The following is a 222,354-nucleotide window of genomic DNA, read 5'->3' as shown; positions in this document are numbered from 1 at the left end:
GTCGACCGTCCCGCCCGCGAGCGCCTCGCCACGCTGGCCCGCGAGCTCGCGGTGGTGCACGGCCGCGTCACGCTGTCCTCCGGGCGGCAGGCCGACTACTACGTCGACATGCGGCGGATCAGCCTCCATCACGAGGCGGCCCCGCTCATCGGACGGCTGCTGCGGGAGATGACCGCCGACTGGGCCTACGACGTCGCGGGCGGGCTGACGATGGGCGCCGACCCCGTGGCCGCCGCGATCCTGCACGCCCCCGGCCGCCCGGTCGACGCGGTCGTCGTGCGCAAGGAGGCCAAGGCCCACGGCATGCAGCGCCGCGTGGAGGGCCCCGACGTCACCGGCCGGCGGGTGCTCGTCGTCGAGGACACCTCCACCACCGGCGGCAGCCCCGTCACCGCCCTGGACGCGCTGCGGGAGGCGGGGGCGGAGGTCGTCGGGGTGGCCACGATCGTCGACCGCGCGACCGGCGCCGCGGAGATCATCGAGGCGAAGGGCGTGCCGTACCGGGCGCTGCTCGGCCTCGACGACCTCGGCCTGGGGTGAGCACGCCCCCCGAGCCCGGGCCCCCCGAGCCCGGTCCCCCCGGGCCCGGGCCCACCGAGTGGACGACGCCGGGGCACGAGGTGGGGGTCGGGCCCTGGCCGGGTGGGCCCGGGGACTGGCCCGACGACCCGCGGTACGACCCGGAGCTGCTCGAGCACGGCGACCGCCGCAACGTCGTCGACCGCTACCGGTACTGGCGCCGCGAGGCCGTGGTCGCCGATCTCGACACCCGCCGGCACCCGTTCCACGTCGCCATCGAGAACCTGCAGCACGACGCGAACATCGGGACCGTCGTGCGGACGGCGAACGCCTTCCTCGCCGAGGCGGTGCACATCGTGGGTCGTCGGCGCTGGAACCGGCGCGGCGCGATGGTGACCGACCGCTACCAGCACGTGGTGCACCACCCGGACGTCGCCGCGCTCGCCGCGTGGGCCCGCGCGGAGGACCTGACGCTGGTCGCGGTCGACAACGGCCCGGGCGCCGCGCCGCTGGAGACCACGGACCTGCCGCGGCGGTGCGTGCTGCTGTTCGGCCAGGAGGGCCCGGGACTGTCCGCGGAGGCGGTCGCGGGCGCCGACCTCGTCGTCTCGATCGCGCAGTTCGGGTCCACCCGGTCGATCAACGCGGGCGTCGCCGCCGGGATCGCGATGCACGCGTGGATCCGGGCCCACGCGTCGTCCTAGGCGTGCGGGGGGCGCCGGATCTGCTGGGTGGGGGCCTCGGCGTTGGCGCCGTCGAGGGTCTGCTCGGCCAGGTTCGACGCGCCGAGCTTCTTCTCCCGCCGCGCCGAGATGACCTCGATGATGATCGGGATGATCGAGATCAGGACGACCAGGATCAGCATCGCCTCGATGTTGTTCTTGACGATCTCGAACCGGCCGAGTCCGGCGCCGAGCAGCGTGACCCCGGCGGCCCAGAGGACCGCGCCGACCGCGGAGAACGTGAGGAACCGCTTGGGGTCCATCCGCCCGACCCCGGCCATGATCGTGATGAACGTCCGGACGATCGGCACGAAGCGGCCCAGGACGATGGCCCGGCTGCCGTACTTGTCGAAGAACTTCTGCGTCCGGTCGACGTTCTCGCGCTTGAACAGCTTCGAGTCGGGCTTGTCGAAGATCGCCGGACCGGCGGCGCGGCCGATGTAGAACCCGCAGACGTTGCCGGCGAACGCCGCGACCACCAGCACCACGCAGACCAGCCAGAGCGGCGTCGAGATCAGCCCCGTGGTGACCGCGAGGCCGGTGATGAACAGCAGCGAGTCGCCCGGCAGGAAGAACCCGACCAACAGCCCGCACTCCGCGAACAGGATCAGGGCCACGCCCAGCAGCGCCCAGGGCCCGAGGCTCGAGATGATGTACTGCGGATCCAGCCACTGCGGCCCCAACGCCAGGACGACGGGGTCGGCGAGAGCGGCGGCCGGGCCGGAACTGGCGAACATCACGGGTCCCGACGGTACTGGCCGGGTGTGGGCGTGCCGTGTGCGGCCACCCGCACGGGGTCGCGTGTCAGGCCGGGAGCAGCAGCGAGAGCACGGCGACCGCCGAGCCGACCGAGCCGCCGGCGAGCAGCGCGACGGCACCCCACCAGGCGACGGTCGCGGCGTCCCAGGCCCCCGGGCCCTCCGGGGCCGTCGCGGGGGGACCGGCCGGGCGGCCGCCCCCGGGCGGGGGACCGTAGGCGCCGGTGGGGACGCCGTCCGGTCCCGACGACGGCCCGGGGCGGCCCGGGGCGGGCAGGCGGGCGGCCGGCGGGTGGACCGGACGCGCACCGGGCGGGGGCGCCGCGGGTCCGCCGGAGCGGGGGGCGGGCACGTCGGAGCGGGGGATGCCCGGACGGGGGGTGTCGGTGTGCGTGCCCCGGAGCGGCGCCGGCTGCACCGTGGTCGGGGCGTCCGTGGTGTCGGGCGCCCGGCGGGCCCGCCCGAGCGGGCGGAAGCGGCGCCGCTTCGACGGGTCCTCCGCGTCGCCGGACGCCGGGGTCGCGGAGGGGTCGGCCGCGGGGGCCGGACGGGGCGTCGAGACGCCTCCGGCCGCGTGGGCCCGTAGCGCCTCGGACAGCAGCCGCTCGTCATCCATCGCGGGCGATCGTAGCCGGGGGCCGCCCGGACTCCGAGGCTCCTCCGGCCACACTCCTCAGGGAGTGCCGCCGACGATCTTGGAGATCGCGTCGAGCCCACGGCTGGCCGTGGACTTCACGGTGCCGCGGCTGATCCCGGTGGCGTCGGCGATCTCGGCCTCGGAGAGCCCGCCGTAGTAGCGCAGGACGAGCACCTCCCGCTGGCGGCGGGGCAGCTGACCCAGCGCCGACACCACGGCCTGGTGCTCCGCGGAGAGCATGGCGAGCGACTCGGCCGACCGCGCGTCCGCCGTGTGCGGCGGGGTGTACTCGCGGGCGGTGCGCCGACGGCGCAGGACCGACCGCGACCCGTTGACCACCGCCGTGCGCAGGTAGCCGAGGGCCGCGTTCTCGTCGCGCAGCCGCGACCAGTGGCGGTGCAGCCCGGTGAAGGCCTCCTGCACGACGTCCTCGGCGGTCGCCGGGTCGTCCACCAGCAGGATCGCGAGGCGTACGAACCGCATGCGGTGCTCGCGGTAGAGGTCCTCGAGGGTGCGCGGTCCGTCGGCCGGCGGGGGCGGGGCGGCGCCGTTCGGGAGGGCCCCGTCCGGCAGGGCCCCGTTCGGCAGGGCCCCGTTCGGCAGGGCCCCGTTCGGCGGAGCCCCGTTCGGGAGGGTGCCGTTCGCGCCGGACCGGCCGGCGCCGCCGACCTGGCCGTTCGGGGCGGGCCGGCCGGGCGGGGATCCGGCCGGGGGCCGCGAGGGCGGGAGGCGGGGGGACTCCGGGCGAGCGGGGGGAGCGGCGGGATGGACGACCGCGGCGTCCGCCCCGGTCATCGCGTCGAGCGCGCGCAGACTGCCCAGCGTGCGTTCGATCGCGCTCTCCATCGGCTCGACCACGCCCACGACGATAGACCAGCCCCCCGACACCGTTCCCCCGCGTCGGGGCCCGAAACGGGAGCGGGCTACCGGACACGACCGGGTCCCCGGAGGCGACCGCCGAACGGAGGAGATTCGCCACGTCCGCGGGTTCCTCGGGCGGGAGTACGGGGCGGCCGGGAGCGGGCATACTGCGGCCGCGGGCACGGCACCGCCACCGACAGCAACGCAGGGAGCCTCCTCATGCCGATCGCGACCCCCGAGGTCTACAACGAGATGATCGACCGGGCGAAGGCCAACCGCTTCGCCTATCCGGCCATCAACTGCACCTCGTCGGAGACGATCAACGCCGCGCTGCGCGGGTTCGCCGAGGCCGAGAGCGACGGCATCATCCAGTTCTCCACCGGCGGGTCGGAGTTCGGCTCCGGCCAGGCCGTCAAGGACATGGTGATCGGGGCGTCCGCGCTGGCCGAGTTCGCGCACGTCGTCGCGGAGAAGTACTCGATCAACGTCGCGCTGCACACCGACCACTGCCCCAAGGACAAGCTCGACGGCTTCGTCCGGCCCCTCCTCGCGATCTCCCAGGAGCGGGTGGACGCGGGCCGCAACCCGCTCTTCCAGTCCCACATGTGGGACGGATCCGCGGTGGAGCTGCACGAGAACCTGGAGATCGCCCAGGAGCTGCTCGAGAAGGCGGCGAAGGCGCGGATCATCCTGGAGATCGAGATCGGCGTGGTCGGCGGCGAGGAGGACGGCGTCGCCAACGACATCAACGACAAGCTCTACACCGCCCCCGGCGACTACGAGCACACCGTCGACGCCCTCGGGACCGGCGAGAAGGGCCGCTACCTGCTCGCGGCGACCTTCGGCAACGTGCACGGCGTCTACAAGCCGGGCAACGTCAAGCTCAAGCCGTCGGTGCTCAAGGAGGGCCAGGAGGTCGCGGCCCGCAAGCTCGGGCTCGGCAACGACGCCAAGCCCTTCGACCTCGTCTTCCACGGCGGCTCGGGCTCGTTGCTCGAGGAGATCCACGAGGCGCTCGACTACGGCGTCGTGAAGATGAACGTCGACACCGACACCCAGTACGCCTACACCCGCCCGGTCGCCGCGCACATGTTCACGAACTACGACGGCGTGCTCAAGGTCGACGGCGAGGTCGGCGACAAGAAGGCCTACGACCCGCGGTCCTGGGGCAAGGCCGCCGAGCAGGGCATGGCCGAGCGCGTCACGCACGCCTGCGAGAACCTGCGCTCCACCGGGCAGTCGCTCGCGAAGTAGCTCCGGCGGTGGCCGCGGCCACCGGTCCCGGAGGGTGGGACCATCGGGATCATGACGATCCCGACCGGTCCCTCCTCCGGGCACGGCCACAACCTGCTCGGTCCCCAGCCCACGCTCCTGCCCGCCGACCCCGGGCCCTTCGACCGGCTCGCCGCCGGGGAGGACCCCGCCGCCGTCGCGGCCGACCACCCCGCGTCGTCCGTGGCGTGGGCCGTGCTCGCGGAGCAGGCCCTCGAGTCCGGCGCGACGATCACCGCGTACGCGTACGCCCGCACCGGCTACCACCGCGGCCTCGACCAGCTCCGCCGCAACGGCTGGAAGGGCTTCGGCCCGGTGCCGTGGGAGCACGTCCCCAACCAGGGGTTCCTGCGCGCGGTGGCCGTGCTCGCGAAGGCCAGCGGCGCGATCGGCGAGGTCGACGAGGCCGCCCGGTGCCGCGACCTGCTCGACGACTGCGACCCGGCCGCCGCGCCCGCCCTCGGCGTCTCCTGAGCCGGTGACCGGGGCGGGAGGACGGCTCGCCCGCCTCTTCGACGTCCGTCGGCGCCGGTTGCGCGAGGCCGCGTGGCCGGTGGTCCAGTGCGCGCTCGCGGCCGGCGCCGCGTTCGCCCTCGCCCGCCACGTGCTCGGCCACGAACTGCCGTTCTTCGCCCCGATCGCGTGCGTGCTCGTCCTCGGCATCTCGCTGACCAACCGCCTCAAGCGCAGCGTCGAGCTGGCCGTGGGCGTCAGCGTCGGGGTGGGGGTCGGCGACGGCATCGTCCTGGTGATCGGCAGCGGCTGGTGGCAGATCGCCGTCGTCGTGGCGCTCGCGCTGTTCGTCGGGCTGCTCTTCGACGTCGGGGCGCTGCTGCTCAACCAGGCCGCCGTCTCGGCGGTGCTCGTGGCGACCCTGCAGCCGCCCGGCTCGTCCGCGGCGTTCTCCCGCTGGATCGACACGCTCGTCGGGGCGGCGCTCGGGCTGCTCGTGGCCGCGGTGCTGCCGTCGAACCCCCTCACAGCGGCCCGCCGCACCGTCGAGACGCTCCTGCGGGAGCTCGCCGACGCCCTGAGCGGCGCCGCCGAGTCGCTCGAGTCGGCCGACCCGGCCACCGGGCAGCGCGTGCTCGAGCGCATCCGCACGAGCCAGCGCGCGGTCGACGCCTTCGACACCGCGGTCGACGCCGGCTACGAGATCACTGTGATCGCACCCGGCCGGCGACGGCACCGGGGCGAGCTCTCCCGCCTGCGCGCAGCGACCGGTCCGCTCGACCTCGCGGTCCGCAACGCCCGGGTGCTGGTGCGCCGGGCGGTGTCGGCCGAGACCGACGGCGAACAGGTCGCGCCGTCGGTGGTCCCCGTCCTGCGCGCCCTGGCCGACGCGGTCGGACTGCTGCGGGTCGACCTGTCGGGCGGCCACCGGCTCGACGCGGCCGAACTGGCGGTGCTCGACGTCGCGGCGCGGATCCCGCGCTCGGGCGGCGGGTTCTCGGCCGGCGTCGTGGTCGCCCAGCTCCGCTCGATCGTCACCGACCTGCTGTGTGCCACCGGGATGGACCGGGACGAGGCCCGGGCGGCGGCGTCGGCGACCCGACGGGACTGACGGCGGATCCGACGATCGGGGCTACGAGGCGCGGGGCAGCGGGATCGGCTCGACGCTGACCCGGGCCGGCGTGACGTCGACGACCAGCGGCTCGGGCACGGCCCGGAGGTGACGCTGTGCGACCGGCGCGGACTCGAGGCGTAGCGGGGTGCGCAGCGGGCGGCGACGGGACGGCACGTCGAGCACGCGGGACTCGAAACGCTCCATGAGCACGGTCGCGATGAGGAGGAGCACGGGGATCAGGATCGCGACCAGCATGAACAGGCCATACCCCGGGGCGCGGCCCGTCGAACCACCAACGTGTGAGTTCGCTCCGTTCGTCGTACCGCCGCTACGACGAGTGCGGCACTGCACACGTGCACTCGGCACGGACGACGTCTGGCGTTCTTCGTGCGTTCACCGACGGTCACCGCACGAGGTGCCAGTCCTCGGTGTGCCGGTACCAGCTCCGGCGCTCCAGGGGACGCGGGTCGGGCACCCCGTCGCGGGACGCGGCGGCGGGTCGGCACCCCAGGGTCGCGGCCCGGCCGTGGCGGGTCCGCTCGGTCGGCCGTCGCAGCAGTCGCCGCGGGCCGAGCAGGGTCACGGTGACCCCGCCGCCGCCGGGGCCGACGTCGGTGCGCGCGGCGTGATCGGGGTCGGGGCGCACGACGAGACCGGTCGCCTCGCCGCGGACGAGCTCGTGCTCGTCGCAGTAGGCCACCCCGGAGAACGCCTCGACCCGGTGCACGCCCGCCACCACCCCGCCCCGGTCGTCGCGGATCAGGGGGGCCGGCGACGGGGTGCCGGACGCGGCGAGCTCGAGCGCGGCCTCCGGCGTCGTCGGGATCCCCCAGACCGCCGCGGCCTCCGACGACGCCGGAGGCAGGAACGCGACGGGCAGGTCGAGCCGCTCGGTGCGCAGCAGGCGCACGAGGACGGCGGCGAGGTCGGCGTCGGTGCCCGCGACGACGAGGCGGGCGGCGTCGTGGAGGAGGGGGTCGACGTCGGCGCGCGACGGGGTGCCCGCCAGCGGCACCACGGTCGTCGTCGGGAAGTGTTCCGCCCAGGCGTGGAAGGCGTCGCCGCAGGTCAGCACCACGGACCCCGCCGGGGGTGCGTCACGAGTGGACACGGCCGACTACCCTTCCGGTGCACGGGCCGAGCCGTGCGTGATCGTTGCACCGCGAGACCCAGGGAGTGTCACATGCCCGCGATCGTCCTCATCGGCGCCCAGTGGGGTGACGAGGGCAAGGGCAAGGCGACGGACATCCTCGGCGGCGAGGTCGACTGGGTGGTCCGCTACCAGGGCGGCAACAACGCCGGCCACACGGTGGTGCTGCCCGACGGCCAGAACTTCGCCCTGCACCTGATCCCGAGCGGGATCCTGACGCCGGGCGTCACCAACGTCATCGGCAACGGCGTGGTGGTGGACCCGGGGGTGCTGCTCGAGGAGCTCGCCGGCCTGGAGGGCAAGGGCGTGGACACCAGCCGCCTGCTGATCTCCGCCGACGCGCACTTGATCATGCCGTACCACGTGGCCATGGACAAGGTGACCGAGCGGTTCCTGGGCAAGTCCAAGATCGGCACGACGGGGCGCGGGATCGGCCCGGCCTACCAGGACAAGGTGGCCCGCGTCGGCGTGCGCGTGCAGGACCTGTTCGACGAGAAGATCCTCCGCCAGAAGGTCGAGGCCGCGCTCGACCTGAAGAACCAGGTGCTGGTCAAGGTCTACAACCGGCGCGCGCTCGACCCCGACGAGGTCGCCGACCAGGTGCTCGCCCAGTCCGAGGGCTTCGCCCACCGCATCGCCGACACCCGCCTCGCGCTCAACCAGGCCCTCGAGCGTGGCGAGACGGTGCTGCTGGAGGGCTCGCAGGGGACGTTGCTCGACGTCGACCACGGCACCTACCCGTACGTGACGTCGTCGAGCCCCACCGCGGGCGGCGCGTCGGCCGGCTCCGGCATCGGCCCCACGCGCATCGACCGCGTCATCGGGATCCTCAAGGCCTACACGACGCGCGTCGGCTCGGGCCCGTTCCCCACCGAGCTGCTCGACGACGACGGCGAGTACCTCCGCAAGCAGGGCGGGGAGGTCGGCGTGACCACCGGCCGCAACCGCCGCTGCGGCTGGTTCGACGCCGTCATCGCCCGCTACGCCACCCGCGTCAACGGCCTGACCGACATCTTCCTGACGAAGCTGGACGTCCTGTCGAGCCTGCCCGAGGTCCCGATCTGCGTGGCGTACGAGATCGACGGCAAGCGGGTCGACGACATGCCGATGACGCAGTCCGACCTGCACCACGCCGTCCCGGTCTACGAGCGGATGCCCGGGTGGATCGAGGACCTCTCGGCGTGCCGGACCTTCGAGGACCTGCCGCAGGCGGCGCGCGACTACGTCGAGCGCATCGAGGAGCTCTCGCTCTCCCCGGTCTCGGCCATCGGCGTGGGCCCGGGGCGCGACGCGACCATCACGCGACGCTCGTCGGTGGTGTGAGGCTCACGTAACCTGTTCGGGTGGGCGCCTGTGAACACCTCATCGCATCCAAGGACGCCGACCCGCCCGTGCCGCAGGCCGACCGGAGCGAGCCGGGGCTGATCTGCCCCGACTGCCGGGAGTCGGGCTACGAGGTCTGGGCGCACCTGCGGATGTGCCTCACGTGCGGGCACGTCGCGTGCTGCGACTCGAGCCCGTACCGGCACGCCTCGACGCACTTCCAGGAGACCGGGCACCCGGTCATGCAGTCGTTCGAGCCGGGCGAGTCGTGGCGTTGGTGCTATCTGGACCGTCGTCTGCTGCCCTAGTGGGCCGGGCGTCCATGATCAGTGGGACGACGAGGATTCGGACGCCGAGCGTCCGGATCCTCGTCGGGGTGACGATCGTGCAGGTCGCGCCCCGGTCCTGACCTCGTCGTCGGGCGGGCCCGCACGAGGCGCTAGCCGAACGCGGCGATCGCGGTGTCCGGGCAGTCGCTGAACAGCCCCTCGATCCCGAGCGCCCGGTACTGCGCGTACTCGCCGAACGCGTCCCCGTAGGTCGACCTCGGCGCGGCCGGTCCCCCGCGCTGCAGGGCCGGCGGGAGGAACTCGTTCTCGTTGCGGAACGTGTACGGCATCGTCCTCAGGCCGGCCGCGCGGGCGTCCCCGGCGAGGGTGGTGGGCGCCCCGGCCGGCGGGATCACCCGCTCCTTCGACGGGCCGATCCACGTGGCGTAGGTGGCGACCTCCTGCAGCCCGGTCGCGGTGACGAGGTCGTCGTAGGTGCGCCGGTCGCCCGCCGCGACGAAGTCGGCCGGGGCCTTCGGGACCGAGTCGATGAGTTGCAACAGGGGGCAGCCGACCTGGGTCTTCAGCGCCCGCAGGTTCGCCACCTCGAAGGACTGGATGATCACGTTCGAGTCCGGCTTGTCGCGGCCGCGGCGGCGCAGGATCTCGACGAGCGCCGGCTCGATCGGCAGCCCGACCGAGGCGTGCCAGGTGGAGTGCTTGACCTCGGGGAGGACGCCCACCGGCCGCCCGAGCTCCCGGCCGAGGTCGTCGAGCAGGTCGAGCACCTCGTCGAACGTGAGCAGCGGGTCGCGGCGGTCGTAGAGGGTGTTGTGCGGGCGGGTGGCCGGGATGCGCTCGATCGCGCGGAGCGTCTTCAGCTCGGCGAGGGTGAAGTCGCTGGTGAACCAGCCGTCGGTGGAGGTCCCGTCGATGACCTTCGTGGTGCGTCGCGCGGCGAACTCCGGGCGGGACGCCACGTCGGTGGTGCCGCCGATCTCCGGCTCGTGGCGGGCCACCAGCGCGCCGTCGCGCGTGGCGCACAGGTCGACGTCGACCGCGTCGGCCCCCATCCGCGCCGCCAGCGAGTAGGCCGAGGCGGTGTGCTCCGGGCGGTACCCCGACGCCCCGCGATGCCCGACGATCATCACGGACCCGCGCCCCGGTGCAGGCTGGGTCGGCGCGGGGGCGGCGGCCGGGGAGGGCGTGGCCCCGGCGGTCGGAGCGGCGGCCGGGGCCCCGTCCGAGCAGGCGGCGAGCCCGGCGGCGGCGAGGCCCCCGGCGGTGACGATGGCGGCCCGTCGCGTGAGGTCCATGCGCGCGATGGTTTCCCGACGACGGCCGTGGTCGCCACCCGGGTCGGGTGAACAGTCCGTTCGGGGCCCCGTCGGCGCGGCCCGTAGGGTCTCGCGGCGTGCGAGTCCTGGTCATCGGGTCCGGAGCCCGCGAACACGCCCTGCTGCTCTCCCTCGCCGCCGACCCGGCGGTGACGGCGCTCGCCGCCGCGCCCGGCAACGCCGGGACCGCGACCGTCGCCGAGCACCCGGGCCTCGCCGAACCCTCGTCGGGACCGGCGGTGGTGGACCTCGCGCGGCGCTGGCGGGCCGACCTCGTCGTCGTCGGGCCGGAGGCGCCGCTGGTGGCCGGGGTGGGCGACGCCCTGCGCGAGGCCGGCATCCCGTGCTTCGGGCCCTCGGCGGCCGCCGCGCGCATCGAGGGGTCGAAGGCGTTCGCGAAGGACGTGATGACCGCGGCCGGGGTGCCGACCGCCCATGCCGAGGTGGTCGACACCCCCGCCCGGCTCGACGCGGTGCTGGAGCGCTTCGGTCCGCCCTGGGTGGTCAAGGACGACGGGCTGGCCGCCGGCAAGGGCGTGCTCGTGACCGCCGAGTACGACGACGCCCGCGCCCACGCGATGGCGCTGCTCGAGGCGGGGCACCCGGTGCTGTTCGAGTCGTTCCTCGACGGCCCCGAGGTGTCGCTGTTCTGCTGCGTCGACGGCACCGACGTGGTGGCGCTGCTGCCCGCACAGGACGCGAAGCGCCTCGGCGACGGCGACGCCGGCCCGAACACCGGCGGCATGGGCGCCTACGCCCCGCTGCCGTGGGCGCCCGAGGGGCTGGTCGACGACGTCGTCGCGCGGATCGTCCGGCCGGTCGCGGCCGAGATGGCGCGGCGGGGCACCCCGTTCTCCGGGCTGCTCTACGCGGGCCTCGCCCTGACCTCGTCGGGCCCGCAGGTGATCGAGTTCAATGCCCGGTTCGGCGACCCCGAGACCCAGGTGGTGCTCGCGCTGCTGCGCTCGTCGCTCTCCTCGCTCTTGCTGGCGACCGCGACGGGCCGGCTCGGCGCCGAGCCCGCCCCGCAGTGGAGCGACGGCTACGCGGTGACCGTGGTGGTGGCCGCCGAGGGCTACCCCGGGCGCATCCGCACCGGCGAGACCATCACCGGGGCCGACGGCGACGGGGTGCTGCACGCGGGGACGCGGCGCCGCGACGACGGGGCGGTCGTGTCGTCGGGGGGCCGGGTGCTGTCGGTGGTCGGGACCGGGGCGACCCTCGAGGAGGCCCGGACCGACGCCTACCGCCGGGTCGACGCGGTGCACCTCCCGGCCGGGCACGCGCGCACCGACATCGCGCTCGCGGCCGTCGAGGGTCGGATCGCCGTCCCCTGAGTGTCCACAGTGCGGCCATGCTGACACTGGACGTCAGGATCGGACCATGTACGACCTGACTTGCGCGGATCGGGCCCCACACCCGCGAGCCGCGACCTAATCTCGCGCCATGCCCGACGTCGTCTACGGCACCGCCGCCATCGAGCAGGCGCGTGTGGAGGTGGCCACCCACGCCCGCCGGCTCCCCGCCCTCGCCGAGCTGCTCGGCCCGGCCGGCGGGACGTCCGGGGCGGGCGGCCTGAGCGCCGCCGGCCTGCTGACCGGCGCGCTGGCCGACCTGCGCGCCGCGCTGGAGACCGAGCTGGCCGCGGGCGGCGCCCGGCTCGAGGAGACCGACCGGGCGCTCGACGCCACCCTGCGCTCGATGCAGACGGCCGACGCCGACGCGGCCGGCTCGCTGCCGTCCGCCGTCGCAGGGGCGTCGCGGGGCTTCGCCGCGCTGGGGTGAGGTGGGGTGGCGGGCTGGGGGTACGACGTCGTGGGCGCGCTCGACGCCACACCGGGCACCGAGGCGCTGCGGGCCGTCGCGGCCCGGGTCGAGCAGGTCGACGCGACGGCGCTCGCCGACCTCGGCCGACGCTTCGCGTCCCTGGCCGACGGGATGGACGACTCGGTGCGGGCGGTCGGGCGCCGCGGCGACTCGGTGGCCCAGGCGTGGCAGGGCCCCGGCGCCGACGCCTTCGCCCGCTACACCGCCGACTTCGCCCGGGCGGGCTCCGGCACCGGTGCCGCCACGCGCCAGGCCCAGCGCGAGCTCGCCGCGCTCGGGCGCACCCTGCAGACGCTGCACGAGGAGGTCGCCGTGCACGTCTCCGACGCGCTCGACCTGGCGGGCACGCGAACCGACGCCGCGGAGGTCCGGGCCGCGGTCGCGGGGCCGACCGCCCGGGCCGAGGCGGCGCTGGAGCGCGCTGAGCAGGAGGTCGCCGACTCCGCCCGCCGGCTGCGCGGCCTCACCTCCGGGATGTCCGGCTTCTCGCGGCTGCGCTCGCCCGACTCCGGGGCGTCCCCCGGGGTGTCCGCGCGATGGTCCGACCGGCAGGGCGCCACGATCGGCGCCGACGACCCCGTGCAGGCGGCGCGGATCGTCGACGGCTCCGACTCCGGGTCGGCGGACGGAACAGACCGTCCCGACGACGATGCGGGGCGGGAGAGCGGGTCGGGTGGCGGCCAGGAGGAGGCGACCGACCAGGACGACGGCGCGGGGCGGGACAGCGGGTCCGGCGGCGTGCAGGACGAGGCGACGGGGCAGGACGACGGCACGGGTCAGGACGACCGGGCCGAGCGGGGGTCGCGGGCCGACGCGTCCGACCCGGGCAACGAGGGCCGGTACGACACCGGCGACCCGGGCTCGACAAGTGGCGACGGGGCGGACCCGTCCCAGGACAGCAGCTCGGACGACAGCTCTGACGAAGGCCGGGAGGACGAGCCGGACGCCGACGACGACTCCTCGGCCTCCGCCGACGATGGCAAGGCCGACGAGGGCAAGGCCGACGAGGGCAAGGCCGACGACGACTCCGCCGGCAAGGACACCGACGACACCGCCGCCGACGAGCCCGCCAACGGCACCGCACCGTCGTCGGGAACGGCCCAGGGACCCGGCGGCGGCCCGCCCGGCCAGGTCGGCGACTGGATCCGCGAGGCCACCGCGATCCTCGCCGAGAACGGGGTCGACCCGGGCGACATGGACCCCGACGACATCGCGACGATCATCGAGCACGAGTCGGGCGGAGACCCGGACGCGGTGAACGACTGGGACTCCAACGCCGACAGGGGCACCCCGTCGAAGGGGCTGATGCAGACGATCGGGCCCACCTTCGAGGCGAACAAGCTCCCGGGGCACGACTCCATCACCGACCCGGTCGACAACATCATCGCCGCGGTCCGCTACGCCGTGAAGCGCTACGGCAGCGTGTCGGACGTGCCGGGGGTCGAGGCGGTGGCGCGCGGCGACTCCTACGTCGGGTACTGATAGTCCGGTGACCACGATGCGCCGCCCGTCCGCCCGGGCCCAGGTCCCGCCGTTCCACGTGATGGACGTCTGGGCGGCGGCCGGGGAGCGGGCCCGCACCCACGGCGACCTGGTCAACCTCTCGGCGGGCCAGCCGTCCACGCCCGCGCCGGTGGACGTCCGGCAGGCCGCGACCACGGCCCTCGACGAGCTGGTCCTCGGCTACTCGGGCGCGCTGGGCATCCCCGAGCTGCGCGAGGCGATCGCGGGCCACCACCGCCGCCGCTACGGCGACGACACGGTGACCGCCGACGACGTCGTCGTCACCACCGGCGGCTCGGGCGGGTTCCTGCTGAGCTTCCTCGCGGCGTTCGACGCGGGCGACACGGTCGTCCTCGCCCGGCCCGGCTACCCCTGCTACCGCAACATCCTGACGAGCCTGGGCTGCCGCGTCGTCGAGCTGGCGTGCGGGCCGGAGACCCGGTTCCAGCCGAGCGTCGCCATGCTCGAGGAGCTCGACGAGGCCCCGGCCGGGCTGATCGTCGCGAGCCCGGCGAACCCCACCGGCAGCGTCATCGAGCCCGACGAGCTCGCGGCCCTGGCGCGCTGGTGCGACGAGCACGGGACGCAGCTGATCAGCGACGAGATCTACCACGGCATCGAGTACGAGACCGGCCCCGCGACGGCGTCTGCCTGGAGCACGAGCCACGAGGCGGTCGTCGTCACGAGCTTCTCCAAGTACTGGTCGATGACCGGCTGGCGGCTGGGCTGGCTCCTGGTGCCCGAGCGGCTGCGCCGCGCCGTCGACGTCGTCTCCGGCAACTTCACGGTGTGCGCGCCGGTGCCGGCCCAGGTCGCGGCCCTCGCCGCGTTCACCGACGCGAGCTACGCCGAGGCCGACGCGCACGTCGGGCGGTACGCGATCAACCGGCAGCTGCTGCTCGAGGGCCTGCCGCGCATCGGGCTGACGCGCCTCGCGCCGGCCGACGGGGCGTTCTACGTCTACGCCGACGTCTCCCACCTCACCGACGACACCCTCGCGTTCGGGCAGCGGATGCTCGCCGAGACCGGAGTCGCCGTGGCACCCGGGATCGACTTCGACCCGATCGACGGCCACACCTGGATCCGGCTCTCCTTCGCCGGCGCCACCGACGACGTCCGCGAGGCCCTCACCCGTCTCGGGCGCTGGTTCCCCACGGTCTAGCAGGGGCTCTACGCTGCGCCGATGGAGGAGGAGGACGAGCCCCGCGTCGCGGCCTGGGAACGGCGCACCGACGTGCCGCTGACCATCGTCGGGCTCGTCTACCTCGCGGTCTACGCGGTGCAGGTGCTCGCCTTCCGGGGCGGCGACCCGGCGTGGTTCGCGCTCGACGTCGTGCTCTGGGCGACGTGGGTGGTGTTCATCGCGGACTTCGTCGCGCGCCTGGTGCTGGCGCGGCGCAAGTGGCGCTTCGTCGGGCGGCACCCGTTCGACGTGATCGTCGTGCTGGCCCCGTTCTTCCGCTTCCTGCGGCTGCTGCGCCTCGTCACGGTCGTGTCGTCGCTGGCGCGGGTGCTGCGTGACGACTTCCGGGGGCGGGTGGCGAGCTATCTGCTCGTCTCGACGTCGCTGATCGGCTTCGTCGCGGCGCTCGCGGTCTACGAGGTGGAGCGCGACGCTCCCGAGGCGTCGATCACCAGCTTCGGCGAGGCGACGTGGTGGGTCCTCACGACGATCACCACGGTCGGCTACGGCGACCGCTACCCGGTGACCACCGAGGGCCGCTTCGTCGCCGCCGGCCTCATGCTCGGCGGGATCGCGATCGTCGGCACGGTCACCGCGGCGATCGCCACCTGGTTCCTCGAGCAGGTCGGGGCGCGCGACCTGTCCGAGGCCCTGCACCCCGACGAGCCGTCGGAGACCGCCCAGCTGCTCGAGGAGGTCCGCGCGTTGCGGGCGCGGCTCGACCAGCTCGAGGGCGACCGGGCGATGAGCCCGGACCGGGCGGTCCCCTGACGGGGCCTCAGGCCGGCACGGGCAGCGCCGCCGTGCGCTCCAGCACCGCCTCGACGTCGGCCCGCGACAGGTCGCGGTGGGTCACGAACCGCACGCCCGGCCCGAACGGCACGGCCCGCACGCCCGCGTCGGCGAGCCCGGACAGCACGGAGCCGGGATCGGACGTGGCCACCAGGACGATGTTGGTGTCCGGGGTCGTCACCGGCCAGCCGCGCGCCCGCAGGCCGTCCGCGAGCAGCCGGGCGTGCTCGTGGTCGGCCGCCAGTCCCGGCATCTGGTCGAGCGCGACGAGCCCGGCCGCCCCCAGCACGCCGCCCTGCCGGATGCCGCCGCCGAGCATCTTGCGCAGCCGCCAGGCCTCGTCGACGAACGCCGCCGACCCGGCCACCACCGAGCCCATCGGCGCGCCGAGCCCCTTCGAGAGGCAGACGCTGACCGTGTCGACGCCCTCGACCAGCACCGACGGCTCCACGTCGAGCGCCACCGCCGCGTGCCAGAGCCGGGCCCCGTCGAGGTGCACCGCGAGCCCGGCGCCCCGCGCCGCCGCGACGAGCTCCCGGTGCTCGGCCGCCGGGGTCACCGCGCCGCCCGCGGAGTTGTGGGTGTTCTCCAGGCACAGCAGCGCGGTGCGCAACCCGAAGTAGGGGCCCTGCGTGCCCGCCGCCGCCGCCACGTCCTGCGGCGTCGGCCGCCCGGGACCGCCGGAGTGGGCGAGCGGGGAGGGGAGCCCGCCCGCGAGCCAGGCGGCGGTGCCGAGCTCGGCCTCGAGGACGTGGGCGCCGACGGGGGCGAGGAAGCGGTCGCCGCGGCGCAGGTGGTGCATCAGCGCGATCGCGTTGGCCATGCAGCCGGTCGGCGTCCACAGCGCGGCCTCGACGCCGAGGAGGTCGGCCACGCGGCGCTGGAGCGCGGCGAGGGTGGGGTCGCCGTCGAGGACGTCGTCGCCGACCTCCGCGGTGGCCATCGCGTGGCGCATGGCGTCGGAGGGACGGGTCACGGTGTCGGAACGCAGATCGAGCACGCCCCTATCGTGGTCGCTGTGATCCCGAACGTGCTCGCCGCCCGGTACGCCTCGCCCGCGCTGCGCGACCTGTGGTCGCCCGAGTACAAGGTCACCGCGGAGCGCGAGCTGTGGCTGGCGGTGCTCACCGCGCAGCGCGACCTGGGGATCGACGTGCCCGACGGCGTCCTCGAGGACTACCGGCGCGTGCTCGGCACCGTCGATCTCGACTCCATCGCCGAGCGCGAGCGCCGCACCCGCCACGACGTGAAGGCCCGCATCGAGGAGTTCGACGACCTCGCGGGCCACCAGCACGTGCACAAGGGCATGACGAGCCGCGACCTCACCGAGAACGTCGAGCAGCTGCAGATCCGCGACTCCCTGCGCCTCGTCGCCGACAAGACGGTCGCGGTGCTCGCCCGCCTCGCCCGCCGGGCGGGCGAGTACTCCGACCTCGTCATGGCCGGGCGCAGCCACAACGTCGCCGCGCAGGCCACCACGCTGGGCAAGCGGTTCGCCTCCGCCGCCGACGAGACCCTGGTCGCCTACCGTCGGCTCACCGAGCTGGTCGAGCGCTACCCGCTGCGCGGCATCAAGGGCCCGGTGGGCACCGCGCAGGACATGCTCGGCCTGCTCGACGGCGACGCCGGCAAGCTCGCCGACCTCGAGCAGCGCGTGGCCGCCCACCTCGGCTTCTCCGAGGTGCTCACCAGCGTCGGCCAGGTCTACCCGCGCTCGCTCGACCACGACGTGCTCTCCGCCCTGGTCCAGCTCGCCGCGGGCCCGTCCTCGCTGGCCACGACGATCCGGCTGATGGCGGGCCAGGAGCTCGTCACCGAGGGGTTCCAGGCCGGGCAGGTCGGCTCGTCGGCGATGCCGCACAAGATGAACACCCGGTCCTGCGAGCGGGTCAACGGCTTCGCGATCGTGCTGCGCGGCAACGCGTCGATGGTCGCCGAGCTCGCCGGGCACCAGTGGAACGAGGGCGACGTCAGCGACTCCGTGGTCCGCCGGGTCGCCCTGCCCGACGCCTTCTTCGCGATCGACGGCCTGCTCGAGACGTTCCTGACCGTCCTCGACGAGTTCGGCGCCTACCCGGCGGTCGTCGCCCGCGAGCTCGACCGCTACCTGCCCTTCCTCGCGACGACGGCCGTGCTCATGGCCGCCGTCCGCGCCGGGGTCGGGCGCGAGACCGGCCACGAGATCGTCGCCGGGCACGCCCGGGCGGTCGCCCTCGACATGCGCGAGAAGGGCGCCGAGGGCAACGACCTGCTCGCCCGCCTGGCCGCCGACTCGCGGCTCGGGGTGAGCGAGGGCGAGCTCGCGACCGCGGTGGCCGACCCGTCGGCGTTCGTCGGGGCCGCCGGGGCGCAGGTCGCGGCGGTCGTCGGGAAGGTCGAGGAGATCGCCGGGGCGCACCCCGAGGCGGCGGCGTACGCACCCGGCAGCATCCTCTAGCCTCGCCGACCGTGGTGACCCTCGCGGACTACCCGCACCTCGCGTCCGGGAAGGTCCGTGACCTCTACGAGGTCGACGACGAGACGTTGCTGCTGGTGGCGTCCGACCGGATCTCCGCCTACGACCACGTGCTCGACACCCCGATCCCCGACAAGGGCCGGGTGCTCACGGCGCTGTCGGTGTTCTGGTTCGACCTGCTCGGGCACCGCGACGCCGCGACGCCGCCCGTGGCCCACCACCTCGTGGCCGCCCGCGACGAGCGCATTCCCGACGAGGTCCGGGGCCGGGCCCTGCTCGTGCGTCGCCTGCAGATGTTCCCGGTGGAGTGCGTGGCCCGGGGCTACCTGGCGGGCTCGGGCACCGTCGACTACCGGGCCACCGGCGCCGTCTGCGGGGTGGCGCTGCCCGACGGGCTCACCGAGGCCTCGATGCTCCCGGAGCCGATCTTCACCCCCGCGACGAAGGCCGCGGTCGGCGAGCACGACGAGAACGTGTCGTTCGACCACGTCGTGGACCTCGTCGGGGCCGACCGGGCCGGGGCCCTGCGCGACGCCACCCTCGCCGTGTACGCCCGCGGCTCGGCCTACGCGGCGTCGCGCGGCGTGATCCTCGCCGACACGAAGCTCGAGTTCGGCACTGACCCGAGCGGCGCGCTGGTGCTCGGCGACGAGGTGCTCACCCCCGACTCGTCGCGCTTCTGGCCCGCCGACTCCTACGAGCCCGGGGTCCCGCAGCCGAGCTTCGACAAGCAGTACGTGCGCGACTGGCTGACCTCGCCCGAGTCGGGCTGGGACCGCCACTCCGGCGAGGCCCCGCCGCCGCTGCCCGACGAGGTGGTCGAGGCGACCCGCGCGCGCTACGTCGAGGCGTACACCCGGATCACCGGCCAGCAGTGGCCCCCCGCTCTTTGAGCCGACTGCACGCGGCGTTCACCTCCCCGGCACATCGGTGGGGCTTGATGGTGGGGTGCCCCCGCGCCTCCTCGTCTCCGTCACCGGTCTCGCCCCCGGTGCCCCCCTCGCCGCGGCGGTCGCGCTGTGCGACGACCTCGACGGCCGGCGGGTCCCGCTGACGCTGCTCGCCGGGCCCCGCCCGCACCCCGAGGTCGCCGCGTTCGCCGCCGCCCGCCGCCGCGCGGGCGACTCGGTGCTGCTGCACGGCTTCCGGTCGGTCCACGACGAGCCCCGGCCCTACCGCCGCCTGCCGGTCCTCGAGGCCCGGCTGCGCCTGGCCGGCGCCGCCCGCTCGGCGGAGGCGCTCGGCCTCGGCGTCGACGGGTTCGCAGCCCCGGGTTGGGCGGTCTCGCCCGGCACCCGCCGCGCCCTGGCCGAGGCGGGCCTCGACCTCGTGCTCGACGACGCCGGCGTGCACCGCCTCGACGCCGCCGGGGTCCCGACGACGGCCGTGGTGAGTCCCGTGGGCGGCCCGGCCGGCGCCGGGGCGCGTCGCCGCCTCGTCCGGCGGCCGGCCGAGGTCCCCGCGCTGCGCCACCTGACCGTCGACGTCACCGGGGCCACGGACGCGCTGCTCCGGGCCGTGGACGTCGCCCTCGCCGCCGGGGAGCTGCCCGCCGCGGCCGGCGACCTCGTCGGGCGCCGGAGGGCCCGGCGCACCGCCGACGGCGGTCTCGACCCCGAGCTGTGGTCGACCACGGCCTAGCGCGTGTGATCCCCTTCACCTCATGACGCTCGAGATGGACCCCGAGGTGGCCCTCGCCATGGCCCCGATCGCGGCGGCCGCCGCCGCGCAGACGCCCCCGCCGGTCGGGGACTGGGAGACCCGGCGGGCGGCGGTCGACGAGCTGATCGGCACCTTCACGGCGAGCTGGGTCCCGCCGGCCGACGTCACGGTCACCGAGCACCGGGCGACCGCCGCCGACGGCTCGGGCATCGGGATGCGGCTCTACCGCCGCGACGGCGACCAGCCCGGCTCGCTCGCGGTCTACATCCACGGCGGCGGGATGTTCCTCTGCTCGATCGACACCCACGACCCGGTCTGCCGGGTCTACACCCACCTCTCCGGGGTCCCGCTGCTCAGCGTCGACTTCCGCTTCGCGCCCGAGCACCCGTACCCGTCGTCGGTGGAGGACTGCTACACCGCGCTGCTCTGGGCGGCCGAGCACGCCGCCGAGCTGGGCGTCGACCCCGACCGCATCGCGGTCATGGGCGACTCGGCGGGCGGCGGGATGGCGGCCGGGGTGGCGCTGATGGCCCGCGACCGCGGCGCCCCGGCCCTGGCCGCGCAGATCCTCGTCTACCCGATGCTCGACGACCGGACGACGTCGCCCGACCCCGAGATCGAGCCGTTCGCGATGTGGTCGACCGACGACAACATCACCGGCTGGGGCTGCCTGCTCGGCGACGCCGCCGGGGGGCCCGACGTCCCGGTCTACGCGGCGCCGTCGCGCGAGACCGACCTCAGCGGGCTGCCCCCGGCCTTCATCGACGTCGGCCAGCTCGACATCTTCCGCAACGAGGACGTCGACTACGCCGCGCGGCTGGCCCGGGCCGGGGTGGGCGTGGAGCTGCAGCTCTACCCGGGCGTGCCGCACGCCTTCGAGGTGTTCGCGCCCGACGCCGCCGTGTCGCGGAGGGCGATGGCGGCCCGGACGCGGGCGCTGCAGGCCTTCTAGCGCATCGGCGTCGCCCGACCCCGGGGCAGCACCCGCACGTCGGTGCGCTCCGGGGACAGCGAGTCGAACAGGCCGTAGTGCAGGTCGGGGTTCGCGAGCACCGCCTCGTGGATCGGGACGGCCACGGGCGGGGCCACCGCGCGCAGGTAGTCGACGGCCTCCGAGACCTTCAGCCACGGCGCGCCGGTGGGCAGCAGGAGGACGTCGACCCCCGCCGGGGCCGGGACGTAGGCGTCGCCGGGGTGCATCACCGTGCCGCCGTCGGACCGGAGCACGTAGCCGTTGTTGGCGATCACCGGGACGTCGGGGTGGATGACGGCGTGCTCGCCGCGCTCGGCCCCGACGACCTCGATCGGCGTCCCCGCGATCGTGAACGTGTCGCCGGGCTCGCGGCGGGTGTGCGCGATGCCCCGCTCGCGGAGGACGTCGGCGGTGCCGGGGTCGACGACCAGCTCGGCGTCCGGGTTCTGCTCGAGCAGGGCCGGCAGCTTGTCGACGTCGAGGTGGTCGAAGTGCCGGTGGGTGACGAGGATCGCGTCGAGGCCCTCGAGGGTCTGCCAGCCCTCGGAGAAGGCGCCGGGGTCGAGCAGGATCCGGGCGGCCCCGGTGTCGACGACGACGCACGCGTGCCCGAGGTGGACGAGTTCGGTGGCGGTCACGCGGGCCGACTTCCCCGCGGTCGGGATCCGCGAACCCGGTACGGTTGACGGCGTGGCCCGAGTGATCGTCGACGTCCTGCCGAAAGCCGAGATCCTCGACCCGCAGGGCCAGGCCGTGGCCCGCGCGATGGGCCGGCTCGGTGTGACCGGGGTGGCCGACGTCCGCCAGGGCAAGCACTTCGTGCTCGAGGTGGACGACTCCGTCGGGGACGCCGAGCTGGAGCGCATCGCCGAGACGCTGCTGGCGAACCCGGTGATGGAGGAGTGGGTCGTGCGACGCGACGGGGGAGTGACGCAGCAGTGAGCGCGCGTATCGGGGTCATCACCTTCCCCGGCACCCTCGACGACGTCGACGCCGCCCGGGCCGTGCGCTACGCGGGCGCCGAGGCCGTGTCGCTGTGGCACCGCGACACCGACCTCCAGGGCGTCGACGCGGTCGTCGTGCCCGGAGGCTTCTCCTACGGCGACTACCTGCGCGCCGGGGCCATCGCGGCGCAGTCGCCCGTGATGCGCCCCGTGATCGAGGCGGCCGGACGCGGGATGCCGGTGCTCGGCATCTGCAACGGCTTCCAGATCCTCTGTGAGGCCGGCCTCCTCCCCGGGGCTCTCGTGCGCAACGGCGGGCTGCGCTTCATCTGCCGCGACATCCGGCTGCGGGTGGAGAACGCGACGACCGCGTGGACCACCGACTTCGAGCAGGGCGCCGCGATCACCGTTCCTCTGAAGTCGGGAGAGGGCCGCTACGTGGCCGACTCCGACACCCTCGACCGGCTCGAGGGCGAGGGCCGCGTGGTCTTCCGCTACGCCGACCCCTCCCTGAACGGCGCGCTGCGCGACATCGCGGGGGTGAGTTCGGCGGACGGCCGCGTGGTGGGGCTGATGCCGCACCCGGAGCACGCCATCGACGCCCTGACCGGTCCCGGCACCGACGGCCTCGGCCTGTTCACCTCGGTGCTGGGCCGGCTCACGGCAGCAGCGTGACCCGCAGCTCCCACAGGTCGGCGTAGACCATCAGCATCCGCCCGCCGAGGTGCAGCACCAGCCCGCGCATCTCGTCGGGACGCTCGACGTGGGAGACCACGCGGTCGACGTCCTCGAGCGCGTCGCCCACCACCTCGTCGAACGGGGAGCAGCGACCCACCGGCACGCCCTCCGCGGCGTCGACCGGCGCGGGGAGCACCGGCACGACGGTGTCGCCCCGCGAACCCGGCGCGACGGCCAGCACGACGGCCTCGTCGTCGGCGCCGGCGAAGACGAACTCGAGCATCCCCTGCGCGGGGTCGACGTAGCGGGCGACGCCGGCGGGCACACGGCCCTCGACGTCGAGACGGTGGCGCCGCACCGCGATCAGTTCGCGGTCGAGCACAAGGGACAGAGCGGAGAGCGGATCCCCCGGGACGTCGGTGGCGGTACCCGCGTGGTCCGGCCCGGGCTGGGTGTCAGCCGGGAAGGGAGCGGCCCAGTGGGTCCGCACGGAGGCGGTCCACTGGGAGGCTCCGCGGACGGAAGCTGTGGTCATGGGAACATCATGGACGGGGGGTCCGACAGTCACCGTTCATCCACGACACGCCACGCGGACAACTCGCCGAGATGTTCTAGTCGGGCCACGAACGGCCACCCACATGTCAGACACGCACCGCGACCGGGATGTGCGGTCGGTGACGTACGACGAATGACACGTCGACCGGTCGGGAACCACATTCCACCCGTCCGGGACGTTTGACGGACGCTCGTCGTGGCCGCCGCCACGCGGACCGCACCCGTCGGGCCACGTCAGTAGGGTCGTGGGGTGACCGCCCAGGCCGCCGAGCCCGCCCTCGAGAGCGCCGACACCGTCGCGCACGCCGCCTCCACCCCCGATCGCGAGCAGCCCTACGGCGCTCTCGGGCTGCGCGACGAGGAGTACGCGCGCATCCGGGAGATCCTCGGCCGGCGCCCCACCGACGCCGAGCTCGCGATGTACGCCGTCATGTGGTCGGAGCACTGCTCCTACAAGTCCTCGAAGGTCCACCTGCGCCGGTTCGGCGAGACCACCACCGACGAGATGCGCCGGCACCTGCTCGCCGGGATCGGCGAGAACGCGGGCGTCGTCGACGTCGGCGACGGGTGGGCGGTCACCTTCAAGATCGAGTCGCACAACCACCCCTCCTACGTCGAGCCCCACCAGGGCGCGGCCACGGGGGTCGGCGGCATCGTCCGCGACATCATGGCGATGGGCGCGCGCCCGGTCGCGGTCATGGACGGGCTGCGGGTGGGCCCGCTCGACGCCCCCGACACGGCGCGCGTGCTCCCCGGCGTCGTCTCCGGGGTCGGCTTCTACGGCAACTGCCTCGGGCTCCCGAACCTCGGCGGCGAGGTCGTCTTCGACCCCACCTACGCGGGCAACCCGCTGGTCAACGCCCTGTGCGTCGGGGTGCTGCGGGTCGAGGACCTCCACCTGGCCTTCGCCTCGGGGGTGGGGAACAAGATCGTCCTGTTCGGGGCGCGGACCGGCCTCGACGGCATCGGCGGGGTGTCGGTGCTCGCCTCGGAGACCTTCGGCGACGCCGACGGGTCCTCCGGGCCGAGCCGCAAGAAGCTGCCGAGCGTCCAGGTCGGCGACCCGTTCGCCGAGAAGGTCCTCATCGAGTGCTGCCTCGAGCTCTACCGCGCGGGCCTCGTCGTCGGGATCCAGGACCTCGGCGGCGCGGGCCTGTCCTGCGCCACGAGCGAGCTCGCGAGCGCCGGCGACGGCGGCATGGAGATCGACCTCGACACCGTCCCGCTGCGCGCGACGGGCATGACGCCCGCCGAGATCCTCTCCTCGGAGTCCCAGGAGCGGATGTGCGCGGTGGTGACCCCGGAGAACGTCGACGCCTTCATGGCCGTCTGCGAGCGCTGGGACGTCACCGCCACCGTGATCGGCGAGGTCACCGACGGCGAGAACCTGCGGATCACCGCGGGCGGGGAGGTCGTCGTCGACGTCCCGCCCCGCACCGTCGCCCACGACGGCCCGGTCTACTCCCGCCCCCTCGCGCGCCCGGACTCCCAGGACGCGCTGCAGGCCGCGACGACCGCCGACCTGGCCCGCCCGACGACGCCCGCGGAGCTCGCGGAGACGGTCGTGCGCCTGGCCGCCTCGCCGCCGCTCGCCTCCCGCGCCTGGGTCACCGACCAGTACGACCGCTACGTCCGCGGCAACACCACCGGGGCCACCCCGGGCGACGCGGGCGTGCTCCGCCTCGACGACGCCGCCGACCGCGGGATCGCCCTCGCCATCGACTGCAACGCCCGCTTCTGCCTGCTCGACCCGCGCGAGGGCGCCCGGCTGGCCCTCGCCGAGGCGGTCCGGAACGTGGCGGCCTCGGGCGCCCGGCCGGTCGCGGTGTCGGACTGCCTGAACTTCGGCTCCCCCGAGGACCCGGGCGTCATGTGGCAGTTCGCCGAGGCGGTGGAGGGCCTGGCCACCGGCTGCGTCGAGCTCGGCATCCCGGTCACCGGCGGCAACGTCAGCTTCTACAACCAGACCGCGACCACCGCGATCCTGCCGACCCCCGTCGTCGGGGTCCTCGGCCTCGTCGACGACGTCCGCCGCGCGGTGCGCCACGGCTTCGGCGCCCCGGGCGACGCGGTGTGGCTGCTCGGGGAGACCCGCGACGAGCTCGACGGCTCGGCCTGGGCCGGCGTGGTCCACGACCACCTCGGCGGCCGCCCGCCGGCGTGCGACCTCGGCGCCGAGGCCCGGCTGGCGGGCGTCATGGCCGAGGGCGCTGCCCGCGGGCTCTTCTCCGGCTCGCACGACCTCTCCGACGGCGGCCTCGCCCAGGCCCTCGTCGAGTGCGCGATCGCCTCCGGGGTCGGCGCGACGGTGACCCTGCCGCCCGGCGGGCTCGACCCCGCCGCGGCCCTGTTCTCCGAGTCGGCGGCCCGAATGCTCGTCTCGGTCCCCGCGGAGGCGGAGGCCGACCTGGCGCGGCTGTGCGTCGAGTCGGGCCAGGCGGCCGCGCGGCTCGGGGACATCGGCGGGGACGTCCTCGCGATCACCGGGGTCGACCCGCTCGACGTCGGGGAGCTGGCGACGGCCCACGCGGCGACGCTGCCGGCCGTCCTGGACGACTGAGGTGGGGCGAGCGTGGCGCCTGACTGACGTCCGGTGTTAGCGATGTGCCATCGCTGCCACTCAGCCCTGGTCGAGCGCCGCCACGAACGCCCGCCCGTGGCGGCGGTAGCCGAGCGCGTTCGGGTGCGCGAGGTCGGGCCCGACCTCCCACGGCATCATCCGGTGCGTCGCGTCCTCGAGACGGACGAGCCGCAGCCCCGGGAACGACGCCACCACCTCCCGCGCCACCTCCGAGAGCTCCGCCGCCGCCGCCCGGACCGGGCCGCGCTGCAGGTCGGGCACGTCGGCGACGAGCGCGCCGTCGGGCAGCGCCGCGCAGAGCCGGGTGAGGGTCTCCCGGAACTCCTCCGGCGCGACCCCCTGCGCCGCGTCGTTGGTGCCCACCGCGAGGGCCACCACCGTGTCGGGGCCGAACTCCGGGGCCACGGGGAGCTGGTCGCGCAGCACGTCGGCCGCCGTCGCCCCGACCACGCCGAGGCACACCACCCGCACCCGCCCGCCGCGCTCCTCCAGGGCCGAGGCCAGCCGTCCCGCCCACGACGACGAGGGCCGCCGGGACCCGAGGCCCTGGGACAGCGAGTCGCCGAGGGCCACGAGGGTGCGGGGGCCCGGGGAGCGGCGCCGCCGGCGCCAGTACGCGGCGTGGTCGGCCTCCATCGTCGGCGCGGCCGCGAGCCCGCGGGACCACGCGGCGACGACGAGGAGGACCAGCAGCAGTACCGCCCGGCGGATCATGGGACCTAGATTCACACAACGATGCCGAACCGACGTCCCCCCGACCCCGCCGAGGTCCGTGCCGCCCTGGCCGGCGTCCTCGCCTGGGTCGACGCCCGCCCCGACGGGCTCCGTCCCGACGACGAGGTGCCGGTCCCGTCGCGCCCGGAGCGTGCGGCGGCCGTCCGGCTGTCCCTGGCCGCGCTCGAACGAGTAGCGCCCGGCCGCAGCGTCGAGGTCCGTGTACCGCCATTCGGAGCAGTACACTGCGTCGATGGGCCGCGTCACACGAGGGGCACACCACCGAACGTGGTCGAGACCGACCCGCGCACGTGGTGTGCTCTCGCCCTCGGCCGGACGACCTTCGACGCGGCCGTCGCCTCCGGCGCCCTCACGGCGTCCGGCCACCGCGCCGCCCGCGTGGGCGACTGGCTCCCGCTCGTCGACCCGGACCGACTCCCCCCGCCGGACTGAGCCCTTCCACCGGCCGGCCCCGACCGCTCCCGGACCCCGCCGCCCGACGGTGGCCTGCGGACACGCCGCTGTCCGTATGCTCACGCGGACGGCGGGGGGAGACGGCGTGGTGCGACCGGCTTGGGCGCCGCGGGAGGTCGACATCGACCGCCCCAGCGCGGCGCGGATGTACGACTACTACCTCGGGGGCAGCCACAACTTCGCGGTCGACCGGGACCTGGCGCGCCGGGCGGTCGACGGGTGGCCGACGCTGCCGCTCATCCTGCAGGCCAACCGCGCCTTCCTGCGCCGGGCCGTGCGCTACTGCGTCGGCCAGGGCATCGACCAGTTCCTCGACGTCGGCTCCGGCATCCCCACCGCGGGCAACGTCCACGAGGTGGCGCGGGCCGCGGACCCCGACGCGCGGGTCGTCTACGTCGACGTCGACCCGGTGGCCGTCGCCCACGCCCGGGCCCTGCTCGACGACGACCCGCGCACCGGCGTCGTCGAGGCCGACCTCTGCGACGTCGACGCCGTGCTCGACGACCCGGTCACCCGCGCGACGCTCGACCTCGACCGCCCGGTCGCCCTGCTCGTCGTCGCCCTGCTGCACTTCGTCCCCGACGAGCTCCGGCCGGGCGCGGTGCTCGCGGGCTACCGCGAGGCGATGGCGCCGGGCAGCCACCTCGTCCTCAGCCACGCCTCCGCCGACGGCGCGCCCGACGTCGCCGAGGACCACGTGTCGCTCTACCGGCGCACGGACACCCCGATGTCGATGCGGTCGCACGACGAGGTGCTGGCGTTCTTCGACGGCTTCAGCCTGGTCGAGCCGGGCCTCGTGCTGTTTCCGCGGTGGCGGCCCGACGAGCACGAGGTGGTCGGCGACCTCGAGGGGTTCACCGGGTACGCGGGTGTGGGTCGCCGTGACTGATATCAGCACCACCCACCTCGACCGCACGGACGCGGAGGCGGTCGCCGAGCTCGCGCGCGCCTGGGCGGCGGAGGTCGAGGGGACGAGCTACGTCCCGATGGGCTCCGACGAGCTCGTCGAGTACCTCACCGAGATCAGCGCCGACCTCGTCGCCGCCCTGCGCTCCCGCCCGGTCCGCGTGGCCGTCGGGCACGACGCCGGCCGGCGGCTCGTGCACGCGCACTTCACCGGGCCCTCGACGGTGGAGCGGACGCTGCTGCTGCTCTCCACCCGTCTGCCGCAGCTGCTCGGGGACCACCTGCGCGACGACGTCCTCGCGCTCACCGGGGCCCTGGCCGCCGGGTACGCCACGACGCTGCGCGACCGCACGCTCGACGAGCAGGAGGCGATCCGCCGCGCGGTGATCGTCGCCCGCCACCAGACCGAGCAGGCGCTGCACGCCAGCGAGGCCCGGTTCCGCGCGATGTTCTACGAGGCCGCCATCGGTATCGGGCTCGGCGACATGCAGGGCCGCATCGTCGAGGTGAACCCCGCGCTCACCCAGATGTTCGGCTACACGGCCCAGGAGATGCGCCGCCGCACGGTGGGCGAGCTCGCCCACCCGGAGGACCTGCCGTCGGTCTGGGTCTACTACGAGCGGCTGCTCGCGGGCGAGCTCGACAACTTCCGGATCGAGAAGCGGTTCTACCGCAAGGACGGCTCGGAGATCATCTGCAACCTGACGCTGTCGCTGGTCCGCGACGAGCGGGGCCGCCCGGCCTACCAGGTCGCGATGCTCGAGGACGTCACCGAACGCCACGAGCTGCAGTCACACCTCGAGTACCAGGCCTTCCACGACACCCTGACGACGCTGCCGAACCGCGCGCTGTTCTCCCAGCGCCTCGACCGCATCTTCGCGACGACGCCGCCGGGCTCGGCCCGCCGGATCGGGCTGTGCTTCCTCGACCTCGACGGGTTCAAGGCGGTCAACGACAGCCTCGGCCACGAGGTGGGCGACCTCATGCTGCAGGCGGTCGCGGTCCGGCTGGCCGAGCAGGCCACCGACGGCGAGCTGGTCGCCCGCATGGGCGGCGACGAGTTCGTGGTGCTCGTCGAGAACTCCCGCGGGGTCGACCAGCTCGTCGCGCTCGGCGAGCGGGTCCTCGCCGCCCTCGCGGAGCCGCTGGAGCTCGCGGGCCAGGAGCTGAGCGCCTCGGCCTCGATCGGCATCGTCGAGCGCCCCGTCGTCGGGGGCGACGCCTCGGAGCTCATGCGGGCCGCCGACATCACGCTCTACTCGGCGAAGGCCGACGGCCGCGGCCGGCTCGCGCTGCACGACCCGGGGCGCGACGAGGCCGAGGTCACCCGCTTCGCGCTGTCCGCGGCGATGCCGGTCGCGATCGAGCGCGACGAGTTCTTCGTGCTCTACCAGCCGCTGGTCGCCATGGCCGACCACCGGATGGGCGGGGTCGAGTCCCTGGTGCGCTGGCACCACCCCAAGCTCGGCGTGCTCGGCCCGGGCCGGTTCATCGGGCTCGCGGAGGAGACCGGCGCCATCGTCGCGCTGGGGCACTGGGTGCTGGAGCGCTCGTGCCGCGACGCGAAGCGCTGGTACGACGAGTTCGGCGACGACGCCCCGTTCGTGTCGGTCAACGTGGCGCCGCGCCAGCTGCACGAGCCGACCCTGCTCGCCGACGTCGAGGAGGTGCTCGCCGAGACCGGGCTGCCGCCGCGCCTGCTGCAGATCGAGCTCACCGAGCGGGCGCTGACCACCGACGAGGGCGCCCCGCTCAAGGCGCTCGACGGGCTGCGCGCGCTCGGCGTCCGCATCGCCATCGACGACTTCGGCACCGGCTACTCGAACCTGTCCTACCTGCGCAAGCTGCCCGTCGACGTGATCAAGCTCGACGGGTCGTTCGGGGAGCGCCTGCGCGACGTGGAGGTCTCCAACCCGGTCGACGAGCGCATCGTCGGGACGCTGGTCGACCTCGGGCACGCGCTCGGGATGATCGTGTGCGCGGAGGGCGTGGAGACCGGGCCGCAGGCGGCCCGGATGCGCCGGCTCGGGTGCGACGAGGCGCAGGGCTGGCACTTCGCCGCGGCGTTGCCCCGCGAGGACATCGGCGAGCTGCTGCGCGACCCCGGCGCCCCGGCGTGGCCCGGTCCGGCGGAGCTCGCGGCCGTCTCGCCCGACCTCTGAGGTTGCCCGGGCGAGGTGTTGCGAGCGTGACGGCTCCGAACCCCGCCGACGCACGTACCCTGGGGACCGCCTCATCCCCGTTCTCGAGGAGCCCCTCGGTGGTCGCAGCCGGACCAGGTCCGTCGCCAACCCCGACAACGCCACCCGTGGCGCCGCCTCCCGTCCCCGACGACGTCCCCCACGACGAGTGCGGCGTCTTCGGGGTCTGGGCGCCCGGCGAGGAGGTGGCCAAGCTCACCTACTTCGGCCTGTTCGCCCTGCAGCACCGCGGACAGGAGGCCGCCGGCATCGCCGTGTCCGACGGCCGCCAGATCGTGGTGTTCAAGGATCTCGGGCTGGTGAGCCAGGTCTTCGACGAGCAGACCCTGTCCTCCCTGCGCGGGCACATGGCCGTCGGACACACCCGCTACTCCACCACCGGGTCGCCCAGCTGGGAGAACGCGCAGCCCACCTTCCGGACGACCACCGCCGGCACCGGGATCGCACTGGGGCACAACGGCAACCTCGTCAACACCGCAGAGCTCGTGGCGCGCCGCCGCCCCGAGGGCGCGGTCGTCCAGGGTCGGGGCCGCATCAGCGCCACCACCGACTCCGACGTGGTGACCGGCCTGCTGGCCGAGTCGGCCGCCGACCTCGGGGTGGAGGAGGCGGCCCTGCGGCTGCTCCCCGACCTGCGGGGCGCCTTCAGCCTCGCCTTCTGCGACGAGACCACGCTCTACGCCGCCCGCGACCGCCACGGCGTGCGCCCGCTGGTGCTGGGCCGGCTCGACCGCGGCTGGGTGGTCGCCTCCGAGACCGCCGCCCTCGACATCGTCGGGGCGTCCTTCGTCCGCGAGGTCGAGCCCGGCGAGCTGCTCGCGATCGACTCCGACGGGCTGCGCTCCTCGCGGTTCGCGGCGCCCGACCCCAAGGGCTGCGTCTTCGAGTACGTCTACCTCGCCCGCCCCGACACCTCGATCTCCGGGCGCGGCGTGCACTCCACCCGGGTGGAGATCGGCCGCAAGCTCGCGAAGGAGCACCCGGCCGAGGCCGACCTCGTCATCCCGGTGCCCGAGTCGGGCACCCCGGCCGCGGTCGGCTACGCCGAGGCCTCGGGCATCCCCTACGGCGTGGGTCTGGTCAAGAACGCCTACGTGGGCCGGACCTTCATCCAGCCCTCGCAGACGATCCGCCAGCTCGGCATCCGCCTCAAGCTCAACCCGCTGCGCGAGGTCATCCGGGGCAAGCGCCTCGTGGTGGTCGACGACTCGATCGTCCGCGGCAACACCCAGCGCTCGCTGGTGCGCATGCTGCGCGAGGCCGGCGCCGTCGAGGTGCACGTGCGGATCGCGTCGCCGCCCGTGCGCTGGCCCTGCTTCTACGGCATCGACTTCGCCTCGCGGGCCGAGCTCATCGCCAACGGCCTCGAGAACGACGGCATCCGCCGCTCGGTCGGCGCCGACTCCCTCGGCTTCATCTCCTCGGAGGGCCTCGTCGCGGCCACCGAGCAGCCCCGCTCCCGGCTCTGCACCGCGTGCTTCTCCGGCGAGTACCCCATCGCTCTCCCCGAGGAGGCCCTCGTCGGCAAGCACCTGCTCGAGGACGTGAGCGGCACCCCGTGCGGCGACTCGGGCAGCGTCGTGCACCAGAACGGCACCCGGGCGGGGGTGCCGTTACCCATCCCGGCCACCCGCACCAGCCCCGGCTACGGCGCCGAGGACGCCCTCACGCGCCCGTGACGCGCCCGGGAGGGTCGAGCTACGCGGCCGCCGGGGTCGACGTCGCGGCCGGCGAGCACGCGGTCGAGCGCATCAAGCCCCTCGCCGCCTCGACGCGTCGTCCGGAGGTGATGGGCGGGATCGGCGGGTTCGCCGGCCTGTTCGCGCTGAAGACGAACAAGTACACCGAGCCGCTGCTGGCGGCCTCCACGGACGGCGTCGGCACCAAGATCGCGGTGGCGCAGGCGGCCGACAAGCACGACACGGTGGGTCTCGACCTCGTCGCGATGGTGGTCGACGACCTGGTGGTGTGCGGCGCCGAGCCGCTGTTCCTCCAGGACTACCTCGCGATCGGCAAGGTCGACGTCGACAAGGTCGAGGCGATCGTGTCCGGCATCGCGGAGGGCTGCCGCATCGCCGGTTGCGCCCTGCTCGGCGGGGAGACCGCGGAGCACCCGGGCGTCATGGAGCCCCACCACTACGACCTCTCCGCCACCGGCGTGGGCGTCGTCGAGGCCGACAAGGTCCTCGGGCCCGAGCGGGTCCGCATGGGCGACCAGGTCATCGCCATGGCCGCCTCCGGCCTGCACTCCAACGGCTACTCGCTGGCCCGGCGCGTGCTGCTCGAGATCGGGCGCATGTCGCTCGACGGGCACGTCGAGGAGTTCGGGCACAGCCTCGGCGAGGAGCTGCTGACCCCCACGCGCATCTACGCCCGCGACTGCCTCGCCCTCGCGGCCGAGACCGACGTCCGCACCTTCGCCCACGTCACCGGCGGCGGCCTGACCGCGAACCTCGGCCGCGTGATCCCCGCCGGACTGCACGCCGACCTCGACCGCACCACCTGGAACCCCGACCCGGTGTTCAAGCTCATCGCCGGCCGCGGACGGGTGGAGCGCTCCGAGATGGAGGCGACGTTCAACATGGGCGTCGGGATGCTCGCCATCGTCCCGCCCGACGACGTCGACCGGGCACTCGCCGTCCTCACCGCCCGCCACGTGCCGGCGTGGGTGATCGGCCGGGTGACCCACGGGGAGATCGCGGGCGCGACCCTCTACGGGGACCACCCTCGCTTCTGAGCAGCCGCGCCAAGCGGACAGCTGGGTCAGCGCTCCTGCGTCGCGCTGCACCAGCTTCCGCGGCGCGGGCGGCCAGGCCGTAGCGAGTCGGCGGTACCGGCAGCCCGGTAGCGGCCTTGTCGCGGGCTGCTGCCGGTCGGCCGCACCTTGTCGTCGTGAGTCACTGCGACAAGGCGGCCGGACCGGACCGGTTCCCGTGACAGGACGGTCCGGACACGACGACGGCGGGTCCCGGGAATCCCGGGGCCCGCCGTCGTGTGTGTGCTCAGTCGCTCTTCAGCTCGCTGTGGAGCTTGAGCACCTTCTGGCCGTCCTCCTGCTCGAGGACGTAGGCCGGGTTGTCGTCACTGCCGTTGCGGGTCTGGTTCTTGCCGTTGATCTTGCGCTCGACCCGCTCGGTGTGGACCTCCGAGACCTTGGCCTCGCCCTCACCGTTGCCCCAGTTCCACTTGACCGCGTCGCCCTTGCTGAAGGCCTTCGTCATCGCGCTCCTCCGATCCCGGCGATGCGCACACGGCATCGCGCCCCGTCCACGTCCCTGGAGAAGCGGACGTCGGACGGCGCGGGATGCCCCTGCTCCGGGGCGATCAAGCGCGAGGAGGAAGGCCCACCCGGGGGATCAACGCTCGTCGTAGCTGTACTCGGTGTAGCGCGAGTCAGCCGGCTCCTCGTCGTCCACGGGACGACGCAGGAAGGTGTCTCCGCTGCTCAGCTCGTGCTGAAGCGCATCGAAATCCGTGGTGGGGGAGCTGTACTTGAGTTCGCGAGCGACCTTCGTCTGCTTCGCCTTGGCTCGTCCGCGTCCCATGGGCAATGACCCCCTCGAACAGGGCGGGGGGCGGCCGGAGTATCCGGCGGCCCCCCTCATCTCGTAGAAATGCTCGTGGCACGAGCATACCGTGTGTCCGAACGCCGGTGCGACGTGACATGGCACCATCGCGCCCGTGCCCGCCCCGTTCGTCTGCTACCTCCGCGTCTACGAGCCGTTGGGGTCGCTCCCCGGGCCATTGGCCCAGCGTGTGCGGGCCGGACTGGCACGTGGAGCGATCCCGGTCACCCAAGCGGGCCTCCGTGAACGCGACGTGTGTCTACGAGCACAGTTGAGTCTCCCGGTGCGTCTGCTGCCCGGCGAGCGCGCCGACGGCAGCCCCGCGGAGGGCCCGGCGGACGTCCTGCTGGCCGACGGGGCCGACGCCCCGGCGGCGGGGGAGGGCGCGCCGACCCCGCCCCGCTTCGGCCCCGGCACCCTCGTCTGCCCCCTCGACACCCGGCCGCGGGCCGCGGCGGCCCTCGTCGGGTTCCTGTCCACCGAGTCGCCCGTGCTGCGCGCCGCCGCCCTGCACCACGACGAGCCCACGGTGCGCTCGAGGGCCGAGGCCGTGGTCTCCGAGCTCGGGGACTCGGCCACGCACGTCGTGTCGGCCACCTGGACGGTGCCGCTGCCGTGGTTCGTCCTCGTCGAGGCGTCGGACCGCGTGCTCGTCCTGGCGCACGACGACCCCGCGACCGCCGACGGCCCCGGGCTGCGCCGCCGCTGCTACTGGCGGGTCGGGATGGCCGACGCCCTCGCCCGGGCCGACTCGGCGGCCGAGCTGCTCAGCTCGACCCTCGGCGACGGGGGCCCGTCCGAGGTCCTGCGCGACACCGCGCGCTGGCTGCGGCACTTCGACGCGGGCTCGCTGGTGGAGCTCGACTACGGCGGGCTGGTGCAGCTGGTGGACGACGAGACCCTCGCCGGGGACACCTCGGCCGAGGACGTCACGGCGGCCCTGAGCGCCCTGCGCGAGGGCGACGCGGAGAAGGCCATGACCAGCTACCGCCGGCTGCGGGACTTCTGGGCCGGTCGCGCCATCCGCGAACGCGCGAACTAGCCGGTCGCGCCGCGCTCGCGGGCGAGGAGCTCGTCGATCGAGGCGCTGCCGTCGCGGTAGCGGCGGCCGATCTCCTCGTTGCAGGCGTCCATGACCTGCTGCACCTGAATGCGGTGGTCGGACACCGAGCCCTCCTCGGCGGTGTACGCCTCGACCGACTGGGCGAGCTCGGCGTCGGAGAGCGAGGCGACGTCGGAGAGGCCGGTGTCGGCGAGGAGCGCCTCGACGTGGCGGCGGTGCGACTCGGCGCGCGAGGGCTGCACGGTGTTGTGCCGCCCGCGTCCGGCGGCCGGGCCGATGGCGTTGTCGGCCAGGATCCGGGGGAGCGCGTCGACCACCGACGCGTCGGGGTCGCCCCCGTGCCGGCGGTGCTCCTCGAAGCGCACGATGTCGATGCGCGCGTGCAGCAGCCGGCGCAGGTAGGACAGGTCGGTCTCCTCCTGGGCGGCGTCGTCGCGCATCGCCCGGAGCTCCTCCAGCGACCGTTCCCCGATCTCGGCGAGGAATCCGGGGTCGAGGACGCGGTCGAGGCGCCGCCGACCACCCTGCCGGAACTCGATCATGCCCTCCATGGTGCGGGAGGACCGTCGCCGCTGTCACCCACCCGGGGAGCGGAGGCGTCGACCGGACACCGACGCGCGGGCGCCGGTCGTTATCGGGCGGCGAGGACCCGGGCGATCCAGCCGGGGTCGACGTTCCCGCCACTCACCACGGCCACGGTGCGGTCGGTGACCAGGTCCGGATGGACGAGTGCCCCCGCCGTCGCGACGCAGCCGCTGGCCTCGGCCGGGACCCCCGCGGCGTGCAGGAGCCGCGCCGCCCGCCCGAGGGCCTCCTCGGGAACGGTGACGACGTCGTCGACGAGCGCCTCCACGTGGGGCCAGGTGAGCGCGCCGAGCTGCGCGGCCCGCAGTCCGTCGGCGGCGGTGCGGGCCACCCGGGCGCGGTCCCAGCGCACCGGACGGCCCGTGCGCTTCGACTCGGCCGCGTCGCCGGCGAGCTCGGGCTCCACGCCCACCACCGACACCCCGGTGCCCGCCAGGGCGGCCGCGATCCCGGAGATCAGCCCGCCGCCGCCGACCGGGACCAGCACCCGGGTGAGCCCGGGCACCTGCGCGGCGATCTCGGCGCCGACCGTGCCCTGGCCCGCGATCACGTCGGGGTGGTCGAACGGCGGGACGAGCGCCCCGCCGGTCTCGGCGACGACCGCGTCCGCGGCCTGCTCGCGCTCGTCGGCGGGCACGCGCACCAGGCGGGCGCCCAGGGCGGCCATGGCGTCGACCTTGGCCTCGACGGCGTCGTCGGGAACGACGACCGTGCAGGGCACCCCGAGCCGGGCCGCGGTCCACGCCAGGGCGCGCCCGTGGTTGCCGCTCGAGTGCGTGACCAGCCCGGCGGCGCGGACGGCGGGGTCGAGCCGGGACGCGGCGTGGAAGGCGCCGCGCAGCTTGAAGGCCCCGATCGGCTGGGTGTCCTCCCGCTTGAGCAGCAGCCCGGGCACGGCGTCGAGGGCCTCGACCGCCGTCCGCACGGCCACCCCGTCGAGGACGGCCGCGGCGGCGTCGACGTCGGCCCGGGTGACGAGCCGGGTCATCCGTGGAGGCGTTTGACGGCGGCCCGCCCGGGCGGCTCCCCGGTGTCGGGCGGCACGGAGTCGGGGTCGACGGTCGCGGGGCCGGGGGTGCCGCCCTCGTCGCGGTCGTCGGCGACCCACAGCTCCCCGCCGGCGGTGACCGCGGAGCGCTTGACCAGCGCCAGCGCCACCGAGCCGAGCTCGTGGTGGCGCACGGCGGTGCCGATCCGGCCCACCGCGCGCCCGCCCTCGGCGGTGAGGACAGGGGTGCCGGGCGGGGGCAGCGCGTCGTCGCCGGAGGCGAGGTGCAGCAGCACCATCTGGCGGGGCGGGCGGCCGAGGTTCGAGACCCGCGAGACCGTCTCCTGACCCCGGTAGCAGCCCTTGGTCAGGTGCACCGCGGTGCCGATCCAGCCGACCTCGTGGGGGATCGTCTTCTCGTCGGTGTCGAGGCCGAGGCGCGGGCGCAGCGAGGCCACGCGCAGCGCCTCGAAGGCGTCGAACCCGGCCGGGGTGGCGCCGGCGCCGCGCAGGCGGCCCCACCAGTCGACGAGCGCGGCGCGCGGCACCGTGAGGTCGACCGCTCCGCCGTCGGGCCAGGGCTTGCGCCGGACGATGCCGCCCCCGGTCAGGGGGCCCGCGTCGCCGGCGGGCATCTCGACCCCGGCGGCGGTGAGGACGTCGGCGACCTGCGGCCCGACCAGCGAGAGCAGCGCGAACTCGTCGGTCGCGTCGCGCACCACCACGTCGGACCAGAACTTCATCTTCTCGAGGTAGCCCGCGAGGGCCGCGGCGGTCCCGGCCTCGACGTCGAGCCACACGGCGTCGTCGACGTGGCTGGTGACCGCGTGATGCTCCACCCGCCCCTGCACGTCGAGGACGAGCGCCTCGGTGCCGGAGCCCACGGGCAGGTCGGCGACCTGCTGGGAGAGCAGCAGGTGCAGCCAGGAGAGCCGGTCGGGCCCGGTGACGACGACCGTGCCCCGGTCGGACCGGTCGATCACCACCGCGCGCCGCGTCGCGGCGCGCTGCTCGGCGAAGGGGTCGCCGAAGTGGGCGGGGACGTCGCTCTCGGCGCCGTCCTGGCGTCCGATCGCGCCGTCGGCGTCGAGCAGGGGGGAACGGGTCATGCGTGGGCCTCCCCGGAGGTCGGGAGCGGGTCGTCGGAGTCGGCCTCGCACTGCGCGCAGAGCCCCGAGAGCGCCACGTGGGTGGGGTCGAGGGTGAAGCCGGCGCGGGCGGAGAGCGTCCCCGCCAGGTCGTCGAGCAGGTCGGCGTCGACCTCGTCGACCCGGCCGCAGCGGTGGCACACCAGGTGCACGTGCTCGTGCTCGCCGGTGGCGTAGGTGGGGGCGCCGTGCCCGAGATGGGTGTGGCGGACGATGCCGAGCTGCTCGAGCAGGTCGAGCGTGCGGTAGACGGTGGTGATGTTCACCGCCGGGGCGATCTCCTGCACCTTGGTGCAGATGGCCTCCGGCGTCGCGTGCCCGAGCTCGGACACCGCGTCCAGCACGAGCTGGCGCTGCGGGGTCATGCGCAGGCCACGTCGGTGCAGCGTCTGCCGCAGTTCGGTGTCCACGAACCCGATGGTAGGCCGATCCGCGGGCCCGACGACCCTCCGGCGTCTCGCCCACCTCACACCGGGTCCCTACCATCGGGGCTGGCACGTTCACTCCCCCAGGAACGGCCCCGACGAGGTGATGTATGACGACGGGTGAGCGGGGGCGTACTCCCCCCGACGCCGAGCACTACCTGGACCTGCCCGACGCGCCGGAGGAGGCCGAGGGGCCGCACTTCGACGTCGTCCTGCGCGGGTACGACCGGTCGCAGGTCGACGAGCACGTGGCCGGGCTGCGCCGGATGGTGGCGCAGCTCCGGGCCCAGCTCGCGGTCCGCGAACGCCGGCGTCCGGCTCCCGAGGAGGTGCCCCGGCGGGACCTCGCGGCCACGCTGCAGGAGGGCGCGCCCTCGGCGCCGACGCCGCCACCGGCCCAGGACCCCGACCAGGTGGGCGCCTTCAACGAGCGGCTGCGCGCCATCCTGCAGGCCGCCGAGCAGGAGGCCGCGCAGGTGCGCAACAAGGCCGCCGAGTCGCTGCTGGCCGAGCACTCGGAGTCGCGGGCGGCGCTGGCCGACCTGCGCGCGCAGCGCGACGCGGTGTTCGACGAGCTGGTCAAGGTCAAGGGCCACCTCGACGACCTCGTCGCGAACAGCGGCCGGCCGTCGCGCCCCTGGGGGCCGGGCCCGCGCCGCGGCCCGTACGGGCCGCCGCCCTACCCGCCGCCCGGCGGGCTGGTGCCGTTGCGCCCGGGGCCGCCGCCGGCCTCGTCGGGACCGGAGGACGGCGCCGGCAGCTGACCCGCACCGTCGTCGGGCCCCTCCCGGGGCCCGACGACGCCTGGGGTCCTACCCGGCGACGCGCTCGAGCCGCGCCGAGGTGTGCGGCTGCATCTCCTGGCCCATCATCGCCCGCTCCTCGACGTAGAAGAGGCTGCCGTCGACGATGCCGTAGAGCCGGGTGGCGGCCTGGACGTCCTTCGCGCTGGCCGTGCGCACCACGGCGTCGGTGGAGAGCTCCCACGAGGTCTGCGTGCGGGCGGTTCCGTAGTACATCTCGAGGATGCCGGTGACGTGCGCGAGCAGCACCTCGATCGTGCCGTCCTCCTGGGGTCGCCACCAGCCGACCTCGCGGGCCGCGGGGCGCACCACGGCGCCGCCCGGGCCGTCGAGCAGCCAGGCGCGCGACTCCCAGGACAGGAACGGGCGGCCGTCGTGGGCCACGGTGATCTGCTGGCCGAAGTGGAACGGGCCGTCGATCGTCGGGTAGACGACCTCGCCCTCGCCGCGCCACACGCCGACGAGCGGGAGCACCGACAGCAGCGCGTCGTTCAGGTCGGGCCCGAGGCGCAGGTTCGCGGTGTCGTCGGGCACGGGGAGGTCGGGCCACTGCGGGCGGTTCGCGCCGCGCGTGCGCTCGGCACGCTCCTCGGCGGCCCGGATCGCCTCGTTGCCGCCCAGGCCCTCGGGCATCTCCTCGCTCACGACGTCTGCTCCGAGGTGCTCCGGGGGGATTCGTCGCGGAAGAGCCGCCTCGTCAGGACCAGCGCGTAGGAGAGGATCCCGGCGCTGGTGGCGGCGAGGAGGACCGTGTAGAGCCAGGCCACGCCACCACCCTAACGACGCACGCCCGCCCCGCCCGGGAGGGGCGGGACGGGCGCGTGGCACGTCGGTCGGAGCGACCTACCCCACGGGGACCTCGGTGGTGTAGAGGCCGGGGCCGCCCACCGAGACGTCGGCCTGGCCGTTGCCCGACCGGGACAGCGCCCGGACGGTCCACGTGCCGGGCTTCGCGAAGAAGCGGTAGTCGCCGGTCGCCGACGCCACCACCTCGGCGGTGAACTCGCCGGTCGAGTCGAGCAGGCGCACGAAGGCACCGCCCACCGGGGAGCCGCCGTTGGTCACCCGCCCGACCAGCACGGACTCCTTGGTGAGGTCCGTCCCGGCGGGGAGGTCGGCGGTCTGCTCAGGCGCGCCGCACATCAGGACTTCCCGTCGCCGAGCTCGACCGGGACGCCGATGAGCGAGCCGTACTCGGTCCAGGAGCCGTCGTAGTTCTTGACGTCGGTCTCGCCGAGCAGCTCGTGCAGCGCGAACCAGGTGTGCGAGCTGCGCTCGCCGATCCGGCAGTACGCGATCGTCGAGCGCGACGAGTCGAGACCCTGCTCGGAGTAGAGCTTGCGCAGCTCGTCGTCGGACTTGAAGGTGCCGTCCTCGTTGGCGGCCTTCGACCACGGCACGTTGAGGGCCGAGGGGATGTGGCCGCCACGCTGCGCCTGCTCCTGCGGGAGGTGCGCCGGGGCGAGGAGCTTGCCGGAGAACTCGTCGGGCGAGCGGACGTCGACGAGGTTCTTGGTGCCGATCGCGTCGACGACCTCGTCGCGGAAGGCGCGGATCGAGAGGTCCTGCTCCTGCGCGGTGTACTGCGTCTGCGGGCGCTCGGGGACGGCGGTGTCGAGCTTGCGGCCGTCGAGCTCCCACTTCTTGCGCCCGCCGTCGATCAGCTTCACGGCGGTGTGGCCGTAGAGCTTGAAGTACCAGTAGGCGTAGGCGGCGAACCAGTTGTTGTTGCCGCCGTAGAGGACGACGGTGTCGTCGTTCGAGATCCCCTTGGACGACAGCAGCTTCTCGAAGCCGGCCTTGTCGACGAAGTCGCGGCGGACCTGGTCCTGCAGCTCGGTCTTCCAGTCGATCCGGACGGCGCCGGGGATGTGCCCGCCGTCGTAGGCGGTGGTGTCCTCGTCGACCTCGACGAACACCACACCGGGGGCGTCGAGGTTCTCCTCGGCCCAGTCGGCGGTGACCAGGGCGTCCTGGCGGCTCATGCGTGACTCCTCATCGGGTACTGACTCGCCCGGCGCATCGAGGCCGGGACTACGGGAACGGGCCGGGACTGGCCGCGCGCAGGGGTCCTCGGTGAGCGAGGAGGAATCAGGCCGCGCGGCGGGCGCCGGGACACAGGCAGCTGTCGACGCGGCACAGGTCCACTGCGCGGCGTCGTGTCAGGCCCTCGTCCACGCGCGCCACGCTACCGGCCCGTCACCCGTGCGGTCACCCGTCGTCGGCGGACGGGGGTCAGGCGGCGCGCAGATGCCGCTCGACGGCCGTCACCAGGGCCGCCCGGCGGGGGACGCCGTCGACACGCAGGAGCTCCCGGCCGTGCCCGTCGACCAGCAGCGTCGTCGGGGTCCGGTGCACGCCCAGCAGCCGGACGAGCTCCGGGCGGCTCGCCAGGTCGACGTCGCGGTGGACGAGCCCCGGCAGCTCCGCGGCGACGTCGCCGAGCACGGTGCGCGTGTCGCGGCAGTGCGTGCAGAACGCCGAGGAGATCTGGAGGAGCACCAGGCCGCCCTCGCGGGCCGTCAGGTCGGGCGGCAGCCCGGTGGCCACCGGCGCGGGCGCCGGGGCCGAGGTCCTCCGCCGGCGCAGGACCAGCCCCGTCGTGAGCACCACGATCCCGGCCGCCACGATCACGACCAGGGTGACGACGGCCGCCGTCATGGCCCACACCCCTCCGAGTACCTCACGTGCCCGGGCCCGCCCGCCCGGACGTCCTCACCGTAGGCAGCGGCCCGTGGAGATCCACCGATGCCCCCGGTGCGGGGCGTCCGGGCGCGGAGCAGGTGACATGGAACGCGCAGTGGGGTGACGGGGAGATGAACCGGGCTATGGTCCAGGCCACCACTGTGGAGGGAGATTCGCGTGGAGCTGCTGCTGCTCACCGCCGACCCCGAACCGACGTCAGTGCTGCCGTCGCTGTCCCTGCTACCCCACGGGCTGCGCACCGCCGCCCCCGAGGTCGCCGCCCTGCTCGACGCCGGACCGCACGACGCGGTCCTCGTCGACGCCCGGCACGATCTCGCCGCCGCCCGGAGCCTGTGCCGTCTCCTGGGCTCCACCGGGCTCGACGTCCCGGTCATCGCCGTGCTCACCGAGGGCGGGCTCGTCGCCGTGTCGCTCGAGTGGGGCGTGGACGAGGTCCTGCTGCCGGGGGCCGGCCCGGCCGAGATCGACGCCCGGCTCCGGCTGCTGCGCGCCCGGCGCAACAGCGACAGCGCCGGCGGCGAGGGCGCCCTGGTGCTCGGCGAGCTGGTGATCGACGAGGCCACCTACACGGCCCGGCTCCGCGGCCGCCCGCTCGACCTCACCTACAAGGAGTTCGAGCTCCTCAAGTACCTCGCGCAGCACGCGGGCCGGGTGTTCACCCGGGCCCAGCTGCTGCAGGAGGTCTGGGGCTACGACTTCTTCGGTGGCACCCGCACCGTCGACGTCCACGTGCGGCGCCTGCGGGCGAAGCTCGGGTCGGAGCACGAACAGCTCATCGGCACCGTCCGCAACGTCGGCTACAAGTTCGTCCGGCCGGTCCGCGGCGTGCTCGGCGGGGAGTCGGCCGGCGGCGGCCTCGCGACCGAGGAGTCCGACGACGAGGAACCCGGCCGGGCCGGGAGCTGGGACGGCGGCCGGGTCGTGCGGCCCGCCGCCTGGGCGGGCCGCCGCTGAGGGGTGGCGCGGCGCAGTAGCGTCGACGGCGTGATCACCCCGGAGTGGACCGAGCCGTCCGACGCCCTGCGCGCCGAGCTCGAGCGGTTCGCGGCGGACGTGCAGCGCGCCGACGGCGTCGCCGCCTTCGGCGAGCCGACGATGCTCGACCTCGCGACCCCGTCGGGCCGCAGCCGCCACCTCGTGGTCCGCGACGACGACGGGGCGCTCGCGGGCTGGGCGCACGTCGACGCCGCCGATCCCGACGACGTGGTGGTCGAGCTCGCGGTGGCGCCCGCGGCCCGACGGCGGGGGATCGCGCGGGCCCTGGCCGACACGCTGGCCCACGACGAGGTGGCGCGTCCGGGCCGGCTGCGGGCGTGGGCGCACGGGGGACGCCCGGGGGCCGCCGAGCTCGCGGCCGCGACGGGGCTGGAGCGCGAGCGCGAGCTGTGGGTGATGCGGCGCCCCGCCGGCGCGGGGCCGCTGCCGCCGCTGCGCGTGCCCGAGGGCGTCGAGATCGTGCCGTTCCGCCCCGGGGTCGACGAGGACGAGGTCGTCGCCGTGAACGGCCGCGCCTTCTCCTGGCACCCCGAGCAGGGGGGCATGACGGCCGACGACGTCCGGCGGCGCGAGCAGGAGCCCTGGTTCGACGCCGCGGGGTTCCTGCTGGCGCGGGAGCTCGGGAGCGGCACCCTGCTCGGCTTCCACTGGACCAAGATCCATCCCGACGAGGGCCCGGTGGGCGAGGTCTACGTGGTGGGCGTCGACCCGGCCGCCCAGGGCCGGGGCCTCGGCGGAGCGCTCACCCTCGCGGGCCTGCACCACCTCGCCGCCCGCGGGCTCGACGAGGTGATCCTCTACGTCGAGGCCGACAACGCCGCCGCCGTCGCCACCTACCGGCGGCTCGCCTTCGACGTCGACGCCCTCGACGTGTCCTACCGCCTGCGGTCCGCCTGACGGTCGCCCGGCGGTCACCTCCGCGTCATCCCCCGGCGACGTCGACCTCGCTGAGTGAGCGTTCAACCACTCAGCGCAGCCGCTGCTCCCGGCGCTGACCTGCTGTGACGAGGCTCGCGCCGGTTCGACGGTGCACAACGGGCCTGTTCATTCCGCGTTCACCTCGTCAGTGCTGCTCGTCCATTCCGGCTCCCTAGTGTCCGCTTCCGGCCGTGTCGCCAGGGGCGACGGGCCGGAATGCCCGGATCGCCGTCTCGGCCGGTCCGGACGTCAGGACGAGACGGGAGATCTTTGTGAAGTTCCAGAGGCGCGCAGCGGCGATCGGTCTGGTCGCAGCCGGGGCGCTCCTGTTCAGCGCGTGCGGCAGTGACGACAACTCCGCCGGCGGCACCGCCGCCCAGGCGAGCGGCGTCACCTGCGGAGGCAAGCAGGCCCTCAAGGCCAGCGGCTCCAGCGCCCAGGCGAACGCCGTCACCGGCTTCGTCAACACGTTCGAGCAGACCTGCAACGGGCAGACCGTCAACTACACGGCCAGTGGCTCGGGTGCCGGCCGGAACGACTTCATCGGCAACCAGACCGACTTCGCCGGCTCCGACGCCGCGCTGAAGGCGGACGAGGCGCAGAAGGCCCAGGCGCGCTGCGCCTCGCCGGCGCTGAACCTGCCCATGGTCTTCGGCCCGATCGCGATCGCCTACAACGTCCCGGGGGTGACCGACCTCGCCCTCGACGGCGCCACCGCCGCGAAGATCTTCAACGGCCAGGTCGCGACCTGGAACGACCCGGCCGTCGCCGCGCTGAACCCGGGCAAGCCCCTGCCGGCCGCGCCGATCGTCGTGAACTTCCGTTCCGACGAGTCGGGCACCACGCAGAACTTCCAGACCTACCTGAACGCCGCCTCGAACAACGCCTACGGCAAGCCGTCGGCCCAGACGTTCAACGGCGGGGTCGGTGCCGGCGCCCGCGGCTCGCAGGGCGTCACCGACGCCACGAAGAACACCCCGAACTCGATCGGCTACATCGAGGCCTCGTTCGCGCAGAAGGCCCAGCTGCCCGCCGCGCAGATCGTGAACTCCGGCGGCGGCGCCCCCGTGGCCCTCTCCGCCGAGAACGTCGCCAAGGCGATCGACTCGGTCCAGGTCACCGGCCAGGGCAACGACCTGAGCCTCGACCTGAACAGCCTCTACAAGACGGCCACCCCGGGCGCGTACCCGATCGCGCTGGCCACCTACGAGATCGTCTGCTCGAAGTACGCCGACCCGCAGACCGGGTCGGCCGTGAAGGCGTTCCTGCAGACCGCCCTCTCGCAGCAGGCCCAGGGCACGCTGAACGCCGGCGGCTACGTGCCGATCCCCGACGCGTTCAAGCAGCGCCTGACGACCTCGATCAACTCGATCTCCTGATCGCGTAGATCGAACCCGGCGTGACCCCCGACGGCGACGAGACGGATCCGAGCACCGTGAGCGAACGCACCACACAGCGGGCCCCCTCGGACGGTTCTGAGACCCAGAACCGTCCGGCCGGGTCGGCCACCATGTCACCCGTGACCGACCCTCAGCCCCCGACCTCCGGCACCCCCCGTTCGACCAACGGTGGGGCCGGTGAGCGGGTGTTCCGCGGACTCACCACCGGGTCCGGCCTCGTCGTCGTCGCGGCGATCGTCCTGATCGGCCTCTTCCTGGTCGTCCAGGCCGTCCCGTCGCTGCTCGCCAACAACGCGAACTTCCTGACGAGCCCCGAGTTCGTCACCGGGGACGCCGCCAACCTGCGCTTCGGCATCCGTGACCTGCTCGCGGTCACGCTGCTGTCGTCGCTCATGGCGCTCGTCATCGCGATGCCCATCGGGATGGGCATCGCGCTGTTCCTGACGCAGTACGCCCCGACCCGCCTCGCGCGGCCGTTCTCCTACGTGATCGGCCTGCTCGCGGCGGTCCCGTCGATCGTGTTCGGTCTCTGGGGCATCCTCGTGCTCGCCCCGGCGATCGAGCCGGTCGCGCAGTTCCTGCAGACCTACCTCGGGTGGATCTTCCTGTTCGCCCCGGGCAACCTCCCGGTGCTCACCGGGACGATCTTCACCGGCGGCATCGTCCTCGCGATCATGATCCTGCCGATCATCACGGCGACGACGCGCGAGGTCTTCGCCCAGACCCCGCGCTTCCAGATGGAGGCCGCCCAGGCCCTCGGCGCCACGCGCTGGGAGGTCATCCGGATGGCCGTCCTGCCCTACGGGCGCAGCGGGTTCATCGCGGCCTCGATGCTCGGCCTCGGCCGCGCGCTCGGCGAGACGATCGCCGTCCTCCTGGTCATCCGGTCGGCCACGAGCCCCTCCGGGCTCAGCCTGTTCGACGGGGGCTACACGTTCGCCTCGCTCATCGCGTCGGCCGCGTCGGAGTTCAGCCAGCCGCTGCCCACCGGTGCCTACATCTCGGCGGGTCTGGTGCTGTTCGTGCTGACCTTCGTCGTCAACGCGATCGCCCGCGTCGTCGCGGGCGGGAAGGTGAACGGCTGATGTCGACCACTCTCGACGCCCCGGAGCGCCCGGCCGTCCCGGAGACCTTCCGCAACGTCTCCACCGCCCGCAAGGTCAAGAACCAGACGGCGACCGTGCTCGTCTGGCTCTCCTTCGCCATCGCGGTGGTCCCGCTCGTCTGGCTGCTGGTCAGCGTCCTGTCCAAGGGCCTGCCCGCGATCGTGTCGGCCGACTGGTGGACCCGCTCGCTCTCGGGCGTCACGCCCGACGAGGTCCGCGGCGGCGTCTACCACGCGATCATCGGCACCCTGCTCCAGGCGCTCATCGCCGGCATCTTCGCCGTGCCGATCGGCATCCTCGCCGCGGTCTACCTCGTCGAGTACGGCCGCGGACGGATCGCGAAGATCACGAGCTTCACCGTCGACATCCTCTCGGGCGTCCCCTCGATCGTCGCGGCGCTGTTCATCTTCGCGCTGTTCATCTCGATCGGCGGTCTGGCCCAGAGCGGCTTCCTCGTGGGTCTCGCCCTCGTGCTGCTGATGCTCCCGGTGGTCATCCGCAACACCGAGGAGATGCTGAACCTCGTCCCCGACGAGCTCCGCGAGGCCTCGTACGCCCTCGGCATCCCGAAGTGGAAGACGATCCTGCGGATCGTGCTCCCCACCGCCCTCTCGGGCACCGTCACCGGTGTCATGCTGGCGTTCGCCCGCGTGATGGGCGAGACCGCGCCGGTGCTGGTCCTCGTCGGCTACGCCCGCGCCATCAACTTCAACCCGTTCGAGGGCAACCAGGCCTCGCTGCCGCTGCTCATCTACACCGAGCTCTCGACGAACCCGTCGGCCGCCGGCCAGCTCCGCATCTGGGGCGGCGCGCTGACGCTGATCATCATCGTGATGATCTTCCAGCTGCTCGCCAGCTTCATCTCCCGCTTCTCGGCGATCTCGAAGTAAGGACTGGTAGTGGCCAAGCGTCTCGACCTCAAGGACGTCGACATCTACTACGGCGACTTCCACGCCGTGCAGGACGTCAACCTGTCCGTGCCGCCGCGCACCGTCACCTCGTTCATCGGCCCGTCGGGCTGCGGCAAGTCCACGGTGCTGCGGACGCTGAACCGCATGCACGAGGAGATCCCGGGCGCCCGCGTCGAGGGCTCCATCCAGCTCGACGGCGAGGACATCTACGCCCGCGGCTCCGACGCGGTCGCGGTCCGCCGCACCATCGGCATGGTCTTCCAGCGCCCCAACCCGTTCCCGACGATGTCCATCCGCGACAACGTCGTCGCCGGCCTGAAGCTGCAGGGCGTCCGGGACAAGAAGAAGCTCGACCAGGTCTGCGAGGCCTCGCTGCGCGGCGCGAACCTCTGGAAGGAGGTCGAGAACCGCCTCGACAAGCCCGGCGGCGGCCTCTCCGGCGGTCAGCAGCAGCGGCTGTGCATCGCCCGCGCGATCGCGGTGCAGCCCGACGTGCTGCTCATGGACGAGCCCTGCTCGGCGCTCGACCCGATCTCGACGCTGGCAATCGAGGACCTCATCGGGGACCTCAAGAAGGAGTACACGATCGTCATCGTCACCCACAACATGCAGCAGGCCGCGCGGGTGAGCGACCAGACGGCGTTCTTCAACCTCGAGGCCACCGGCAAGCCGGGCCACCTCGTGGAGATCGACGAGACCCAGAAGATCTTCTCGAACCCGACCCAGCGCGAGACCGAGGACTACATCTCGGGCCGCTTCGGCTGATCGGCGCACCCCTCTCCGGAGCGAACGGCACTTCCGCTGCTTCTAGTGCAGCGGAAGTGCCGTTCGCTCGTTCCGGGGGTAGGCCGAACGGACGAACGGCCCGCCCGTCACCGTCTCGGGTGACGAACGGGCCGCTCGCGGTGTGGCGGGAGGGCGCGGGTCAGGCCAGAGGCGGGTCGGGCATCTTGCCGGTCACCATGAACACGACGCGGCGGGCGACGGCGACCGCGTGGTCGGCGAAGCGCTCGTAGAAGCGGCCGAGCAGCGTCACGTCGACCGCGGGGGCCACGCCGTGCGGCCAGTCCTTGTTCATCATCACGGTGAACAGGTGGCGGTGGAGGTCGTCCATGGCGTCGTCGTCGGACTCCATGGTGAACGCGAGCTCGACGTCGCGGTTGAGGATCACCCGGCGGGCGTCCTGGGCGAGGTCGAGCGCGACCCGGCCCATCTCGGCGAAGTAGGGGGCGACCTCCTGCGGGAGCACGAGGTCGGGGTGGCGGCGGCGGGCGGCCTTCGCCACGTGCAGCGCGAGGTCGCCCATGCGCTCCAGGTCGCCCGCGGAGTGGATCGCGGCGATCACCGAACGCAGGTCGCCCGCGACGGGGGCCTGCAGGGCGAGCAGCCCGAACGCCTGGTCCTCGGCGGAGGTGCGCAGGGCGTCGATCTCGGTGTCGGAGGAGATCACCTCCTCCGCGAGGTCGAGGTCGCCCTCGAGCAGGGCGGTGGTGGACTTCTTCATGGCCTCGCCGGCCAACAGGGACATCTGGGCGAGCTCGTCGTTCAGCGACGAGAGTTTCTCGTGGTAGGCCGCGCGCATGGGCGCAGACTAGGCGGGCGCCCGGTCGGCCACCCGTCGCCCGCATGAACCAGGGGTGAACGCCGACGTGACGCCGCGCTCACTCGCGTCGCAGGCGCTACCGGCAGGCCGAGTCGGCCGCGTTGACCAGCACGGGCAGGGGGGCGGGCGGCGCAGGGGCGGTCGGGTCGACCACGCGGCCGTCGAAGTCGTCCGCGAGCACCAGCGCGAGCAGCCCCGCGCCGCCCGGCAGGGGAGCGAGCACCGCGCCGGGCACGGCCTTCTGCAGGGTCGCGGCGGCGCCGGCCTGGTCGGGGGAGAAGCGGATGACCGTGCGGTCGGCGGCGCCGCCGATGCCGTCGGCCCGGATCGTGAAGCCGTAGCCGCGCAGCGAGCCCGCCACCGAGCTCGCCGAGGGCCCCTGCGCGGCGGCCGAGGGGGCGCGCCGGAACCCGGCCTCGTCGTCGTCGGACCCGGAGCCCTGTCCGGACCCGGACCCGTCGCCGGAGTCCCCGCGGTCCTCGTCCTTCTTCTCGTCCCCGTCCTCGGAGGGCGCCGCCCGGGTCTCGGTGGCCGACGACCCCGCGGCGGCGTCGGTGCCCGAGGTGGCGGTGGTGCGGGCGTCGACGAGCTGCAGCGCGACCCGGTCGGCGGGGACCGGCGCGGCGGGCCCGGTGACGGGCGCGGAGCCGGGTTGACCGGGCAGCGGCCGGTCGTTGATCACGGCGTCGAAGAGCGCGCGGTTCTCGGCGGGGCGGAACACCTCGTTGCCGCGGGCGTTCGCGACGCCGGTGGTGGGCACCGTCGTGAAGGTGACGTCGCGGGGGTCGAGGCCCGAGAGCGACTGCCCGAGGGCGAGGAGCTGCGCGGCCTCGATGTTCTCGCCGTAGGTCGAGCGCCCGACCGCGTCGACGAGGCCCCGGAGCCGGCCGAGGTCGAGCAGCGTGCCCGCGGAGAGCGTCTGGCGCAGGAGGGCCGACAGGAACACCTGCTGGCGGTTGATCCGGCCGTAGTCGCTGGTGGGGTCGCCGACGACGTGGCGGGCGCGCACGAAGTTCAGGGCCTGGTCGCCGGTGAGCACCGACGTGCCCGCGCGGTCGACCACCGTGCCGAGCACCGAGTCGCGCAGCGGCTTCTCGAGGCAGACCGGGACGCCGTCGACCGCGTCCACCATGTCCTTGAACCCGGAGAAGTCGACGCCGAGGAAGTGGTTGACCGCGAGCCCGGAGAACTCCTGCACCACCTTCGTGACGCAGCGCGGGCCGCCGACCTGGTAGGCGGTGTTGAGCTTGACGCGGGCCGTGCGGGCGATCGTCTGGCCCGTGTAGGCGCCGGAGACCGAGTCCCAGCGCTCGCACGTGGGCCGGTCGATCTCGAGGTCGCGCGGGAACGAGACGACGGTGATCCGCGACCGGTCGGCCGGGACGTGGACCACCATGACCGTGTCCGAGCGCGCGCCCGGCACGTCGGTGCTGTCGCCGACGTCCTCGCTCGGCGGGGCCCCGACGCGGGTGTCGGAGCCGACGACCAGGAAGTTCTGGTCGCCCGCCTGCGCGGCCGGGTCGACGATCGCCGACGACGTCGGGTCGAGCGCGGCGATCTGGCGGACGGCGGCCTCGAACCAGGAGGTGGCGCCCCAGGCGAGGCCGCAGGCCAGGACCGTCACGGTCGACATCGCGACGACGAACACCCGCAGCGTCCGCGCCCACGTGACGCCGCCGAAGCGCGACCGCAGCGAGGCGCCCGCGCCGGCGAGGACCGCGGAGGTGGCGGCGAACTCGTGCACCTGCGAGGCCGGGACCACCACGCTGCGGGGCGCGGGGGTGCGGCGGGTGGGTGCCGGGGCCGCCACGGGCTCGGCGGGTGCCGCTGCCTGGACGGCCTCGGGCTCGTCGGCCGGCGGGGCGGGTGGCGGCGGCAGCGGGGGCCGCGCCGTGCGCACGGTCGGCAGGTCGGCCGGGGCGACGACGGCGGGGGCCGGGGCCTTCGCGACGACCGCGGGGGCCGGGGTCTCCGTGGCGACGGTGGGTGCCGAGGCCGGCGAGGCGATCGGCTTCTCGACGACCGGCTTCTCGACTGCCGGCTTCTCGACAACGGGCGCCGGGCCGGGGGAGCGAACGGCACTCTCGCTGCTTCTAGGCGCGCGAGCGGGCCCCTCGCTCGACGCAGCGGGCACCTCCGGCGCGACTGCGGCGGCCTCCGCGACGAGGTCGCGCATCGGCTCGGTCTCGGCGGCCGCCCCGGCCGGGCGCAGCGTGCTGCGGCGGGCCGCGCGCTTGCGGGCGAGCGGGACCATCGTCGGGGCCACCCCGCCGCGGCGCTCGGAGTCGGCCCGGTCGTCGACGACCACCCGGGTCGGCACCGAGGGCGGACCGGTGCGCGGGGAGTCGGGGTCGGGACCGCCCGCGGGGACGCCGGGACCGGCGCCACGCTCACGGTCGTCCGCCACGGAACTCCCCACCGGTCGCGGGACAGGACCCGGGAGGCCCGGGGTCCACGGATCGTACTGATGCGTACACGGAGTTCCACGCGCGGGACTACTCCCGCGGGCCCTCGGGTGGCAAGGGCCGTCACTCGATCGTGATGGACCCGGTCGGACGGACCCTCAGCGGCGGGCGCGGCCTCGACGGGCGGCGCCGCCCACCGTGCGGGCGACCGCGGCGACCCCGCGGCGTCCGGACGCGGGCCCCGCGAGGCGGACCTCGCCGGCGCTGTCGCGGTAGGCCAGGGCGTTGCGCCCGGTGCGCTTGGCGACGTAGAGGAGCTCGTCGACGTGGTCGAGCAGGCCGGAGCTCACGCTCGCCGTGGTCTCGGCGGTGGCGGTGAGGTCGAGGCATCCGAAGCCGAGGCTCACGGTGACGGTCAGGTCGGGCGCGACGGCCGACCAGTCGTTGCCCTCGATGCGGGCGCGGATCCGCTCGCAGGCCGCGATCGCGTCCTCGCGGCTGACGCCCGGCAGCACGAGGGCGAACTCCTCGCCGCCGTAGCGGGCACAGAAGCCGTCGGGGACGAGGGCGTCGATCTCGGAGCGCATGAGGCCGACGAGGCCCCGCAGCACGGCGTCGCCCACCGCGTGGCCGTAGCCGTCGTTGACGAGCTTGAAGTGGTCGACGTCGACGAGGGCGACGCAGACCGACGTGTGCTGTTCGTCACGCAGCGTCGACAGCTGCTCGTCGAGGTAGCGGCGGTTCCAGGTGGCCGTGAGGCTGTCGCGGCGGCTCTGCTCCCGGGCCTCGGCGCGCTCCCGACGGAGACGATCGACTTCGCGGCGTAACTGTTCGGGCACGCGCACCGGGGGTGTGTCGCCGAGGTGCACGAGGGCCATCGCCGCGCGCAGGTGCTGGTAGGCGCGGCGCCAGTCGCCGCGGTCGGCGAGCACCTCCGCAGCCGCCTCGTGCTGGCGCGCCTGCCGGGCGCGGAGCTCGCCGTCGTCGTCCGTGGTGGAGTCGAGCGACAGGGCCTCGTCGATCCCGACGATGGGCTGCGTGTCGAACGTGCTGGCAGCGGGCTCGTGGAAGGGCGCGTCGGGGAGGTCGGGGACGGGCGCGACGGTGATCGGAGCCGGCGTCGTCGCCGACGCCCGGTGCGGCGACCCGCCGACCGTGGAGGCCCTCACGAACACTCGCCGCTCCCGTCGATGCCCTGGTGTTCCTAACTCCAGTGTGGCCCAACACGCCGCGGAAGCAACGACCACACCCCGGCCGCCGACCACATCAACCCGTCCGGTCGACGTGACTCTGCGTGTCGAACTCGGGCTGCTGCTCGTTGGGGGTCGAAGGACTGCCCGACCGGGGGCTCAAGTCCGGAGGTGGTGACCCGGGGTGCCGTCAAGTCTCAGTTAGCACACGGAGCGTAGCTGGTGACGCGGCCGTCGCGGACGACGAAATGCTTCGACCCGACATCCTCCCGGATCTCCAGCGCGCCCTGGCGGACCGACACGGCGGCCGCGGCGACGTAGATCGCGCCCTGTGGCCGACCGGTCGCCGGGAGGGCGGCGGGCGGTGCCCAGCCGGGGTCGGGGCGCAGGGTGCGCCCCACGAGCGACGTGTCGAGCGTGAGCTCGCCGAAGCACCGGTCCGGGGGGAACGGGGTGCTCTCGGCCTGCGTGGCGCGCAGGAACGTCTCCTGCTCCCGCGGTCCGGCCGCCCCCGCGCGGTTCGCGGCGGCGACGTAGGCGTCGACGAGCGTCCGGTCGGCGCTCGCGACGGGCGCGATCCGCGCCGTACCCGGCACCACCGTCGCGCAGCCGGCCAGGCCCGCGCTCAGGACCACCCCGACGACGAGGGCGGCGGCCGGGCGCACGGCTCAGCCGCCGGAGTGCATGACGTCGGCCCCCGTCGGCACGGTGACGTCCTCGGGGTCGTCGAGCCAACCCTCCGGCAGCGTCACGTGCCCCGGGGAGCCCTGGCGGCCGCGGGGACCGTCGGCCTCGGCCGGGAACGGCTGGTCGGCGTCGAGGCGGGCCAGGAGCTCGTCGAGCCGCTCGAGGCCGTCGATGAGGCCGAGCTCGCGGCGCACCTCCGAGCCCACCGCGAACCCGTGCAGGTACCAGGACATGTGCTTGCGGGACTCGCGGACGCCCTTGCGCTCGCCGTGGTGGGCGATCAGCAGCTCGACGTGCCGCCGCATCACCCCGGCGACCTGCCCGAGCGTCGGCGGGGTCGGCGCCGGGCGCCCCGCGAAGGCCGCCTCCAGCTCGCCGAAGAGCCACGGCCGCCCCAGGCAGCCCCGGCCGACGACGACGCCGTCGCAACCGGTCTTCTCGACCATCGCCAGGGCGTCCTCGGCGGAGAAGATGTCACCGTTGCCGAGCACCGGGGTCTCGGCGGGGACCGCATCGCGCAGCTCGGCGATCCGCGACCAGTCGGCGGTCCCGGAGTAGCGCTGCGCCGCGGTGCGGGCGTGCAGGGCGATGGAGGCGACGCCCTCGGCGGCCGCGATCCGGCCGGCGTCGAGGAACGTCACGTGGTCGTCGTCGATGCCGATCCGCATCTTCACGGTGAGCGGCAGCGGCCCGGCCGCGGTGACGGCGGCCCGCACGATCGACTCGAAGAGCCGCCGCTTGTAGGGCAGGGCGGCGCCCCCGCCGCGCCGGGTCACCTTGGGCACCGGGCAGCCGAAGTTGAGGTCGACGTGGTCGGCGAGGTCCTCCTCGACGATCCGCGCCACCGCCCGCCCGATCGTCTCCGGGTCGACCCCGTAGAGCTGCATCGAGCGCGGGTTCTCGTCGGCGTCGAACGCGATCATCTCGGCGGTGCCGGGGTGGCGTTCCACCAGCGCCCGCGCGGTGATCATCTCGCAGACGTAGAGGCCCGCGCCCTGCTCCCGGCACAGCCGGCGGAACGGCGGGTTCGTCACGCCCGCCATGGGCGCGAGCACGACCGGGGCCGCGAGCTCGTGCTTCCCGATGCGCAGGGGCTCCATGATCGTCAGTCCTCGACCAGCTTCGTCGCGCGGATCTCGTGGCCGGCCGAGGTGAGGCACCGGCCGGTGGCGAGGTTGAACTTCCAGTTGTGCAGCGTGCAGGTGAGCACGTCGCCGTCGACCGCCCCGAACTTCGACAGGTCGGCCTGCAGGTGCGGGCAGCGGGCCTGGACCTGCCACCCGTCGAGCTCGATGTCGTTGCCGTCGTCGTTCGCGGCGTCGTACCAGTTCTCGACGTAGTCCATCCGCTCCTCGGACAGACACTTGAAGAACGTGTAGAGGTACTCGTTGTACTGGCCGACCCGGGTCGCGGCGAAGCGCACCGACAGGAACAGCGAGTTCGACCAGTCGACCTCGCCGGTGTCGACGTTGGTCTGCACCAGCGTCGCCGGGATCGTCCAGCGGTAGCGGGCCTGCTCGCCGTCGTAGACGCGGATCTCGCGGCCGGCGAAGTCGAACGCCAGCCCCAGCGTGCCGTCGTCGTCGACCCCGGGGGTGCCCGCCGGCATCCCGGTGAGGTCCATGCGGACCACGCCGCCGATGCCGTCGCACATGTGGTCGGCACGCTTCATCAGCGGCTCGATCCACTCCTTGAGCTGACGGAGCAGGTCCGTCTGCGGCGCGGACCAGGCGGCCTTCTGCGCCTCGATCGTCGGGCGGGCCCGCTCGGCGAACTCCCGGAGGTACTGCTCCTTGGAGACGAAGATGCGCTCGACCTCGTCGTCGGGAATCGGATGCGTGAGGTCGCGGACCGTCGGGCCGTCGATCTCGGCCGTGGTGCCGGGCAGCAGCAGGTGGCCCTGCTGACCCGACCCGGCGGAGTGGCCGAGCTCCTCCATGCGCCCGAGGAACTCCCACTGGTCGGTGAAGATCGACTCGCCCTCGACGCCCTCGTAGCCCAGACCGTTCCAGCGGAACAGCTCGTCGTCGAGGAAGCAGGGCGGGCCCGCGGTGGGGAAGACGTTGGGGGCGCCGACCTCGCGGATGTAGCGCATCGCGCGGTCCTCCTGCCCGATGCGCTTGCGGCGGGCGAACTCGCGCTTGGCGGCCTTCGGGAGGTCGTAGACCATCGGCCACCAGATCGCGCCGGAGAACTGGGTGAAGTGGGCGTCGTAGGCGCCGAACTCCAGCAGCTCCGGGATGTCGAGCGGGTGCGCGTCGTTCTGGTCGACGATGCGGGCGGTGCCGTCGTCGAGGGAGAGCGCCGAGTCGCCGATCGGGCCGTCCCCCGGGCCCTTGAGCGAGGTGAGCATGACCCGCAGGCCGTCGAGGTCGACCGGCTCGCCGGAGCGGGTGTACACGAAGTGCCGGAAGCCCAGGTCGCGCAGCTCGTGCTCGAGCTCGTCGGTGGGGAAGTCGGGCAGCAGCACCCGCGCGTCCTTCGACACGTTCCTCGCGAGGTTCTCCGCGTCGAAGTGGTCGCGGTGCAGGTGCGAGACGTAGAGGTAGTCGCAGCGGCCGAGCTCGGCCCAGTCCAGCTGCGTGTTGTCGGGGAACGGCACCCACGACGCGAAGAACGTCGGGTTGGTCCACGGGTCGCACAGCACGCTGCCGCCCGCGGTCTCGAAGCGCATCCCCGCGTGCCCGGTTCCGGTCACCCGCACGAGCAGTCCTCCTCGATATTCGTCCTACCCACGACCGATTGTCCGCGCCCGGGCCCCGTCGTGGCTTCCCGGGTGGGGTATGTCTGACCCGTGAGCCGAGTCCCTGTCGACGGTGACCCGATCGCCGCCCTCCGCGCCGTCGCCTTCTACTACGAGCGTGAGCGCGCCGACACCTATCGGGTGAAGGCGTACCGCTCGGCGGCCGACCGGTTGGCCGAGCTGGATCCCGACGAGGTCGTCGAGCGGGCCCGGGCGGGCACGCTGACCGACCTCAAGGGGGTCGGGAAGAAGACGGCGGCGGTGGTCACCGACGTCGTCGCGTCCGGGACCTCGGAGGCCGTCGAGGAGCTGGCCGAGCGGAACACCGCCCCGGTGGCGGGCGGGGTGGAGCTGCGGGCAGCCCTGCTCGGCGACTGCCACACGCACTCCACCTGGTCCGACGGCGGCTCGGACATCCTCGAGATGGCCCGCACCGCCCGCGACCTCGGGCACTCCTGGATGGTCCTCACCGATCACTCGCAGAACCTCACCGTGGCCAACGGCCTGTCCCCCGAGCGGCGCCGCCGCCAGTTCGACGTGATCACCGAGGTCAACGAGGAGCTGGCCCCGTTCCGGCTGCTGCGCGGCATCGAGGTCGACATCCTCGAGGACGGCTCGATCGACGCCCCCGACGACCTCCTCGAGGAGCTCGACCTCGTCGTCGCCTCCGTGCACTCGAAGCTGCGCGCGCCCAGCGAGGAGATGACCGCGCGGATGGTGTGCGGCGTCTCGCACCCCCTCGTCGACGTCCTCGGGCACTGCACCGGCCGGCTCGTCACGGGCGGGCGCGGCACCCGGCCGCCGTCGACGTTCGACGCCGACGCGGTGTTCGAGGCGTGCCTCGAGAACGGGGTCGCCGTGGAGATCAACTCCCGCCCCGAGCGGCTCGACCCGCCCCGCGACCTGCTCCGCCGCGCGGTGGAGCTCGGCTGCGAGTTCGTGGTCGACACCGACGCCCACGCCCCCGGCCAGCTCGACTGGCAGCCCTACGGGTGCGAGCGCGCCGAGGAGTGTGAGGTCGATGTTGGGAAGATCGTGAACACCCGCTCCGCCGACGACCTCCTCGCCTGGCGCACACGCCTCTGACCTGCACAAACGATCTCGTTTGCGAGGACGCGGATCCAGGCTTAGCGTGGTCGGTACATGGGAGAGGAGGTGGTCCAGCGTTGAAGAACGACAGGACTCGTGAGGTGTCCGACAACTAGTCGGCGCCAGGTCGTGGATTGACCGGCCCCACCCGCTGGGTGGGCACGTCGACCGGTGAATTCCCGTCGGACACCGGACCCCCGGAGCGCTCGGCCCGTCCACCGAGCACCACCACAGGTGGGAAGCATGCTCCGGGGGTCTTTCCATGTGCGCTGCGCGCTCGTGAGCACTTCGCGGGCCTATGACCCCGGAAGTGCTCACGAGGACCATGTCCACATCCGGCCGCCGCCGCGCCCTCACGATCGCCGTCGAGCACGCCGTCGACGACTTCTACCAGGGCGTCGTCCCGGCCCTCGTCCCGCTGCTCGTCGCGATCCGGGGTTACGACTTCGCCCGCGCCGGCGGGATCGTCCTCGCCGCGACCCTGCTCGCCTCGATCGCCCAGCCGCTGTTCGGCGTGCTCGCCGACCGCCGCCGCGTCCCGGGTCTGCGCACCGCCGGGATGCTCACGGCCGCCGGGGGCATCGGCGTCGTCGGGCTCACCGACAGCTTCGCCGCCACCTGGGTCGCCGTGCTCGTCTCCGGGCTCGGCATCGCCGCGTACCACCCGGAGGCCGCGCGGGCCGTCCACGGCACCGGGACCGGCGACCGCGGCATGGGCTGGTTCACCTTCGGCGGGCTCGCCGGCTTCGCCGCCGGGCCGCCGGTCACCGCGGTCGTCCTGGGCGGGCTCGGTCTGGGCGCGACCCCGCTGCTGGCCCTCCCGGCGGTCGTCATGGCGGTCGTGACGGCGACGAGGCGGTCCCCGGCCCCCGCGACCTCCACCGGCCCCGTCCTGACGACCGCCGCGCCTGCCGGGGAGGATCGCCGCCGCTTCGTCTGGCTCACCACCGTGATCATGACGAGGTCGGTGCTGTTCTACGGGGTGAGCGCGTTCCTCGTGCTCTACCTCGTCGGGCGGCTCGGGGCGCCGCTCGCGGTCGCCGGGCTCGCCCTCACCGCCTTCACCACCGCGGGCGCCTTCGCCACCCTGACCAGCAGTCGGATCACCGCCCGGCTCGGCCGGGCGGGCACCCTGCTCGCCAGCTACCTCGCCGGGGCGGTCGCCCTCGGTCTGCTGCTGGCGACGACGAGCCCGGTGCTGGCCGTCGTCGTGTCCGGCCTGCTCGGGGTCGCCCTCGGCGTTCCCGTGCCGGTGCACACGACGCTCGGGCAGTCGTACCTGCCCCGCCACCTCGGGCTCGCGTCCGCGGTGACCCTCGGCCTGTCGGTCAGCGCCGGCGGACTCGCGTCCCCCGCGCTCGGGGCCCTCGCGGACCACCACGGCATCACCGCGGCCATGCTGGCCCTGCTCGTGTTCCCCGCCCTGGCGGCCGCCTGCTCCGTCCCGCTCCTGGCCCGACGACCGCGGCCGAGCTAGCGCAGGGCGTGCCGCGGGCGGTCGGAGACTCCGAACGACCCGCTGCGCGGCGCGTCCGCCCACGACCCGAACGACGAGTCGCCCCCTTCCCGACGACGGCGCCGCCCACCCTCGGAGCTCAGCGGCACGTCGCCGGTCCGCGGGGGCTCGAGGTCGTAGGGCGCCGCCGGACGACGGCGGACGGGCTCGCGGCGGGCCGGCTCGCGGCGACCCGGCACCAGCGGACCGTGCGGTCCGGTGCCCGGCAGGTTGCCCTCGCCGACCCAGCGGGCCTCCTGCGCGACCCGGTAGGTCTGGCAAGGCCACGACGCGGTGCGGCCCGCGGTGTCGCGGCACCCGCCGCAGCGGCCGGCCCCGTCGGGCACGTGCTCGGCGAGCACGCGCCGGACCAGGTCGGGCATCTCGGACATGACCAGCGCCATCGACATGGATGGCCTCCTTCGATCGATCAGGGAAGAATCTGGACCTCGTCGTTGACCTGCAGGAAGTCGAAGAACGCCTTCGAGTCGTCGTCGCCGAGGTGGACGCAGCCCGCCGAAGCACGCTGCAGGCTTCCGCCGTGGAAGGCGTCGCCGGGCGCGAAGAACACCGAGTAGGGCATCGGCGCCTGGTTGAACTCGCGCGAGTGGTGGAACTGGTCCTTCCACATGACGTGGAAGACACCGGTCGGGGTCTCGTTGCCGGGGCCGCCGGTCGTGATCGGGACCGGGCCGCGGACGAGCGTCCCCTTGCCGTCGCCGATCCAGGCCTTCTGCTGCGAGATGCTGACGCAGGCCTTCGCGGTGACGGCGCAGGGCGGCGCCGGGGCGGCCGGCGCGGCGACGGCGGGGATCGCGGCCTGGAGCACCCCCACGCCGATGGCGCCGGCGACGAGAGCGACGCTCGCGATGCGGCGACGCTCGGAGTGCTGCTTGTGACGACCCAACGCGTGTCCTTCCCCGACTGCCGGTCCTGCGGTGTGCCGCGGACAGTACGACCCGGGGAGGTCACCGATCGCGACCGGTGAGGTCACGGTGCGTGGTCGGCTTGATGCGGTCGTTCGGGGTGCTGTAGGTCGCTGACCAGCACTGACGGCCCATCGCGGGGTCTGTCGATCTCTCCGGCTCGCCCGACTTGATGCCACGGTGTGGTGGTCCGCTGCGCCGGTCTCGTCCCGCCTGCCTGGGGTGTCCGGAACCGGCTTTTCGACGACGCGACGGCGTGCGCGCCCAGCGGACCCGCGGTGGCGCCGAGCGGGTCAGCGGCGTGTCGGCGGTGGGTCGAGAACGGTGGCGAGGCCCCGGAACGAAGTGCTCGGGCGCGACCGTGTCCGATGGACACGGTTCTCGCGTGGCACCGGTGTGAGGGTGAAAAGTTCCTGCGGTCGGTGCCGCGCCTCGCACCACGACCCGCACCAAGAACGTCGAAGTCAAAGGCCAGTGGGACCGCAAGTGCCACGGACTCCCTGCTCAGAGACGGTGGGCCCCGTGGGACTCGAACCCACAACCAGCGGATTAAAAGTCCGATGCTCTGCCCATTGAGCTAGAGGCCCGCGACTTGCAAGCCTAGCGGCGCGGGCCCGACCGGGGCAGGTGGGCGGAGCGGCCACCGAACCTGCCGTCTCCACCGCCATGTCCAACGAGTGGCCGGCGCCGAGAAGCTCGGCCTGAGCGGGCTCGTCGACGCCCAGGACATGCGCGCGGTCTACGAACGCTTCCTCGACCCCCGCGCCGACGGCTTTCACGACCCCTCTCAGTGGGACGAGCTCGCCGAGACCGCCACCCTCGGACACACCGGACGGCGCTACGCCACCGAGGACCAGCTACGCCGCCGCTCTTGAACGCGAGCCGGACGCGTCGGCTGAACGCCGCGCCGAGGCCGGCAAGGGGCCCGGCACAACGTCGCCTTCCTCGATGTCACGTTCAGCGTGCAGAAGTCGGTCACCGTCCTGCACACCGCGTTCGAGGCCCGCGAGGTCGCGGCGCGGCGCGAGGGTGACGAGGACGCGGCGGCCGCGTGGGGCGAGTACCGACAGGCCGTCGAGGACGCGATCTGGGCGGGCAACAACGCGGCGCTGGCCTACCTGTCCGAGCACGCGGGCTACGCGCGGGTCGGGCATCACGGCGGCGCCGCCGGCCGGTGGGTCGACGCGCACGACTGGATCGTGACCTCGTTCTCCCAGCACGACTCGCGCGACCACGATCCCCAGCTCCACATCCACAACCCGGTCCTCAACCGGGTCGCGGGGGATGACGACGGGGAGTGGCGGACCCTGGACTCCCGCGCGATCCACAAGTTCCGACCCGCTGCCGCTGCGGTCGCCGAGCGCAACACCGAGGAGCGCCTCGCCGCGACGCTCGGGGTGCGGTTGGCGATGCGCCCCGACGGCAAGGCCCGCGAGGTCGTCGGCGTCGACGAGGCCGCGACCGATCTGCTCTCCTCACGCCGACGAGCGGTCACCGCGAAGGCCACGGAGCTCATCGCCGAGTTCGAGCACCGGCAGGGCCGCGAGGCGAACGGCCTCGAGCGGGACCGGCTGTCTCGCCAGGCCACAATGGCCACCCGCCGGGCGAAGTCCCACGACGGCGAGAGCCGCGAGGAGTTCCTCGACCGGGTCGACGCCGAGCTGCGTGCAGAGGTCGCTGGCGGTCTCGGTCGCGTCGCCGACCAGGCTCTCGCCGCTCGCGTCGATGGAGGCAGCAACGAGGCAGGCGAGTGGTCGCCGGTGGCGGTGTTGGAGACCGCGTTGGCCGACGTCCAGTCCCGCAAGGCCGGCTAGAACTGCGGGGCGTGGACAAGACCGAGCAGGCCGACGACGCCCTCGGAGCGGCCCCGGAGCCCGGGCAGGTTGAGGCCTACGCGGCCTTTCGAGCGGCCTGGCGGGCGCTGGGCCGACCGGAGATCGACCGGGAGGAGCTGGAGCTCTCCGATGGTCAACTCCGAGTTCGCGTGCGGGCGCATCAGCGGGAGGCCGCATGGGCGCCCCGCTACGTCGGCAACGAACTCCCCGGGACACGCCAGGCCGCCACCCGCGCTCAGCAAGACGCACAGCTCCGCCGTGCCGAGGCCGCAGCCGCTGCGGAGGACGCTGAGCGAGAACGTCTCGCAGCTGAGGCCGATCAGGCGGCGGCGCTCGCCGAGACCCTCGAAACGCGCACAGGGGAGCTCGTCGAACTCGACGACGCCCGGTCAGGCTGGCTCGCGCACACCGCCGGCACCCGCGCTGCAGCTGAGCGCGCGAGCGCGGAGCTCGCCGCACGGCATGCAGACACCACGCCGGACCGATCCGTGACAGCAGCCGAGTGGCTCGAAGCCCACCTCGTTGAGCAGGTTGAAGACGAAGCCCAGCGCGACATCGTTGACACCGACGTCCTCGATGGGACCCGCGACGCGGCGCCGCTCGAGGACGCCGATGGTGAGAACGCTCCGGTCTCCAACCTTCCCGACGTGCGGGAGGTGGCTCAGGCCGAGCCTCGAGTGACCGGCGAAGACGACGTCCGAGTCCCCGACGTCGATGAGACCGCCGCAGCCATCGAACGGGCGCACCGAGCACTAGCCGAGATACAAGCTCGGGACGAGCTCGACGCCGCCGAAGAAGCGGCACACCAGGCCGATCAACTCTCGCGGTGGCAGACCGAGGACGCCCTTGCGGAGGACGACTACGACGGCAACGACCTCGACGAGCCGCTTGAAGGAGAGCTGGCCCTGACGGAGGTGTAGTCGCATGGCCTAGCTAGGCGTTGGAGCCGACAACTCGAGCGGCGGCGGGCCCTCCCGACGCCACGCCCATCGCAGCGTGGCCGGCACTCCCTCGCACCAGCCAGGACGGGCTGCAAGGTCTGCGCGCCGCTGCTCGAGGTTCTGCGCGGCGAGGTACTCGGCTTCGATCCGCTCCTCGAACACCAAGCCGGGGATTCTCGTCGCCGGGGAACGCAAGACATCGTTGCCGCGGGGCGAGCGCAGTGGCGCTGCCGCCAACCACCGGCAGGTCACAGCTACGCCGCCGCAGTACCAGTCCACTTCACCTTGCCGGCCCTGCCTCTCGCTGTGCTGGGACGCCTCACGCCACACGGTAACGAATTCCTTCAGCGGAACCCGCACATTGTCAGCTGGGATGCAAGCAACGTCTGACTCGGTGATCTCCACGACGATGAGAATGACATGAGCCGGCGCCGTTCGCGATCTATCAGGAGATCACGTGCCAGCGAACCGTGTCGTACGCGTAACGCTTCCGAGCGGATCAATCGTTAAGGACCAGTACAAACAAGGAGGTAGCCAGGAAAGCGCGCTCGGTCATCAGTGCGTGCCCGCTTGCGCCCCAGTCGGGCCCCCAACTGTTGCGCACGCAGACGAGGCGACCCCCAGAGCTGATAGATCCGACAGGTCGGGTGGCTTCGACTACACCAACAAGACAGATCGCGTGACCGTCAGTGCCCTGTTCGATTCCGTCGATCACGCCGTCAGTGGCCCTGTGAAAAGCGGGGGTGACACGGATGCCAGCGATCGGGATGTCCCCGGCAAGTAGAGCATCTCGGACAAGATCGATACTCGGGGTTGCGGAGCGTGTTGTGGCGGTCTGGAAGGGCCCAACTACTGAGGACGGCGGAGTATAGGTCGAGGCAGACTCGTCACGATCCGGGTCGTATGGCCACTGAGACTCCGGGGGTTGTCCGGGGCTCTTTAACGCCCTGGTCATCGCGGGGCGGGTGCCGCGCGCAGCAGCTGGCGGTCCGCACGCCCAGTGCAGGTACTCCACACTAAGTTCCTCGTTGCGACGGTGCTCGTGAGCCGCGGTCGTCGCCCACGCGAAGCATGTCGGCCTCCGGCCTTGGTCGCCCACAACCGGAAGCTCGTTCCGCCGGTCGACGATCCACCGAAGCGGGGCATCGCTCACGCCGCGGCCTTGGCGGCCGCATGAAGGTCACGTTGGGGCAGCGCCAGCCCGGGCGTCCGCATCGCAGCGTAAGGCCGGACGTCTACGACGAACTGCAGGACCTTGCCAGATGCTGGTAGCACTTGCCATGGCCGGGTGAGAGCTACATTGAGGACGTGGCGGCCGGGGACCCTCGGACGCACCACCATCACTCGGACCCCAGCAGCAGGAAGCAGCGGCTCTGCCGGCTCCTGAGCGGCGGACATCCTGGCTCTCCTTATCGCGCTCCTGGTTCGGGCCGGGCTCCGGGTTGCTGACTCGGCGACGGTTGCAATCTCCTCTGCGCCAAGGTGACGGTCGAGAAGTCGCTCCCAGGCAGGTGTGGTGTCACTCGTCGCTTGAACAGGGATGTCGACGTTCTCGCGCGTAACGCCGGACGATCCGACGGTCAGCCCTTCAGCCCCGTCCCAAGCGAGGGAGACCTCAGCCGAGTCACCTCTGTCCAGTGATGTCGGACTGTCGATAGGAGTTTCTGACGGCAGCCCCAACTGCCACTGATACCCGGTACTGAGATCTTCATCGAGGCGCAGGTGTACCTCGTCGCCGGCTCGGCAAGACACCGCAGAGCCGGCATCCTGGGCGGTGAGCAGTACAACGTCAGCTCGAGCGTCCCCTGAGTGCGACATTCCTCGGAGGGCGTCCTTCGCAGAGCTCGCGGTGACCTTGGTGAGTTGGTTCGCCCAGGCGGGGGGGAGCAGCTTAGCGTTACGGAGCGCCCAAACTGTCGCTTGAAAGCTCAGCGCCATTACTCGACTGATCCGGTAGACGTCGGCGGCCTCGAGTACCGCGCCACGCAGCCCTAACCGGAGCACCGTATTGTGTACTAGTGGTAGCGGGGCGAGCAGGGCGGAGGCGAAGACTTGGGCTTGGCGTTCTTGCAGGGCGATTCCGGCGAACTGCTCAAGAGTTGAAGCGTCGTCCGTGTGGCTATCGTGGCTTAAGACAAAGTGCCCTATTTCGTGGGCGCAGGTCGTTCGCTGCAGTGCCTCGGGGTGCTGTGAATTGATCACAATGCCGGCAACGTCGCCTTGCCGTAGATAGAAGCCATAGGCACGGTCTAGGGGTTCGGCAGCGAGCCATACCCCGAGCCGTTGGGCCAGCCCGAACACATCAATGGGCTCGTCGAGCGGCAACTTCATCCGCTTGTTCAGCCTCGTAGCTTCCATGCTGGCGTGAGCCAGCGCCTGCCGAGTGTCCACCGCTAGCTGCCTTCAATGCAAATGCGTGCTGGGTCAATGGTCGGTGTAGCAATCCTGCAGGCGCGTTCGGAGGCTCCGCGAGTGCAAAGCACGTCGCTCCACTCGGAGTCGGTGCCTCCTCGAGCGGTGAACGGACTAGCGACGAGGCCGATGGTGCTCATCCCTCCCCGCTTGGCTGATCGACGCTCGGCGGTTGCCCGGCGTGCCGTAAGAACTCTGCGAAACGAAGCACCTGCTGGCGATCTTCGGTGGACAGCTCTCGGGCTGCTCGGAATAGGGCCTGAGAAGTGTCGTCCACCTGCAGCTCCGCACCGAGTAGACGGTCAACGCTCGTACCGAACAGGTCAGCGAGGGACTTGAGCTCCTGGCTAGAGACCTTACGCCGCCCAGTCTCAATTGCACCAACTGCTTGCCGAGAAATCTTCAGCACGGCTCCGACCTGTTCTTGGCTCAGTGCCAGATACTCACGTTCTCGTCGTATGCGAAGAGCAAGATCGTCCGCTTTCGGCGACCCAGTATCGGGTCCTTGCCCTGTCGATCCGGTCATCGATCTCGCCTCGTGGTCGCGGTCCGGGCGGTGCTCATGGGACCACCGCTATCGCAACTGCAACGGCTAGGTCCTTCTCGTGGCTCATCGATACTGACCAAGCCCACCGCTCTGCACCATGTGGCCACTTTCTCACGGATCCAGATCGCACCACCGGGGCGCCGTCTTGCCGATGTGCGATGTCGATATCGTTGGGAGCGATTCCGCGAAATCCGCTTCCTATGGCTTTCGCTACTGCCTCTTTTGCTGCCCACCGAGCGCCCAGTCGGCTAGCGTCACGGCCGCAGTACAGCAACTCATCATCGGTGTACGTGTTGGCCAGGAAACGCTCGGCGGTGGGCAACGAGAGCCAACGTCGGAGCTCGGAAACGTCGCAGGCGTCGACACCAACGCGCAGGTTCGCAGTGGACTCGCCCATGGCCTTCTGCAGCAGCATCACAGCGGTTGTGCGGACTGAGGCGGCTGACTCTACTTCCATGCCAGTCACACTCGCACCGGCATAGGGAGTACATCGCCCGTGGGCGCTGGTGGGAGAGGGGGTAGGTCCAGGTCACGCCAAGTTGAACCAATCGGCCGCGTCGAGGTCTCAATGGCGCGGATATCCCCAACTCGCTGATGGGCGTCGGTATGCAGCTGCCTCAGTTCGGAGACTCGACCTGTTTCCACGAGTGCGTGCGTTCCTACGACCGTTAGCTCGCCAACCTCATTTCCGCTCTCGCGAGCCAGAAAGTTCAGCAAACGCGCGAGTCCGAGAAAGTTGCCATAAGCACGCGCGATGTAGTGGTGTCGGCGGTAGAGCGCGGTCATGTGCAAACGTCCCCCAATGAGAGTCAGGCTCAAGTGGGACATGCAGGGGCCGCCACGGGTCCGTCGGTCCGTGGGCCCGATAATGTGTAGGTCTCCGCTGGGACCAGCTTGTTTTTCTGTTCGTTCATAAGATTGACTGAGGGCGTCGGTCGGCTCCTTTGTGACAGTCGGAGAGGCGCTGGGGCTTCGATGGGTTAGATCGAACGCACTGTCAAGTGTTTCACCGGGGTATGACAGTACGGCTTCGTATCGGTCCTTGAACTCCTTCTCTTCTAAGAGTACCGCCAAGAACCGCTCGAGCTGATTGATCTTCTTCCCGCCAGGTTGCCTATAACTAAGCAGTCGACCAATGTAGCTGCCCCATTGGCCTCCATGGCGGGAGCTGACGGTGGTTGCCGTGCGAAAGAAGCGGGCCGCAGCATCCGGCGCGGTCGGTTGGTAGAGGGAGATGGGGAAGATCGTGTTGGCAACCGCGTGGACGCTGTGTACTGGATCTAGGGTCTTGTTGCCACGACGGCGACCAGGATCGCGTGCGAGGCGAGCGAGATGTTCCTCGAGCGCCGACCGCACCCCGAGGTCTTCCTCAAGTGGATTGTCGACGGTGACCAAGAGGTTGACGAGCTGGCGATCGTCGGCCTGCATAAGCGCATCAAAGGCCTGCATCCAGGCAGCGCCTACGTTGGGACCTTGCACAGTCAGTGACATCTGAACCTCCCTTACCCGGCTTGCTGGATGAGTGCGTCTTGCATGGCCCGTCGTAGAGCGCCCAACGTGCCGATCTGGTGCGGCTCAAGGTTGGCGGGTGCGGGCAACCGCCCGACCTCCGGCATAGAGGACTCGACGTGAGCGACAACCCACTCCGCCACCCGGCTGTCGAGCTCAAGGTTGTCCTCACCCCCAACGGCCTCTAGTGCCTCTAGGACTTCGCTGACCTCGACGGCCATGGCCTCGGCGATCGCCTCGACCATGACCTCGAGCAAGGCCTGCTCGTCAATCACAGCACCCTCCGTTGCTTGACTTCCTGACAAGGTAGCCGGAAGCATGCAAGAAAATCAAGCATCGCGAAGGTGGGTAGGTCGTGGACCTGGACAGGTATCAGCGGCAGGCATGGGCGACTGACCAGAACCCGGACGACCCGGGCAGGGCGCTGACGATCGCCCTGCTGGGGCTGGGAGGGGAGGTCGGCACGCTGCAGACCAACCAGAAGAAGATCGTGCGGGACGGGCCTATTCATACGGACTACCGCGCCCTGGCGATTGAGGACCTCGGAGATGTGCTGTGGTACGTCGCGGACACGGCGTCCCTCCTCGGGGTGAGCATGGCGGAGGTAGCCACAGCCAACTTGAAGAAGACAGCGGCGCGGTGGCCAATGCACGAGCGACCGCTACCGCCCGCCTCCGATGCGGCCGTGCTGGCTGGGAGCGATCTCAACTCGAAGGTCGGCACAAGCTCCCTGTTGATCTCCCCGCGGCCGGCCAGAGGCGAGGGGTCTGGCCGGGGACACGGTCTAGGTCCTGCACACGTTTTTGACGGCGCCCACCCCGCACAGATGGAGCGGATGCCGCGGGTACTGAACGTGCAAATCGCTTCGGCTCCGACATCGCCTAATTCGACCGGACCTGCGCGTGTGGTTCCGGTCCGCAACGGATTCCCCTGCGGGGACTTCGTTGGAGATAACGCCTACGATGAAGACGGATATCGGTTCCATGACGCTCTGCACCTTGGATTTCTTGCAGTTCTCGGTTGGAGCCCGGTTGAACGCGCGTTGCTCAAGTTCAAGCGCAAAGCTAATCCACAGACCGACGACGTCGAGGACGGCGGCCGCGCAATCGCAATAGAGGAGGGGATCGCAGCGTTCATCTTCCAGGCTGCGTCTCGGTCCGGATTTTATGCGGAGGCTCGGCACGTTGAGAGCGATATCCTTCGTGTGTGTCAGTACATGACCATGAACCTTGAGGTTGCAGCATGTACGACGAAGGAGTGGGAGCACGCAATTCTACGAGGATTCTCAATTTGGCGTGAGCTCCACGAGCGGGGTCACGGCGCTATCGAATGCGACCTCGATGCTCGCACGATAACAGTGCGTCCTCTATCTCAAATGGAATTGCGCGAGCATGCTGGCGTTTGTCAGGCGGCCATTGCTCGTAAGCAGGTACGAGAGACTGACGACGGATAATTGCGGACCAGTTGCACGCGAGACCCGCTCCGCAGATTCAGGACCTTGTCGGCCCTGGAGTTCGACCATCTATTGAGCGCCCCGCGTCGGCTCCCAAGGTCGAAGTTCTGCCTGGCACCTGTAGCGGTCGTCGTGGCGGGCGAGCGAGCTCACGGAGCGGCAAGCCCACGACGAGTGGACCCTAGCGCTTTCTACGCTCCAGAAGGCAGCAGTTGATTAATCCCCCACTTTGGCGGGAACCACGCAGTCACCGAAGCGAGATCGCGGCGGTAACGCTGCTTAATCCGAGTCCTGCCGCTAACTCCACTAATCTCTGGGTGGGCCACTCGAGCATACTTGTCCACCTCGCAAAAGAGATTCTGACAATCGATTGGCTGCAGGGGACGCTGTCCAGCCAGTCCGTTGAACTCTAGTCCAAGGCGTTCGAAATGCTCATCCTGCGTCTCAACCATGTAATGAATAAGCTCTTCTTCCGCTCCGCGAGGTGCTTCCCCAAAGCATTTCCTGATCCCGTCACGGGCGCCTGGCCCCGCCACAACGAAGTCAGATTCGGGGAAATTCACGACCGACGAGTAGTTGAGGTCAATCGTGAGCTGAAAAGCCAGAAATGGTCCAAGTGCGGGGTAAGAGCGCAGCAGCTCGTAAACCGACCGCAGCGAACCTGCGGCGTGTGCCTTCTCGGCCGCATCATCGTGCAACATAAGCTCGAGGAGCCGTAGATGATTCTGGTGTTTGCGGTGCTCGCCGAGGTGCGGTGGGGGCATCACGTAGGCTGCCGAGTAGAGGGTCTGCCGCTGATCCAGTGCTGATGAGAGCACGCGGTCGTAGGCGTCGAAGTCAAAAGCACGCCACGAAGGCATTCCCACTGCACTCTTGAGTCGATTCCAAGTTCCAATCTTGTTGAAGAGCTTAAAGAGTAAGGCGCGGAAAACGACTTCGCGGGGTGATTGGTCGCCGTGGTAGAGGACGTCACTAATTAGAAATTGACTAACCCGGTCGGCGGCGCGGTAGCAGTTCGTGAAGCGGTGGGCGCTTAAGATGGGATCGTCCGTCCAAGGACCATCCAGGCCGGCCACGCGTGCCTCATATACCGCTTGTCTCTTCGCGGCGAAGCGCCAGTAAGTGTCGAACACAGGGGTGGGCTGAAGTCGACGCCCCGCCACCGTGACCGGCGGGGCTGACGGCCGTGAGGGGGTCAAGCCGCTAAGGGGCACGTCCCACAGTGTGTCGGTTCGACTGGACCCCTCGTCGCACGAGCGGGGGCGCCGCGCCGGTCGGCTGGTTGAGGTGCGGCCGGTACTGGACCCGTTGGAGCGGCTGTCGCGGCCGAGTCCTTCCGCGAAAGTTGCCACCTGGCTAGCAGGCTTAGAAGACGGTGCTCCGTCGAGATCGAGGTCCAATAGGCCCTGAACCTTCATCGCAGCACCCCCACGTGACATGTTTCGCGAATCACGTCACACTCTACACGTGGACCACGACGTTGGTGAACAACGGCGTCGGTCTCTGGCGGTCTTTGGTAACCGGTATGTGGTCGACGTCGTCCTCGCGGTCGAGGCTCTACTTGCAGGTGACGGAGTGACGGTGCGCATGATCGCGAAGAGCGTCGACTTGGCGGACAACCTGGTGAGGCCGGTCGTGTTGCGCCTGGTCGCGGCAGGGTTCCTTGTCCAGCAAGCGCCTGCTCGACCGCGAGGCCCCACGTTCTACGTGCGCGGTCCAGCCCTCGACGAACCGTGGTCGGCGCTCTGCCAACTGTGCTCGCTCCTCGCCAGGGGTGGCCAGGCGTAGGACCTGGGTCGCGTGGAACGGAACGTGGAACGAACTCTGGTCGGTCACAGGAGGTCAGGGGCGATGACTCTGAGCCTGACGTGCGCCGCCGAGCGCTTAGAGGCTGCCGTTGACGGAGAGGCAAGTTCGTAATGCGTATCTCAGCCGAACTCTCGGATCGTGTGAGGACTTCCTACGTGTCTTCAAGCTGGCCCTGACGGGCCAGACGGGCGGGCTCGCTGCGGCACCGCCTCCTGCCTTCGACCCGATAACCCCGGCAGGTGGCGAGACGTCAATGTCCAACACCGGCGAGGATCAAGATTGTTAGCGTGACTCCGCTGACGACCACCACCGCATGCAACACCACCCAAAGGGTGAAGATCTGAACTCGGCTGGACAACCATAACTCCTTGCGTTGACGGAGACGAATTTTCTCCCATTCCAGACGCGTGTCGACCTCGGGATGAATTTCTGCCAGCTTCAGTTCGATCATTTTGGTTCGACGATAATGTGTATCGAACCGCTCGAAGTATTTATAGCAGGCAATGATCCCGAAGAGCCCAAGCAGTGCCATGGGTATTGTAATTACCAAGTAGGTTGGACCAAATCCCTACTTTGCGAGGAAGCCCAAGCCGGCCCCGTAGATCACCAGGACAATGTTGCTGAGTGTAGCTCGCTGAGTTTCAATTTGCCGACACTGCTCTTGCTGCTCTTTCCACAAGGCAGTCAAAATTTCTACTTGCTGCGCCACCTAGAAACCTATCGCCGCCTTGATCGCTGCGGCCGCTAAACCTGTGCCGATGGCTGTAGCGGCCGACCACGCCCACTTGCCCACCTTCGATAGGTGGCTCATCGCTGCTGGTCCATCGCCATCCTCTGCAGCGCTTGCTGCCGCACCAATCTCGGCGACGGCCTGGTCCTCTTCCCTGGTCTGTGCGACCCCGCGGAGATGTTGCCGAAGTGTCTCCAGCTCCTCCGCTAGCCGTTGCGAGTCGTGGCCTTCGCTCCCCGCAACCGAAGTCCACACCTGCTGGAAGGACACGTCGTGGACGTGAGCATTCGGGCCGACCGCTCCTGTCTGACCGGAGGATACGTACTTATCACCCATCACAACCTCCTGTACCTGATCCCGCGACACGCCCTCGTAGGAACCATGCAAATCCACCAGCAACGAAGCGTAGCGATCTACCGCTGCTTGGTCGGGAAGATCGAGGAAGTCTTCCTCGAACATCGCCATTTCTCGCTTCAGTAACTCGACCGAATCTGAGCCGCTATCCATAAAACGTGGTTGATATTCTGGGGGTGGCCAACTAGTGATCTGGAAGTCTGGTGCAGGCGTGATCTCTATAGCGGGCAGACCGATTCCCGAGATTAAGCCGTTGGTGAAGGTCCGTGTCGTTTCAAGCATTGTTATCGCGAGGTTCGCGTTGTGCAGGGTGTCCCAAGTCAGGTACGGATTGAGACCGTCGTTAAGTTCGTGCACCTCGTACTCCGCATCGTTCTCAATCCATTGCAGAATTCGCGCACGCTCCGAACCCGCCAACTGCTGTAGTCCGTTCACAATGCAAGCGCGTCGCGACGCTGCGGGTCGAAATTGCGGTGGCGAATAGTCGTGCACGTACGTCTTAAATGATCTCAATGCGTGTCGGTGATCCCGAACTTCTCGTAGGTACCAGCGAAGAGAGAAGCGTTGTTGGAGTAACCGCGGCGAGATCACTCGTGACGAGATGGTGTCTTCAACGAAGACTAAGACCGGTTTTCCGCTCTTAACTGCCAAACTGATTTCGAAAAGTATGTGTGGTGAGGTCCCCTCAGGCCGCTTACTCAGCACAGCGACCATTCCGTCACTCGCGTTCATGTGACGCTGCAGCTTCGACGCATTAACAGAATTCGACGGAGGATCCAGGCTGACCGTTAGTCCTTCGCTGCGGATCAGTCGCGCGAAGAAGTCGACCACTTTTGCATCACGCTCACGATAACTATGCGCGAAGTAGACGATGCTCATGGTCTCTCCCGGTTCGCCGTTCACCGTAGTTCCGAACTCTATCGGCCTGCCACGTGGCGGGGCGCTCGCCGCCCCCGCGCCCGGGCGACCTCTGGAGGGGGTAGGCGCAGGTCTCCCCGCCGGCCACCTCTCGGGCGTAGCGGCCTAGGGGCAGGGGGAGCCAGGTCGTTCAGCCGCCGGGTGCTCCACCTGGCCCCCTGGTCCCGGCGCGCTTCCGGAGGACCTGACCGACGGGGAGCCCAGGGACTCGGTGATGGGGGAGTGGCGCAAGATTGAGGCTCCTCCCAACTTCCTCTCTCTGCCATCTACGGCCGCAGCGACCGCAGACGGGTCGCTAGGACGCCCGCCGCATCCGCCCTACTCAACGCCGTGTTCCGGCACTGACCCCAAGCAGCCGTAAGTCCCAATGCTGACTGGCAGGGTCAGCGTCCTCGTCCGGTCCGCTCCTAGTCCCCGGCCCGCTCGTGGTGCGGGTCGTGGTGCGAAATGGCGTCTAGTGGCGGGTCGTGGTGCGGTCGCAGTGCACGTCGATGTGCCCGAAGTTGCTGGTAGAGGCTCTAGCCGCCAGGTACCGGAATCCTTTTAATCCGCTGGTTGTGGGTTCGAGTCCCACGGGGCCCACCCTGTCCGATCAGGTACTTCGTACGGCGTGAGTGCCATGAGCTAGTGCTCGTCGAGGGCCTCGAGCGCTGCGACGGCGCGACGGCGGGCCTGATCGGACCGATCCGTCAGCCATGCCCGGACGGCCGCGTCGGCGTCGGCCTCGCGGTCGCTCCGGAGTGCGTCGCCCAGGACCTCGCGCCCGCGGTCGCTGTCCACGGAGACGGCGACGTACGTGTCGCTGCCGAACGCCCCGGGAGTGCGCCGGACCGGCTTCGATCGGCCGGTGCTGCGGTTGAAGGTCGCATCCAGGCCCTCCACCGTGAACGAGCGCCCCGCGACGTGGTCGACGACGGCCTCGTACGGCTCGCGGGGCGTCTTCGACGGGACCCGTTCGAACCACACCACCACCCGCGATCCGATGGCCGGCCAGTCCGTCACGGGTCCGATTCAACCCCTCCGCGCCGGGCGGCCCCCGGGACCGGTGTGGGAGCCACTCCCTCGGGTGACGAGGGACCGTTCAGCCCGGAGCGGGAGCATGGCCCGCCGTGCCGCCGGAGCGGGTAGGTCGCGGGGTTCGGCGTCGAGTACATCCCGCCGCTCGGGTCACCACGATCGGTGGCCGCGCCGCCATGCCGGCGGTCGGCACCTCAGACAGGGGTGCCCACCCATCGGCCGTGCCGGACGAGCTCGAGGCGGTCGCACGGTCAGCGTTCTGCGCCGGCCCTCGTGGTGATCAGATCGTTGATCGCCGCTCGGGGAACGCCGGCGTCCAGGGCGATCTGATGAACCGGCACACCGTCCGCGACGGCCTCGTTGACCCGCTCGGCCAATGCCGACTCCGCCCGGGAGTACGCCTGCTGGGCCAGCTTGAACTGCTCGCCCGCACCCCGGAGTGCCTCGGCCCGCACCTTCTCCGGGGCCTTCTGTCCCATCGCCTCGCGGAGCTTCTCGACGCGGCTGGGCCCTCGCTGCTCGGCCATCAACGGTCTCCTCGGGGTGTGGGTCGGTGGTGAGCGGACGGCTTCGAGGCCCTGAACTTCTGCCGTGACGTCGGACGGACCACCGAGATGTCGTCGTCGAGCACTCACCCGAGGGTCGAGTCCGACGGGCTCCACGGCTCGCTGCGATCTTCCCCGGTTCCACCCCGGCACGCCAGGATCAACACGTCGGCCGCCCCGCCGCGGACGTCGGCCGGAACCGTGATTGACGAGGAGCCTCAGCGTGGACGATCTCGACCGGTACCTGCCGCCGTACACGGCCGACGTCGCACGGGCCCGGCGCCAGACCCTCGGGACGATCCTGTCCCGCACGGCCGGGAAGTTCCCGACGAAGACCGCGGTCGTCCACCGCGACACCCGGCGCACGTTCGCCGAGCTCGACGCCGATGCCAACCGGGTCGCCAACGCCCTGCTCGGGCGCGGGGTCGTCCGGAACGACCGGGTCGCGATCTTCTCCCACAACTCCTACGCGTTCGTCGTCGCCTACTTCGCGCTGGCTCGGATCGGCGCGATCTCGGTCCCGGTGAACTTCAACTTCACCGCCCGCGAGGTGCGCTACGTCCTCACCGACAGCGGCGCGAGCGCCGTGATCGTCGAGGACGCGCTGGTCGACACGCTCGGGGCGGCCGAGGTGGCGATCGGGATCGGGGTGGTCATCGGCCGGCGGGCGGGCTGGACGTCCTTCGACCGGCTGCTCGAGCACGACGACGCCACCGAGCCCGACGTCGAGATCGGCGACGACGACCCGGTCCAGCTGCTCTACACCAGCGGCACCACGTCGGCGCCCAAGGGCGCGATCATGACCAACCGGAACCTGATCGCCCAGTACCTCAGCGACATCGTCGACGGCGAGTACCACCGCGACGACGTCGAGCTCCACGCGCTGCCGCTCTACCACTGCGCCGCGCTGCACGACTTCCTCACGCCCGACGTCTACCTCGGCGCGACCAGCGTCATCGTCGACACCCCCGACCCCGACACGATCCTGCGCACCGTCGCCGCCGAAGGCGTCACCAAGATGTTCTGCCCGCCGACGGTGTGGATCCGGCTCCTGCGCTCACCCGCGTTCGAGACCCACGACCTGTCTTCGCTCACCAAGGGTTACTACGGCGCGGCGATCATGCCGGTCGCGGTGCTGAAGGAGCTGGGCGAGCGCCTCCCCGGCATCCGGCTGTTCAACTACTACGGCCAGACCGAGCTCGCGCCGAACGCGACCGTGCTGTTCCCCGAGGAGCAGATCACGAAGGCCGGGACGGCGGGGCGGGCGAGCCTGAACGTCGAGACCCGCCTGCACGACGACGACGACGATCGCCCGGTGCCCGTCGGGCAGGTCGGCGAGATCGTGCACCGGACCCCGCACGCCATGCGCGGCTACTGGGGCAGGCCCGAGGCCACCGCGGAGGTGTTCCGCCACGGCTGGTTCCACAGCGGCGACCTGGGCGTGATGGACGCCGAGGGCTACCTGACGATCGTCGACCGCAAGAAGGACCTCATCATCACCGGCGGGGAGAACGTCGCGAGCCGCGAGGTCGAGGACGCGATCTACGAGCACGCGGCCGTGAACGAGGTCGCCGTGTTCGGGGTCGCCCACCCGGAGTGGATCGAGGCGGTCGCGGCGGCGGTGGTCCTGCGCGACGGCGCGAGGGCCGAGCCGGCGGAGATCGTCGCGCACACCCGGGAGCGGCTGGCCGGCTTCAAGTCGCCCAAGTACGTGGTGATCGTCGACGAGCTGCCGAAGAACCCGAGCGGGAAGATCCTCAAGCGCGAGCTGCGGGACACCTACGCCGACCTCGCGGCCGCCGACACGGTGGGCTGACGACCGGCCGGCTGACGACCGGGCGGCTCACGACCTGAGCTGGCTGCGCACGTCGGCGGGCACGTGGACGCCGCGGGCCCGGAGGTCGGCGATGAAGCGCGCCGTGAGCTGGTCGGGACCCGACGCGGTGAGGGCCACCAGCTGCCGGGTCCACCGCGGCGAGAACGAGCGGACGGCGCCGGGGAAGCCCGCGCTGACCGCGGACACCGGACAGACGGCGACGCCGAGACCGGCGGCGGCGAGGTGCGGCGCGGCGGTGGTGACGGCCGTGCGCATCACGGTCTCCGGGCGGACCCCGGCGCGGCTCAGGGCTTCGTCGAGCCAGGCGCTCAGGCCGTTCCCGGAGGCGAAGTGGACGAGGGGCACCTCGTCGAGGTCCTCGAGCCGGACGGTGTCGCCTCGGGTCAGGGGGTGGCCGGTGGGCGCGGCGAGGACGATCTCCTCCTCCGCGATCGGGGTCGTGGTGAGCGCGTCGACCTGCGGGGCGGGCACGAGGACGACGTCGACCTCGTCGGCCTCGACGAGGTCGAGGATCTCCGCCATCGTCGTCGACTCGCGCAGGGTGGTCGCCACCTCGGGGTGGTGGCGGTGCCACCGGCGCAGGACCGGCGCGACGACGGGCACGGTGAGGCTCTGGGCGCACGCGACCCGCAGGACGCCGCCCGCCGCCTCGCCGGTCACCCGGGCCGCCCGCACCGCGGCGGCCGCCGCGTCGACGGCCCGTCGGGCGTCCGCGACGGCGGCCCGACCCGCCGCGGTCAGCCGCACGCCCCTCGGCTCACGGTGCAGCAGCGGCGTCCTCGTCTCCCGCTCGAGGGCTGCGAGCTGGTGCGACACGGCGGGCTGCGACGAGTGCAGCATCCGGGCGGCCTGGGTGATCGAGCCGGAGTCGGCCACCGCCACCAGGCACTCGAGGGCTCGCAGCGAGGGCATCCACGAAGGTTATCGATGGCCCTCGGGACATGAGCATCGTCGAGGGGAGTCGGGGGCCGACGATGCTGGCGGTCGGCTGTGTGTCAGTCGAAGCTCCCGAGCGCTTCGTCGCGCTCGCGGCGCGCGCTGTCGCGTTCGTCGAGGGCGGTGTCGCGCTCGCGCCGGGCCTCGTCGCGCTCCTCGGTGGTCTCGGCGAGGTCGGCGCGCAGGTCGAGGATGGTCGAGGCGCTGGCGAGGGTGTGGCCGTCGTCGGCCAGGGTGCGGAGCGCGACGACGCGGTCGAGCTGGTTGCGGGAGTACCGCCGGTGCCCGCCGTCGGAGCGCGCCGGGCTCAGCAGGCCGGCGGCGTCGAGGCTGCGGAGGAAGGCGGGCGGGACGTCGAGCAGCTCGGCGGCCTGCCCCATGCCGTAGGTGGGGTGATCGGGGTCGTCGAGCCGGTCGAGTGGCATGGGTCCTCCGCACGCCGAACGGGGCGGGTCGCGCTCGACCCGCCCCGCCCGGTCCTCTGGATGGTCACTTCAATTCTGACGGGCACCACCTCCCGCGCTCGGTCCTCCTCCGGTCAGCCCGCGTGCTCCGCGTCGGCCGACTGTGAGGTGTCGATCGAGCGGGGTGCCCCTGCGTGCTCGACCGTGATCCGGCGCGGCTTCGAGCGCTCGGACACGGGGATCGTCAGGGACAGCACCCCGTCGACGTAGGAGGCGTGCAGGCGGTCGAGGTCCAGGTCGCGGCCCAGGGTCAGCCGGCGGCTGTAGTGGCCGCGGGGTCGCTCGCTCACCAGCCACTCGCCCGCGTCGCTCGGGGCGGTGCGCTCCGCCGAGACCGTCACGGTGTTGCCCTCGACCGAGATGTCGATCGAGCCGGGGTCGACGCCGGGCACGTCGAGGGTGGCCAGCACGTGGTCACCGGCGCGGAACACATCCATCGGCATCCCCGTGCCGGGCTGGCCGCGCCACCCGGTGAGCCGGTCGAGAGAACGGAACGCGTCCACGGGGTCGTAGTTCAGCAGCACAGCAGGTCACTCCTTCCGTCACCGCACTGCAACCTGTCGATGTCTGACGCAGATATTTATAGGTCGAGCTACAGGTTCACGCAAGGGGTACCTGGAGGATTTTTCTAGAGCTCCCGCTCGAGGTGCGCGCGGACCGCGGTGCCGTCGTCGCTCAGCCAGCCCTTGGTCCCGGCGTAGGAGATCATCTTCTCGAACTCGGCATCCCAGCCCTCGGAGACGCGGCCCTCCGCGAGCCGGCGCAGGGTCGCGATCGGGATCATCACGTGGGCGCCGTCGGGCAGCAGCTCGCCGGCCTCGTTCTCGGCCAGGACCTCCCGGATCTTCTCGGGGAGCAGGCGCTGCGAGTACGAGGCGTACAGGTCGGTCGTCACGTCCGGAAGCCGGAGGGTGACGCCTTCGGTCCTGATGTCGAGGTACACGATGTGCCTCCTTCGTCGGCTCGTGAGCACTTCGGGGGGCTATAGCCCCCCGAAGTGCTCACGAGTACTCACACCTTCAGACCGACCGCCCCGGCGAGACAACGCTGCGCGGGCACCAGCGGGGTCAGGCGCGGCCCGTCCGGCCACCACTCGCTGACCAGCGAGAGGCCCGGCGGGACGAGCTCGAGGCCGGGCAGCATCTCGAGGATCTCCGCACGGGTGCGGAAGACGCCGCTGCCCAGCGGGCTGTGCACGAAGGTCTCCTCCATGCGCCGCGCGAGCGCGCTGTCCTCGTCCTCCGGGTCGAGGAAGTGGCTCAGGGCGACGTAGGAGCCCGGGGGCAGCGCGTCGATGTAGCGCTGCATGATCGCGGCGGGCGGGACCTCGCCGACGTAGTGGTGCAGCGTGCCCAGCTGCAGCAGCGCGATCGGGCGCGTCCAGTCGAGGTGCTCGCGCACGGCGGGGTCGTGCAGGACCTCGTCGGGCTTCGTCAGGTCGGCGGGGGAGAACCGGGTGAGCTCGTTCTCCTCCAGCAGCGCCCGGCCGTGGGCGACGACCGAGGGGTCGTTGTCGACGTAGACCACGCGGACGTCGGGGTTGATGCGCTGCGCCGCCTGGTGGGTGTTCTCGGCGGTGGGCAGTCCCGACCCGAGGTCGAGGAACTGGTCGATCCCGGTCTGCGAGGTGATGAAGCGGGTGACGCGGATGAGGAACTGGCGGTGGTCGACCGTGAACTGCCCGACCTCGGGCGCCACCAGCCTGAGCTTCTCGACGACCTCCCGGTCGGCCTCGAAGTTGTCCTTGCCGCCGAGGGCGCAGTCGTAGACGCGGGCGATGCTCGCGCGGGTGCGGTCGATCGTCGCCGGGGGCTTCGGCGAGGTGGGTCGCTCGATGCTCATCGGTGGTACTCCCCCTGGGCCCCGGTCGCGTGCGTGTTCACGGGGAGTGTGTCATCCGGTCGTCCGCGACCGGGAGGCACTCGGACGGTCGAGCACGGGGGCGCGCCGTGGGTCAGCGCCGTTTCGCGATGACCATGACGGCGAGCCGCCAGTCGAACCAGGGCTCGGGCAGCCGGGCCGCGATCGCGCCGGCCAGGTGACGGTCGAAGAGCTCCGTGGCGACGGTGTCGCGCCGGTCCAGGTCGAGGGCCTGGAGCAGGGAGGGGCCGAAGGACACCCGCAGGGCGGCGGCGACGGCGGCGGGATAGGCCGAGCGACGGGTCTCCACCCGACTCCCCGGTCTGCCGCCACAGGGGATCACCGACATCGACGAACTCCAGCTGCTCCAGCACGAGGTCGCCGTCGTCGTCGAACGGGGCCCGCCACTCGTCAGCAGTGCGGTACCAGGCCGGGATCGTCATCCCGTCCCGTTCCTCCTCGCTGAGGAGGCCACGCTCGATGAGTGCCTGCAGACCGTGGGCGACCTCGTCCATGGCGCGCTCGGCCCCGGAGCGACGGGTGGGCCCGTCGCCGTGGGCGGCGCCGACCACGATCACCAGGCGGCCCCCCGGCAGCATCTCCGCCGCCCTCGCCCCGAGGAAGGCGGACCAGTCGAGGGCGCCGCGTCGCGCCCACGCCGTGTACTGCTGTGCGCTCGCGCTGCTGAACCAGAAGCCGTCCAGCGGTCCCGGGACCTCAGCCAGCCAGTGCACGGCGATGGAGCTCCACCCCACGCTCACCCAGCCCTCGGGCAGCAGCTGCTCGTAGAAGGACCGGCCGACGGCCCCGGTGTGCACGCCCGGCCGCCGGTAGGTGTCCGGATGTTCGGCGACGGTCCGGAAGAGCGACCCGAAGTCGTTGCCCGGCAGGTCGGTGTGGCACACCCACACCGGCTGGTGCTCGCCGTGGACCTGCCGGACGGCCTCGACGGCCACCGACATCGGTGCCAAGGAGTTCTGTCCCTCGGAGGCACCGTAATCGACGACGGTGACCACCCCGGCCGGGCCGAGCGGCGCAGAGGCCGCGGCCTCCCGGAGCAGGTCGAGACCGAACGCGGACGACGCCGCCTGAGCTGAGGCGTTGGCGTTGTAGCGCCCGCCGCCCTCCATCGCGGTGGACATGGCGAGGGAGGCTAGCGCGGCCGGCCCACCGGCCGCGCCTCCCACGACGGGAACCGTCGACGTCGACGGACTGCGTCGGTGCCCGGGAGACGGCCACCGTGCTCTTCCCCGCGCCGGGCGCGCCCGCGACGACCCGGACGTCAGCGGTCACGCAGCCGCACGTGGTGGCGCTCCAGGTCGTCCATCCGGTCGACGCCCATGAGCGCGAGGGTGCGCTCCATCTCGGCCCGCACGATGTTCAGCATGCGGGTGACCCCGGGCTCGCCGCCCGCCATCAGCCCGTACATGTAGGCCCGGCCGAGGACCACCGCCTGGGCGCCGAACGCCTTCGCCGCGACGATGTCGGCGCCGGTGGTGACGCCGGTGTCGAGGAAGACGCTCGCCCGGTCGCCGACGGCGTCGACCACCGAGGGCAGCAGCTCGAGCGGCACCGGCGCGCGGTCGAGCTGGCGGCCGCCGTGGTTGGACACGACGAGGCCGTCGGCGCCGAGGTCGACCACGGCCCGGGCGTCGTCGACGTGCTGGATGCCCTTGACGATCAGGTGGCCGGGCCACTGCTCGCGCAGCCAGGTGACGTCCTTCGCGACCGCGGTGGGGTCGAACATGTGCGTGACGAGGTCGGCGACCGTGCCGTTCCACGAGTTCAGCGAGGCGAACGTCAGCGGCTCGGTGGTCAGCAGGTTCGCCCACCACGCCGGGTGGCGGGCCATGTCGACGAGCGTCCGCGCGGTCAGCGACGGCGGGATGGTGAGCCCGTTGCGGTTGTCGCGCAGCCGCGCGCCGGGCACCGGGGTGTCGACGGTGAGGACGAGCGTGTCGTACCCGGCCTTACGGGCCCGCTCGACCAGCTCGCCCGAGGCGTCGCGGTCGCGCCACAGGTAGAGCTGGAACCAGTGCCGGGCGAGCGGTGCCTCGTCGCGGAACTCCTCGATCGACGTGGTGCCCATGGTCGAGAGCGCGTACGGCACCCCGGCCGACTCGGCCGCCCGCACCACGGCCCGCTCGCCCTCGTGGTGGGCCATGCGCGTGAAGCCCGTCGGTCCGAGGATCACCGGCATCGTGGCGGACTGGCCGAGGATCGTCGTCGAGGTGTCGATGGTCCCGACGTCGCGGAGCACCCGCGGCGAGAACTCGACCCGGGAGAACGCCTCGCGCGCCCGGCGCAGGCCGATCTCCTGCTCGGCGGCCCCGTCGACGTAGTCGAAGACCGCACGCGGGGCGCGCCTGCGGGCGGCCTCGCGGAGGTCGGCCACGCTGTACGACGACTCGAGGCGCCGGCGGGTCGGGTCGAGCCGCGGCCGGCGGACCCGGACCAGCGGGGCGAGGTCGCGCGGGCGGGGCAGCTGGCGGCGCATCAGCGGACCCGGGTGCGGGCGGCAGGAGCGGGCACGGGGACTCCTTCGTCGCGGGAGTCCCCAGCATGACCCACCGGGCCGCTCCCGGCACGGGTCAGCGGGCCGGTTCCCGCTGGAACACGAGGCTGACGAACGCGACCGCGGCGATCACCGCGACGATGACCGAGAAGGTCACCCCGGCCGCCACCAGTCCGAACGCCGCCGACGCGATCCCCTCGCCGATCACCGGGATCGAGATCGCGACGTAGAGGACGAGGAAGAAGCTCGACGCGACCTCGCTGCGGCGCTCGGCGGGGGAGCCGGCGTTGACCGCCCCGAGCCCGGCGCGGAACGACATCCCCTGCCCGACGCCCGCCACCACGGCCCCGGCGAGGAGCAGCCACAGCGACGCGGTGGCGATGCTCAGCCCGACCACCAGGATCCCGACGACGAGGCCCGCCGACCCGACGAGCAGCGCCGGCCGCTCGGCCAGCCGCGACGAGGCGACCTGCCCGATCGTCGAGGCCCCCAGCAGCGTGAACACGACGAGGCCGGTCACCAGGTGGTTGGAGATGTGCAGGACCTGCGCGACGAACGAGGGCGACACGGCGGTGAACAGCCCGAGCACGGCGAACCCGGCGAAGCCCGCGATGGCCGCCCGGACGAACACCCCGCGCACCTCGGCCGGCACGCCCAGGCGCTGCGGCGCCCAGTGCACCGGGCCCTCGGGGACGTCGACCGGCTCGGCGACGAACCAGAGCCCGACCGCGGTGACCAGCACGAGCCCGATGTGGACGAGGTAGGGCAGGTCGAGGGGAAGCGGTGCGTACTCGGCGAGGGCGCCGGCCACGACGGGCCCGAGCCCGAGGCCGAGCATGTTCACGCAGGCGGCGAGCAGGCTGTAGCGGGCCTGCTTCCCCGGCGGGGCCAGGTCGACGAGCATCGCCGTGGCGGTCCCGGTGAAGATGCCGGCGGAGAGCCCGGAGAGCACGCGTCCGACGAACAGCGCGGTGAGGCTGTCGGGGACGAGGAAGACGGCACTCGAGATCACCGCGAGGGCGAGGCCGGGCAGCAGGACCGCGCGGCGCCCGATCTGGTCGGAGAGCCGGCCGGTGAAGATCAGCGCGGCCGCGACGCCGACCGCGTAGGCCGCGAAGATCAGCGTCACCATGACGCCGCCGAACCCCAGTTCCTGCTCGTAGAGGGGGTAGAGCGGGGTCGGGAGCGTGGCCCCGAGCATCGTCACGAGGAAGGCGACGGCGACGAGTCCCGCCGCGACGGGTCCGCGGAGACCCTGCTTCCGGGACGTGGCGTCCGTCGACGAGCTGATGGCGGGCCTCCGTCGGTCGTGCCCCAGTGGGTCCGACGACCGTTGTTCCCGCTACCGATCGGTCCTACGCGCTGGCGGTCTCGTCCTGCTGGTCGAGGCTGTCGAGCACCGAGAGGAGCACCGAGGCGCCGACGGCCTCGGTCCAGCGGGGGCGGGGGCGGTCCTGCGGGGCCGGGACCGCCACCAGGTCCCGGCGCCAGTCCGCGCGGGCAACCCGGCCACTCTGCGTCCCGAGTGCACTCACCGGAGACCACCTCGATCCGCTCGTCGCCATCGCCGTACCGCTTGTCGTGGGTGTATCCGAGGAATGGCCCGGGTTCCCCACCGGGAAACCCGCTGGTCCCCCGGTCGGGTGAGCGTCCGATCAGGTGGACCCGCCACCGGCGCGACGCGGGCCCGCTCGTGGACCTCGGGGGAGGATGTCCGGCGTGACGGAAACCGCGTACGACGTCGCCGCCTTCCGGGCCCGCTTTCCCGCGCTGAGGAGCGGCTACGCCCACTTCGACGGGCCGGGCGGGTCGCAGGTGCCGGCCGAGGTCGGCCGCGCCGTGGCCGAGACCCTCACCGCGCCGATCGCCAACCGCGGCACGGTGACCCCCGCCGAACGGTTCTCCGACGGCATCGTCGGGACGGCCCGGCAGGCGATGGCCGACCTGCTCGGCGCGGACCCGCGCGGGATCGTCTTCGGCCGCTCGATGACGCAGCTGACCGTGGACCTCGCGCGGACGCTGGCCCGGGGCTGGGGTCCCGGCGACGAGGTGGTGGTGACCCGGCTCGACCACGACGCGAACGTCCGCCCGTGGATCATCGCGGCGGAGCGGGCCGGGGCGACGATCCGGTGGCTCGACCTCGACCCGGCCACCACCGAGCTCGACGACGTCGCGACCGTGCTCTCCGCGCGGACCCGTCTGGTCGCGGTGACCGGCGCGTCGAACCTCGTCGGGACCCGGCCGGACCTGGAGCGCATCGCCGGCCAGGTCCGGGAGACGGGGGCCGTGTTCGTCGTCGACGCGGTCCACCTGACCGCGCACGCGCCCGTCGACCTGGCCGCGATCGGCGCCGACGTCCTGCTCTGCTCGCCCTACAAGTTCCTCGGGCCGCACTGCGGGGTGCTCGCCGCCGCCCCCGGGTTCCTCGAGGGCCTGCGCCCCGACAAGCTGCTGCCCTCCACCGACGCCGTGCCGGAGCGCTTCGAGCTCGGGACGCTGCCCTACGAGCTGCTCGCGGGCACCACGGCCGCCGTCGACGTCATCGCCTCGCTCGGGGACGGTGCGACGCGGCGGGACCGGCTGGTCGCGGCGATGACCGCGGTCGAGGCGCACGAGGACCGGCTGCGGGCGCGGATCGAGAAGGGGCTCACGCGCCTCGACGGGGTGGAGGTGCTGAGCCGCGCAGCGCACCGGACGCCGACCCTGCTCGTGCGCGTGCCGGGCGGCGAGCGCCGGGCGTACGAGCTGCTCGCGGAGCGGGGCGTGTTCGCCCCCGCCGGGTCGTTCTACGCGATCGAGGCGTCCCGGCGCCTGGGGCTCGGCGACACGGGCGCGCTGCGGATCGGGCTCGCGCCCTACTCCGACGACGAGGACGTCGATCGGCTGCTCGAGGGGCTGGAGCACGTGTGCCGGACCGCATCCAGCTGAGGCGCGCCAAGGGCTGGCGCAAGCCCGAGGAGGCGATCACGGTCGCGCGGCCGTCGTCGTGGGGGAACCCGTTCAGGCTCGGGGAGGACGTCGAGGTCGACGGCGGGACCGTCCCCCTCGACCGGGAGACCATGATCGCGTTCTACCGCCGGTGGCTCGCGGAGCGCCCGGAGCTGATCGAGAAGGCGCGCGACGAGCTCGCCGGGCACGACCTCGCCTGCTGGTGCGCCCCGGACGACCTGTGCCACGCGGACGTGCTGCTGCGGGTCGCGGCGGGAGGAATGCCGTAGTCGACTACGGCAGACGTCGGGCCCGGACCGGCTCACGCTCCGGTGACATGAGCCCTCTCCTGCGCCGCCCGCCCGTCGCCGTCGGTGTCGTCCTGAGTGATCGGCGGGTTGTTCTCGATCCTCGCGTTCACCGACGCCTCGGCGGCGACGGGGTCGATGGTGGCCAACATCGTCTACCTCGTCGCCACCGTCGTCGCGCTGGTGCTCGTGCTGCCCGCGCTGCGCGCCCGACGGGCCGGGGCCTCGACGGCCGTCGCCTGAGCCGGACGCCGCAGCCGCGCGTGGTCGGACGCGCGGATGCGCCGGTTTCGTCCTGTTCCCGCAGGTCAGGGGGCCGGGCTGTTCGCCGACCGTGACACGCACGACACATCGCCTTCCCAGAGTGAGGTGCCAGCACCCCGCTCGGAGGGATCGCGATGACCACCACGGCTCCACCCACCACCTCGCCGCCGCAGCAGGACGGGCGCCTGGCCGGCAACGCGCTCGGCCTCCCGTCGGTCCTGTTCTGCATCGTCACGGGCGCCGCGCCGCTCACGGCCATGCTGTTCAACGTCCCGGTCGCGGTGAACGGCGGCGGGTGGGCCGCGCCCGCCGCGTTCGGCATGGCGACGGTGGCGCTCACGATCTTCTCGGTCGGCTACATCGCGATGTCCCGGCGCGTGACGAGCGCGGGCGGCTTCTACACGTTCGTCAGCCGGGGGCTCGGCCGCGTCGTCGGCGTCGGGTCCGGCCTGCTGATCGCGCTCTGCTACATGATCTTCGCCGGCGCCGTGATCGGCGTGATGGGCTACTTCGCGGCGTCGACCGTCGAGACCTTCACCGGGGTCGCGCTGCCCGCCTGGCTCTACATGGCGCTCGGGCTCGCGGTGATGAGCACGCTCGCGTGGTTCCACATCGAGCTCACCGCGAAGGTCCTCGGCGTCATGCTGGTCGGGGAGGTCGTCGCGCTGATCGTCCTCGCGGTCGCGATCTTCGCCCAGGGGGGCGCCGAGGGCTTCTCGGCCTCGCCGTTCGACCCGACGCAGGTGTTCTCCAACTCCGGCGCCCTGCAGATCTTCGGGACGACCGCGGCCGGCATCGCGCTGTTCGCCGCGTTCTGGTCCTGGGTCGGCTTCGAGATGGCCCCGAACTACGCCGAGGAGTCGCGCGACCCGCACCGGATCGCCTCGATCGCGACCTACGGCTCGGTGATCGGCCTCGGGATCTTCTACATGATCGTCTCGTACGCCTTCGTCACCGGCTGGGGGCTCACCGGCAGCGTGCAGGCGGTGTCCGACCAGCTGAACGGCACCTACGCGTCGGCGTTCTACCCGCTCTCGGACCGCTTCGTCGGCGGCTGGCTGACCGCGGTCCTCGAGGTCCTCGCCGTCACGAGTTCCTTCGCCTGCGCGATGGCCTTCTACAACACCGCGGCGCGCTACCTCTTCGCCCTCGGCCGCGAGGGCGTCCTCCCGCGGGTCCTGTCGCGGACCACGAGGCACCACGGTCCGGGCACGGCCGCGATGACGACCACGACGCTCGTCGGGCTCTACGTGCTCGGCTTCGTGCTCTACGACCCCTCCACCGAGGCGGCGCTCACCAAGCTCGGCACCTGGTCCCCGCTGCTCGGGGTCCTCGGCATCCTCGCGGTCCAGGCCCTCGTCTGCGTCGCCATCGTCCGCTACTTCCTGACGACCGCCCGGGACGGCTTCCACGTCGTGTCGACCCTGCTCGCGCCGGTGGTCGGCTGCGCCGCGATAGTCGGCGCCTGCTACCTGCTGATCGACAACCGTGCCGAGCTCGCCGCCGCCGAGGGCGTCCCGTTCATCACCCTGCTGCCCTGGGTGCCGGCGCTGATCTTCGTCGCCGGCGTGGTGGTCGCCCTGGTCTTGCGCGCCCGTCGCCCCGCCGTGTACGCGGGACTCGGACATTTCTCCCTCACCGACCCGGAGCTGGACGCACCTGAGGAGGTCGTGGCATGACCGCGCTCGACGAACCCCGCACCGAGGTGGCCCACCCGCTCGAGCCGCTGACGGCCGACGAGGTCGCCGCGGCCTCGACGATCCTCAAGGAGGCCCGCGGGCTCGGCCCGACGGCGCGGTTCGTGTTCGTGCACCTGCACGAGCCGTCGAAGGCGGCCCTCGCGTCGGGCGGGGCGCTGCCCCGCGAGGCCGAGGTCGTGCTCTACGAGCGCGGCGAGAGGATGCTCTACGAGGCGGTCGTGTCGCTCACCGACCGCAGCGTCGTCGACTGGCGGGCCCGCCCCGGGGTGCAGGCGCCGGTGATGGCCGAGGAGTTCTTCGCGACCGAGGAGATCGTCCGCGCCGACCCCCGCTGGCAGGAGGCCATGGCGCGGCGCGGGATCACCGACCTCGACCTCGCCATGATCGACCCGTGGGCCTCGTCGTGGACCGCCCCGAAGGACGACCCCTCCGCCCGGCGCATCGTCCGGCCGCTCACCTGGATGCGTTCGGCGCCCGGTGAGCACGGCTACGCCCGGCCGGTCGACGGCCTCGTCGTGACCGTGGATCTCGACGCCCGCCAGGTCGTCGAGGTCGACGACCACGGCATCGTCGACCTCCCGCCCCACCCGGCGAACTACGAGCAGCCCTGGATCCACGACCCCGCGAACGTCCCGCGCGTGGAGACCATCCGCGACGACGTGAAGCCGATCGAGATCACCCAGCCCGAGGGGCCGTCGTTCACCGTCGACGGTCACGCCGTGAGCTGGCAGAAGTGGCACCTGCGGATCGGGTTCACCCCGCGCGAGGGCCTCGTCCTGCACGACGTCTCCTACGACGACCGCGGGCGGCGCCGGCCGGTGCTGCACCGCGCCTCGCTCGCCGAGATGTACGTCCCCTACGGCGACCCGGCCCCGACGCACCGGTTCAAGAACGTCTTCGACCAGGGCGAGTACGGCGTCGGGTGGCTCGCGAACCCGCTGACCCTAGGCTGCGACTGCGTGGGCCACATCCACTACTTCGACGGCGTGGTGAACGACCAGGACGGCGGCGCGGTCGTCATCCCGAACGCGGTCTGCATGCACGAGGAGGACACGGGCATCGCGTGGAAGCACACCGACTTCCGCACCGAGGCCGTCGAGGTGCGCCGCCGGCGCCGGCTGGTGATCTCGTCGATCGTCACCGTGGGGAACTACGAGTACGGCTACTTCTGGTACCTCTACAACGACGGCCTGATCGAGTACGAGGTCAAGCTGACCGGCGTCATCTCCACCGGGGCCATCGCGGTGGGGGAGGTGCCCGAGTACGGGACGCTCGTCGCACCCGGTCTCTACGGCCCCAACCACCAGCACTTCTTCTGCGTGCGCCTCGACATGACCGTCGACGGGCCGGCCAACACCGTCGTCGAGATCGACTCCGTCCCGGTACGCCCCGGCCCGGCGAACCCGCACGGGAACGCCTGGGTCACCCGCCGGACGCCGATCACCCACGAGGCCGAGGGCGCGCGGGACACCTCGCAGGCGACCGCGAGGTTCTGGAAGATCGAGAGCACGACCGAGACGGGGCCGACGGGCGCGCCGACGGCCTACGCCCTCATGCCCGGCTCCACGGTGCCGCCGATGTACTCGCCCGACGCCCTGTTCGCGCCGCGCTCGGGCTTCACCGAGCACACGCTGTGGGTCACCGCGCACGACCCCGAGCAGCGCTTCGCCGCGGGCGACTACCCGCTGCAGGCGCCGCGCAGCACCGGGCTGCCGACCTACCTCGACGGCGACCGTCCGCTCGAGGGCTCCGACGTCGTGGTCTGGTACACCTTCGGCGCCCACCACGTGGTGCGGCCGGAGGACTGGCCGGTGATGCCGGTGTCGACGATCGGCTTCATGCTCCGGCCGACCGGGTTCTTCGACGGCAACCCCGCGCTCGACCTGCCGCCGAGCTCGACCGGGGCCTGCCACTGACCCGCCGGGAGGATCGGGATGGCCATGGACGACGCGGGGCCCTGGAGCGACTTCGCGGTCGCCGCGGCGGGCGCGTTCGCCGCACTGGCGGGCCTGCTGTTCGTCGCCATCTCGATCAACCTGCGGATCATCGTCGAGTCCCCGCGCATCCCGGGGCGGGCGGCCCACGCGCTCGTCCTGCTCTCCACGCCGATCGTCGTGTCGCTGGCCGTGCTGATCCCGCAGGGCCCGGGGGCGCTCGGGGTCGAGCTGCTGGTGGTCGCCGCCGTGGTGGGTCCGGCCCTCGGATGGCTTTCCTCGCCGGGGCACCGGCCGCCGCACACGCCCGTGGTGGCGTGGTTCGCCGCGGTGGCCCTGCCCGCCCTCGTCCTCTCGGTGAGCACGCTGCTCGCGGGGATCGGCGTCCTGACGACCTCGCTCGGCGGGCTCGCGTGGTTCCCCGTCGCCGTGGTTGCAGGACTGCTCGGCGGGCTGTTCAACGCCTGGGTCCTGCTGGTCGAGATCATGCGCTGATCGGGCTACGGTGCGTCCCCGACACCGGGGGGTGGCTCGATCGTGGGGAGTTCGGCGGCGCGGGGCGGGGTCCTTCGTACGACGGGGCAGCCTCGCCGTGTGACGGGTGTGGCGGCTGTGGTCCTGGTGGGTGCCCTGCTGGCCGGGTGCGGGGGCGCCCCCGCGCAGGCACCGCCGCCGCCCGGGGCCGCGGCGGCGCCGGCCTCGTCGTCGGGACTCCCGGCGTTGGTACAGAAGGTCCTGCCGACGGCCTACGAGCGGCTGGCCGCCACGGCCGACTCCCTCGACCCGGCCGCCGGGTTCCCGCGGTCGGTGCAGCGCGGCGCCACGACCTGGACCACCGAGCCGGTCCGGGGCTGGACCGTCGGCTTCTTCGCCGGCGAGCTGTGGCTGGCCCGGGGGCTCACGGGCGACCCGGCCTGGACCGCCCGCGCGCAGCGCTGGACGGCGCCGATCGCCTCGCAGGTGACCCGCACCGACACCCACGACCTCGGGTTCGTCGCCGAGTACAGCTTCGGCTCCGAGCAGCGCGCGACCGGGAACGGCGGCGCCGAGGTGGTCACCGCGGCCCGCTCGCTGGCCACCCGGTACTCGCCGGCGGTGAAGGCGGTGAAGAGCTGGGACACCGACACCGAGCCCTTCACCGAGGAGCCGGTCGACGGCCGCGGCGCCTGGCGGTTCCCGGTGATCGTCGACAGCCTCATGAACCTGCCCCTGTTCGACCAGGCGGCCGCGCTGCCCGGCGGCGACCCGGCGTGGCGTGACCTCGCCACCCAGCACGCCCTGACCGTGTCGCGGACCAACCAGCGCCCGGACGGCAGCATCGCCCACGTCGCCGCGTTCGACCCGGCGACCGGGGCCTTCCTGAAGCGGGACACGTGGCAGGGCGCCACCCCCGAGTCGACCTGGTCCCGGGGGCAGGGCTGGGCCGTCCACGGGTTCGCGGCGCAGGCCCGCGCGTCGGGGAACCCCGAGCTCCGGGCGGCCGCGGTGCGGGCCGCCGACTGGTGGCTCGCCCACACCGCACCCGGGCAGCGCGTGCCGGCCTGGGACTTCTCGCTCCCCACCGCGGAGCGCGACTCGTCCGCGGCCGCCGTCGCCGCGTCGGGCCTGCTCGACCTTGCCGACCAGACCGGCGACCCGCGCTACCGCGACGCCGCCGCGCAGACCCTCGACGAGCTGGCCGCGAAGCACGTCGCGCCGACCGGTCCCGCGCTGCTGACCGACGCGGTGGGCAACTTCCCGGACGGCGGGGAGATCGGCGGCGGTCTGGTCTACGGCGACTACTACTTCCTCGAAGCGGTGTCCCGCGCGTCGTAGGCGGTGCGCGCCAACCTCACGTCGCCGGTCGACGCCGGCGGATCAGCCCTCGCCGCAGTACCCGTCGCCATCGCCGTCGCGCTCCCCGGGGAGGCAGGGGTGTCCCGAGTTCCCGGTCCGACGGCGGGTGGAGCCGCTGCTGCTGCTGTCGTCGTCGCTGTCCGTGTACCGCGTCTGCGGAGCCGGCGTGGAACGTCGGGCGAAGTGGTTGTCGCAGGCGAGCCCATCGGCGTCGGGGTCCAGGTGCTCCTGGCCGCCTGCGTCGAAGGCCGACTGCGCCTCGAGCTGAGAGGTGAAGTCGGTGCACTCGTAACGGACCACTCGCACGGGTGCAGCGGCGGAGCTGGGGGACGACGTGGTGGACGTCGTCGAGGGCACGGTGTACGCGGGGCGCGCGACCGGATCGTCCGGGCCACCCAGACACGAGGCCGCGAGGCCACCGATCACCAGGACGATGGCCAGCAGGCAGCCGCACCCCTTTGCCGTGTCGCCATTCTGTGCCTGTGCCACCGAGCCGTCCTCTCCCCGACCTCGCGCCGCCAAATGGCGCGTGAATCCGATCGAGATCGTGGACCCAGCCGTTACGTTCCCTTGACCTTCTCTCGTCGGACTTGTCCTTGAGTCGACGCGCGCGAGGGGCCGCACGCACTCCCGAGCGACGACCTCGCCCGCCTGCTGGGCCGTCCGGCCCAGCCGTGGGCGCAGGTGGACGACGACGCGGTGCGGGCGGCCCCCGTCACCCCCTGACCAGGGCGTCGTTCCGCTCGACGGCCGGGTTCGGCGGTACTGTCCGGTTCGTGTCCGCCGTGCCCGGTTCGGCCCCCGACGCCCCGGCGTTCCGGGGCGTCCTGCTCGTCTACAACCCCAACAGCACCGGGGGCGGCGAGGGCAAGGCCCAGACCCTGGCCCGCGAGCTCAAGGAGCAGGCTCCCGACCTCGACGTCGAGATGGTCCCCACCGAGTACGCGGGGCACGCCCGGCGCATCGCGGAGAGCGCAGCGCGGACCTACAAGCCGCTCGTGGTCTCGGTGTCGGGCGACGGCGGCTACAACGAGGTCGTCGACGGCGCGATGGCCGCCGGGGACGGGCACCACACCGGGACCGTCGTCGCCGTCACCTCCGCGGGCAACGCCAACGACCACCGCCGCGTCACCCGCCGCCGCCCGCTCGCCGAGGCCATCGCCGCGGGCAACGTCGAGTACCTCGACGTCCTGCGCCTGACCATCGGCGACCACGTGCGCTACGCCCACTCCTACATCGGCCTCGGCATCACCCCGGTCGTGGCGCTCGCGCTCGAGCGCGGCGGCAAGGGCTCGCTGCGCGAGCTGTGGACCACCGGCCGCGAGTTCCTCCACTTCGCGCCCTTCGAGATCGAGCTCGAGGCGTTCGAGGGAGGGTCGCGCGACGGCGTCGGGGTCGGGGACTACCTCGGCCGGCGCCGCTACGACAGCCTCATCGTCGCGAACCTCTCCGAGATGGCGAAGTACGCGCGCCTCTCCGACGGCGACCCGGCCGACGGCCGCTTCGAGATCGTGTCGATCCCCCACCGCGGCCGGTTCCGGCTGCTCCTCACCGGGCTGCGGGCGGCCTGGAAGGGCCTGGGCTGGCAGCCGAGCGCGCGGCGCCTGCGGTTCCGCACGCTCGACCAGGAGCTCCCGCTCCAGCTCGACGGCGAGGTGATCATGCTCCCCACCGACACCCCGGTGACGATCGAGATGGTGCCCGGCGGGCTCGCGACGGTCCGGTGAGCGCGGCCGACGACCTCGCGGCGGCCCGCGACCTCACCCGGACCCGGATCGCCGCGCTCGAGGCGCAGGTCGCGGGCATCGTCGAGACGGCGTCGGCGAGCTCGGGCGACGACGAGCACGACCCCGAGGGCCAGACGATCGCCTACGACCGCGCGCAGGCCCAGGCCCTGCTCGAGGGGGCGCGCCACGACCTCGTGGAGATCGACGCGGCGTTCGCCCGGCTCGACGCCGGGACCTACGGGGTGTGCGAGGTCTGCGGGCGCGACATCCCCGGCGAGCGCCTGGAGGCCCGGCCGTCCGCGCGCCGGTGCGTGCGGCACGCCTGACCCGCGGTGTCAGCGATGGCACGTCGCTGACACCGGACGTCAGTCAGGCGCCACGCTCGTTCCGGCCCCCGGCTGTCAGCGATGGCACCTCGCTGACACTCGGTGTCCGCGATGGCACGTCGCTGACATCCGGGCCAGCAGCTCACGGACGCCGGAACGGCACCCCGGCCTCGCGCGGCCCCTTCTCCCCGGCCGCCGCGACGAAGCGCTCCTCGGCCCGCGCCGCCGCGTCCGACTCCAGCCCGGTGGGCCCCAGCAGCGCCGCGACCGGGGCGAGCAGCTCGGCCGCGGCATCGTCGGGAAGGGCCGTCAGGCGCAGGCGCGGGCGCATCCAGGCGCTGAGGCGCTCCTCGTCGGCCTTGGGCAGCACCACGTCGGCGACCCAGGTCGGTGCCAGCGCGAGGTCGTCGAGCAGCAGGCCCGCGAGCACACGCCGCAGGCGCGACACGCCGGTGCGGTAGAGGTCCTGACGACGGATCCGGTTGCGCAGCATCCGCGCGGCGCCCACGTGCAGCAGGCCGGTGCCGAGGGCGGGCACGGCGTCGGGGTCGATCCACCACGCGTAGAGCCCGGGGGCGCCGGGCAGTGCCGCGACGGTCTCGTCGAGGTCGCCCGGCGGGGCGCCCAGCACGGCCGCGGCCTCGTCGGGGGTCACGGCGCCGAGTCTGCCCGACGGGGCCGCAGCGACCGCGCGAGCAGGGCCGCCCCCAGGGCCGCGACCGGCACGATCACGAGCCCGGTGCCCACCGTCGAGGCGTCGGCGACCGCCCCGATCACCGGGGGCGTGGCGAGGAAGCCGAGCCGCGCGAGGAACCCGACGACGGCGATCCCGTCGCCCGGGCGCACCCCCGGCACGACGCCCGCCGCCGAGAAGGCGAGCGGGAAGAGCGTCGCGACCCCGAGCCCGGCGAGCCCCCACCCGACGATCGCCGCCACCGGGTGCGCCACGAGCAGCGCGACCGCCAGCGACAGCGCCGCCACCAGGGCGCCGACCCGCGCCACCCGCACCGGCCCGAAGCGGTCGACCACGCGGTCGCCGCCGATCCGGCCGGCGGTCATGAGGACCTGGAAGGCCACGAAGGGCAGGCCCGCGACGAACGCACCCGCGCCGAGGTCGTCGCGCAGGTACACCGCGCCCCACGAGGCCGACGAGTCCTCGACCGCCCCGGAGCACACCATCAGCCCGGCGATCGCCAGCAAGGCCAGCAGGGCCGGCCGCGAGCGCAGCACCGCGAGAACGTTCCCCGACGACGAGGCGTCCCCCGCCCCGTGCGGGGGGTCGGGCACCGTGGAGACCCACGCGACCCCGGACGCCACCACCAGGACCGCCGCGACGGCCGCGAGGTGCCAGCCGACGGGCACACCGAGCCCGGCGGCGGCCGCCCCGAGCAGCCCGGCGCCCACCGCGGCGACGCTCCAGGTGGCGTGCAGCCCGTTCATGATCGAGCGGCCGTAGCGCCCCTGCACGACGAGGCCCTGGGCGTTCATCGCCGCGTCGGTCCAGGCGTCGGTGACCCCGAGGACGAACAGCGCCGCGGCGAGGGCCCACCATCCCGGCGCCAGTGCGACGAGGGGGAGCAGCAGCGCCCCGAGCAGGGACACCGACGCCGCGACCCGCCCGCTGCCGAAGCGCGCCAGCAGCGGCCCGGCGAGCACCCCGAACACGAGCGCCGCCCCCGGGAAGGCGGCGATGGCGGCCCCGAGCGCGGCGTTGGAGAGCCCGAGCTCGTCGCGGATCTGGGGGAAGCGCGGGACGAGCGAGTTGTAGGTGGCGCCGTTGACCGCGAACAGGGCCATCACCGCACCGCGGGCGCGGCGGTCGACGACCGCCGTCACGCCGGTCCCCCCGTCGCCCCCATCAGAAGGCGTACCGGATCGCCAACCAGGGCGCGTGGACCGCGACGAGCTCGCGGAACCGGGCGACGGCGCGCCGCTTCACGTCGACCCGGTAGCGGACGTTGTCCTGGCCGTTCTGCGACGTCTTGCGCTCCTGGGCCTCCGGGCGCCAGAGCACGTCCTCGGCCTTCGGGTGCCAGCCGAGGTTGACCTCGTGGAGGCCCTCGTTGTGGGTGAGCAGGATGATCTCGCACGCGGCCTGGGCGCGGGCGGCCGGCGAGAGCGTGGCGGAGAGCTGGTCGAGCAGCGCCGCCCACCGGCTCTGCCAGCCCTCGCGCAGGACCACCGGCGAGAAGTTGAGGTGGACCTCGTAGCCGGCGGCGAGGAAGTCGTCGACCGCGCCGATGCGCTCGTCGATCGAGCTGGTGCGCAGGTCGAGCAGGGTCGCGTCCTCCTGCGGCATCAGCGAGAAGCGCACGCGGGTGCCGCCGCGCGGGTCGAGGTCGAGCAGGGACCGGTTGACGAACTTCGTCGCGAACGATGCCTTGGCGCCCGCCAGGGAGCGGAAGTGCGCGATCGCGTCGGGCACGGCGTCGCTGACGAGGGCGTCGACGGAGCAGTCGGAGTTCTCGCCGAGGTCGTAGACCCAGTCGACGGGGTCGCACTGGTTCGGTTCGCCCTTGGGCCCGGTCCGGGCGAGGTGGCGGGACACGGCGCGCAGGACGTCGTCGACGTTGGTGAACACCGTGATCGGGTTGGCGTAGCCCTTGCGGCGCGGGACGTAGCAGTAGGCGCACGCCATGGCGCAGCCGTTCGCCGACGACGGGGCGATGAAGTCGGCCGAACGCCCGTTGGGTCGGACGGTGAGCGACTTCTTCTCCCCGAGCACCAGGTTCTCGGCCTTGACCCGCACCCAGCGCGCGACGTTGCCCTCGTTGCCGTGCAGCTCGGGGATCGCCCAGTGCGACGCGACCTCCCGGACCGCTGCGTCGGGGAACCGCGCGAGCACGTCCTGGCCCCGCATGCTCGCCAGCGAGGCGGGCTCGGCCCAGATCGTCCGGATGTCGAGGAGCCGCTCGCGCAGGTCGCCCGGCGCTACTCCCATGTGTCCGGGCGCCGCGCCACCGCGTAGGTCTCCTCGACCGCCGCCGGGGTCATCCGCTCGCCGCGGGTCCGTAGCGCCCGGCCGAGGTCCCCGGGCCGGGTGACGATCACGCCGCGCGGGCGGCTGTGGGTCACGATCGTCGCCCCCACGACGACGATCACCGGCGTCACCGGGGGCGGGTTCAGCAGCTCCTGGGCGCCCGCCGCGAGGGCGATCGCCTCCGCGATGCGGTCGTGCACCTCCTCGCCGATGGTGCGGATGCGCGCGAGGTCGACGTGCACGCCGTCGACCTCGAGCCCGGAGGTCGACGTGTGGACCTTGCCGCCGGGCTGGTGGCGGTCCTCGAGGACGAACACCCCGCCCGGGCAGAGGACGAGGTGGTCGATCACCACCCGCTCCGAGCCCACCGTCATGTCGATGCCGTGCAGCATCCGCCACCGCGCGGTCCGGCCCAGCCGGGACGAGACCGGGGCCTGGATCTCGCGGCCCAGGGACTGCGCCACCGTGATCCGGGCGTCGGCCTGCAACCGCAGCGACTTGTCGAGCTCCCGGTCGCCGGCCGCGCGGGCGCGGGCGGCGGACCGGGCGAGCCCGTGGTCGGGCATGTGGCGGGCGAGGTCGCGCCCGCGGGCGAGGCGGCGGTCGGGGGCCGCGGCGCCCCGGGAGGCCGCCTCGGCGTGGGAGACGGTGTCGTCGAAGGCGTCGGCCCGGTAGCCGTCGGCGGAGTCGGCCGACCAGCCGCCGGCCGGGGCCGCCACCCCCGCCTCGATGGCGCGGGGCGCCGGGGTGGGCGGGGCCGCGGGCGTCTCCCCCGTCGGGGGGTCCGTCAGGCGGGGGAAGCCGAGGGTGTCGCTGAGGCGGGACGTCATCCGCGTCCGCCGGCTCGGCGTCTCCACGGGGGCGCCCGTGGGCCCGAACCCGGGGAAGGGCGACGCGCCGTGCCGGGCGAGCCACTCGTCGAGCTCGGCGATGAAGGTGTCGCGGAAGGCGGGGGCGACGTCGGACACCTCGCCGGTGCTGAGGTCGTAGGTACCCAGGCGGGAGCCGTAGGGGGAGGTCACGACGATCTTGTCGCCGCGGCCGAGCCGGCTGCGCTTGGCGGGCATCAGGCCTCCCGTGCCCGCTGCTCGTCGAGCCAGCGGGTGATGTTGTCGTGCTCGACGCTGGTCAGCTGGCGCACGCCGTCGACGACGGCGGACTCCAGCAGGGCCCCGGCGAACGGGATGGTCACCGTGACGTCCACGTCGACGTCGAGCTGACAACCCACCGGGCGGGGCTCCACCGTCATCGTGCCCTCCGCCCGCACCGGCGCGAGCGGGACCGCGACCTGCACCGTGCCGGCGCAGCGCTCGTCGGACACCTGCCACCGCTCGGTGCGCCGCAGCTCGAGGCCGCCGGTGAGCAGCCGGGCGAGCGCGGGCGGGATCTGCCCCGCGGGGACGGGCTGGCGGACCACCACGACGATGCGGGAGCCCGACACCTCGTGGCGCTCGACCTCGCCCCCGCCCCCCGCGTCGAGCCGCGCCCGGTGGAACCCCGGGTCGGCCAGCGCGTCCGCGAAGTCGGCCACGTCGTGGGGGTAGCCCCGGCTCGCGTGGAGTCGCTTGGTCACGATCGGCCATTCTGCTACGGCGGCGCGGACCGCGACGGCCGATCCCGTCCATCCGGAGAAGTGCACACTGGACGACGTGTCGGGAGATCGTGGGGGCGCCGCCACGATCCTGCACGCCGACCTCGACGCGTTCTACGCCTCGGTGGAGCAGCGCGACGACCCCGACCTGCGAGGACGCCCGGTGCTCGTCGGCGGCGGGGTGGTCCTCGCCTGCAGCTACGAGGCCAAGCGGGCCGGCGTGCGCACCGCGATGAACGGGCGCCAGGCCCGCGCGATCTGCCCCGAGGCGGTCGTCGTGCCGGCCCGGATGGAGGCGTACTCGGCCGCCAGCAAGGACGTCTTCGCGATCTTCCGCGACACCACCCCGCTCGTGGAGGGCCTCTCCGTCGACGAGGCGTTCCTCGAGGTCGGGGGGCTCGCGCGCCTCGTCGGGACACCGAAGGACATCGCGGCCCGGCTGCGGGGGCGGGTGCTCGCCGAGGTGGGGCTGCCGATCACGGTGGGCGTGGCCCGGACGAAGTTCCTCGCGAAGGTCGCCAGCGGGGTCGCCAAGCCCGACGGCCTGCTCGTGGTCGACCCCGACCGGGAGCGGGAGTTCCTGCACCCGCTGCGCGTGGAGCGGCTGTGGGGCGTCGGCGCCGTGACGGCGCGCAAGCTGCACGGGATGGGGGTGCACACCGTCGCCGACGTGGCGACCCTCGGCGAGCAGGCCCTCGTCTCCCTGCTCGGCCCGGCCGCCGGGCACCACCTGCACGCCCTGGCCACGTTCTCCGACCCGCGGCGGGTCACCCCGGGCGTGAGCCGACGGTCCATCGGCTCGCAGCGCGCCCTGGGCAACCGGCGCCGCTCCGCCGAGGAGCTCGACACGATCCTCGCGGGCATCGTCGACCGCCTCGCCCGCCGCCTGCGCGAGGGCGGGCGCACCTGCCGGACCGTCGTGCTGCGCCTGCGCTTCGGCGACTTCACCCGTGTCACGCGCTCGCACACGCTGCGCACCGCCACCTCCCGCACCGACCCGATCGACGACGCCGCGCGCACCCTGCTCGCCGAGGCGATGCCGACGATCCACGACCGCGGCATCACCCTGCTCGGGCTCTCCCTGGCCAACCTCGACGGCGAGGGCCGCGAGCAGCTCGAACTGCCCCTCGCCGAGGACGCGGGGGAGCGGACCGCGCTCGCGGGCGGTCCGGCAGCCGAGGACACCCGCGACTCCGCGGCGCTCGACCGGGCCCTTGACGCGGTCCGGGCCCGGTTCGGTGCGGCGTCGGTCGGCCGGGCGACCCAGCTCGGGCGCGACCCGGGGATCTCGGTGCCGGTGCTGCCCGAGCACGAGTGACCTACCTGGCGGTGACCAACCAGACCGCGGAGTCGTAGGCGACGCCGGCGGCGCCGCGGTGGGCCGCGAGGTCGCCCCGCAGCCGCTCGAGGGCCCGCTCGCGGTCGTCCGCGTCCAGGCCGCCGAGGAGCGCCGCGTGCTGCACCTCGAGGTGGCGGGCCGCGTCGTCGACGTCCTCGCCGAACCACATCGACCCCACCCGGGGCTCGACGACCACGTCGACGAAGCCGGCCGCGGTGAGGACCGCCTCCGTCCGTGCCGGGTCGGAGAGGCCGAACGGGCTCGGGCCCTCGTCGGGCGGGAGCGCGGGGGCACCGAGCGTCTCGAGCACCGAGACGAGCCACGGGTTGGCGGCGCGCGACTGCCAGACGAGCAGCACCAGCCGGCCGCCGGGGCGCAGGGCGCGGCGCAGATTGGTGAACGCCGCGACCGGGTCGGCGAAGAACATCGTGCCGAAGTGGCTCACGACGAGGTCGTAGGCGTCCTCGCCGAGGTCGTCGGTCTCCGCGTCGGCCACCCGGAAGGTGACGTCGGCACCCCCGGCCCGGGTGCGTGCGAGCTCGAGCACCCGGTGGGACAGGTCGATCCCGGTCACCGACCCGGCCCGGCGGGCGATCGCGAGGGTGAGCGCGCCCGGGCCGCAGCCGACGTCGAGCACCCGGTCGGCGGGGCCGGCGTCGACGGCCGCGAGGTAGGCCTCGTCGTAGTCGGCCACCCCGCGCTCGAACCAGTCGGCGAGCACGCTCCACAGGTCCCCGGCGGGGCCGTCCCAGGCCCGTCGCTGGGCCGCCCGGAGTTCCTCGGGATCCGCCACGAAACCCCCTCTGCGGTGTCTCTCTCTGAGACAACGGGACAGCTCTCTACCCGTCTCCGACGTCGCCATAACCCTCTGACCTGCGACGAACGGTCTCCGGACCGAGTTCAGTGGGCATGTGCAGCATCTGCACATCGAAACGGTGATGTTGACCACACGGTTTCCGCCGCGTTCAGTGAGCCACGTCCCACCGGGCAGCACCGGCCCGGCGCGGACCACCACCACCGGGCTCCGACACCACCGGGCCCGCGAACCGGACCGCTCGTCCGGACACGACCGCAACGACCGGCGGGAGGAGGCGCGCGATGACCGAACGGACCCAGCCGGGACGCTCCCTCAAGACCGCCGCCGAGGCCCTCACCGCCCTGCGCTTCCTCGCGTCGGCGCCCGACGGGATCACCGCGGACTCCCTGGGCGCCGAGATCGGCAAGAGCGCCGCGACCGCCCGCTACCTGCTCAACACCCTCTGCCAGGAGGGCTACGCCCGCCGCGAGGGCCCGGCCGGCACCTACCGGCTCAGCGACGCCCCGCCGTGGGGCGACGCCTGGGGCACCTGGGAGGAGACCGCGGAGCCCACGCCGGAGCCGACGCCGGCGGACGGGCCGACCCCGGACGCCGCCGAGGAGACCGCCGACCTGCAGGTCGTGCGCCCGCTGCGCCGCGAGGACGACCCGACCTCGCGCTACGAGCTGCCCGAGAGCCTCGCCGACGCGGTCACCGAGCTGTACTGGCGGACCCGCCAGCGCTCGTACCTGGCCCGCTGGGACGGCGAGTCGACCGTCATCGTCGACGCCCGCGGCCACCAGGGCCTCGCCCGCATCCCCGACCTGCGCGAGCGCATCCCGGTGGCGCAGGCCCACGCCCTCGCCGTGACGAAGGCGCTGGTCGCGACCTCGAGCGAGATCGAGGAGCTGCTCCTCGCCCAGCCGAGCCGCACGGCGTTCACCGCCACCACCATCACGACGACGCCGGGGCTGGAGCGCGAGCTCGCCCGGGTGCGCCGCGACGGGATCGCGGTCGACCGCGAGGAGTTCGCCGAGGGCTTCTGCTGCATCGGGGCGCCGATCGTGGCCCCCGACGGCCGGGTCGCCGCCAGCATCGCGGTCTCCGTCCCGGCGCGCCGGTTCGCCCACGACTCCGCCGCCCTGACCACCGCGGTCCGCGAGGTCGCCGCCACCGCCATGCGCGAGTGGCGCGAGCGGGCCGCCACCGACCACCGGGGCGAGCACGAGCGCGAGGAGGTGAGGCGCGCGTAAGAGGCACCGGGTCGGTCCGAGAGGGCGCGACCCGCACGCGGCGCCGGCGACCGCCGGGCCGCACAGCAGTTCCTATCGAGGAGGAAGTCGCATGAGCCGTCAGAGTTTGGCGAAGGCTCACCAGAAAATCCAGGAACTCTCCTGGGAGCCGCAGTACCACGAGCCGTACATGAAATACGGCACGGACTACACGTTCAAGAAGGCTGCCAAGAAGGACCCGCTGAAGCAGGTCCTCCGCTCCTACTTCCCCATGGAGGAGGAGAAGGACAGCCGCGTCTACGGCGCGTCCGACGGCGCGATCCGCGGCAACATGTTCCGCCAGGTGCAGGAGCGCTGGCTGGAGTGGCAGAAGCTCTTCCTGTCGATCATCCCGCTGCCGGAGATCTCGGCCGCGCGCTCGATGCCGATGCTGTTCCAGGCGGTTCCCAACCCGGAGCTGCACAACGGCCAGGCGATCCAGATGATCGACGAGGTGCGTCACTCGACGATCCAGCAGAACCTCAAGCGCCTGTACATGAACAACTACATCGACCCGGCGGGGTTCAACAACACCCTCCGGAACTTCCACTCGGACTACTGCGGCACCATCGGCCGGCAGTTCGCCGAGGGCTTCATCACCGGTGACGCGATCACCGCGGCCAGCATCTACCTGACGATCGTCGCCGAGACGGCCTTCACGAACACGCTGTTCGTGGCCATGCCCGGTGAGGCGGCCGCCAACGGTGACTACCTGCTGCCGACGGTGTTTCACTCGGTCCAGTCCGACGAGTCGCGCCACATCTCGAACGGCTACGCCACGCTGCTGATGGCGCTGTCGGACGAGGACAACCGCCAGCTCCTCGAGCGCGACCTCCGCTACGCGTGGTGGAACAACCACCGCGTCGTGGACGCCGCGATCGGTACGTTCATCGAGTACGGCACGAAGGACCGCCGCAAGGACCGTGAGTCCTACGCGGAGATGTGGCGTCGCTGGATCTACGACGACTACTACCGCGCCTACCTGCTGCCGCTCGAGAAGTACGGCCTGGTGATCCCCCACGACCTCATCGAGGAGTCGTGGAACCAGATCTGGAACAAGGGCTACGTCCACGAGGTCGCGCAGTTCTTCGCCACCGGTTGGGTCGCCAACTACTGGCGCATCGACGGCATGACCGACGAGGACTTCGAGTGGTTCGAGTACAAGTACCCGGGCTGGTACGACCGGTACGGCAAGTGGTGGGAGAACTACAACCGCCTGTCGCGGCCGAACGGCCACCACGCGATCGTCGCCGAGGACGTCGACTACGTCTACCCGCACCGCTGCTGGACCTGCATGGTCCCCTGCCTGGTGCGTGAGGACATGGTCGTCGACAAGGTGGACGGCCAGTGGCGGACGTACTGCCACGAGGCCTGCCGCTGGACCGACGCCGTCGCGTTCCGTCCCACCTACGAGGGTCGCGACACCCCGAACATGGGCAAGCTCGTCGGCCACCGCGAGTGGGAGACGCTGTACCACGGCTGGAACTGGGCCGACGTCATCCAGGACATGGGCTTCGTCCGGGACGACGGCAAGACCCTCACGGCGCAGCCGCACCTCGACCTCAACCCGAAGAAGATGTGGACGCTCGACCACATGCGGCGCATGCCGCACGTGGCCAGCCCCAACGTCATCCTCAACGAGATGAGCGACTCGGAGCGGTCCGCGTTCGTGGCGGACTACAACGCGCAGGGCCCGGCCGGACGGCCGGCGGGCGCCAAGTCCTGATCTGACGGACTGAGTTCTACCCGCGGGGGGCCGGTGACACCGGCCCCCCGCGGTCTCCGCCGACCGACGTGACGATTCCGCGGCGGCGTTTCTTGCATCAGACGCAATTCCGGCTCCGGCGGAGCTGTGCCCGACATCCCCCTCCCCCAGGAGTCAGCAGATGGGCGACAAGCACATCGTTCGGTTCGAACCCGTGGGCATCGAGATCGAGGTCGACGAGGACCAGACGATCCTGCGCGCGGCGTTCGAGCAGGGCGTCCAGCTCATGCACGGCTGCAAGGAGGGCCAGTGCGCGGCGTGCAAGTCCTTCGTCCTCGAGGGCGAGGTCGACGACATCGAGCTCGACAGCTACTCGACCTTCGCACTGCCCGACATGGAGAAGGAGGAGGGCTCGACCCTCCTCTGCCGCGCCCACGCCTACAACGACCTCACGATCGAGCTCCTCAACTACGACGAGGAGGTCCTGCGCTCGGGGCTCCCGGTGCGCAAGGGCACGGTGGAGGTCCTCTCCAACGAGGCCGTCACCCACGACATGCGCCACCTCGTCGTCCGTCAGGTGGCCGGCGACGACATCAAGTTCTTCCCCGGGCAGTACATGGACTTCATCCTCCCCGACTCGGGGGAGAGCCGGTCGTTCTCGATGGCGAACACCCCGAACCGCGAGGGCGTGTTCGAGTTCATCATCAAGATCTACCCCGACGGGCTCTTCTCGCAGTTCCTGAAGAACGACGTCCAGGAGGGCGACAAGATCGAGGTCGAGGCGCCGTTCGGCACCTGCACCCTCCGCGAGGGACGCACCTCCGACATCGTCTTCGTCGGTGGCGGCGCCGGGATGGCGCCCCTGCTGGGCCTGCTCCGGGGCCTCGCCGAGAAGGAGACCGAGCGCAAGACGGTCCTCTACTACGGCGCCCGCACCAAGGACGACCTCTGCTTCGAGGACGAGCTCCGGGCCCTCGAACAGAAGCTGCCCGGCTTCCGCTACCACCCCGTGCTCTCCCACCACGACGGCGAGGGCTGGGACGGCCTCACCGGCATGGTCACCGAGGCGGTCCGGGAGCAGGAGTCCGACCTGAAGGGAAGGGATGCCTATGTGTGCGGGCCGCCGCCCATGGTGGACGCGGCGATCGCACTGCTGAATCAGCGCGGGGTCGACGAGCGAAACATCTTCTTTGACAAGTTCACCACCACCGGAGAGCCGGAGGAGTAGGGCGACACATGACGACCACCGAGAACAGCGCGAGAAGCGTACCGAAGCCGCAGTTCACCGACGCCGAGGCCGGGGCGAAAGAATTCCCCGACTCAGGCCCGTCGGCCCGGCGCTACAACTACTACAAGCCGGCCAAGCGCAAGCAGACCCACTACGAGGACGTCACGGTCGAGGTCCAGCCCGACCCGCGGCACTACCTCGCCCAGGGCTGGATCTACGGCTTCGCCGACGGTTCCGCCGGATACCCGCTCAACTGGACCAAGCTGAAGGCCTGGGGCGTCGACAACCCCGAGCCCGACCGCGGGCCCGGGTCCGGCGGCAAGCCCGTGGAGGACTGGCCGGCCCACGGCTGGCACGAGTTCCGGGATCCCAACGAAGAGTGGGACCTCACGATCTTCCGGAACAACGCCAACGTCGAGCGGCAGATCACGGCGAACGTCGAGAACGCCCGCAACGCGAAGGCGTTCGACCAGTGGAGCCCGAACTGGGTGCGTTTCGTCGAGCGCCACGTCGGCGCGTGGATGCACATCGAGCACATCTTCGGCCTGTACGTGTTCGCCGCGTGCAACCGCTCCGGCCCGACGAACATGCACAACACGGCGATGGCCGTGAACAGCGCGCACAAGATCCGGTTCGCCCAGGACCTCGCGCTCTACAACCTCACCCTCTCCGAGGAGATCGAGGGCTTCGACGGCACCGCGCACGTCGAGGCCTGGAACAGCGACCCCGAGTGGCAGGGCGTCCGGAAGGTCTGCGAGTCGCTCACCGCGATCGAGGACGACTGGGCGGAGATGATCTTCGCGACGAACCTCGTCTTCGAGCCGCTGCTCGGTGAGCTGTTCCGGTCGAACCTCGTCCAGCAGGCCGCCCCCGGCAACGGCGACTACGTGACCCCGACCGTCATGGGCGCCGGCGAGTACGACTACTCCCAGCGCGACCTGCGCTGGACCCAGTCGTGCATGGGCCTGCTCACGCAGGACAAGGAGTTCGCCGACCACAACAAGCAGATCATGCAGGGCTGGCTCTCCAAGTGGGTGCCGCCGTGCCTGGACGCCGCCCGCAAGATGCAGCCCCTGTGGTCGACGCCCGACAACAAGCCTCCCCGTTTCGAGGAATCCCTCGACCGCGCCAAGAACCGCTTCGCCGGCATTCTCAGCGACCTCGGCCTCGACGCCCCGAAGGAGCTCAACCAGTGACCCAGTCCCCCACTCGCGCCAGCTTCGGCGGCGAGAGCCCGTTCAAGGTCGACAACAGCGAGTCCGGCATGGCCGGCGTGACGCTGATGAACAACCAGATCGGCGTCGTCGTGGCCGAGGTGATGGACCGCCAGGAGAACGTGACGGTCACCCACCTCCCCGCGATGATCCGCGTCGACTGCAAGGGACGCATGGATTTCGTCTACGACGAGATCTCCGAGGCCCTCGGCGAGGAGGAGGGCTTCTACGACGCCGCCGAGTTCGAGGAGAACATGTCCACGCACTACGGGAAGATGGTGCACATGGACGACCGGACCGTGATGTTCGGGAACATGGAGGAGGCCGCCGAGTTCATCGGCGACATGCTCCCGCCCGTGGTGAACCAGTCCTGATCTCCTGATCCCCCGACGTCGGGTCGTCGCCCGTTCCTGTGTCGCGGCAGGAGCGGGCGGCGGTCCCGGCCCCCGCATTTCCGTACTGACATCCCGAGTCTCGAACGCTGAGGAGAAGAGAGTCCATGGCCAAGGAACTGCGATTCGGCGCCGACGCCCGCCAGGCCCTGCAGGCCGGAGTGGACCAGCTCGCTGAAGCGGTCAAATCGACGCTCGGCCCGAAGGGCCGCAACGTCATCCTCGAGAAGATCACCGGCACCCCCGAGGTCACCAACGACGGTGTGACCATCGCGCGGGAGATCTACCTCAAGGACCAGTTCGAGAACATGGGCGCGCAGATTCTCAAGGAAGCCGCCGTCAAGACGAACGACGTCGTCGGTGACGGCACCACGACCGCGACGGTCATCGCCCAGGCGATCGTGCGGGAGGGCCTCAAGGCCATCGGCCAGGGCGGCAACCCGGTGCTGGTGAAGCGCGGCGTCGACATCGCCGTGCAGAAGATCGTCGACCACCTCTCGACCGTGGCCCACCCCGTGGGCGACGTGGAGTCGCTCTCCCGCGTCGCGTCGATCTCGGCGAACGACGACGAGAACATCGGCCGCGTGGTCGCCCAGACCCTCGACGTCGTGGGCAACGACGGCGTCATCACCGTCGACGACGGCCCCCGGCACGGCCTGCACGTGAACTTCGTCGAGGACTTCGAGTTCATGAACGGCTACGTCTCGCCGTACCTCGTCACCGATCCGGGCTCCATGCTCGCGGTGCTCGACGACCCCTACATCCTCTTCTGCGCCGAGAAGATCAGCGACGTCCGCTCCCTCATGCCGATGCTCGAGCGGATCATGCGCGAGCCGCGCCCGCTCGTGATCATCGCCGAGAAGGTCGAGGGCTCGGCCCTGCAGATGCTCGTGCACAACCACGTGAACGGACACCTCAAGGTCACCTGCATCCAGGCGCCCGGCTACGGCGAGAAGCGCGTCCACCTCCTCGAGGACATGGCGGCCCTCTGCGGCGGCAAGGTGCAGTCGAAGGCCTCGGCGTTCTCCATCGAGCAGATGGGCGTCGAGCACCTCGGCCGCGCCACCCAGGTCCGCGCCACGAGCGAGCAGACCGTCATCATCGGCGGCGGCGGCGACCCGGCCGCCCGCGAGGTGCGGGTCTCCCAGCTGCGCACCGAGATGGACCGGGCCACGATCGGCACCGACGAGGACTGGTTCTCCGAGCGCATCGCCCGCCTCTCCGGCAAGGCCGCGATCCTCGAGGTCGGCGCCCCGACGAACGCCGAGCTCAAGGAGATCCGCCACCGCGTCGACGACTCGCTGCAGGCGACCCGCGCGGCCATGGCGGAGGGCATCGTCGCCGGCGGCGGCTCGGCCCTCCTGCACGCCGAGAGCGTGCTCGACGGCATCGAGCTCAACGGCGACTACCGCACCGGCCGCGACATCGTGCGGGCCTCGCTCTCCGAGCCGGCCTTCCTCATCGCCACGAACGCGGGCTACGACGGCCACGACGTGGTCAAGCAGACCCGCGACATGGCCGTCGACGAGGGCTTCGACGCCCTCGAGGGCCGCTTCGGCAACATGATCGAGCTCGGGGTCATCGACCCCCTGCGCGTGGTGCGCTCCGCGCTGCAGAACGGCGCCTCGGTCGCCGGCCTGATCCTCACCACCAACTCGCTGGTGGCCGAGGAGCAGACGCCCTGGAACAAGGCGCTCATGACCGAGTACGGCCCCCTGGACGAAGGCATCCCCCAGCCCTCGCCCGACGCCAGCACGCCCCAGTCGATGGGCCTCGGCCCGTCGGTCGGCTGACGACCACCTACCGACCGGAAGGAGCACGAGCGTGAAGGCCGTGCGGGTGCACCAGTACAAGTCGGACCCGTCGATCGACGACATCGCGGAGCCGAAGCTGCAGGGCCCCCTGGACGTCATCGTCAAGATCGGTGGCGCGGGGGTGTGCCGGACCGACCTGCACATCGTCAACGGGGACTGGGAGGCGATCCAGAACCCGGACCTGCCCTACGTCATCGGGCACGAGAACGCGGGCTGGGTCCACGAGATCGGCGACGCCGTCGGCAACGTCAAGGTCGGCGACACCGTGATCCTGCACCCGCAGCCCTCGTGCGGCCTGTGCCTGGCGTGCCGCGCCGGCCGCGACATGCAGTGCAGCGGCGACGCGTTCTTCCCCGGCCTGTCGAACAACGACGGCGGGATGGCCGAGTACCTGCGCACGACCGCGCGGGCCTGCGTGAAGCTCAACGCCGACACCAACCCCGCCGACGTCGCGGCTCTGGCCGACGCCGGCATCACCGCCTACCACGCGGTCCGCAAGGCCGTCCCGTACCTCTACCCGGGCACCACGGCCGTGGTGCAGGGCGTCGGCGGGCTCGGGCACATCGCGGTGCAGGCCCTGGCCGCGCTGACTGCCACGAAGATCATCGCGGTGGACCGCAACCCCGCGGCGCTCGAGCTCGCGAAGCAGATCGGCGCCGAGGAGACCGTGGTCGCCGACGGCAACCAGGTCGAGGCGGTCACCGAGCTGACCGGCGGCGGGGCCACCGTGGTCTTCGACTTCGTCGCCGAGGGCGGCGCGGAGATCGACGCCTGGGCGATGACCGCGCCGGCGGGCTACTGCTTCGTCCTCGGCTACGGCGGCGAGTTCAAGGCGCCGACCCTCGACTTCGTCGCCGGCGAGAAGAACGTCATCGGCAACATCGTCGGGACCTACAACGACCTCGCGGAACTGATGGTCCTGGCCCAGGCCGGGAAGGTCACCCTCCACACCGTGCAGTACCCGCTCGAATCCGCGCTGGAGGCCCTGCACGACCTCGACGCGGGGAAGGTCCGGGGCCGGGCGATCCTCGTCCCCTGAGAACTGCCAGCACGATCCACCACCACAGATCGCCGGAGGAATCCGCCATGTACGAAAAAGACGGCGAGAAGTACTTCATCGTCGACTCCCACATGCACTACTGGGACGCCTCGCCCGCGAACTGGGTCGAGGGCGCCGAGCAGTACGCCAAGGGCTGGATCGAGTGCTTCCACGCCTACCAGGGGCTCGGCCCGGCCGAGACGCACCAGCCGATCGAGGAGTTCCAGAAGGTCTCCGAGGAACAGCTGATGCGCGAGGAGTTCGAGGAGGGTCACGTCGACGTCGCGATCTTCCAGTCGACGTACCTGCGTGAGTGGTACAAGGACGGCTTCAACACCGCCGAGCAGAACGGCGCGCTGTTCGAGAAGTACCCGGAGAAGTTCCGGGTGAACACCCGCTTCGACCCGCGCGACGGCGACGCCGGCATGCGCGAGTTCGAGGAGGCGACGAAGCGCTACGGGGCCACCGGCGCGAAGCTCTACACCGCGGAGTGGAACGGCGACTCGCGTGGCTTCAAGCTGACCGACCCCGAGGCGTACCGCTTCCTCGAGCGGGCGCAGGAGATCGGCATCAAGAACGTCCACGTCCACAAGGGCCCGACGATCTGGCCGCTGGACAAGGACGCGTTCGACGTCTCCGACGTCGACCACGCGGCCACGGACTTCCAGGGCCTGAACTTCATCGTCGAGCACGTGGGCCTGCCGCGCATCGAGGACTTCTGCTTCATGGCGACGCAGGAGCCCAACGTCTACGCGGGCCTCTCCGTGGTCATCGGCGGCCTCATGCACGCCCGCCCGCGCTTCTTCGCCAAGGTCATGGGCGAGCTGCTGTTCTGGGTCGGCGAGGACAAGATGACCTTCGGCTCGGACTACAACATCTGGACCCCGAAGTGGCAGGTCGAGGGCCTCGTGGACTGGGAGTACCCCGAGGGCCACGACTTCGACGACTACCCCCGTCTCGGCACCGAGGGCAAGAAGAAGATCCTCGGCCTCAACGCCGCGAAGCTCTACGACATCGACGTGCCCGCCGAGTGCCAGGTCTCCTCGACCCCGGCCGCTCCGGACGCCGCCGAGCTCGTCGAGGACCGGGCGGTGGCCCAGGCATGAGCATCTCCTTCCTCACCCGTCCGGCGGCCGAGGAGGTCGCCGGGCGGGTGTGGGAGGCGTTGCGCACGGTGCGCGACCCCGAGCTCGACACCGACGTGGTCTCCCTCGACTTCGTCGGCGCGGTCGAGATCGACGAGACCGACCGGGGTCGGGTCGCCCGGGTGACGCTGCGCCTGCCCACCTACTTCTGCGCCCCCAACTTCGCGTTCCTCATGGTCGCCGACGCCTGGGACGCCGTGTCGACGGTCGAGGGCCTCACCGACGTCGAGGTCACGCTCATCGACCACTTCGCCTCGGACGCGATCAACACCGGCGTGGCCGCGCGCGCCGGGTTCGTCTCCTCGATGGCCGGCACCGAGATCGGCGAGGCCGTCGACGAGCTCCACGACCTGCGGCGCACCTTCACCGAGCGCGCCCTCATGGCCGGCACCGACCTCGTCGTCCGGCCGATGATGCGCGACGGCGCCACCCCGGAGCAGGTCGCGGGCATGACCCTCGGCGAGGCGCCCGCCTCCGACGACCTGCGCCGCCTGCGCGAGCGCCGCCGGGAGCTCGGCATCCCCTCCGAGGACTCCGACCCGCTGGTGGTCGACCCGAGCGGGCGCACGGTCGGGGTCGAGGCCCTGCCGCTGCACCTGCGCAAGGCCCGCTCCTACCAGGTCGGCGTCGACGCCAACACCAGCATCTGCCGCGGTCAGCTCGCCGTCCGCTACGGCGTCTGACGGGGGCCGCCGCCGCGACGGCGGAGGCCCCGAGCACCCCCCGAAGGAGCGACACCATGACCGGTCTGGCACCGAAGAGCGTGCGGCGGGTGGGCTCGCCCGCCGCGGCCGCGCTCGCGGACCTCGCCGCGATCTTCGACGACCTGCAGACGGTGCTGCTGTGCTGCGAGCGGCTCGTCTCGGAGCTCCGGCCGGGCGTCGGCAAACAGTTCGACGAGACGGTGGTCGAGGCGCTGTGGACCACCGCGCTCATCTCCTACTCCCGCTGCTTCGCCGGCGGGGAACGGGGGATGGGGCTGACCGAGGACGACATCGAGGGCCTCGAGCTCAAGGGTGAGAAGCTCGCCTGGCACCGGATGCTGCGCAAGCTCAAGAAGCACTTCGCCGACCCGGCCGCCAACCCGCGAGAGGTCTTCACCGTCGGGGTGGCCGTGAACGACGGCGTCCCCGCCGGCGTCGCGATCACCTCCACCCGCCAGGAGCCCGTCGACGAGCAGACCGTCCGCCAGACCGGGGCCCTGGCGTTCGCGCTCTCCAAGCTGGTCGACGGCCGCATCGCCGAGCACCAGGCCACGGTGCTCGAGGGCACCCAGGCCCTCACGCCCAAGGAGCTCGACACCCTCGACGAGATCGAGGTGACCGGGGACGGCGCGCCGCCGCCCGGACCGGAGGCCGACGGGACGGGGGCGTCGTCGTGACGGAGGGCAAGGGCACCGGGGACGAGTGCTTCAACCCCTGGTCGGTCGTCCACCTCGTGTTTGACCACCTCTCCGCGCAGGGACTGCACCCGGTGCTCGGGGAGATCGGCGACCCGTCGGTGCCGGCGGGCGAGCTGCTGAAGGCCCTCGGCATCGAGCCGGGGGACCCGTCGTGGGCGCGCGGCCAGGACCCCACGCAGATCCAGGACCAGCTCGCCGAGCTCCGGTCGCTGTTCGACCCCGTCCAGGGCGAGGGCGGGCGCTGAGCGATGGAGGAGCTCCACCTCGTCACGCTCGTCGTGCACCGGGTGACCCGGGAACCGCTCGCCGTGCTCGCCGACCCCGAGGAGGACCGCTGCCTCGTGGTGGCGGTTCGCGCCCCGCAGGCGGAGATCATGGCGGCGGGCCCGCACCCCGCCCGGGACGCCGACACCCGGCTGACGCAGGACGTCGTCGCCGACCTCGCGACCGCCGTGGGGCGCCGGCTCGCCCGCGCGCACATCGACGACCTCGTCGACGAACGCTTCCGGGCGAGCCTGGTGCTCGACGACGGCACCGCCGTGGACGTCCGTCCCAGTGACGCGCTCGCGATCGCCGTGCGGGACGCGCTGCCGATCTCGGTGGCCGATCACGTGATGGAGGTCGCGGGCCAGTCGTGGCGCGACTTGCAGGGGGACAAGCCGCACCCGCAGAGTGTCGAGGTGGACGAGATGCGGGAGTTCCTCGATCAGGTCACGCCGGACGACTTCCGCGCCGGAGACGACGAACGCTGATGCTCCGTCGTCCGCCCGTGATCCTCGCGGGCCCGGCCTTCATCGCGTCCGTCGCCTACGTCGACCCGGGCAACGTCGCGACCAACTCCGTCGCCGGGGCCACCTCGGGCTACGCGCTCGCCTGGGTGGTCGTCGGCGCCGGCCTCATGGCGATGCCCGTGCAGTACGTCGCCGCGAAGGTGGGCATCGCGTCGGGCCGCAGCGTCCCCAGCGCCGCCCGCCAGAACATGGCGAAGCCGACGCGCGTGTTCATGTGGCTGCAGGCCGAGGTGGTCGCGATGGCCACCGACGTCGCCGAGTTCCTCGGGGCCGCCGTCGGGCTGCAGCTGCTGTTCGGGCTCGGCCTGATCGAGTCGGGGATCATCACCGCCGCGGTCTCGTTCGGCGTGCTCGCCCTCCAGCGCCGCGGGCACCGGCCCTTCGAGATCGGCATCGTCGCCTTCCTCGCGTTCATCGTCGTCGGGGTGGCCTTCCAGCTGTTCTCCGTCGGCGTCGACCCCGGGGCCGCGGCCCTCGGGCTCGTCCCCGGGCTCGACGACTCGACGCAGCTCGTGCTCGCCGTCGGGATCGTCGGTGCCACCGTGATGCCGCACGCCATCTACGCGCACTCCGCGCTCACCGCCGCCCGGGCCCGCGGCACCGGCCGCGAGGGCCGTGCCCGGCTGCTCGGGTTCCAGCGCACCGAGGTGGTGGTCGCGCTGACGATTGCCGGGCTGGTCAACCTGTCGATGCTGCTCGTCGCGGCCGGGGTGTTCGCCGGGACCCCGGTCGCCGAGGGCGTCGACGGGCTCGAGGCCGCCCACGCCGGCCTCGGCCAGCTCGCCGGCGGCGCGGTGGCGCTGGCGTTCGCGGCGACCCTGCTCGCGAGCGGGCTGTCCTCGGCGGCCGTCGGCACCTACTCCGGCCAGGTGGTGATGGAGGGCTTCGTCGACGTCCGGCTGCCGCTGGTGGTGCGCCGCACCGTCACCATGCTGCCCGCGCTCGTGCTGCTCGCCATCGGCACCAGCCCGACGACGGCCCTGGTCGGCAGCCAGGTGGTGCTCTGCTTCGGCATCCCGTTCGCGCTCTACGCGCTGATCCGGGTGGCCCGCGACCGGTCGCTGCTCGGGTCCGAGGCGATCGGCCGCGGCATGACGACGGTGCTGGGGGTCGTGAGCGCCATCGTCGTGACCCTCAACGTGGTGCTGATCGTCGACACGTTCGCCTGAACGCACGCACCCGTCCGCCGGGCTCGGTGTCTCGGATCGAGACGCCGGGGAGGTTCACCGAGAGCTGTATCACCTCTAGCATCGCCGTTTGCGCATTCATCGACGCCGACCGGTGCGCGCGGGGCGAGGTGGCCGATGGACGAACACGCTGTCGCGGACCTCCACCGCGCCCGGGAGCGCTACCTCGGTGACCGCACGCTCGACCGGCAGGCCCTCGTCCGGCCCGAGATCGTGCAGTCCTGGGAGCGGTCCCTGCGCGCCGGGGTCGACGCCGACTCGCTGACGCTGCCCTTCGACCCCGACCTCGACTTCGACGGCAGCCTCGTCCACTGCGCCCGGCCCGTGCTCGACGACCTCTCCGAGCGTCTCTCGGGGATGTCGGTGGCCGTGGTGCTCTCCGACGCCGACGGCAACGTCCTCGACCGCCGGGTCGGCGAGGGCGAGCTGCGCAACCGGCTCGACGCGATCTCGCTGGCCCCCGGCTTCAGCTACGCCGAGGAGTTCGCCGGCACCAACGGCGTGGGGACGGCGCTCGAGGGCGGGACGCCGGCGATGGTCATCGGCGCCGAGCACTTCACCGACCGGCTCCGCGCCTTCGCCTGCGCGGGCGCCCCGGTCCACCGGCCCGGCGGGGCCCTCGCCGGCATCCTCGACGTCACGTGCCTCGCCACCGAGGCCAACGACCTCATGCGCTTCCTCGCCCAGCAGGCCGCCCGGGACATCGAGGAGGTGCTCCGCGAGCGGGGGAGTGCCGGCTCGCAGGCGGTGATGGGCGCCTTCCGGGCCGCGTGCGCCCGCGTCCGGGGCCCGGTCCTCGCGCTGGCCGACGACTTCGTGATCGCCAACCGCGCGGCCCACGACTGCCTCTCCGCGGGCGACCAGGACCTCATCGCCCGCTACGCCGCCGAGTACCGCCGCCAGGGCCCCGCCGAGGAGCGGGCGCTGCTCGACGAGGGCCCGGTGCGGCTGCTCCTCACGCCCGTGCCGCCCGAGCGGCCCGCCGGGGTGGTGGTCGAGGTCGTCCCGAGCTCGAGCACCCTGCGCCTCGCAGGCGGCGCCGGGCTCCCGCGGACCGTCACGGTCTCGCCGTCGCCGAACTCCACGTCCCCCCGGGAGCGCCCGCTCGCCGGGCTCGCCGGGACCTCGCGCTCGTGGCGCTCCACGAGCGCGGCCCTGCGCACGGCGGCCATCGCGGTCCGCAGCACGCTCGTGCTCGGCGAGACCGGCGTCGGGAAGGCCAGCGCCGTGCAGGCGGCGCACCGGGAGGTGCGGCCCGCGGCCCGCCTCGTCGTCGTGGACGGCGAGGGCGCCGACGCCGCCGAGGACCTCGCGACGCTCACCGAGGACCTCGCCGAGCCCGTCACCGTCGTCGTGCGCCGGCTGCAGGCCCTCGACGAGGACGGGACCGAGGCCCTCGCCGGGCTGCTCGCGGACGTCCCCCCGGACGTGTGGGTGGTGGGCCTGGTGACGGGGGAGGCCGTGCCGCCCGGGCGGCCGGTGCGCGAGGTCCTGGGCGGGTTCGCCGGGTCGCTGCTGGTCGAGCCGCTGCGCCGCCGCCCCGAGGACGTGCCGCTGCTCGTCGACGCGCTGCTCGCCCGGCTGGCCTCCGGCCGGCGGGTGCGGTGCACGCCCGAGGCGCTGGCGATCCTGGGCGGCGCCCGCTGGCCCGGCAACACCGCCCAGCTCCACGACGTGCTCCGGCGCTCGCTCGCCGCGCGCCCCGCCGGCGACATCGAGGCCGGCGACCTCCCTGCCGAGGTCGCGGTGCACGGGACCCGCCGGCGCCTCACGCCGCTGGAGACCGCCGAGCGCGACCTCATCGTCTCGGCGCTGATCGAGGCGCGCGGCAACCGCGTGCAGGCGGCCGCGGCGCTCGGGATGGGCCGGGCGACCCTCTACCGGCGCCTGCGGGCCTTCGGCATCACCGACGTCGGGCGCTGAGCCGGCCCGGTCGCCGGGCCCCGGCGCGCTCCGGCGTGGTCCGCCGTCCCCGCACCAGGGGGCGCTCGCCGGCCGGCGCGGCCTGGTCCTCGGGGTCGGACCCCGGGGCGGTGCCCGCCCACTCGCGCCGGGCCCCGTCGGCCACGGCGACGACCGCGGCGACGAGCTCCTCGGTGTGCGCGGCGAACCGGCGCGACGAGCACGACAGGCCCAGGGCCACCGTCGACGTGCCCGACGGGGCGGTGATCGGTGCCGCGACCGTGGCGAACCCGCGCGCGTACTCCTCGACGTCGACCGCCCAGCCCTGGGCGGCGACCCCGGCGAGCTCCCGCGCCAGCCGCTCCGGGCAGGTGACGGTGGCCGGGGTCAGCGCGGCGAGCTCCTCGTCGGCGAGGGACTCCCGGTAGGTCGGGGACGCCGCGAGCAGCACCTTCGTGAACGCCAGGGCGTGCGCCCGCTCCGGCGGGACGTGCGCGTCGAGGCCGGGCAGGCGGGCGAGTCCCTGGTGGCCGCGCACGTCGCACACGCTCGCGACGAGCGTGCCGGTGCGCCGGACGAGGTAGGTGCGCTGCCGGGTGCGGCGGTAGAGCTCGGTGACGGCCTCGGCCATCACCGCCCCGGGGGCCGGGTCGCCGGGGGCCAGGTCGACCGGTTCGGCCACGTCGGACGGCGCCCAGGCCCCCCAGGGCGGGGCGGTGGGGAGCCGGCAGCGGCCCGTCTCCTCGTCGCGGAACGCGAACCCGGCCTCGCACAGGGTGTTCACCATGTACCGGGCCGTGGCGGAGCTCTTGCCGAGTCGCTCCCCGATCTCGGCCGGCGACAGGCCCTCGGGATGGTCCCCGAGCAGCCGCAGCGCCCGGAGGACCATCGCCGCCGTCTTCAACGACCGCGCGCCCGACGTGTCCCCGCTCACAGGGGCGACTCTAGGGACCGCGGGTCCCGGCGCCTGTCTCACTTCGGGACACGTCCCGATCTCTCGGGGTGACCCCGAGGCGATCCCGGGGTCGGGCACGGATGGCGGGCGCCGCACGTTGGGAGAACGTGGGGACGTCCCCACGACACCGACCGAGAGGAACACGCCATGGCCGTCCTGACCCGCCCGCGACAGGGAGCCTGGATCGGCGGGGTGTGCGCCGGACTCGCCGAGCGCTTCGGCCTGTCGGCGAACGTCGTCCGCCTGATCTTCGTGCTCTCCTGCATCCTGCCCGGGCCGCAGTTCATCATCTACATCGCGATGTGGGTGATCATGCCCCGCCGCTGACACCCCGGCCGCTGACGTCCCGTCGGGCCGGGTCGGTCACCAGAGGTGGCCGGGGAGGTCCTTCGTCAGGTGGCTCAGCTCTCCCCGGGTCGTCGCCGCGTAGGCCGCGGCGACCCGGTCGTCGTACTCGACCGCGCTCAGCCGGCCGTGCTCCATCGCCCGGGCCAGCCGCTCCACGACGAGGCCGCGCTCGGCGTCGGACGCCCGCACCGCGTCCCGGGCGGCCTGCTCACCCTCGACCATGACCCCATTCTGCCCGGGGCCGGTCCGGCCCCGGGGCGGCCGACGCGACGGCCACGGGCCCGGCGACCGCGGCGAGGCGCAGCTTCGTCTCGTCCTCGCTGTCGGGGGCGGCCGTCATGATCACGATCTTCTGCTCGGAGTCGCCGTCGGTCAGCGTGTCGCAGCTGATCGCGACGGGTCCGACCGACGGGTGCTCCACCGTCTTGGCGTCCTCGCGGTGCGCCCCCACCGTCCCCCGGGCCCAGAGCGCGGCGAACCGCTCGTTCCCGGCGGCCAGCTCGTCGATCAGCCCGGCCAGGCGGGGGTCGTGGGGGAACCGGCCGGTGGCCCGACGCAGGTCGGAGACCACCGCGACGTCGGTGGCGTCCGGGTCCTCCTCCATCACCGGGCACGCCGCGAGGTGGGCCGGCCCGCCGTCGACCGGGAACCGGTCGCGGGCGAAGTTGCGCAGCCGGGGCGGGGACGCCATCGGGTCGCCCAGCAGCGCCGTCCAGGTCCGGTTCCACCAGATCAGCTGCCAGTCCGCGGCGAACACCGCCACCGGCACGTCGTCGAGCCGGGACAGCACGCGGTGCACGCCCGGGGTGATGTGGTCGGAGATCAGGCCCGTCGCCGGCGGGACGAGACCGGCCAGCCGGTAGAGGTGGTCGCGCTCTCCCACCGTCAGCTGCAGGGCCCGCGCCAGGGAGCCGACCACCTGCGCCGACGGCGACGTCGCGCGCCCCTGCTCTAGGCGCACCACGTAGTCGACCGACAGGCCCGCGAGGTCGGCGAGCTCCTCGCGGCGCAGCCCGGCGGTGCGGCGGGCCCGGCCCACCGGCAGGGCCGCGGCGGACGGGGGCAGCCGGTCGCGCCACGTGCGGATCGTCGCGCCCAGCCCGGACCCCGGTGTCGTGGTCATGGCTCCATCCTCGTCCCCGCCACGACCGCCACGGTGGTACTGCCGTTCCTACCGTCGAGGGGTCCCTGGTCGACGGTCCCGGCCGCGCGCAGCATCGGTGCCATGACGATCACCTTCATCACCGGGGCCAACAAGGGTCTCGGCCGCGAGACCGCCCGCCGCCTCGTCGAGCAGGGGCACACCGTGCTGCTCGGCGCCCGCGACCCCGAGCAGGGCGCCCGCGCCGCCGAGGACCTCGGCGCGCGGTTCGTCCGCATCGACGTCACCGACGACGCCTCCGTCGCCGCCGCGGCCGCCGACGTCGCCGGGCACGAGGGGCGGGTCGACGTCCTCGTGAACAACGCCGGCACCGTCGGCCCCGCCACCGACCCGACCGCCCTCACCGGCGACGATGCCCTCGGGGTCCTCGACGTCAACGTCGCCGGGGTGGTCCGCACCACCACCGCGTTCCTGCCGCTGCTGCGCCGCTCGTCCGACCCGGCGATCGTCAACGTCTCCAGCGGCATGGGCTCGCTGGCGTACACCCACGACCCGGCGCGGGCCGAGTCGCACGTGGTCGCGCCGCTCTACACCGCCTCGAAGGCGGCGCTGACGATGCTCACCACGCAGTACGCGAAGGCGCTGCCCGACGTCCGGGTCAACGCCGTCGACCCCGGCTACACCGCCACCGACCTCAACGGCCACAGCGGCCCGCAGACCGTCACCGAGGGCACCGACGCGGTCGTCGCCCTCGCGAGCGAGCAGCCGGGGGCCGGCACCGGGCGGTTCGTCGACCGCGACGGCGAGATCGCCTGGTCCTGACCCCGCGTCACCCGACCCGGGAGGCGCGGTCGAGCAGGTAGGCCCGCTCGGGCGCGGAGAGCGTGCGCCGCGCCGCGTCCCGATACAGCTCCGCCGCCTCCGCGGCCCGCCCGGCGGCCTCCGCGAGGTGGGCCCGCACCGCGGGGAGCCGGTGGTGGGAGCGCAGTGCCGGCTCGTCGAGGGCGTCGAGCTCGGCCAGGGCCGCGTCCGGCCCGTGCACCTCGCCGACGGCCACGGCCCGCCCGAGCCGGGCCATCGGGTCGGGCCACAGCGCGACCAGGGCGTCGTAGAGCGCGAGGATCTGCGCCCAGTCGGTGTCCTCGGGCCGCCCGGCCTCGGCGTGCACGGCGGCGATGGCGGCCTGGACCGCGTAGGGCCCCGGGACCCCGTCGCGCAGGACGCCGGTCACCAGCGCCGTGCCCTCCGCGATCATCGAGGCGTCCCAGCGCGTCCGGTCCTGCTCGGCCAGCGGGACGAGGCCGCCGTCGGGGCCCACCCGCGCCGGGCGCCGGGCGTCGGTGAGCAGCATCAGGGCGAGCAGGCCCGCCGCCTCCCCGGCCTCGGGAGCCCCGTCGAGCGCGCCGAGCAGGGCCCGCGTGAGCCGCACGGCCTCGTCGGCCAGCTCGCCGCGGTGCAGCGCGTCGCCCGCGCTCGCGGTGTGGCCCTCGGTGAACACCAGCGACAGCACGGCGAGGACGGCCGGGAGCCGCTCGCGGAGCTCGTCGTCGTGCGGGGTGGCGAACCGGCGCCCGACCTCGGTGAGCTTCGCCTTCGCCCGGCTGATCCGCTGCGCCACGGTGGGCTCCGGGAGCAGCAGGCCCCGCGCGATCTCGGCGGTCGTCAGGCCCCCGACGGCGCGCAGGGTGAGCGCCACCTGGCTCGGGACGCGCAGGGCCGGGTGGCAGCACAGGAGCAGCAGCGCGAGGGTGTCGTCGCCGGGGACGGGCTCGGCCGGCGGGGGCTCCCGGCGGGCATCGTCCTGCTCCCGGCGCCGCCGCGCGGTGTCGCGGCGGTAGTGCTCGACGAGCCGGCGGGTCGCCGCGGTGACGAGCCAGCCGGTGGGGTTGGCGGGCAGCCCGTCGGCCTCCCACGTGGTCGCCGCGGCGAGCAGGGCCTCCTGCACCGCGTCCTCGCAGGCCCCGAAGTCCTGGTGGCGCCGGGTGAGCACCCCCAGCGCCGTCGGGGCCGCGTCGCGCAGGGCCTCGACGACGGGCCGGCTCAGATGTCCCACCCGCTCGTGTCGAGCACCGGGCGGACCTCGACGAGGCCCCACACCGCGTCGGGCACCCGGGCGGCGATCTCCTCGGCCCGCGCCGCGTCCTCGACGTCGACGAGGTAGAAGCCCGCGAGGTGCTCCTTCATCTCCGCGAACGGGCCGTCGGCCACCACCGGGGAGCCGTCAGCGGTGGAGACCCAGCGGGCGAGCCCGGGATCGGCCAGCCCCTCGGACACGACGAGCTCGCCCGACCCGGTCAGTTCCCGGCTCAGCGCCAGGTGGTCGACCCCGAACGCCGCCCGCTGCTCGGGGGTCAGCGCCTCCCAGCGCTGCGCGAAGTGGGGGTTCGAGTGCAGCAGGATCATGAACTTCACGACGACGGTCTCCCTCGGGTGCGTCCGCGGATTGTCTTCGCCGGACTGTCGAGGCGGCACCCCCCGGTCTCGACACCGGGGCATGACCACGATGCGGACCACCGACACCCGACCCGACCCCGACCCCGCTGCCGTCCTGGACGTGCTGGGGGAGCACCACGCCGCGATCGCCGCCGGCGACGCCGAGCGGGCGTTCGCCGTCCTCGCCCCCGATGCGGTCGTCTACAACCTCGCCCCGCCGCTGATCGCGGGCACCGGCTCCCGCGACACGGACGTCGAGGGGATGCGGCAGTGGCTCGCCACGTTCACCGCGCCGCCGCGCCTCGCCCACCGCGACCCGGTGGTGCACGTCGACGGCGACCTGGCCCTCGTGCACACCCTCACCTCGATGACCGCCCAGGCGCAGCAGGGCGGGGAGTTCACGCTCTGGTTCCGGTCGACCTACGGGCTGCGCCGGACCGCGGACCGCTGGCTGATCGTCCACCAGCACGAGTCGGTCCCCTTCCACATGGACGGCTCGTTCCTCGCCGCGACCGGGCTCGAACCCTGAGCGATCCAGGACTCGTGCGGCGGGCGGGTGAGGAGCAGGCTGGGAGACGGAAGACACCGTCGTCGTCCGGAGCCCGCCCATGCCGTCCATCCCGCCCGATCCCACCCCGCTGACCCGCGAGGAGCAGGCGCTCCTGGCCGCCATCGCCGCGCACGAGCACCGCGTCGACGCGCGGTTCGCGACGGCGCTGGCGGCCGGGGTCGCGCCCCGGTCCCGCCGCCGCGGGCCGGTGCTGCTCGTCCTCGCGCTCGTCGCCGTGGTGGCCGCACCGCTCGTGCTGACCCTGGCGTGGCTGCTCGCGATCGCGGCCGTGGCGCTGCTCGTCGTCGTCCCCACCGCGCTGGTGGTCTGGTCGATACGCCAGGGCCGCGTCGACCCCGACGGGATCTAGGCCTCCCGGAGCGTCTTGAGGGCCTTCGCGATCCGCTGCTCCGAGATCGCCCCCGAGGTGCCGACCTCCTGGGCGAACCGGCTGACCCGCAGCTCCTGGAGCATCGCCGCGACCGCGTCCCAGCCGTCCCGGTCGAACGTGCGGGGCTCCCCGGCCGCGACCTGGCGGCGCTGCCGGTAGTCGGCCTCGACCGCGTGGATCTCCGCCATCACCTCGGCGTCGCGGCGGGGCGCCGTCGGGAGCTTCTCCAGCCGCTTCGCCGCCGCCCGCAGCCACCGGGCCACGTCGGGCAGGCGCGTGACCCCGTGCCGGGAGACGAAGCGCCCGCCGACGAGCGCCGTGAGCTGGGCCCGGACGTCGTCGAGCGCCGCGTCGAGCAGTCCGCTGCCGGGCCGGCCGGCGAGCTGCTGCAGGGCGAGACGGACGGCGCCCGCCTCGGCGAGGACCGCCTCCGCGCGGGTCAGCACCTCCGCGGCCCCCGCGGGCAGGCGGGCGGCGACGTCGCCGCGGAGCTTGTCGAAAGCCGCCGGGGTCCAGGCCGGGCCCTTGAGGGCGACGACGAGGCCGTCGATCGCGGCCATCACGCAGTCGTCGGCGAGGTCGTTGACGTCGCGGTAGTCCGACTCGGACATCGCGCTCTTGAGCTGGAGCACCGCGCGGTTGTCGAGGGAGCGGGTGAGCGAGCGCGCCGGGGAGGAGACCGAGCGCAGCAGCAGGCGCCGGGTCCCGCCGCGCATCGCGTCGCGGGCCTCGAGCGGGCAGTCGAAGACGCCCACCCCGACGGTGCCGCCCTCGTCGACCAGCGCCAGGTGGGCCGTCACGGTGCCGCCGGCGCGGGACTGCTCGCGGGTGCGCGGCAGCTCGCCCACCTCGGCGAACGAGGTCAGGCCCCGTCGCTCCAGTCCGTCGGCGACCTTCGCGACCGCGGCCCGGGTCTCCCGGGCGTAGCGTCGGCGCAGGGCGTCGAGGTCGCCGCCCTCGCCGATCGTCCGGCCGTCGTCGTCGGTCACCCGGAAGGTCAGCCGCAGGTGCGAGGGCAGGCCGGCGACGTTCCAGGCGTCGACCGGCACGTCGAGCCCGGAGAGGCGGCGGACGGCGTCGGAGACGGCGCGGAGCAGCGGCTCGCCCTCGGCAGGTCGCCCGTCGGCGGCGAGGCGGGCGAGCAGGGCCCGGGCGGTGTCGGGTGCCGGGACCAGCGAGCGGCGCAGCAGCTTGGGCAGCGAGCGGACCAGCGAGGTCAGCATCTCCTCGCGCAGGCCCGGCACCTGCCAGGCCAGGTCCTCGGCGCGGACCTGCCCGAGGACCGCGAGCGGCACCGTGACCGTCACGCCGTCGGTGTCGGCGCCCGGCTCGAAGGCGTAGGAGAGCGGCAGCGTGAGCCCGCCGGCCTGCCACTGGTCGGGGAACGCGCGCTCGTCGGGCGCCTCGTGGGCGAGCAGGGTCGCCGGGTCGAGGTCGAGCAGCGTCGGGGTGCGCCGCTGCTCCTTCTGCCACCAGCGGTCGAAGTGCCGCACCGAGACGACCGAGGCGGGCACGCGCTCGTCGTAGAACCGGTAGATCGTCTCCTCGTCGACGAGCAGCTCGCGGCGGGCGCGGCGCTCCAGCTCGGCGACCCGCTCGATCTCGGTTCGGTTCCGCGCGACGAACGCGTGGCGGGTGGTCCAGTCGCCCTCCACCAGCGCGTGGCGCAGGAACAGCTCGCGGGAGAGCTCGGGGTCGATGCGCCCGAACTCGACGGAGCGGTCCATCGCCAGCGGCACCCCGAACAGCGAGACCCGCTCGGTGGCGACCGCGCTGCCGCGGCGCTTCGACCAGCGCGGCTCGGAGTAGGTGCGGGTGACGAGGTCGCCGGCCGCCGCCTCGGCCCAGGCCGGGTCGATGCCCGCGACGGTCCGCGCCCAGAGCCGCGAGGTCTCGACGAGCTCGGCGGCCATGACGAACGACGGCGGCCGCTTCGCGAGGTTCGAGCCCGGCCAGATCGCGAACCGGGCGCCGCGCGAGCCCTCGAACTCGACGATCGGACGGCGCTTGGGCTTCGGGGCGCCCTGCTTGGGCTTCGCGGGCTCGGGAGCGATCCCGAGCTGGGACAGGAGCCCGGTGAGCAGCGCCTGGTGCACCCGGTCGGCGACGTCCTTGGTGATCTCCCGCCCGGGCTCGTTGCGGGTGAGGCCCAGCTCGTCGGTGAGCTGGCGCAGCTGCGCGGCGAGGTCCTGCCACTCGCGGATGCGCAGGAAGTTGAGGTACTCGGCCGCGCACTGCTTGCGGAACCGGCTCCCGGAGAGCTCCTGGCGCTGGGTGCGCACGTGCTCCCAGAGGCGCAGCCAGGACAGGAAGTCCGAGCGCGGGTCGCTGAACCGGGCGTGGGCGGCGTCGGCCTCGGCGGTCTTCTCGGTCGGGCGCTCGCGCGGGTCCTGGGCCGAGAGGCCCGCCGCGATCACCGTGACCTCGTGCACGCAGCCCAGCTGGTCGGCGGCCAGGATCATCCGCGCGATGCGGGGGTCGACCGGCAGCCGCGCGAGGTTGCGACCGATGTCGGTCAGCCGGGTCGCGTCCTCGTCGACGATCGCGCCGAGCTCGGTGAGCAGCCGGACGCCGTCGCGGACCGCGCGGGTCTCGGGCGGGTCGACGAACGGGAACTCCTCGACCGGCCCGAGCTTCGCCCCGGCCATCTGCAGGATCACCGACGCGAGGTTGGTCCGCTGGATCTCGGGGTCGGTGAACTCGGGGCGGGCGTCGAAGTCGTCCTCGGGGTAGAGCCGGATGCAGATGCCGTCCGCGACGCGGCCGCACCGGCCTGCCCGCTGGGTGGCGGACGCCTGGGAGATCTTCTCGATCGGCAGCCGCTGCACCTTCGTGCGCTGGCTGTACCGGGAGATGCGCGCGTAGCCGGGGTCGACGACGTAGCGGATGCCCGGCACCGTCAGCGAGGTCTCGGCGACGTTCGTCGCCAGCACGATCCGCCGCCGGTTCGACGCACCGGGCTCGAACACCCGGTGCTGCTCCGCGCTCGACAATCGCGCGTAGAGCGGGAGGACGTCGAGCGGGTCGGTGGGCCGGTCGGGCAGGGCGTTGAGCGCGTCCGCCGTGTCCCGGATCTCGCGTTCGCCGGCGAGGAAGACCAGCACGTCGCCGCCCGGGCCCTCGCGGCGCAGCTCCTCGACCGCCTCGACGATGCCGTCGAGCTGGTCGACGCCCTGGCCCTCCTCGTCGGTCAGCGGCCGGTAGCGGACCTCGACGGGGAACGTGCGCCCGGAGACCTCGATGATCGGCGCGTCGCCGAAGTGCTTCGAGAACCGCTCGGGGTCGATCGTCGCCGAGGTGATGACGACCTTGAGATCGGGCCGGCGGGGCAGCAGCTGGGCGAGGTAGCCGAGCAGGAAGTCGATGTTGAGGCTGCGCTCGTGGGCCTCGTCGATGATGAGCGTGTCGTAGCGGCGCAGCAGCCGGTCCTGCTGGATCTCGGCCAGCAGGATGCCGTCGGTCATCAACTTGACCAGCGTGTTCTCGCTGGCGCGGCTGGTGAAGCGCACCTGGTAGCCGACGACGTCGGAGTCCTGCGTGCCCAGCTCCTCGGACACCCGCTCGGCCACCGTGCGCGCGGCGATCCGCCGCGGCTGCGTGTGGCCGATCGTGCCGCGGACGCCCCGGCCGAGCTCGAGGGCGATCTTGGGCAGCTGGGTCGTCTTGCCCGAGCCGGTCTCCCCGGCCACGACCACCACCTGGTGGGACTCGAGGGCGGCCTTGATGTCGTCGACCCGCGCCGAGATCGGCAGCTGCTCCGGGTAGGAGACGGTCGGCACCGACGCCTGCCGGCGCTCGAGGCGCTGCTCGGCCCGCCCGACGTCGGCGGCGATCTTCTCGAGGGTGCCCGCGCGCTTGTCCTCGTCGGGAATCCTGCGGGCACCGTCGACCCGCCGGGCGAGCCGGTGGGAGTCGGCGTCGCCGAGGGCGCGCACGCGGCGCTGCAGCTCGGGCAGGTCGATGGTCGCTGTGGTCACTCCGGTCCCGGGGTCGAGCGTGTGGTGGGGGTCGACCTCCCATTGTCCCCCGTCGCGCGAGTGGGTTCCCCGGTGGCGTTCACAGGATCACCTTGAAGCCGACGTGCGAGGCCGTGAAGCCGAGCCGCTCGTAGAACCGGTGCGCGTCCCCGCGCTCCACGGCACTCGTCAGCTGCACCAGCCCGCACCCGCGCCGGCGGCACTCCTCGACGGCCCACCCCACCAGCCAGGCCCCGAGCCCGCGGCCCCGCCACGACCCGTCGACGTGCACCGCCTCGAGCTGTCCCCGCAGCATCCCCCGCCGGCCGAGCCCGGGCAGCAGGGAGATCTGCAGGGTCCCGACGATGCCGGCGGCCTCCGTCACGACGACGAGGAGCTGGTGCGGGTCGGCGTCGACCGCGGCGAAGGCCCGCTCGTAGTCCGCGAGGTCGCCCTCGGTTCCGTCACCGCGCGCGGCCGACACCGGGTCGGCCCCGAACAGGGCGGCCAGTGCGGGGACGTCCCCGGAGACCGCCCGACGAACCTTCAGCGAACGCCCAGCCACCTCACAGCGCGCGAGGACCTCGTCCGACATATTGTCCTTTCAAGTGTTCCGGCGCCGTCGCCGGGTAGCCCGGCGTCTCCACCACCTCGGAAGGACCACCATGGCCCACACCACCGGAACCGTGCCCGCGCAGCGCACGTCCGACCCGATCCTCACGACGTTCCGCGTCTTCGCCGTGCTGACGGTGGTCACCCTGCTGTGGCAGTTCGTGACGGCGGGAGAGTTCATCGGGCCGGCCGGCGACGAGTCGTGGGAGGCCCCGCACGCCACCGGCGCGATCGTCCTGCACGTCGTCGCCGGGATCACGACGATCGCCGCGTTCGCGCTGTGGAAGCTCCGCGGCGCGGCCCTGTGGCCCGCCGTCACCGCCCTCGTCGTGTTCGTCCTGTCGTTCGTCCAGGCCTACTTCGGCATGAGCTCGACGATGTGGATCCACGTCCCCGGCGCCTCGATCCTGACGATCGGTGCGGTGGCCGTCGCGGTCGCCGCGTTCCTGCCGGTCGCCCGCGGTCGCTGAGCGACCCGTCTAGCCGCGACGCCGGGCGCTGATGACCCCGGTGTTGAAGCCGGCGAGGTGGAGCCCGCCCGCGAACCGGGCGTGCTCCACCTTGAGGCAGCGGTCCATCACCACGGTCAGCCCGGCCTCCTCGCCCCGGCGGGCCAGGTCCTCGTCGTAGAGGCCGAACTGCGTCCAGAACGTCTTCGCGCCGGCCTCGATCGTCGCGTCGAGCACCGACGGCAGGTCCGCCGGCTTGCGGAAGACGTCGACGAGGTCGATCGCCACGGGCACCTCGGCCAGTGACGGGTAGACCGGCCGGCCGAGGATCTCCTCGGCGTGCGGGTTGACGAAGTAGACGTCGAAGCCGGTGCTCGAGAGCAGGTAGGTGGCGACGAAGTTCGACGCGCGGGCCGGGTTGGGCGAGGCGCCGACCACCGCGACGGTCCTCGTCGAGCGCAGGAGGTCCTGGCGCTGCAGTGCGGTGGGCCCGGTCCAGGTGCTCATCAGAGGTCCTTCGTCGCGGCGGTGAGGGCCTGGTCGAGGTCCCAGAGGATGTCGTCGACGTCCTCGATGCCGACGCTGATGCGGATCAGGTCGGGCCGCACCCCGCCCTCGCGGAGCTGGTCCTCGGAGAGCTGCTGGTGGGTGGTCGAGGCCGGGTGCAGCACGAGCGTGCGGGCGTCGCCGATGTTGGCGAGGTGGGAGCACAGCTGCACCGACTCGATGAAGCGGCGCCCGGCGTCGCGACCGCCCCGGACCCCGAACGCGAACACCGCGCCGGGGCCCTCGGGCAGGTAGTGCTTCGCGCGCTCGAAGTGCGGGTGGTCGGGCAGCCCGGCGTAGCGCACCCACTCGACGCGGTCGTCGGCGTCGAGCCACTCGGCCACCCGGCGGGCGTTCGCGACGTGCGCGGCCATCCGCTGCGGGAGCGTCTCCACGCCCTGGAGCAGCAGGAACGCCGAGTGCGGGGAGAGCGAGGCGCCGATGTCGCGCAGCTGCTCGGACCGCAGCTTCGTCAGGAACCCGTACTCCTGGAAGTTCCCCCACCAGGTCAGTCCGCCGTAGGAGGGGATCGGCTCGGTCATCTGCGGGAAGTGGCCGTTGCCCCAGTCGAACCGGCCCGACTCGCAGATGACGCCGCCGAGGGTGGTGCCGTGACCGCCGAGGAACTTCGTCGCCGAGTGGATGACGATGTCGGCGCCGTGCTCCATCGGGCGGCACAGGTAGGGCGTGGCCGTCGTCGCGTCGATGATCAGCGGGAGGCCCGCGGAGTGCGCCACCTCGGCGAGCGCGGCGACGTCGGTGACCTCCCCGGAGGGGTTGGTGACGAGCTCCGCGAACACGAACCGGGTCTTCTCGGTGATCGCCGCCCGGAAGTCCTCGGGGTCGTCGCCCGACACGAAGGTGGTCTCGACGCCGAAGCGCCGCAGCGTGACGTCGAGCTGGGTGACGGTGCCGCCGTAGAGGCTGGCGGCGCTGACCACGTGGTCGCCCGCCCCGGCCAGGCACGCGAAGGTCAGGAACTCCGCGGCCTGGCCCGACGCGGTGGCCACCGCACCGATCGCCCCCTCGAGGCTCGCGACCCGCTCCTCGAAGGCGGCGACGGTGGGGTTGGCGATGCGGCTGTAGATGTTGCCGTACTTCTGCAGGGCGAAGAGGTTGGCGGCGTCGGCGGTGTCGGTGAAGACGAAGCTCGTCGACTGGTAGATCGGCACGGCCCGGGCCCCCACGGCGTCGTCGGGCACGGCGCCGGCGTGCACGGCGCGGGTCGCGAAACCCCAGGGACGGTCAGCCTTCTCCACGTCCGCCGTTCTACACGCCGGGACCCGGGGAGTCAGTGCGACCGGGTGGGCGTCACCGCCGCGCGGCGAAGTACGCGTTCGACGGCTTCTGGAACAGGAACACCAGATAGGCGATCAGGGCGAGGCCGGCCAGCACCTGCAGCACGGCGGCGAAGCCCCCGCCCGCGACCGGGAGGGCACTGACCAGGGACGCGACCCCGGTCCCGAGGGCACCGAGGATGCCGAGGACCGCGAGGATCGCGGTGGTGATCCGGGCCCAGTTCGCCCCGGCGCGCATCTTGAGGCCGAACCAGGCGAACAGCGCGATCACGAGGACGCTGACGACGAGGCCGACGATCGAGGCGACGCCGGAGGTCGACTCGACCGTGGCGAGGAGCTGGGGGTCGGCGGGCAGACCGAGGCTCTCGAAGTAGGCGGCGTAGTCCTCGGGGCTCGGGGGGAAGACGACGCCGAGGATCTGCCCGAGGAGGTAGAGGGCGAGGGCGCCGATCCAGCAGAAGAAGGCGGTGCGTACCGACGACGGCTCGGTCGGGGCCGCACCGCCCCAATTCGACTGCGGGGCGCCGTACCCGGGCCCGTCCTGCTGGGGCGCGGGCTGCTGCCCGTACTGCGGGGGCTGCTGGCCGTAGCCCGGCTGCTGGCCGTAACCCGGCTGCTGCCCGTAACCCGGCTGCTGCCCGTACTGGGGCTGCTGCTGCCCGTACTGCTGCTGTCCGTACTGCTGCTGTTGGCCGTAGCCGGGCTGCTGCTGCCCGTACTGGGGCTGCTGCCCGTAGCCCTGCTGCGGCTCGCCTGGTCCGAACGGTGCGTTCACACGGCGTAAGCTACGTCACGCGACGGGTTCCCGGGTGCCCTTCTCGTCCGTGGTGCCCGCTTCGTCGACGATCTCCTCGTGGGCCTGCTCGATCATGCTGCGGACGGTGTCGTCCTTCGGCTCGCTCATGCCGACGGCGTACCCACTCCCACGGCGTCCGGACCATTCGGGCGTCATCGTCCCGATCCGGACCGGCCCCGGACGATCGTCGGGAAGGCCGTCAGTCCAGCCCCAGCCGGGACGCGACGACCTCGTCCATGATCTCGTTCGTCCCGCCGCCGATCCCGAGGATGCGGGCGTCGCGGTAGTGGCGCTCCACCTCGATCCCGTGCAGGTAGCCCGCCCCGCCGTGCAGCTGGACGGCCTGGTCGACCACCCAGTCGCAGGCCTCGACCGCGGTGTTCTTGGCCATCGCGAGCTCGGCGACGAGGTCGCCCGAGGCGTCGCCCGCCTCCCAGCGCGCGAGGACGTCGCGGACGTAGGTGCGGGCGACGGTGGTCACCCGGGCCATGCGGGCGATCCGGTGCCGGACCACCTGTCGTGACGACAGCGGTGCGCCGAAGGTCTCGCGCTGCTTCGCCCAGGCGATCGTCAGGTCGACGCAGCGCTGCGCGGTCGCGTAGGCCTGCACGGCGAGCGAGAGCCGCTCGGAGCCGAAGCGCTCCATGATCTGCCGGAACCCGCTGCCCTCGGCCCCGACCAGGTGCGACGCCGGCACCCGGACCTCGTCGAACGAGATCGTCGCGGTGTCCGAGCAGTGCCAGCCCATCTTCCGCAGGCGTGTCCGCGAGACCCCGGGCCGGTCGGTCTCGACGACGAGCAGCGACACCCCGCGGTGCCCCGGCCCGCCGGTGCGCACCGCCGTGGTCACGTAGTCGGCGCGGGTGCCCGAGGTGATGAACGTCTTGGCGCCGGTCACCACGTAGTCCTCGCCGTCGCGGACCGCGCGGGTGGTGATCGCGGCGACGTCGGACCCGGTGCCGGGCTCGGTGATCCCGAGCGAGCCGATCAGCTCGCCGCGCAGCGTGGGCCGCACGAAGCGGTCGACGAGGTCGGGGGAGCCGTGCAGGGCGATGTGCGGGGCGGCGATGCCGTGGGTGAACAGGCCCGCGCACACCCCGCTCGAGCCGCCGGCGAGGATCAGCTCCTCGGCGACGAGCGCCGTGTCGGTGTGGTCGCCGTCGCCGCCGACCGCCTCGGGGAAGCCCAGGGCGAGGAGGCCGAGCGACCCGGCGGTGCGGTGCAGCGAGCGCGGCAGCTCGCCGGCGTCCTCCCAGGTCTCGAGGTGCGGCACGATCTCCCGCTCGGTGAAGCGGCGGACCATCGCCCGCAGCTCCCGGCGCTCCTCGGTCCGCCACGGGCTCGTCACGTCCGCCACCGCCGTCATCGCGACACCGCCGCGGCCGACCCGGCGAACTGCTCGCGCAGCACGCGCTTGAGCAGCTTGCCGGTGGCGTTGCGGGGCAGCTCGGTCACCAGCTCGACGCGGCGGGGCGCCTTGAAGTGGGCGATCCGCTCGCGGGCGAACGTGATGAGCTCCGCGGGGTCGACGTCGCCCTCGGGCACGACGACGGCGAGCACCGTCTCGCCCCACTGCGGGTCGCCGACCCCGACCACGGCCACGTCGGCCACGCCCGGGTGCCGGTGCAGCACCTGCTCGACCTCCACCGGGTACACGTTCTCCCCTCCTGTGATGATCATGTCCTTCCTGCGGTCGACGAGCGTGACGAAGCCCTGGTCGTCGCGGGTCCCGAGGTCACCGGAGCGGAACCAGCCCTCGCGCAGGGCCTCGGCGGTCTCGTCGGGGCGGCCCCAGTAGCCGGCGAACACCGTCGGGCCGCGCAGCACCAGCTCCCCGACCTCGCCGACGCCCACCTCGGTGCCCGCCTCGTCGACCAGTCGGGCGTCGACGTGCATGAACGGGCGCCCCACCGAGCCGGCGTGCGCGACGACGTCGGTGGTGTCGAGGAACAGGGCCGCGGGGGAGAGCTCGGTCATCCCGAAGCCCTCGGTGAACGTCCAGCCCAGCGCGAGGAACCGCTCGATCACCGTCAGCGGGCACGGCGCGCCGCCGGAGATCGCCCAGCGCAGGGCGGGGAGGGAGCGCTCGTCGAGATCGGGCACCCGGGTCAGCGCCGCCCACATCGCGGGCACGAGGAACTGGGTGGTCACGGCGTGGGCGGCCATGAGGTCGAGGAAGCCCGCGGGGTCGAAGGACGGCACCACGACGACCGTCCCGCCCGCGTAGAGCAGCGGCAGCGCCGAGAGCCCGAGCGCCCCGATGTGGAACAGCGGTGCCGCCGCGATCGTCACGTCGCTCGACGCGATGCCCGGCCCCGCGGAGAGCATGTTCACCGCGTTCCAGAGCATGTTGTCGTGGGTGAGCACCGCGCCCTTCGGCCGTCCGGTGGTGCCCGAGGTGTACATGATCACGCAGGGCTCGCCGCCGCGGCCGGCCTCGGGCTCCCGTTCCCGACGAGGGTCCGTGCCCGGCTCGGCGCCGAGGTCCACCGTGTCCACCCCGGGGTGCTCGGCGAGCGCGGCGGCGGCGAGCCCGGCGAACGCCGCGGAGTGCACCAGCAGGCGCGCCCCGGAGTCGGCCAGGACGTGGACCACCTCGGCGGGCGCGAGCCGCATGTTGACCGGCACCGCGATCGCGCCGAGCCGGGCGACCGCGAAGAGCCACTCCAGGTACGCCGTCGAGTTCTCCCCGAGCAGCGCCACCCGGTCGCCCGGCCCGACCCCCCGCCCCGCGAGGTCGTGCGCCCGCGACCCGACCCGCCGGTCGAGCTCGGCGTAGGAGGTCCGGGCCCCGCTCGGGCCGTCGATCAGGGCCACCTTCTCGGGGGACCGCTCCGCCCGGCGGGCCACCCAGGCCCCGATGCCCTCGTCCACTCCGGCTCTCCCGCCCTCGCGTGATCTCGACACTCTGCCCGGCCGGGCGGGCGGTCACCAGGGGCTCAGGGGCGGCGCGACCGGCGCCTCGACACGGCGGACCGCGGGGGCAGCGCGCGCATGTGGTCGCGCACCGGCTCGAGGAGGCCGATCAGGGTCCGGGAGTCCTCCCGGGAGAGCGGGTCGAACAGCATCCGCCCGACGACCTCCTCGTGGCCCGGCAGCACCTCCGCGATCAGCGCCCGCCCGGCGTCGGTGATCGTGACGGTGACGCCGCGCTCGTCGTCGGGGGAGGGGGTCCGGGCGACGAGGCCCGCCTTCTCGAGCAGGCCCGCCTGGTAGGTCAGCCCGCTGCGGCTGTGGACGATCGCGTCGGCCAGGTCGGTCATGCGGTGGCTGCCGGTCGGCGACTGCGCGAGCCGCATGAGGACCTGGAACCGGACGAAGGTCAGGCCGCCGTCGTCGTGGAGCTGCTGCTCGATCGCGTGGCGCAGCAGTCCGGACACCTCGACCAGGGCGAAGTAGGCGCCGAGCTGGACCGGGTCGACGGAGTGCGGCGGGTCGGGCACCGCCCGAGTCTACTTGCTTCGAGTTCGAAGCATCGCTAGCGTCACGGGCGCTTCGAGTTCGAAGCAGACGAGACGCTGGAGGACGCGACGTGAAGGCAGTGCGGTTCCACGAGTACGGCGGCCCCGAGGTGCTCCGGTACGAGGACGTGGAGCAGCCCGTCCCGGGTCCGGGCGAGGTGCGGGTCCGCGTCGCGGGCACGACGTTCAACCCCGTCGACGACGGCATCCGCGGGGGCTACCTGCAGGGCCCCTTCCCGGTGACGCTGCCGCACGTCCCGGGCATCGAGGTCGCCGGGACGGTCGACGCCCTGGGCGAGGGCGTGGACGGCCTCGAGGTCGGCGAGGCGGTCGTCGGGTTCCTGTCGATGGTGGCCGACGGCGCGGCCGCGGAGTACGTCGTCACGCCCGCCGAGGTCCTGACGCGGGCGCCCGCGGACGTCGCGCTCGCCGACGCCGCCGCACTGCCGATGGTGGGTCTCACCGCCTGGCAGGCCCTGGTCGACGAGGCGAAGCTGACGGCCGGGCAGCGCGTGCTGATCAACGGCGCGGGCGGGTCGGTCGGCGGGTACGCCGTGCAGCTCGCGAAGCACGCCGGCGCGCACGTGATCGCCACCGGCAGTCCCCGCAGCCGGGACGGCCTGACGGCGGCGGGCGCCGACGAGGTCGTCGACCACACCGCCGGCGACGTCGCGTCGGCCGTCGACGAGCCGGTCGACGTCCTGCTCAACCTCGCTCCGGCCGACCTGGGCGCACTCGTCGGCCTCGTGCGCGACGGCGGCGTCGTCGTGAACACCGTGGTGCAGACGCCGGCACCCGCCGACGAGGCGCGCGGCGTGCGCGCGGTGGGCGTGTTCGTCCGCAGCGACGCCGAGCAGCTGGCGCACCTGGTGGCGCTGGTCGACCGGGGCGAGCTGCACGTCGACGTGGCCCGGCGCGTGCCGCTGGCCGAGTTGGCGGGCGTCCACGCCGAGGCCGACGCGGGAACGCTGCGCGGCCGGGTGGTCGTGGTGCCGGAGGCCGCTCAGCCGGCGTAGGGGCGCACCGGGAGTCCCGGCGGCGAGACGTCGGAGACCTCGGCGACGAACACCGCTCCGGCGAGCGGCTCGTCGTCGGGATCGATGTCGCGGGACGAGGTGGTGACGTAGAGGCGGGTGCCCCCGAGCGCGCAGGCCGTCGTCTGCGAGGCCGGCACCTCGACCACGGCGTCGAGGACCCCGTCGGCGGTGTAGTGCCGGACGGCCCCGCCGGTGAACAGCGCCACCCAGAACCCGCCCGCGGCGTCGGGAGTGAGGCCGTCGGGGTGCCCGACGCCGTCCTCGATCGTCACCACCGGCCGGCGCCCGGCGGTGCGGCCGCCCGCGAGCGTGATCCGGTCGATCCGGTGGGTGGGGGTGTCGACGTGCAGGGCGGTCCCGTCGTCGGCGAACGCCAGGCCGTTGGGGATCGTCAGCCCCTCCTCGACGACCTCGACGGTCCGGTCGGGGCGCAGCCGGTACAGCGTCCCGACCCCGGACCGCTCGTCGTAGGCCATGGAGCCGCAGAGGAAGGCGCCGTCCGGGTCGGCGCCGCCCTCGTTGAACCGGATGTCGGGGTCGCTCCACAGGGCCCCGCTGGACCATTCGACCTGCATCGACGCGTCCAGGAGCACGAACTCCCGCTCGGTCGCGACCACCCAGCCGCCCCCGACGCGCGGCCGGAACGCCGCGGCGACGTCCCCGACGTGGTCGCGGCGCACCGACCCGTCGCCGGCGAGGGTGACGACGTCGCCGGCGAGCATGTCGACGCAGCGGAACCCGCCGTCGTGCCAGACCGGGCCCTCGCCGTGGCCGAGGATCGGGTCGGTCAGGGCGGTGGCACGCAGAACGGTCGGCACGCCCGGCACCCTAGGTCGTGCCGGGTCGGCAGAGCATGATCGTCGGCCCGAGGAGGATCCGGACGCCGAGCGTCCGGGCCCTCCTCGTTCCGACGATCTTGCGTCGCGAGGTCAGGCCGACCGGCGCCGCAGCGCGAAGTAGACGAGCCCCGACACCACGAACCCCACCTCGAAGGCGATGTCCCCGACCGTCGGCACCGCCTGCGCGACGAGCCCGGTGAAGGACGTCTGGTTCGCGAACAGCACGATCGAGACGACGATCCCGGACAGCATCGCCACCGGCCCGGCGACGTTGCGGTGCGAGGTGTCGAACAGCAGCGCCTCGCCCGACCCCCGGCGCAGCCACCGGTCGACGAACACGACGGCCAGCCACGGCCCGATCCAGTAGGCGATGATCAGCAGGAAGCCCTCGTAGGCGTGGCCGGCGTCGGCGAGCCCGAACAGCGCCACGACGAAGCCGAGCACCCCGAAGACCCCGACGGCGAGCGCCCGCCGCAGCGTCAGCGGCAGCCGGATGCCGAGCGCGACGAACGACATCGAGCCCGAGTAGATGTTGATCGCGTTCGCGGCCACGGCGCCGATCGCGATGCACAGCAGCGTCAGGGCGGCGAGCCAGCCGGGGAGGTTCGAGGTGAACACGCCGGTGGGGTCGTCGAGCGCGCCGCCGCCGATCCCGCCGATGGTGGCCGACGCGGCGCCGACGGTCTCGAGGATCACGCACGGGACGAACACCCCGAGCCCGGCGGCCCAGCCGACGGCCCGCGGGCTGGAGTCGGCGGGCAGGTAGCGGGTGTAGTCGGTGGCGTAGGGGTTCCATCCGGCCGCGTAGCCGAAGGTCGCGCCGACGGTGAGCAGGAAGCCCGCGACCGTCCCCGCCGGCTGGCCGCCGGTGGGCGTGAACGTGGTGTCGACCTGCGTCAGGATCACCACCGAGGTGATCGCGAAGACCACCGCGAGCACCGGCAGCACGACCTTCTCGAACCCGTGGATCAGGTTGTGCCCGAGCAGGGCCACCCCGATCTGCACCGCGGCCACGATCAGCAGCGCCACCCAGCCCGGCATCCCGGTGAGCGTCGAGAGCGCGAGCGCCCCCGAGACGCTGTTCACCGCGAACCAGCCGATGCCCCCGACCACCGCGTTCAGCCCGGCGGGCAGGGCGTTCCCGACGAAGCCGAAGCCCAGCCGGGAGAGCACCATCATCGGTACGCCGGCGGCCGGGCCCCGCGCGGAGAGCAGGCCGTGGGTCAGCGACCCGAGCGCGGTCCCGACGAGGATGCCGAGGAACGCGCCCCAGAACCCCAGCGAGAACGCGCCCACCGCGAGGACGCCGACGAAGATCGTCGCGAACTCGAGGTTGGGCGAGCACCACGTCCAGAACAGCTGACGGGGCCGCCCGTGGCGTTCGGCGAGCGGGATGAACTCGGCGCCGCCGGGTTCGACCGCGACGACCTTGTCGCCGTAGACACCGTCGCGGACGACGACGTCGGCTGGTTCCTCGATGACGGACATGGGGTCCCCCTACGGCGAGACGGTGATGGCCGCGAGCTTGTCGGCGAGGTAGTCGGCCGCCCGGACCGGAGGCGCGGCGGTGCGCCCCAGCGGGGGACCGAGGGACTCGACGACGGTGTCGGGGTCCAGCTCGTAGAAGAAGACGAGGCTGACGAGGTCCTCGTCGGGCGCCGAGGCCTGCGGTGGCAGCACCCGGTGGCGGGTGGAGCGCCAGCGTTCCCCGGTCCAGCGGGCCAGCAGGTCCCCGACGTTGATCGTGAAGGCGCCCTCGACGTACGGCGCGTCGACCCAGGTGCCGCCCATGTCGACCTGCAGACCGCCCGCGCCCGGTTCTCGGTCGAGCACCGTGAACGTCCCGAAGTCGGTGTGGGCCCCGATGCGGAACTGGCCCTCGGTCGGTGGCCCGGTCTCGGTCAGCGGCGGGTAGCGGTTGACGTTGAGCGTGTAGCTCGGGTGGCCCGTGTGCCGGGTGAAGTGGTCGGTGGGCAGGTCCAGCCCCACGGCCCCGATCTCGAGCAGCCGGTCGGCGAGCGCGCGCATGCGGCCCATGTGCCGCTCGAGGGTGGCCTGCAGCGCCGGCACCTCCGAGGGCCAGGCGTTGGGGGCGAACCAGACCGCGTCGACCGCGGGGTCACCCGAGGGCACGTCGGCACCGACGGTCCACGACTCCTTGAGGTCCGGCGGCCCCGCCACGCCCTCCGCCGCCGCGTTGGCCTCCGCGCCCGGCCCGAGGTAGCCGTGGCCACCGACCGCCACCGCGTGGCGCTGCTTCACCTCGGCGGGCAGGGCGAAGAACTCGCGCGCGGCCGCCCGGGCCGCGCGCCGCTCCTCGTCGGGAACGCCGTGGCCCGTGACCAGGAGGAAGCCCGACGTCCGCAGGGCCTCGTCGAGAGCCTTCCCGACGATCTCCGTGGTCCCGTCGGCGATGTCGACCAGCGGGATGCTCACTCCGGCCCCCCGATGTCCTCGAGCCACGTCTCGGGCTGCTCGGCGGCGAAGCGGGACATGAGGTCGGCGCACTCCGGGTCGTCGAGGAGGGTGACGCGCACGCCGTGCTCCTCGAGCCAGGCGTGCTGCCCGCCGAACGTGCGGGCCTCCCCGACGACGAGCGCCGGGATGCGGAACTGGCGGATCAGCCCGGCGCAGAAGAAGCAGGGCGAGAGCGTGGTGACCATGGTGGTGCCGGCGTAGTCGGGGCGGCGGCCCGCGGCGCGGAAGGCGGCCGTCTCGCCGTGGGTGGCGGGGTCGCCGTCCTGGACGCGCCGGTTGTGCCCGGCGCCGAGGAGCTCGCCGTCCGGACCGAACAGCGCGGCGCCGACCGGCACTCCGCCCGTCTCGTAGCCGGTGCGGGCCTGCGCGAGGGCGACCGCGAGCATCTCCTGGGGCACGGGGTGCAGCGTCATACGTCGCATCCTGCGGGAGGTGACGCGACGGTTAAGTGTGGGCGCCCTCGTCGAGGAGTCGCGCGATCGCGTCCGCGACGGCGTCGGGGCGGTCGAGGGTGATCAGGTGCCCGGCGTCGTCGAGCAGCACCGGGTCGGGCGCCCCGAGCCGGTCCGCGAGGTCCCGCTGCACCGCGATCCACCGGTCCCGGCCACGCCCCGAGCCGGCCGACCCGACCAGCAGCCGCACCGGCACCCCGGGCGCCCCGCGCTCGCGGTGCCAGGCCAGGACCCCGGCCTGCAGCGGCCCGTGCCCGAACCAGGCGTCGAGCGTGGTGGTCGCCCAGGCCCGCGAGGCGTAGACCGCCCGGACCGCGGCGGGGCCCATGCGGTCGCGCCGGCGCACCGAGGTCGCCCGGACCCCGAGGACGCGCAGCCACGGACCGACCAGGGTGGTGACCCCGGTGGCGAGGACCAGCTCGGCCACCGCCCGCCCGAGGTCGCTCAGGGGGGCGGGCGCGAGGCGGACCGACTGCTCGTGGGAGGCGTCGACGAGCACCGCGCCCGCGCATCCCGGGTCGGTGTAGAGGAGGGACTGCACGTGGAGCCCGCCCGACGAGTGCCCGACGAGCAGCAGCGGCCGCTCCGCCGCGGCCACCCGCGCGGCGAGCCGGGCGGCGACGGCCTCCGGCGTCCAGTCCTCCCGGCTCCGCAGCGGCGGGGCGTCGGCGGGGTCGACCACGACGACCGCGACGTCGGCCGGCAGCGCCTCGACGACCGCGTCCCACTCCCCGGGCGTCGAGCCCAGCCCCGGGACGACGACGACCGTGCGGGCCCTCACCGGGGAGCCCGCACCCACCGCGACCCGCGCAGCACCACCAGCCCGATAGCGATCAGGACGCCGGACAGGGCCAGGACCTGCACCCGCTGGACGTACCCGACGACCGGGTCGAGCCCCAGCCCCACGGTCTCCTCGAGCACCACGAGCAGCCCCGGCAGGACGACCAGCGGGAGCCCCACCAGCAGGGCGCCCTCGAACGGCGACGCCGGCTGGTGGGCGCTCCGCCCGCGCGACCGGGCCACGGCCAGCAGCACCACCGCGACGATCGCGGCCGCGTTCGAGACGAAGCTCGACACCTCGTGGACCCCGAACGCGAGCACCGACCGCGACGCCTCGGCCGCGGCGCACACCGCGTCGGCCGAGGGCGCGCAGGTCATCGGCGCCGCGACGTCGAGCAGCGTGGCCACGCCGAAGAGGCCGAGCGCGACGCCGGCCCAGCGCACCGCGGCGACCCGGGCGCCGCGCGCCACGTGCACGGCCGCGATCACCACGACGAGCCCGACGACCGCGTCGACGACGCGGAAGACCGTGTTGTGCGGCTGGTCGAGCGCGGCGAGCTCGCTGACGTAGGAGCGGGCCGGGTCGAGCCGCGTCCCCAGCAGCGGAGTCACGAGGAACGCCGAGTAGACGACCCCGGCCACCACCGTGGCCGTCCCGATCGCCCGGTCCGCGGTCGTCACGGTCCGGGCCACAGCGCTCCGCACCCGGTGAACCTATAGACCCCCCGCCACGGATGGGTGACGGCGCCTCAGGAGACGGCGGCCGCAGCCCGGTCCGGCTCCGGCAGCTCGGCCCAGAATGCCGTGAGGGCCTCGGCGACCGGCGCCGGCGTCTCCTCCGGCCACCAGTGGCCCACGCCCTCCAGGTGCACGATCGACGCGCCCGCCTCGCGCGCCGCCCACTCGTGCTGCACCACCGTCCCGCTGGCCGCCTCGGCGTCGTCCAGGGCGATGAGAGCGAGCCCCGGACGTCGTGCGGCGTCCGGGAGGAGCCGTCCCGCCTCGGCCATCGCCGGCTGCCGTGCCGACCGCAGCAGCTTCAGGACGCTGCGCCCCATCTCGGGGTCCATCCCCGCCGCGACCCGCTCCGCCATGCGCCCGGTCATCCCGAGGGCCGCCGACACCGCGAGGCGCTGCTGCAGGTCGCCGCCCCACAACTGCTGCACCGAGGCCTCCCCCGGGCCCTCCTGCTGCCACACCTGGGCCCGCGGGTGCCAGGCGTAGTCGGGCGCGAACACGCCGAGGGCGTCGGAGGCCCAGCTGCGGACGAGGTCCGGACGGCTCATGGCCAGCGCCGCGACGTGGATGCCGCCCCAGTCGTGGCCGACCAGGTCGACCGGAGCGCGGAACAGCTCGAGCTGGGACGCCAGCCACTCCCGGTACGCCGTGGCCGACGAGTCGAAGCCGCGGGGCGCCGGGACGCCGAATCCGGGCGGGGACAGGACGACCGCGTCGGCCCGGTCGAGCTCCCCGATGAGCGACCCCCAGACGGCCGCGGACTCGGGATTGCCGTGGACGAGGACGAGCGGAGTTCGGGGCACGGGGACCACCTCTCACTTGCTTGCTGGGTAGCACACAAGTATCAGAGGTGGCCCGGGAAGTCCAGGTAGGCGGGTGCGTCGAGCGACCTAGACGGTGGCCAGGGCCGGGCCGAGCGACAGGCCGCCGTCGAGCACGAACTCGGCGCCGGTGGCGAAGGCGGCGTCGGGCGAGGCGAGGAAGAGCAGGAGGCGGGACACCTCCTCCGGCTGCGCCAGACGCGGGACGGCGAACGGAGCCGGCGAGTACGAGTCGATGATCGGCGCCGCCCCGTCGCCGCCCGGCGCCGTGATCAGCGGCGTCTCGACGACTCCGGGGTGGATCGCGTTCACGCGGACACCGTCGCGGGCCAGCTCGAGCGCGGCCGTCCGCGTCAGGCCGCGCAGCGCCCACTTGCTCGCGACGTAGGGCCCGAAGAACGGGGTGCCGCCGTGCGCCATCACGGAGCCGACGTTCACCACCACGCCGCCCCCTCGGTTCCGCATGCCCGGCGCGACGGCACGGATCCCGAGTGCCGCTCCCGTGACGTTGACCGCGAACGTCCGCTCCCACAGCGCCGGGTCGGCGCCCTCGATCAGGGTCGGGGCGTGCTGGATCCCGGCGTTGTTGACCAGGACCGATACCGGACCGAACCGCTCCTCCGCGGCCCCTGCCGCCGCGGCCCACTGCCGCTCGTCGGTGACCTCGAGCGGCGTGAACAGCGCCCGTTCCCCGAGCCCCGCAGCGAGCGCCCGACCCTGCATCTCGTCGCGGGCCGCGACCACCACGGCGGCGCCCTCCTCGTGGAGAGCGCGGACGTGACTCGCGCCCATGCCGCCCGTCGCTCCCGTCACGAGCACGACCTGTCCGTCGAACCGTCCCACGTCGACCATCTCCTCGTCATCGAGGTGAGCCGATCCACTCACCTCAGGGCCAGGAGAGAACCAGGCGGAACGAGGTGAGTCAAGCGGCTCGCCTCGGGACGGCGCGGAGGGCAGGATGTGGGGATGAGCGCCGACGAATCCGCGCCGTCCGCCTCCGGCGGCGCGGCGCGCTACCACCGCGACCTGGCCGCGAGGAACCGCGAGGCGCTGGTGACGGCCGCGCGCCGGCTGTTCCTCGACCTGGGCTACGACGGCACGTCGCTGGCCAAGGTCGCCGCCGAGGCCGGGGTGTCGCGCGCGACCCTGTTCAAGCAGTTCCCGACGAAGGCCGAGCTGTTCAGCGCGATGGTCACGACCTCGTGGGCCGCCGGCGACGACGGTCCGCCGCCGGCGGTGGGGGCTCCGACGGCGGGCCTGCGCGCCATCGGCTCCCGCTACGCCGCCCTGCTGACCCGGCCCGACATGGCGGACCTGTTCCGCATCGTCATCGCCGAGCTACCCCGCTTCCCCGAGCTCGGTCGCACCCACTTCGACCTCGGGAAGCTGCCGTTCTTCCTCTCGGTTCGCGAGTACCTGCTCACCGAGCACGGGGCCGGGACCCTGCGGTTCGACGACGCCGACCTCGTCGCCACCCAGTTCCTCGGGATGATCGCCAACTACGTGTTCTGGCCCCGCATGCTGCTGCTCGACTGGGACCCGGAGCCCGCCGACGTCGCCCGGGCCGTCGACGAGGCCGCGGCGACGATCGTCGCCCGGTACGCGGTGGGCACCGACTCGGGCACGGGTCAGGCCTGACCCGCGGCCGGCGCGGTTGCGTCGGCGGGGTCGGGGGCGTCGACGTCGCCGAGGCTCCACGGGCGGACGACCGCGGCGAGGACGATGCAGGCCAGCACGAGGGCGCCGGACACCGACAGGCCGAGGGCGACGGCGTCGTTGCCCAGCAGGCCGACCAGCGGCGAGACGAGCGCCCCGACCCCGAACTGCACGGCACCGAGGAGCGCGGCGGCCGTCCCGGCGTTCCGTCCGTGGCGCGAGAGCGCGAGGGCGGGGGCGTTGGGCAGGGCCAGGCCGCACGCGAACAGCACCGCGCACATCGGGATGACGACGCCCACGAGTCCGGTGCCGACCAGCGCCAGGGCGAGCAGGACGAACGCGGCCACGGTGCCCGCGCCGATGGCGGCGACGAGGATCCGCCGCGGCTCGAAGCGGCGCAGCAGCAGGGCGTTGAGCTGCGTGGCGGCGATGAGGAAGACCGCGCCGGCGCCGAAGAGGATGCCGAACTGCTGCTCGTCGAGCCCGTACTGGTCCTGGTAGACGAAGGTCGCACCGGAGACGTAGCTGAACAGCCCGGCCATCGCGAGCCCGGCGACGAGGACCAGCCCGACGAAGGCCCGGTCGTGCAGCAGCCCCTTGTACGTGCTCAGGGTCGTCCGCACCCCGGGCCGGCTGCGCCGCGACGGCGGCAGCGTCTCGGGCAGGGAGCGCCACACGATCGGCACCAGCACCGCCCCGTAGAGCGCGAGCACGACGAACACCCCGCGCCACGACGTGATGCGCAGCAGCTCCCCGCCGAGGGTCGGGGCGAGGACGGGGGCCACGCCCATGACGAGGAAGAGCCGCGAGAGCAGCGTCGCCGCGGGTCGGCCGGTGAACAGGTCGCGCACGACGGCGAGCGCGATGACCGCGCCGGCCGCCGCGCCGAGGCCCTGCAGCACCCGCAGGACGCCGAGGACCGGCACGTTCGGGGCGACGACGATGGCGATCGACGCCAGCACGTGCAGCGCGGTCCCGATCAGCAGGGGCCGGCGGCGCCCGAAGGCGTCGGAGAGCGGGCCGAGGAGCAGCTGGCCCGCGGCCAGGCCGATCAGCGTGCCGGTGAGCGTCAGCTGCACCGCGGCCTGCGTGGTCTCCAGCTCGGCGGTGATCGTCGGCAGCGCCGGGAGGTACATGTCGATCGTCAGCGGCCCGAGGGCGATGAGCGCTCCGAGGACCAGCGCGATCCGCAGTCGGCTCGGTGGCGCCATGCCCTCCGCGTCGGCGGGGTTCGGGGCGGCCGCGGTGCGCGACCTGCGATCGAGACGGGAGGACGAGGTCACGATGGCCTTCCGGAGTGGGGCGAGCGAACAGCGGGCCCGCTGCTCCGAGGGTCCGGGGGGACAAGGCCGACATGGCGCCGGGTGTTCCGGAAGACCCGGGATGTGACCCCGGCCATCGAGGGCTGCCACCGGCAGGACACGGTTGCCGGCGAGGCGGCCGTCCCCCGGTTCACGGTCGAGCAGGGTCCTACGGCACGACGAGGTCGGTGTCGCGGGCGTCGGTGATGGCCATGTGGCCCGGGGCGTGACAGATCGCGAGCGGCGGGCGGCTCGCCATGACGGCGGCCTGCGGGGTGACGCCGCAGGCCCAGAACACCGGCACCTCGCCGGGGCGGAGGTCGACCGGGTCGCCGAAGTCGGGGCGGTCGAGGTCGGTGATGCCGAGGGCGGCCGGGTCGCCGACGTGCACGGGAGCGCCGTGGACGGCGGGGTAGCGGGACGTGACCCGCACGGCGGTGGCGACGAGGTCGGGCGCGACGGGGCGCATCGAGACGACGAGGGGTCCGCCGAGCGGGCCGGCGTCGCGACAGGGGATCGTCGTCCGGTACATGGGGACGTTGCGCCCCAGCTCGACGTGGCGGATCGGCACGCCGGCCGCGAGCAGCGCGTCCTCGAAGGTGAACGAGCAGCCGATGAGGAAGGCGACGAGGTCGTCGCGCCACGCGGCCCGGACGTCGTCGACCTCGCCGGCGGCCTCCCCGTCGACGTAGACGCGGTAGGCGGGCAGGTCGGTGCGCAGGTCGCCGTCGAACATCGGGGTGGCGGTGGCGCCGGGCTCGGTGACGTCGAGGACCGGGCAGGACTTCGGGTTGCGCTGGGCGAACAGCAGCACGTGGTAGGCGTAGTCGCGCGGGACGGCGATGAGGTTGGCCTGGGTCCGGCCGGTGCACCACCCCGCGGTCGGGGTGCGCAGGCCGCCGCGGAACAGGGCGCGGGCCTCGTGCGGGGTGTGGCTCCCGGGACTGGTCACGACGGCCTCCAGCATTGACGGATTGTTCAACGATCCTTATGTTGAGCGAACCGTACCCAGAGGAGGCCGCGATGGCCACGCCCCCCGACGGCGACGACACCACCGCCACGACCGACGCCCCGGTCCTGAACCCGAAGCGCACCCTCGCCGTGGTCGGCGCCATGTTCCTCATGGCCATGTCCGCGGCCGGCCCCGGCTTCATCTCCCAGACCGGCACGTTCACCGCCCAGTACGGCGCCTCGTTCGCCGCGGCGATCGTCGCGAGCGTGCTCATCGACATCGCGGTGCAGCTCAACGTCTGGCGGGTGATCGGGGTGTCGGGCCTGCGCGCCCAGGACCTCGCGAACAAGGTGATCCCCGGGTCGGGCTACGTGCTGGCCGGGCTGATCGTCGTCGGCGGCGTGGTGTTCTGCATCGGCAACATCAGCGCCACCGGGGCGGGGCTGAAGAACCTCGTCGGGCTCGACCCGCGGATCGGCGCGAGCCTCAGCGCCGTCCTCTGCATCCTGATCTTCACGTACAAGGCGCTCGACGGGACCCTCGACCGGGCCGTCCTGGTGCTCGGCGCGATCAAGATCGGGCTGATCGTCTACCTCGCGGTGATCACCTCTCCGCCGGTCGGCGAGGCGGCGCTGCGCACCGTGGCGCCGATCGGGCTGGACTTCCTGCCGATCCTCACTCTCGTCGGCGGCACCGTCGGCGGCTACATCACCTACGCCGGCGCGCACCGCTTCCTCGAGGCGGGCACCACCGGGCGCGAGAACCTGCGGACGATTACCCGGGGCTCGGTGAACGGCATCCTGGTCACGCTCGTGATCCGGGTGGCGCTGTTCCTGGGCATCCTCGGTGCGGTCACCGCCGGGGCGGCGCTGTCGAAGAGCGACCCCGTGGGGTCGGCGTTCGCCTTCGCGGCCGGTCCCGTCGGGCTCGCCCTGTTCGGGCTCGTCTTCTGGACCGCGGGGATGACCAGCACCATCGGGGCGTCGTTCACCTCCGGGACGTTCCTGAAGACCCTCTCGCCGTTCGTCGCGAAGCGGTTCAACCTGTCGGTCAGCGTCTTCATCGCCGTCTCGACGATCCTGTACCTGCTGCTCGGGCAGACCCCGGCGGCCCTGCTCGTGTTCGCGGGGGCGTTTAACGGCCTGATCCTGCCGTTCGGGCTCGGCATCATGCTCTGGGTCGCGTGGCGGCGCCGCGACCTGCTCGGCGGCTACCGGAGCCCTGCGTGGTTCCTCGGGATCGGGGTGGCCGCGTGGCTGTTCACCGTCGTGGCCGGCGTGCTGTCCCTCTCCCAGCTCCCGACGATCTTCCGCTGACGCCGGGCCCTCCTCGCCCGTCCGGTCCCGGCCCTGATGTCCGGTACGCCCGACCCCTCCCGTGGACGGCCCCGGTGGGCCACACTGCCCGCGATCCACCCCGGTCGCCCGGGACGTGGCGATCGCGGCGGAGGGAGCGGGACGCATGCGCAGACGGAGCTTCCTCGCGGTCGCCGGCCTCGGCGCCGTCGGCGTCCTCGCCGGGTGCGGCGCCCCGACGGGCTGGCGCTCCCCGGCCGACGGCCCCGTCCGCGCCGCCACCTACATCCCGAAGTCCTACGACGACCTCTACCCGGGCGTGGAGGCGACGCTGGACGCGGTGACCCGGGCGGGCGGCCCGTCGTTCGACCTCTACGACGGCGGCACGCTCCTCGGGGCCGAGCAGCTGCTGCCCGGTCTGCTCGTGGGCGCCGCCGACCTCGTGTTCCAGACCAGCTCCTACGTGTCCTCGAGCTTCCCCGCACTCGGGGCCATGGAGCTCCCGTTCGGCACCGAGGACTACGCCCGCCACCGACGCGTGTTCGACCCCGACGGGCCGCTGGTCGCGCTGGTGAACGACGAGCTCGCGGAGAAGGACGTCCGGCTGCTCGGCGGCATGCCGTTGACCTACGAGTACCTCTGGACCGTCGACCGGCCGATCCGGCGGCCCGAGGACGTGGCGGGGCTGCGGATGCGCGTGGCGGGCGAGATCGAGGGCGAGACGGTGAAGGCGCTCGGCGGCGCACCGGTCTCCATGGGGTCCGCCGAGGTGTTCGAGGCGCTCCAGCGCGGCACCATCGACGGGATGCTCAGCTACCTGGGCACCGTGGTCTCCCGCGACCTGCAGTCGATCCTGCGCTACGGCACCCGCTGCCACATCGGCTCCTACACCTTCGACGCCTACTGCCGGGCGAGCTGGTACGCCGCGCTCGACCCGCGCACCCGCGCCGCCCTCGACGCGGGCGGCCGGGCGCTCTACCGCGAGGGCACCGCGACGATGGTCGCGGTCCACCAGGACGACTACCTCCCGCAGGTCGTGGCGGGCGGGGTCGAGATCGTGGACCCGACGCCGGCCGAGCTCGCGGCCCTGCGCGCGGCCACCGAGCCCGTCCGGGCCCGGTGGGAGGCCGCCCTGGGGAAGCCGGCCGTGACCGGCCGGATGGCCGAGATCGTCCGGACCGCGTGAGGGAGGCGGAGATGAGCCGACCGGACACCGCGAGCGGGCCCCTCGCCGCGGCGCGGCGCGCGGTGCTCGCGACGACGCGGGCCGCGGCCGCGCTGGCCGCTCTCGTCGTCGCCGCCATGGTCCTGACCATCACCTACGATGCGCTGGCCCGGTACCTCTTCGCCGCCCCGACCGACTGGGCCTACCCGCTCAACACGGCCGCGGTGCTCGGCGCGACGGTCCTCGCCGTCCCGCACCTGTACGCCACGGGCGGCCACATCGCCCTCGACCTGATCCACCGCGGGATGTCGCCCCGCGCCCGCCGTGTGGCCGACCTGGTCACCGGCGCCGCGACGGCGCTGCTCGGCCTGGCCATCGCGGTCACGGCGGCGCGGTCGGCAGTCCTGGGCATCACGCTCGGGCTGACCGGCGCCGGCACGTTCAGCATCCCGCTGTGGATCCCCGATCTCGTGCTGGCGGTCTCCGGCGCCCTGCTGGTGGCCGCCGCCCTGCTCTTCCCGGCGCACCCGCCACCCGACGGGGCTCCGGACGTGGCGGCGCTCCCCGGCGCCGGGCCCACCACCGATCCCGACGTCGGCACCGGGACCGGCACCACCACCGACACTCTCGTGACCGGCGCGGGGCACGACGACGAGGGAGCGGGACGCTGATGGCGGACGGACTGGTCGTCGGGCTCGCCGTCGCGCTCCTAGTCGTCCTCATCGGTCTGCGGACGCCGATCTTCGTCGCGCTCGGCCTCTCGGGCGTGCTCGGGCTGCTGGTCCTGGACGGCTGGCGCGGGGTGGAGCTGCTGCCGCTCGCCCTGAACGCGCAGCTGCAGGAGTACGCCCTCGTCGCCGCGCCGCTCTACATCCTGCTCGGGGAGGCGCTCGCGGTCAGCGGGCTCGGCCGCGACCTGTTCGCCGCTGCGCACCGGTGGTTCACTCGCGTGCCCGGAGGGCTGGGGGCCTCGGCGGTCGCCTCGTCGACGGTGTTCGGGGCGATGTCGGGGGTCAGCATCAGCTCGGTCGCGGTGATCGGCCGGATGGCCGTGCCCGAGATGCTGTCGCGGGGGTACCGGCCGGCGTTCGCCAGCGGGTCGGTGGCGGCCTCCGGGGCGCTGGCCATGCTGATCCCGCCGAGCCTGATGTTCATCCTGTACTCGTCGATCACCGGTGAGAGCACCGCGGCGCTGTTCGCGGGCGGCATCGTCCCGGGCCTGCTGCTCTCCGCCATGATGATCGCCTACGTGGTGGGGCGCGCGAGCCTGCGACCGGCCGAGGCCCCCCGCGACACCGAGACCTTCAGCTGGGGCCAGCGCCTGCGGGCCCTCGGCTCCGTCGCCCCCGCCCTCGGGCTCGTCGTCCTCGTGCTCGGCTCGATCTACACCGGCTTCGCGACACCGACCGAGGCCGCCGCCGTCGGCGCGCTCGCGGCGCTCGTCATGACGGCGGTGCTCTACCGGGCCCTCGGCTGGACCGAGCTGCGGGCGGTCCTCGCCTCGACCGCCGCGGTGGGGGCGTCGATCCTCGCCATCGTCGCCGCCGCGTACGTCTTCACGCAGATGCTCGTCGTCGCCCGGATCCCGGACACGGTGTCGGACTTCGTCGTCGGACTGGACGTGCCGCCGTGGGTGGTGATGGTCGCGATCATGCTCGTGCTGCTGGTGCTGGGGTGCCTCGTCGACGCGGCGTCGCTGCTGCTGGTGGTCACGCCGATCCTCGAGCCGGCGGTGAGCGACCTCGGGTACGACCCGCTCTGGTTCGGCGTGCTGCTCGTGGTCAACCTGGAGATGGCCGTGATCACCCCACCGGTCGGGCTGAACCTCTACACCATGAAGTCGGTGGTGCCCGAGCTCGACATGGCCGAGATCTTCCGGGGGGTCGCCCCCTATCTCCTCATCGAGGCGGCGCTGCTGGGGCTGCTGATCGCCGTGCCCGAGCTCGCGACGTTCCTGCCGGGGCTCCTGATCTGAGCGACCGGTCAGGCCCGGGTCGCCCGGAAGCGGAGGTGCTGGCCGACCCGGACCTGGGCGAGTGCGTCGGTGTCGGCGTCCAGGACCACCGCGGCCACCGGGTAGCCCCCGGTCACCGGGTGGTCGGCGAGGAAGAGGGTGGGCCGGCCCGAGGAGGCGATCTGCAGGCTGCCCCGCACCACGCCCTCGCTGGGGAGCTCGGCGTCGGTGACGTCGGCCGCCCGCTCCATCGCGGGGCCCTCGAGCCGCATCCCGACCCGGTTGCTGTCGGCACCCACCGCCCACCGCGTGGAGAGCAGGGAGCGCACGGCCTCGGGGGTGAACCAGTCGTGGCGCGGGCCGAGGACGACGCGGGCCACCACGTCGCCCGCGGGCGGCGGGGCGACGGGGGCGAGGTCGGTGGCGGGGAGCTCGACGGCGTCCTCCCCGACCGGGAGCACGTCGCCGACGGCCAGGGCGGCCGGTCCGAGGTCGGCCAGGACGTCGGTCGAGCGGCTGCCGAGCACCGGGTCGACCGCGATCCCGCCCCGGACGGCCAGGTAGGTCCGGACGCCGACGGGCGGCTGGCCCAGGCGCACGACCGCCCCGGCCGGCACCCGGACCCGGCAGTGGTGCCCGACCGGGCGGTCGTCGACCAGCAGGTCGCCGGGCGCGCCGGTGGCGGCGACCGTCATCGGGACGTCGGCGCGCAGCGCCAGGCCCCCCAGGGTCGCCTCGAGGACGGCGGCGTCCTCGGGGTTGCCCACGAGCCGGTTCGCGAGCCGGGCGGCGCCACGGTCGGCGGCCCCGGAAGCGCCGACGCCGAGATCGCTGAGCCCTGGACGGCCCGCGTCCTGCACGGTCGCGAGCGGCCCGGTGGCCTCGACGACGAGCGACATCAGCCCTCCTCGTGGAAGCGGACCCGGGTCCCGGGGGTCAGGAGCGCCGGCGGGTCGCGGTCGAGGTCCCACATGCGCTCGTCGGTGCGCCCGATCAGCTGCCAGCCGCCGGGGGAGGCGCGGGGGTAGACCCCGCTGAACTCCGCGGCGAGGGCCACGGAGCCGGCGGGGACGCTGACCCGGGAGTCGGACCGCCGGGGGACGACGAGGCGGTCGTCCTCCCCGACGAGGTAGCCGAAGCCCGGGGCGAACCCGGCGAAGGCCACGGTCCAGATCTGTCCGGTATGTGCTGAGACCACCTCGGGCACCGAGAGCCCGGTGTGCGCCGCGACGTCGTCGAGGTCCTCCCCGTCGTAGCGCACCGCGAGGTCGAGGACGTCGCCCTCCACCGTCGCGTCGGACCCGCGGGCCTCGAGGCGTTCGACGATGCCCGCGGTCGCCCGGACGTCGGCCCGCGGCGCCAGGCGCACGAGCACGGTGCGGGCCCCGCGGACCAGGTCGACGATCCCGGCGAGCCGGCCAGCGGCCACCTCGTCGCGCAGGGCGGTGTGCAGCGCGGTGACCGCGGCGACGTCGTCGACCTCGACGAGCAGGCCACGGTCGCCGCAGGGCCGGATCGTCCGGGTCATTGTTCAACAATACGACAAGAGGCCTGTCCTATGCTCGACCCGTGACCGCTGCGACGAGCTGGACCGAGTCCCTGGCCCGCCAGCGCCCCCGGCTCCAGGTCGGCTCCACCGCCGAGCGGGTGGCCGACCTGCTGCGGGGCCAGGTGCTCGACGGCGAGCTCCGCCCGGGGATGCAGCTGGCCGAGGAGCCGCTGGTGGAGGCCCTCGCCGTCTCGCGCAACACCGTCCGCGAGGCGCTGCAGCGACTCTCCCGCGAACGCCTGGTCGAGCACCACCGCAACCGGGGGGTGTTCGTCCGCCGGCTCGACGGCGACGACCTGTCCGACCTGTGCGGACTGCGCCGCGCGGTCGAGGTCGGGGCCGTCCGGGAGGCGGCCCGGCGCGATCCCGACGCCGGGCTCGCCGAGCGGGTGCGCTCGGCCGCGGAGGCCGGGCGGCGGGCGGCCGCGGGCGGCGACTGGGCCGCCGCGGGCACCGCGAACGCCCAGACCCACCTGGCGCTGGCGGCGCTGGCGGGCAACGAGCGCATCGACGAGACCATGCGCCACCTCGTCGCCGAGATGCGCCTCGCGTTCCTCCTGGTCCCCGACCCCCGGGAGCTCCACGAGCCCTACGTCGAGGCCAACGTCGCGCTCGGCGGGCACGTCGTCGCGGGCCGGCTGGACGAGGCGGCCGCGGAGCTCGACTCCTACCTGGTGCGCGCCGAGCGGCACCTCCTCGACACCTACACCGCCGCGTTGGCCGCCGACCGGCCGTAGTGCTCTGCGTGAGCACCCCCGGCGGGGGTATCACGAGGTGGTGCCCGAACTCCCCGAGGTCGAGAGCGCCCGCCAGGTCCTGGAGAAGGCGCTCGACCGCACCATCACCGACATCGACGACTCCGACGAGTACGTCTGCCGTCCGCACCGCCCGGGGGAGATCGCGAAGGCGCTCGTCGGGGGCAGGCTGACCGCGGCGCACCGGCTCGGCAAGACGATGTGGTGCGAGACGGTGGACGCCGACGGCGAACCGGGTCCGAACCTCGGGGTGCACCTCGGGATGGGCGGGCGCATCCGGGTGTGGGGACCGGCCGGGGAGCGCTCCGGGGAGCTCGCGGGCGGCCTGCCGAAGAAGGCGAACGAGGAGAACCAGAAGCCCGAGTGGGACCGGGTGACCTTCTCCTTCGACGACGGCGGGGCCTTCAAGCTCTTCGACAAGCGCCGCCTCGGGCGCGTGCGCCTCGAGCCCGACCTCGACGCGATCGGCCCCGACGCCGCCGAGATCACCCGCGACGAGTTCCGCGAGCGGGTGGGCCGGGGCACGGCCCCGATCAAGGCACGGCTGCTCGACCAGTCGGTGCTCGCGGGCGTCGGGAACCTGCTCGCCGACGAGACGCTGTGGCAGGCGAAGCTCGACCCGCACACGCCCTCGGGGGAGCTCTCCACCGAGCGGCTCGACGACCTGCGGCGCGTGCTGCGGGAGGCGACGCGGGAGGCGATCAGGCACGGCGGGGTGCACACCGGCGAGGTCATCCCCTACCGGGCGAAGGACGAGGCCTGCCCGCGCTGCGGTGCGCCGATGGAACGCGGGACCGTCGGGAGCCGGACGACGTGGTGGTGCAGCGCCGAACAGGCCTGAAGCGCCTACCCTGCGGGGGCATCGTCAGGCCCCGGGACGCGCAGCGGAGCGGAGCCGGACCATCGACGCGGAGGACCATCGTGACGACCGGCCCGATCATGCTGAACACCCCGACGCCCGCGTCGTTCACGTTCAGTGAGCTCACCCCCACGTCCTTCCTCGATCGCGCGGAGTACGCGTTCGCCGAGCGACTCGCGATCGTCGACGGCGACCGGCGGTTCACCTACGCCGAGTTCGCCGACCGGTCCCGACGCCTGGCCGGGGCGCTGGGGGCGCTCGGGGTGCGCCCCGGCGACCGCGTCGCGGCGTTCGCGACCAACAGCCACGTCATGCTCGAGGCCCACCACGGGGTGCCGTTCGCGGGCGCCGTGCTGGTGCCGCTGAACACCCGGCTCTCAGCCGATGAGCTCGTCCACATCGTCACCCACTCCGGCTGCCGGCTGCTGCTCGCGACGAGGGAGCTGGCCGAGCTCGCCGGCACCGTCGCCGAGCGCACCGGGGCGACGCTGCTGGCCGAGGGCGACGAGTACGAGGAGCGGCTCGCCAAGGCCGCCCCCAGCGTCGTCCCGGTCGCCGACGAGCGCGGACTGCTCGCGATCAACTACACGTCGGGCACCACGGGCCTGCCCAAGGGCGTCATGTACCACCACCGGGGCGCCTACCTGCAGGCCCTCGCGATGGCGTTCCACGTGCGGCTCTCGCCCGGCAGCCGCTACCTGTGGACGCTGCCGATGTTCCACTGCGACGGCTGGTGCTTCCCCTGGGGCGTGACCGCGTCCGGCGGCACCCACGTCTGCCTGCGGGCGATCGACCCGGCCGAGATCTGGCGGCTGCTGCGCGAGGAGGGCGTCACCCACTTCTGCGCGGCGCCGACGGTCCTGACGATGATCGCGGACGCCGCTCCCGACGACGCCCCGGTCGAGGGGCCGCGCATCACGGTCGCGACCGGCGGCGCCCCGCCGTCGCCCACCCTGCTCGGGCGGATGCACGGGCTCGGGATGGACGTCACCCACCTCTACGGGCTGACCGAGACCTACGGGCCCGTCGTCGTGAACGACTGGCAGCCGCAGTGGGACGAGCTCGACGACTCCGAGCGGGCCCGCCTGCAGGCGCGGCAGGGCGTCGGGAACGTCGTGGCCGCCCGCCTGCGGGTGATCGACGAGTCCGGCACCGACGTCCCCGCCGACGGCGAGACGATGGGCGAGCTCGTCGTCCGCGGCAACGACGTGATGCTCGGCTACTACCGCGACGTCGCGGCGACCGCGGCGGTCAACGCCGCCGGCTGGTTCCGCACGGGCGACCTCGGGGTGATCCACCCCGACGGCTACGCCGAGATCCGCGACCGCTCGAAGGACGTCATCATCTCGGGCGGGGAGAACATCGCCTCGGTGGAGGTGGAGCGCGTGCTCGACAGCCACCCCGCGGTGGTCGAGTCGGCCGTGATCGGCGCGCCCGACGAGCGCTGGGGCGAGATCCCGGTCGCGTACGTGACCACCCGCGAGGAGGTCGACGCCGACGAGCTCATCGAGTACGTCCGCACGCACCTCGCCCGGTTCAAGGCGCCGAAGCGCATCGTCTTCGGCGAGCTCCCGAAGACCTCCACCGGCAAGATCCAGAAGAACGAACTGCGGGGACGTGAGCAGTAGCCCGGGAACGGACCACTGCTCACGACCCCTCGTCGCCTAGCGGTTCAGGCGCCGCGCCGCATCGTCGGCGGTGGCGGTCGTCCGGCCGGTCAGGGTGCCGGCGACGGCGAGGCCGCGGGCGGCGACCAGGCCGACGACCCGGCCGGTGATGCGGATGGGGTTGAGGGTCGCCGCGAGCCGGTCGAGCGGGGCGGCGGCGGCCTCGGTGTAGGCGTGGATGGTGCGCCCGGTGCGGTCGGAGGCGCCGTGCAGGTCCTGGTCGACCGACGCGCCGACCCTGGCGGCGCGGTCGGTGGCCGAGACGAGCTGGTCGCCCGCCTTGTCGGCCTCCTGCTCGAGGGTGGCCGCGGTCCGCTTGGCCGCGGCCCGGGTCTCGCCCGCGACCTCCTTGGCCGTTCCCTCGACCTGCGCGGCGGCCTGCCTGCCGGTGACGTCCGCGATCGTCGCGGCGTCCTTGGCCGCGGCCTCCACGGACTTGTCGCCCTCCGCGGCCTCCCCGGCCTGCTGGGAGATGCCGTCGGCGGCGGCCGCGGCGGTCGCGCCGACGCGCTTGCCACCGGTGCGGGTGTGCCCACGCACCTTCTTCGCGGTGGTGGACACCTCGTCGGCGACCTCGCCCGCGGTCTGCTCGACCTCGTCGGTCGCCTCGCGCACGTTCTCCTGCGCGCCGGTGGTGGTGGCCGACGCGACGATCTCGGTCGCGATGCGGCCGGTCTCGTCGGTGCCGGCGGGGACGTCGCGGGTCTCGCGCACCTCGTCGTCGGCGCCGTGGACCTCGACCGAGCCACCCTCCTCGGCCACCGCGTCGACGGCGCGCCGCACGGACTCGGCCTGCGTGGCGGTGACGTCGGTCGGTCGGTCGTCGCCGGGCTCCTTGACGGCCCAGCCGTCGTCGACGGGACGGACCTGACGGTCGGACATGTGTTCCTCCAGGAGGTGGTCGTGCACAGCTCCTCCAGGGGTGCCCGTGCGCGTCGCGATCCACCGCGAAAATCCGGAGGGCGGAACGACGACGGCCCGCCCACCCCGGAGGGTGGACGGGCCGTGGCGTCGGGCTCGGACTACTTGGCGGCGTCCTGCAGGCGACGGGCGCCCTGGTGCGCGCGGTCGGTCCCGCGGTTGGTGGCGGTGCCGACGAGGCGGAGCCCGCCGACCGTCACCACGTTGACGATGCGCCCGGTGATGCGGACCGGGTTGAGGGCGGCCGCGAGCCGGTCGATCGGGGTCGCGACGGCCTCGGTGTAGGCGTGGATCGTGCGGCCGGCGCGGTCGGCGACCCCCGTCAGCTCCTCGTCGATCGCGTCGCCCTGGCGGGCGGCGCGGGCGGTGGCGCTCTCGAGGGCGTCGGTGGCCTGCCCGGCCTCCTGCTCGACGACGGCCGCGGCGCGCTTCGCGGAGGCCTTCGTCTCGCCGGCCACCTCGCGGGTGTAGCCGTCGATCTTCTCGCCGGCCTGCTTGCCGGTGGTGCGGGTGATCGTCGCGGCGTCCTTGGCGGCGGCCTTGGCCGACTTGTCGCCCTCGAACGCGGCCTCGGCCTGCGCCGCGACACCCTCGGCACCCGCCGACGCCGTCGCGCCGACGCTCCGGGCGCCGGTCTCGGCGTGCCCGCGGACCTTCTTCGCGGTGGTGCCGACCTCGTCACCGACCTTGTCGGCCGTCTTCGAGGCCTCGTCGCCGACGGCCTTCGCGGTGACGGCAGCGCCCTCGGCGGCCGCCTCGGTGGCGAGCTCGCCGGCGATGCGGGCGGTGTCCTCGGCGTTGGCCGGGATGTCGCGGCGGGTGCGCTCGTCGCCGTCGATCCCGTGGACGACGACGGAGCCGCCGCCGTCGTTCGCGACGATCTCGACGGCGCGCGTGACGGCCTCGGCCTGGGTCGGCGTGTGGGCGCTCGAGCGGGTGGCGCCGGCCTTCGTAACGGTCCAGCCGTCGTCGGCGGGGCGGACGTGGCGGTCGGACATGGGAGATCCCTCCAGGGACTCGGAACTTCGGTACTGCGGGACCTCGACCCCCCGGCGCGAGCCGGGGAGGAGGTCGAAGACCCTCACATATGGGGTGCCCGCACGGCGCGGCGATCCACGGATCGCGGCCGTGAATGCGGTCACGCACGGCACCCGGCCCGGTGGCGCTTGACGGCCGTCGTCGTGACGTGGGTGACTCGGGTCACCCGTCGCCGACCCCGAGGTGAGTGCGTGACCACGTCCAGCCTGCCGACCTTCGCCGAGCCCTCGGTCGTCCGCGAGGACACCCCCGACGGGCGGGTGCTGCTGCGCTCCACCGAGCCGCTGCGCGAGCACCCGGTGTCGGTGGTCCACGACTTCCGCGCCAACGCCGAGGCCCACCCCGACCGGCTGCTCCTCGCCGAGCCCGACCCGGGCTGGGGGTGGGACCACGCCACCTGGGGCGAGATGCGCACCGTCGTCGACCGGCTCGCGCAGGGCCTGATCGAGCGCGGGCTCGACGACCGGCCGGTGCTGATCCTCTCGGGCAACAGCCGCCTGCACCTCGCGGTCACGCTCGCGGCAATGACCATCGGCACGCCGGTGGTCCCGGTCAGCGTCGCCTACTCGCTGCAGACGGGCGACCACACGAAGCTGCGGGCGATGGCCGACCTCGTCGAGCCCGGCCTCGTCGTCGCGGAGAACCCGTCGTTCCTCGCCGCGGTCACCGCGGTGGCGGGCCCGGGCTCGGGGCGCACGGTGCTCGTCGGGCACCAGGCGGCCGACTCGTTCCCCGACGCGATCACCCCCGACCAGCTCGTCGCGCCGGTCACCGACGAGGTCGCCCGGCGCTGCGCCGCCCTCACCCGCGACACCGTCGCGAAGATCCTGTTCACCTCCGGCTCCACCGCGCAGCCGAAGGGCGTGATCAACACCCACGGGATGCTCGCCGCCAACCAGCAGCAGATCCGCCAGGTCTGGCCGTTCCTCGACGACGAGCCGCCGGTCCTGCTCGACTGGCTGCCCTGGAGCCACACGTTCGCCGGGAACCACGACGTCAACCTCGTCCTGTCCCGCGGCGGCACCCTCTACCTCGACGACGGCCGCCCCTCGCCCGACCTCGTCGCCCGCACGGTCGAGAACCTCCGCGAGGCCCGCCCGACGATCTACCTGTCCGTCCCCGCCGGCTACGCGGCGCTGCTGCCGTACCTGGAGACCGACGACGACGCCGCGAAGGCCTTCCTCAGCCGGCTGCGCCTCGGCTTCTTCGCGGCCGCCGCCCTGCCCCAGGGCCTCTGGGACCGCCTCACCGCGCTCGCCGAGCGTCACGGGTCGTCGATGACCATGACGACGTCGTGGGGGATGACCGAGACCTCCCCGGCCGCCACCACGGCGCACTTCCCGATCACCCGCTCGGACTGTCTGGGCGTGCCGCTGCCCGGGGTCGAGATCGCCCTGGTCGCCCGCGACGGCAAGCAGGAGCTGCGCGTGCGCGGCCCGAACGTCACCCCCGGCTACCACCGGCGTCCCGATCTCGCGGAGACGACGTTCGACGAGCACGGCTTCTTCTGCACCGGCGACGCGGTCGCGCTGGTCGACGAGGACGACCCCGGCGCCGGTCTGCTCTTCCGCGGCCGCCTCGCCGAGGACTTCAAGCTCGCCTCCGGCACGTTCGTCAGCGTCGGCACGCTGCGCCCGCGCCTGCTCTCCGCCGCCGCGGGCCTCATCAGCGACGCCGTGCTGTGCGGCGAGCAGGGCGACCACGTGGCCGCGCTGGTCTGGCTGCGCCCCGAGCTCGCCGCGCGGGCCCCGCAGGGCGTTCCCGACGAGGGCCTGCGCGCGGACCTCCGCGCGGCACTGACCCGGCTCGCCGACGAGGGCGGCGGGGCCTCGCAGCGGGTGGAGCGGCTGCTGGTGCTCACCGAGCCCGCCGAGCTCGGCGCCGGGGAGGTCACCGACAAGGGCTACGTCAACCAGCGCGCAGTCCGCGAGCGGCGCCCGGCCGACGTGTCCCGCCTGCTCGCCGAGGAGCCCGACGAGGCCGTCGTCGTCCGGTGACGGCGGCGGACGGGCCTCAAGTCCGGTGAGGGGCTTTTCTCCGACGGTCGGGAGGGGGACGCTGGAGCCTCGTACGACGGAAGGACGGTGCGCCATGACGAGTCCGTACCCATCGGCGCCCCGGCACGCCGCGCCCCGCGACGAGGCCGAGCGGGGCCGCCTCGAGGAGGCGCGCACCGTGCACCGCCAGCTCTCCGGCGAGGTGACGATTCTCGAGAACTTCGACCGGCGCCTCACCCGCCAGATCCACGAGAAGCAGGAGCAGGGCCGCGACGACTACGTCCGCGAGCTCATCCAGCGCCGCATCTCGGTGCGGGCGCGGCTCGAGGAGATGCGCAGCCGCCGCGACCGCGCCGCGCAGCTCGCCGGTCTCTGACTCCCGAGCGGACGGACGGCCCGCTCGTCCGGTCCCGGGCTCAGGCCGCGGTGAGCGCCGCGGTCACCATCGCGCCCAGCACCGGGCCCGCGAGCTCGGGCGAGGTGTGCGCGGCGCTGCGCGGGGTCGAGTTCATGAGGCCGAAGGCGGCGTGCGCGGCCGTGCGGACCTCCTCGTCGCTGCGCGGCGGGCCGGTGCGGGTGATGACGTCCTCCCACACCTCGACGTAGGCGCGCTGGAGCGCCCGCACCCGGCGCCGGGCCTCGTCGGGAAGGTTGGCGAGGTCGCGGTCCTGCACGGTGATCAGCTCGGGGCGGTGCAGCGCGAAGTCGACCTGGAAGTCGACGAGGGCGCGCAGGCGCTCGTGCGGGTCGGGGTGGGCGGCGACGATGCGGCGGGCACCGTCGAGCAGGTGCTCGCTGATCCCCACGAGCATCTCGGCGAGCAGCCCCTCCTTCGACGGGAAGTGCCGGTAGATGGCCGGCCCGCTCACGCCGGCGGCGGCGCCGATCCCGTCGATCGAGGTGCCGTGGAAGCCGTTGCGGGCGAACAGGCGGGCGGCCTCGACGAGGATCTGGTCGCGCCGGCTCGTGCGCGACGGCGAGGACCAGCTGGGCCCGGCCGTCTCCACGCTCCCCATGTCCGGCAGCGTACGACTCTTGCGCGCTCCTGTGAACGCTCGCTAACGTCTCGTGTTAGTCAACGTTCACGTGGAGGTCGTCGGTGACCACGTTCGCAGCCGGGCACGCGGAGCTGGTCGACGACCTGCGCTCGAAGCTCGCCACCGTGCGGCTCGGCGGGCCGGAGCGGTCGCGCACCCGTCACGTCGAGCGGGGCAAGCTGCTCCCGCGCGACCGGGTCGACGCGCTGCTCGACCCGTCGTCGCCGTTCCTCGAGCTCTCCCCGCTGGCCGCGTACGGGATGTACGACGACGCCGCGCCGGGGGCCGGGATCATCACCGGGGTTGGGCGGATCGCGGGCCGGACGTGCGTGGTCGTCGCGAACGACGCGACGGTCAAGGGCGGCACGTACTACCCGATGACGGTGAAGAAGCACCTGCGCGCGCAGGAGGTGGCGCTGCAGAACAAGCTGCCGTGCGTCTACCTCGTCGACTCCGGGGGTGCGTTCCTGCCCGCGCAGGACGACGTGTTCCCCGACCGGGAGCACTTCGGGCGCATCTTCTACAACCAGGCGCAGATGTCGGCGGCCGGCATCCCGCAGATCGCGGCCGTGCTCGGGTCGTGCACCGCGGGCGGGGCCTACGTGCCGGCGATGAGCGACGAGGCGGTGATCGTCCGGAACCAGGGGACGATCTTCCTCGGCGGGCCGCCGCTGGTGAAGGCCGCGACCGGTGAGGAGGTCACCGCCGAGGAGCTCGGCGGCGGCGACCTGCACGCGCGGACCTCCGGGGTGGTCGACCACCTCGCCGACGACGACGCGCACGCCCTCGCGATCGTCCGCGACATCGTCGACACCCTGCCGCCCAACCCGGCGCCCCCGTGGGAGCGCCGCGAGGCGGTGGCCCCGGCGAAGGACCCGCGCGAGCTCTACGACGTGGTGCCGGTCGACGGGCGCAGCGCCTACGACGTGCGCGAGGTGATCTCCCGGCTGGTCGACGGCTCCAGGTTCACCGAGTTCAAGGCCGAGTACGGCACCACGCTGGTCACCGGCTTCGCCCGGCTGCACGGGCACCCGGTGGGCATCGTCGCGAACAACGGGGTGCTGTTCCGGGAGTCCGCGCTCAAGGGCGCGCACTTCGTCGAGCTGTGCGACCAGCGCGGCATTCCGCTGGTGTTCCTGCAGAACATCACCGGGTTCATGGTCGGGCGCGAGTACGAGGCCGGCGGGATCGCCAAGGACGGCGCGAAGATGGTCACCGCCGTCGCCACCACGCGAGTGCCGAAGCTGACCGTGGTGATCGGCGGCTCGTACGGCGCCGGGAACTACGCGATGAGCGGGCGGGCCTACTCGCCGCGGTTCCTGTGGATGTGGCCGAACGCGCGGATCAGCGTGATGGGTGCGGAGCAGGCGGCGACGGTGCTGGGCACGGTGGGCTCGTCGAGCGCCGACTCGGTCCGCGAGCAGTACGAGCACCAGGGCCACCCCTACTACTCGACGGCGCGGCTCTGGGACGACGGCGTCATCGACCCGCTCGACACCCGCACCGTGCTGGGCCTGGCCCTGTCCGCGTGCGCCAACGCCCCGCTCGACGACCCGCGCTTCGGCGTCTTCCGCATGTGAGTGTCAGCAGTGCGGCCTTGCTGACACTCAACGTCACAATCGAGCCCTGTACGGAGGGACCCCCGTGTTCTCCAGCGTGCTGATCGCCAACCGCGGCGAGATCGCGGTCCGCATTGCCGCGACCGTGCGCGCCCGCGGTCTGCGCAGCGTCGCGGTCTACACCGACGCCGACGTGACCTCGCCGCACGTACGGGCCGCCGACGTCGCCGTCCGCATCGCCGACTATCTCGACGGCGCCGCGATCGTCGAGGCCGGGCGACGGGTCGGGGCCCAGGCCGTGCACCCCGGCTACGGGTTCCTCGCCGAGAACGCGGCGTTCGCCCGCCAGGTCGCCGACGCCGGGATGACCTGGATCGGCCCGCCGCCCGAGGCGATCGACGTCATGGGCGACAAGATCAGCGCGAAGGCCGCGGTCGAGCCCGCCGGGGTGCCGCTGGTGCCGGGCTCGGGTGCGAAGGGGCTCACCGACTCCGAGCTCGCCGACGCGGCGCGCGAGGTCGGCTTCCCGGTCCTGCTCAAGCCCAGCGCCGGCGGCGGCGGCAAGGGCATGCACGTGGTGACCCGCGACGCCGATCTCGAGGACGCCATCACCGCGGCCCGCCGCGAGGCCCGCGGCAGCTTCGGCGACGACACCCTGCTGCTCGAGCGCTACGTCACCGACCCGCGCCACGTCGAGATCCAGGTCCTCGCCGACACCCACGGCGCCGTCGTGCACCTCGGCGAGCGCGAGTGCTCCCTGCAGCGCCGCCACCAGAAGGTCGTCGAGGAGGCCCCCTCGGCGGTGCTCGACGAGAAGCAGCGTGCCGCCATGGGCGAGGCAGCGGTCGACGCCGCGAAGGCGTGCGGCTACGTCGGCGCCGGGACCGTCGAGTTCGTGACGAACGCCGACGCGAGCGAGTTCTTCTTCCTCGAGATGAACACCCGCCTGCAGGTGGAGCACCCGGTCACCGAGGAGGTCGTCCGGGTCCGCGGCGCCCGCATCGACCTGGTCGCCGAGCAGCTGCGGATCGCCGCGGGGGAGCCGCTGGGCTACGCCCAGGACGACGTCACCCTCGAGGGCCACGCGGTCGAGGTCCGCCTCTACGCCGAGGACCCGGCGCGCGGCTTCCTGCCCACCGGCGGGCGCGTGCTCGCGCTGGAGTGGCCCGACGTGCGGGTGGACGCCGGAGTCGAGGTGGGCTCGGAGATCGGCAGCGCGTACGACCCGATGGTCGCCAAGATCATCGCGTACGGCCCCGACCGGCTCGCCGCGCTCGACCGGCTCGACGAGGCCCTCGCCCGCACCACCGTCCTCGGCGTCACCACCAACCTCACGTGGCTGCGCACCCTGCTGGCCGACCCCGACGTCCGCGCGGGCCGGCTCGACACCGGCCTCATCGCCCGGCTCGGGGTCCCCGAGCCGCAGGTTCCCGACGACGTCGTGATCGCCGCGGCCCTTGCCGGCCTGCTGCGCCTGCCCGACGGCGACGACGCGTTCGACACCCTCGGCGGCTTCCGGCTCGGCGGGGAGCCCGCCCCGGCGCGCTGGACGCTCGTCCCGGTCGGCGTCGAGCGCGCCGAGCCCGTCGACGTCGCGATCCGCGGCCGGGCCGACGCCGCGACCGTCGCGCTCGGCGAGGACGACCCGCGCCCGGTCGTGGGGACGGCGGCCGTGGACGGCATCGTCGTGACCCTCGACGGCGTCACCCGGCGCTACCGCACCGCGCTGACCGGCGACGGGGTCCTGTGGATCGCGCGCGACGGCGGCACGTGGGCGCTGCGCGAGCGGGAGCGGCTCTCCGCCGCCCGCACCGCCGGCGGGGCCTCCGACGGCACCGTCACCAGCCCGATGCCGGGGACCGTCACGGTCGTCGAGGTCGAGCTGAACCAGGAGGTCGACGCAGGTCAGCGGCTCGTCGTCGTCGAGGCCATGAAGATGGAGCACGTGCTCACCGCGCCGGTGGCGGGGACGGTCACGGAGCTCGCCGCGAAAGCCGGGGCGACCGTCGCGCTCGACGCGCCCCTCGTCACCGTCACACCCAGTTCGGGGGAGTAGTCATGCAGCTGTCCGAGGAGCACGAGGCCCTGCGCGCCACGGTCGAGGAGTTCGCGCAGAAGGAGGTCGCCCCGGTCATCGGGGACTACTACATCCGCGAGGAGTTCCCGTACGACCTCGTCGCGACCATGGGCGAGATGGGCCTCTTCGGCCTGCCGGTGCCCGAGGAGTACGGCGGCATGGGCGGCGACTACGTCGCGCTGTGCGTCGCGCTCGAGGAGCTCGGTCGCGTCGACCAGTCGGTCGCGATCACGCTCGAGGCGGGGGTGTCGCTCGGCATCATGCCGATCGCCCGCTTCGGGAGCGACGAGCAGAAGCAGCAGTGGCTGCCGGCGCTCGCCGAGGGGAAGGCGCTCGGCGGGTTCGGCCTCACCGAGGCCGGCGGCGGCTCCGACGCGGGGGCCACGAAGACCACCGCGAAGCAGGACGACGGCGACTGGGTGATCAACGGCTCGAAGGCGTTCATCACCAACTCCGGCACCCGCATCACCTCCCACGTCACCGTCACCGCGGTGACCGGGCGCGACGAGTCGACCGGCAAGCGGGAGATCTCGGCGATCCTCGTGCCGAGCGGCACCGAGGGCTTCACCGTGGCGCCGAGCTACTCGAAGGTCGGCTGGAACGCCTCCGACACCCACGAGCTGGCGTTCTCCGACTGCCGCGTGCCCGAGGAGAACCTCATCGGCAAGCGCGGCAAGGGCTACGGACAGTTCCTGTCGATCCTCGACGAGGGCCGGGTCGCGATCGCCGCGCTCTCGACCGGCGCCGCCCAGGGCTGCGTCGACGAGTCGATCCGCTACGCCCGCGAGCGCCAGGCGTTCGGGGCGGCGATCGGGACCTACCAGGGGATCCAGTTCAAGATCGCCGAGATGGAGACGCGCACCGTCGCGGCCCGCCTGGCCTGGTACGACGCCGCCGAGAAGATGGCGGCCGGGGTGCCGTTCACCAAGGAGGCCTCGATCGCGAAGCTGCTGTCGTCGAACGCGGCGATGGACAACGCCCGCGACGCGACGCAGATCTTCGGCGGCTACGGCTTCATGAACGAGTACCCGGTGGCCCGCCACTACCGCGACTCGAAGATCCTCGAGATCGGCGAGGGCACCTCCGAGGTGCAGAAGATGCTGATCGCCCGTCGTCTGGGCCTCTAGCCCGGCGGAGCGAACGGCACTCTCGCTCACCTAGAAGCAGCGAGAGTGCCGTTCGCTCCGGATCAGGGGGCCGACACCGGCGCCGTGTCGTCCGCCCGGGCCCCGATCCGCGTCGCCGACGTGCTCGACGCGTCGAGGGTGACCGCCCGGCCCGCCGCGAGCAGGCCGATCTCGGGCATCGCCCCGTAGATCGTCTCCCACTGGCCGGCCGACACCCGGTAGGTCTCGTGCCAGATGCCGACCGAGTCGGGAGACGACCGCGCCGCGCGGTTGAACGCCCGCCACGCCGGCAGGTGCTCGGCCTGGGCGCTGCGGGAGTAGGCCTCCAGGTGCTCGTAGGAGCGCCAGTACTGCACCACGGCCGGCCCGCCGAACATGATCCCGGAGTGGGCCTTGAGCATGCCCATCTCGGGGTGCCGCGCGAGCTCGGCGAGCATCCGCGGCATGGCCCGGAAGACGGGCAGCCAGGCGCGGACGTCGCGCCAGCGGTTGACGTGGGTGCCGATGAGGAAGACGACGAAGTCGCCCTCGATCTCGGCGCTGACCCGGGTGTAGCCGGTCATGCGTGGACCTCCTGTCGGGACCGCGACTGCTCGCGCAGGGCGAGGAAGAGCGGGAAGACGAACGCGACCGCGATCGCGAAGCTCCCGACGACGAGCAGGACGAGGGTCCACGGCCGCCATCCGAGGCGCCGGCCCTCGACCACCATGAACACGCAGGCCGCGACCCCGGCGACGAGGATGTCGACGGCGGCCGACGAGCTGGCGGCGGTGCCGAACCACCCGCCGAGGTAGTCCTCGCCCGCAGCGGCGGACGCGACGTTGAACCACCAGGTCCCGACGAGGCCGACGACGGCCAGGGCGCCGTAGACCGCGACCAGCGGCCTCATGCCGGCACCGCCACGGGCTCCTCGACGACCGCCCGCGGGGCGGAGCGCAGCACGAGTCCGACGGCCACGAGGGTCCCGACGACGAGGGCCGCGGCGGCTCCCAGCGTCAGCGCGTCCGGGGCGAGGAGCGGCTGCGCCCGCAGGGCCTGCCACACGAGCAGCACGGTGAGGCCGGTCCAGGCGCCGGCGGCGACGATCACCAGGCGGGTCCGCACCGTGTCCGCCCGCAGCACCACCACCCGCGCGGCGAGGAAGCCCAGGCCCAGGGCGAGCAGCGGGAGTGCCTGCAGCGCGTGCAGGCCGACGAAGTGCCCGATGCGCAGGTCGCCGCCGGTGGTCGACCACCCGAGCAGCGCGAGGCCCGGGCCGCCGTCGGGAACCCCGACCGCGTGCGCCCCGGTGACCGGCAGGGCGCCGGTGGCGGCCGCGGCCTCGATCTGGGCGCCCGTCGGGCTGGTCATGAGGAACGCCACGGCCATCCCGAGCAGCGAGACGGCGAGCCCCAGCCGGACCGCCCAGCCGAGCGACCCCGACAGGGCACGGTCGCGCAGGAGCAGGACCGCGATGACCAGGTTGGCCACCCAGAGCACCGAGATCGAGGTCCCCATCACCGCGTACACCGCCGCGTCGAACGCGGACGCGGTGTTGAAGTGGCTCCCTACCCCGCGCGTCACCTGCCCGACGATGGCGACCATCTCGAGCACCCCGGCGACCGCCACGACGACGGCGGCTCCGGACGCGATCCGCCGGGCCCGCTCTCCGTGCAGCAGCGAGACCATCCACGCCAGGGTCGGGCCGTAGAGCGCGAGCGACACCGAGAACTTGAGCGGCTTGGCCCAGATCGGCTGGCCGCCGAGAGTGCGCGGGTCGAGCACCAGGCCGGCGAGGCTGACGAGGACGAGCAGGATCATGGCGCCGGTGAAGACGAGGAGAGGTCGGTTCCAGGAGCGCACGGTCATCCCTCACAATGGATAGTGTTGCTGTCCGAATAAGTGGACAGTAGCGCTATCCATCAGGGCTGTCGAGAGGACGCGGACGATGAGGGTCGGCGAGCTGAGCCGGCGCAGCGGGGTGAGCGTCGCGTCGATCAAGTACTACCTGCGCGAGGGGCTGCTCCCCGCGGGCGAGCGCACCGGCCCCAACCAGGCCGACTACGGCGACGCCCACCTGCGCCGGCTGCGGATGATCCGGGCCCTCCTCGACGTCGGGCACCTCTCCGTGGTCGCCACCCGCGACGTCCTGGCCGCGGTCGACGACCCGGAGGTCCCGCTGTTCGAGGCGCTCGGCCGGGCCTCCGGGACGACGACGGCCACTCCGGAGCCGGCCGACGGTCCGGACGAGGCGTGGACGGCCGCCGAGCGGACGCTCGCCGAGCACGTGGACGCCCACGGCTGGCAGGTCTCCGACCAGAACCCGGCCTGGGACACCGCCGTCGGTGTCCTCGCCACCTACGCGCGCCTCGGCGACGACGACCTGGCCGGCCAGCTCGACCTCTACATGCGCGTCATGGAGGAGGTCGCCGAGAGCGAGGTCGCGGCCGTCGTCGACCGGGGCGACCGCGCGCGGACGGTGGAGGGCGTCGTCGTCGGGACCGTCCTCGGCGACACCCTGCTCGCCGCCGTGCGCCGGCTGGCCCAGCAGCACCAGTCGCTGAAGCTGCTGGGGGAGACGCCGACGCACCCGCGGGGCTAGCGTCGCGATCATGGCTGAGGCAAGGATCGACTTCCCGTCCCGCGTCGGCGTCTGGTGGACCAGCGACTCCTGGTCGATCGCCGACTCCGCCGCCGTCGCCCGCGATCTCGAGGGCATGGGCTACGGCTCCCTCTGGTACGGCGAGGCCTACGGGAAGGAGAGCCTGACGCAGGCCGGCGCGTTCCTGAACGCCACCGAGCGCCTCGTCGTCGGGACCGGCATCGCCAACATCCACGCGCGCGACCCGATCGCCGCCGAGAGCGGCGCCCGCACGCTGACCGCGCTGCACCCGGGCCGGTTCGTGCTGGGACTCGGGGTGTCGCACGCGCCGCTGGTCGAGCGCGGCCGCGGCGGCACGTACTCCAAGCCGCTCGCGACGATGCGGGACTACCTGCAGCGCATGGACGCGGTGCCGGAGGAGATCGAGCCCGGCGCGCGGCCGACCCGCCTGATCGCCGCACTGGGCCCGAAGATGATCGAGCTCTCCGGCACGGCCGCCGACGGCGCGCACCCCTACCTCGTGCTGCCGCAGCAGACCGCCACCACCCGCGAGGCGCTCGGCCCCGACAAGTGGGTCGTCTCCGAGCAGGCCGTGGCCCTCGGCGACGAGGAGACGGCCCTGCGCCGCGCCCACGCCCACCTCGAGATCTACTCGGGCCTGCCCAACTACCGGAACTCGTGGCTGCGCCAGGGCTTCGAGGAGTCCGACCTCGTCCGCGGCGGCTCCGACCGGCTCAAGCGGGCGCTCGTCGGGATGGGATCGGCCGAGCAGGCGGCCGCGGCCGTCACCGCCCACCTCGACGCGGGCGCCGACCACGTGCTCGTCCAGCCGCTGGGCGACTCCCCGTTCGACGACCCGCGCCCGGTGCTGCGCGAGCTCGCCGAGGTGCTCTTCTAGCGGGTGTCCTTCCGCATCGGATGCTCCGGCGGGACCTCGACGAGGACGATCGGACGGCCGTCGGGGTCGGCGATCCAGCACTCGCGCAAGCCCCACGGCTCGGTCCGGGTCCCGCGGGTGACCGGCACGCCGGCCGCCCGCAGCCCCGCCTCCTCGGCGGCGACGTCGCGGACCTGCAGCCACAGGGCGTCGGCGCCGACCGGGGCGTCCCGGGCGGAGCCCGACACCTCGAGGTAGCCGGTCCCCAGGAAGTAGACGACCCCGCCGGGGAACTCCCGCGCCACCGCGAGCCCGAGGGTCCCGCCGTAGAACGTCCGGGACGCCTCGGGATCCCGCGGGCGGATCAGGACACGGCTCGAGAGCACCTCCACGTCGGGGTGCACCTCCTTCACGATTCGGCCTCGGCGGCGATTCGGCTCCGGGCAGCGGTTCGGCTGCGGTGGCGGGGGCATCCTGGCGTCCGTGAGCGCCCCCGACCAGTCCCCACCCGATCCCCGCCGCTGGCGGGCGCTCGTCGTCTGCCTCGTCGCGGGGTTCATGACGCTGCTCGACGTCAGCATCGTCAACGTGGCGCTGCCCCCGATGCAGCGCAGCCTCGGCGCGTCGTCGGCGGAGCTGTCGTGGGTGGTCTCGGGCTACGCGCTCACGTTCGGGCTGGTCCTGGTCTCGTCCGGGCGCCTCGGCGACGACCGCGGCCGCAAGAAGATGTTCCTGCTCGCGCTCGCGCTGTTCACCCTGACGAGCGCCGCGGCCGGGTTCTCGCTGAACCCGACGATGCTCGTCGTCGCCCGCCTGCTGCAGGGCGTGGCCGGCGGGATGATGAACCCGCAGATCATCGGCGTGATCCAGCAGCTGTTCCGCGGCAAGGAGCGGGGCCGGGCCTTCGGTCTGTTCGGCGCCGTGATCGGCATCTCCACCGCGGTCGGCCCCCTCACCGGCGGGCTGCTCCTGGAGTGGGGCGGGGACATGAACGGCTGGCGGTGGGTGTTCTTCGTCAACGTCCCCATCGGGATCGTCGCGCTGATCCTCGGCACCCGCCTGCTGCCCTCCGACGTCGCGGTCGCGAAGGCCGACCGCCGCCCGCTCGACCTCGTGGGCGCGGTGCTGCTGGGCGCGGCCGTCGTCTCGCTGATGTTCCCGCTCGTGCTCTCGGAGCGGGACGTGAGCAGCGCACCGTGGTGGCTCGTCGGGGTCGCGGTGCTGCTGGGGCTGCTCTTCGTCGCGTGGGAGCGCCGGGCGCGACGCACCCACGGGCACCCGCTGGTGAACTTCGGGCTGCTGCGCACCCGCAGCTACGCCCTCGGCACCACCCTCGGGCTCCTCTACTTCGCCGGGTTCACCTCGATCTTCTTCGTCCTCACGCTCTTCCTGCAGCAGGGGCGCGGGTTCACCCCGCTCGAGGCCGGGCTCGCCCTCACCCCGTTCGCGCTCGGCTCCGCGGTCACCAGTGCGATCGGCGGCCGGCTCATCTCCGTGATCGGCAAGCCGCTCATCGTCGCCGGGCTGCTCACGGTGGTCATCGGGCTGGTCGCGGTCGACGTGGTGCTGCGGCTCGACCCCGCGAGCGTCGGCTGGGCCATCGCCCTGCCCCTGCTGGTGGCGGGCATCGGCAGTGGCTTCGTCATCGCGCCCAACCAGACCCTCGCCCTGGAGGAGGTGCCCGCCGCCGAGGGCGGCACCGCCGCCGGGGTCCTGCAGACCGGGCAGCGCGTGGGCTCCGCGGTCGGCATCTCCGCGGTCGGCGCCGTGTTCTTCGGCTCGCTCGCCTCGAGCAACGGCGACTGGTCGAGCTCGATCAGCTCCGGGCTCGTCGTGACCGTGGGGCTCGTGGTGCTCGCGCTGCTGGTGGGCGTCGCCGACCTCGTCGTCGGGCGCCTCGCGGCCCGCCGCCGGCCCGTTCCCGACGAGGCCCCGTCCCCGGCCGCCGAGGACGACGACCGGGACGGACCGGCCGTCATGGGCCGGGTGGTGCGCGTCGAGGACGGCGAGCCGGTGGCCGGGGCGATCCTCACGCTGGTCGACGAGGGCGGTCACCAGGCCGCCCGCACCGACGGCGGGTCCGACGGCGGCTACCGCCTCGTCGTCCCCGGGCCCGGCTCCTACCAGCTCGTCGCCCGGGCGAGCGGCCGCGCGCCCGAGGTCGGCCGCGTGGTGGTCGGCGCGCACGGCAGCACCTACGACGTCGTCCTCGCGCCGTCGGCCGCGGAGCACGCCCTGCTGCACTGAGTCCCTCCAGGCGCTCGAGGTCCCTACAGGCGCTTGAGCGGCGGCCGCGCCACCCCGTCGTCGCCCGCGAGCGAGGCCTGCGCGGGGGAGCGGGCCAGCACCACCACGCCGCCGAGGGACAGGACCAGGCCGAGCACGAAGGCCCAGGCCCAGCCCTCGCGGATGCCGTCGCCGAGCAGCACCAGCCCGAGCAGGCCGGGTGCGAGGGTCTCGGTGACGGCGAGGACGGCCACCACCGGGCCGACCGTGCCGCGGGCGAGCGCGACCGTGTAGAGCGCGAGCCCCAGGACGGCGTAGCCGAGCAGGGCGTAGGCGACCGGGTCGGTGACCACGGTGCGCGCGACCTCCGCGACCGGCCCGTCGAGGTCGACGAGCCGGACCGCGACGGCCGTCCCGCCGAAGGCGAGGCCCGCGATGAACGCCGTGGGCACCGCGCGCCGGCTGCGCACCGCCGTCGTGATGCCGACGGCCGTGAGGGCCACCAGCACCACGAGGATCGCGATCGTGGCGCCGGGCCCGGTCTCGGGCAGCTCGCCGGTCCGCGAGCTCCCCACCAGGAACGCGAGCCCCAGCACGTTGGCGGCCGCGGCGGCGAGGTCGATCCGCCGCAGCGGGGTGTCGAACACCCAGTGCGAGGCGATCACCGTGATCACCACCTGGCCCGAGACGATCGCCTGCACCGCGACGATCGGCATGTAGCGCAGGGCGAGGACCGTCAGCACCCAGCCGAAGATGTCCAGCAGCAGGCCGCTGAGGTAGAGCGGGCTCGTGACGACCCCCGCGGCGCGCGTGTGCCGACGGGTCGCCATCGCCTCGAGGAGCGCGGCGCCCGCATTGGCGGCCGCCGCGAACAGGGCGGCGGCCAGCCCGAGGACGAGCACGGCCACCTCCTCGCGACCGGGCGTCGCTGGCACGGCAGTCTGCCCGTCGTGGGGCGCCGTGGCGCGCCGCCACGACAGCGCGTGTCGGGGTATCCGGTGCGCGGGTCCCACGAGCGGAGGCGGCATGGCGGTCGGTATCGGCCTGGTGGTGGTGGCGGTCCTGCTCGTCGCGGGGGCGGTGCTCGCGCGCGCCCGCCGGGCTCCGGCGCCGACCGCGGTCGGGCTGGCCGTCGCGGGGGTGCTGGTGGCCGTCGCCGGGGCTCTGTTCCTGTTCGTCGCCGCCGACGAGACCCTCGACGCCACCGACCTGCCGGTCCTGTCCTGGCTCGTCGAGCACCGCACGGCCGGGTTCACGACGACCGCCGAGGTGGCCTCGCTGGCCGGCGGCACGTTCCCGACCGGGGGGCTGGCGGTGCTCGCCGCGGTGCTCCTCCTCCGGCGGGGGCTGCGGGTGCGGGCCGGCGTGTGGGTCGGCGCGGTGGTTGTGGGATCGCTCACCATCCGCGGCTTCAAGACCGTCATCGAGCGGCCCCGGCCGCCGGTCGGCACCCGCCTGGCCGTCGAGACGTCGACGTCCCTGCCCTCGGGGCACTCGCTCATGGCCGCGCTCGGCATCGGGCTCACCGTCGCCGCCGCGCTGCACCTGCTGCCCGCCGACCCGGCGGGCGGGGGCGGGCGGAAGGCGCTCCGTGGGCTGATCGTGCTGGTCGGGGTCCTGCTCGCGGGCCTCATCGGTGTCTCGCGGGCCTACCTCGGGGTGCACTGGACCACGGACGTCCTCGCCGGCTGGTCGCTCGGAGGTGCCCTCCTGGCGCTCGCGGTGGTGGTGGCCGGGGTGCTGGAGCGGCGGAGCACGGAGATCCATCCCTCGGAAGGAGTACGCAACTCGCCGGTAGGCTGACGCAGGGACGTGTGATCCACCCCGTTGGGGGACCCATGGCATCACCTGAATGCGCTGTCTAGGCTTTTCGGTGGTGACGACCACGATGGACGTCGCCGTCCGTGGTCGTCGGGAAAACGGGGGGAGCGCCGTGGAACAGGTGCCCCTCCTCGTCCTCGGGGCCGGCATCGAGGGTCTGGCGGTGGCGCTGTGCCTCGCCCACCAGGGCTTCCCGGTCCAGCTGCTCGACCGCGGCCCGGAGCCCCAGGCCGACGACGGTGACGCCTTCCCGTCGGGGGTGACCGTCCTGCGGCCGGCCGCGGCCCGCGTGCTCCACGGGCTCGGGCTCCTCGACGCCCTCGCGGCCCGCACCCTCGAGGTCCAGCGCTACCTGCACCTCGACGCGGGCAGCGGGCAGGTCATCCGCAAGGTGGAGCTCGGCGAGGTCGTCCGGGCCCGCTTCGGCTACCCGGTCCTCATCGTCGAGCGCCGCGAGCTGCGCCGGGTCCTCGCCCGGGCCTGCGCCCGCGACGAGATGATCGGGGTGCGCTACGACTGCCGCCTCGCCGACGTCGAGGACATCGGCGAGGCCGCGCTCGTCAGCCTCGACGACGGCGAGCAGTGGCGCGCCGAGGCCCTCGTGGGGGCCGACGGCGCGTCGAGCCGGGTCCGCGCCCTGCTCGACGGCGGGACCGGGGCGCTCTCCCCGACCTTCGTCGTGCGGCGGACCACGGTCGCCGCCACCGCCGGCGAGCCGGCGCACCCCGAGCTGCGGGTGTGGTCGGGCCCGACGATGCAGGTGACGCGGCTGCCCTCGCCGGGCGGCGGCGCCCAGATCGCGCTCGTGATGCGCGCCGACGTGCCGCCCGCGGAGCGCGAGTGGCTGGTCTCCCGGCTCGACCCGGAGGTGCGGCGCTGGGTGAGCGCCGTCGTGTCCCTCGAGCCCGAGCAGGTGCTCGCCCACCAGCGCCCGCTGCCGCGCTGGACCCGCCACCGCCTCACCGTCGCCGGGTCCGCCGCCCAGCCCCTGCTGCCCCACGCCGGGGAGGAGGAGAACCAGGCGCTGCTCGACGCGCACGCCCTCGGGGCCGCCTTCGACCGCTCCGACGGCCGCATCCTGCCCGGGCTCGAGGGCTACGAGACGCTGCGCGCCCCGGCCCGCGCCGCGACCGCCGCCCGGATCGCCGAGTACGCCGCCCTCGCCCACGCCGAGGGCCTCACCCGACGCCTGCGCGACCGGCTGTGGACCCGCGAGAGCGTCGACGAGGTCGCCGAGGTGGTCGGCGAGGTGTAGCCCGGGCGGCGGGTCGCGGCGCAGGATGGCGTGGTGACCGCTGCTCCCCTCGGCGTCGAGAAGGACCCCGCGTCCCTCGGCTTCGACCCCGCCCGCCTCGCCCGCATCGACACCCACTTCCGCCGCTACGTCGACGACGGCCGCCTCGCCAGCTGGCAGGCGGTGGTGGCGCGCGACGGCCACGTCGTGCACTCCTCGGAGTACGGCCGCCGCGACGAGGAGGCCGACCTGCCCGTCGAGCCCGACACCCGCTGGCGCATCTACTCGATGTCCAAGCCCATCACCTCGGTCGCCGCGCTCATCCTGTTCGAGCGCGGCGAGCTGGAGCTCACCGACCCGATCAGCCGGTGGCTCCCGGCCTTCGCGGAGCCCCGCGTCTACGTCAAGGGCTCCTCGACGGCGCCGCTGACGATCCCGAGCCCGGAGCCGATCCGGGTGTGGCACCTGCTCACCCACACCGCCGGGCTGACCTACGGCTTCCACCACGCCCACCCGGTCGACGAGCTGTACCGGGCGCGGGGCTTCGAGTGGGGCGTGCCGGAGGGGATGGACCTGGCCGCGTGCGTCGACGCCTGGGCCTCGATGCCGCTCGTCCACACCCCGGGGACGGAGTGGAACTACAGCCACGCCACCGACGTTCTGGGCCGGCTCGTCGAGGTGGTGTCCGGGCAGAGCCTCGACGAGTTCCTCCAGGCCGAGATCCTCGGGCCCCTGGGCATGACGTCCACCGCGTTCGCGTCCGACGACCCGTCGCGCACCGCGGCCCTCTACGCCCTCGGCCCGGGCCGCACCCGCGTGCGGGCCGACGCCATGGGCGAGCCCTTCCTCCGTCCGGCCACCTGGCTCTCCGGCGGCGGCGGGCTCGTCTCCACCGCATCGGACTACCACCGCTTCACCCAGATGCTGGCGGGAGGCGGCGAGGTCGACGGCGTCCGCATCCTGGGGTCACGCACCGTGGCCTACATGGGGCGCAACCACCTGCCCGGGGGTGCCGACCTCGAGCAGGTCGGCCGCCCGCTGTTCGCCGAGATGCCCTTCCACGGGGTGGGCTTCGGCCTCGGGGTGTCGGTGGTCGTCGACCCGGCGGCCTACCGGACCCTGACCAGCCCCGGCGAGATGGCCTGGGGCGGAGCGGCGAGCACGGCCTTCTGGGTCGACCCGGTCGAGCGGATCACGGGCATGTTCTTCACCCAGCTCCTGCCCTCGAGCGCCCACCCGATCCGCAGCCAGTTCCGCGCGCTCGTCTACCAGGCGCTCGTCGACTGACCCGCAGCGTGGCCGCCGCGGGCACGCAGCGTCACGAACCTGAGGAGACGAGAGGTCACCCTGAGAGAGGGCTGCACAGCCACGGCCCGCTGGGTAGCGTCCCTGCCGCCTGATGCCGGGCGAAGGACACGCAGGGAGACGGATGACTGTGACGCCGGGGCCACGACGACGACCAGCCGGACCCCACCCCGAGCGCTCGGCCGACGTGCCCGCGCCGCGGGGACCGGACGCGGGGGTGGTGTCCGGGGTGCCGGCCCAGCGCACGGCCGCGGACGTCTACCGGGTGAGCGAGGACGACGTCCACCGGGCCCGGATGGCGGTCGCCCGCAACGCCCTCGACTCCGAGGACTGCCGCGAGATGCTCGACATGCTCGGGCTCATCGGGGAGCCGGGCGAGCCGCCACCGGTCCGTCGCTGACCGTCGCCGCGCCGGTGCCGCCCGGCGCGGTGGCGGTCCGGCGGCGGGGCGGGCGGGATAGCGTCCTCCGCGCCATGGTCCAGGTACCCACGCCGCCCGTCGGGGCGCCGCGCGCCGCGCCGCGGCAGGCTCGTGCCATCGCGACCCGGGAGACGATCCTGGAGGCGGCCGCCCACGAGTTCGCGGCCGAGGGCTACCACGCGGCGTCGCTGTCGAAGATCCTCGAACGGAGCGGCGTCACCAAGGGCGCGCTGTACTTCCACTTCGCCTCGAAGGAGGCGATGGCCCTCGCGGTGTTCGACGTGATGTCCGAGGCCTTCCCCCGCGCCGTCGCCGCCTTCGAGTGCCGCCACCGCGACACCGACGTCCTGACGATGGTCGTCCACCTCGCGATCGGCATCGCCGACCTGCTGGCTGCCGACGTGTACTCCCGGGGCGGCATGCGCGTCGCCGCCGAGGGTCCCGTGGGGCAGGAACGGACGGGCTGGCCCTACCACTTCTGGGAGGACGTCTTCGCCGAGATGCTCACCCGGGCCGCCGCCGAGGGGTACCTGCTGCCCGGGGTCGACCCCCGCACGCTTGCCGTCACGGTCGTCGCGCTGGGCCACGGTCACCGGCTGGGGTCCACCGCGACCACCGGGCTGGACGACCTGCGCTCGCGGGCGGTCGCCTCGTGGGAGCTCCTGCTCGACCACCTCGCCGCCCCCGCCTGGCTGGAGCGCTGGCGGGCGGCCGGCGGGATGGCGTCGGTCCCCTCGTGGTCGACCGAGGGGGGCCCTGACGGTGCTCCGGGGCCCGTCCCGTAGAGTTCCGCTCACACCCACCGGGGCGCGAGCACCGGAAGGGGTAGGGTCCGATTCACCGAGCCCCCATCGTTCAGTGGCCTAGGACTCCGCCCTTTCAAGGCGGCAACGCGGGTTCGAATCCCGTTGGGGGTACGCGGTACTCTGAAGAAGTTCATACAGAGCAAGGCCCAGTGGCGCAGTTGGTTAGCGCGTCGCCCTGTCACGGCGAAGGTCGCGGGTTCGAGTCCCGTCTGGGTCGCACAGTCGTGCCGCTGTCTGGCCGACAAGGCCAGGTAGCTCAGTCGGTACGAGCGATCGCCTGAAAAGCGATAGGTCGGCGGTTCGATCCCGCCCCTGGCCACCTCGAGGTCAGCAGAGAAACCCACCCGGCGGACACGCCCGGTGGGTTTTCTGCTGTTCCGGCCCGTCCCGGCGGGGCCGGTGGTCCCGGCCCCGCCGCGGCGGTGTCAGCGCTGGGTCACCGTGGTGGTGTTCCTCGCGCTGTTCCAGACGATCGTGCCGCGCACGAAGTCGTTGCGCTTCCCGCCGGTCACGGCGTACTCGTCGGTGGTGGGGTAGCCCAGCGAGGAGCGCTCCGCGCCCAGCTGGACCCACTTCGTCCGGATCGCCCCGAAGATCGTGTGCGCCCCGGTGGCCGTCGACCAGTAGATCGAGCCGTTGCCGGCGAAGGTCGCGTACCGGCCCGCGCCGTCGGCGGTCGCGGTGATGTCCTTCGTGGGCTGGCCGAGCACGCTGCGCGTCTCCCCGAGGGCGATCCACTTGTCGCGGACCGCGCCGAGCAGGCCGTAGGCGGCGTTCGTCGTCGGGTTCCAGTACAGCCCGCCGCCGGCGGCGACCGAGAAGTTCGTGCCGCGGCCCCGACCGTCACCCGTGACGAACTCGTCGGTCGTCGGGAACTTCAGCACCCCGCCGGGCCCGCCGAGCGCCTTGTACCGGGCGAGGATGGTGCCGCGGACGGCGTGGGCGCCGGTCGCGGACGACCAGTAGATCGACCCGCCCGCGTAGTCCTGGGCCCGTCCGCCGGGGACGTCGTAGACCGCGCCCTTCGGGGCGCCCAGGTACGACGAGGTCCCGCCGAGCTGCTGGTGGTAGGCGGTCACCGGGTCGGCGGCCGGGGCGGCCGTGGTCGTGGTCGTGGTCGGCGGGACCGTCGTGGTCGGCGGCGGCGCCACGGTGGTCGTGGTGACCGGCGGGACCGTGGTGGTCGGCGGCGGCGGCGCGGTCGTCGTGGTGGTGGTCGGCGTGGTCGGCGCCGTGCTCACCCCGGTCGCGGCGGCGTAGCGCTGCAGCGCCTCGATGAAGTAGTAGTCGCCGAACATGATCCCGGTGTCGGCCGAGCCCGACGGCTTGTTCTGCGTGCCGTGCAGCAGCACCGCCTGGTTCGTCGTGCCGTCGGCGAGGTAGGCGGGCGTCGAGAGCGCGGCGAGGATGTCGCGGGCACCGTCGAGGTAGCGGGCCTTGCGCGCCGCGTCGGTCTCGAGCCCGGAGAGCTCGACGAGCCCGGAGGCGGCGATCGCGGCCGCCGAGGTGTCGCGGGGCTGGCCGGTGGTCGAGGGCAGCGAGAAGTCCCAGTAGGGGACCTTGTCGGCGGGCAGGTGCGAGAGGAAGTAGTCGGCCGAGGTGCGGGCCGTCGTCAGGAAGGCGGCGTCGTTCGTGTACCGGTAGGCCGTGGTGAAGCCGTGCACGGCCCAGGCCTCGCCGCGCGACCAGGTGGAGTCGTTGCTGTAGCCCTGGTGGGTGTACTTCGAGGCCACCCGGCCGGTCTTCTGGTCGTAGTTCACGACGTGCCAGCTTCCGCCGTCGGTGCGGAAGAAGTCGCGCGCGGTGGTCCTCGCGTGCGTCGTGGCGATCGTCCGCCAGGACGCGTCGCCGCCGTTCGCCGATGCCCAGAACAACATCTCCAGGTTCATCATGTTGTCCATGATCACCTGGTACTTCGTGGTGTCGGTGCGCGCGTCCCAGGAGCGGATCGCGCCGACCGTCGGGTTGTAGCGGGTGGCCAGGGTGCGCGCGGCGGTCATGACGACGGCCTTGGCAGTCGCGTCGCCGGTGAGGACGGCGTCCTTGCCGAAGGTGTTGAAGATCTGGAAGCCGACGTCGTGGCTGGTGTCGTCGGTCTTGTTCGACTCGACGCCGGCCTGCCACGCCTCCGCTCGCTGCTTGGCCACCGGGTCCTTCGTGCGGTCGTAGACCTGCCAGAGGGCGCCGGGGAAGAAGCCGCTGGTCCAGTCGGACGCCCCCGCGGTGGTCCACACCCCGTTCGCGCCCGTACGGACGGGATAGGCCGTGGTGGCCAGCCGGCCGGCGGTGGCGGCCAGCCGGGCGTCGGCGAAGGCCAGGTCCTTGCGGATGGTGTCGGCCGGCAGCTCGGCGGCCCGGGCCGGTGGTGCGGTCAGGACCTGCACGAACGACATCAGCACCGCGACCACGGCGAGCGCGGCGACTGCGGCCCATCGTCGTGCCCGACCGTCCGGTCGCGCGTCCCCCACGAACGTCCCCCGCATGACTCCCCCTCGCCGATGACCCCTTGTGTCCAACCAGTCGTGTCGATCAGCCGTGGGCGTTACGCAGGGCGGAGCACCGTCGCCGTCCGTGACCTGGGCAACGGGCGCGGTTCAGGTAGTTCAATCGTGGACAACCGAACGGTGAAGGATGGTCGGCCCTGCAGGGGTCGGCCCCGCACCACAGGAAGGTCTCCCAGACCGTGCCGACCACCGTCTCCGCTCTCGTCACCGACGGCCCCTCGAAGCCCTTCGAGCGTTCGACGATCGAGCGCCGGGACCCGAAGCCGCACGACGTCGTCATCGACATCGCGTACGCCGGGATCTGCCACTCCGACATCCACCAGGCCCGCGACGAGTGGGGCGGCAGCGAGTTCCCGATGGTCCCCGGCCACGAGATCGCCGGCACCGTCGCCGCCGTCGGCCCCGAGGTCACGAAGTTCTCCGTCGGCGACCGCGTGGGCGTCGGCTGCTTCGTCGACTCGTGCCGCGAGTGCGACAACTGCAGGGCCGGCGAGGAGCAGTTCTGCACCAAGGGCGAGGTGCAGACCTACAACGGCCGCGAGTACTCCGGCGAGCAGACCTTCGGCGGCTACTCGCAGTCGGTCGTCGTCGACGAGAACTACGTGCTGAACATCCCCGAGGGCGTCGAGCTCGACGTGGCCGCGCCGCTGCTGTGCGCCGGCATCACCCTCTACACGCCGCTGACCCACTGGGGCGCGGGCCCGGGCAAGAAGGTCGCGATCATCGGCATGGGCGGCCTCGGGCACGTCGGTGTCAAGATCGCGCACGCCCTCGGCGCCGAGGTCACCGTGCTCTCGCAGTCGCTGTCCAAGCAGGAGGACGGCAAGCGGCTCGGGGCCGACCACTACTACGCCACGTCCGACGACGAGACGTTCTCCACGCTCGACAGCTACTTCGACCTCATCGTCAACACGGTGTCGGCCGACCTGCCGCTCGAGCGCTACGTCGCGCTGCTCGCCCTCGACGGCTCGATGGTCAACGTCGGCATCCCGTCGAACCCGGGCTCGATCCACGCGTTCTCGCTGGCCAACGGCCGGCGCAGCCTCGCAGGCTCGAAGATCGGCGGCATCCGCGACACCCAGAAGATGCTCGACTTCTGCGCCGAGCACCACATCGGCGCCGAGATCGAGACCATCACCGTCGACGACGTGAACAAGGCCTACGACCGCGTGGTCGACTCCGACGTCCGCTACCGGTTCGTCATCGACGTCGCGTCGTTCGACGCCTAGCCAGGAGGCGTCGTCCGACGCTCTTCCCGACGACCAGGCCCGGTCACCTCCCCGAGGTGGCCGGGTCTCGTCGTGTCAGAGGTCGATCCCGCCCCCGTCGGCCTTCGGCACGTCCGGGCGGGTGCCGGGCGTGCCGACCGACTGCCACGACGAGTCGCCGCCGCGGCGGGCCATCCCGTCGGCCGCGGTGGCCGCCGGTCCGGTGCCCGAGCCCGGCCGGTAGCAGCGGTCGAGCCCGACGGCGTCGAGGTGGCACAGGAACCACGCCACGAACGCCGCGTCGACCGGCCCGGCGTCGGCCGGCAGCTCCGCCGTCCAGTGCCGCGCGTCGGCGTCGGCGTACACCCGCCAGGCCCGGCCCCAGACGTCGAGCAGGGTCCGGCGGCCCGGCACCGCCCGCAGGCGCTGGCGCAGCCGCAGCTCGCCGACCCCCAGCCCGAGGGTCCAGTCGGTGGCGTCGCCCCGCCGGTCGCCCCGGGCGGTGGCGAGGACGTCCCCGTCGCCCGCGGCCCGCCCGACGTCGACGAGGCGCAGCTCCACCACCGAGATCGCGCCCTCGCCGTCACGGCGCGTCACCCGCTCCTGCAGGGCGAGCGTGCGGCCCGCGACGTGCAGCACGCGTCGTCGGGAACGCCGTTCCCAGTCGAACGTCCCCACGGTCCGCCCGGCGAGCCGCACGGCCCCGGGCTCGGCGAGCAGGCTGCCCTCCGCGCGGATGCCAGCGGCGTAGCGGCACATCTCGTCGTCGTGGCGGTCGTAGCGCTGGGTCCAGCCGAGGCGGTGGGCCGGGACCATCGCGAGGATCGCGCCGATCCAGCACGCGAACCACACCAGGAACGCCGTCGTCTGGTCGGCCACCACGAACGCGGCGACGAGGGCGAGCGTGCCGAGGACACCGAGGGCCGCCGAGGTCCACCACCATCGGAGCCAGCCGCGTTCCCGGGCCCGGGCTGCGGCGCGGGCCCCGACGTGGAGGGGACCGTCGCCCGGGACGAGGGGGGCGTCGGTCGGCGGCAGGGTCGTCGGGAGGGTCATGAACCCAGCGTGACGTTCACGCTGTGTGTATGACGATCGGCCGAACGGGTGTCAGGCGCCGCGGGTCTGGAGCGCCGCCCACGTGGTGGCCGCCGCGACCCCGCCGTCGGCGGCGAGCGTCTGACCGTTGATCCAGCGGCTCTCGTTCGACATGAGGAACGCGACGACCGAGGCGATCTCGTCGGCCTCGGCGTCGCGCCCGGCCGCCGAGCGCTGGCGGGCGAGCCGGCGCGGGTCGGTCGACCGCTCCACCTCGGGCAGCTGCGGGGTGCGCACCGGGCCGGGGGCGACCGCGTTCATCCGGACGCCGTCGGGCCAGGTGAGCGTCGACGAGGCCGTCGTGTACGCGAGCACGGCCTCCTTCGCGACGTCGTAGACCGAGCGGTCGGGACGGCGCTCGCGGCACCAGCGCAGCCCGTCCTCGAACGACGTCGTCGCGAGCAGCGGCCTCAGCTCGGCCAGGTGCGCGACCCAGTGCCGCCCCTCGGAGGAGGACACGTTCACGACGGACCCGCCGCGCTGGATGCGGGGGAGGAGCCGCTCGGTGAGGTGGCGCATCCCCAGGAAGTTCACCGCGAGCACCTGCTCGGCCGGCGACGTGCCGGGGACGCCGGCGACGTTCGCGAGCGCGTCCACGCGGTCGTCGAGGCGGTCGACCGCGGTGTCGATGGAGCGCGGGTCGGCGAGGTCGCAGCGGACGTGCGCGATCTCCCGGTCGGGCGGCTCGCGGCGGTCGAGCCCGACGACGCTCACGCCGTGGCGGGCGAGGAAGAGCGCGAGCGCGCGCCCCACGCCGCTGGACGAACCCGTGACCACGAAGACGGTGCTCATGACGTCGGTCAGACTAGACGGCAGGTCTGCGGTCACCGTCGGGTGATCGAGTGCGGAGTTACCACCGCCACCCGGGTGACGCCGTCGGGTTCACGCCGGCACCAGGGGTCGTCGGGGACCCTGGAGGTGACGACGGGAGTCCTCACATGCTGCTCTTCGGGCTCGTCCTGATCGCCCTCGGTGCCGCCGCGATCGTCGCCGCGCACCGCCGCCGCGACCTCCGGTACGCCATGATCGGCGCCTCGACCTCCGAGGTCCGCGACATCGAGATCGAGCGCGAGGCGCTCGTCGAGCTGGGGACGGTCGGCGGGTTCCGGCGGATCACCGCGGTGGTCGGGCACGCCCATCCCGACGACGACGGCCCGCTGCACTCGCCGCAGACCGGCACCGAGTGCGTCTGGTGGCGCCGGACCGTGCGGCGCCCCACGGGCCAGGACGGCGGCTGGGAGACGCTGGAGGAGGAGGCCTCGGACCGGCCGTTCGTGCTGGTGGAGGAGACCGGGAACGTCGCGGTCGACCCCCGGGGCGTGGTGATCACGGCGCCGGAGCAGGTGGGCGCCCGGGACGACTGGACCGTCGACGGCATGCTGCGGCGCGAGGAGTGGGTGGTGCGCCCGGGCACCGTGCTCTACGTGCACGGCGAGGCGCACGACCGCGACGGGTCGCTCGTGCTCGCCCGGCCCGAGTCGGAGACCGACCCGTTCCTCGTCTCCACCCGGGCCTCGGGCGCCCTGCGCGACGACTCGCTGCTGCTCCAGCGCCGCTGGGCCTGGGGCGGCGGCGCGTCCGGGGTCGCCGGTGTCGCCCTGGTGGTGGCCGCCCTCCTGGGGTGAGCTCCGCTCCCGTAAGCAGTAATCCGTGCTCGGACACGGATTACTGCTCACGAGCGCGGAGCGCACCTGACGGGGGGAGACGCCCCCTCCCCGCACCGCCTGGCCCGTCCCAGACTCGTCGGGGGAGGTGGGCCCGATGATCGACACGGTGAGGTCCGCGGACGGGACGACGATCGCCCTGCAGCGGGTGACCGACGGGCCCCGGCCGATGGTGACGCTGGCCGGAGGGCCGAGCGGGCGGGCCTCGTGGGCGGCGGCCGCGGCCGGGCTCGAGGGCCGCTTCGCCGTCTGGTTGGCCGACCGGCGGGGCAGAGGTGACTCCGGGGACACGCCGCCGTACTCCTTCGAGCGGGAGTACGACGACGTCGAGGCCCTCTGCGCGTTCCTCGGACCCGGCACGGTCGTCGCCGCGCACTCCTCGGGCGCGGTCTGCACGCTCGGGGCGGCGGCCCGAGGACTCCGGGCGTCGGCGCTGGTCCTCTACGAGCCGCCGTGGCCCCTGACCGGCCGGCCCGACCAGAGCGACGTCCTCGACCGGATGGACGCCCAGGTCGCCGCCGGCGATCCCGAGGGGGCCCTCGTCACCGGCCTGCGCGAGCTCGTGAGGGTGCCGGATGCGGCGATCGAGGGCATGCGCCGGACCCCGATCTGGGCGGGCCGGGTGGCGAACGCCGCCGTGTGGTCGCGGGAGGGGCGGGAGCTCCACCGCATGCCCGAGGGCACCGCGGCGCTCGTCGGGCTCGGCGTGCCCACCCTGATGCTGCTGGGGACCGAGAGCCCGCGACACCTCCACGACTCGACGCACGCGGTGGCCGACGCGCTGCACCACGCGACGGTGGTCGAGTTGTCCGGGCAGGAGCACGCGGCGTTGCAGACGGCGCCGACTCTGGTCACCGAGGCGATCCTCTCGTACTTCCAACGGCCTAACCCTCTTGCCTGATATCACTCACAGTTGCCATTCTCGGGTCATGAGCGACCTGCACGACGATCTCGGGCTCGAGTCGTCACCGCGCGTGCCCGGCGGCGGACAGGCCCCCCGGTGGCGCGTCGCCCGGATCACCAGCCGCTTCTTCTGGATCTGGCTCGGCCTGACGCTGACCTCCTTGGCCGTCCTCGCGGCCGTACTCGTCGCCTGGGTGCGCGAGGGGATCAGCGACACCGGCATCGTCATCTTCGTCCTGCTGGTGATCCTGCTGCCGCTGCTGCTCGCGGCCTCCTACGCCGCGATCGGGGCCGCGGTCGACAGCCGCGTCGACGACGACGTGCTGGTCCACGGGGTCGGCGTCGGGGCCGCGCTCGCGACCGAGGGGTACGCCGACTGGCCGTTCACCTGGGACGGCCGACCCGCGGGGCACCTGGCGCGGCTGGGCAAGAAGGGCGCGCGCCGCCTCGTCGTCGGGACGGAGACCCGGCAGGTGGCGCCGCGCGGCGCCGGCTTCGCCCTGCTCGACGGCCGGCGGACCGTCGCCACCGCGGTCCCGAGGGCCCGCGGACCGTGGCGCGACTGGGAGATCGACGTGGCCGGGCGCCTGCTGCGGGTGCGCCAGCACGTCGCCCGGCAGCCGCCCCGCCGGACCCTGCTCGACGACCTCGGCCGGGCCTGGCGGACGAGCAGCACGCGGCGCTCGGTCGAGGCCCGCCTGCCCGAGGAGATCGGCCCGGTGGGCGCCGCCTTCTGCCTCGTCGTGCTCGCCGCGATCCGCGACACCGTGGCGCCCGTCGCCCCGCAGAACGGCTCCGGCGACTCCGGCGACTCCGGCGGCGTCGATCTCTCCGACGGCGGCTGGTCGTTCGACTGAGCCCGTATTCTGTCTCCGTGCCCCGACCGGTGATCCTGACGGTGGACGACGACCCCGGTGTGTCGCGGGCGGTGGCGCGCGACCTGCGCCGCGAGTACGGCGAGCACCATCGCATCGTGCGGGCCGACTCGGGCGAGGCCGCCCTGGAGGCGCTGCGCGACCTGGCGCTGCGCGGCGAGCAGGTGGCGGTGATGCTCGCCGACCAGCGGATGCCGCGGATGACCGGGGTCGAGTTCCTCGAGCAGGCGATGGACATCTTCCCGCGCGCCCGACGGGTGCTGCTCACGGCGTACGCCGACACCGAGGCCGCGATCACCGCGATCAACGTCGTCGACCTCGACCACTACCTGCTCAAGCCGTGGGACCCGCCCGAGGAGAAGCTCTACCCCGTCGTCGACGCGCTCCTCGAGGCCTGGCTCCGCGCGCCCGACCGGCCCACCACCGACACCCGCATCGTCGGGCACCGCTGGTCGGCGCGCTCCTACGAGCTGCGCGACCTGCTGGCCCGCAACCAGGTGCCGTTCCGCTTCCACCTCGCCGACGACCCCGAGGGGGCACGCCTCCTCGCCGCCGCGGGTCTCGGCTCCGACCGCCTGCCGGTGGTCGTCACGGGCGAGGGCCGGACGCTGGTCGAGCCGGCGGACGCCGAGGTGGCCGAGGTCGTCGGGCTCTCCACCCACGCGACGGCCGACCTCTACGACCTCGCCGTGGTCGGCGGCGGCCCCGGCGGGCTCGGTGCCGCGGTCTACGGCGGGTCCGAGGGGCTGCGCACCGTCCTGGTCGAGTCGGTGGCCACCGGCGGGCAGGCCGGGACCTCGAGCCGCATCGAGAACTACCTCGGCTTCCCCGACGGCGTCTCGGGCTCCCAGCTCACCGACCGCGCGCGCCGCCAGGCGGTGAAGTTCGGCGTCGAGGTCCTGACGACGAGGACCGTCACCGGCCTCACCGTCCGCGGCGGGGTCCGGGTGCTCACCTTCGACGACGGCTCCGAGATCGCCGCGCACGCGGTCGTCCTCGCCCTGGGCGTCTCCTACCGGACCCTCGACGACGTCCCGGGGCTCACCGAGTTCGCGGGCGAGGGCGTCTTCTACGGCGCGGCCACCACCGAGGCGCCCTCGTGCTCCGACGAGGTCGTCTACGTCGTCGGCGGCGCGAACTCCGCGGGGCAGGCCGCGATGAACTTCTCCCGCTACGCGCGCCGCGTGGTGATGCTCGTGCGCGGGGAGTCGCTCACGGCGTCGATGTCGCACTACCTCATCGAGCAGATCGCGGCCGTCGAGACGATCGAGGTGCGCACCCGCACCGAGGTGGTCGGGGCCGACGGCGAGGGCCACCTGCAGAAGCTCACCCTGCGCGACCGGTCGAGCGGCGCCGAGGAGGTCGTCGACGCCCAGTGGCTCTTCGTCTTCATCGGGGCCCAGCCGCGTACCGACTGGCTCGCCGGGATCGTCGCCCGCGACGACCGCGGGTTCGTGCTGACGGGTCCCGACCTGCCGGCGGGAAGCAACCCCGACCGGGAACCGTTGCACCTGGAGACCTCCCTGCCCGGGGTGTTCGCCGTCGGCGACGTCCGGGGCGGGTCGGTGAAACGCGTGGCCTCCGCCGTCGGCGAGGGCGCGATGGCGGTGAGCCTGGTGCACCGCTGGTTGGAGAACCGATGAACGACACCCGTGACGAGCTCGCCCCCGGATCCCTGCGCGGGCTCTTCCTCTTCGAGTCCCTCGACGAGGGCCAGCTGGCCTGGATCGGCGAGCACGCCGACGTCGTCGACTTCCCCGCCGGCGAGGACGTCTGCCGCGAGGGTGACCCGGCCAGCTGCTTCTGGGTCCTCTGCCGCGGCGAGATCTCCCTCCTGCGCCTGTCCCGCGGCGACCAGGTGGAGATCAGCCGCTCCACCACGCCCGGGACCTACGGCGGGTCCACCGAGGCGTTCGTGCCCGGCGTCGAGCAGACCTACAAGCACACGCTGCGTGCCTGCTCCGACGTCACGCTGCTCGCGCTCCCGGCCGCGGACTGGTCGGAGAAGCTGCGCGAGTGGTTCCCGATGGCCACCCACCTCATGGCCGGGATGTTCATCGGGATGCAGCGCTCCTCCACCGCGATCGGCGAGCGGGAGCGTCTGCTCGCCCTCGGCTCGCTGTCGGCGGGGCTGACGCACGAGCTGAACAACCCGGCGGCGGCCGCCGTCCGCGCCACCGAGTCGCTGCGCGACCGCGTCGCCGGGATGCGGCACAAGCTCGCGATGCTGGCCTCCGGCAAGCTCGACGGCGCCGTGGTCTCGCAGCTCGTGGAGCTGCAGGAGGAGGCGGTGCTCGGCGTCGCCACCGCGCCCGAGCTCACCGCGATGCAGACCTCCGACGCCGAGGACGAGATCGGCGACTGGCTCGACGACCACGGGGTCGACGGCGCCTGGGACCTCGCCGCGGTGCTGGTGGCGGGCGGGCTCGACGCCGAGTGGCTCGGCAAGGTCGAGCGCACGGTGCCCGACGGGACGCTCGGCGCGGCCGTGCGCTGGATCGCCTACGCCGTCGAGACCGAGACGCTGATGGGCGAGATCACCGACGCCACGGCGCGGATCGGCACGCTGGTCAACGCGGCGCGGCAGTACTCCCAGCTCGACCGCGCGCCCTACCAGCCCGCCGACCTGCGGGTGCTGCTGAAGTCGACCCTGACGATGCTCTCGCGCAAGCTCGAGGGGATCACGCTGGTCAAGGACTTCGACCCCGAGCTGCCCGAGGTGCCCTGCTACCCGGCCGAGCTCAACCAGGTCTGGACGAACATCGTCGACAACGCGGTCGGCGCGATGGGCGGCTCCGGCACCCTCACGATCCGCACCCGCCGCGAGGGCGACACCGCGATCGTCGAGATCGGCGACACCGGACCGGGCATCCCCGACGACGTCCGTCCCCGGATCTTCGAGCCGTTCTTCACCACGAAGGACGTCGGGGAGGGCACCGGTCTCGGACTGGACATCTCCTACCGGATCGTGGTGGCCAAGCACCACGGCGACATCCGGGTCCACACCTCACCCGCGGGCACGACGTTCGAGATCCGCCTGCCGTTGACCGGCTGACCTGCACCGGGGCGATTCGTCCGGTTCATCGGCGTGTCACATCTTGTTACGTACCCTAAACAAGCGGGGTAGACCGGTCCTGTCACCGACGACAGGAGGCAGTGCCATGTGCGGCATCGCTGGATGTGTGGACTTCACCCGAGACTTCTCCACCGACCGGGCCGCGGCGGCGGACGCCCGGGCGATGACGGACACGATGGCCTGTCGGGGGCCGGACGACGAGGGCCTCTGGACGGCGCCGCACGCGGCGCTCGGGCACCGCCGGCTCGCGATCATCGACGTGCCCGGCGGACGCCAGCCCATGACGCTCGACGTCGACGGCGAGACCCGGCTGTCGATCGTCTACTCCGGCGAGGTCTACAACTTCACCGAGCTGCGCGCGGAGCTCGAGCAGACGGGCCACCGGTTCCGCACCGACTCCGACACCGAGGTCATCATCCACGGCTGGCTGGAGTGGGGCGAGGAGGTCGTCGAGCGCCTCAACGGGATGTTCGCCCTCGCGATGTGGGACACCCGCGACCAGGTGCTCACCCTCGTCCGTGACCGGATGGGCATCAAGCCGCTCTACTACTACCCGACGCCCGACGGTGTGCTGTTCGGCTCCGAGCCGAAGGCGATCCTCGCCCACCCGCGCGCCGAGGCGGTCGTCGACCACGACGGGCTGCGCGAGCTCCTCTCGCACGTCAAGACGCCGGAGCACGGCGGCTACCGCGGGATGTACGAGGTGCGGCCGGGCTCCCTCGTGCGGTTCCGCCGGGAGGGCCTGACGAAGCGCCGCTACTGGCAGCTCGAGGCCATCGAGCACACCGACGACCGCGACACCACCGTCGCCCACGTCCGCGAGCTGCTCGACGACATCGTCTCCCGCCAGCTGATCTCCGACGTCCCGCTGTGCTCGCTGCTCTCCGGCGGCCTCGACTCCTCGGCGATCACCGCCCTGGCCGCCCAGCAGCTCAAGGCGCAGGGCGCGGGCCCGGTGCGCTCGTTCTCGGTCGACTTCGTCGGCTACGAGGACTCGTTCGCGGCCGACCCCATGCGCGACACCCCCGACGGGCCCTACGTGCGCGAGCTCGCCGAGTACGTGGCCGCCGACCACGAGGCGATCACGCTCTCGAACGACGACCTCATGGACGCCGACTCGCGCGCCGCGGTGCTGCGCGCCCGCGACCTGCCGCTCTCGCTCGGCGACATGGACACCTCGCTCTACCTGCTGTTCAAGGCGATCCGCGGGCGCTCGACCGTCGCGCTCTCCGGCGAGTCGGCCGACGAGGTGTTCGGCGGCTACCGCTGGTTCCACGACCCCGAGGCCGTCAACGCCGACACCTTCCCCTGGATGGCCGGGACGTCCGGGCCCCTCGACCTCTCGCGCAGCTTCTTCCGCGAGGACCTCCTGGCGCAGCTCGACCTCCCCGGCTACGTCGACGCCTCGTACCGCGAGGCGCTCGCCGAGGTGCCGCACGTCTCGACGACCGATCCGCTCGAGCGCCGGATGCGGGAGATCTGCTATCTGCACCTCACCCGCTTCGTGCAGATCCTGCTCGACCGCAAGGACCGCATGTCGATGGCCAGCGGCCTCGAGGTCCGTGTGCCGTTCTGCGACCACCGGCTCGTCCAGTACGTCTTCAACACCCCGTGGGCGCTCAAGACCTTCGACGGCCGCGAGAAGTCGCTGCTGCGCGCCGCGTCGAGGGACGTGCTGCCGGCCTCGATCGTCGAGCGGGTGAAGGCCCCGTACCCCTCGACCCAGGACCCGGCCTACGAGAAGGCCGTGCGGGGGGACCTCGCCGACCTGCTCGCCGACCGGAACGCCCCGGTGCACGAGCTCATCGACGTCGACCGGGTGCGGGCCGCGGTGGACGCCCCGAGCGAGAACTCGACGACGAGCCTCGAGGTCGACCGCGCGCAGATGGAGAACGTGCTCCAGCTCAACGCGTGGATGAAGCGCTACTCGCCCAGCCTGGTCTAGACGGAGCCGGACGCAGGGCGCCCCCCGGCCTCCGTGGGGCAGCACGGCGGCCGGGGGGCGCGGAACCCCGTGCGGCCGGGCGCGGTCGGTCGCACGGGGCGTGTGGGGGACGCGTCCCTGCGTTCGGGGTCCCGGGCGCGGATCCCTCCCGGGACGTCGATCCGTACAACGCGCCGGGGTACGGCGACGATGCGGGCGATCCGGTCCCCTCCTGGTGGCTTCGCATCACAGGGCCGAGGCGGTTCACCCGGTCGGGTCGGCCACCCGATGGGGGCACAATCGGACGGTGTGAGCACAGTGGCACCGACGGAGGTCCCGACGAGGGGCGTGGGCGGCTCGACGCCCGACGGCCCGACCGGTTTCGCAGGTCTCGCCGACGAGGAGGGCAAGCGCGTCCGGCTGCGCCGGATGAAGGTGGTCGCCACCGGCTTCCTCGTCGCGGCGGCGATCGTGTGGATCGTGTTCCTGGTCTGGGAGCGCAACGGCGGCCCGGCCTTCACCGGCTTCGTCCGGGCGGCGGCCGAGGCCGGCATGGTCGGCGCCTTCGCGGACTGGTTCGCGGTCACCGCCCTGTTCCGGCACCCGTTGGGGCTCAAGATCCCCCACACCGCGATCATCCCGCGCAAGAAGGACCAGCTGGGCGAGAGCCTGTCGGACTTCGTCGGGGAGAACTTCCTGTCGGTCCCCGTGGTGAGCGACAAGCTGCGCTCCGCCCGGATCGCGAACCGGACCGGCGCCTGGCTCTCCCGCCGCGAGAACGCCGAGCGGGTCACCGGCGAGGCCGCGACGGTGGTGCGCGGCGCGGTGGCGGTGCTGCGCGACGACGAGGTGCAGGCCGTGATCGACCAGGCCGTCACCCGGCGCGTCGTCGCCCAGCAGTGGGGCCCTCCGATGGGCAAGCTGCTCGAGGGCGTCCTCGTCGACGGCGCCCACCGCAAGGTGGTCGACCTGATCTGCGACCGCGCCTACGACTGGGTGCGGCTCAACCACGACCTCGTGATGTCCCTGGTTAGCAAGCAGGCGCCGAGCTGGTCGCCCCGCTTCGTCGACGGGCTGATCGGCGACCGGCTCTACGCCGAGGCGCTGTCCTTCGCATGGGCCGTGAAGTCCGACGCGGACCACCCGCTGCGCAAGGCCATCGACCGGTTCCTGACGAGCTTCGCGGGCGACCTGCAGCACGAGCCCGACACCATCGCCCGCGTCGAGGCGATCAAGATGCAGCTGCTCGAGCACCCCGACGTGCAGGGCCTCATCAGCCGGGCCTGGGCCACCGGCAAGGCGATGATCCTCGACGCCGCGGAGGACCCCTCGAGCGAGCTGCGCCGCCGGGTGGCCGACGGGGTGAGCCGGTTCGGGGAGCGCATGGTGCTCGACGAGGACCTGCGCGAGAAGGTCGACAGCTGGATCGTCGACGCCGCCGCCTACGTCGTCACCCGCTACGCGCCGGAGATCACCGCCCTGATCTCCGACACCGTGAAGCGCTGGGACGGGGCCGAGACCTCCCGCAAGATCGAGCTGCAGGTCGGCCGCGACCTCCAGTTCATCCGCATCAACGGGACGGTGGTCGGCGCCCTCGCCGGGCTGGTCATCTACACCGTGGGCGAGCTGGTCGTCGGCTGAGCCGCCCCGGGAGCGTCACCACAGGGCCGCCCCGACGGCCACACCGAGGGAGACCGCCCCGAGCCCCGCGAACATCGACATCACGACGTTGAGCGTGGCGCCGGAGCGGGATCCCTCCTCGGCCAGGCGCACGGTGTCGTACCCGAGGGTCGACCAGGTCGAGAGCGCCCCGCAGAAGCCGACGCCGACGGCGGCGGTCACCGCGCCGGGTGCCGGCCCGCCGAGGACGATCCCGAGGACGAGCGCCGCGACGACGTTGACGGTGAAGGTCCCCCAGGGGAACCCGGTGCCGTGGGTGGCCTGCACGGCCCGGTCGGCCAGGTAGCGGGTCGGGGCGCCGATCGCGGCCCCGAGGGCGACCCAGAGGGCGGTCACGAGCGTCACCGGCGGGCTCCCGCCGCGCGCTGGGCCAGGGCGAGCCCGGCGGCGGCGGCGCCGACCGACCCGACGCCGGTCGCCGCCAGGTAGGCCAGGGCGACGCCGGGCCGGCCCCCGACGAGGAGCTGGTGGGCGTCGTAGGCGAACGTCGAGAAGGTGGTGAACCCGCCCAGGACGCCGACCCCGAGGAACGGCCGGATCAGCGGGTGCGCCGTGCGGACCTCGGCGACGTGGACCACGAGCACGCCCATCAGCAGGCACCCGACGACGTTGATCCCGAGGGTCGTCGTCGGGAAGCCGCCCGGCGGGGTCGGCCAGGCGACGCCCAGCGCCCAGCGGGCGAGGGCGCCCAGCGCGCCGCCGACCGCGACCACCGCGACCGCGGCGCCCTGACCACGCAGCACGGATGTGGTCACGGCGGGCTCCTCGTGGTCGGCCGCCGGACGCTATCCGCTGCGTTTCCCCAGCGCACGGCGGTGGGCGGACGTGGATCGTCTTGGCTGTGGCACAGGCCACCCCACCTGCGCAAGCAGGGTGCTTGCAACAGCTAGCACTTGTGTTAGCGTGGGTGTCAGCCGAGCCGGAGGGGGTGAGCAGATGTCCGGAGTGGAGAGTGTCGACAAGGCACTGGGCCAAGCCGTCGAGGACATCGGCGCCTACATCCGCAGGCAGCGCGAGTCGACGCAGGTGTCCATGCGCCAGCTCGCCAAGGTCGCCGGGATCTCGAATCCCTACCTGAGCCAGATCGAGCGCGGACTGCGCAAGCCGTCCGCGGAGATCCTGGCCCAGATCGCGACCGGCCTGCGCATCTCGGCCGAGGCGCTGTACGTGAGGGCGGGGATCCTCGAGGAGCGAGTCGGCTCCGCGGTCCTCGACTCACTGGCCTGCGACCCGGAGCTCACCGAGCGCCAGAAGCAGGTCCTGCACGACATCTACGAGTCGTTCCGGCGCGAGAACCGTGCCGCCGGGGCCACGGGCCCCACGACTCCCACGGCGCCCGCCGAGAGCGACGAAGCCTCCGGCGACACCGACATCGTTCGCAGTCCCACCGTTCAGGAGTGATCTTCATGGCCGTCACGTTCCCCACCAAGTTCGACGTGCGCGAGGCCCGCGACCAGGCCGCCAAGGCCGTCGCCGAGGCCGTCGACCCGCTGCGCGCGCCGTCGCTGGCCCTGCTCGGCCTCGGCGACTACGCCGTGGCGAGCGCCCAGGAGGCCTTCGCCCGCGTCCAGTCCGGCGCCACCGAGGTCCAGGCCCGCGTCGAGGACCTCCCCTCGGAGCTGCAGGAGCTGCGCGGCAAGCTCTCCGCCGAGGACTTCCGTCGTCTCGCCGACAGCTACGTCGCCGCCGTGCGCAGCGTGTACGCCGACCTCGTGCAGCGCGGCCAGGGTGCCTACTCGAAGCTGCGCTCGCAGCCGCAGGTCAAGCAGGCCCTCGACACCGTCGACTCGGTCTCCACCGAGCTCGAGGGTCGCCTCGAGGACACCGTCGAGGAGATCCGCGTCCGCGGTGAGGTCGCCCTCGCCGAGGTCACCAAGCAGACCCGCTCGGTCGGCGAGCGCGCCGCCCGCTACACCCAGAAGGTCACCGGCGAGGCCGCCGAGACCCTCACCGAGGTGAGCGCCGAGGTCGCCGAGGAGATCAAGGAGGCCGGCGACGAGGCCGCCGCGGAGACCCGCAGCGCCACCCGCAAGACCGCCGCCCGCACCGCCCCGAAGAAGCAGGGCCCGAAGAACGCGCCGAAGTCGGCCGCCACCGACGCCGCCGCGAAGCGCGCCCAGAAGAACTGACGCTTCCCGCTCCACCGGCCCCGGTCCCCGCCTCGTGCGGGGACCGGGGCTTTCGTCGTCCCGTGTCCGGTCCTATGTCCGGTCTGCTCCGGACGGGTGGCTCCGGCTCCTCGCCCGACGCACGTATCCTCGCGGGGTGGATGTGTCCGCGCCGTCGGTCCTGCTGAACCTCGACTACTACCTGTCGCTGCTGATCTGGATCATCATGATCCCGCTCGGCCTGTACGCGTTCATCCACGCGCTCATGCAGCGGGCCGACGCGTTCACCGCGGTCAACAAGCTGACCAAGCCGGCGTGGTGCGGCATCACCGGGGTCGGCGCGCTGCTGCTCGTCGTGTCGATCGGCGGCCCGGTCGCGAGCTTCGCCATCCTCTGGCTCGTCGCCCTCTGCGCCGTGCTCGTCTACCTCGTCGACGTCCGTCCGAAGGTCATCGAGGTGCAGCAGGGCGGCCGCTGGTGAGAGGGCTCGAGGCCGCCTCGGGCACGCTCGAGCCGGTCCCGGCCCTCGAACGGCCCGACCTGCTCGCCGCCCCCGTCCTCGCGGCGCTGAAGGGCCTTCCCGACGATGCCGCGGGCGCCTGTGGGGTCGTGGAGATCGACCCCGACCTGGCCGACACCGCCGCGTTCTGCGAGGCCTACTCCTCGCCGATGGAGGCTTCCGCCAACTGCGTGGTCGTCGCCGGCTCCCGCTCCGGTGAGCAGCGCCTGGCCGGCTGCGTGGTCCTCGCGACCACCCGGGCCGACGTCAACGGCATCGTCCGGAAGCGGATCGACGTGCGCAAGGCGTCGTTCGCGCCGATGGACCTCGCGGTCGAGCTGACCGGCATGGAGTACGGCGGGATCACGCCGTTCGGCCTGCCGGAGGACTGGCCGGTCCTGCTCGACCCGGCGGTGGTGGCCGCCCCGGCCGTCGTCGTGGGGAGCGGCATCCGCGGGTCGAAGCTGATCGTGCCCGGGGCGGTGCTCGCGCAGCTGCCGACGGCGGAATCGCTGGAGGGTCTCGGCCGTTAGCGGGTAGGTTGAACCTTCAACGAGCTGGAGGACCCGATGCCCGCCCTGACCGTCCCGGATCTGACCGTCCTGCCCCGTCTCGCCGACCTCGGTCCCGACACCGGGGCCACCGAGCGCGGTGTCCGGCGCGTGACCACCGCGCCGCGCGGCTTCGAGGGCGAGGGCTTCCCGGTCCGCCGGGCGTTCGCGGGCGTCGACCTCGCCGACCTCGACCCGTTCGTCCACATGGACCAGATGGGGGAGGTCGAGTACGCGCCGGGCGAGCCGAAGGGCACGTCGTGGCATCCGCACCGGGGCTTCGAGACCGTCACCTACATCATGGACGGCACGTTCGAGCACGCCGACAACCACGGCGGCGGCGGGCTGATCACCAACGGCGACACCCAGTGGATGACCGCGGGGGGCGGCGTCCTGCACATCGAGCGGCCGCCGGAGGCCCTCGTCGCCTCGGGCGGGCTCTTCCACGGGCTGCAGCTGTGGGTCAACCTGCCGCGGGCGCAGAAGTTCGTGCAGCCCCGCTACCAGGACCTGCGCGCGGGTCAGGCCGCCCTGGTGACCTCGCCCGACGCGGGCGTGCTGGTCCGCGTCATCGCCGGCAGCGTCGACGGCCACTCCGGGCCGGGATCGACCTACACCCCCATGACGATGGCCCACGCCTCGGTCGAGCCGGGCGCGATGCTCCACGTCCCCTGGGACGCCGAGCAGAACGCCCTCGCCTACGTGCTCTCGGGCGCCGGGTTCGCGGGCGCGGAGCGGCGACCGGTGTCGACCGGGCAGCTGGTGGTGTTCGGGCCGGGGGAGTCGGTGCGGATGGCGGCCGCGGAGCAGCAGGACGCGCGGTACCCGAAGCTGGAGGTGGTGCTGCTCGGCGGGCGCCCGCTGCGCGAGCCGGTGGCGTGGGGCGGGCCGTTCGTCATGAACACCCGCGAGGAGGTCATGGAGGCCTACACCGACTTCCGGGCGGGCCGGCTCGGGGCGGTCCCGGCCGACCGGGTGCCGCACGCGGGGGCGTCGGGCGGGCTCCGGACCTCCTAGGGGGTCGCCCGGCCGTGCGCCGGTGGCAGCGATGGCACATCGCTGACACCGGACGTCAGCGATGTGCCATCGCTGACCCCCGGGGTCAGGGGCGCGGGACCAGGTAGCGGATCGTCGGCCACGGGTCGTCGCCCGACGGGGTCGCCGTCACCACGACCGTGGCGGCGGTCCGCTCGAGCCGGATCTCCGCGGCCCGGTCGCCGCCCAGGCGCACGTCCGCGCGGTCGCCGCGGTCGAGCGCGGCGAGGGCCTCGCGGTACTGCCCGACCTCGGTGCCCGTGAGGATCGTCGGGATGGTGCCGGAGAACGGTGCCGCCTCGACGACGATCTCCGCGTGGCGCCACGAGGCCTGGTCGGGGTCGGGGCTCCACGCCGCGACGTGCTCGCCGAGCCGGACGAGCAGCCGTGCGCCCGGGACCCCGAGGTCGACCAGGACCTCCTCAGCCATCCAGCCAGCGCGCCAGGAACTCGCTCTCGAAGCGCATGAGCTCGCTGACCTGCTCGGCGACGATGCCCTCGATCCTCCCGCCGACCATCGGCACCGGGACCGCGGCGGAGCCCCGGACCGAGATGCGGGACCCGTCGCCGTCCCCGACGACCTCCTGCGACCCGGTGATCGAGCCGGGCAGCCCGCGGACCTGGACGTCGATGTCGGCGCTGGACCCGTGCCAGGTCTCGGTGCGGTCGAGGATCAGGTCGTCGCCGGTGAAGCGGCGGACGACCGTCGGGAGGAACTCGACCGGCACGCCCTGACGCAGGACGATGCGGTCGCCCTCGTGGGAGACCAGCGCCGCGTCCTTGCCGCCGAGCTCCTGCAGGCGTGCCTGCAGGTAGGCGTCGTCGGTGAGGGCGGCGACGACGGCGTCGACGGGGTGCGGGAACGAGGCGCTGTGCTCGATGGGCTTGGCCACGGCGCAGACCGTACCGGCGGGGCCGGTGCCGGGCGTGGGTCGCACCGCCCGGCGGTTACCGTCGGTGCCGTGCCCACCACCGCGGTCCCGCTCGCGGACCTCACGACGCTGCGCCTCGGCGGACCGGCCCGCCACCTCGTCCGTGCCACCGACGCCGGCTCGGCCGCCGACGCGGTGCGCGAGGCGGACGCGGCGGGCGAGCCGCTGCTCGTCGTCGGGGGCGGGTCGAACCTGGTCGTCGCCGACGCGGGCTTCGACGGGACGGTCGTCCGGCTGGAGTCGCGCGGGCACACCGTGACCGACGGGCTCGTGCGGGCCGAGGCGGGGCAGGACTGGGACGAGCTCGTGGCCGCGACCGTCGACGAGGGCCTCGGCGGGTTCGAGTGCCTCTCCGGCATCCCCGGCTCCACCGGCTCCACCCCCGTCCAGAACGTGGGCGCCTACGGCGTCGAGGTGTCCGACCTGCTCGTCGACGCCGACGTCCTCGACCGCGCCACCGGCACCGTCTCGACCGTCCCCGCCGCCGAGCTCCGCCTGGGCTACCGGACCAGCCGCCTCAAGCACGCCGACCGGGAGGTGGTGCTCGCCGCGCGCTTCCGGCTCACCACCGACGGGCTCTCCGCCCCGGTCCGCTACGCCGAGCTCGCCCGCGTCCTGGACATCGAGCAGGGCACCCGCGCGCCGGTGGCCGACGTGCGCACCGCCGTGCTGGAGCTGCGCCGCGGCAAGGGCATGGTGCTCGACCCGGACGACCACGACACGTGGAGCGCGGGCTCCTTCTTCACCAACCCGATCGTCGGGACCGACGCGGCCGACGAGGTGGCGCGGCGGGTGGCGGCGCTGGACCAGCGCCCCGTGACCGCCTGGCCCACCGAGGACGGCCGGGTCAAGCTGTCGGCCGCCGCGCTCATCGAGCGCGCCGGCGTCCCCCGCGGGCACCCCGGCCCCGACTCCCCGGTCCGCGTCTCCACCCGGCACACCCTCGCCCTGACCAACCGCGGTGGGGGCACCACCGCGCAGCTGCTCGACCTCGCCCGCGACGTGCGCGACCGGGTCGAGTCGGCGTTCGGAGTGCGGCTCGTCCCGGAGCCGGTCCTGTGTGGCTGCACCCTGTGAGCACTAGTCCGTGTCCGGACCCGGATCAGTGCTCACCGGTGTTCACCTCCGGTTGAACCGCATCCCCGTCGCCTGGTCGCGCGGCTTGAGCACGAGGGTGTCGATGTTGACGTGGCTCGGGCGGCTCATGGCGAACGCGACCGTGGCGGCGACGTCGTCGGCGGTCAGCGGCGTGATGCCCTCGTAGACCTTGTCGGCCCGCTCCTGGTCGCCGTCGAAGCGGACCAGCGCGAACTCGGTCTCGACGGCGCCCGGCGCGATCTCGGTGACCCGCACGGGCTCGCCGAGCAGCTCGCCGCGCAGGGTGCGGTGCAGGGCGCCCTCGGCGTGCTTGGCGGCGGTGTAGCCCGAGCCGCCGTCGTAGACCTCGAGGCCCGCGATCGAGGTGATCGTGACGATGTGGCCGTCGCCGGAGGCGATGAGGGAGGGCAGGAGGGCCTTCGTCACGCGGACGGTGCCGAGGACGTTGGACTCCCACATCCAGCGCCAGTGCTCCTCGTCGGCGTCGACGACCTTCTCGGTCCCCTTGGCGCCGCCGGCGTTGTTGACGAGGCCGCGCACGGCGCCGAGGTCGCGCACCCGCTGGGCGAACGCGTCGACCGACGCGCCGTCGGTGACGTCGAGCGGGAGGGCCGTGCCGCCGACCTCGTCGGCGATCGCGCGGATCCGGTCGAGACGGCGCGCGCCGAGCACGGGGTGCCACCCGTCGGCCGCGAGCGCGCGGGCGGTGGCGGCGCCGATCCCCGAGCTGGCTCCGGTCACGACGACGATCGGTCGAGTTGGCGAGGTGGGGGAGGTCACGGGTCGCCACCCTAGAGCCGCTCTCGCGCGCACGCGCCCGACGATCGTTGCCTAAGCTGCAGTCGTGATTCCGGCGGCGAGGACGGCGACGGACGGCACGGCCACACCACGGCCGAGGCCGCGCACGTTGGCATCGGTCCGACGACCCCGGCGGGTCGCGGTGCTCTCGGTACACACCTCCCCGCTCGCCCAGCCCGGCACCGGCGACGCGGGCGGGATGAACGTCTACGTCGTGCAGACCGCGCTGGAGATGGCGCGCCGCGGCGTGGAGGTCGAGATCTTCACCCGGCAGACCTCGTCGGAGCTCCCGTCGGTCGCCGAACTCGCGCCCGGGGTGCTGGTGCGCCACGTCGTCGCGGGCCCCTTCGGCGGCCTCGGCAAGGAGGACCTGCCCGGCCAGCTGTGCGCCTTCACCGCGGGGGTCCTGCGCGACGAGGCCCGGCAGGAGCCGGGCTGGTTCGACGTGGTGCACAGCCACTACTGGCTCTCCGGCCAGGTCGGCTGGCTGCTGCGCGACCGGTGGGGCGTCCCGCTGGTGCACACCGCCCACACCCTGGCCAAGGTCAAGAACGCCTCGCTCGCCTCGGGCGACACCCCCGAGCCGCTGGGCCGGGTGGTCGGCGAGGAGCAGGTGGTGGCCGAGGCCGACCGCCTCGTCGCCTCCACCCCGGCCGAGGCCGAGGCGCTGATCGCGGAGTACGGCGCCGACCCCGAGGCGGTCCGCACCGTGGCGCCCGGCGTCGACCTCGCCACCTTCACCCCGGAGCTCGACCGCGGCGCCGCCCGCGCCGGCCTGGCCGACGAGGCCGGCGTGGCGATCGGCGAGGACGACGTGGTGCTGGCCTTCGTCGGGCGCATCCAGCCGCTCAAGGCCCCCGACGTGCTCCTGCGCGCCGCCGCCGAGATGATCGCCCGCCGCCCGGAGCTGCGCTCGCGGCTGCGGGTCCTCGTCGTCGGGGGGCCGTCGGGGTCGGGGCTCGCGCAGCCGCGCGTGCTGGTCGACCTCGCCGACGAGCTGGGGATCACCGACGTCGTCAGCTTCCTGCGCCCGCGCGGGGGCCGGGCGCTCGCCGAGGTCTACCGGGCCGCCGACGTGGTGGCCGTGCCGTCGTACTCCGAGTCGTTCGGCCTCGTCGCCCTCGAGGCGCAGGCCTGCGGCACCCCGGTGGTCGCGGCCGCGGTCGGGGGCCTGCCGGTGGCGGTGGCCGACGGCCGGTCCGGGCTGCTGGTGGCCGACCACTCCGCGGCCTCCTGGGCCTCGGCGCTCGAGCGCGCCGCGCTCGACCGGGAGATGCGGGGCCGCCTCGCCGCGGGCGCCGTCGAGCACGCGCAGGTCTTCTCCTGGGACCACACCGCCGACGCGCTGCTCGCGACCTACGCCGAGGCGACCGCCGCCCGGCGCGAGCCCCGGAGGGTGGCGGTGTGAGCACCGACCTCGACCAGGTCATCGTCGACGCGCTGGAGGAGCGGGAGCTCACCTACCAGCGCCGCGAGGGCGACCGCTTCTTCGTCACGCTGCCCGGCACCAAGAAGCTGCAGACCAACTGCTGGCTGATCCTCACCCCGCACGCCCTGCTGGTCGAGGCGTTCGTCTGCCGGCGCCCCGACGAGAACCACGAGGGCGTCTACCGCTGGCTGCTCCAGCGCAACTCCCGGCTCTACGGCGTGCACTACACGCTCGACGACATGGGCGACATCCACCTCGTCGGGCGGGTGGGCCTGCACGCGGTCACCGACGACGAGCTCGACCGCATCCTCGGGCAGGTCGTCGACGCCGCCGACGGCGACTTCAACGTGCTGCTCGAGCTGGGGTTCGCGACGTCGATCCGGCGCGAGTGGGCGTGGCGGGAGTCGCGCGGCGAGTCGCTGGCCAACCTGCGGGCGTTCTCGCACCTGGTGTCCGATTCGGGGTCCGACACCGCGGGATGACCGGGACGGCCGCTCCGGCGTGACCGGGGTCGTACTCCCAGGTAGGTTGAGTGCCCCCGAGCACCCCGCCGGACTCACCGAGGAGACCCGAGTATGACCGTGCGCAGCCCCTACGCCGACATCGACATCCCCGACGTCGGGCTGCCCGAGTTCCTGTTCTCCGACCTCGGGGAGCACGCCGAGTCGGTCGCCATCATCGACGGGCCGAGCGGGCGGAAGGTGACCTTCCAGGAGCTCGCCGACGCGGTCGACCGGTTCGCGGCGGCCCTGGGCGAGCGGGGCCTGGGCAAGGGCGACGTCATCGCGATGTTCGCCCCGAACAACCCGTACTACCCGGTGGTCTTCCACGGCGCGCTCGCCGCGGGCGTCGCCGTCACCACCCTGAACTCGATGTACACCCCCGACGAGGTCGCCTTCCAGCTCCGCGACTCGGGCGCGAAGCTGCTCGTCACGATCTCGCCGTTCCTCGACCGGGCCCGCGCCGCGCTGCGCGCCGAGGGCCTCGCGGTCGCCGAGGTCGTCCTGATGGACGACGCGCGCGACGAGGCCTCGACCCCGATGCCCGAGAACGCGCTCGCCGACCTCCTGACGACCTCCGCCGAGCGCCCCTCGGTGTCGATCTCCGGCGACGACGTGGCCGCGCTGCCGTACTCGTCGGGCACCACCGGGCGGGCCAAGGGCGTCGTCCTGACCCACCGCAACCTCGTCGCGAACCTGCTGCAGTTCGGGGCGATCGGCGACACGAACAGCGACTCGAAGATCCTCGCGGTCCTGCCGTTCTTCCACATCTACGGCATGACCTGCATGATGAACAACGGGATCTACAAGCGCGCCACCGTCGTGACGATGCCGAAGTTCGACCTCGCGGAGTTCCTGCGGATCATCTCCGAGCACCGCGTCGACCGCGTGTTCATCGCCCCGCCGATCGCGGTGGCCCTCGCGAAGCACCCGATGGTCGAGCAGTACGACATCGACTGCGTCGACGTCATCTTCTCCGGCGCCGCGGCCCTCGACGCCGACCTCGGCCACAAGGTGGCCAAGCGCCTGAACTGCACCGTGTTCCAGGGCTACGGGATGACCGAGCTCTCGCCGGTCAGCCACGCGATGCCCGAGGACAAGCCCGACATGGACCTGTCCTCGATCGGCTACGCGCTGCCCAACATCGAGTGCAAGCTGGTCGACCCCGAGACCGGCGAGGAGGGCCCGCGCGGCGAGCTCTGGGTCAAGGGCCCGAACGTGATGCGCGAGTACCTGAACAACCAGCAGGCGACCGACGACACGCTCGACGCCGACGGCTACCTGCACACCGGCGACGTCGCGACGGTCACCGACGACGGCGTCTTCTACATCGTCGACCGCGTCAAGGAGCTCATCAAGTACAAGGGCTACCAGGTGCCGCCGGCCGAGCTCGAGGCTCTGCTGCTGACCAACGACTCGGTCGCCGACGCGGCCGTCATCGGGATCAAGGACTCCGAGGGCGAGGAGATCCCGAAGGCGTTCGTCGTCAAGCAGGAGGGCGCCTCGCTCTCCGAGGACGACGTCATGTCGTTCGTCGCCGAGCGGATCGCGCCGCACAAGAAGGTGCGCGCCGTGGAGTTCATCGACCAGATCCCGAAGTCGGGCTCCGGGAAGATCCTGCGCAAGGACCTTCGCGCCCGCGAGAACACCTCCGCCTAGGACGCCCGACCCAGCGCCACGGCGCCCCCGACGGGCAGGGACATCCCCTGCCCGTCGGGCGGTGCTGTGGCGCCTCGTCGTTCTGCAGGGATTTACGGACAAGCACGGACTGAAATTCAAGTCCTTCCGTCGAGCAGGTTCTGATACACGCGTCGTGTGGGCCCGTTCGCCATCAAGTCACGACGCGTAGGCCGACAGCGGAATCTTTACCGAGTGGTTGGCGCGCCCGGCAACCTTCGTCGAGTGGGAACCCATCGTTGACCCACGAGGATAGCGCAGTGTGCCCCAGGTCGTCGGGATCAGGGCTGCAATCGATTACGCCGTCTGCGAGGGTCTGAGACCAATGTTGTGGCCCTGCTTTCGCATTGTCTGTTTAGATAACGTCACTGGCCTGCTACTAAGAACCGGAACGCGCTTCCGCCTCGATTGAACCTCGATCAAAACGGCTATAGCCGCGGAGTCGTCCTCCTTCGTGCGATGGTCGATTCCGGGCAGACGTGGGGGCCTCGCTTTGCCAGATGGCGTCCAGCATATTTTTGCTCAGATCGAACAGTCGGCGCTCGTCAATCCGGGATTCAGGGCCGGGTTACATCCGGTAGTTAAGACCCGGATGCCAGACGCCCCAGGGTTGTTAGGGCGGGCAACAGCCAGCCCTCGGGCGCAGGTTGCGTAGCGGTCAAGGTGCTCAAGCAGGGTCGCGATGAAGGCCGGTCTGATCGGAACATGAGCTGCTTTCCGACGACGGCGCTTGAGTCGTCACTGTGGGAGCGTCGCGAAGACCGCCTTTAGAGCTCCCCGTTGACGCCCTTGCGGGAGTCGGATAGGACCAGCTCGTCCCGCCCTAGGCGGGGAAGCTTGACGTCGGTATGGCGAGGTCGGGCGCCTCGCTCAGACGCGGACCGGCGCAATAGAGGCAAGCGAGTACGCGCGGCGCCGCCACTCGCGGTCCTACTCGGAACCGTGCAAGCCGGCGCAAGAGGATCCAAGCACTTATAGCATCTCGGTGGAAGCATCGCGACGGGCCAGGCGACGAACTAATGGCCACTCGTAACCCTGGGCAATTGGATTCGCGATCGTTTACTCCTAAGCTTCTCAACGCTGCTATTCAAGGCGCCAAGCTTGAACGGGCTAACGGCAAAGCGTGCGGTCGAATTGAACAAGGGCGACTAGCTAGAGGCGATCTCCTTTAGGAATTTTGAGAAGCTCCTTGAATTTGATGCCATCGTCTGCACGTTGCAATTTCTGAGAAGTCGCTCCGCGTGCTTGATCTTCGTGTAGTGGTCCCGACGTCCGGTCGCATTGCTCAACATCCGGTACGCGTCCGCAGTATCTGCCCGGCCCTGGGGATAAGTCACGTTCGCCCAGTTTGGAAATAGGCCCGAGCACGTTTCCAGAGCGGCAAGATCAGCTATAAGCCAGTTCTCTAATTTGCAGTGTTTGAGTACAACTGACACTTCGGTGGCGCATATTCTTGCTAGCTCAGCACGAATGATCTTCGATCGTTCCCCTGGACAACAATGTGGATCCTCAGAGTCCAACGCGACAACAACCCGGTCGGCCCCCCGAGCGCCTGCCAAGCGAACGCCAGTCTCGATCCGTCGCGCGATTAGTGGAGGTGGAGCCATTGGCGGAATATTGGCCTTGATCGGTTTGAGCAACTGTACGCCAGCACTGCGCTCCAGTTGAGCATAGAGGTGCGGAAGCCCCTTGACCTCTCCGTCGCCCTCCGTGACTATCCCAACACGAGCACGGTTAGGGCGAGCGTGAGGTGCGCGCCTTACCATTGAACCCCCGAACCAGGGATCGTCTCCGGCAGATATCCTGAGTCGTACTGCTCGAAGACGTCTATGCCAGACTCTTCGTAGATCCTCTTGGAGTCAGGGTCGATCTCAGCCAAGGGCCTTACGCTCGTACGACCATTTCTCTTAGAAGCGAGTAGGACTTCGTCTGGCGAGACGGCCTTTAGCGCGACCGGCGAGTGCGTGGTGAGCAGTACTTGACGTGATTCATCCTCTCTGCATTTCTGAAGTAGTAGACGAAGCAACCAGGAATGAAGAGTGTTCTCAGGCTCTTCGAGTACCAGTGCGGGACCTGACCGATCGAACAGAACGCATAGCATTGCTAGGTACTGGATAGTTCCGTCCGACACCTCTAGGGCTGACCAAGGTCGGCCGACCCCTTCCTCGTGGAATCGGAGATTGATGCCAGTCGACGCACTTTCGGTAGTGTCGATATCCTGCAGATCGGGAAAGATTTCCACCATCGATGAAAGAATTCGATCCCAGGTTCCCGACGTGTTCCGCCGTCGACGCAACCGCGCGACGACGCCGGGAAGATTTCCTCCGTCCTTACTCAGGGACGCCGTAGGGGTGAGGACTCCTGGATTACGACACGCCGCGGCGTTCAGCCGGTAGACGTTTAGCCGATTAAGAAGCATGCGGAGCTCGCGAAAAGGCGGAACCGAAAATGCAGGCCGATTGAAAAACAAGTTTGTTGGATCAGAAGATTCTGCGATTTCGGCACGGACATCCTCCGCGTTGAGACGTTTCTTGTAGATATCAGATAAGCTCGCGGAACCGAAAAGCTTGTCGGAGTCAAATTCTAGCGTCGATTCGCGTGACGTCGAGGACGATGAGCCTGCACTCTCGAAATTCAGTAATAGATCTCTCGGCTTGCCGATCCCGCCGTACAGCCTCACAGATTCTTTGGAGACCTGAAAGTTGGCGCTCTCGAGGTCTCTGCTTGGCTTTATCTCGAAATCATGATCGAACCATAGAGACTTGCGATCTTCGTCGAGATATTCTGAGATCTTGCGTGAGCCTAATGTTGCTTCAAGCTCGTTTGCATCAACCCGGAAAGTCAGTCCGAGGCTGATCGGGACGGTTGTCCTCCTGGTCCGTCGATATGCGATGGCGTCGATGCCACCCGCCCTACCGACGGCATAATCTAACCCGAAGCGGTACGCCTCGCCAAGAAAATCGATAACTGCCGTGAAGTTCGACTTTCCCGAGCCATTCGGGCCTGTAAGGACGGAGAAGTTCTGAAGCGTAGTGGCAGTATTGTACAGCGACTTGAAACGCCGCACTCGTAATTCCTCGATCTTCATACGCACGCCCCTCGCATCTTAAGGGTCATCTCATCTGCAGGTATCGATCCGAGGTTCGGCGCCTCGTTGTGGCCGGTGCACGACCTTAGAGTAGTGGTTCGGTAAATCGACACTGCAACTACCGTATGCTGTCCAGCGAGGTTCACCGGTCAGAGGCATAGCGCAGTTACGTCGGTCGGTCCATCATCAACCCGGACCCAGGTCGGGTTGTCGTTGGCCGAGAGTCGGATGCGCGTCCGGCGGCGGCGGTGGTGGACGCGACCGGCTGCTGTCGACGCGGGCCTGCGAGGTCTCGTGCACGCGGCGTTGGTCCGGGTCCTGCGAGGGGCGATGCGACCGAACGCGGATGCCGTCCTTGGGCGGACGTGAAGGGTGCGGACGGCGCGGTGAAGATTCCAGATGCTCCAAGAGCGACCAGGGCCGTGTCGGGCTACAACCACTCGGGTGCCATCCGCTCGTGGGCACCGAACTCGACCAGTGCAGGATCGGCGTCCATTTACCGAGCCAACCGGGCTTCCTGATGTCGAACCTGCCCTCCATAAGCCATGGCGAAGATGCGCGGATCGTCTGGAAACTGTCACCGCGGCCGCTCGGCGAGCGCGCTCTCTTCGTGGATGGCCGGGAGCATCGCGGCGTCCGTAGAGGAGTTCGGGGAGGGGAACGCCAGGATCTACAGCCCCACGGCGATGTCCGGCGCCGGCGTCTGAGCAAGTTTGTAGGTGGTGTCGGTTGTATCCGTGGGTCGATTCGGAACACAGAATAGGCCCAGGCCTTTCGCCCCGGTGTCCGGCGATGCGGTCGGACGTGCTTCCGGCCTTGCTGGCGCTTTGCCTCCGGCCCGCGCTGGTGAGCAGGCCACGCCTCCTGTGACCCGCCAGCGGAGGCGCGGCGGTCGCAGAGCGGCCGGGCGAGTAGGAACGGTACGGGGTTAGGCAGCCGCGACCACCACGACGAGAATTCTTGCCAATGGTGTTGCTCTACAACACCGGCAATCGGATCGCGGACGTCCAGCGCGCCGCTGCACTTCGCCCGACGTGCAGTGCCGGGATCGGCCCGCTGCGGTGCTTCTGCTTCGGCCTGGTCTCCCTCTACTTCCAGGGCGAGCTGAACAAGATCGTCGACGCGTACGCCGGCGCTCCGGCGGGAGCGGCGGTCGCGCTCCGGGGCTGAGCCGTCGGGGTGGTGCCGGCGCCCGCTCCGGGGCCAGGCTGAGCCGGTCGGGAGGGAGGCCCCGCGATGACGACGGACGACAAGGCGACGTGCGCCAAGTCCCTGGAGCTCATGGCCATCGGAACTCTCGAGGAGATGGCCGAGGTCTTCGCGCCGGACGCCCTCAACCGGGAGTCGAAGGCGGAACCCGCGGCGACGCGGGGCGCCGGACCGGAGGCCTTCCACGCCACCGCGCTTTGGCTGCGCGAGGCCCACTCCGACCTGCGGTGGGAGGTGCGCGACGCCGTCCAGGAGGGCGACCTGGTCGTCCTGCACACGACGATGACCGGACGGCAGACCGGCCCCTTCACCGCGTACGACGAGAACGCCTCGGTCGCGATGGTCTTCCCTCCCACCGGACGGGCCTTCTCGGTGACCCAGACCCACTGGTTCCGCATGCGCGAGGGCCGGATCGTCGAGCACTGGGCGAACCGCGACGACCGGACCCTGGGGGAGCAGCTCGGCTGGACCCCGCCGAGCCCGGTCTACCTCGCCAAGATGCTCCTGGCGCGGCGCCGCGCCCGCCACAGGGCCTGATCACCGGGAAACGCCCCGGCGGACGTCTGATCCGAACTTCTGTGGCGAGTCGCCTCCGTGCTTGCGCGTGTCGCCACTCAAGTCGTGATCACGCCCGATTCGGCAGTGGTCGGCCCGTGACGCGCCGATCCACCCGGAAACCGGTTGAGCCGCCGCGGAGGATGACCTCGTGGGTACGACGACGCGGAACGGGTTGCGGGTGCTGACGGTCGCCGCCGAGGGGCCGGCCATCCAGGACGAGGCCTCGGCGCTCGACGTCGTCGGGGACGCCTTCGGGGCGGAGGCCGAGGTGGTCATCGTGCCCGTCGAGCGCCTGGGTGCCGCCTTCTTCGAGCTCCGCTCCGGGGTGGCGGGCGCCGTGGTGCAGAAGTTCGTGACCTACCGGCTGCGGCTCGTGGTCGTGGGGGACCCCGCGCACCACGGGCCGACGAGCGGGCCGGTCGACGACTGGATCCGGGAGGCGAACCGCGGCCGGGACCTCTGGTTCGTCGCCGACGACGCCGAGCTCGACCGGCGCCTCGGCTGACCGGCGCCCGGCCTCGTCGTCGGGACGGCTCTGCGGCAGGCTGAGCACCCATGGGCGCCTACTGGATCAGCATCTACCGGGAAATCCGTGACCAGGCGAAGCTCGACGCCTACGCCGAGCTCGCCGGGCCGGCCATCCGCGAGGCGGGCGGCACGTTCCTCGCGCGTGGCATGCCGGCGGCGGCGTACGAGGACGGCCTCGTCGAGCGGACCGTCCTCATCGGCTTCGACAGTGTCGACGCCGCGGTCGCCGCCCACGAGAGCCCCGCCTACCAGGAGGCCCTGGCCGCGCTCGGGGACGGCGTGGTGCGGGACATGCGGATCATCGAGGCCGCCTAGTCAGCTGGGGGAGAAGAGCTGGACGAGGTTCCCGCACGTGTCGTCGACGACGGCGATCGTGCGGGGCCCGGCCGGCATCGGCTCCTGCACCACGGTCACGCCGTGGTCCCCGCGCAGCCGGGCGACCTCGGCGACGACGTCGGGGACCTCGAACGCGGTGCACGGGATGCCGTCCTCGGCGAGGGCCGCCTTGAACGGTCCGACGGCGGGGTGCTCGTCGGGCTCGAGGGAGAGTTCCGTGCCGTCCGGGTCGTCGGGCGCGGTGAGGGTGAGCCAGCGGTGCTCGCCGAGGGGGACGTCGTGCTTCGGGGCGAAGCCGAGGACGTCGGCGTAGAAGCGCAGGGCCCTGTCCTGGTCGTCGACGAACACGCTGCAGTACGAGACCTTGGGCATCGGATCACTCCTGGGGCAGGGGCCAGCGCTGGGCGATCTCGCGCAGCGGGGTGGTGTCGAGGTCGTGGAACTTGTAGCGACCCGATCGCCGCACGCGCACCAGGCCGGCCTCCTCGAGGACGGCGAGGTGTTGTGAGACGGCCTGGCGGCTGGGGGTGAGGCCGCGCTCGAGCAGGCGGGTGCACAGCGAGAAGAGGGTCTGCCCGTCGGTCGCGGTGAGCTCGTCGAGCAGCGCCCGCCGGGTGGGGTCGGCGAGCGCGCGGTAGACGTCGCCCACGGCCGGAAGCATAGGCAAGTCGATACTTGCCTGTCCAGGATGTCCGGCCCGCCTACTCTCGGGCCGTGTTCCGGACGACGGCCGACCTGGCCGGTGACCTCCGCGCCCTCGGCCTGGGACCCGGCGACGCCGTCATGGTGCACGGGGCGATGCGCCGGGTCGGCCCGATGCTCGACGGGCCGGACACGCTGATCGACGCGCTCCTCGACGTCGTCGCGCCCGGCGGCACCGTGTTGGCCTACACCGACTGGGAGGCGCCCTACGTCGAGCTCCTCGACGCCGACGGCCGCTGCCCGGCGCCGTGGCGCGACCACGTGCGGGGGTTCGATCCGGCGTCGTCGCGGTCCGCGCGGGAGTACGGGGCCCTGCCGGAGTTCGTGCGGACCCGACCCGGGGCGCGGCGGAGCGGCTCACCCGGCGCCTCGGTCGCGGCCCTGGGAGCCGACGCGGCGGGGTTCACCGACGACCATCCGCTCGACTACGGCTACGGCCCGGGATCGCCGCTGGCCAGGCTGGTGGAGCACGGTGGGAAGGTCGCGATGATCGGTGCCCCGAGGGACACCCTGACGCTGCTCCACCACGCCGAGCACCTGGCCGACCTGCCCGACAAGCGGGTCATCTCCTACGAGGTCCCCTTCGCGACGACGGCCGGGGTCCGGTGGCGTCCCGTCGAGGAGTTCGACACGGCCGAGGCCGTGCACGAATCGTTCGACGAGGACTTCTTCGGCCGCATCGTGGAGGAGTTCGTGGCGACCGGCGGCGGCCGGGAGGGCCCGGTGGGCGGCGCGCCCACCCTCGTCGTCGACGCGGCCCCGCTCTGCGCCTTCGCCGTGGCGTGGATGGAGGCGGCGGTGCCCCGACCCTGACGGGGCAGGACCCCGCCGCACCGGGTGGGTGACCGACCGGCGACCATGGTCGCGCGGTTCACCAGTGGCAGCCGTGCACGGACGGTCCCGCCCAGGCAGGTGGCTCTTCCGGGGCGGGACCGTCAGCCGCCCGGCCGTGCACCCGCCTCGTCGTCACCGAAGGCGGCCGCGAGGGCCGCGACGCAGCTCGCCGGCGTCGACGGGGGCGCGACGATGCTCCCGACGAGCTCCACCGCCGGGTCGAGCGCCACGCTGCGGACCCGGCGCGACCCCGACGCCGCGACGAGGTCCACGGGCAGCACCGACCAGGCGCGGGGATCGGCGCCGACCCCGACGACGACGTCCTGCACCGAGCCCGCCGTCCGCCGGTCGGTCTGGCAGACACCGGCCGCGCCGAGGGCCCGGGTCGCCGCGTCGTGCAGCGCCGGGTCGGCGCCGCCGTCGAGCAGCAGCATCGGGCCCTCGGCCAGCTCGGCCAGGGTGACCGCCCCGCGCCCGGACAGCGGGTGGTCGGCCGCGAGCACCGCGTGCAGCGGCTCGGTCCACACCGGTACCACCGTGAGGCCGGGCGACGACCGCGTGCCGCGCATCAGGGCGACGTCGAGGCGGCCGTCGCGCACCGCCGCGAGCCGCTCGGCCGCGGGGAGGTCGACGAGCACCACCTGTCCGGACGGGTCGTCGGCGCGGAGCACGGCGAGGGCCCGCTCGAGCCGGGCCGTGAGCGCGGGGGCGGTGCCGACGCGCAGGGTGGTCCCGGGGTCACCCACCGCGGCCCGCACCCGGTCGGCGGCGGCGAGGGTCTCCCGGGCGGCGTCGAGCACCCGCTCGCCCGCCGGGGTGAGCCGGACGTGGCGCGGGGACCGGTCGATCAGCGTGGTCCCCAGCTCGCGCTCGAGCCGCGCGATCTGCTGGCTCACCGCCGGCTGCACGATGTGCAGCCGCTCGGCCGCGCGCCCGAAGTGCCGCTCCTCGGCCACCGTGACGAAGTAGCGCAGCGCCCGCAGCTCCACGGCCCCGACCTCCGACGATAGGTTCCCGTGATCGCTGCCCAGCGTAGTTCGGGGTGGTTCCCGACGAGGCGCTCGCGTGGGCTGGCGGGCATGCGCATCGGCACCAACATCACCCTCTCGACCGCGCCCCACCGGGTCGCCGAGGACGTCGCGGCCGCCGCCCGGGCGGGCCTCGACTCGGTGTGGACGAACCAGATGCCCGGGCACTGGGACCCGCTCGCGCTCCTCGCCGCCGCCGGACCCACGCGGGGCGTCTCGCTGGGCACCGCGATCGTCCCCACCCACCCGCGCCACCCGGTTCTCGCCGCCACCGAGGCGCTCACCGTCGCCGCCGCGACCGGCGTCCCGCTGACGCTCGGTCTCGGCCCGAGCCATGCGTGGTGGATCACCGACCAGCTCGGCCTGCCCTACGCCTCGCCCGCCGCGCACTCGGCCGAGTACCTCGAGATCGTCGGGGGCCTGCTGCGGGGCGAGCACGTGCACCACCGGGGGCGCTTCTTCACCGTCGACACCGAGCTCGCGGTCGCGGCCCCCGACGTGTCGCTGCTGCTCTCCGCCCTGGGCCCGCGCATGCTCGCCGTCGCCCGGGACCTCGCCGACGGGACGGTCGCGGTGTGGGTGCGGCCCGCCCTCGTCGCGGACGTCCTGCGCCCGGCCCTGCGCGACGACCAGCGGGTGGTGGTGCAGGTGCTCGCCGCGGTGACGAGCGAGCCGGACGTGCTGCGGGAGCGGATCGCCCGGGACTTCGTCGCGGTGGAGTCGATGCCCGCCTACCGCGCGGTGCTCGACCGGGCGGGCCTGCAGGGCCCGGCCGACACGCTCGTCGTGGGGACCGAGGAGGAGGTGGCCCGGGAGCTGCGGGCGTTCGCCGACGCCGGGACCACCGACCTCGTGGTGTCCCCGCTGGGGTCCGAGGGCGCCCACGTCCTCGAGGTGGCGCGGGAGGTGGGATCGGCGACGATGGCCGGGTGACCGAGAGCGCCGTCCTCGCGCTGGTGCCGGCGGCCGACCTCGTCGTCGGGACGCACCGGCGGGAGCTGGACCCGACGACCGCGGCGGGCGTGCCCGCGCACGTCACGGTGCTCTACCCGTTCCTGCCACCCGGGCAGCTCGACGACGAGGTGGTCGCGCGGCTGCGGGCGGCGGTGGGGGACGTGCCCGGGTTCCCGTGCTCCTTCCCGACGACGGGGTGGTTCGGCGAGGACTACCTGTGGCTCGCGCCGTCGCCGGCCGACCCGTTCCTCGAGCTCACGCGCCGGGTGGCCGGGGCGTTCCCGGAGTGCCCGCCGTACGCGGGGAGGTACGAGCCGCACCCGCACCTGACGGTCGGCTACTCCTCGCACGCCCCGGTCGCGGCGCTGCGGGCGGCGGAGGCGGAGATCGTGCCGTTGTTGCCGATCACTGCGCGGGTGGGGGCGCTGCACCTGATGGCGGGCTCGCGGGACCCGGACTCGTGGCGGGTGGTCGCGGAGCTGCCGCTCGCCGGAGCGTGACCGCCGACGGCGGCGATTGGCGCCCCGTGGTCCAGTGTGGGGGTGGAGCTCGAGGCGGACTGTTCCCGGTGCAGCGGACTGTGCTGCGTGGCGCCGGCCTTCGCGCGGTCGGCCGACTTCGCGATCGACAAGCCCGCGCGCACCCCGTGCCCCCACCTCGCGGTCTCGGTGCCCGGGGCGGCGGCGCCGTGCACGATCCACGCGTCGTTGCCCGAGCGTGGCTTCCCGGGCTGCGTGACGTTCGACTGCTTCGGGGCGGGGCAGCGGGTGACGTCGTGGGTCGACTTGCGCTCGGGGTCGGCGGACGAGGCGTTCGCGGCGTTCGACGTGGTCCGGGCCCTGCACGAGGTGCTCTGGTACCTCGCGGAGCCCGTCGACGCGTGGGCCGCGGAGCGGTCGGCTCTCGCGTCGCGCATCGAGGCGCTGGGGCCGGACGCGGACGTCGGCGCGGTGCGCGCCGAGGCGGGGGAGCTGCTCGGGCGCGTGAGCTCGTCGGTGCGCGGGCCGCGCGGGCGGACGATGGCCCGCGCCGACCTCGTCGGGAAGGACCTGCGGCGGCGCGGCCTGGTCGACGTCTCGTTGCGGGGCGCGCTGCTGATGGGCGCCGACCTGCGCGGGGTCGACCTCGGGCGGGCCGACCTGCTCGGCGCCGACCTGCGGGGCGCGGACGTGCGGGGCGCGTCGCTGCAGGGCGTGCTGTTCCTGACGAACCCGCAGGTCACCTCCGCGCGGGGCGACTCCTCGACGGGCCTGCCGGCGCGGGTGCACCGGCCGGCGTCGTGGGCCGCCTGAGCCTCAGCCCGGTTCGTACGGCCACACCCCGACGATGCTGCCGTCGGGTCGCGCCGAGAGGTAGCCGCTCTCATTGAACTCGTTCGAGGCGTGGATCGCCGCGACCGGGCCGTCCCCGTCCCCGTCGTCCTCGAGCGAGAGGTAGCGGGTGGTCACGTCCCGCACGTTGACGCTGCGGTCGACCCCGGCGAGCAGGGCGAGCAGTGGACGCGGGTCGATCGCCGCGAGGTCCACGGGCGGCTCCTGCGGGTCGTGGCTGCTCGCGCTGTTCGACGAGCCGAGCCCGCCGCGGTAGGTGTAGCTGCGCGACCGCGCCGGCTCCCCGGGCACCGGCAGCTCGAGCACCGCGTACCCCGGGTAGAGCAGGACCCGGTGGACGAGGGCCGAGCCCTGCGAGTCCTGGAGGTCCCCGACGAGACGCCGCCAGCCCTCCTCGGAGTGCAGGTTCACCGGCCCGACCACGCGAGCGGGGACGTCGTCCGGGTCGGCCGACGGCCCGGCCCGCACGGCGCCCCGCTCCGACTGCCAGGAGAGACCGACGACGACGACGGCCAGGCTCACCCCGACGACGAGGAGCGCGAGGAGCCGGCCCGGCCGCCTCCGGTGCACCCTCTCCGGCGGCATCGGTGGCGGGGGACCCGGACGGGGCGCGGCCTGCAGGTCCTCGACGAGGTCGTGCAGCTCGCCGACCGTGCGGGCCCGGATCGCCGCCGCCGTGCGCTCGCGGTGCTCGACGCCGTCGAGCTGGCCCTCGGCGAACGCCGCGTCGAGGACGTCGCACGTCGCGGTCCGGTCGGCGTCCCGCGCGCGCTTCCGAGAGGTGCTCATGCGCGGCAGATTAGAACTCGATCAGCCGCGTGCGGCCCAATCGCCGCGACGTCGAGTAGTGCCGTGGAGGATCCGAGTAGTCCGGTCGCTGCTGTCTCCTCGCGGTGTCGGTCCCCGGCGCTAGCGTGCCGGCCATGGCGGACGACGAGGAGCCGGGCCTCGGGCTCGACACGGTGCTGAAGGCTCTGCGGCACGACCTGCTGGAGGCCCAGCGCGACGGCGACGGCGACAACACCGGGCTCGCGGTGCAGTCGGTGCAGATCGAGCTGTCCGTCGAGGTCACGCGGCACACCACCGCGTCGGGCGAGGTGGGCGCGAAGTGGTTCGTGCTCAGCGGCTCGGCGTCGGGCGAGGCGGGCCGCGACCGGACGAGCACCAACAGGATCACCCTGACGCTCGGGCCGCTCTCGTCGGGCACCGACGCGACGCCGGCGACGACGGAGCGCCCCATCGCCGGGGCGGACGTCTCGCCCGGGGTCATCCGCGACTCGGGCTGACCCCGGAGCTCTCCGGCCGTGGGCGTTGCGGGGCGCACACGGCTGGGCGGGTTCGCGCGACGCGGCGGCGGTGTTGCGCGCCGCACACGGTCGGGCGGGTTCGCGCGACGCGGTGTGGGCGTTGCGCGCCGCAACCCATGATCATCGGCCCCTCACGTGGCTCACCAGCCCCAGGGACACGTTTGGGTCTGTTGATCATGTGGCCGGTTCGTCAGGCCGTCGCGGCCCGGGCCGCACGCGCGCGGCAGGGGCGCCGGGTCCCGTCCCGGGCTCCCGGCCGAGCGACGACATGGCTGGCCGGTTGCGTGCCGCAACGGGCGCGCGCCGCTGAGGCGCTGCCGCTGGCCGTGTGCGTGCCGCAACCTGCACTCGGCCCGGAGGCGACGTGTCTGGCCGTGTGCGTGCCGCAACCCGCAGTCGGCCTGGAGGTGACCGGGCTGGCCGTGTGCGTAGCGCAACCCGCACCTGGTCGAGAGGTGACCGGGCTGGCCGTGTGCGTAGCGCAACCCGCACCTGGTCGGGAGGTGACCGGCCTGGCCATGTGCGTAGCGCAACCCGCACCTGGTCGGGAGGTGACCGGCCTGGCTGTGTGCGTGCCGCAACCCGTACTCGGCCGGGAGGCGACAGGCCTGGCCACTCGCGTCGGTGGCCGCCCCGGCTGGCCCCGACGGTGGCGGGATCCTGACGTCCAGTGTGAGCGATGTGCCATCGCTGCCACTCAGGCCGGGCTGCGCCGGCCCGTCGCGTAGTGGCGGGGCGCGGCGATCCGGACCTCGCGCCGCTGCCCGTGGTCGGGCCCGATGCGGTGGGCGATCCGCCCGCCGTGCAGGGCGATGAGGCCGGAGAGCAGGGGCTCGTGGTGGGTGGAGGCGGTCGAGTCGAGGATCGCCTCGCCGACCACGTCGGGCCGGCCCGCCGCCCGGGCCGCCCGGTCGACCGCCTCGACCACCCACACGTACTCGGGCATCGGGGTGAGCCGGTAGAGGCGGACGAGGTCGGCGTCGAGGTCGCGGTCGGAGAGCTCCTCGAGCCAGAGGTCGGAGCGGGTGGCGTAGGTCCGCCACGTGAGGTCGGCGCCGGCGATGGGCTCGTCGGGGTCGGCGTGGGCGACGTAGCCGCGGAACCAGTGCTCGCCCGCCGCCTCGGCCCGCTCGGCCGTGACGTAGACCTGCGGGAGCAGCGGCAGCAGGGCCGCCTGCCACGGGCGGTGGGCCTCGTCGACCTCGTCGAACGGGTCGGCCACCTCCAGGTAGGGGCCCCGCGCGTCGTCGTGGCGCCACAACCGCACCCCGGCGCCCGACTCGGCGGCCACCCGTCGGTACCCGACCACCACCCACGCGTGGGCCCGGGAGATCACCACGGGCGGGGCCTGCGAGTTGACGTAGCGGCAGAGGATGCCACCAAGTGTCAGCATCCCGGCCTCGTCGTCCTCGGCGCGCGACCCGGGCAGGTGCACCAGCCCGGGGGAGAGCCCCAGCGCCGTCGCGCCCGACATCATCTGCTGCACCGAGAGCCCCTCGCTCGGCACCTGGCGCCCGACGATCACCCCGCCGAGCGCCGCGTCGTGCACCTCGGCCGTGGTGCGCCGGGGCACGCCGTGGGCGAGGTGGGCGTGCCGCAGCACCATCCACAGCGTGGCGTGCGCGCACCGCAGGTACTCCGCGTCCTGCGAGAGGAACGGCATCCCGCGCACCTGCAGCGCGGTGCCGAACAGCGACACCCGCTCGGTGGCCTCGCAGCGCACGCCGCCGTCGAGCCCCGGCGGCGGGGTGATCATCGTGGCGCCGACGGGCGTGGCGGGCAGCGGGCGCAGGGTGGTGTAGCCCCGGTAGGTCGACGCGTCGAGCCGCGTCACGTCCGCCGGGTCGACGTCGGAGGCGAACAGGTGCCAGCGGTGGGTCACCGAGGGGTGGCGCCGGAAGAGCCGCCCGTGGAAGGCGCCGTGCTCACTGCGCCAGTCGGCGTCGAGGTGGCGCTGCTCGACGACCAGCGAGCGCACCCCGTGCTCCCGCGCCAGCGCGACGATGCGCGTTAGCGGCGCACTCGGCGCCCCGCCCGCGTAGAACTCGACGAGCTGCTCCCACGCCCCGGGCACCGTCACGTCGTACACGGCGGCCGCCGCGTCGTCGGGCGACCACGTGAGGAACGGCCACTCGGTCACACCCGTTACCTACCACGGGCCCCCGACAGCGACGATCAGCGGAGCCGGATGCCGTCGCTCTCGTACTCGGCGCGCAGTTCGGCGTCGCGGACCTTGGAGAGCGTCGCCGCGAACTCCTGCTCCCGCTCGGGCCGGTGCAGCCCGAGCCGCTCGGCCAGGTCGCCCGCGGGCTCCCCGGGTTCGACGACGGTGCGTCTGCCAGTGGGCATGGCCACCTCCTCGCGAGGCACCCGATCCTACGCCGCGACCGGCACCGACGACCCCGCGACGGAGGCCCGGCTCCGTCCTTGACCCTGTCCCCGGGGCAGGGCCGAGCGTGGGCCGCGGGCCGGGAACGACCCGGACCGGGGAGGGTGGGCCAGGTGGGCGACCGCATGACGACCGGCGGGTTCGCGGCCGCCGCCGGGCTGACGCCCAAGGCGCTGCGGCTCTACGACGAGCTGGGGCTGCTGCGCCCGGCGGCCGTGGACGCGTCGTCGGGCTACCGCTCGTACGACCGCGACCAGCTGGGCCGGGCCCGGCGGATCGCGGCGCTGCGGCGGGTGGGGATGCCGCTCGCGCGGATCGGGGTGCTGGCGGACCTGCCCGACGACGAGGCGGCCGCGGACCTGACCGCCTGGTGGCGGCAGGTGGAGCACGACACCGCTCGGCGGCGCGAGCTGGTGGCCGACCTGCTCTCCCACCGGAGGGAGGACCGCACGATGGGGACGACGACGAGGGGCGTGCGCCTGCGCTGCGCGAGCGGCTCGGAGCGGGGCGGACGCACGGAGCAGCAGGACACGGTGGGCTGCGGGGCCGACCGGGCGGTGGTCGCCGACGGCTTCGGCGACCACGGTGCCGCGGCGAGCCGGGAGGTGGTCCGGGCCGTCCTCGCGGCGGCCGGCGACGACCCGGCGGAGGGGTTGCGGGCCGCGTTCGCGACGGCCGCGGGCACCGGTCCGGGCACCACGGCGAGCGCGCTGTGGTGCGACGGGTCGCGGGTGACGATCGCCCACGTGGGCGACTCGCGGGTGTACCTGCTGCGCGAGGGGGTGTTCACGCAGCTCACGCTCGACCACAGCCACGTGCGCTCGCTGGTCGAGGAGGGCCGGCTCACCCCGGAGGAGGCGCGCGAGCACCCCGACCGACCGCGGCTGGTCCGGGCGCTCGGGACCGACGAGCCGGACGTGCACCGGCGGACCGCCCGCCCGGGCGACCGCTACCTGCTGGTCACCGACGGGGTCTGGGCGGTGCTGGACGACCCGGTGCCGGCCCGGCTGGCGGCGGGGCCCGGCGCGCCCGCGGAGATCGTCGGGAACGTCCTGGAGCGGGTGCGGGCGGCGGGGGCGCCGGACAACGCGGCGTGCGCCGTGGTCGACCTGACCGGCTGAGACGCGACGGGCCCCTCCGGTGGATCCGGAGGGGCCCGTCGGGGTGTGCGGGGAGCTCAGCTGTCGAGCGCCGCGTCGAGGGTGATCGTGGTGCCGGCGAGGGCCTTGGAGACCGGACAGGTCTCCTCGGCGGTCTTCGCCAGCTCCTGGAACCTCGCCTCGTCCACGCCGTCGACCTTCGCGCGCAGCGTGACGGCGATGCCGCTGATCTCGAAGCCGCCGCCCTTGGCCGGCGACAGCGTCACCTCCGCGCTGACGTCGATCGACCGCGCGGTCAGGTTCTCACCGCCCAGCACACCGGACAGGTTCATCGCGAGGCACGACGAGTGCGCCGCGGCGATGAGCTCCTCGGGGCTGGTCTGGCCGTGGGGGTCCTCGGCGCGGGTGGGGAACGAGACGTCGAACTGTCCGGCGTTGGACGAGTCCAGCGTGACGTGGCCGGTCCCGTCCTGGAGCCCGCCCTCCCAGTGGGTGGTGGCATCGCGGCTCGGCATCATCGCCTCCAGGGTGTTCGGTCTGTGGGGAGAACGGGTCAGCGACGAGCGCGCTTGCGACCGGTCACGCGGTTGTAGATGACGAGCAGGATGATCGCGACGACGACCGACCCGATCCAGCTCGTGGGGCTGAAGGCGGCTCCGCTGCGGAGGCCGCCGGTGAACAGCGCGACGATGAGGCCACCGACCACGGAGCCCAGGATGCCGAGGCCGATCGTCGGCAGGATGCCGATGTTGTCCTTCCCGGGCACGAGGGCGCGGGCGATGAAGCCGACGATGAGACCGAAGACGATCCACCCGAGGATGGTCAGGATCATGGCGAAGCCTTTCAACTGCTTACTGAGGGAACGGTCGTGCAGCCCCTGCTTCGCCCATCGGGGGGTGTCGTCAAACCTGCTGCGTCGGGGAACCCCCGGGCGCGCCCGTACCGCCATCAGGTCTTTGCCTCGTGCTCACCATCCCGGCGCTAGCCTCGCGACCGTTCGGCCCTGTCGGGGCTCGGCCACGCGATGAGGTGGGAACGATGGGGTCTCTGAGCCCGGTGCACTGGGCGATCGTGATCGTCGTGCTGCTGCTGTTGTTCGGCTCGCGCAAGCTGCCCGACATGGCGCGGGGCCTCGGCCAGTCGATGCGCATCCTCAAGGCGGAGGGCAGGGCCCTCCAGGACGACGACCGACGGGACGGTCCTGCGCCGACCGCCGGGACCGACACCGCCGAACGTGCGAACCCGGCCGCCCACCCGGCCACCGGCGCCGACGGTCCGGCGACCGCGCAGCGCGACGCCTCATGAGCTGAGCGTGGCGGGCCGTTGATACGGTCCGACCCGGTGACCGACATCGCGCGACGACCGGAAGCGCCGGTCGACCATGTCGTCAGGACCCCGGGCGGGAGCGCCCGGAAGGTCAGCTGGGACGTGCTGCGATGCGTCTTCGTCCTGCTGGTGATGCTCTACCACTCGACGTTCATCGGGCCGCTCGTCTACCACGACATCCTGCCCAAGAACTACACGTTCCCCCACCAGGTCGGGGCCAGCCTGCTGCTGGTGCTGTCCGCCTACTTCGTCGCGGCGACGGTGCGCGGCGGGCGGGCCCGGCAGGGCGGGACCGGCCGGTGGTGGTGGGGCAAGATCGCGCGGCTGATGCCGGCGTTCCTCGTCGCGACGGTCAACGCCTGGCTCTTCCTGCGCTACCTCGCGCCCGACGGCTGGTACCTCCCCGGCAAGCGCGACCTCCTCGCGAACCTCGTCATGGCGTGGCACTGGGACGCGTCCTGGGGCTTCGTCGACGGGTCCTACTGGACGATCCCGCTGCAGCTCATGGCGTTCTGCCTGGCCGCGGTGATGTGGCGCTCCCCGCTCGGGCGCGGCGTGGGGCTGCGCGTGGTGCTGTGGTTCGCGCTGCTGTTCCCGGCCCTGCAGTGGCACTACCTCGCCGGGCAGGAGCCCGGGTCGGTGTACGCGTTCACCGTCAACGGGCTCGGGATCTTCCGCTGGCACCTGTTCGCGGTGGGTGTCGCGGTGTGGATGGTGTCGACGGGACGGCTGCGCCGCGGGCACTTCGCGGTGATCGCCCTGATCGCGGTGGCCGAGCACGCCCTGCAGACCTCGGTGGTCGACCCGACCACCGGGTGGGACACCGACTGGACCGCGGCGGGGCTCATCGGCCTCGGGGTGGCGGCGATGACCGCGGCCGCGTGCGGCCCCGACTGGGACGGTCCGATGCCGTCGTGGCTGCGTCGCGCGGTGACCTGGCTCGCCGGGATCTCCTACGGCGTGTTCCTCGTCCACCAGACGGTCGGCTACGTCGTGATGCGCCGGCTGCAGCAGATCGGGGTGGGCCCCACGCTGCAGACCCTCGCCATGATCCTCACCGGGGTCCTGGCCGGGTGGTTCCTGACGAGGGTCGTCGAGCGTCCCGTGCACCGGCGCCTGATGACCTGGTGGGACGCCGGGCCCGGTCGGTACGGCCGGGTCGGTGCCGTCGGCGGGGCCGGTCAGGGTCCGTCGAACGCCACGAGGTCGTAGGTCCGCATTGAGGCGGCCCGCCCGGCCCCGCAGGTGAGCGGGGTGGGCGAGGGGATCCAGCGCTCCCGCACGGTGACGGTGACGTCGCCGGTGAGCTCGATGGTCCACACCGCGGCGTCGGTGGGGTCGCTCTGGCGGGCCGACACCGGCGCGAGGGCGTCGATGCGGTGCTCGTCGAGGGTGAGGCGGGCGTGGTGCTGGGCCCCCTGCACCGCGGGGGCGAGACCGGCCCGGCCCCGGACGAGCACCGGGTCGACCTCGCCGGCGCAGTAGCGGTCGGCGATGGACCCGGCCTCGGTGGCGGGCACGCGCCCGAGCACGAGCCCGTGCGGGAGCAGGACCACGTTCGCGGCGAACCGGTCGCCGCCGGTGTGGGTGGTCTCCCAGGTGCGCTCGCCGTGGGTCGCGGCGAGCACGGCGGCGACGGGCCGCCCGCGGACCGCGCAGCACGCGTCGTGGCGCCCGTGCGCGCAGACCAGGAAGACCGGCTCGTCGGAGACCTCGGTGGAGGCGTCGAGGTCGGCCAGCGCGGCGGGCAGCTCCTCCGGGGAGTCGACCCGACCCCACCGGACCGACTCGTGCCCGATCCGGGAGTCGACGACCGCGAAGCGCCCGCCGGCCTCGGTCCGGGCCCCGCGGGCGGCTGTGCGCCGGATCAGCTGGAACCGCGCGGAGTGGGCGCCGCAGAACCGGTCGATCGCCTCGACCACGTCGGCCGCGAAGCCCGCGCCGCCGAGGGCCTGCGGGCCCCAGGGCCCGGGGTGCTCGACCAGCAGCCAGCGCTGCGCGGGCGGCGCGGAGGCGAACAGCGGGTCGTCGCGGTCGCGGGCGGCCTGCGAGCAGCGGAAGCCGGCCCCGTCGTCGTCGAGCCCCGGCTGCGCGGTCGCCTCGCTGGTGCTGGTCACCTGTCCGTCGTACCTCCCGGGACGCGGTCCCCGCCACCCACAGAATCCGGCGTCACCAGGACGCCCTCGCGCAGCAGGCGGCGGGCGACCACCGCGGCGTCCCCGGGCTCGGTCTCGGCGACGTCGCCGAGGCGCACCGGAGGCCCGGCCAGCAGGGTGCCGAGCGGCTCCGCGGCGGCGCCGGGCAGCTCCAGCGTGCGGTCGGGCAGCTCGACGCGGACCTGGCCCGCGGCCTCGTCGGGAACGATCCGGTAGCGCAGGCCGTGGCGCAGGCGCAGCACCGTGTCGGCGTCGAGGGCGTGCACCGCGGCGGCCTGGCGCAGCGGCAGGAGCGACTCGGGCCGGTTGCCCGACCAGACCCGGCGCCGCAGCCGGCGCGCGGCACGGTCGGACCGGTCGGCGCCCTGGTCGGCGAAGTACTCGGCGGCCCGGCGGGCGACGAGCTCGACGTGCGGGGCGAGGGCCGCGGGGTCGGACACGTCGACGCCGAGCGGCAGCGACGCGCGGAGCTCGGGGTCGTCGGCCAGGCCGGCGAGGAGGGTCTCGAGCACGGCGTGGCGGGTGAGGACGTGGATGCCGACGGTGAGGTGCGCGGAGACCTCGCCCTGCGCGGTGGCCGAGTGCAGGTAGCCCCGCGGCAGGTAGAGGACGTCGCCGGGGTGCAGGACCTCGTCGAGCAGGGGCTCCTGGGCGGCGCGCTCGCGGACGGCGGCGGCGTGGTCGTTCCACGGCTGGTCGCGCAGCGGGTCGGGGTGCACGGGGGCGTGCACGTGCCAGCGCTTGGTGCCGGCGATCTGCAGGACGAAGACGTCGTGGACGTCGTAGTGCGCCGAGAACCCCGTGGACGAGGCCGGGGTGACGTAGGCGTTGACCTGCACCGGGTGGCCGAGGTCGGCGTTGAGGCCGGTGGCCAGGCGGGTGACCGGCTCCCAGGTGCGGTGCACGCCCTGGAGCACCACGGTGTGGCCGTCGGCGAACAGGGCGGCGACGCGGTCGTCGCGCAGCTGGTCGGCCACCTCGGCGCCGACGCCGCCCTCGCCGGTGAAGTGCCGGGAGTCGACGACCTGGCCCTGCTTCGCGACGCGCAGGAAGGGGGTGCGCAGTCCGCGGTGGGCGAGGAGTTCGTCGACGGCGTCGAGGGAGAAGAGGTCGGAGAAAGCGGCGGCCGCCGAGTCGGGGCCGTCCTTCGCCAGGTCGTCGGCCCGGGAGAGCACGGCCTGGCGGCCCCAGGCGTCGGCGGCGAAGGCGTCGAGGTCGCCGGCCACGCAGCGACGCAGGGCGGGGCGGTCGGTCGTCATGAGGGCCCTCGGGTATCCGTGTCGGACGAGAACGGACGCCGGGTGCCGGGACGTCCCGGCACCCGGCGTCCGGGTGTGACTGTCGTGACCCCTAGAGGTCAGGCACCGCCGTCGGCGCCACCGTCGGAGCCGCCGCCCTTGGCGCCACCGTCGGCCGGGCCGTGGGCGCCACCGTCGGCACCGCCGTCGGAGCCGCCACCGGAGGCGCCGCCGTCGGAGGGGCCGTGGCCCGGGTTGCTCCCGGAGGTGGTGATGTCGTCGTCGTTCATCGCTGCTCCTTCTGGCTCGTCGTGCTGTCCATCCGGGTCGCGACCGGCCCGGCGGGTGTGGTGTCCCGCCCGGCGGCGCGGTGCGCCCCGTGACCGCGGCCCGGCTACCCCCGGCGGTCGTATCTCACGCCTCGCCGGAGTCCCGGCCGGACCGCGGACCTGGCAGGGTTCCCGGGCATGACTGTGGGCACGCTGGTGCTGCTGCGGCACGGCCAGAGCGAGTGGAACGCGAAGAACCTGTTCACCGGGTGGGTCGACGTGGCCCTCTCGGAGCAGGGCGAGCAGGAGGCCCGCCGCGGCGGGGAGCTCCTCACCGACGCCGGGCTGCTGCCCGACGTGCTGCACACCTCGCTCCTGCGCCGCGCCATCGCCACCGCGCAGATCGCGCTCGACGCCTGCGACCGGCACTGGATCCCCGTGCGGCGCGACTGGCGGCTCAACGAGCGCCACTACGGGGCGCTGCAGGGCAAGGACAAGAAGCAGACGATGGAGGAGTACGGCGAGGAGCAGTTCCAGATCTGGCGCCGCTCGTACGACACGCCGCCGCCGCCGATCGACCCCGACGACGAGTACGCCCAGACCGGCGACCCGCGCTACGCCGACCTCGGCGACGCGATGCCGCGCACCGAGTGCCTCGCCGACGTGCTCGCGCGCCTCCTGCCGTACTGGACCGAGGCCGTCGTCCCGGACCTGAGGGCCGGACGGACCGTGCTCGTCGCCGCCCACGGCAACTCGCTGCGCGCGGTGGTCAAGCACCTCGACGGCGTCGACGACGAGACCATCGCCGGGCTGAACATCCCCACCGGCATCCCGCTGCGCTACGACCTCGAGGAGAGCGGGGACGATCTGACCCCGACGAACCCCGGTGGCACCTATCTCGACCCGGACGCGGCGCAGGACGCCATCGCGGCGGTGGCGAACCAGGGGCGGTGAACACCACCTGAACGGGGTCCCAACAATCACCCGGCCGGGGGTTGGACGGGTCACCAACGGGACTCCGACAGGGGTGGAAATCCCGGTGACGGCCCTACCATCGCGATTGTGGCCGTCCCGGCGTACGTGACCGTCCTGGCCGTCGTCGTCGCGGCGGTCGGGGGTGCCGTCGTCGGCGCCGCCGTGGTGCGGTGGAAGACCCGGAGCCGGCGCGCGGCCGTCGTCGCCGCCGGCCCGACGGTCGCCGAGCTCCTCGCCCGCATCGTCCGCCGGTCGCACACCGGCCTCGCCGTGATCAACCGGTTCGGCGACGTGGTGCTCTCGAACGACCGCGCCGAGGTCCTCGGCGCGGTCGTCGACGCCCGCCCGGAGAGCCGGGTCGCGGCGGCCGCCCAGCGGGTGTCCGAGCACGGCGGGACGCCGGAGATCGACCTCTCCCCGCCGGTCTCGGCCCGGCGCGCCCCGCAGTCGGTGATCGCACGCCTCGGTCCGCTGGGGGACGGCTTCGTGGTGGTCGAGGCGTCGGACACCTCGGCGGCCGTGCGGCTCGAGGCGGTGCGCCGCGACTTCGTCGCGAACGTCGGGCACGAGCTCAAGACGCCGGTGGGGGCGATGGCCGTCCTCGCCGAGGCGATCCTGGGCGCCGACGACCAGGAGGAGGTCACCCGGTTCGCGGCGAAGATCCAGCACGAGTCGCGCCGCCTCGGGTCGCTCGTCACCGAGCTCATCGAGCTGTCCCGCCTCCAGGGCGCCGACCCGCTGCCCGAGCTCGAGCCGGTGGCCGTCGACGACGTGGTGCGCGAGGCCGTCAAGCGCGTCGGGGTCTCCGCCGAGACGGCCGGCACCGAGCTGACCCTGGACGGCCCGAGCGGGCTCGAGGTCGCGGGCAGCTCCACGCTCCTCGTCACGGCCCTGACCAACCTGCTGGAGAACGCGGTCGCCTACTCCTCGCCGGGCTCGTCGGTGTCGGTCCGCCGGCGCCACGTCGACCGGGCCGTGGAGATCTCGGTGACCGACCGGGGCATCGGTATCCCCCCGGAGCACCAGGAGCGGGTGTTCGAGCGCTTCTTCCGCGTCGACCCCGCCCGCTCCCGCGCCACCGGCGGGACCGGGCTGGGGCTCGCGATCGTCAAGCACGTCGCGGCCAACCACGGCGGCGAGGTGCGGCTGTGGAGCGAACCGGGCGTCGGGTCCACCTTCACGCTGCGGCTGCCGACCCCCGGGCGCCCCGAGGCGGGCAGCGTCCCGTCGTCGGGGACGCCCCGCACCGACGGCGCCCCCGACGCCCCCCGACCGGTCCGCCCCCCGCGCCCGGCCGACCGAGAGATGAGCGGAGCCGACCGATGACCAGGGTGCTGATCGTGGAGGACGAGGAGTCCTTCGCCGACCCGCTGGCCTACCTGCTGCGCAAGGAGGGCTTCGAGGCGAGCGTCGCCGGGACCGGGGCGGCGGCGCTGGAGGACTTCGAGCGCCACGGCGCCGACATCGTCCTGCTCGACCTCATGCTCCCCGGCATGAGCGGGACCGACGTCTGCAAGGCGCTGCGCCAGCGCTCGTCGGTCCCCGTGATCATGGTGACCGCCCGCGACGCCGAGATCGACAAGGTCGTCGGGCTCGAGCTCGGCGCCGACGACTACGTCACCAAGCCCTACTCGGCGCGCGAGCTGATCGCCCGGGTGCGGGCCGTGCTGCGCCGCGGGCAGGAGTCCGAGGCCGCGGGCGAGGGCGGGGCGGTCGGCCCGCCGTCCGACCGCCAGGTGCTCGAGGCCGGACCGGTGCGCATGGACGTGGGCCGCCACGTGGTGACCGTCGAGCACGGCGGGACCTCCGCCGAGATCGCGCTCCCGCTCAAGGAGTTCGACCTGCTCGAGTACCTGATGCGCAACGTCGGGCGGGTGCTGACCCGCGCGCAGCTCATCGACCGGGTGTGGGGCGCCGACTACGTCGGCGACACCAAGACCCTCGACGTCCACATCAAGCGGCTGCGCGCGAAGCTCGAGCCGGAGCCCTCCCAGCCGAGGCACCTGCTCACGGTGCGGGGGCTCGGGTACAAGCTGGACGCCTGATCAGGGGAGGAGTGAGCACCGTCTACGCTGGTCAGCGATGAGACTCGGGGTTCTCGACGTGGGGTCGAACACGGTCCACCTGCTGGTGGTGGACGCGCACCGCGGTGCGCACCCCACCCCGCAGTCCTCCACGAAGACCGCGCTGCGCCTCGCCGAGCACGTCGTCGGCGGACGGCTCTCGACCCGGGGCGCCGACGCCCTGGTCTCCGCCGTCGCCGAGGCCCGCCGCGAGGCCCGCGCGCTCGGGTGCGACGACCTCCTCGCGTTCGCCACCTCCGCGGTGCGCGACGCGGACAACTCCGACGCCGTCCTCGCCCGGGTCCACGACGAGACCGGCGTCGACCTCCAGGTCCTCACGGGTCCCGACGAGGCCGCGCTCACCTTCCTCGCCGTCCGGCGGTGGTTCGGGTGGTCGGCCGGACGCCTGCTCTCGCTCGACATCGGCGGCGGCTCGCTGGAGCTCGCCGTGGGTCGCGACGAGCACCCCGACGTCGCGCTGTCGCTCCCGCTCGGCGCGGGGCGGGTGACCCGGGACTGGTTCACGGCCGACCCGCCCGACCACAAGGAGACCCGCGCGCTCGCCGAGTACGTGCACGACACCGTCGCGCCCGCCGCGGCCGCCCTGCTCGACGGCGGCCCGCCCGACCGCGCGGTCGTCACGTCCAAGACCTTCCGGTCGCTGGCCCGCCTCACCGGCGCCGCGCCCCGCAGCGCCGGACCGCGCGTGCGCCGGCGGCTCACCGCCGCGGGGCTGCGCCAGGTCGTGGCGTTCATCAGCCGCATGAGCTCCTCCGACCTCGCGGAGCTGGAGGGCGTCAGCGCCTCGCGCGCCCACCAGCTCGTCGCGGGCGCGATTGTCGCGCGCGGCGCGATGGACGCGCTCGGGCTCGACGAGGTCGAGGTCTGCCCGTGGGCCCTGCGTGAGGGCGTGATCCTCGGGCGTCTCGACCAGGTGCCGCTCGCGGACGGTCTGTTCGCCGCTGACGGGACGTATGCCACCGGTCGTCCCTCCGCGACTGGACGAGCCGCCCCCGCCACGGCACGGTGGAACTGATGACGGCCGACGGCGAACCCCGCAGGGGTACTCAGCGCAGCGTGGCGGAGCTGTTGGCCGCCTACGGTGGCGCGCCGCAGCCCCAGCCGCCGGCGGCGCCCGCCGAGCCCGACCCCTACGGCGACTCCGGGTACGGCTCGTCGTCGGGCTACGGGTCCTACGGCTCGCGCGACCAGGGCCGCGACGACTACGGCTCACGGTCCTACTCCCCGGGCTACGACGCGTACGACTCCGCGCCGCCCTCCTACGGCTCGTCCTACGACCCGCCGTCCTTCGGGACCGACGGGTACGGCTCCGACGGGTACGGCTCCGACGGGTACGGGTCGAGCACCTACGGCTCGGGCGGCTACGGCTACGGCGGCTCCTCGCCCGACGGCTACGGCGACACCGGGCAGCCGTCCGGGTACTCCTCCGGCGGCTACTCCTCCGACCGCGGGTACGCGCCCGGCGGCTACGGCTCGCCGAGCTCGGCGCCGGGCTACGGGGGGTCGTCGTACGGCTCGGACCCCTACGGCCCCGACCCCTACGGCTCGGACTCCTACGGCTCGGACCCGTACCCCGCGGACCGCTACGCGCCGGGCCCGTACGGCGGCTCGTCGTACTCCTCGGGCACGTCGTACGCCCAGCCCCCGTCCGGCCAGCCCGCCACCGCCCAGGCGCCCGGCGCCTACGCGCCCGCCGGCTACGGCTCGCCGGTGCCGCGCCAGGCGAGCCCGCCGCCCGGCTCCGGTCCCCAGCCGCAGCAGGCCGGGCCGCAGCAGGCCGGACCCCAGCAGGCCGGACCCCAGCAGGCAGGACCGCAGCCGTCCGCCGGCCCGGCGCCGGTGAGCGCGCCGCAGGCCGCCCAGACCCAGGCGCCCGCCTCCGCGGGACAGAGCACGCAGGCCCTGCCGAGCCCGCCGGCGTCGTCCGCCCCGCAGCAGGCGTGGTCCTCGGCCGCGCCCACCGCGGTGAGGCCCGCGGCCCGCCAGGCCCCGCCGGCGCAGGCCGCCTCGTCCTCGGCGCCCACCACCGCCACCCCGCGCCCCCGCG

The 222,354-nt window shown here is 73.1% G+C and carries 233 protein-coding genes, 4 tRNA genes and 3 pseudogenes (1 of these 240 only partly in view); 128 read left to right on the top strand and 112 right to left on the bottom strand.

Features of this window, described 5'->3' with window-relative positions; genetic code table 11:
• A protein-coding gene (pyrE, locus tag ACFPBZ_RS01200) for an orotate phosphoribosyltransferase (protein WP_378034148.1) crosses the window boundary here: on the top strand, nt 1–540 show its 3' portion. 75 nt of this gene lie to the left of the window's left edge; only the last 540 of its 615 coding nucleotides appear in the window; its start codon lies beyond the left edge, outside the window; the stop codon is at nt 538–540.
• Nucleotides 537–1,223 (top strand): TrmH family RNA methyltransferase, encoded by a 687-nt coding sequence (locus ACFPBZ_RS01195; protein WP_378034147.1) that lies wholly within the window; start codon nt 537–539, stop codon nt 1,221–1,223. The genes pyrE and ACFPBZ_RS01195 overlap by 4 nt, the downstream gene beginning before the upstream one ends.
• Here ACFPBZ_RS01195 and ACFPBZ_RS01190 read toward each other — a convergent pair.
• From ACFPBZ_RS01190 to ACFPBZ_RS01180, 3 genes are all read right to left on the bottom strand, one after another.
• A complete protein-coding gene (locus ACFPBZ_RS01190) occupies nt 1,220–1,978 on the bottom strand; it encodes a DedA family protein (RefSeq protein ID WP_378034260.1) in 759 nt (252 codons plus the stop codon). The genes ACFPBZ_RS01195 and ACFPBZ_RS01190 overlap by 4 nt on opposite strands.
• Nucleotides 1,979–2,045: 67 nt before the next feature.
• Nucleotides 2,046–2,615 (bottom strand): hypothetical protein, encoded by a 570-nt coding sequence (locus ACFPBZ_RS01185; RefSeq protein ID WP_378034146.1) that lies wholly within the window; start codon nt 2,613–2,615, stop codon nt 2,046–2,048.
• A 57-nt stretch (nt 2,616–2,672) separates the two neighbouring features.
• Complete coding sequence (locus tag ACFPBZ_RS01180; RefSeq protein ID WP_378034259.1) at nt 2,673–3,209, bottom strand: SigE family RNA polymerase sigma factor; 537 nt, start codon at nt 3,207–3,209, stop codon at nt 2,673–2,675.
• Nucleotides 3,210–3,716: 507 nt separating this feature from the next.
• Here ACFPBZ_RS01180 and fbaA point away from each other — a divergent pair.
• From fbaA to ACFPBZ_RS01165, 3 genes are read left to right on the top strand one after another with little or no spacing between them, the layout of a single operon-like run.
• Nucleotides 3,717–4,751 (top strand): class II fructose-bisphosphate aldolase, encoded by a 1,035-nt coding sequence (gene fbaA / locus ACFPBZ_RS01175; protein WP_378034145.1) that lies wholly within the window; start codon nt 3,717–3,719, stop codon nt 4,749–4,751.
• Between the two features lie 51 nt (nt 4,752–4,802).
• Nucleotides 4,803–5,243: a DUF3151 domain-containing protein gene (locus tag ACFPBZ_RS01170; RefSeq protein ID WP_378034144.1), complete on the top strand. Its 441-nt coding sequence runs from the start codon at nt 4,803–4,805 to the stop codon at nt 5,241–5,243.
• Nucleotides 5,244–5,247: 4 nt separating this feature from the next.
• Entirely contained in the window at nt 5,248–6,333 is a 1,086-nt protein-coding gene (locus ACFPBZ_RS01165; protein WP_378034143.1) for an FUSC family protein, read from the top strand.
• A 21-nt stretch (nt 6,334–6,354) separates the two neighbouring features.
• Here the strand turns inward: ACFPBZ_RS01165 and ACFPBZ_RS01160 are convergent, their stop codons facing one another.
• Both ACFPBZ_RS01160 and ACFPBZ_RS01155 read right to left on the bottom strand, forming a co-directional pair.
• A complete protein-coding gene (locus ACFPBZ_RS01160) occupies nt 6,355–6,591 on the bottom strand; it encodes a hypothetical protein (protein WP_378034142.1) in 237 nt (78 codons plus the stop codon).
• Between the two features lie 148 nt (nt 6,592–6,739).
• Nucleotides 6,740–7,447 (bottom strand): hypothetical protein, encoded by a 708-nt coding sequence (locus ACFPBZ_RS01155; protein ID WP_378034141.1) that lies wholly within the window; start codon nt 7,445–7,447, stop codon nt 6,740–6,742.
• Between the two features lie 72 nt (nt 7,448–7,519).
• Here ACFPBZ_RS01155 and ACFPBZ_RS01150 point away from each other — a divergent pair, with 72 nt between their 5' ends.
• Entirely contained in the window at nt 7,520–8,809 is a 1,290-nt protein-coding gene (locus ACFPBZ_RS01150; protein ID WP_378034140.1) for an adenylosuccinate synthase, read from the top strand.
• A 20-nt stretch (nt 8,810–8,829) separates the two neighbouring features.
• Nucleotides 8,830–9,117: a UBP-type zinc finger domain-containing protein gene (locus tag ACFPBZ_RS01145; protein ID WP_378034139.1), complete on the top strand. Its 288-nt coding sequence runs from the start codon at nt 8,830–8,832 to the stop codon at nt 9,115–9,117.
• A gap of 131 nt (nt 9,118–9,248) precedes the next feature.
• On the opposite strand, the gene ACFPBZ_RS01140 is transcribed toward ACFPBZ_RS01145, so the two are convergent.
• On the bottom strand, nt 9,249–10,394 hold the full coding sequence (locus ACFPBZ_RS01140) for a glycerophosphodiester phosphodiesterase family protein (protein ID WP_378034138.1): 1,146 nt from the start codon (nt 10,392–10,394) through the stop codon (nt 9,249–9,251).
• 98 nt (nt 10,395–10,492) lie between these two features.
• Here ACFPBZ_RS01140 and purD point away from each other — a divergent pair, with 98 nt between their 5' ends.
• From purD to ACFPBZ_RS01115, 5 genes are all read left to right on the top strand, one after another.
• The gene (purD, locus tag ACFPBZ_RS01135; RefSeq protein ID WP_378034137.1) at nt 10,493–11,752 is read left to right on the top strand and encodes a phosphoribosylamine--glycine ligase; all 1,260 of its coding nucleotides are present in this window, start codon (nt 10,493–10,495) and stop codon (nt 11,750–11,752) included.
• A gap of 109 nt (nt 11,753–11,861) precedes the next feature.
• Nucleotides 11,862–12,200 carry a hypothetical protein gene (locus ACFPBZ_RS01130; protein WP_378034136.1) on the top strand — a complete coding sequence of 113 codons (339 nt, stop codon included), beginning with the start codon at nt 11,862–11,864 and terminating at the stop codon, nt 12,198–12,200.
• Nucleotides 12,201–12,206: 6 nt separating this feature from the next.
• The gene (locus tag ACFPBZ_RS01125; RefSeq protein ID WP_378034135.1) at nt 12,207–13,724 is read left to right on the top strand and encodes a transglycosylase SLT domain-containing protein; all 1,518 of its coding nucleotides are present in this window, start codon (nt 12,207–12,209) and stop codon (nt 13,722–13,724) included.
• A gap of 16 nt (nt 13,725–13,740) precedes the next feature.
• Entirely contained in the window at nt 13,741–14,907 is a 1,167-nt protein-coding gene (locus ACFPBZ_RS01120; RefSeq protein ID WP_378034258.1) for a pyridoxal phosphate-dependent aminotransferase, read from the top strand.
• A 21-nt stretch (nt 14,908–14,928) separates the two neighbouring features.
• Entirely contained in the window at nt 14,929–15,699 is a 771-nt protein-coding gene (locus tag ACFPBZ_RS01115; protein WP_378034134.1) for a potassium channel family protein, read from the top strand.
• A gap of 7 nt (nt 15,700–15,706) precedes the next feature.
• Here ACFPBZ_RS01115 and ACFPBZ_RS01110 read toward each other — a convergent pair whose 3' ends face one another.
• On the bottom strand, nt 15,707–16,720 hold the full coding sequence (locus ACFPBZ_RS01110) for a threonine aldolase family protein (protein WP_378034133.1): 1,014 nt from the start codon (nt 16,718–16,720) through the stop codon (nt 15,707–15,709).
• A gap of 18 nt (nt 16,721–16,738) precedes the next feature.
• On the opposite strand from ACFPBZ_RS01110, the gene purB reads away from it, so the two are divergent.
• The 4 genes from purB to ACFPBZ_RS01090 are packed head-to-tail and all read left to right on the top strand — an operon-like array spanning nt 16,739 to nt 20,789.
• Nucleotides 16,739–18,157, top strand: a complete 1,419-nt coding sequence (gene purB / locus ACFPBZ_RS01105) for an adenylosuccinate lyase (protein ID WP_378034132.1) — start codon at nt 16,739–16,741, stop codon at nt 18,155–18,157.
• 11 nt (nt 18,158–18,168) lie between these two features.
• Nucleotides 18,169–19,068 (top strand): phosphoribosylaminoimidazolesuccinocarboxamide synthase, encoded by a 900-nt coding sequence (locus ACFPBZ_RS01100; protein ID WP_378034131.1) that lies wholly within the window; start codon nt 18,169–18,171, stop codon nt 19,066–19,068.
• 55 nt (nt 19,069–19,123) lie between these two features.
• Nucleotides 19,124–19,816 carry a DUF2334 domain-containing protein gene (locus ACFPBZ_RS01095; RefSeq protein ID WP_378034130.1) on the top strand — a complete coding sequence of 231 codons (693 nt, stop codon included), beginning with the start codon at nt 19,124–19,126 and terminating at the stop codon, nt 19,814–19,816.
• Nucleotides 19,817–19,838: 22 nt separating this feature from the next.
• Nucleotides 19,839–20,789 (top strand): alpha/beta hydrolase, encoded by a 951-nt coding sequence (locus tag ACFPBZ_RS01090; RefSeq protein WP_378034129.1) that lies wholly within the window; start codon nt 19,839–19,841, stop codon nt 20,787–20,789.
• Here the strand turns inward: ACFPBZ_RS01090 and ACFPBZ_RS01085 are convergent.
• Nucleotides 20,786–21,448, bottom strand: coding sequence for an MBL fold metallo-hydrolase (locus tag ACFPBZ_RS01085; RefSeq protein WP_378034128.1), 663 nt, complete (start codon nt 21,446–21,448; stop codon nt 20,786–20,788). The two genes, ACFPBZ_RS01090 and ACFPBZ_RS01085, sit on opposite strands and share 4 nt — an antisense overlap.
• Nucleotides 21,449–21,500: 52 nt before the next feature.
• On the opposite strand from ACFPBZ_RS01085, the gene purS reads away from it, so the two are divergent.
• Entirely contained in the window at nt 21,501–21,752 is a 252-nt protein-coding gene (gene purS / locus ACFPBZ_RS01080) for a phosphoribosylformylglycinamidine synthase subunit PurS (protein ID WP_378034127.1), read from the top strand.
• Nucleotides 21,749–22,429: a phosphoribosylformylglycinamidine synthase subunit PurQ gene (purQ, locus tag ACFPBZ_RS01075; protein WP_378034126.1), complete on the top strand. Its 681-nt coding sequence runs from the start codon at nt 21,749–21,751 to the stop codon at nt 22,427–22,429. Before purS ends, purQ begins: the two co-directional genes overlap by 4 nt.
• On the opposite strand, the gene ACFPBZ_RS01070 is transcribed toward purQ, so the two are convergent.
• Nucleotides 22,413–22,967: a hypothetical protein gene (locus ACFPBZ_RS01070; protein ID WP_378034125.1), complete on the bottom strand. Its 555-nt coding sequence runs from the start codon at nt 22,965–22,967 to the stop codon at nt 22,413–22,415. The genes purQ and ACFPBZ_RS01070 overlap by 17 nt on opposite strands.
• 270 nt (nt 22,968–23,237) lie before the next feature.
• Here ACFPBZ_RS01070 and purL point away from each other — a divergent pair, with 270 nt between their 5' ends.
• Entirely contained in the window at nt 23,238–25,547 is a 2,310-nt protein-coding gene (gene purL, locus ACFPBZ_RS01065; RefSeq protein ID WP_378034124.1) for a phosphoribosylformylglycinamidine synthase subunit PurL, read from the top strand.
• Nucleotides 25,548–25,607: 60 nt separating this feature from the next.
• Here the strand turns inward: purL and ACFPBZ_RS01060 are convergent, their stop codons facing one another.
• Nucleotides 25,608–26,282 (bottom strand): SGNH/GDSL hydrolase family protein, encoded by a 675-nt coding sequence (locus ACFPBZ_RS01060; RefSeq protein ID WP_378034123.1) that lies wholly within the window; start codon nt 26,280–26,282, stop codon nt 25,608–25,610.
• A 21-nt stretch (nt 26,283–26,303) separates the two neighbouring features.
• Here ACFPBZ_RS01060 and ACFPBZ_RS01055 point away from each other — a divergent pair, with 21 nt between their 5' ends.
• The 5 genes from ACFPBZ_RS01055 to purM all read left to right on the top strand — a co-directional run bounded on the left by ACFPBZ_RS01055 (nt 26,304) and on the right by purM (nt 32,600).
• Nucleotides 26,304–26,735 (top strand): sterol carrier family protein, encoded by a 432-nt coding sequence (locus ACFPBZ_RS01055; protein ID WP_378034122.1) that lies wholly within the window; start codon nt 26,304–26,306, stop codon nt 26,733–26,735.
• A 106-nt stretch (nt 26,736–26,841) separates the two neighbouring features.
• A complete protein-coding gene (locus tag ACFPBZ_RS01050) occupies nt 26,842–27,645 on the top strand; it encodes an SAM-dependent methyltransferase (protein ID WP_378034121.1) in 804 nt (267 codons plus the stop codon).
• Entirely contained in the window at nt 27,638–29,824 is a 2,187-nt protein-coding gene (locus ACFPBZ_RS01045) for a putative bifunctional diguanylate cyclase/phosphodiesterase (protein ID WP_378034120.1), read from the top strand. The genes ACFPBZ_RS01050 and ACFPBZ_RS01045 overlap by 8 nt, the downstream gene beginning before the upstream one ends.
• A gap of 146 nt (nt 29,825–29,970) precedes the next feature.
• A complete protein-coding gene (purF, locus tag ACFPBZ_RS01040; RefSeq protein ID WP_378034119.1) occupies nt 29,971–31,542 on the top strand; it encodes an amidophosphoribosyltransferase in 1,572 nt (523 codons plus the stop codon).
• Nucleotides 31,539–32,600: a phosphoribosylformylglycinamidine cyclo-ligase gene (gene purM, locus ACFPBZ_RS01035; RefSeq protein WP_378034118.1), complete on the top strand. Its 1,062-nt coding sequence runs from the start codon at nt 31,539–31,541 to the stop codon at nt 32,598–32,600. Before purF ends, purM begins: the two co-directional genes overlap by 4 nt.
• 265 nt (nt 32,601–32,865) lie before the next feature.
• On the opposite strand, the gene ACFPBZ_RS01030 is transcribed toward purM, so the two are convergent.
• Both ACFPBZ_RS01030 and ACFPBZ_RS01025 read right to left on the bottom strand, forming a co-directional pair.
• A complete protein-coding gene (locus tag ACFPBZ_RS01030; protein WP_378034117.1) occupies nt 32,866–33,084 on the bottom strand; it encodes a hypervirulence associated TUDOR domain-containing protein in 219 nt (72 codons plus the stop codon).
• A gap of 135 nt (nt 33,085–33,219) precedes the next feature.
• Nucleotides 33,220–33,408, bottom strand: a complete 189-nt coding sequence (locus ACFPBZ_RS01025) for a DUF3073 domain-containing protein (RefSeq protein WP_378034116.1) — start codon at nt 33,406–33,408, stop codon at nt 33,220–33,222.
• Between the two features lie 136 nt (nt 33,409–33,544).
• On the opposite strand from ACFPBZ_RS01025, the gene ACFPBZ_RS01020 reads away from it, so the two are divergent.
• Complete coding sequence (locus ACFPBZ_RS01020) at nt 33,545–34,471, top strand: DUF8083 family protein (RefSeq protein ID WP_465251502.1); 927 nt, start codon at nt 33,545–33,547, stop codon at nt 34,469–34,471.
• Here the strand turns inward: ACFPBZ_RS01020 and ACFPBZ_RS01015 are convergent.
• From ACFPBZ_RS01015 to ACFPBZ_RS01000, 4 genes are all read right to left on the bottom strand, one after another.
• A complete protein-coding gene (locus tag ACFPBZ_RS01015; protein ID WP_378034114.1) occupies nt 34,468–35,034 on the bottom strand; it encodes an RsiG family protein in 567 nt (188 codons plus the stop codon). The two genes, ACFPBZ_RS01020 and ACFPBZ_RS01015, sit on opposite strands and share 4 nt — an antisense overlap.
• 89 nt (nt 35,035–35,123) lie before the next feature.
• Nucleotides 35,124–36,065, bottom strand: coding sequence for a threonine ammonia-lyase (locus ACFPBZ_RS01010; RefSeq protein ID WP_378034113.1), 942 nt, complete (start codon nt 36,063–36,065; stop codon nt 35,124–35,126).
• Entirely contained in the window at nt 36,062–37,174 is a 1,113-nt protein-coding gene (gene ygfZ / locus ACFPBZ_RS01005) for a CAF17-like 4Fe-4S cluster assembly/insertion protein YgfZ (protein WP_378034112.1), read from the bottom strand. Before ygfZ ends, ACFPBZ_RS01010 begins: the two co-directional genes overlap by 4 nt.
• A complete protein-coding gene (locus tag ACFPBZ_RS01000; protein ID WP_465251501.1) occupies nt 37,171–37,623 on the bottom strand; it encodes a Fur family transcriptional regulator in 453 nt (150 codons plus the stop codon). Before ACFPBZ_RS01000 ends, ygfZ begins: the two co-directional genes overlap by 4 nt.
• A 125-nt stretch (nt 37,624–37,748) precedes the next feature.
• Between ACFPBZ_RS01000 and ACFPBZ_RS00995 the strand changes: the two genes are divergently transcribed.
• Nucleotides 37,749–38,402 (top strand): hypothetical protein, encoded by a 654-nt coding sequence (locus tag ACFPBZ_RS00995; protein WP_378034111.1) that lies wholly within the window; start codon nt 37,749–37,751, stop codon nt 38,400–38,402.
• A 48-nt stretch (nt 38,403–38,450) separates the two neighbouring features.
• Here ACFPBZ_RS00995 and ACFPBZ_RS00990 read toward each other — a convergent pair whose 3' ends face one another.
• The 6 genes from ACFPBZ_RS00990 to ACFPBZ_RS00965 form a co-directional block, all read right to left on the bottom strand.
• Nucleotides 38,451–39,074: a heme-binding beta-barrel domain-containing protein gene (locus tag ACFPBZ_RS00990; protein ID WP_378034256.1), complete on the bottom strand. Its 624-nt coding sequence runs from the start codon at nt 39,072–39,074 to the stop codon at nt 38,451–38,453.
• A gap of 8 nt (nt 39,075–39,082) precedes the next feature.
• Nucleotides 39,083–39,208, bottom strand: a complete 126-nt coding sequence (locus ACFPBZ_RS00985; protein ID WP_378034110.1) for a hypothetical protein — start codon at nt 39,206–39,208, stop codon at nt 39,083–39,085.
• A 76-nt stretch (nt 39,209–39,284) separates the two neighbouring features.
• On the bottom strand, nt 39,285–39,584 hold the full coding sequence (locus tag ACFPBZ_RS00980) for a DUF1416 domain-containing protein (protein WP_378034109.1): 300 nt from the start codon (nt 39,582–39,584) through the stop codon (nt 39,285–39,287).
• Nucleotides 39,584–40,426: a sulfurtransferase gene (locus ACFPBZ_RS00975; RefSeq protein ID WP_378034108.1), complete on the bottom strand. Its 843-nt coding sequence runs from the start codon at nt 40,424–40,426 to the stop codon at nt 39,584–39,586. Before ACFPBZ_RS00975 ends, ACFPBZ_RS00980 begins: the two co-directional genes overlap by 1 nt.
• 106 nt (nt 40,427–40,532) lie before the next feature.
• Nucleotides 40,533–40,619 carry a putative leader peptide gene (locus ACFPBZ_RS00970; protein WP_352231083.1) on the bottom strand — a complete coding sequence of 29 codons (87 nt, stop codon included), beginning with the start codon at nt 40,617–40,619 and terminating at the stop codon, nt 40,533–40,535.
• A 57-nt stretch (nt 40,620–40,676) separates the two neighbouring features.
• Nucleotides 40,677–41,102, bottom strand: coding sequence for a TlpA family protein disulfide reductase (locus ACFPBZ_RS00965; RefSeq protein ID WP_378034107.1), 426 nt, complete (start codon nt 41,100–41,102; stop codon nt 40,677–40,679).
• Nucleotides 41,103–41,297: 195 nt separating this feature from the next.
• On the opposite strand from ACFPBZ_RS00965, the gene ACFPBZ_RS00960 reads away from it, so the two are divergent.
• From ACFPBZ_RS00960 to pstB, 6 genes are all read left to right on the top strand, one after another.
• On the top strand, nt 41,298–42,101 hold the full coding sequence (locus ACFPBZ_RS00960; protein WP_378034255.1) for a winged helix-turn-helix transcriptional regulator: 804 nt from the start codon (nt 41,298–41,300) through the stop codon (nt 42,099–42,101).
• 66 nt (nt 42,102–42,167) lie between these two features.
• Nucleotides 42,168–43,040: a mycothiol synthase gene (gene mshD, locus ACFPBZ_RS00955; RefSeq protein ID WP_378034254.1), complete on the top strand. Its 873-nt coding sequence runs from the start codon at nt 42,168–42,170 to the stop codon at nt 43,038–43,040.
• A gap of 293 nt (nt 43,041–43,333) precedes the next feature.
• A complete protein-coding gene (pstS, locus tag ACFPBZ_RS00950) occupies nt 43,334–44,440 on the top strand; it encodes a phosphate ABC transporter substrate-binding protein PstS (protein WP_378034106.1) in 1,107 nt (368 codons plus the stop codon).
• A 20-nt stretch (nt 44,441–44,460) separates the two neighbouring features.
• A complete protein-coding gene (pstC, locus tag ACFPBZ_RS00945) occupies nt 44,461–45,546 on the top strand; it encodes a phosphate ABC transporter permease subunit PstC (protein WP_378034105.1) in 1,086 nt (361 codons plus the stop codon).
• On the top strand, nt 45,546–46,457 hold the full coding sequence (gene pstA, locus ACFPBZ_RS00940) for a phosphate ABC transporter permease PstA (protein WP_378034104.1): 912 nt from the start codon (nt 45,546–45,548) through the stop codon (nt 46,455–46,457). The genes pstC and pstA overlap by 1 nt, the downstream gene beginning before the upstream one ends.
• A 9-nt stretch (nt 46,458–46,466) precedes the next feature.
• The gene (pstB, locus tag ACFPBZ_RS00935) at nt 46,467–47,243 is read left to right on the top strand and encodes a phosphate ABC transporter ATP-binding protein PstB (RefSeq protein ID WP_378034103.1); all 777 of its coding nucleotides are present in this window, start codon (nt 46,467–46,469) and stop codon (nt 47,241–47,243) included.
• Nucleotides 47,244–47,403: 160 nt separating this feature from the next.
• Here the strand turns inward: pstB and phoU are convergent, their stop codons facing one another.
• The 6 genes from phoU to ACFPBZ_RS00905 all read right to left on the bottom strand — a co-directional run bounded on the left by phoU (nt 47,404) and on the right by ACFPBZ_RS00905 (nt 55,067).
• Complete coding sequence (phoU, locus tag ACFPBZ_RS00930; RefSeq protein WP_378034102.1) at nt 47,404–48,060, bottom strand: phosphate signaling complex protein PhoU; 657 nt, start codon at nt 48,058–48,060, stop codon at nt 47,404–47,406.
• Nucleotides 48,061–48,157: 97 nt separating this feature from the next.
• Nucleotides 48,158–50,488 carry an LCP family protein gene (locus ACFPBZ_RS00925; protein ID WP_378034101.1) on the bottom strand — a complete coding sequence of 777 codons (2,331 nt, stop codon included), beginning with the start codon at nt 50,486–50,488 and terminating at the stop codon, nt 48,158–48,160.
• A gap of 156 nt (nt 50,489–50,644) precedes the next feature.
• Nucleotides 50,645–51,655, bottom strand: a complete 1,011-nt coding sequence (locus tag ACFPBZ_RS00920; RefSeq protein WP_378034100.1) for a GGDEF domain-containing protein — start codon at nt 51,653–51,655, stop codon at nt 50,645–50,647.
• A 218-nt stretch (nt 51,656–51,873) separates the two neighbouring features.
• On the bottom strand, nt 51,874–52,341 hold the full coding sequence (locus tag ACFPBZ_RS00915) for a hypothetical protein (protein WP_378034099.1): 468 nt from the start codon (nt 52,339–52,341) through the stop codon (nt 51,874–51,876).
• A 3-nt stretch (nt 52,342–52,344) separates the two neighbouring features.
• A complete protein-coding gene (gene dusB, locus ACFPBZ_RS00910) occupies nt 52,345–53,463 on the bottom strand; it encodes a tRNA dihydrouridine synthase DusB (RefSeq protein WP_378034098.1) in 1,119 nt (372 codons plus the stop codon).
• 5 nt (nt 53,464–53,468) lie between these two features.
• Entirely contained in the window at nt 53,469–55,067 is a 1,599-nt protein-coding gene (locus tag ACFPBZ_RS00905; protein ID WP_378034097.1) for a Rieske 2Fe-2S domain-containing protein, read from the bottom strand.
• A gap of 90 nt (nt 55,068–55,157) precedes the next feature.
• Here ACFPBZ_RS00905 and ACFPBZ_RS00900 point away from each other — a divergent pair, with 90 nt between their 5' ends.
• Nucleotides 55,158–56,192 carry a PHP domain-containing protein gene (locus ACFPBZ_RS00900; protein ID WP_378034096.1) on the top strand — a complete coding sequence of 345 codons (1,035 nt, stop codon included), beginning with the start codon at nt 55,158–55,160 and terminating at the stop codon, nt 56,190–56,192.
• 328 nt (nt 56,193–56,520) lie between these two features.
• Nucleotides 56,521–57,672 (top strand): MFS transporter, encoded by a 1,152-nt coding sequence (locus ACFPBZ_RS00895; RefSeq protein WP_378034095.1) that lies wholly within the window; start codon nt 56,521–56,523, stop codon nt 57,670–57,672.
• On the opposite strand, the gene ACFPBZ_RS00890 is transcribed toward ACFPBZ_RS00895, so the two are convergent.
• From ACFPBZ_RS00890 to ACFPBZ_RS00880, 3 genes are all read right to left on the bottom strand, one after another.
• A complete protein-coding gene (locus tag ACFPBZ_RS00890) occupies nt 57,669–58,100 on the bottom strand; it encodes a hypothetical protein (RefSeq protein ID WP_378034094.1) in 432 nt (143 codons plus the stop codon). The two genes, ACFPBZ_RS00895 and ACFPBZ_RS00890, sit on opposite strands and share 4 nt — an antisense overlap.
• Nucleotides 58,101–58,120: 20 nt before the next feature.
• Entirely contained in the window at nt 58,121–58,597 is a 477-nt protein-coding gene (locus ACFPBZ_RS00885) for a L,D-transpeptidase (protein ID WP_378034093.1), read from the bottom strand.
• A gap of 533 nt (nt 58,598–59,130) precedes the next feature.
• Nucleotides 59,131–59,203 (bottom strand) — tRNA-Lys (locus ACFPBZ_RS00880).
• Between the two features lie 90 nt (nt 59,204–59,293).
• Here ACFPBZ_RS00880 and ACFPBZ_RS00875 point away from each other — a divergent pair.
• The 3 genes and pseudogenes from ACFPBZ_RS00875 to ACFPBZ_RS00865 all read left to right on the top strand — a co-directional run bounded on the left by ACFPBZ_RS00875 (nt 59,294) and on the right by ACFPBZ_RS00865 (nt 61,371).
• Nucleotides 59,294–59,491: a hypothetical protein gene (locus ACFPBZ_RS00875; RefSeq protein WP_378034092.1), complete on the top strand. Its 198-nt coding sequence runs from the start codon at nt 59,294–59,296 to the stop codon at nt 59,489–59,491.
• A gap of 54 nt (nt 59,492–59,545) precedes the next feature.
• A pseudogene (mobF, locus tag ACFPBZ_RS00870) lies at nt 59,546–60,430 on the top strand (MobF family relaxase); the annotation flags it as partial.
• An 11-nt stretch (nt 60,431–60,441) separates the two neighbouring features.
• Nucleotides 60,442–61,371, top strand: a complete 930-nt coding sequence (locus tag ACFPBZ_RS00865) for a hypothetical protein (protein WP_378034091.1) — start codon at nt 60,442–60,444, stop codon at nt 61,369–61,371.
• A 520-nt stretch (nt 61,372–61,891) separates the two neighbouring features.
• On the opposite strand, the gene ACFPBZ_RS00860 is transcribed toward ACFPBZ_RS00865, so the two are convergent.
• From ACFPBZ_RS00860 to ACFPBZ_RS00840, 5 genes are all read right to left on the bottom strand, one after another.
• The gene (locus ACFPBZ_RS00860; RefSeq protein ID WP_378034253.1) at nt 61,892–62,491 is read right to left on the bottom strand and encodes a C1 family peptidase; all 600 of its coding nucleotides are present in this window, start codon (nt 62,489–62,491) and stop codon (nt 61,892–61,894) included.
• A 50-nt stretch (nt 62,492–62,541) separates the two neighbouring features.
• A complete protein-coding gene (locus ACFPBZ_RS00855) occupies nt 62,542–63,723 on the bottom strand; it encodes an ImmA/IrrE family metallo-endopeptidase (protein WP_378034252.1) in 1,182 nt (393 codons plus the stop codon).
• Nucleotides 63,724–63,940: 217 nt separating this feature from the next.
• Nucleotides 63,941–64,330, bottom strand: a complete 390-nt coding sequence (locus tag ACFPBZ_RS00850) for a helix-turn-helix transcriptional regulator (protein WP_378034090.1) — start codon at nt 64,328–64,330, stop codon at nt 63,941–63,943.
• 34 nt (nt 64,331–64,364) lie between these two features.
• On the bottom strand, nt 64,365–64,748 hold the full coding sequence (locus ACFPBZ_RS00845; protein WP_378034251.1) for a holo-ACP synthase: 384 nt from the start codon (nt 64,746–64,748) through the stop codon (nt 64,365–64,367).
• Nucleotides 64,749–65,853: 1,105 nt separating this feature from the next.
• The gene (locus ACFPBZ_RS00840) at nt 65,854–66,135 is read right to left on the bottom strand and encodes a hypothetical protein (RefSeq protein WP_378034089.1); all 282 of its coding nucleotides are present in this window, start codon (nt 66,133–66,135) and stop codon (nt 65,854–65,856) included.
• A gap of 80 nt (nt 66,136–66,215) precedes the next feature.
• Here ACFPBZ_RS00840 and ACFPBZ_RS00835 point away from each other — a divergent pair, with 80 nt between their 5' ends.
• Nucleotides 66,216–67,313 carry a nucleoside triphosphate pyrophosphohydrolase family protein gene (locus tag ACFPBZ_RS00835; protein WP_378034088.1) on the top strand — a complete coding sequence of 366 codons (1,098 nt, stop codon included), beginning with the start codon at nt 66,216–66,218 and terminating at the stop codon, nt 67,311–67,313.
• Between the two features lie 191 nt (nt 67,314–67,504).
• Here the strand turns inward: ACFPBZ_RS00835 and ACFPBZ_RS00830 are convergent, their stop codons facing one another.
• Nucleotides 67,505–68,731 carry a nucleotide kinase domain-containing protein gene (locus tag ACFPBZ_RS00830; RefSeq protein ID WP_378034087.1) on the bottom strand — a complete coding sequence of 409 codons (1,227 nt, stop codon included), beginning with the start codon at nt 68,729–68,731 and terminating at the stop codon, nt 67,505–67,507.
• A 49-nt stretch (nt 68,732–68,780) separates the two neighbouring features.
• On the opposite strand from ACFPBZ_RS00830, the gene ACFPBZ_RS00825 reads away from it, so the two are divergent.
• Nucleotides 68,781–69,101, top strand: a complete 321-nt coding sequence (locus tag ACFPBZ_RS00825; protein WP_378034086.1) for a hypothetical protein — start codon at nt 68,781–68,783, stop codon at nt 69,099–69,101.
• A 271-nt stretch (nt 69,102–69,372) separates the two neighbouring features.
• On the opposite strand, the gene ACFPBZ_RS00820 is transcribed toward ACFPBZ_RS00825, so the two are convergent.
• From ACFPBZ_RS00820 to ACFPBZ_RS00805, 4 genes are all read right to left on the bottom strand, one after another.
• On the bottom strand, nt 69,373–69,654 hold the full coding sequence (locus ACFPBZ_RS00820; protein WP_378034085.1) for a hypothetical protein: 282 nt from the start codon (nt 69,652–69,654) through the stop codon (nt 69,373–69,375).
• A gap of 177 nt (nt 69,655–69,831) precedes the next feature.
• Nucleotides 69,832–71,085, bottom strand: a complete 1,254-nt coding sequence (locus ACFPBZ_RS00815) for a hypothetical protein (protein ID WP_378034084.1) — start codon at nt 71,083–71,085, stop codon at nt 69,832–69,834.
• A 663-nt stretch (nt 71,086–71,748) separates the two neighbouring features.
• Nucleotides 71,749–72,126, bottom strand: a complete 378-nt coding sequence (locus ACFPBZ_RS00810; RefSeq protein ID WP_378034083.1) for a hypothetical protein — start codon at nt 72,124–72,126, stop codon at nt 71,749–71,751.
• A 266-nt stretch (nt 72,127–72,392) separates the two neighbouring features.
• Complete coding sequence (locus ACFPBZ_RS00805) at nt 72,393–72,668, bottom strand: hypothetical protein (protein ID WP_378034082.1); 276 nt, start codon at nt 72,666–72,668, stop codon at nt 72,393–72,395.
• 241 nt (nt 72,669–72,909) lie between these two features.
• On the opposite strand from ACFPBZ_RS00805, the gene ACFPBZ_RS00800 reads away from it, so the two are divergent.
• The gene (locus tag ACFPBZ_RS00800) at nt 72,910–74,502 is read left to right on the top strand and encodes a fatty acyl-CoA synthetase (protein WP_378034081.1); all 1,593 of its coding nucleotides are present in this window, start codon (nt 72,910–72,912) and stop codon (nt 74,500–74,502) included.
• A 27-nt stretch (nt 74,503–74,529) separates the two neighbouring features.
• Here the strand turns inward: ACFPBZ_RS00800 and ACFPBZ_RS00795 are convergent, their stop codons facing one another.
• The 10 genes and pseudogenes from ACFPBZ_RS00795 to ACFPBZ_RS00750 form a co-directional block, all read right to left on the bottom strand.
• Complete coding sequence (locus ACFPBZ_RS00795; RefSeq protein WP_378034080.1) at nt 74,530–75,435, bottom strand: LysR family transcriptional regulator; 906 nt, start codon at nt 75,433–75,435, stop codon at nt 74,530–74,532.
• Between the two features lie 83 nt (nt 75,436–75,518).
• On the bottom strand, nt 75,519–75,884 hold the full coding sequence (locus ACFPBZ_RS00790; RefSeq protein ID WP_378034079.1) for a MerR family transcriptional regulator: 366 nt from the start codon (nt 75,882–75,884) through the stop codon (nt 75,519–75,521).
• 113 nt (nt 75,885–75,997) lie between these two features.
• A complete protein-coding gene (locus tag ACFPBZ_RS00785) occupies nt 75,998–76,447 on the bottom strand; it encodes an Hsp20/alpha crystallin family protein (protein WP_378034078.1) in 450 nt (149 codons plus the stop codon).
• A 104-nt stretch (nt 76,448–76,551) separates the two neighbouring features.
• Nucleotides 76,552–76,818, bottom strand: coding sequence for a hypothetical protein (locus ACFPBZ_RS00780; protein WP_378034077.1), 267 nt, complete (start codon nt 76,816–76,818; stop codon nt 76,552–76,554).
• Between the two features lie 116 nt (nt 76,819–76,934).
• Nucleotides 76,935–77,765, bottom strand: coding sequence for an SAM-dependent methyltransferase (locus tag ACFPBZ_RS00775; protein WP_378034076.1), 831 nt, complete (start codon nt 77,763–77,765; stop codon nt 76,935–76,937).
• Between the two features lie 112 nt (nt 77,766–77,877).
• Entirely contained in the window at nt 77,878–78,093 is a 216-nt protein-coding gene (locus ACFPBZ_RS00770; RefSeq protein ID WP_378034266.1) for a hypothetical protein, read from the bottom strand.
• A 97-nt stretch (nt 78,094–78,190) separates the two neighbouring features.
• Nucleotides 78,191–78,745: pseudogene (locus ACFPBZ_RS00765) on the bottom strand (class I SAM-dependent methyltransferase); the annotation flags it as partial.
• A gap of 320 nt (nt 78,746–79,065) precedes the next feature.
• Nucleotides 79,066–80,283 carry an alpha-hydroxy acid oxidase gene (locus ACFPBZ_RS00760; RefSeq protein ID WP_378034250.1) on the bottom strand — a complete coding sequence of 406 codons (1,218 nt, stop codon included), beginning with the start codon at nt 80,281–80,283 and terminating at the stop codon, nt 79,066–79,068.
• A 91-nt stretch (nt 80,284–80,374) separates the two neighbouring features.
• The gene (locus ACFPBZ_RS00755) at nt 80,375–81,589 is read right to left on the bottom strand and encodes an MFS transporter (protein ID WP_378034249.1); all 1,215 of its coding nucleotides are present in this window, start codon (nt 81,587–81,589) and stop codon (nt 80,375–80,377) included.
• A 64-nt stretch (nt 81,590–81,653) separates the two neighbouring features.
• The gene (locus ACFPBZ_RS00750; protein WP_378034075.1) at nt 81,654–81,833 is read right to left on the bottom strand and encodes a hypothetical protein; all 180 of its coding nucleotides are present in this window, start codon (nt 81,831–81,833) and stop codon (nt 81,654–81,656) included.
• A gap of 184 nt (nt 81,834–82,017) precedes the next feature.
• On the opposite strand from ACFPBZ_RS00750, the gene ACFPBZ_RS00745 reads away from it, so the two are divergent.
• From ACFPBZ_RS00745 to ACFPBZ_RS00715, 7 genes are all read left to right on the top strand, one after another.
• A complete protein-coding gene (locus ACFPBZ_RS00745) occupies nt 82,018–83,226 on the top strand; it encodes a cysteine desulfurase-like protein (RefSeq protein WP_378034074.1) in 1,209 nt (402 codons plus the stop codon).
• Nucleotides 83,205–83,516, top strand: a complete 312-nt coding sequence (locus ACFPBZ_RS00740) for a DUF4326 domain-containing protein (protein ID WP_378034073.1) — start codon at nt 83,205–83,207, stop codon at nt 83,514–83,516. The genes ACFPBZ_RS00745 and ACFPBZ_RS00740 overlap by 22 nt, the downstream gene beginning before the upstream one ends.
• A gap of 96 nt (nt 83,517–83,612) precedes the next feature.
• Nucleotides 83,613–83,777, top strand: a complete 165-nt coding sequence (locus tag ACFPBZ_RS00735; RefSeq protein WP_378034072.1) for a hypothetical protein — start codon at nt 83,613–83,615, stop codon at nt 83,775–83,777.
• A gap of 155 nt (nt 83,778–83,932) precedes the next feature.
• A complete protein-coding gene (locus ACFPBZ_RS00730) occupies nt 83,933–85,477 on the top strand; it encodes an APC family permease (protein WP_378034071.1) in 1,545 nt (514 codons plus the stop codon).
• Complete coding sequence (locus ACFPBZ_RS00725) at nt 85,474–87,414, top strand: primary-amine oxidase (RefSeq protein WP_378034070.1); 1,941 nt, start codon at nt 85,474–85,476, stop codon at nt 87,412–87,414. Before ACFPBZ_RS00730 ends, ACFPBZ_RS00725 begins: the two co-directional genes overlap by 4 nt.
• An 18-nt stretch (nt 87,415–87,432) precedes the next feature.
• Nucleotides 87,433–87,927 (top strand): hypothetical protein, encoded by a 495-nt coding sequence (locus ACFPBZ_RS00720; protein ID WP_378034069.1) that lies wholly within the window; start codon nt 87,433–87,435, stop codon nt 87,925–87,927.
• Between the two features lie 99 nt (nt 87,928–88,026).
• Nucleotides 88,027–89,247, top strand: a complete 1,221-nt coding sequence (locus ACFPBZ_RS00715; RefSeq protein ID WP_378034068.1) for a glycoside hydrolase family protein — start codon at nt 88,027–88,029, stop codon at nt 89,245–89,247.
• Between the two features lie 42 nt (nt 89,248–89,289).
• On the opposite strand, the gene ACFPBZ_RS00710 is transcribed toward ACFPBZ_RS00715, so the two are convergent.
• On the bottom strand, nt 89,290–89,757 hold the full coding sequence (locus ACFPBZ_RS00710; RefSeq protein WP_378034067.1) for a hypothetical protein: 468 nt from the start codon (nt 89,755–89,757) through the stop codon (nt 89,290–89,292).
• A gap of 287 nt (nt 89,758–90,044) precedes the next feature.
• On the opposite strand from ACFPBZ_RS00710, the gene ACFPBZ_RS00705 reads away from it, so the two are divergent.
• Nucleotides 90,045–90,995: a diacylglycerol/lipid kinase family protein gene (locus ACFPBZ_RS00705; RefSeq protein WP_378034066.1), complete on the top strand. Its 951-nt coding sequence runs from the start codon at nt 90,045–90,047 to the stop codon at nt 90,993–90,995.
• Nucleotides 90,992–91,321 (top strand): TraR/DksA family transcriptional regulator, encoded by a 330-nt coding sequence (locus tag ACFPBZ_RS00700; RefSeq protein ID WP_378034065.1) that lies wholly within the window; start codon nt 90,992–90,994, stop codon nt 91,319–91,321. Before ACFPBZ_RS00705 ends, ACFPBZ_RS00700 begins: the two co-directional genes overlap by 4 nt.
• A 142-nt stretch (nt 91,322–91,463) precedes the next feature.
• Here the strand turns inward: ACFPBZ_RS00700 and ACFPBZ_RS00695 are convergent, their stop codons facing one another.
• The 5 genes from ACFPBZ_RS00695 to ACFPBZ_RS00675 are packed head-to-tail and all read right to left on the bottom strand — an operon-like array spanning nt 91,464 to nt 95,874.
• Complete coding sequence (locus ACFPBZ_RS00695; protein WP_378034064.1) at nt 91,464–91,976, bottom strand: hypothetical protein; 513 nt, start codon at nt 91,974–91,976, stop codon at nt 91,464–91,466.
• Nucleotides 91,973–93,157 (bottom strand): MFS transporter, encoded by a 1,185-nt coding sequence (locus ACFPBZ_RS00690; protein WP_378034063.1) that lies wholly within the window; start codon nt 93,155–93,157, stop codon nt 91,973–91,975. The genes ACFPBZ_RS00695 and ACFPBZ_RS00690 overlap by 4 nt, the downstream gene beginning before the upstream one ends.
• A 22-nt stretch (nt 93,158–93,179) precedes the next feature.
• Nucleotides 93,180–94,262, bottom strand: a complete 1,083-nt coding sequence (locus ACFPBZ_RS00685; RefSeq protein ID WP_378034062.1) for a spore photoproduct lyase family protein — start codon at nt 94,260–94,262, stop codon at nt 93,180–93,182.
• Nucleotides 94,253–95,368 (bottom strand): nuclease-related domain-containing protein, encoded by a 1,116-nt coding sequence (locus ACFPBZ_RS00680; RefSeq protein ID WP_378034061.1) that lies wholly within the window; start codon nt 95,366–95,368, stop codon nt 94,253–94,255. Before ACFPBZ_RS00680 ends, ACFPBZ_RS00685 begins: the two co-directional genes overlap by 10 nt.
• Nucleotides 95,368–95,874: a DUF2505 domain-containing protein gene (locus ACFPBZ_RS00675; RefSeq protein ID WP_378034060.1), complete on the bottom strand. Its 507-nt coding sequence runs from the start codon at nt 95,872–95,874 to the stop codon at nt 95,368–95,370. The genes ACFPBZ_RS00680 and ACFPBZ_RS00675 overlap by 1 nt, the downstream gene beginning before the upstream one ends.
• A gap of 76 nt (nt 95,875–95,950) precedes the next feature.
• Between ACFPBZ_RS00675 and dinB the strand changes: the two genes are divergently transcribed.
• Complete coding sequence (gene dinB, locus ACFPBZ_RS00670; RefSeq protein ID WP_378034059.1) at nt 95,951–97,210, top strand: DNA polymerase IV; 1,260 nt, start codon at nt 95,951–95,953, stop codon at nt 97,208–97,210.
• A 1-nt stretch (nt 97,211) separates the two neighbouring features.
• On the opposite strand, the gene ACFPBZ_RS00665 is transcribed toward dinB, so the two are convergent.
• Nucleotides 97,212–98,024 (bottom strand): class I SAM-dependent methyltransferase, encoded by an 813-nt coding sequence (locus tag ACFPBZ_RS00665; protein ID WP_378034058.1) that lies wholly within the window; start codon nt 98,022–98,024, stop codon nt 97,212–97,214.
• Nucleotides 98,025–98,329: 305 nt separating this feature from the next.
• Here ACFPBZ_RS00665 and ACFPBZ_RS00660 point away from each other — a divergent pair, with 305 nt between their 5' ends.
• The 14 genes from ACFPBZ_RS00660 (at nt 98,330) to ACFPBZ_RS00595 (ending at nt 113,138) form a co-directional block, all read left to right on the top strand.
• Nucleotides 98,330–99,280, top strand: a complete 951-nt coding sequence (locus ACFPBZ_RS00660; protein ID WP_378034057.1) for an IclR family transcriptional regulator — start codon at nt 98,330–98,332, stop codon at nt 99,278–99,280.
• Between the two features lie 91 nt (nt 99,281–99,371).
• A complete protein-coding gene (locus ACFPBZ_RS00655) occupies nt 99,372–101,024 on the top strand; it encodes a ferritin family protein (protein WP_378034056.1) in 1,653 nt (550 codons plus the stop codon).
• Between the two features lie 160 nt (nt 101,025–101,184).
• A complete protein-coding gene (locus tag ACFPBZ_RS00650) occupies nt 101,185–102,231 on the top strand; it encodes a 2Fe-2S iron-sulfur cluster-binding protein (protein WP_378034055.1) in 1,047 nt (348 codons plus the stop codon).
• 8 nt (nt 102,232–102,239) lie between these two features.
• Nucleotides 102,240–103,427, top strand: coding sequence for an aromatic/alkene monooxygenase hydroxylase subunit beta (locus ACFPBZ_RS00645; RefSeq protein ID WP_378034054.1), 1,188 nt, complete (start codon nt 102,240–102,242; stop codon nt 103,425–103,427).
• 68 nt (nt 103,428–103,495) lie between these two features.
• Complete coding sequence (locus ACFPBZ_RS00640) at nt 103,496–103,819, top strand: MmoB/DmpM family protein (RefSeq protein WP_378034248.1); 324 nt, start codon at nt 103,496–103,498, stop codon at nt 103,817–103,819.
• A 125-nt stretch (nt 103,820–103,944) separates the two neighbouring features.
• On the top strand, nt 103,945–105,630 hold the full coding sequence (gene groL, locus ACFPBZ_RS00635; protein WP_378034053.1) for a chaperonin GroEL: 1,686 nt from the start codon (nt 103,945–103,947) through the stop codon (nt 105,628–105,630).
• Between the two features lie 31 nt (nt 105,631–105,661).
• Nucleotides 105,662–106,690, top strand: coding sequence for an NAD(P)-dependent alcohol dehydrogenase (locus ACFPBZ_RS00630; protein ID WP_378034052.1), 1,029 nt, complete (start codon nt 105,662–105,664; stop codon nt 106,688–106,690).
• 47 nt (nt 106,691–106,737) lie between these two features.
• Nucleotides 106,738–107,796, top strand: a complete 1,059-nt coding sequence (locus ACFPBZ_RS00625; RefSeq protein WP_378034051.1) for an amidohydrolase family protein — start codon at nt 106,738–106,740, stop codon at nt 107,794–107,796.
• On the top strand, nt 107,793–108,518 hold the full coding sequence (locus tag ACFPBZ_RS00620; protein WP_378034050.1) for an iron-sulfur cluster assembly protein: 726 nt from the start codon (nt 107,793–107,795) through the stop codon (nt 108,516–108,518). The genes ACFPBZ_RS00625 and ACFPBZ_RS00620 overlap by 4 nt, the downstream gene beginning before the upstream one ends.
• A 56-nt stretch (nt 108,519–108,574) precedes the next feature.
• Complete coding sequence (locus ACFPBZ_RS00615) at nt 108,575–109,216, top strand: hypothetical protein (protein WP_378034049.1); 642 nt, start codon at nt 108,575–108,577, stop codon at nt 109,214–109,216.
• Nucleotides 109,213–109,482: a hypothetical protein gene (locus tag ACFPBZ_RS00610; RefSeq protein ID WP_378034048.1), complete on the top strand. Its 270-nt coding sequence runs from the start codon at nt 109,213–109,215 to the stop codon at nt 109,480–109,482. The genes ACFPBZ_RS00615 and ACFPBZ_RS00610 overlap by 4 nt, the downstream gene beginning before the upstream one ends.
• 3 nt (nt 109,483–109,485) lie before the next feature.
• A complete protein-coding gene (locus ACFPBZ_RS00605; RefSeq protein WP_378034047.1) occupies nt 109,486–109,989 on the top strand; it encodes a bifunctional nuclease family protein in 504 nt (167 codons plus the stop codon).
• Entirely contained in the window at nt 109,989–111,197 is a 1,209-nt protein-coding gene (locus tag ACFPBZ_RS00600) for an Nramp family divalent metal transporter (protein WP_378034046.1), read from the top strand. The genes ACFPBZ_RS00605 and ACFPBZ_RS00600 overlap by 1 nt, the downstream gene beginning before the upstream one ends.
• A 135-nt stretch (nt 111,198–111,332) precedes the next feature.
• The gene (locus ACFPBZ_RS00595) at nt 111,333–113,138 is read left to right on the top strand and encodes a sigma-54-dependent Fis family transcriptional regulator (RefSeq protein ID WP_378034045.1); all 1,806 of its coding nucleotides are present in this window, start codon (nt 111,333–111,335) and stop codon (nt 113,136–113,138) included.
• On the opposite strand, the gene ACFPBZ_RS00590 is transcribed toward ACFPBZ_RS00595, so the two are convergent.
• A complete protein-coding gene (locus tag ACFPBZ_RS00590) occupies nt 113,119–114,051 on the bottom strand; it encodes an IclR family transcriptional regulator (RefSeq protein ID WP_378034044.1) in 933 nt (310 codons plus the stop codon). The two genes, ACFPBZ_RS00595 and ACFPBZ_RS00590, sit on opposite strands and share 20 nt — an antisense overlap.
• Nucleotides 114,052–114,219: 168 nt before the next feature.
• Between ACFPBZ_RS00590 and ACFPBZ_RS00585 the strand changes: the two genes are divergently transcribed.
• A complete protein-coding gene (locus tag ACFPBZ_RS00585; protein WP_378034043.1) occupies nt 114,220–114,399 on the top strand; it encodes a PspC domain-containing protein in 180 nt (59 codons plus the stop codon).
• A 36-nt stretch (nt 114,400–114,435) separates the two neighbouring features.
• Here the strand turns inward: ACFPBZ_RS00585 and ACFPBZ_RS00580 are convergent, their stop codons facing one another.
• Together ACFPBZ_RS00580 and ACFPBZ_RS00575 are read right to left on the bottom strand one after the other, a co-directional pair.
• Entirely contained in the window at nt 114,436–114,642 is a 207-nt protein-coding gene (locus ACFPBZ_RS00580) for a DUF1707 SHOCT-like domain-containing protein (protein ID WP_378034042.1), read from the bottom strand.
• Nucleotides 114,629–115,543 (bottom strand): helix-turn-helix transcriptional regulator, encoded by a 915-nt coding sequence (locus tag ACFPBZ_RS00575; RefSeq protein WP_378034041.1) that lies wholly within the window; start codon nt 115,541–115,543, stop codon nt 114,629–114,631. The genes ACFPBZ_RS00580 and ACFPBZ_RS00575 overlap by 14 nt, the downstream gene beginning before the upstream one ends.
• 102 nt (nt 115,544–115,645) lie before the next feature.
• On the opposite strand from ACFPBZ_RS00575, the gene ACFPBZ_RS00570 reads away from it, so the two are divergent.
• On the top strand, nt 115,646–116,344 hold the full coding sequence (locus tag ACFPBZ_RS00570; protein WP_378034040.1) for an SDR family NAD(P)-dependent oxidoreductase: 699 nt from the start codon (nt 115,646–115,648) through the stop codon (nt 116,342–116,344).
• A 7-nt stretch (nt 116,345–116,351) separates the two neighbouring features.
• On the opposite strand, the gene ACFPBZ_RS00565 is transcribed toward ACFPBZ_RS00570, so the two are convergent.
• Nucleotides 116,352–117,575, bottom strand: a complete 1,224-nt coding sequence (locus ACFPBZ_RS00565) for an RNA polymerase sigma factor (RefSeq protein ID WP_378034039.1) — start codon at nt 117,573–117,575, stop codon at nt 116,352–116,354.
• On the bottom strand, nt 117,563–117,925 hold the full coding sequence (locus tag ACFPBZ_RS00560) for a YciI family protein (protein ID WP_378034247.1): 363 nt from the start codon (nt 117,923–117,925) through the stop codon (nt 117,563–117,565). The genes ACFPBZ_RS00565 and ACFPBZ_RS00560 overlap by 13 nt, the downstream gene beginning before the upstream one ends.
• A gap of 91 nt (nt 117,926–118,016) precedes the next feature.
• Between ACFPBZ_RS00560 and ACFPBZ_RS00555 the strand changes: the two genes are divergently transcribed.
• Together ACFPBZ_RS00555 and ACFPBZ_RS00550 are read left to right on the top strand one after the other, a co-directional pair.
• Entirely contained in the window at nt 118,017–118,484 is a 468-nt protein-coding gene (locus tag ACFPBZ_RS00555; RefSeq protein WP_378034038.1) for a YybH family protein, read from the top strand.
• Nucleotides 118,485–118,563: 79 nt separating this feature from the next.
• The gene (locus tag ACFPBZ_RS00550) at nt 118,564–118,875 is read left to right on the top strand and encodes a DUF3040 domain-containing protein (protein ID WP_378034037.1); all 312 of its coding nucleotides are present in this window, start codon (nt 118,564–118,566) and stop codon (nt 118,873–118,875) included.
• On the opposite strand, the gene hrpA is transcribed toward ACFPBZ_RS00550, so the two are convergent.
• Together hrpA and ACFPBZ_RS00540 are read right to left on the bottom strand one after the other, a co-directional pair.
• A complete protein-coding gene (hrpA, locus tag ACFPBZ_RS00545; protein ID WP_378034036.1) occupies nt 118,872–122,873 on the bottom strand; it encodes an ATP-dependent RNA helicase HrpA in 4,002 nt (1,333 codons plus the stop codon). The two genes, ACFPBZ_RS00550 and hrpA, sit on opposite strands and share 4 nt — an antisense overlap.
• A 79-nt stretch (nt 122,874–122,952) precedes the next feature.
• Nucleotides 122,953–123,447 (bottom strand): GNAT family N-acetyltransferase, encoded by a 495-nt coding sequence (locus ACFPBZ_RS00540; protein ID WP_378034035.1) that lies wholly within the window; start codon nt 123,445–123,447, stop codon nt 122,953–122,955.
• Nucleotides 123,448–123,517: 70 nt separating this feature from the next.
• Between ACFPBZ_RS00540 and ACFPBZ_RS00535 the strand changes: the two genes are divergently transcribed.
• Nucleotides 123,518–123,934, top strand: a complete 417-nt coding sequence (locus tag ACFPBZ_RS00535; protein ID WP_378034034.1) for a hypothetical protein — start codon at nt 123,518–123,520, stop codon at nt 123,932–123,934.
• A gap of 9 nt (nt 123,935–123,943) precedes the next feature.
• Here ACFPBZ_RS00535 and ACFPBZ_RS00530 read toward each other — a convergent pair whose 3' ends face one another.
• The 6 genes from ACFPBZ_RS00530 to ACFPBZ_RS00505 form a co-directional block, all read right to left on the bottom strand.
• The gene (locus tag ACFPBZ_RS00530; RefSeq protein WP_378034033.1) at nt 123,944–124,420 is read right to left on the bottom strand and encodes a CoA-binding protein; all 477 of its coding nucleotides are present in this window, start codon (nt 124,418–124,420) and stop codon (nt 123,944–123,946) included.
• Nucleotides 124,420–125,718, bottom strand: a complete 1,299-nt coding sequence (locus ACFPBZ_RS00525; protein ID WP_378034032.1) for an O-acetylhomoserine aminocarboxypropyltransferase/cysteine synthase family protein — start codon at nt 125,716–125,718, stop codon at nt 124,420–124,422. The genes ACFPBZ_RS00530 and ACFPBZ_RS00525 overlap by 1 nt, the downstream gene beginning before the upstream one ends.
• 52 nt (nt 125,719–125,770) lie before the next feature.
• Nucleotides 125,771–126,532: a hypothetical protein gene (locus tag ACFPBZ_RS00520; RefSeq protein WP_378034031.1), complete on the bottom strand. Its 762-nt coding sequence runs from the start codon at nt 126,530–126,532 to the stop codon at nt 125,771–125,773.
• 220 nt (nt 126,533–126,752) lie between these two features.
• Nucleotides 126,753–127,901, bottom strand: coding sequence for an acyl-CoA dehydrogenase family protein (locus ACFPBZ_RS00515; protein WP_378034246.1), 1,149 nt, complete (start codon nt 127,899–127,901; stop codon nt 126,753–126,755).
• A gap of 14 nt (nt 127,902–127,915) precedes the next feature.
• Nucleotides 127,916–129,427: an acyl-CoA synthetase gene (locus tag ACFPBZ_RS00510; RefSeq protein ID WP_378034030.1), complete on the bottom strand. Its 1,512-nt coding sequence runs from the start codon at nt 129,425–129,427 to the stop codon at nt 127,916–127,918.
• A 65-nt stretch (nt 129,428–129,492) separates the two neighbouring features.
• A complete protein-coding gene (locus ACFPBZ_RS00505; RefSeq protein WP_378034029.1) occupies nt 129,493–129,996 on the bottom strand; it encodes a MarR family winged helix-turn-helix transcriptional regulator in 504 nt (167 codons plus the stop codon).
• A gap of 89 nt (nt 129,997–130,085) precedes the next feature.
• On the opposite strand from ACFPBZ_RS00505, the gene ACFPBZ_RS00500 reads away from it, so the two are divergent.
• Entirely contained in the window at nt 130,086–131,030 is a 945-nt protein-coding gene (locus ACFPBZ_RS00500) for an NADP-dependent oxidoreductase (protein WP_378034028.1), read from the top strand.
• Here ACFPBZ_RS00500 and ACFPBZ_RS00495 read toward each other — a convergent pair.
• From ACFPBZ_RS00495 to ACFPBZ_RS00460, 8 genes are all read right to left on the bottom strand, one after another.
• A complete protein-coding gene (locus ACFPBZ_RS00495; RefSeq protein ID WP_378034027.1) occupies nt 131,018–131,869 on the bottom strand; it encodes an SMP-30/gluconolactonase/LRE family protein in 852 nt (283 codons plus the stop codon). The genes ACFPBZ_RS00500 and ACFPBZ_RS00495 overlap by 13 nt on opposite strands.
• A gap of 111 nt (nt 131,870–131,980) precedes the next feature.
• Complete coding sequence (locus ACFPBZ_RS00490; protein WP_378034026.1) at nt 131,981–133,378, bottom strand: purine-cytosine permease family protein; 1,398 nt, start codon at nt 133,376–133,378, stop codon at nt 131,981–131,983.
• A 9-nt stretch (nt 133,379–133,387) separates the two neighbouring features.
• Nucleotides 133,388–134,326 carry an isopenicillin N synthase family dioxygenase gene (locus ACFPBZ_RS00485; protein WP_378034025.1) on the bottom strand — a complete coding sequence of 313 codons (939 nt, stop codon included), beginning with the start codon at nt 134,324–134,326 and terminating at the stop codon, nt 133,388–133,390.
• Nucleotides 134,323–134,781, bottom strand: a complete 459-nt coding sequence (locus ACFPBZ_RS00480; RefSeq protein ID WP_378034024.1) for a nucleoside deaminase — start codon at nt 134,779–134,781, stop codon at nt 134,323–134,325. The genes ACFPBZ_RS00485 and ACFPBZ_RS00480 overlap by 4 nt, the downstream gene beginning before the upstream one ends.
• 31 nt (nt 134,782–134,812) lie before the next feature.
• On the bottom strand, nt 134,813–135,601 hold the full coding sequence (locus ACFPBZ_RS00475) for an alpha/beta fold hydrolase (protein ID WP_378034023.1): 789 nt from the start codon (nt 135,599–135,601) through the stop codon (nt 134,813–134,815).
• Nucleotides 135,598–136,281: a DUF998 domain-containing protein gene (locus ACFPBZ_RS00470; RefSeq protein ID WP_378034022.1), complete on the bottom strand. Its 684-nt coding sequence runs from the start codon at nt 136,279–136,281 to the stop codon at nt 135,598–135,600. The genes ACFPBZ_RS00475 and ACFPBZ_RS00470 overlap by 4 nt, the downstream gene beginning before the upstream one ends.
• Nucleotides 136,282–136,349: 68 nt before the next feature.
• Entirely contained in the window at nt 136,350–137,141 is a 792-nt protein-coding gene (locus tag ACFPBZ_RS00465; RefSeq protein ID WP_378034021.1) for an alpha/beta fold hydrolase, read from the bottom strand.
• Nucleotides 137,142–137,228: 87 nt separating this feature from the next.
• Nucleotides 137,229–138,002, bottom strand: coding sequence for an SDR family NAD(P)-dependent oxidoreductase (locus ACFPBZ_RS00460; protein ID WP_378034020.1), 774 nt, complete (start codon nt 138,000–138,002; stop codon nt 137,229–137,231).
• 123 nt (nt 138,003–138,125) lie between these two features.
• Here ACFPBZ_RS00460 and ACFPBZ_RS00455 point away from each other — a divergent pair, with 123 nt between their 5' ends.
• The gene (locus tag ACFPBZ_RS00455) at nt 138,126–138,797 is read left to right on the top strand and encodes a TetR/AcrR family transcriptional regulator (protein ID WP_378034019.1); all 672 of its coding nucleotides are present in this window, start codon (nt 138,126–138,128) and stop codon (nt 138,795–138,797) included.
• Here ACFPBZ_RS00455 and ACFPBZ_RS00450 read toward each other — a convergent pair.
• Nucleotides 138,788–140,098, bottom strand: a complete 1,311-nt coding sequence (locus tag ACFPBZ_RS00450; protein WP_378034018.1) for a multidrug effflux MFS transporter — start codon at nt 140,096–140,098, stop codon at nt 138,788–138,790. The two genes, ACFPBZ_RS00455 and ACFPBZ_RS00450, sit on opposite strands and share 10 nt — an antisense overlap.
• A gap of 187 nt (nt 140,099–140,285) precedes the next feature.
• Complete coding sequence (locus tag ACFPBZ_RS00445; protein ID WP_378034017.1) at nt 140,286–141,068, bottom strand: putative hydro-lyase; 783 nt, start codon at nt 141,066–141,068, stop codon at nt 140,286–140,288.
• 71 nt (nt 141,069–141,139) lie between these two features.
• Between ACFPBZ_RS00445 and ACFPBZ_RS00440 the strand changes: the two genes are divergently transcribed.
• The 4 genes from ACFPBZ_RS00440 to ACFPBZ_RS00425 all read left to right on the top strand — a co-directional run bounded on the left by ACFPBZ_RS00440 (nt 141,140) and on the right by ACFPBZ_RS00425 (nt 145,503).
• Nucleotides 141,140–142,384, top strand: a complete 1,245-nt coding sequence (locus ACFPBZ_RS00440) for an NRAMP family divalent metal transporter (protein WP_378034016.1) — start codon at nt 141,140–141,142, stop codon at nt 142,382–142,384.
• A gap of 145 nt (nt 142,385–142,529) precedes the next feature.
• The gene (locus ACFPBZ_RS00435) at nt 142,530–143,549 is read left to right on the top strand and encodes a TRAP transporter substrate-binding protein (protein ID WP_378034015.1); all 1,020 of its coding nucleotides are present in this window, start codon (nt 142,530–142,532) and stop codon (nt 143,547–143,549) included.
• A gap of 11 nt (nt 143,550–143,560) precedes the next feature.
• On the top strand, nt 143,561–144,199 hold the full coding sequence (locus tag ACFPBZ_RS00430; RefSeq protein ID WP_378034014.1) for a TRAP transporter small permease: 639 nt from the start codon (nt 143,561–143,563) through the stop codon (nt 144,197–144,199).
• Entirely contained in the window at nt 144,199–145,503 is a 1,305-nt protein-coding gene (locus tag ACFPBZ_RS00425; RefSeq protein WP_378034013.1) for a TRAP transporter large permease, read from the top strand. The genes ACFPBZ_RS00430 and ACFPBZ_RS00425 overlap by 1 nt, the downstream gene beginning before the upstream one ends.
• 8 nt (nt 145,504–145,511) lie before the next feature.
• On the opposite strand, the gene ACFPBZ_RS00420 is transcribed toward ACFPBZ_RS00425, so the two are convergent.
• Both ACFPBZ_RS00420 and ACFPBZ_RS00415 read right to left on the bottom strand, forming a co-directional pair.
• Nucleotides 145,512–146,381, bottom strand: coding sequence for a 5-oxoprolinase subunit C family protein (locus ACFPBZ_RS00420; RefSeq protein WP_378034012.1), 870 nt, complete (start codon nt 146,379–146,381; stop codon nt 145,512–145,514).
• The gene (locus ACFPBZ_RS00415) at nt 146,381–147,010 is read right to left on the bottom strand and encodes a 5-oxoprolinase subunit B family protein (protein ID WP_378034011.1); all 630 of its coding nucleotides are present in this window, start codon (nt 147,008–147,010) and stop codon (nt 146,381–146,383) included. Before ACFPBZ_RS00415 ends, ACFPBZ_RS00420 begins: the two co-directional genes overlap by 1 nt.
• A gap of 41 nt (nt 147,011–147,051) precedes the next feature.
• On the opposite strand from ACFPBZ_RS00415, the gene ACFPBZ_RS00410 reads away from it, so the two are divergent.
• From ACFPBZ_RS00410 to ACFPBZ_RS00400, 3 genes are all read left to right on the top strand, one after another.
• Entirely contained in the window at nt 147,052–147,768 is a 717-nt protein-coding gene (locus tag ACFPBZ_RS00410; protein ID WP_378034010.1) for a GntR family transcriptional regulator, read from the top strand.
• A gap of 40 nt (nt 147,769–147,808) precedes the next feature.
• Nucleotides 147,809–148,627, top strand: coding sequence for an Fpg/Nei family DNA glycosylase (locus ACFPBZ_RS00405; RefSeq protein WP_378034009.1), 819 nt, complete (start codon nt 147,809–147,811; stop codon nt 148,625–148,627).
• 98 nt (nt 148,628–148,725) lie between these two features.
• A complete protein-coding gene (locus ACFPBZ_RS00400) occupies nt 148,726–150,273 on the top strand; it encodes an acyl--CoA ligase family protein (RefSeq protein ID WP_378034245.1) in 1,548 nt (515 codons plus the stop codon).
• Nucleotides 150,274–150,309: 36 nt separating this feature from the next.
• On the opposite strand, the gene ACFPBZ_RS00395 is transcribed toward ACFPBZ_RS00400, so the two are convergent.
• Both ACFPBZ_RS00395 and ACFPBZ_RS00390 read right to left on the bottom strand, forming a co-directional pair.
• A complete protein-coding gene (locus ACFPBZ_RS00395; RefSeq protein WP_378034008.1) occupies nt 150,310–151,194 on the bottom strand; it encodes a DUF2188 domain-containing protein in 885 nt (294 codons plus the stop codon).
• Nucleotides 151,195–151,334: 140 nt separating this feature from the next.
• A complete protein-coding gene (locus tag ACFPBZ_RS00390) occupies nt 151,335–152,231 on the bottom strand; it encodes a DUF2188 domain-containing protein (RefSeq protein ID WP_378034007.1) in 897 nt (298 codons plus the stop codon).
• Between the two features lie 231 nt (nt 152,232–152,462).
• On the opposite strand from ACFPBZ_RS00390, the gene ACFPBZ_RS00385 reads away from it, so the two are divergent.
• Complete coding sequence (locus ACFPBZ_RS00385; protein ID WP_378034006.1) at nt 152,463–154,268, top strand: AMP-binding protein; 1,806 nt, start codon at nt 152,463–152,465, stop codon at nt 154,266–154,268.
• A gap of 94 nt (nt 154,269–154,362) precedes the next feature.
• The gene (locus tag ACFPBZ_RS00380; RefSeq protein WP_378034005.1) at nt 154,363–154,644 is read left to right on the top strand and encodes a hypothetical protein; all 282 of its coding nucleotides are present in this window, start codon (nt 154,363–154,365) and stop codon (nt 154,642–154,644) included.
• Nucleotides 154,645–154,684: 40 nt separating this feature from the next.
• Here the strand turns inward: ACFPBZ_RS00380 and ACFPBZ_RS00375 are convergent, their stop codons facing one another.
• On the bottom strand, nt 154,685–155,284 hold the full coding sequence (locus tag ACFPBZ_RS00375) for a TetR/AcrR family transcriptional regulator (protein ID WP_378034004.1): 600 nt from the start codon (nt 155,282–155,284) through the stop codon (nt 154,685–154,687).
• An 83-nt stretch (nt 155,285–155,367) separates the two neighbouring features.
• Here ACFPBZ_RS00375 and ACFPBZ_RS00370 point away from each other — a divergent pair, with 83 nt between their 5' ends.
• The 3 genes from ACFPBZ_RS00370 (at nt 155,368) to ACFPBZ_RS00360 (ending at nt 160,068) form a co-directional block, all read left to right on the top strand.
• Entirely contained in the window at nt 155,368–156,885 is a 1,518-nt protein-coding gene (locus tag ACFPBZ_RS00370; RefSeq protein WP_378034003.1) for a carboxyl transferase domain-containing protein, read from the top strand.
• A 64-nt stretch (nt 156,886–156,949) separates the two neighbouring features.
• A complete protein-coding gene (locus tag ACFPBZ_RS00365) occupies nt 156,950–158,920 on the top strand; it encodes an ATP-binding protein (RefSeq protein WP_378034002.1) in 1,971 nt (656 codons plus the stop codon).
• 2 nt (nt 158,921–158,922) lie between these two features.
• On the top strand, nt 158,923–160,068 hold the full coding sequence (locus tag ACFPBZ_RS00360) for an acyl-CoA dehydrogenase family protein (RefSeq protein ID WP_378034001.1): 1,146 nt from the start codon (nt 158,923–158,925) through the stop codon (nt 160,066–160,068).
• Between the two features lie 62 nt (nt 160,069–160,130).
• Here ACFPBZ_RS00360 and ACFPBZ_RS00355 read toward each other — a convergent pair whose 3' ends face one another.
• Genes ACFPBZ_RS00355 through ACFPBZ_RS00345 form a run of 3 tightly spaced genes read right to left on the bottom strand, consistent with a single transcriptional unit; the run spans nt 160,131 to nt 161,916 of the window.
• Complete coding sequence (locus ACFPBZ_RS00355; RefSeq protein WP_378034000.1) at nt 160,131–160,631, bottom strand: DUF4188 domain-containing protein; 501 nt, start codon at nt 160,629–160,631, stop codon at nt 160,131–160,133.
• Entirely contained in the window at nt 160,628–160,957 is a 330-nt protein-coding gene (locus ACFPBZ_RS00350) for a DUF2834 domain-containing protein (RefSeq protein WP_378033999.1), read from the bottom strand. Before ACFPBZ_RS00350 ends, ACFPBZ_RS00355 begins: the two co-directional genes overlap by 4 nt.
• Nucleotides 160,954–161,916: a hypothetical protein gene (locus ACFPBZ_RS00345; protein ID WP_378033998.1), complete on the bottom strand. Its 963-nt coding sequence runs from the start codon at nt 161,914–161,916 to the stop codon at nt 160,954–160,956. The genes ACFPBZ_RS00350 and ACFPBZ_RS00345 overlap by 4 nt, the downstream gene beginning before the upstream one ends.
• A 79-nt stretch (nt 161,917–161,995) precedes the next feature.
• Here ACFPBZ_RS00345 and ACFPBZ_RS00340 point away from each other — a divergent pair, with 79 nt between their 5' ends.
• On the top strand, nt 161,996–162,649 hold the full coding sequence (locus ACFPBZ_RS00340; protein WP_378033997.1) for a MerR family transcriptional regulator: 654 nt from the start codon (nt 161,996–161,998) through the stop codon (nt 162,647–162,649).
• 10 nt (nt 162,650–162,659) lie between these two features.
• The gene (locus tag ACFPBZ_RS00335) at nt 162,660–163,547 is read left to right on the top strand and encodes an LLM class F420-dependent oxidoreductase (RefSeq protein ID WP_378033996.1); all 888 of its coding nucleotides are present in this window, start codon (nt 162,660–162,662) and stop codon (nt 163,545–163,547) included.
• Here ACFPBZ_RS00335 and ACFPBZ_RS00330 read toward each other — a convergent pair.
• Complete coding sequence (locus ACFPBZ_RS00330; RefSeq protein WP_378034244.1) at nt 163,544–163,918, bottom strand: VOC family protein; 375 nt, start codon at nt 163,916–163,918, stop codon at nt 163,544–163,546. The genes ACFPBZ_RS00335 and ACFPBZ_RS00330 overlap by 4 nt on opposite strands.
• Before the next feature lie 91 nt (nt 163,919–164,009).
• Between ACFPBZ_RS00330 and ACFPBZ_RS00325 the strand changes: the two genes are divergently transcribed.
• On the top strand, nt 164,010–165,773 hold the full coding sequence (locus tag ACFPBZ_RS00325; protein ID WP_378033995.1) for an MFS transporter: 1,764 nt from the start codon (nt 164,010–164,012) through the stop codon (nt 165,771–165,773).
• Nucleotides 165,774–165,796: 23 nt separating this feature from the next.
• Here the strand turns inward: ACFPBZ_RS00325 and ACFPBZ_RS00320 are convergent, their stop codons facing one another.
• Entirely contained in the window at nt 165,797–166,687 is an 891-nt protein-coding gene (locus ACFPBZ_RS00320) for a hypothetical protein (RefSeq protein WP_378033994.1), read from the bottom strand.
• Between the two features lie 91 nt (nt 166,688–166,778).
• On the opposite strand from ACFPBZ_RS00320, the gene ACFPBZ_RS00315 reads away from it, so the two are divergent.
• The 8 genes from ACFPBZ_RS00315 to ACFPBZ_RS00280 all read left to right on the top strand — a co-directional run bounded on the left by ACFPBZ_RS00315 (nt 166,779) and on the right by ACFPBZ_RS00280 (nt 171,658).
• Nucleotides 166,779–167,555, top strand: a complete 777-nt coding sequence (locus tag ACFPBZ_RS00315; protein WP_378033993.1) for a phosphatase PAP2 family protein — start codon at nt 166,779–166,781, stop codon at nt 167,553–167,555.
• Nucleotides 167,556–167,685: 130 nt separating this feature from the next.
• Nucleotides 167,686–168,828: an FAD-dependent monooxygenase gene (locus tag ACFPBZ_RS00310; protein WP_378033992.1), complete on the top strand. Its 1,143-nt coding sequence runs from the start codon at nt 167,686–167,688 to the stop codon at nt 168,826–168,828.
• 33 nt (nt 168,829–168,861) lie between these two features.
• Nucleotides 168,862–170,094, top strand: a complete 1,233-nt coding sequence (locus ACFPBZ_RS00305) for a serine hydrolase domain-containing protein (RefSeq protein ID WP_378033991.1) — start codon at nt 168,862–168,864, stop codon at nt 170,092–170,094.
• A gap of 142 nt (nt 170,095–170,236) precedes the next feature.
• The gene (locus ACFPBZ_RS00300) at nt 170,237–170,512 is read left to right on the top strand and encodes a hypothetical protein (protein WP_378033990.1); all 276 of its coding nucleotides are present in this window, start codon (nt 170,237–170,239) and stop codon (nt 170,510–170,512) included.
• 74 nt (nt 170,513–170,586) lie between these two features.
• Nucleotides 170,587–171,318 carry a ScbR family autoregulator-binding transcription factor gene (locus ACFPBZ_RS00295; RefSeq protein ID WP_378033989.1) on the top strand — a complete coding sequence of 244 codons (732 nt, stop codon included), beginning with the start codon at nt 170,587–170,589 and terminating at the stop codon, nt 171,316–171,318.
• 59 nt (nt 171,319–171,377) lie between these two features.
• Nucleotides 171,378–171,450, top strand: a tRNA-Glu gene (locus tag ACFPBZ_RS00290).
• 32 nt (nt 171,451–171,482) lie between these two features.
• Nucleotides 171,483–171,556, top strand: a tRNA-Asp gene (locus ACFPBZ_RS00285).
• Nucleotides 171,557–171,584: 28 nt separating this feature from the next.
• Nucleotides 171,585–171,658 (top strand) — tRNA-Phe (locus ACFPBZ_RS00280).
• Nucleotides 171,659–171,764: 106 nt separating this feature from the next.
• Here ACFPBZ_RS00280 and ACFPBZ_RS00275 read toward each other — a convergent pair.
• The gene (locus ACFPBZ_RS00275; RefSeq protein WP_378033988.1) at nt 171,765–173,822 is read right to left on the bottom strand and encodes a glycoside hydrolase family 88 protein; all 2,058 of its coding nucleotides are present in this window, start codon (nt 173,820–173,822) and stop codon (nt 171,765–171,767) included.
• A 200-nt stretch (nt 173,823–174,022) separates the two neighbouring features.
• Here ACFPBZ_RS00275 and ACFPBZ_RS00270 point away from each other — a divergent pair, with 200 nt between their 5' ends.
• Complete coding sequence (locus ACFPBZ_RS00270) at nt 174,023–175,072, top strand: NAD(P)-dependent alcohol dehydrogenase (RefSeq protein ID WP_378033987.1); 1,050 nt, start codon at nt 174,023–174,025, stop codon at nt 175,070–175,072.
• Nucleotides 175,073–175,147: 75 nt separating this feature from the next.
• Here the strand turns inward: ACFPBZ_RS00270 and ACFPBZ_RS00265 are convergent, their stop codons facing one another.
• Nucleotides 175,148–176,107, bottom strand: a complete 960-nt coding sequence (locus ACFPBZ_RS00265) for a hypothetical protein (RefSeq protein WP_378033986.1) — start codon at nt 176,105–176,107, stop codon at nt 175,148–175,150.
• 51 nt (nt 176,108–176,158) lie between these two features.
• The gene (locus ACFPBZ_RS00260; RefSeq protein WP_378033985.1) at nt 176,159–176,938 is read right to left on the bottom strand and encodes a coniferyl-alcohol dehydrogenase; all 780 of its coding nucleotides are present in this window, start codon (nt 176,936–176,938) and stop codon (nt 176,159–176,161) included.
• 146 nt (nt 176,939–177,084) lie between these two features.
• On the opposite strand from ACFPBZ_RS00260, the gene ACFPBZ_RS00255 reads away from it, so the two are divergent.
• From ACFPBZ_RS00255 to ACFPBZ_RS00225, 7 genes are all read left to right on the top strand, one after another.
• Nucleotides 177,085–177,771 carry a GIDE domain-containing protein gene (locus tag ACFPBZ_RS00255; RefSeq protein WP_378033984.1) on the top strand — a complete coding sequence of 229 codons (687 nt, stop codon included), beginning with the start codon at nt 177,085–177,087 and terminating at the stop codon, nt 177,769–177,771.
• Between the two features lie 136 nt (nt 177,772–177,907).
• Complete coding sequence (locus ACFPBZ_RS00250; RefSeq protein WP_378033983.1) at nt 177,908–178,711, top strand: alpha/beta fold hydrolase; 804 nt, start codon at nt 177,908–177,910, stop codon at nt 178,709–178,711.
• Nucleotides 178,712–178,739: 28 nt separating this feature from the next.
• Nucleotides 178,740–179,570, top strand: a complete 831-nt coding sequence (locus ACFPBZ_RS00245; RefSeq protein WP_378033982.1) for a hypothetical protein — start codon at nt 178,740–178,742, stop codon at nt 179,568–179,570.
• Between the two features lie 17 nt (nt 179,571–179,587).
• Nucleotides 179,588–181,231: an NAD(P)/FAD-dependent oxidoreductase gene (locus ACFPBZ_RS00240; RefSeq protein WP_378033981.1), complete on the top strand. Its 1,644-nt coding sequence runs from the start codon at nt 179,588–179,590 to the stop codon at nt 181,229–181,231.
• Complete coding sequence (locus tag ACFPBZ_RS00235; protein ID WP_378033980.1) at nt 181,228–182,643, top strand: ATP-binding protein; 1,416 nt, start codon at nt 181,228–181,230, stop codon at nt 182,641–182,643. The genes ACFPBZ_RS00240 and ACFPBZ_RS00235 overlap by 4 nt, the downstream gene beginning before the upstream one ends.
• 106 nt (nt 182,644–182,749) lie before the next feature.
• Complete coding sequence (gene asnB / locus ACFPBZ_RS00230) at nt 182,750–184,609, top strand: asparagine synthase (glutamine-hydrolyzing) (RefSeq protein WP_378033979.1); 1,860 nt, start codon at nt 182,750–182,752, stop codon at nt 184,607–184,609.
• Nucleotides 184,610–185,017: 408 nt separating this feature from the next.
• A complete protein-coding gene (locus ACFPBZ_RS00225; RefSeq protein WP_378034243.1) occupies nt 185,018–186,229 on the top strand; it encodes a DUF445 domain-containing protein in 1,212 nt (403 codons plus the stop codon).
• A 15-nt stretch (nt 186,230–186,244) separates the two neighbouring features.
• Here the strand turns inward: ACFPBZ_RS00225 and ACFPBZ_RS00220 are convergent, their stop codons facing one another.
• Entirely contained in the window at nt 186,245–186,613 is a 369-nt protein-coding gene (locus ACFPBZ_RS00220) for a fluoride efflux transporter FluC (RefSeq protein WP_378033978.1), read from the bottom strand.
• A complete protein-coding gene (gene crcB, locus ACFPBZ_RS00215; protein WP_378033977.1) occupies nt 186,610–187,023 on the bottom strand; it encodes a fluoride efflux transporter CrcB in 414 nt (137 codons plus the stop codon). Before crcB ends, ACFPBZ_RS00220 begins: the two co-directional genes overlap by 4 nt.
• Before the next feature lie 181 nt (nt 187,024–187,204).
• Here crcB and ACFPBZ_RS00210 point away from each other — a divergent pair, with 181 nt between their 5' ends.
• From ACFPBZ_RS00210 to ACFPBZ_RS00190, 5 genes are all read left to right on the top strand, one after another.
• Nucleotides 187,205–187,669, top strand: coding sequence for a helix-turn-helix domain-containing protein (locus ACFPBZ_RS00210; RefSeq protein WP_378033976.1), 465 nt, complete (start codon nt 187,205–187,207; stop codon nt 187,667–187,669).
• A 5-nt stretch (nt 187,670–187,674) separates the two neighbouring features.
• Complete coding sequence (locus ACFPBZ_RS00205; protein WP_378033975.1) at nt 187,675–188,397, top strand: hypothetical protein; 723 nt, start codon at nt 187,675–187,677, stop codon at nt 188,395–188,397.
• 205 nt (nt 188,398–188,602) lie between these two features.
• Nucleotides 188,603–188,857 (top strand): DUF2516 family protein, encoded by a 255-nt coding sequence (locus tag ACFPBZ_RS00200; RefSeq protein ID WP_378034242.1) that lies wholly within the window; start codon nt 188,603–188,605, stop codon nt 188,855–188,857.
• Nucleotides 188,854–189,408, top strand: coding sequence for a YbaK/EbsC family protein (locus ACFPBZ_RS00195; RefSeq protein ID WP_378033974.1), 555 nt, complete (start codon nt 188,854–188,856; stop codon nt 189,406–189,408). The genes ACFPBZ_RS00200 and ACFPBZ_RS00195 overlap by 4 nt, the downstream gene beginning before the upstream one ends.
• Before the next feature lie 36 nt (nt 189,409–189,444).
• Nucleotides 189,445–190,443: a pirin family protein gene (locus ACFPBZ_RS00190; RefSeq protein ID WP_378033973.1), complete on the top strand. Its 999-nt coding sequence runs from the start codon at nt 189,445–189,447 to the stop codon at nt 190,441–190,443.
• A gap of 85 nt (nt 190,444–190,528) precedes the next feature.
• Here the strand turns inward: ACFPBZ_RS00190 and ACFPBZ_RS00185 are convergent, their stop codons facing one another.
• Nucleotides 190,529–190,891 carry a hypothetical protein gene (locus ACFPBZ_RS00185; RefSeq protein WP_378033972.1) on the bottom strand — a complete coding sequence of 121 codons (363 nt, stop codon included), beginning with the start codon at nt 190,889–190,891 and terminating at the stop codon, nt 190,529–190,531.
• Nucleotides 190,884–191,354 (bottom strand): DUF2505 domain-containing protein, encoded by a 471-nt coding sequence (locus ACFPBZ_RS00180; protein WP_378033971.1) that lies wholly within the window; start codon nt 191,352–191,354, stop codon nt 190,884–190,886. Before ACFPBZ_RS00180 ends, ACFPBZ_RS00185 begins: the two co-directional genes overlap by 8 nt.
• On the opposite strand from ACFPBZ_RS00180, the gene ACFPBZ_RS00175 reads away from it, so the two are divergent.
• Nucleotides 191,334–192,470, top strand: coding sequence for a UDP-N-acetylmuramate dehydrogenase (locus ACFPBZ_RS00175; RefSeq protein ID WP_378033970.1), 1,137 nt, complete (start codon nt 191,334–191,336; stop codon nt 192,468–192,470). The two genes, ACFPBZ_RS00180 and ACFPBZ_RS00175, sit on opposite strands and share 21 nt — an antisense overlap.
• Nucleotides 192,471–192,512: 42 nt before the next feature.
• Here ACFPBZ_RS00175 and ACFPBZ_RS00170 read toward each other — a convergent pair whose 3' ends face one another.
• Nucleotides 192,513–193,271 carry an SDR family NAD(P)-dependent oxidoreductase gene (locus tag ACFPBZ_RS00170; protein ID WP_378033969.1) on the bottom strand — a complete coding sequence of 253 codons (759 nt, stop codon included), beginning with the start codon at nt 193,269–193,271 and terminating at the stop codon, nt 192,513–192,515.
• A 160-nt stretch (nt 193,272–193,431) separates the two neighbouring features.
• Here ACFPBZ_RS00170 and mshA point away from each other — a divergent pair, with 160 nt between their 5' ends.
• From mshA to ACFPBZ_RS00155, 3 genes are all read left to right on the top strand, one after another.
• Nucleotides 193,432–194,697, top strand: a complete 1,266-nt coding sequence (gene mshA / locus ACFPBZ_RS00165) for a D-inositol-3-phosphate glycosyltransferase (RefSeq protein ID WP_378033968.1) — start codon at nt 193,432–193,434, stop codon at nt 194,695–194,697.
• A complete protein-coding gene (locus ACFPBZ_RS00160) occupies nt 194,694–195,200 on the top strand; it encodes a type III secretion system chaperone family protein (protein WP_378033967.1) in 507 nt (168 codons plus the stop codon). The genes mshA and ACFPBZ_RS00160 overlap by 4 nt, the downstream gene beginning before the upstream one ends.
• A 93-nt stretch (nt 195,201–195,293) precedes the next feature.
• Complete coding sequence (locus tag ACFPBZ_RS00155) at nt 195,294–196,877, top strand: AMP-binding protein (protein WP_378033966.1); 1,584 nt, start codon at nt 195,294–195,296, stop codon at nt 196,875–196,877.
• A 1,166-nt stretch (nt 196,878–198,043) separates the two neighbouring features.
• Here the strand turns inward: ACFPBZ_RS00155 and ACFPBZ_RS00150 are convergent.
• Both ACFPBZ_RS00150 and ACFPBZ_RS00145 read right to left on the bottom strand, forming a co-directional pair.
• Nucleotides 198,044–198,661 (bottom strand): DUF4276 family protein, encoded by a 618-nt coding sequence (locus tag ACFPBZ_RS00150; RefSeq protein ID WP_378033965.1) that lies wholly within the window; start codon nt 198,659–198,661, stop codon nt 198,044–198,046.
• Nucleotides 198,655–199,983, bottom strand: coding sequence for an AAA family ATPase (locus ACFPBZ_RS00145; protein WP_378033964.1), 1,329 nt, complete (start codon nt 199,981–199,983; stop codon nt 198,655–198,657). Before ACFPBZ_RS00145 ends, ACFPBZ_RS00150 begins: the two co-directional genes overlap by 7 nt.
• A gap of 966 nt (nt 199,984–200,949) precedes the next feature.
• Here ACFPBZ_RS00145 and ACFPBZ_RS00140 point away from each other — a divergent pair.
• The 4 genes from ACFPBZ_RS00140 (at nt 200,950) to ACFPBZ_RS00125 (ending at nt 202,593) form a co-directional block, all read left to right on the top strand.
• Nucleotides 200,950–201,153: a hypothetical protein gene (locus ACFPBZ_RS00140; RefSeq protein WP_378033963.1), complete on the top strand. Its 204-nt coding sequence runs from the start codon at nt 200,950–200,952 to the stop codon at nt 201,151–201,153.
• Nucleotides 201,154–201,219: 66 nt separating this feature from the next.
• A complete protein-coding gene (locus ACFPBZ_RS00135; RefSeq protein WP_378033962.1) occupies nt 201,220–201,729 on the top strand; it encodes an ester cyclase in 510 nt (169 codons plus the stop codon).
• A 169-nt stretch (nt 201,730–201,898) separates the two neighbouring features.
• Nucleotides 201,899–202,255: a DUF4180 domain-containing protein gene (locus ACFPBZ_RS00130; protein ID WP_378033961.1), complete on the top strand. Its 357-nt coding sequence runs from the start codon at nt 201,899–201,901 to the stop codon at nt 202,253–202,255.
• Nucleotides 202,256–202,305: 50 nt separating this feature from the next.
• Nucleotides 202,306–202,593 carry a DUF1330 domain-containing protein gene (locus ACFPBZ_RS00125; RefSeq protein ID WP_378033960.1) on the top strand — a complete coding sequence of 96 codons (288 nt, stop codon included), beginning with the start codon at nt 202,306–202,308 and terminating at the stop codon, nt 202,591–202,593.
• On the opposite strand, the gene ACFPBZ_RS00120 is transcribed toward ACFPBZ_RS00125, so the two are convergent.
• Nucleotides 202,594–202,986: a VOC family protein gene (locus ACFPBZ_RS00120; protein WP_378033959.1), complete on the bottom strand. Its 393-nt coding sequence runs from the start codon at nt 202,984–202,986 to the stop codon at nt 202,594–202,596.
• Between the two features lie 4 nt (nt 202,987–202,990).
• On the bottom strand, nt 202,991–203,275 hold the full coding sequence (locus ACFPBZ_RS00115) for an ArsR/SmtB family transcription factor (RefSeq protein WP_378033958.1): 285 nt from the start codon (nt 203,273–203,275) through the stop codon (nt 202,991–202,993).
• Nucleotides 203,276–203,328: 53 nt separating this feature from the next.
• Here ACFPBZ_RS00115 and aac(3) point away from each other — a divergent pair, with 53 nt between their 5' ends.
• The gene (gene aac(3), locus ACFPBZ_RS00110) at nt 203,329–204,129 is read left to right on the top strand and encodes an aminoglycoside 3-N-acetyltransferase (RefSeq protein WP_378033957.1); all 801 of its coding nucleotides are present in this window, start codon (nt 203,329–203,331) and stop codon (nt 204,127–204,129) included.
• 122 nt (nt 204,130–204,251) lie between these two features.
• Here the strand turns inward: aac(3) and ACFPBZ_RS00105 are convergent, their stop codons facing one another.
• Nucleotides 204,252–205,139, bottom strand: a complete 888-nt coding sequence (locus tag ACFPBZ_RS00105; RefSeq protein ID WP_378033956.1) for a LysR family transcriptional regulator — start codon at nt 205,137–205,139, stop codon at nt 204,252–204,254.
• Between the two features lie 90 nt (nt 205,140–205,229).
• Between ACFPBZ_RS00105 and ACFPBZ_RS00100 the strand changes: the two genes are divergently transcribed.
• The 3 genes from ACFPBZ_RS00100 to ACFPBZ_RS00090 all read left to right on the top strand — a co-directional run bounded on the left by ACFPBZ_RS00100 (nt 205,230) and on the right by ACFPBZ_RS00090 (nt 207,424).
• A complete protein-coding gene (locus tag ACFPBZ_RS00100; protein WP_378033955.1) occupies nt 205,230–206,111 on the top strand; it encodes an LLM class flavin-dependent oxidoreductase in 882 nt (293 codons plus the stop codon).
• The gene (locus tag ACFPBZ_RS00095; RefSeq protein ID WP_378033954.1) at nt 206,108–206,632 is read left to right on the top strand and encodes a 2'-5' RNA ligase family protein; all 525 of its coding nucleotides are present in this window, start codon (nt 206,108–206,110) and stop codon (nt 206,630–206,632) included. The genes ACFPBZ_RS00100 and ACFPBZ_RS00095 overlap by 4 nt, the downstream gene beginning before the upstream one ends.
• 87 nt (nt 206,633–206,719) lie before the next feature.
• The gene (locus ACFPBZ_RS00090) at nt 206,720–207,424 is read left to right on the top strand and encodes a pentapeptide repeat-containing protein (RefSeq protein WP_378033953.1); all 705 of its coding nucleotides are present in this window, start codon (nt 206,720–206,722) and stop codon (nt 207,422–207,424) included.
• Between the two features lie 3 nt (nt 207,425–207,427).
• Here the strand turns inward: ACFPBZ_RS00090 and ACFPBZ_RS00085 are convergent, their stop codons facing one another.
• Nucleotides 207,428–208,252, bottom strand: coding sequence for a DUF1707 SHOCT-like domain-containing protein (locus tag ACFPBZ_RS00085; RefSeq protein WP_378033952.1), 825 nt, complete (start codon nt 208,250–208,252; stop codon nt 207,428–207,430).
• A gap of 134 nt (nt 208,253–208,386) precedes the next feature.
• On the opposite strand from ACFPBZ_RS00085, the gene ACFPBZ_RS00080 reads away from it, so the two are divergent.
• On the top strand, nt 208,387–208,749 hold the full coding sequence (locus tag ACFPBZ_RS00080) for a trypco2 family protein (protein ID WP_378033951.1): 363 nt from the start codon (nt 208,387–208,389) through the stop codon (nt 208,747–208,749).
• Between the two features lie 718 nt (nt 208,750–209,467).
• Here ACFPBZ_RS00080 and ACFPBZ_RS00075 read toward each other — a convergent pair.
• The gene (locus ACFPBZ_RS00075) at nt 209,468–210,910 is read right to left on the bottom strand and encodes a hypothetical protein (RefSeq protein ID WP_378033950.1); all 1,443 of its coding nucleotides are present in this window, start codon (nt 210,908–210,910) and stop codon (nt 209,468–209,470) included.
• Between the two features lie 35 nt (nt 210,911–210,945).
• Nucleotides 210,946–211,119 carry a hypothetical protein gene (locus ACFPBZ_RS00070; protein ID WP_378033949.1) on the bottom strand — a complete coding sequence of 58 codons (174 nt, stop codon included), beginning with the start codon at nt 211,117–211,119 and terminating at the stop codon, nt 210,946–210,948.
• A gap of 165 nt (nt 211,120–211,284) precedes the next feature.
• Here ACFPBZ_RS00070 and ACFPBZ_RS00065 point away from each other — a divergent pair, with 165 nt between their 5' ends.
• Nucleotides 211,285–212,280, top strand: a complete 996-nt coding sequence (locus ACFPBZ_RS00065) for a MerR family transcriptional regulator (protein WP_378033948.1) — start codon at nt 211,285–211,287, stop codon at nt 212,278–212,280.
• 56 nt (nt 212,281–212,336) lie between these two features.
• On the opposite strand, the gene ACFPBZ_RS00060 is transcribed toward ACFPBZ_RS00065, so the two are convergent.
• Together ACFPBZ_RS00060 and ACFPBZ_RS00055 are read right to left on the bottom strand one after the other, a co-directional pair.
• A complete protein-coding gene (locus ACFPBZ_RS00060; RefSeq protein WP_378034241.1) occupies nt 212,337–212,774 on the bottom strand; it encodes an OsmC family peroxiredoxin in 438 nt (145 codons plus the stop codon).
• 38 nt (nt 212,775–212,812) lie between these two features.
• A complete protein-coding gene (locus tag ACFPBZ_RS00055; protein WP_378033947.1) occupies nt 212,813–213,091 on the bottom strand; it encodes a GlsB/YeaQ/YmgE family stress response membrane protein in 279 nt (92 codons plus the stop codon).
• A gap of 206 nt (nt 213,092–213,297) precedes the next feature.
• Here ACFPBZ_RS00055 and tatA point away from each other — a divergent pair, with 206 nt between their 5' ends.
• Nucleotides 213,298–213,564: a Sec-independent protein translocase subunit TatA gene (tatA, locus tag ACFPBZ_RS00050; RefSeq protein WP_378033946.1), complete on the top strand. Its 267-nt coding sequence runs from the start codon at nt 213,298–213,300 to the stop codon at nt 213,562–213,564.
• 123 nt (nt 213,565–213,687) lie between these two features.
• Entirely contained in the window at nt 213,688–214,797 is a 1,110-nt protein-coding gene (locus ACFPBZ_RS00045) for an acyltransferase family protein (protein WP_378033945.1), read from the top strand.
• Here the strand turns inward: ACFPBZ_RS00045 and ACFPBZ_RS00040 are convergent.
• The 3 genes from ACFPBZ_RS00040 to ACFPBZ_RS00030 all read right to left on the bottom strand — a co-directional run bounded on the left by ACFPBZ_RS00040 (nt 214,767) and on the right by ACFPBZ_RS00030 (nt 217,269).
• Nucleotides 214,767–215,702, bottom strand: a complete 936-nt coding sequence (locus ACFPBZ_RS00040; RefSeq protein ID WP_378033944.1) for a sucrase ferredoxin — start codon at nt 215,700–215,702, stop codon at nt 214,767–214,769. The genes ACFPBZ_RS00045 and ACFPBZ_RS00040 overlap by 31 nt on opposite strands.
• Entirely contained in the window at nt 215,699–217,000 is a 1,302-nt protein-coding gene (locus ACFPBZ_RS00035) for a cupin domain-containing protein (RefSeq protein ID WP_378033943.1), read from the bottom strand. Before ACFPBZ_RS00035 ends, ACFPBZ_RS00040 begins: the two co-directional genes overlap by 4 nt.
• Nucleotides 217,001–217,098: 98 nt before the next feature.
• Nucleotides 217,099–217,269, bottom strand: a complete 171-nt coding sequence (locus tag ACFPBZ_RS00030) for a hypothetical protein (protein WP_378033942.1) — start codon at nt 217,267–217,269, stop codon at nt 217,099–217,101.
• Nucleotides 217,270–217,446: 177 nt separating this feature from the next.
• On the opposite strand from ACFPBZ_RS00030, the gene ACFPBZ_RS00025 reads away from it, so the two are divergent.
• The 5 genes and pseudogenes from ACFPBZ_RS00025 to ACFPBZ_RS00005 all read left to right on the top strand — a co-directional run.
• A complete protein-coding gene (locus tag ACFPBZ_RS00025; protein WP_378033941.1) occupies nt 217,447–218,202 on the top strand; it encodes a phosphoglyceromutase in 756 nt (251 codons plus the stop codon).
• Nucleotides 218,203–218,310: 108 nt separating this feature from the next.
• Nucleotides 218,311–219,549: a sensor histidine kinase gene (locus ACFPBZ_RS00020; RefSeq protein WP_378033940.1), complete on the top strand. Its 1,239-nt coding sequence runs from the start codon at nt 218,311–218,313 to the stop codon at nt 219,547–219,549.
• Nucleotides 219,546–220,268 (top strand): response regulator transcription factor, encoded by a 723-nt coding sequence (locus tag ACFPBZ_RS00015; protein ID WP_378033939.1) that lies wholly within the window; start codon nt 219,546–219,548, stop codon nt 220,266–220,268. The genes ACFPBZ_RS00020 and ACFPBZ_RS00015 overlap by 4 nt, the downstream gene beginning before the upstream one ends.
• 37 nt (nt 220,269–220,305) lie before the next feature.
• A complete protein-coding gene (locus ACFPBZ_RS00010) occupies nt 220,306–221,322 on the top strand; it encodes a Ppx/GppA family phosphatase (RefSeq protein WP_378033938.1) in 1,017 nt (338 codons plus the stop codon).
• Between the two features lie 41 nt (nt 221,323–221,363).
• Nucleotides 221,364–222,354: pseudogene (locus ACFPBZ_RS00005) on the top strand (hypothetical protein); the annotation flags it as partial.

Source organism: Actinomycetospora atypica, assembly GCF_042653685.1.
GTDB classification, from domain to species: domain Bacteria; phylum Actinomycetota; class Actinomycetes; order Mycobacteriales; family Pseudonocardiaceae; genus Actinomycetospora; species Actinomycetospora atypica.
Note: the sequence above shows the minus strand (reverse complement) of the source record. Positions and strands in the feature narration are given on the sequence as shown.

Coding starts and splice junctions, on each gene's coding strand:
- ACFPBZ_RS01025 (WP_378034116.1), bottom strand. CDS start 33,408: ATGGGACGCGGACGAGCCAAGGCGAAGCAGACGAAGGTCGCTCGCGAA.
- ACFPBZ_RS00250 (WP_378033983.1), top strand. CDS start 177,908: ATGATCGACACGGTGAGGTCCGCGGACGGGACGACGATCGCCCTGCAG.
- ACFPBZ_RS00205 (WP_378033975.1), top strand. CDS start 187,675: ATGGCCGTCACGTTCCCCACCAAGTTCGACGTGCGCGAGGCCCGCGAC.
- ACFPBZ_RS00725 (WP_378034070.1), top strand. CDS start 85,474: ATGACCGCGCTCGACGAACCCCGCACCGAGGTGGCCCACCCGCTCGAG.
- ACFPBZ_RS00570 (WP_378034040.1), top strand. CDS start 115,646: ATGACGATCACCTTCATCACCGGGGCCAACAAGGGTCTCGGCCGCGAG.
- ACFPBZ_RS00440 (WP_378034016.1), top strand. CDS start 141,140: ATGGCCACGCCCCCCGACGGCGACGACACCACCGCCACGACCGACGCC.
- ACFPBZ_RS00530 (WP_378034033.1), bottom strand. CDS start 124,420: ATGAGCACCTGGACCGGGCCCACCGCACTGCAGCGCCAGGACCTCCTG.
- ACFPBZ_RS00585 (WP_378034043.1), top strand. CDS start 114,220: ATGGCCGTCCTGACCCGCCCGCGACAGGGAGCCTGGATCGGCGGGGTG.
- ACFPBZ_RS00300 (WP_378033990.1), top strand. CDS start 170,237: ATGACTGTGACGCCGGGGCCACGACGACGACCAGCCGGACCCCACCCC.
- ACFPBZ_RS00790 (WP_378034079.1), bottom strand. CDS start 75,884: ATGCCACTCGACCGGCTCGACGACCCCGATCACCCCACCTACGGCATG.
- ACFPBZ_RS00845 (WP_378034251.1), bottom strand. CDS start 64,748: ATGGGCGAGTCCACTGCGAACCTGCGCGTTGGTGTCGACGCCTGCGAC.
- ACFPBZ_RS00210 (WP_378033976.1), top strand. CDS start 187,205: ATGTCCGGAGTGGAGAGTGTCGACAAGGCACTGGGCCAAGCCGTCGAG.
- ACFPBZ_RS00085 (WP_378033952.1), bottom strand. CDS start 208,252: ATGAGCACCTCTCGGAAGCGCGCGCGGGACGCCGACCGGACCGCGACG.
- ACFPBZ_RS00030 (WP_378033942.1), bottom strand. CDS start 217,269: ATGAACGACGACGACATCACCACCTCCGGGAGCAACCCGGGCCACGGC.
- ACFPBZ_RS00080 (WP_378033951.1), top strand. CDS start 208,387: ATGGCGGACGACGAGGAGCCGGGCCTCGGGCTCGACACGGTGCTGAAG.
- ACFPBZ_RS00575 (WP_378034041.1), bottom strand. CDS start 115,543: ATGACCACGACACCGGGGTCCGGGCTGGGCGCGACGATCCGCACGTGG.
- ACFPBZ_RS00895 (WP_378034095.1), top strand. CDS start 56,521: ATGTCCACATCCGGCCGCCGCCGCGCCCTCACGATCGCCGTCGAGCAC.
- ACFPBZ_RS00640 (WP_378034248.1), top strand. CDS start 103,496: ATGGCCGGCGTGACGCTGATGAACAACCAGATCGGCGTCGTCGTGGCC.
- ACFPBZ_RS00065 (WP_378033948.1), top strand. CDS start 211,285: ATGACGACCGGCGGGTTCGCGGCCGCCGCCGGGCTGACGCCCAAGGCG.
- ACFPBZ_RS00375 (WP_378034004.1), bottom strand. CDS start 155,284: ATGGGGAGCGTGGAGACGGCCGGGCCCAGCTGGTCCTCGCCGTCGCGC.
- ACFPBZ_RS00400 (WP_378034245.1), top strand. CDS start 148,726: ATGCTGAACACCCCGACGCCCGCGTCGTTCACGTTCAGTGAGCTCACC.
- ACFPBZ_RS00600 (WP_378034046.1), top strand. CDS start 109,989: ATGCTCCGTCGTCCGCCCGTGATCCTCGCGGGCCCGGCCTTCATCGCG.
- ACFPBZ_RS00070 (WP_378033949.1), bottom strand. CDS start 211,119: ATGCCCACTGGCAGACGCACCGTCGTCGAACCCGGGGAGCCCGCGGGC.
- ACFPBZ_RS00650 (WP_378034055.1), top strand. CDS start 101,185: ATGGGCGACAAGCACATCGTTCGGTTCGAACCCGTGGGCATCGAGATC.
- ACFPBZ_RS01090 (WP_378034129.1), top strand. CDS start 19,839: ATGACGCTCGAGATGGACCCCGAGGTGGCCCTCGCCATGGCCCCGATC.
- ACFPBZ_RS00355 (WP_378034000.1), bottom strand. CDS start 160,631: ATGACCGGCTACACCCGGGTCAGCGCCGAGATCGAGGGCGACTTCGTC.
- ACFPBZ_RS01185 (WP_378034146.1), bottom strand. CDS start 2,615: ATGGATGACGAGCGGCTGCTGTCCGAGGCGCTACGGGCCCACGCGGCC.
- ACFPBZ_RS01030 (WP_378034117.1), bottom strand. CDS start 33,084: ATGACGAAGGCCTTCAGCAAGGGCGACGCGGTCAAGTGGAACTGGGGC.
- ACFPBZ_RS00850 (WP_378034090.1), bottom strand. CDS start 64,330: ATGACCGGATCGACAGGGCAAGGACCCGATACTGGGTCGCCGAAAGCG.
- ACFPBZ_RS00150 (WP_378033965.1), bottom strand. CDS start 198,661: ATGGTAAGGCGCGCACCTCACGCTCGCCCTAACCGTGCTCGTGTTGGG.
- ACFPBZ_RS00010 (WP_378033938.1), top strand. CDS start 220,306: ATGAGACTCGGGGTTCTCGACGTGGGGTCGAACACGGTCCACCTGCTG.
- ACFPBZ_RS01055 (WP_378034122.1), top strand. CDS start 26,304: ATGCCGAACCGACGTCCCCCCGACCCCGCCGAGGTCCGTGCCGCCCTG.
- ACFPBZ_RS00490 (WP_378034026.1), bottom strand. CDS start 133,378: ATGTCCGTCATCGAGGAACCAGCCGACGTCGTCGTCCGCGACGGTGTC.
- ACFPBZ_RS00245 (WP_378033982.1), top strand. CDS start 178,740: ATGAGCGACCTGCACGACGATCTCGGGCTCGAGTCGTCACCGCGCGTG.
- ACFPBZ_RS00430 (WP_378034014.1), top strand. CDS start 143,561: ATGAGCCGACCGGACACCGCGAGCGGGCCCCTCGCCGCGGCGCGGCGC.
- ACFPBZ_RS01150 (WP_378034140.1), top strand. CDS start 7,520: ATGCCCGCGATCGTCCTCATCGGCGCCCAGTGGGGTGACGAGGGCAAG.
- dusB (WP_378034098.1), bottom strand. CDS start 53,463: ATGGAGCCCCTGCGCATCGGGAAGCACGAGCTCGCGGCCCCGGTCGTG.
- ACFPBZ_RS00275 (WP_378033988.1), bottom strand. CDS start 173,822: ATGCGGGGGACGTTCGTGGGGGACGCGCGACCGGACGGTCGGGCACGA.
- ACFPBZ_RS00795 (WP_378034080.1), bottom strand. CDS start 75,435: ATGCCCTCGCTGCGAGCCCTCGAGTGCCTGGTGGCGGTGGCCGACTCC.
- ACFPBZ_RS00680 (WP_378034061.1), bottom strand. CDS start 95,368: ATGCCCGCCAAGCGCAGCCGGCTCGGCCGCGGCGACAAGATCGTCGTG.
- ACFPBZ_RS00260 (WP_378033985.1), bottom strand. CDS start 176,938: ATGAGCACCGTCTTCGTGGTCACGGGTTCGTCCAGCGGCGTGGGGCGC.
- ACFPBZ_RS00125 (WP_378033960.1), top strand. CDS start 202,306: ATGGGCGCCTACTGGATCAGCATCTACCGGGAAATCCGTGACCAGGCG.
- ACFPBZ_RS01130 (WP_378034136.1), top strand. CDS start 11,862: ATGCCCGACGTCGTCTACGGCACCGCCGCCATCGAGCAGGCGCGTGTG.
- ACFPBZ_RS00580 (WP_378034042.1), bottom strand. CDS start 114,642: ATGGTCGAGGGTGAGCAGGCCGCCCGGGACGCGGTGCGGGCGTCCGAC.
- ACFPBZ_RS00605 (WP_378034047.1), top strand. CDS start 109,486: ATGGAGGAGCTCCACCTCGTCACGCTCGTCGTGCACCGGGTGACCCGG.
- ACFPBZ_RS00255 (WP_378033984.1), top strand. CDS start 177,085: ATGCTGCTCTTCGGGCTCGTCCTGATCGCCCTCGGTGCCGCCGCGATC.
- ACFPBZ_RS00415 (WP_378034011.1), bottom strand. CDS start 147,010: ATGACCCGGACGATCCGGCCCTGCGGCGACCGTGGCCTGCTCGTCGAG.
- ACFPBZ_RS00155 (WP_378033966.1), top strand. CDS start 195,294: ATGACCGTGCGCAGCCCCTACGCCGACATCGACATCCCCGACGTCGGG.
- ACFPBZ_RS01120 (WP_378034258.1), top strand. CDS start 13,741: ATGCGCCGCCCGTCCGCCCGGGCCCAGGTCCCGCCGTTCCACGTGATG.
- ygfZ (WP_378034112.1), bottom strand. CDS start 37,174: ATGACCCGTTCCCCCCTGCTCGACGCCGACGGCGCGATCGGACGCCAG.
- ACFPBZ_RS00295 (WP_378033989.1), top strand. CDS start 170,587: ATGGTCCAGGTACCCACGCCGCCCGTCGGGGCGCCGCGCGCCGCGCCG.
- ACFPBZ_RS00115 (WP_378033958.1), bottom strand. CDS start 203,275: ATGCTTCCGGCCGTGGGCGACGTCTACCGCGCGCTCGCCGACCCCACC.
- ACFPBZ_RS00815 (WP_378034084.1), bottom strand. CDS start 71,085: ATGAGCATCGTCTACTTCGCGCATAGTTATCGTGAGCGTGATGCAAAA.
- ACFPBZ_RS00890 (WP_378034094.1), bottom strand. CDS start 58,100: ATGTCGATGGCGCTGGTCATGTCCGAGATGCCCGACCTGGTCCGGCGC.
- ACFPBZ_RS00550 (WP_378034037.1), top strand. CDS start 118,564: ATGCCGTCCATCCCGCCCGATCCCACCCCGCTGACCCGCGAGGAGCAG.
- ACFPBZ_RS00120 (WP_378033959.1), bottom strand. CDS start 202,986: ATGCCCAAGGTCTCGTACTGCAGCGTGTTCGTCGACGACCAGGACAGG.
- ACFPBZ_RS00380 (WP_378034005.1), top strand. CDS start 154,363: ATGACGAGTCCGTACCCATCGGCGCCCCGGCACGCCGCGCCCCGCGAC.
- ACFPBZ_RS00990 (WP_378034256.1), bottom strand. CDS start 39,074: ATGCCCGAGGGCCTGGGCGGCAACGAGGCGATCCGGGCCGCCGAGGAG.
- ACFPBZ_RS00235 (WP_378033980.1), top strand. CDS start 181,228: ATGAACGACACCCGTGACGAGCTCGCCCCCGGATCCCTGCGCGGGCTC.
- ACFPBZ_RS00200 (WP_378034242.1), top strand. CDS start 188,603: ATGATCCCGCTCGGCCTGTACGCGTTCATCCACGCGCTCATGCAGCGG.
- ACFPBZ_RS00435 (WP_378034015.1), top strand. CDS start 142,530: ATGCGCAGACGGAGCTTCCTCGCGGTCGCCGGCCTCGGCGCCGTCGGC.
- ACFPBZ_RS00225 (WP_378034243.1), top strand. CDS start 185,018: ATGAAGGTGGTCGCCACCGGCTTCCTCGTCGCGGCGGCGATCGTGTGG.
- ACFPBZ_RS00345 (WP_378033998.1), bottom strand. CDS start 161,916: ATGACCGTGCGCTCCTGGAACCGACCTCTCCTCGTCTTCACCGGCGCC.
- ACFPBZ_RS00360 (WP_378034001.1), top strand. CDS start 158,923: ATGCAGCTGTCCGAGGAGCACGAGGCCCTGCGCGCCACGGTCGAGGAG.
- ACFPBZ_RS01070 (WP_378034125.1), bottom strand. CDS start 22,967: ATGACCACAGCTTCCGTCCGCGGAGCCTCCCAGTGGACCGCCTCCGTG.
- ACFPBZ_RS00315 (WP_378033993.1), top strand. CDS start 166,779: ATGGCGGTCGGTATCGGCCTGGTGGTGGTGGCGGTCCTGCTCGTCGCG.
- ACFPBZ_RS00720 (WP_378034069.1), top strand. CDS start 87,433: ATGGCCATGGACGACGCGGGGCCCTGGAGCGACTTCGCGGTCGCCGCG.
- ACFPBZ_RS01140 (WP_378034138.1), bottom strand. CDS start 10,394: ATGGACCTCACGCGACGGGCCGCCATCGTCACCGCCGGGGGCCTCGCC.
- ACFPBZ_RS00855 (WP_378034252.1), bottom strand. CDS start 63,723: ATGAAGTTGCCGCTCGACGAGCCCATTGATGTGTTCGGGCTGGCCCAA.
- ACFPBZ_RS00775 (WP_378034076.1), bottom strand. CDS start 77,765: ATGAGCATCGAGCGACCCACCTCGCCGAAGCCCCCGGCGACGATCGAC.
- ACFPBZ_RS00395 (WP_378034008.1), bottom strand. CDS start 151,194: ATGTCCGACCGTCAGGTCCGTCCCGTCGACGACGGCTGGGCCGTCAAG.
- pstA (WP_378034104.1), top strand. CDS start 45,546: ATGTCGACCACTCTCGACGCCCCGGAGCGCCCGGCCGTCCCGGAGACC.
- ACFPBZ_RS00340 (WP_378033997.1), top strand. CDS start 161,996: ATGAGGGTCGGCGAGCTGAGCCGGCGCAGCGGGGTGAGCGTCGCGTCG.
- ACFPBZ_RS00425 (WP_378034013.1), top strand. CDS start 144,199: ATGGCGGACGGACTGGTCGTCGGGCTCGCCGTCGCGCTCCTAGTCGTC.
- ACFPBZ_RS00190 (WP_378033973.1), top strand. CDS start 189,445: ATGCCCGCCCTGACCGTCCCGGATCTGACCGTCCTGCCCCGTCTCGCC.
- ACFPBZ_RS00060 (WP_378034241.1), bottom strand. CDS start 212,774: ATGCCGAGCCGCGATGCCACCACCCACTGGGAGGGCGGGCTCCAGGAC.
- ACFPBZ_RS01115 (WP_378034134.1), top strand. CDS start 14,929: ATGGAGGAGGAGGACGAGCCCCGCGTCGCGGCCTGGGAACGGCGCACC.
- ACFPBZ_RS00830 (WP_378034087.1), bottom strand. CDS start 68,731: ATGAAGGTTCAGGGCCTATTGGACCTCGATCTCGACGGAGCACCGTCT.
- ACFPBZ_RS00025 (WP_378033941.1), top strand. CDS start 217,447: ATGACTGTGGGCACGCTGGTGCTGCTGCGGCACGGCCAGAGCGAGTGG.
- ACFPBZ_RS01160 (WP_378034142.1), bottom strand. CDS start 6,591: ATGCTGGTCGCGATCCTGATCCCCGTGCTCCTCCTCATCGCGACCGTG.
- ACFPBZ_RS01015 (WP_378034114.1), bottom strand. CDS start 35,034: ATGATCGAGTTCCGGCAGGGTGGTCGGCGGCGCCTCGACCGCGTCCTC.
- ACFPBZ_RS00335 (WP_378033996.1), top strand. CDS start 162,660: ATGGCTGAGGCAAGGATCGACTTCCCGTCCCGCGTCGGCGTCTGGTGG.
- ACFPBZ_RS00185 (WP_378033972.1), bottom strand. CDS start 190,891: ATGGCTGAGGAGGTCCTGGTCGACCTCGGGGTCCCGGGCGCACGGCTG.
- ACFPBZ_RS00595 (WP_378034045.1), top strand. CDS start 111,333: ATGGACGAACACGCTGTCGCGGACCTCCACCGCGCCCGGGAGCGCTAC.
- asnB (WP_378033979.1), top strand. CDS start 182,750: ATGTGCGGCATCGCTGGATGTGTGGACTTCACCCGAGACTTCTCCACC.
- groL (WP_378034053.1), top strand. CDS start 103,945: ATGGCCAAGGAACTGCGATTCGGCGCCGACGCCCGCCAGGCCCTGCAG.
- ACFPBZ_RS00055 (WP_378033947.1), bottom strand. CDS start 213,091: ATGATCCTGACCATCCTCGGGTGGATCGTCTTCGGTCTCATCGTCGGC.
- ACFPBZ_RS01190 (WP_378034260.1), bottom strand. CDS start 1,978: ATGTTCGCCAGTTCCGGCCCGGCCGCCGCTCTCGCCGACCCCGTCGTC.
- ACFPBZ_RS00615 (WP_378034049.1), top strand. CDS start 108,575: ATGACCGGTCTGGCACCGAAGAGCGTGCGGCGGGTGGGCTCGCCCGCC.
- ACFPBZ_RS00555 (WP_378034038.1), top strand. CDS start 118,017: ATGACCACGATGCGGACCACCGACACCCGACCCGACCCCGACCCCGCT.
- ACFPBZ_RS00145 (WP_378033964.1), bottom strand. CDS start 199,983: ATGAAGATCGAGGAATTACGAGTGCGGCGTTTCAAGTCGCTGTACAAT.
- ACFPBZ_RS00655 (WP_378034056.1), top strand. CDS start 99,372: ATGAGCCGTCAGAGTTTGGCGAAGGCTCACCAGAAAATCCAGGAACTC.
- ACFPBZ_RS00535 (WP_378034034.1), top strand. CDS start 123,518: ATGGCCCACACCACCGGAACCGTGCCCGCGCAGCGCACGTCCGACCCG.
- ACFPBZ_RS00135 (WP_378033962.1), top strand. CDS start 201,220: ATGACGACGGACGACAAGGCGACGTGCGCCAAGTCCCTGGAGCTCATG.
- ACFPBZ_RS00265 (WP_378033986.1), bottom strand. CDS start 176,107: ATGACCCTCCCGACGACCCTGCCGCCGACCGACGCCCCCCTCGTCCCG.
- ACFPBZ_RS00035 (WP_378033943.1), bottom strand. CDS start 217,000: ATGACGACCGACCGCCCCGCCCTGCGTCGCTGCGTGGCCGGCGACCTC.
- ACFPBZ_RS00965 (WP_378034107.1), bottom strand. CDS start 41,102: ATGACGGCGGCCGTCGTCACCCTGGTCGTGATCGTGGCGGCCGGGATC.
- ACFPBZ_RS00350 (WP_378033999.1), bottom strand. CDS start 160,957: ATGAGGCCGCTGGTCGCGGTCTACGGCGCCCTGGCCGTCGTCGGCCTC.
- ACFPBZ_RS00805 (WP_378034082.1), bottom strand. CDS start 72,668: ATGGCCGAGCAGCGAGGGCCCAGCCGCGTCGAGAAGCTCCGCGAGGCG.
- fbaA (WP_378034145.1), top strand. CDS start 3,717: ATGCCGATCGCGACCCCCGAGGTCTACAACGAGATGATCGACCGGGCG.
- ACFPBZ_RS00980 (WP_378034109.1), bottom strand. CDS start 39,584: ATGTGCGGCGCGCCTGAGCAGACCGCCGACCTCCCCGCCGGGACGGAC.
- ACFPBZ_RS00560 (WP_378034247.1), bottom strand. CDS start 117,925: ATGATCCTGCTGCACTCGAACCCCCACTTCGCGCAGCGCTGGGAGGCG.
- ACFPBZ_RS00995 (WP_378034111.1), top strand. CDS start 37,749: ATGACGACGGGTGAGCGGGGGCGTACTCCCCCCGACGCCGAGCACTAC.
- ACFPBZ_RS01060 (WP_378034123.1), bottom strand. CDS start 26,282: ATGATCCGCCGGGCGGTACTGCTGCTGGTCCTCCTCGTCGTCGCCGCG.
- ACFPBZ_RS00480 (WP_378034024.1), bottom strand. CDS start 134,781: ATGACGCTGCACCCCGTGCCCCAGGAGATGCTCGCGGTCGCCCTCGCG.
- ACFPBZ_RS00625 (WP_378034051.1), top strand. CDS start 106,738: ATGTACGAAAAAGACGGCGAGAAGTACTTCATCGTCGACTCCCACATG.
- ACFPBZ_RS00420 (WP_378034012.1), bottom strand. CDS start 146,381: ATGTCGCTCGTCGTCGAGGCCACCGGGCCGCTCGCGACCGTGCAGGAC.
- ACFPBZ_RS00660 (WP_378034057.1), top strand. CDS start 98,330: ATGACCGAACGGACCCAGCCGGGACGCTCCCTCAAGACCGCCGCCGAG.
- ACFPBZ_RS01010 (WP_378034113.1), bottom strand. CDS start 36,065: ATGACCCGGCTCGTCACCCGGGCCGACGTCGACGCCGCCGCGGCCGTC.
- ACFPBZ_RS01170 (WP_378034144.1), top strand. CDS start 4,803: ATGACGATCCCGACCGGTCCCTCCTCCGGGCACGGCCACAACCTGCTC.
- ACFPBZ_RS00975 (WP_378034108.1), bottom strand. CDS start 40,426: ATGAGCCGCCAGGACGCCCTGGTCACCGCCGACTGGGCCGAGGAGAAC.
- ACFPBZ_RS00140 (WP_378033963.1), top strand. CDS start 200,950: ATGGTGTTGCTCTACAACACCGGCAATCGGATCGCGGACGTCCAGCGC.
- ACFPBZ_RS00390 (WP_378034007.1), bottom strand. CDS start 152,231: ATGTCCGACCGCCACGTCCGCCCCGCCGACGACGGCTGGACCGTTACG.
- ACFPBZ_RS00540 (WP_378034035.1), bottom strand. CDS start 123,447: ATGTCGGACGAGGTCCTCGCGCGCTGTGAGGTGGCTGGGCGTTCGCTG.
- ACFPBZ_RS00620 (WP_378034050.1), top strand. CDS start 107,793: ATGAGCATCTCCTTCCTCACCCGTCCGGCGGCCGAGGAGGTCGCCGGG.
- ACFPBZ_RS00455 (WP_378034019.1), top strand. CDS start 138,126: ATGAGCGCCGACGAATCCGCGCCGTCCGCCTCCGGCGGCGCGGCGCGC.
- ACFPBZ_RS00685 (WP_378034062.1), bottom strand. CDS start 94,262: ATGGGAGTAGCGCCGGGCGACCTGCGCGAGCGGCTCCTCGACATCCGG.
- ACFPBZ_RS00015 (WP_378033939.1), top strand. CDS start 219,546: ATGACCAGGGTGCTGATCGTGGAGGACGAGGAGTCCTTCGCCGACCCG.
- ACFPBZ_RS00645 (WP_378034054.1), top strand. CDS start 102,240: ATGACGACCACCGAGAACAGCGCGAGAAGCGTACCGAAGCCGCAGTTC.
- tatA (WP_378033946.1), top strand. CDS start 213,298: ATGGGGTCTCTGAGCCCGGTGCACTGGGCGATCGTGATCGTCGTGCTG.
- ACFPBZ_RS00730 (WP_378034071.1), top strand. CDS start 83,933: ATGACCACCACGGCTCCACCCACCACCTCGCCGCCGCAGCAGGACGGG.
- phoU (WP_378034102.1), bottom strand. CDS start 48,060: ATGCGCGCGGCCTACCACGAGAAACTCTCGTCGCTGAACGACGAGCTC.
- ACFPBZ_RS00100 (WP_378033955.1), top strand. CDS start 205,230: ATGCGCATCGGCACCAACATCACCCTCTCGACCGCGCCCCACCGGGTC.
- ACFPBZ_RS00820 (WP_378034085.1), bottom strand. CDS start 69,654: ATGGCACTGCTTGGGCTCTTCGGGATCATTGCCTGCTATAAATACTTC.